Below are 200562 nucleotides of genomic sequence, written 5' to 3' on the forward strand. Positions count from 1 at the left end.
GCCCAGATGGCTTTGAACCGGGGTGCGAAAAAAGGAAATTTCTATCACAACACGGGCGAAGGCGGGATCTCGCCGCATCATCTGGAAGGTGGTGATCTTTGCTGGCAGATCGGAACCGGATATTTTGGTTGCAGAAATGAAGAAGGAAATTTCGATGCAGAATTATTTAAGAAATATGCAACCTTGGATAATGTGAAAATGATTGAAATTAAATTATCCCAAGGTGCAAAACCGGGTCACGGCGGTGTTTTACCAGCCGTGAAAAATACACCTGAAATTGCCGCAATCCGTCACGTAAAACCTGGCGTCACGATTCTTTCTCCGCCATCACACAGTGCTTTTTCTAATGCTGAAGGTTTATTGAAATTTGTACAACAGCTTAGAGATCTGTCCGGCGGAAAACCAATTGGTTTCAAACTTTGTATTGGCGACACCAAAGAGTTTGAAGATATCTGCGAACAAATGAATATCCTGAATATCTATCCTGATTTTATAACAGTAGATGGTGCAGAAGGTGGCACAGGCGCAGCACCACCAGAATTTTCAGATGGTGTAGGAATGCCTCTTGAACCTGCATTGATATTTGTGAACAAAACACTGATCAATTATGAAGTGAGGGATAAATTAAGGATTATTGCCAGCGGAAAAGTTCTGACATCGCTTGATATTTTAAGGGCTGTCGCAATGGGCGCTGATCTTTGTAACAATGCGAGAGGATTTATGTTCTCATTAGGTTGCATCCAAGCTTTGCGATGTAATACAAACACTTGCCCGACGGGCGTTGCAACACAGGACAAAATGTTGATCAAAGGTCTTGACACCAATGACAAAACGGAACGTGTCTTTCAATTCCATAAAAACACATTGCACACCTGCAACGAACTGATCGCTGCTGCAGGAAGAGAATCTTACGACCAAGTGGATGCGTCTATGTTTATGCGAGGCGATGAGTTTGAACATCTTTCCGACACTTATTTCCCGGATATTTTGGAGAATGTGAGGAAGCGATAATTTGTTTTAGCAATTTCCCAGTGAAAATTGATTTAAAATCAAAAACCAGCAATCAATTGCTGGTTTTTGATATTTATTAAAGAAATTATTCCCACTCAATTGTCGCAGGTGGTTTTGAACTGATGTCATAAGCTACTCTGTTGATGCCTCTAACCTCATTGATGATCCTGCCGGAAACGGTGTCCAGAAACTCGTAAGGCAATCTGCTCCATGTTGCGGTCATAAAATCGATCGTGTTGGCAGAACGGACTACGGCTGTATATTCATAAGTTCTTTCGTCTCCCATCACGCCTACAGATTTTACAGGAAGAAGAACCACAAATGCCTGAGACACTTTTTCATACAAATCATTCTTATACAACTCTTCGATAAAGATATCATCAGCTTCTTGCAAAATTCTTACTTTTTCGGCATCAACTTCTCCTAAAACCCGGATTCCCAAGCCAGGCCCTGGAAACGGATGCCTGTAAACCAATTCATGTGGAATACCCAATTCCTCTCCTACTTTTCTCACTTCATCTTTGAACAATTCTCTTAAAGGTTCCAGCAATTCAAACTCCATCTCTTCCGGAAGTCCACCTACGTTGTGGTGTGATTTGATAACCGCAGAAGGTCCTTTTACAGACTGAGATTCGATAACATCCGGATAAATTGTTCCCTGAGCAAGGAATTTTGCGCCTTCTATCTGATGAGATTCTTCATCGAAAACGTGAACGAACTCATTACCGATGATTTTGCGTTTTTGCTCCGGGTCGCCGATTCCGGCCAATTTGGATAGAAATCTTTCGGAAGCATCTATCATCTTGATATTCATATGGAAATGCTTTCCGTAATTTTCCATTACTTTTTTGCCTTCGTCCTTTCTCAAAAGTCCTGTATCTACAAAAATACAATTCAATTGGTCACCGATTGCTTTGTGGATCAAAACAGCAGCAACCGAAGAATCTACACCACCAGACAAGCCGAGAATCACTTTTTGGTCACCCACTTTTTCTTTGATTTCAGCAACGGTTTTCTCAATATAATTCGTCAGTTTCCAATTTTTATCTGATTTACAAATTCCGAAAACGAAATTCTCCAGCATTTTCCCACCTTCTTCGGAATGAGAAACTTCTGGGTGAAACTGTACACAATAAATCTTTTTCTCAGGATTTGAAATCGATGCGATAACGCCGGATTTTGCATTGAGTTCGAAACCTTGTGGTAATTCTGCAACCTCATCGAAATGGCTCATCCAAACAATAGAGTTTTGATAGACACCTTTCAGCAATTCGTTTTCTTTAACGATTTCCAAGTGTGCTTTTCCATATTCGCCTTTTTCACCTTTTGCCACTTTTCCGCCCAAAAGATGTGCAGTCAGTTGCATTCCGTAGCAGATTCCCAGAACCGGAATTCCCTGTTCGTAAAGTTCTTTTTCTACAAGATGCGCGTTTTCTGCATTCACAGAACTTGGACCTCCGGAAAGGATGATCCCTTTTGGCTTTTTAGCTATTATTTCTGATAATGGCGTGTTGAATGGTACTATTTCCGAATAGACCTCCATTTCACGGATCCTTCTTCCAATCAATTGGTTGTACTGTGAACCGAAGTCTAAAATGATAATTCCGTTTTGCATATAATATTGTAATATTTTTTAAAATTGTGCGTAAATAAATGTTCTTTTGAACGGGTAAAAAACCGGTGAACCAGTAAAGATCTGTCTCAATTCTTCTTTATAATCTTGTTTATATTGCTCTTTCAGATCGTCCGGAAGTTTTTCCAAGAATGGGATTATCGCTGTTCCTGAAGCCCAATCAAAAATAGCATCTGCATCTTTCATAATGTGCGGATAGACTTTCTCAAAGACGTTGATTTTCTTTCCATCATTGTCGGATAAGATTTTTGCATAATCTTCTATATTAAGAACTGAATATTCTCTTTTCCAGCCATTGAAATGTTTCTGATAAACCTCATGTTCTGCAACGACAGACAATAATTGATGAACGATGAAGTTATGATTCGATGGAACCTGAACTGCCAATTGTCCTTCGGGATTCAGTTTTGAAATCAGTTTAGGAAATAATTCCTGATGATTATTGCACCATTGCAAAGATGCGTTGGCGATTATCAAATCAAATGTTTCATCCAACTCTACCTGCTCTTCTATACTTCTTTGGAAAAACTGTAATCTTTTCATTGCGAATTGTTCTGCTTTCTGAAGCATCTCGGCGGAAGAATCGATTCCGACGATTTGGGAATTGGGGATGAAGTCCAAAAGTCCCGAAGTCAGTTCTCCCGTTCCGCAACCTAAATCGATAACGGACATATTGGATTCTATCTCAACCAATTTGAGCAAATCGAAATAAGGCGCTGAACGCTCCTGTTTGAACTGATCATATATCTCTGGATTCCAAGGCATCTTGATAGGTATAATTATTATTTATGAGTTAGACACTTCGACAATCCTTCGAGAACCCCAGGATGACAAAAGGTGACAAATCTAATACTAAACGATTATTTTTCAGCGATGTCAGGCTGAGGTTCTCGAAGCCTTTATATTAAATTTAAATTCCATATTCAATTTCCAAATCGCTAACTAGCCCCGATTGCAACGGCATCCTTTTTTGTTTTTTTTGATTCCTCACTTCATTTGGAATGATAGCTCGTCTAAAAAACAAAAAAGATATAGCACTTCGACTTCGCTCAGTATAAATTACAAGCGGGATCAAGCTCCTAAAAAAAAGAGACATTGGTCGCCCAACATCTCTCGTTATTTTAAAATTTCGCAATATCGTCTCGGAAAAATCCGTAGTCAAAGTCCACAATATTAGCGTCTTCGTAAACTTTTTTGCGAGCTTCCTCGAACGTGTCTCCAAGTGCTACCAAGTTCAGAACCCGACCACCTGTGGAAACCACTCGGCCGCCTCTGTAATCTGCTCCGGCGTAGAGCAATGTACTGTTCTTCACTTTTTCTGCGCCAGTTATCTCGAAGCCTGTCTCGTGATTCTGAGGATACCCTCCTGAACAAACCACCAAGCAAACCGCCTTTTTGTTTTTGAATCTCAATTCCAATTCTTTCCCGTGAAGACAATCCTCGATAACATCTACCAAATTGTTCTCCAACAATGGCAAAAGAACCTGCGTTTCCGGATCACCCAATCTCATATTGTACTCCAAAAGATAAGCACCTTTTTCAGTTACCATCAATCCGAAGAAAATAAATCCTTTGAAGCTAAGGCCTTCTGTTTTAAGGCCTTGAACGGTTGGATTCATAATATTCTGAACAAAATCCTGGAAATGTTCGTCTTTGAATTCCGGACTTGGTGCAGCAGAACCCATTCCGCCAGTATTTAAACCTTTATCTCCGTTCCCTACTTTTTTATAATCTTTTGCAGGGATGAAAGGGAAAATTTTATCTCCGTTGGAAACTGCAATGATCGAAGCTTCGAAACCTTGCAAAAACTCTTCTATAATGACCTGAATACCAGCATCACCGAAGATTCTTTTGATCATAAAGTCGTGAATCGTTCCTTCTGCTTCTTCCAGATCCTCTGCAATTACAACACCTTTTCCACCAGCCAGACCACTTGCTTTGATAACAACAGGGAATTTTTGATTTTGAAGGTATTCCTTAGCATCTGCATAAGAATCAAAGGTTACAGACTCAGCAGTTTTGATTCCGTAAGTTTTCATAAACTTCTTCGAAAATGCCTTACTTCCTTCCAATGACGCTGCTTTTTTTGCAGGACCAAAAACCTTAAGGTCAACTTTTTTGAACTCATCCACGATTCCTTCTACAAGTGGTGCTTCCGGACCAACAATAGTCAAATCCACCTTATTCTTGATGGCAAAATCCCTAAGTAGGATGATATCTGTCTCGTTGATGTTTTCTCCTAATTTTTCGGTAGTGGCGTTTCCCGGCGCGAAAAACATCTTTGTAATTCTGCCGTCCTCGCTAAGCTTGGTTGCTAAAGCCGAAGCACGACCACCATTTCCTACAATAAGTAATCTCATATTATGTTTTCAGTTTAACTTTTTAAAGTGCCAAATTTAAGTTTTTTTGAGGACAAATCTTGTACCTAGTCCGATGTATTTTTCTTAAAAATTTATTAAAAAGTATTATTCTGGCAACACCATTGGAACTTCCATCAATAAAATTTCGGAATTTTCTTCAGCTTCCAAAACGAAACTTTCCGTATCCCAAATCCCGAAACCGTCTCTGTCATTAAGGATTTGGTCGCCAATTTTCGCTTTCCCTTTGATGACAAAAACATAGACTCCGTTTCCTTCTTTTTTTATTTTATATTCTTTTGAAAAATCTTTATCAAATCTTGCCAAACTGAACCAAGCATCCTGATGAATCCAAACACCTGCGTCATCTGCTTTTGGAGAAAGAATCTGCTGGAAATCATTTTTCACTGAGTTTTCTTCGATGCTGATCTGGTCATATCTTGGCGTAACATCGGTTTTGTTTGGGATAATCCAGATCTGTAGAAATTTCACCGGTTGTTCGGTTGCATTTTCTTCGCTGTGCATAATTCCTGTACCAGCAGACATCACTTGGATATCACCTTTTTTGATAATCCCGGAATTACCCATATTATCACCGTGTCTCAATTCGCCTTCCAAAGGAATTGAAATGATTTCCATATCTCTATGCGGATGTCTCCCGAATCCCATTCCGCCTTCTACGAAATCATCATTCAAAACTCTAAGAACGCCGAAATGTGTTCTTTCCGGATTGTGATAATTGGCGAAATTAAAAGTATGATGACTTTTTAACCAACCGTGATTGGCGTAACCTCTGCTGTCGGATTTGTGATATACTGTTTTCATAAGTGATGATCTATAATTGATTTTTTAATTACACAAATTTCCCACTTTGAAAACTCTTACACATTGACGTAGGATAAGAACAAAAAACTCCGATGATTGTCGGAGTCAGAAATATATATTTTAAGGCACAAAGATTTTAACTTGGTCAAATTTTAAACAAGCATATTCAGCACATCAGGATTATCATTAAGATAAGATTCAAAATAACCAAGGTTTTGCATTCTCTGTTTCAAGCCATTAAAATCAGAAATACTGGAAAGTTCGATGCCAACGATTGCCAGCGCAGTTTCTCTTGAATTTTTCTTGGTATATTCAAAATGGGTGATGTCGTCATTTGAACCAAGGACATTCAGTACAAAATCTTTCAGAGAACCGGGACGCTGCGGAAATTTTACCATAAAATAATGTTTCAGACCATTGTAAAGCAAAGCGCGTTCTTTGATTTCCTCCATTCTGGTAATATCATTGTTGCTTCCGCTGACGATGCAGACCACATTTTTACCTTTAATCTGAGTGCGATATTCTTCTAAAGCTGAAATAGACAACGCTCCGGCAGGTTCCAAAACAATTGCATCTTTGTTATAGAGTTGAAGAATCGTATCACAAATCTTCCCTTCATCCACAGGAATGCAATCTGCAAGCGCATTTCTGCAAATCTCAAAAGTCAAATCCCCTACTCTTTTTACCGCTGCTCCATCTACAAAACCATCAACTTCCTGCAATTCTGTATTGAGATTATTATCGATGGAGGTTTTCATAGAAGGTGCTCCTTTTGGTTCAACTCCAATCAACTGCGTTTCTTTTGACAATTCTTTAAAAACAGTAGAAATTCCCGAAGCCAAACCACCACCGCCAATCGGAATGAAAACAAAATCTATATTTTCTTTTTGTTGTTCTAAAATTTCCAGTGCCAAAGTCGCCTGTCCTTCAATAATCTGAACATCATCAAAAGGATGAATAAAAGCTGCTCCCGAAGTTTGCGCAAATTCCAAGGCTGCATTTTTTGAAGCATCGAAAGTATCGCCGACCAATTTGATTTCGGCAAAGTTTCCGCCGAACATTTCGACTTGTTCCAGCTTTTGTTTCGGAGTTGTCACGGGCATAAAAATCGTTCCTTTGATTTGTAGCTGTTTACAGGAAAAAGCCACTCCCTGAGCGTGATTTCCGGCGCTTGCACAGACTATTCCGTCCGAAGTTTTGCCTTCATTGAAAAGGTTTTTGATTTTATTGTAAGCCCCGCGCAATTTATATGACCTCACAGGTTGCAGGTCTTCTCTTTTGAGAAAAATATTTGCGCTAAATTTTTCTGACAAGCGGGCATTGTATTGCAATGGTGTGTAATTCACCACATTTTCTATACTTTTTTGGGCTTCTTTTACCGCTTCCAAGGTTGGAAATATCATCGTTTCATTCATCTTCATTTATATTACAGGTGTTTGATTTTTTATAGGTTAACTATTTTTGTTTTTCATTCTTAAATGAAATGCCTTTGTATATCTTTAAAAAATTATCATTTAAAAGGAAACTTTGTTTAACCTTGCGATAAAATTAAACGCAAAGACAGACAAAGAATTGATTTTCTATTCTCCAAAAATTAAGATAAACAAAGGCGTTACACTTATTTTCGAAATACAAAATTTTAACTTTGACAAATCAATTTCAATTAATATGATTAATGTTTTAATAATTCAAATGAACTATTAATTTTCACTTTTCCGTTTTCCAGAACGAGTTTGTGACTGAGTTTTTTTGGTAATTGAGATTCAAAATGTCCAACGTAAATCAACGATTGTCCCTGGCCTGCCAAATCATCAATTACCTGATTAAAATATTGTGTCTGTTCATTGTCCATTCCCTGACAAGGCTCATCAAGAATCAAAAGCTTTGGTTTTTTAATCAATGTCCTTGCGAGTAAAGCCAAACGTTGTTTCCCAAGCGGTAAAGTATTTAACTTCTTATTTTTATCATCTTTCAAATCGAAGAAATGCAGCATCTGCTCCAATTGTTGTTGCTGACTAAAACTCAATTTCTGAAACAACGACATCGAATCAAAAAAACCGGAAGCAATGGTTTGTCCGACATTCGCATTCATATCGAAATACCAATGCAACTCAGGCGAAATCATTCCGATTTTTTCTTTAATGTCCCAGATACTTTCACCGCTTCCCCGCTTTTGCCCGAAAAGATAAATCTCATTGACATAAGCCTGCGGATGGTCACCATTCAACAAACTGAGCAATGTTGATTTTCCCGAGCCATTGTGACCCTGCAACAGCCATTGCTCACCGGAATTGACTTCCCAATCGATATTTCTCAGTACTTGTTTTTCACCATAAGAAATATTGATATTTTCCAGTTTGATGAGACTTTCCTGTTCGTTTTCCTGATTGTCTTGAAGGAAAAAAGGAAGCGATTTTGGCATTCTTTCTTCGCCTTTGGAAAAGTCTTTTGGAGAGTTTCTGTGAACTAATTTTCCGTTTTCTATTTCTACAAAATACTGAACACTTTCAGGATATTCGACATCGTTATTTATCAAAATCAATGTGACATTTTCCTGAATTAAATTATCAAAAGCCTGATTCAAAAACTGTCTCGATTTGGTATCCAACCCTGTGTAAGGCTGGTCGATAATCAGAACCTGAGGTTTTAGCCAAAGTGCTTTCAGTAATTGTAATTTCTTGTGTTCGCCGCTTGACAATTCTATCAATTGCTGATTTTTAAAATTTTCAAATCCAAAAGGTTCTAAATAGGATTCCAAAATTCCAAAATCAAGATTTTCTTCTTTTCCAAAATGATTCAGCTCTGCAAAAACAGTGGGTGTATCATTTTTAGCAAATTGATTATATCGCTGTTGATAATAAAAATTGCGGTCGCCTTCCAGATTAGTGAACTGAAACCAATTGGAAACGTACAGAACTTTCCTCTTCAAGTTTAAATTTTCATTAAAATTGACCTCAAATTTTCCTTCAAAATTTTTGATTTCTCCGGAAATGATTTTGGCTAAGGTTGTTTTCCCGCTTCCGCTTAATCCGCCTAACATCCAGCATTCCCCGGAAGATATTTCCCAGTCGAAATGGTTCAGTATGGGTTTATCATACTGGAAATTCAGGTTTGAAATGTGGATGATTGGGGTTGACATTATTTAAGTTTTTTGAATCAATTTTGAACACAAAGTGCACAAAGATTTTTTATTAACTAACTGCTTTAAGTTCACAAAGCCGCTTCGCTTAGAAAAGGTTTTGCATATAATTTGTCTTTCCGTAGGAATCTAGACTTAGTATTTTAAAATTATTGCTGAGATTTCTACGAAATGACAAAAATGCTGTTGGTTTTAAACATCGAATTGCTCGCAACCCGACTTGAGCGGAAATCCTTTTTACGCAACGAAGTGGAGTGAAAAGATTGGGAGCGGAAGGCGGATTAAGTTGCCCAAATCATTATTATTTTAAACAGTTTTGATGGACTTCATAGCCGTCATTGCAGAGCGCAGTTTTCTACCGACAATTTCTACCGGATGATTTCTCAAAACATCGTTCACATAAACCAATTGAGCGTTGTCAACCGAAGTTTTTTTGCCTTCGTTGAAGTCTTTTCCAACCAAATCTGTATCCACCGACTTCATAAAATCTGCCAACAAAGGTTTGCAAGCCTGGTCGAACAGGTAACAGCCGTATTCTGCAGTGTCGGAAATCACACGATTCATCTCGAACAGTTTTTTTCGTGCGATGGTATTGGCAATCAAAGGGGTTTCGTGAAGCGATTCGTAATAAGCGGATTCCGGCTTGATTCCGGCTTCAACCATTGTTTCAAAAGCCAGTTCAACACCCGCTCTGATGAAGGCCGACATCAAAAGATAATTGTCAAAATATTCCTGCTCCTCGATTTTCACATCACCTGCCGGTGTTTTTTCAAAAGCTGTTTCTCCTGTTTCTGCACGCCATTTCAAAAGGTTGGCATCACCATTTGCCCAGTCTTCCATCATTGTTTTGGAAAATTCGCCGGAGATGATATCGTCCTGGTGCTTTTGGAAAAGCGGGCGCATAATATCTTTCAGTTTTTCTGACAATTCAAAGGCTTTTAGTTTCGCAGGGTTAGAAAGTCTGTCCAGCATTCCGCTTACACCGCCGTGTTTCAAGGCTTCTGTAATGACCTCAACACCGTATTGAACCAATTTGGAAGCGTAACCTGCATCAATTCCTTTTTCGACCATTTTGTCAAACGAAAGAATAGAACCTGTCTGCAAAAGTCCGCACAAAATCGTCTGTTCTCCCATCAAATCGGACTTCACTTCTGCCACGAAAGAGGATTTCAAAACACCGGCTTTGTGACCGCCTGTTCCTACACAATATGCTTTTGCTTCTGCCCAGCCTTTTCCCTGAGGGTCATTTTCAGGATGAACGGCAATCAGCGTCGGAACACCGAAACCTCGCAGATATTCGGCACGAACTTCGGAACCCGGGCATTTTGGAGCGACCATAATTACCGTCAAATCTTTACGAATCTGCATCCCTTCTTCCACGATATTGAAGCCGTGTGAATAGGACAATGTCGCACCCTGTTTCATCAAAGGCTGAACCGCATTGATTACCGAAGTGTGTTGCTTGTCAGGCGTTAAATTGATGACCAAATCTGCAGTGGGAATCAGTTCTTCGTAAGTTCCGACTTTGAAATTATTTTCGGTTGCGTTTTTCCACGAATCTCTCTTTTCGTCGATTGCTTCCTGGCGTAGTGCGTAAGAAACATCTAGTCCGCTGTCTCTGAGATTCAGACCTTGATTCAGCCCCTGAGCGCCGCAGCCAACCACTACGATTTTCTTTCCTTTCAATGCAGAAACGCCATCAGAAAACTCTGAACTGTCCATAAATTCCGCCTGTCCTAACTGATGCAACTGGTCTCTGAGTGATAAGGTATTGAAATAATTTGCCATATTTTTAAGTAAAAAGTAAAAAGTATCAAGTAAAAAGATTACCGTAACTACTTTTTAGGATTAATATTTTTTTGATTTTTAAATTCTATTTTGAATATTTATTGAAAATTAAACACAAAGCGCACAAAGTTTTTTTAACAATTGAATGTTTTTAAGTTCACAAATCGAAGATTCATCGATTTCTTTGAATTCAATAAAAACTTTGAGATAAAGGCGCTTAAGCTCAACAAAGTTTGATTGTTTATTTACATTGTGAAAACATCGTCTCTTTTATCGAGATATTCGTTTTCAATAAGTTCGGGAGATGGTTCTCTTTTTTCAAACTCGAGGACTTTTTCGTGGATTCCTGCGCTGTTTTTGATGATAGCGATTCTTGCTCCACGCACGAATTCGATGAGTCCGTATTTGTTAAGCTCTTCAGTTAACCGGTCGATTTCTTCCCGATGTCCTGCCGTTTCAAAAACGATGTAATCCTGACGAATCACAACTGTAGATGCGCCATACTGACGAAGCAATCGTTCTACATAGACCTTTTCTGTCACCACATTTGCGGGAACTTTGTAAAGTGCCTGTTCCTGCCAGACAATCTCATCATCTGTATTGAAATAAGCTTTCAGAATGTCGATTTGTTTTTCCAGCTGACGGCAGAGTTTTCTCACGACTTCTTCGGTTTCATTAATGAGAATTGTGAATCTGTGAATACCTTCCACCTCGGAAGGAGACGTATTCAAACTCTCAATATTGATTTTTCTTCGTGAAAAAATCCCTGAAATTCTGCCAATTAATCCAACAGAATTTTCGGTGTATAATGTGATGGTAAATTCTTGTTTTTCCATTTTATGATAAGTTAAAGCTCCAAAAAGTTGGAAATATTTTGCAGATTTTTTAAACGCAAAGTCCACAAAGTTTTTTTATTTAATTCAATGTTTTAAAGTTCGCAAAGGCGTAAAACTTAGCAAAGTTTATTAGAACTGATAATCTATTTCCTAGTCTCTTTGAATTATTTTATAAATAATTATAAATTTATTTAAGTCTGATTTCTGATACCGAAGTCCCCTGAGCTACCATTGGAAAAACGTTATTTTCTTTCCCAACCATTACTTCCAAAAGATAAGCTCCATCGTGATTTATCATTGTTTCCAAAGCTGTTTTGAGGTCTTTTCTTTCTGATATTTTTTGTCCATCGATGTAATAACCTTTTGCAACGGCTACAAAATCCGGGCTCGTAATATTTACAAAAGAGTAACGCCTGTCGTGGAACAGCTGTTGCCATTGTCTTACCATTCCGAGGAATTCATTGTTTAGAATCAGGATTTTGACCTTCGCTCCGAACTGCATAATGGTTCCTAATTCCTGCAACGTCATCTGGAATCCGCCATCTCCAATGATTGCAACCACTGTTTTTTCTGGTGCGCCATACCAAGCGCCGATTGCAGCCGGCAAACCAAATCCCATTGTTCCCAATCCGCCTGAGGTTACACTGGATTTAGAATTATTGAATTGAGCATATCGACACGCCACCATCTGATGCTGACCAACATCGGTTGTGATTATTGCATCGCCATTTGTTAATTCATTCAAAACTTTGATAACCTCTCCCATTGTCATTACATCGGTTGTGGGATTCAGTTCATTTTGAATGACCTCTTTGATTTCTTCTTTTTCCAACTCACGGAATTTTTCCAACCAAGCTGAATGGTCGTTTTCTTTGAGAAGCGCTGTCAGCATCGGAAGTGTCTTTTTACAATTTCCCCAAACCGGAACGGTGGTCTTCACATTTTTATCAATTTCAGCCGGGTCAATATCAAGATGAATGATTTTCGCTTGTTTCGCATACTTATCCAAACGACCTGTAACCCTATCATCGAAACGCATTCCGACCGCAATCAGAACATCGCATTCGTTGGTCATTACATTGGGTGCGTAATTGCCGTGCATTCCCAGCATTCCGACGTGTAGCTTGTGGCTGGTTGGGAGCGCACTCAATCCCATTACAGTTGCTGCCGCAGGAAGATTGATTTTTTCAATAAATGCTTTGAATTCTTCTTCGGCTTTTCCCAAAATCACCCCTTGTCCAAACAGAACAAATGGCTTTTTTGCCTGATTAATCAATTCTGCGGCCTGTTCGATATATTCATTTCTGATTTCCGGCTCCGGGCGGTAACTTCTGATATGATTGCATTTTTTATACCCCGAATATTCGAATAATTGCAACTGGGCATTTTTGGTAATATCAATCAAAACCGGACCTGGTCGACCCGTACCTGCGATATGAAAAGCTTTGGCAATTGCTTCCGGGATTTCGGTTGCATCGGTTACCTGATAATTCCATTTGGTAACCGGCGTTGTGATATTGATGACATCGGTTTCCTGGAAAGCATCCGTTCCTAAAAGCGAGGCAAAAACCTGACCTGTAATACAAACAATCGGATTGCTGTCTATCATTGCATCCGCTAAACCTGTCACCAGATTGGTTGCTCCCGGACCACTGGTTGCAAATACAACCCCCGTTTTTCCGGAAGTTCTTGCAAATCCCTGTGCAGCGTGAATGGCACCTTGCTCGTGTCGAACCAAAATATGTTTCAGTTTTTCGGAATAGTCGTACAAAGCATCATAAATCGGCATAATTGCGCCACCGGGATAACCGAAAACTGTATGTACATTTTCCTGCAACAGAGCTTCTAAAACGGCTTTGGAACCGGATATTTCTACTGGTTTCGGTTGCTCTAATTCTGTGTTTTCTACTTGTGAAATGGTATTATTCATTTTAATATTTTTTCCTTAGAAAGTTGAACCCTTCGGGTTCTGATTTATTTGGTTTTCTTTCCATAGGTTTCACCTACGGCTACTGATATTGAATCCTTCGGATTCGTTTTGAGTTTTTTTCCTGTTTTCAAATTTCACCTCTAGATTTATATTAAATCCTTCGGATTCTAGTTAAAACATTATTTTGGAACGCAATACGATTGCAGCCCGGCTTGAACGGAGCTCTTTTTGCGATGACCAAATAGTTCAACTTATTGCTTCATTTTGTTAGCAAAAAAGCGGGAGTGGAAGACGGAAATAGCTGCCCCAAATAATATCTTATTCATCATTATCTTACAAATCGGTGACACAACCTTGTGAGGCATCTGCTACAGATTTGGCGTATTTGTACAACACACCGCTTTTCACTTTGTATTCCGGTTGTTGGAACTCAGCCTTTCTTTTGGCGATTTCATCGTCTGACAGCAATGCGTTGATGGTATTTTTTTCGGCATCCAATTCAATCACATCTCCATCTTTAATTAAGCCAATCAATCCTCCTGCAAAAGCTTCCGGCGTGATATGACCAACAACGAAACCGTGCGTTCCTCCTGAAAACCTTCCGTCGGTAATCAATGCGACATTTTTGCCTAAACCTGAACCCATCAAAGCGGAAGTCGGTTTCAGCATTTCCGGCATTCCGGGTGCGCCTTTTGGACCTTCATTTTTGATTACCACGACGTTTCCTTCCTTAATTTTTTTATCTTCGATACCTTTGATGAATTCTTTTTCGCCGTCAAAAACTATTGCTGTACCTTTGAAATAAGCGCCTTCTTTTCCTGTGATTTTTGCAACAGAACCTTTCTCGGCAAGATTTCCGTACATAATTCTGATGTGTCCGGTTTCTTTGATTGGATTTTTGATATCGTGAATGATGTTTTGCTGTCTGTCGATAATTGAAGTAACATGTTCCAGATTTTCCGCAATGGTTTTTCCAGTAACCGTCAAACAATCACCGTGAAGCAAGCCTAAATCCAATAGATATTTCATCACGGCTGGAACTCCGCCCACTTTGTGAAGGTCTTCCATCAGGTATTTACCACTTGGTTTAAGGTCGGCTAAAAATGGTGTTTCATCACTGATTTTTTGGAAATCATCTAAAGTCAAATCGTATCCGATGGATTTTGCAATGGCTATAAAATGGAGAACCGCATTGGTACTTCCACCCAGAATCATAATCAGCCTCAAAGCATTTTCGAAAGCTTTTGGCGTCATGATATCCGATGGTTTAATGTCTTTTTCTAAAAGAATTTTAATGTAATGCCCGGCAAACTGACATTCTTCTTTTTTTTCACGACTGAGAGCCGGATAAGACGAGGAATAAGGCAAACTCATTCCGAGTGCTTCGATTGCGGAAGCCATTGTATTGGCTGTGTACATTCCGCCACAAGCTCCTGCACTTGGACAGGAATTCTGAATCACGCCCTGGAAATCTTCTTCTGAAATTTTACCTGCGATTTTATTTCCCAACGCTTCGAAAGCTGAAACGATATTCAAATCTTCGCCTTTGTAATGTCCCGGCGCAATACTTCCGCCATAAACCATTATAGAAGGACGATCAAGACGAGCCATTGCCATCAGAGAACCCGGCATATTTTTGTCACAGCCCGGAACAGTAATCAATCCGTCATAATATTGTCCTGCGCAAACGGCTTCGATGGAATCTGCAATGATGTCGCGACTTACAAGGGAATAACGCATTCCGTCGGTTCCGTTGGTCATTCCGTCGCTGATTCCGATGGTGTGGAACATTAATCCAACAAGATTTTGTTCTTTAACACCTTTTTTTACAATCTCCGCAAGACCATTGAGGTGCATATTACAGGTATTTCCGTCATAACCCATACTTGCAATTCCAATCTGTGCTTTGTCGAAATCCTCTTTTTGAAATCCAATCCCATAAAACATGGCCTGGGTTGCAGGCTGAGTCGGGTCTTTTGTGAGGGTTTTGGAATATTTGTTTAAATTTTCTGACATATTTTATTTTTTTGACAGGTAATTTCTGTCGTATTTTTTTGATAGGATTTCATCCTATCCTTTGATAAATTGTCCCGTTGGGACTTTATGATTTTATTCTAAAATTAAATTCTTGCTTTTTAGGTATGAATAATCCTCTTCTAATACAAAATGACGATAAGCTGTCTGAATTTTCGCTGATAAACTGTCTTCCCAGTTCAGTTTGAAAGGAATGTTATCCAAAGAATCTAATGCTACAATTTCGGCTGCTGTTCCACAGAAAAAGCCCGCATCTGTACCCTGCATTTCTTCCGGTTTGAAAAATTTTTCTTCGTAAGGGATTCCCAGATTATCACAGATTTCAAAAACTATCGCTCTGGTAATTCCCGGAAGAATACTTCCTTTTGCAGGTGTAAAAAGTTTTCCGTCTTTCTCAAAGAAGATATTGGCTCCTGAACTTTCAGCTACATTTCCGTCAGCATCCAGGACCAACGCTTCGTCAAACCCTTTATCTTTAGCTTCCTGACAAGCTAAAATCGAGTTCACATAATGACCGCTTACTTTTGCTTCGACCTTGAAAGCTTTTGGATTCGGGCGTTCAAATGAAGACGTCATAATTCTCATTTTGTTGGCGAGATAACCGTTATCCCAATTCCAAACTTCGATTACGAGATAACTTTTTTGACCTTTTGACAAAGACATATTCGGAGAACAAATGACAATCGGACGGATATATGCATTACTCAGATTATTAATTTCCAATAATTTGTAAGTTGCTTCTACCATTTCTTTGGTAGAATAATCAAAAGGCATCATCATCGTTTCGGCAGATTTTCTAAGTCTGTCGTAATGTTCCTCTGCTTTGAAAATTTTAGTCCCATTAGCTGTTTTGTAAGATTTGATCCCCTCGAAAACAGCATATCCGTAGTGTAACGATTGACCGTACAAGTCGGTCTTGGCTTCTTTTGCTTTCACATATTCCCCATCAAAGAAGAGAACACTGTTGTCATTGTAATACATTTTGTATCGGTTTTTATATTTATTAAATGTTTTGTTTTAAATAAAAAAACCATTCTCGTGATGAGAATGGTCTGTAGTATTTCAATTTTCAAAAATTATCACAAGCCATCGCTCACCACCGGAATCCGATAATGACAGAAATGACAATAATAATTATTGAGTTATTCATTTTCTTGTTTTGAACGGTACAAATGTATAAACTAATTTCAATAAACCTTAATATTTTTGCAAAAAATTCATTTCAACAGTATCAATAATCTACAAAATATTGATTTTTATACGATATTCATCAAAACAGAAAAACCTCATAAGGTATTGATTTTCAATTTATGAAAGCTTAAAAAATTACGATGTCTAAAATTTTACTTAGAATATGAGGTTTTGGTGCTTAATTTTAATTTCTGACCTAATTCTTTCCAAGAAAAACGAAAAATCCACCGATTGGTGGATTTTTGTATTTTAGACACTTTGACAAGCTCAGTGTGACAATTCAATTTATTATTAAAAATGAACCTGCTGGATTTCTTCTTCGATTTCTTTTGGAGTTTCGTCTTCTGATTTGATGAAAACCATTGTTACGACAGCACCAATCAACATACAGATTCCGCCAACAACAATGTAATCAATTGCCATTTTCCCAAAAATATTGGAGACGATCGGTCCACCGAAAATTCCGTTAATGATTTGAGGAATGACAATGAAGAAATTAAAAATCCCCATATAGACGCCCATTTTTCTCTGCGGAATCACTTCTATCAACATTGCATAGGGCATTGCCAAAATACTTGCCCAAGCAAATCCCAATCCTATCATCGAAACCCAAAGTAATGATGTATCTTTTATAAAATACATCGATATCAATCCCAGACCTCCTGCCAATAAAGCTAAAGCATGAGTCTGTTTTTTGCCAAGGAATTTAGCAATTGGAGTCAGTAAAAACGCAAACGGAATTGCCCAAAGATTATACATTCCGAATAATTTCCCTGTCAAATCTCCAGCATTATTGAAAGCTTCTGAATGTGTATCTTCCGGCGATAACCCGAAATGATGCGTTGCCAAGGCACTTGTTGTGAAAACCCACATTGTAAACAGAGCAAACCAAGAGAAGAACTGAACAATTCCTAGTCTCTTCATCTGAGTCGGAATGTTAGCAAAATCCTTGAATATATCTGAGAATTTAGATGGTTCTGCAACTTCTTTTCCGTCTTCAAAAGACGCAAATTCCTCCGGAGAATATTCTTTAGTTGTGAAAATTGTGTATAGAATGGTCAGAATCAAAAATCCTGCGCCAACATAAAAAGAGAAAATCACATTATCCGCTACAAAGCCTTCCGGAGCAACATTCGAGATTCCTAGTCTGGTTAGCCAATCCGGAAGATAAGAACCGATTACCGCTCCAATTCCAATCAAAATCGTCTGTACGGAAAACCCAATCGTTCCCTGATGTTTTGGAAGCATATCTCCTACCAACGCACGAAAAGGTTCCATAGCCACATTGATAGATGCATCCATCATTGCCAGGAAAATCACTGCCAACAATAATACATTGGCGGCAATAAGATGAGTCACAGAAGCAGCATTTGGAAGGAGAACTAATCCGATTGCGCACAGAACTGCACCAATCAAAAAGTAAGGTTTTCTTCTTCCTAACGGACTCCAGGTATTGTCCCCCATATGTCCGATAATTGGCTGAACAATCAATCCCGTAACTGGTGCAACCAGCCAGAACCAGGACAGCTCGTGAACATCAGCACCAAGATTCGCCAAAATTCTACTGGCATTCCCGTTCTGTAAACCAAACGCCATCTGGATTCCCAAAAATCCCATACTCATATTGATAATCTGAGCAATGGAGAGATTGGGTTTTATTTTTTTTGTAAATATTGTATTACTTTGTTTTGATATCATTTTGTAATTTTTAATTTATGAATCATTGCATCCTCAATAGGAGTTTTAATTTTTGTCACTTCATCTACGACCTCATTTGGAACAGTTACTGATAAAACATATTGTTTCACTTTCCATTTCCCACCGACTTTTTCGAGAACGCCTGAACCTCTGCATATTTTCATTTGTGTGTCCAGAATCTCGTCAAACCAAGCAAAATTTCCGTCTTTGCTGAAATAGATATTTCGTTTTAATGATTTGAAGTTCCAGGTTGTTTTTTTATCAAAATAGGGTTTTGCCCAATCTTTGAATTCCTTCTTGTTCCAGACCTCGGTGGCGTCGGTTCCGATGAAAGTCGATTCTTCTGCAAAGCAATCGAAATATTTATCAAAATCTGCATCAGCTGCAAATGTATTGAAATCGTCCAGTAATTTATTAATATTCTTTTTCTGAACATTTTCATAAAATCCTTTTTTCTGGGCAAAAACTGAATTCGAAAATATTAAGAACGATGACAGTAGAAAGAGTGAAATTATTTTCTTCATTTGATCTTATTTTTTAGTTTCTATAATTTTTTTGATTAACACGATCTGACCAAGATGATAATAACTATGCTCTATCATACCGTCAAGATTTCTGATGTATGTTCCGTATTTTTCATCGACAAAATCTGCATCGAGTTTTTCTTCAGGTAAATTTTCTATCAATTTTGCAAAATCATCAGAATCTTTCCAGAAATCATCAAGAAAACCCTCCCATTGCTCCTGAGATTCTACGGGTGGAAAATCGAAACTGAATTTATCTCTTATTTCCAAATCTCCACCAAGCAACACATTTTTAATTCCTTTGATATAATAATGAATATGCTGTGCAAGAATAGCGATCGTATTCAGATTCTGAAACTTGGCCGTAGCTATTTTATAATCCAAATTTTCCAGATGGTCTTTAAAATTTGTATTCGCAATCCAGGTTCCATTCAGGATAACTTCCCGAAAGCGATTGGCCAATTGCAATTGATTTTTCATAGTCAAAATATCATTAAACGAATGTAAAAATTTGTTCGGAAACTCAATTATATTTTCCCGGTTTTGAATTTCAATTATTTCAATTCTAAAATTAATGAAGATTTTGCAGGAACAGACAAATTTGTTTTCAACTCAAAATCTTTGTCGGAAATAATATCCTTTCCTTTTGTGAAATTCTTCAGACCTTCAGAAAAACGTTTCAAATCCAGATTCTGGTTTTCTTTATTGTTATTAATTACAACCATTACTCTCTTATTATCTTTGTATCGGAAGTAAACATAAACGTTGTTGTTTGGAATGTAATGCAAGGTTTTTCCTGAGTGAATTGCTTCGTTTCCTTTTCTCCAGTTCAGAAGTTTTTTGGTGAAATCGAAATATTCGTTTTGAGAAGCTGTTCTTCCTGATTTCGTGAATGCGTTATTTGCGTCGCCAGCCCAGCCTCCTGGAAAATCTTTACGAATTTCACCATCGCCGCCATTATTTTTATCTCCGGCCATTCCAATCTCGGAACCGTAGTACAATTGCGGAATTCCACGAATGGTCAAAATCAAACTCATTGCTAATTTGTAATCTTCGACTTTTGGAAATATTTGGTTGAATCTATTCGTATCGTGATTCTCAGCAAAGACCAAAATATTATTGATATTTGGATAAAGAAAATCGTTGGCAAAATTGTCATAAACTCTCTGCATCCCGGAATCCCAGCCGGAATCTTCTCGAAAAACCTGACCAAGAGCATCATGAAGCGTAAAATCCATTACCGATGGCAAATATGAATTGTAACCTTCTATCGCTGCAATCTTGGAATCCTTCTGCCAATAAGACATTTGCGCCTGATCGTGCATCCAGACCTCCCCAACAATATTGAATTTCGGATATTCATCCGTGATTCTTTTTGTCCAATCTGCAATTCCTTTTTTATCGTTGTAAGAATAGGTGTCCACACGGAAACCGTCCAGACCGGCATATTCAATCCACCAGATCGCATTTTGAGCCATATAATTGACGACCATCGGATTGCTTTGGTTCATATCCGGCATTGTCGTATCAAACCAGCCGTCCATACAAGCAGCTTCGTCAACTTTCGCAGCGTTCGTATCAAACTGCGTGGTCATTCTGTAATTGCTTCTCTGGAAACCATTTTCCTGCCCGTTCCAGTAATGGATCCAGTCTTTGGAAGGCAAATCTTTGATAATCCAGCTTTTTGAACCCCAATGATTGGTCACATAATCCATCACGAGTTTCATTTTTCTTTTGTGGAGTTCGTCAGCCAGATTCTTGTAATCATCGTTGGTTCCGTAACGCGGGTCTATTTTGTAATAATCGCTTTGTGCATAGCCGTGGTAAGAATAAGAAGGCTCATTATCCTCCAATAAAGGTGTGTTCCAAATCGTGGTAACGCCTAATTCCTGAAGATAATCCAGATTTTTTACAATTCCTGCAATGTCGCCACCATGACGTCCGCCGTTTTTAGTTCTGTCTGATTTTTCGGCTGTATCAGGTGTATTGTCATTTTTTGGATTGCCGTTGGCAAAACGGTCCGGCATTATCAGATACATCACATCTGCGGACGTATAAGAATCTCTGTTTGCAGAATTCTGTTGTCTTTGCCTGAATTCGTAATCGATGGTTTTAACGGTTTTGTTTCCGTTTTTGAAGTTGAGTTTTGTTTTCCCGGGCTGAACACCGTTTGTATCAATCGTTACAAAAAGGTAATTCGGGTTTTCAACTTTTTTGACTTCTTTGATTTTGATTCCGCTTGAGAATTCGGGTTGAAGATCTTTGATATCTTTTCCGTAAACTAATAATTGAAGTTCAGGATTTTTCATCCCGCTCCACCAGAATGCGGGCTCTACTTTCTGTACCTGGGAATAGAAAATAGAAGAAAATACTATGGCAGAAATCGTTAATATTTTTTTCATAAGGTTAATTTTTAAGGTCAATTTAAAATTAAGATTTATTTTTAGATTCAAGTGAATTTAGCTGAAATTTGAACATAAAATCCACGAAGATTTCTTGATCAATTGTTTATCTTAAAGTTCATAAAGGTGTAAAACTTATCAAAGTAACATATTGAGTTGTTGAAAATTGTTAAACTGCTAGATTGTTAAATTGTTACATTAAATTTCGATTCTTTTTGCGATTTTATTGGCCAACCAACTTACATAGAATAATTGAAAACTATGGTAAATCATTACCGGCAACAGAAACAAAACTTTCCGGTCATCCGGAATCCCTAAAACCAATAGGAATAAACTCCCGTGAACTAAGGATTTCTTTGAACCACAGAAGGTTGTTGTGATGACATCTTTCGGTTTGAAGTTCAGTTTTTCTGCTATGAATTTCAGGATATAATAGGTTGCAAAAAACAAAAAGATAACACTAAAAGCCAACGCAAGAAACACAAATGAGGGTACAGCAACAAAAATATTCTCGATAAAAGCTGTTGAAAAACTTTCGTAAACGATGAGCAAAATAATCAGTCTGTCAAATTCTGAAATGATATTGGCATATTTTGTCACCCATTTTTTAAATATTGGATTGAGTAAAATTCCTAAAATAATCGGTAATAAAACTTTGAGCAACAACTGCTGAATGATTTCTGATTGATTGCCAGATTCATCGTTTCCTGTGAGGAAAAAACTCATCCAAAGCGGTGTCATTACAATCCCAATAATTCCGGAAATTGAAGCGTTGAAAATAGCTGAAGTGATATTCCCTTTTGCAATGGAGACCATTACGACAGATGATGAAACCGTGGAAGGCAAACTCGCTAAAAAAAAGACCGAAAGCCAAACATTGTAATACGCCGTGTCTTTCAGAAACGGATAAAATATCAATGTCAATAAAGGAAAAATAATAAATGTTCCCGACTGAATCAGCAAATGCAGTTTCCAGTTGGAGACATCTTTTATAACTTCTTTGAGGTTGAGCTTCAATCCATACAACAGAAAAATCCCTGCAATTCCCCAATCTATGAATCCCGCTAAATTAAAATATTGGTTGTAAGACTCGTGAAAAGGAATGACTTTCGCCAAGACAACCATCGCAATCAGTAAAAAGAGAAAGGTATTTTGTTTGTTGAAAATCTTGGAAATCCAATTCATTCTTTGGAATATTGAAAAATTAAAGAAAACTTTGTCAAAGCCTCAAACTCTGACAAAGTTTTGATTGATGTAGAAACCCATAGCCCCGATTGCAGTGGAAATCATTTTTTGCGTGGGCTTCGAGAACCTCAGCCTGACAAAACGTGTTGCAAAAAGATTGCCTTCGTCGAACCACTTCGCTAGGTTTGTAACGGAAAGCGGGATTAAGCTCCTAAAAATTTAACTATCCTGTCTTCCGAACAAGTTCCTTCGAGGAAAGGGAATTTTTATTTAACAGGCTTCACAGAAATAGCGTAACCACCACTTCTTACCAAGTGAACCGGCAATTTTGTTTTGCTGTCAACTGTCTTTTTATAAATGTGATAACTCTGAGGATTATTGATATAATCAGCATCTTTTCCATCTTCGTAAATGGTAGCTTCATATTTTCTGCCTTTGTCCAGGAATGAAAAATCTACGGTAAAATCTCTGGCATTCTCATCGGTGATTCCACCAACAAACCAGTTATCTGTTCCTTTAGCTTTTCTTGCGGTATGGATGTAATCTCCCGGTTCTGCCGAAAGGATTTTTGTATCGTCCCAATCTGCCGCTACATCTTTGATGAACTGGAAAGCATCCATATGTCTGGCGTAGTTCTCCGGCAAATCCGCAGCCATCTGCAGCGGTTGATACATCACGACATAAAGCGCCAGCTGTTTCGCCAAAGTGGTTTTTACAAAACGTTTGTCGCCCGGGAAATAGTAATCCAATTTGGTCTGGAAAATCCCCGGCGTGTAATCCATTGGCCCACCCATCCATCTTGTAAACGGCAAAATCGTCTGGTGGTCCGGATTGTTCCCTGCAAATGCTTCGAACTCTGTTCCTCTTGCCGCTTCAGCTGCGATCCAGTTAGGATAAGTTCTGCTTTCCCCACTTGGACGAACAGATTCGTGGGAGTTCACCATAATCTTGTATTCCGCAGCTTTTTCTATGATTCTTCTGTAATGGTTAATTGTCCATTGGCTGTAATGATGCTCTCCCCTTGGAATGATGTTTCCTACATAACCTGTTTTTACCGCATCATAGCCGTAATCATTCATAAGTTTAAATGCTTTATCAGCCCATCTTTCATAATTAGACGCTGAACCGGAGGTCTCGTGATGCATAATTAACTTGATACCTTTGGAATGCGCATAATCGTTCAGCATTTTGATATCAAAATCCGGATAAGGCGTGATGAAATCAAAAACAAATTCCTTGGAATGTCCGAACCAGTCTTCCCAACCAATGTTCCAGCCTTCTATCAAAAGGCCCTGGAAACCATTTGCCGCAGCAAAGTCGATATATTCTTTAACTTTTGTATTGTTGGCAGCATGTTTTCCGTTAGGTGTTAATTTAGAAAAGTCTGTTTTTCCAATGTGAACGTTGTCTGCCGTAGAATAGGCCCATTGCGATTTTCCGATGATCATTTCCCACCATACACCCATGTATTTTGTCGGATGGATCCAGGAAGTATCTGCATATCTTGTAGGTTCGTTCAGATTAAACAGCATCTTGGAATCCAAAACCTCTTCTGCTTTTGGCGAAACAATAATGGTTCTCCAAGGCGTGGTTGCAGGTGTCTGCATATAACCTTTAGCACCTTGGGCATCAGGCGTCAAGTGGGTTTTGAATTTGAAGTTAGTTGCATCCAGTTCCAAATTAGCAGCCGGATAATCAATCACTGCCGCTTCTGCAATGTTGACATAAAGCGGATTGGAGCCTTCTTTCTTCATCATCAATGGCATCTGAACACCATTTTTAACTAGATTCTGAGAGGCATTTCCTTCGTAAGAAGTCGGCCATTTTGCAGGAATTTCGGATAATTTTGAGGTCTGGGTAACATACTCTTCCGTATCATAATCTCCGGCGAGCCACCAGGCTTTCATATCTGTAGGAAGGTCGATTTCCGAATCCTCTTCCTTGATAATAAAATAGTTAAGATTTTTCTGCTGAGGAAACTCGTATCTGAATCCTAAACCATCATTGAACAACCTGAATTTTACAATAATGCTTCTGTCGTTTTCTTTTTGGTTAAGGGTAACCGCTAATTCGTTGTAATTATTAATATAGTTTTTCTTTTCTCCAAGAACCGGCTGCCAGGTTTCATTTTTTGAATCTCTTTTTTCTGCTGTCTTATCGAATCCGTAATCCAGGTTTTTACCTTCATTATTTTTATTCTCGATTTCTGAAGCGAACTGGATATCGCCGTCTTTGAGTAATCTTAATCCCAATTTGGAATCCTCTACGACAATGCCGCCGTTATATTTTAAATTGTAATAAGGAACGCCACTTTTCAACTGGAAATTCATTTCGAATTTTCCGTCCGGCGATTTTAGACTTTGGGCATTGAGCCCCGTAAACATCAAAGAGAACAATACTGTTCCAATGGTGATTTTTTTCATTTTTTCTAAGGTTTATATATGTGTTACAATATAAAAAAAGTGTTGCGGTTTCGCAACACTTTTCTTGATTGATTTGATGATTTATATCTTAACAATTGTGTAAGTTCCCATTTTAAGATCTACAGTAATTGTATAGAAACTGCCTCCTCCGTCAAACGTGATATTACTATTATCATCATTGATTCCAAGGAAACCAGAGTTACCTTCATTGTTTTTATGAATATTTCCCCATTCTTTTCCGGTCCAATCTTGCTGACCTAAGAATTTAAATTGCGCACCATCTGGAAGCTCTCTAATCATTTGAAATTTTCCATTCCCTATAGAATTAAACTCTTCTGCTACATTAGCTTGCCATCCTTGGATTGAACCTACTAAATAAAGTTTCGGAATATCCCAAACAGATCCTGTAGGCGTCACAGTAATTGATTTTTTAGAAAAATCTGCATCGATTACAATTTTATAAATACCTGCTGCTCCTGTAAATTTCATATTTTCCGCATCACCAAATTCTACATTAGAAGATGTTGTCTTGAAATATCTGTTTGAAGCATTAGTTCTGGGATCATCAATACTGTAGTTCAATGGGTTCCAATCTGCTTGTCCTAGGAATCTGAAATTATCTGGTTGCAGATAAGTATAAATCTCAGAAATGTTATCTTTTTTATACAATTTTGGCGCAGCTCCCGGAGTCCATCCAGCTGCTGTTGCCCCTCCGACCAAGAAGAAGTCCGGATAGTCTACCTGATAAGGAGTCAACTTTGCAGTAACGATTGCAGATTTCAATTCAATTCCTGGTGTAGAGAAATTGGTTTTTGCTGTAATTCTAAAATCCAATTCAGTTTCTACATTCACAGTTCCTCCCGCAGTTAAAGCTGCAGTATTAAGGTCTTTGTTACTAACCGCAAAAGATTTTGTATTAGTCACTTCTCCTAAAGTTGAGAAAGCCATGGTTCCTTTTTTCGCTATTTCTATTGTATAAACTACATCAGAGCCATAAGAAGAATAATCGTTCCAAGTAATTGTTGTTGCAATAGCTGACTGATCTGCAGAATTAAGTGTAATTATACTTCCGTTTGCAGGAGCTGTAATCACTGGTCCGTCCGTAGGATAAACAGTAACACCAAAGCTAATAGTATTTGAAATTTCTGAACCCTTTTCTATTCTAACATAAACAGTTTTAGATATAAATGGAGAAAAACCTGTTTGTAGCAATTTGGTATTAAGCTCTCCAATAGTTGTTGTAAAAGTAGCTTCTGTGGATTTGCCCAATTCTGTTTTAGTAGCGAAATCCTCAACTGCAGATAAAACAATTGAATATTCTCCACTCCCTATTGACTCCCAAGTCAAAGTAAATGGATTGGCCTTCATCGTTTCATACAAAACATTGTTAGCTCCTAGCGACGTATCATACAACTTGAAACTAGCTGCCGGTGTTGTCCAGTCTCTGTCTGCATCATTATCGCAAGCAAATATTACTGTCAAAAGAAAAGACGCTAATAATAATTTGAATATATTTTTCATAAATTTTTTAATTAGTAATTAAAGAATATTTTAAAATTATTCTGTAGGAATTAAAGTGTAATGTCCGGTCGAATCATTAAAATAAACATCGTAAGTCCATTCTGCCGATACAGGAATATCCGCTCCACCCGCAGTCCCAACACCAAAGTATTCAGAATTAGTTCCCCAATTCACATCCCAAGAGCTATTAGCTCTGAATTTTACAACTCCAGTTTTCAGACTTACCGCCTGAGCAGACTTCCATAGGTGTTGATCAAAAGTAGACTTCGTAAGCTGAATATCAACATTGTCTGTAGCCGTACCATATAAAGATATAGCATCATATGTAGTTCCCGGATTATCAATTTTCACCAAAGTATAAGTAAGATCGGATGTATTCACGGATAATTTGTAATATCCTTCTGTAGCAATGCTAATATCGCCAGAACCACCATCAGTACTTAATTGTCCATCAGCAGCTCCTTTTCCAAACTGAGCATCCCAAGAACCTTTCACTTTAATCATTTTGAAGCCTCCTGCTTTGAAAAGACCGGTAAACTCATAAACAGACGAATTAGAAGTTTTTAACATCGGTAATAAATTCACATTTGTGGCTAAATTATCCCAACCTGCTGCTGTTGCATTTCCAATAAGATAAAGATCAACATATTCATAAACTGGTCTAGCTAAATATGGTGTGATTGTTAAAGTAGTAACGTTTGAAAACTGTGGTAAGCCATTGTCTCCAATAAAGGATTTTACCCTGAAATACATTTTTTGAGCTACATCAGGAACAAGTCCTACTTTTTTTGCAGCATTATTCATCTCAAGAGTTGTAAATGTAGTCACATTTTGAGATTGTGTAGTATTAGCCAAAACTTGTGGATTATCAAAAGCTTCTGTTCCACTCATCTGAAGTTCATACTTCACTTCTACAGGAACTGTATATGTTGCAGTTGACCAGTTGATTGTTAAAGCAGGATTTGAAGGAAAGTTAGAATCTAAAACCAAATCATGTTTAGAAAGATCTAATATAACTGATGAAGTTTGATTCTCCACATTTATAATTTCACGATCTTCACACGAAGTAATCCCTAAAAACAACCCCGTAGCAAGAAGAAAATGTTTAAATATATTATTTTTCATTGTTGTTAAAATTAATGGATTAATAACCAGGATTTTGTTTAAGGTTTGGATTTACAGCCAAATCATTGTTAGGGATTGGGAAAAGATTACGATACTCACCTACTGCAATACCATCCTTAGCATTACCTTTCCAAGGCCACAGATAAGCAGAAGATGTAAATCTACCATAACGGATAAGGTCAGTTCTTCTAGTCATTTCCCAAGATAATTCTCTAGATCTCTCATCAAGGATGAAATCAAGATTAATAACAGAGATTGTTGAAGCATTTGCTCTAGTTCTAAGAGCGTTAACATATCCTACAGCCGTACTCATGCTTCCACCACCGCCACGCAAAACAGCTTCAGCATACATCAAGTAGATGTCAGCTAATCTGTACATTGGTAAATCTGTATCTACCCATTGCACATCTTGAGCTGCACCACCATTACTTTTTAAATTTTTGTATTTAATAAATGCATAACCATCGTTGAAATTTCCTAAATCATTAATTTCCAAAGTCTGTCCATCTTTATAGAAACGTCCCCTCAAATCGCTGGCTTCAAATTTATTTACAAATGCTTTTGTGGTTCTAAGACCACCCCATCCACCATTGACTCCAAACTCTGCAGGATTCATTGATCCTCCAATTGCTGCATGAACTAAGTAAGTTGTTCCACCATTGGTTTGTGTTCTTACACCATCATAAACAACAGAAAATATATTTTCCGGATTATTTACATTATTATCTGCCAAGAAAAGGTTCTCATATTTGGGATTTAAGCTATACCCAGCAGCAATAACTTTATCACAATTCTCTATAACGTCTGTATATCTTTCTGTACCGTTATAAACTTTTGCATTAAGATACAATCTTGCAAGTAAACTCCAAGCTGCGGCTTTGTCCAATCTTCCATACTCATTGGTTTTAGGAGCTTTTAAACCTGCTTCAGCCTCTTTTAACTGAGTTTCTACATAATTGAAAAGATCTGCTCTCATGATTTGTTTTGGAACTGTTCCTATAGTTGTTTCATCCACAAAGGGAACATTACCATACATATCCAATAGATGATAATAAGCTTGAGCTCTAAGAAATTTAGCTTCTGCTCTCATCACTCTTGCTTCATCAGCATTAGCTCCAGAGATACCATTCGTATTTAACATTTCGTCAGTTGTATTTCTGATAAACTCATTACAAAAAGCAATTTCTGTAAATAGTCTGAAGTACATAGCATTATTGAACTCGTTAGCAGGTGTCCAAATCATTTTATGAAACTCGTGCAAAGTTCCATCATTCCAGCCAATTACAGCTTCATCTGTTGTAATAACCTGCATTGTATATAGTAGACGAGTATAGATTGAGAAACCACCATCTATACCTGAAACATCCCCACTACCATCACCAGATGCCTGTCCTCCTACAGCCAAACCTCCATAAAGCTTGGCTAACATATTTTTATAATTGCTAAAGTCTTTAAAGACACTTGCAGAGGTCACCCCTACATTAGGCTCTTGTTTTAGATCGTCAACACAAGAACTTACAGAAAGTGTAAGTGCTAAAAAAATTGTTGCAATAGATGTTTTTTTTATTTTAAAATTTTTCATTGTCTTAAATAATTAAAATTGAAAGTTTAACCCTAATGAATAAATCTTCGGTCTTTGATAAAATCCATTATCTATATTCCCAAAAACTTCTGGATCTACACCTGAGTAATCTGAAATCACAAAGACATTCTGAGCCATACCATAAACTCTTAAACTAGTCCCTTTGTTGAAAACATCACCAAAATTATATCCTAAAGTCAAGTTATCCATTCTAATGAAAGATGCATCTTCTATGTAGATGTCACTCCATACCTGAGGTGTTTTGAAGCCATAATCTGCTGAAAGATGTGGGATATTTTGCATAAAATCATTGGTCTGAATACTTTGAACATTGGCCTGTGCAACAAGATTATTATAAACATAATTACCTAAAACCGCTCTAAGAGAAGTGGACAAATCCCAATTTTTATATTTGAATTTTGTAGAGAATCCGAACGTTGCATCTGGCGTTGTAGATTTGTAGAAGTATTTATCCTCCTTATCAATTTTACCGTCTCCATTTCTATCTGCATAAACGCCTTCTAATGGTTTTCCATTTGTATCATAGAGTTGCTGATAAACAAGAAAAGTATTTGGCGTATATCCCACTGCGTGCGCTTGAACATTTTGACCAATACCACCTATAGCTCCAGTCTCGATAATATAATTTTCAGCAACATCAATAAATTTTGTAACTTTTGGATTATAATGCGCTACATTAAAACTAAAATCCCAAGTGAAATCTTGTGTTTTAATAGGATTAACATTAATCAAGAATTCAATACCATCAGTAGTCATTTCTCCGATATTCTTGTTATTCATATTACTAACTTCTCCAGCAGGAACTTGTACATAAACTAGCAAATCTTTGGTTTTTTTCTTAAACCAATCAAAAGATCCTGTAATTCTATTGTTTAGGAAACCAAAATCCAACCCTGCATTAGTTGTCTCAGTTGTTTCCCAAGTCAGAATTGGGTTGACTTGCAAGGGTTTCAGCATCGTATAGAATTGCTCAGCAAATCCATAAGACGCTCCTGGTTCTGAGTAGCTATAAGAAGCAAAAGAGTTATACCAAGTTCCAATTTCTGCTTGTCCCGTTTGTCCCCAACCTGCTCTTAATTTCAAATCAGAAAATACTTTAGAATCCTTTAAGAAATTTTCATTCTTAATCTTCCATGCTCCAGATGCTGCAGCAAATGTTCCCCACATATTATCAGTTTCATCTGTACCATTATAAAACCTAGAAGTACCATCTCTTCTGATAGATCCTGTCAAGATATATTTGTCTGCAATGGTAAAAATACCTCTCCCATAAAAACCTACTTGAACAAGATCATCATCTGTTTGAACTGTTTCGCTTCCCATTGGTGTTACTGTACTACCAAAATAGGTTCTTGTAACTGGTATTTTGTTTGAGAAAGCTTGATAGGAGTATCCAGCCATTACATCAACTTTTGTATTGATTGCAGAAATATCTTTTACATAGTTAAGATAAGACTCAAATAATTTATTTGTTTTCTCTTGTTCATAATCTCTGCGCGAGCTTAGATTTTGTGATCGGACAACGCCTCCAAAATTTGGATATTCTGTAACTGCACCGGTACCCTTTTGATAATCATATCCTCCATTAACATTGATATGTAAATCTGGAAGAAAATGTACTTTATAATCCAATTGCAATCCTGTAATAGCTCTGAACACTGTAGAAACATCTCTTCTTCCATAAAGAGAACCAAGTGGATTTAAAGTTCCATTAACGTTCATTTTGTCTCCAAAAACACCATTAGAATCTGGGAGATACCATTCCCAATAATTATTTACTTTATCACCTTTAGTAGAATAATCATAGATTGGCTGAGTTGGATCCATCTGTTGTGCAGCACCAATAACACCAGCATTGAACCTATTTTCCGTCATCGACCCTTTGATATTAGCATTAACGCTTAAATGATTATCAAAAAATTTAGGCGTCAAGCTTAAACCTACTGAAGTTCTTCTAAATTCGTTGGTTTTTACAATACCATTTTGTTCCGTGTAACCAATAGATAATCTATATGGCAATTTTTTTATCCCTCCAGATAAAGCTATATTATTATCTGTACCAAAAGCCGCTTGATAAATTTGATCCTGCCAATTGGTATTGGCAGTACCCAACATATTAATATACTTCTGTTGATCAGCATTCTCAGTAACATATTTTCTAAATTCATCGGCCGTTAAAACATCTTGGTTTCCCATTTTAGTAGAAACTGATGCCGTAGAAGAAAAATTAACTTTTAATTTTCCAGCAGAACCTTTTTTAGTTGTAATCAAAATAACTCCATTAGAAGCTCTGTTACCATAGATAGCTGCAGCGGATGCATCCTTCAAAACATCAAAAGATTCGATATCATTAGGATTAATTAATGCCAAAGCATTAGAAGCTCCCGAAACGCCATTGAAATCCATTGGAATCCCATCAATAACTATCAAAGGATCGTTTAACGCTGTTAGAGACGCACCTCCTCTAATTCTAATTGTAGAACCTGCTCCAGGGTTACCACCGTTACCAGTTACAGTAACACCAGGTGCCTTACCTTGAATCAGTTGATCCGCCGATGTAGAACCACCATTAAAATCTTTTGAAGTAATAGAAGCAATAGACCCCGTAAGGTCTTCTTTCTTCTGCTTACCATAACCAATCAACACAACCTGTTCGATCTCGGTTTCTTTTTTTGCCGTATCGCTTTGTTGTGCATGTAACATTGATCCGAGCAATAGAAATGCTGGAGCAATTTTTAATACATTATAGTTTCTCACAAAAAATAAATTTTTAAGGTTTATATTATTTTCTAAATTATTCAGAATTACTCTTTATCGAGTTTCCTAATTTATAAAAAAAACAACATTCTGTTAAAATATTTTTAAAATCAGTTATTTTAGTCCTATATTTTATTATAAAACCATTTAAATAAAACAACAACTAACTGATTATCAAAAACATAAATCAATGTTAATTTTTTTAACAAATATCAGTTTCTAGTATTTTTTCAAGATTTTCATGCACTTTTTCTTCTTCTAAATTAACCAATATTAATCCTATATTAATCAAAAATGAAACAAATCATAATTTATCGAATGTTTCTTGTCCCCAAAAAAGCCCCAAAACCCACAATATTAACAATATTTAAAAATTCCCATTAAAATAGTTTTTTAATTTATTATTTTAATCAAAATCAAACCAATAGATTTATTTTCATCAAACCGCGAAACAACGAATGTAGGACGAACATAGGATATGAAAAGGACAATGAAAAATTTACACAATTGTTGATTTGTGTTCTTGATAATACTAATCAACTATTCTAAGGGAAAAGTATCATTTTCTTACCTACACATATATTTAACATCTAGCCTGTTTTTAAAATGAAAAGTCGTAATTTTGCAACTCAAATTTTCAATTAAAAAATGTCAAACAAAAAAATGATCACCGCTGCTTTGCCTTATGCAAACGGACCGGTTCATATAGGACATTTGGCGGGCGTTTACATTCCTGCTGATGTCTATGCAAGATTCCAGAGAAGAACGGGAAAAGATGTCGCTTTTATTTGCGGTTCGGATGAACACGGGATCCCGATTACCATCAGGGCAAAAAAAGAAGGCGTGACCCCACAGGATATCGTGGACAAATACCACGGGATCATCAAACAATCGTTCTCGGATCTGGGAATCTCTTTTGACGAATATTCCAGAACGACATCCAAAAAACATTACGATGTAAGCCAGGACTTTTTCAAGACATTATACAATAAAGGAAAATTCACGGAAGAAGTTTCCGAACAATATTTTGATGAGCAGGCCAATGAGTTCTTGGCAGACAGATACATTGTGGGAACCTGCCCGAATTGCGGCAACGAAAATGCTTACGGTGATCAGTGCGAAAGATGCGGTTCTACTCTTTCTCCATCGGAATTGATCAATCCAAAATCGATGCTGAGTGGAAACGTTCCTATTCTCAAGGAAACCAAAAACTGGTATCTTCCTTTGAATGAATATGAAGATTTCTTGAACGAATGGATCATCGAAGGTCATAAAGACGACTGGAAAACCAACGTTTACGGACAAGTAAAATCCTGGTTGAATGACGGTCTGAAACCTCGTGCGATGACCAGAGATTTGAACTGGGGCGTTCCGGTTCCTCTTCCAAATGCAGAAGGAAAAGTTCTTTACGTTTGGTTTGATGCGCCAATCGGTTACATCTCTTTCACTCAGGAATGGGCGGAGAAAAACGGAAAAGACTGGAAAGATTACTGGCAAAACGAAAACTCTGATTTGATCCATTTCATCGGAAAAGATAATATCGTTTTCCATTGTATCATTTTCCCAAGTATGATGAAAGCCCACGGCGATTACATTATGCCGAAGAATGTTCCCGCTTTCGAATTCCTTAATCTTGAAAATGAAAAGATATCAACTTCAAGAAACTGGGCAGTGTGGGCACACGAGTATGTGGAAGATTTCCCGGGTCAGCAAGATGTTTTGAGATATGCGCTTCTTTCATCTGCTCCTGAAACCAAGGACAATAACTTCACTTGGAAAGATTTCCAGACCAAAAATAATTCAGAATTAGTTGGAATTTTTGGAAATTTCATCAACAGGGTTGCGGTTTTGATTCATAAGTATTACGGCGGAATTGTTCCTGAAGGAAATAATAACGCTGAAGAATTGAACGAAATCAAAAAAGCAGCAACCGAAATCGGATCTTTCTTGGATAATTTCGAATTCAGAAATGCTTTGTCAGCGCTGATGAACCTGGCAAGATTCGGGAATCAATATCTTCAGACAGAAGAACCTTGGAAAACGATTAAAGACAATCCTGAAAAAGCAGCAAACTCTTTATTCATTGGAGCACAGATCGCGGTGGCTTTGGCTCAGTTGTCGGAACCATTTATGCCGTTCAGTTCAGAAAAATTGTTGAATATGTTCAATGTTCAAAAATCAGATTGGAATGATGTTGAAACAAAACCTGTCTTAATTGAAACAGGACATCAAATCAATGAAGCTTCTCTTCTGTTTTCTAAAATCGAAGATGATGTGATTGAAGCTCAAATCCAAAAATTAGAAAATACCAAACAAAATAACAAGAAAACAAACCCAAACGCCAATCCTATGAAAGACGAAATTCAATTTGATGATTTTGCTAAGATCGATTTGAGAACCGCCACGATTCTTGAAGCTGAAAAAGTGGAGAAAGCAGACAAACTTTTGAAGTTCAAAGTAGATACAGGTGTTGATATCAGAACGGTTGTTTCCGGTGTCGCAGAAAGCTTTTCTCCTGAAGAATTGATTGGAAAACAAGTAATGATTCTATTGAATCTTGCGCCAAGAAAAATCCGCGGAATAGAATCTCAAGGAATGTTTTTATTAACGACAAAACCAGACGGAAAATTATCTTTCGTAACACCGGACGAAACGGTGGAAAACGGAATCGAGATTGGGTAATTTTTAAATTCAAATATACGAATGGGCATTTTCTAGTGCCCATTTTTCTTACACAATGGTTAGCAGAAACGTTCTAAAAAAGCTCTCAGATAATGAGCTTGAAAAATATCTGAAAGAAGACAACCGTTTTGTTCCCGAAGCAGTTCAAATCGCTTTTGAAATTTTGGAAGAAAGAGGCAGACAGTTTTCTGATGAATACAAACTCCGTATTCAAGAAATTATCAGGAAGAAAAATGATTCTGAGGAACAGAAAAAAAATAAAGAACAAGAAGTCTGGAAAGATTATTTCACAGAAGACCCAAATGCTATACGTCTCTTTCCGAGAGAATTAATTTTGATTATCGCAGTATTTTTAGGAACAATTCCCGCTAGCATCCTTTTAGGGTTGAATTTCATCAAATTAAAAAAATATCTCCCCGCTTTACTCACTTTTATTTTAGGATTTTCATTCTTATTAATACAAAACTTAGTTGTTCAATTTTTGTACGATACGGATTCTAAAAACTTTTATACTTACAGAAAAAGCCCAGAATTTTTTGTTTCCGCACTCGGCGCATTGATTTTATTTTTATTCTGGGTCATCTTTACACCAAAAAAACTACCCTACAGATCAGCTTCTTATATAATCCCTATCGTAATTTCTTTAGGAATGATTGCTTTGACAATAATTAATCCTAATGGCTGGTTTTCAACCAATTTCATACTCAGTTTCGGAAAAGGTTTGAAGTTCTTATTTTCATAGAATAACGGCTTCTAGACGTTTATCTATTTCTTAGTGAGTATTTATTATCAGATAAGAATACAATTGATAAAAACTTGATGGAAAATTATTTTATTAATACCTTACGAAACGGTGGAAAATGGAATCAAGATTGGATAATTTTAAATATTTTACATACAGAATCCACGTGAAATTCATGTGGATTTTTTATTTAATAATTGAAAAGATGCTTCGACAGGCTCAGCATGACACTTATACTATAATCGTTCATTTGTAACGTTGTCATGCTGAGCCTGTCGAAGCATCCATCTCTAATGAATAAATTTCTTCGTTAATCTCGCCAGATAAGAATCTTCATCCTGCAGAACTTTTTCAATTTTAAAACCATTATTCTCAGCAGCATTTTTCAAAGTATTGAAATCGAGATACAGCCATTTTATCGGCTCTTCAGACTCACCTTTGTAATGAACAATGTAATCCAGCTCGCCATAATAACCCTCAGCAGGAATGTAAACACCGCCGTCCTCATCTTCGTCAAACATATAAAGAACATCCGTGCTGTCAATCAAGATTTGACCTTTTGAACTCAATAAAGAATGAAGTTTTTTGAGATAAATATCAATAACATTCAGGCTTTGGAAAATCCCCGTTCCGTTCATCAATAAAAGAATTGTATCAAAATTGTCATCTGAAAAATGAAGCATATTTTCAGCAACTACATTCTGAATCCCTCTCAGTTTACAGATTTCAATAGATTTTGGAGAAATATCCAATGCTGTAACTTCAAGATTCCTTTCATTCTGAAGATAAAGAGAATGCGAACCCGCTCCTGCTCCAATATCCAAAACTTTTCCGTTGGCCAATTTCAAAGCCTTTTGTTCGATCTTATTCATCTCATCAAAATCCCGGAAAAGATAATCAACAGGAAGTTCATCCAGTTCGGAGATCGAAGTTTCGGTTTGCAGATCTTCAGGATCATTATTGTGATAATAATCCCAGATTGCTTTTCCCATAAGGTCTTTCATAGCGGTAATTGTGGATGCAAAGATAGAATTTTACTTTGTAGTTTAAAGTTTAAACACAAAGGCAAAAAATATTTTCTTCGATTCGTTTTTTAAGGCACAAAGATATTTTCGCTAAAATTTATCTGAAAATTTCAATCTTAAGAAAGTTGAAAACTTTTGTGACTTAAAAGATTGTTTTGTGAAATTAAAACCTAGTGCCTTTGTGTTTATCACTATCATTACTTTTTTCTATTTCCTTACGGTTCAGATTTTGCTAATAATGCCTAAATTGTATCTCCAATTTGAAATCAACCTATGACAGATAAAAATAAAAACTTCCAGACGGGATTCACCTTCAGCAAGCATATTCCGGAAGAGGTTTCGCATTTTGACAGAGTATTTGGCATTTTCAAAGACCTGCTCATCCATACTTCCGGAGATCTGGATGAGGCTTTTGAATGGCTGGACATGTTGGATAAAGAATACGACATCTTCAATGAAGAATATGGTCTGGACGACTTCATCGAAGACCTGAAAAAACGAGGCTACATCAAGGAAGAAGTTGAAACAGAAGATGGCAACACGGGACCTGGAGAAGGTAAAAATATCCTGACGGCAAAACTGGAAGCAGCCTTGCGGGATTATGCGCTGGACCAGATTTTTGGAAAGTTGAGAAAAAGTGGTGTTGGAAATCACAGGACCAACAAAAGCGGAGTTGGCGACGAGAAAGATGGAGAAAACCGAAGTTTCCAATTTGGCGATGACCTTGCAATGGTCAATCTGACTGAGAGCATCAAGAATGCTCAGATCAACAACGGAATTACTGATCTGAGGCTTACGGAACATGACCTCATAGTAGAAGAAACCAAACACAAAGCGCAGATGAGCACTGTTCTGATGATCGACATCAGCCACTCGATGATTTTGTATGGCGAAGACCGGATCACGCCTGCTAAAAAAGTAGCAATGGCCCTGGTGGAACTCATCAAAAGAAAGTATCCGAAGGATTCCATTGACATTATTGTTTTCGGAAATGATGCGTGGCCGATTCAGATCAAAGATTTGCCATACCTGCAAGTCGGACCTTATCACACCAATACTGTTGCCGGATTGGAACTGGCAATGGACATCCTCCGAAGAAAAAGAAATACCAACAAGCAGATCTTTATGATCACCGATGGAAAACCAAGTTGTCTGAAACTCCCAACCGGCGAATACTATATGAACAGCGTTGGGTTGGATGAAAAGATCGTCTCCGAATGTCTCAACAGAGCGGCACAAGCCAGAAAACTGAAAATCCCCATCACAACCTTTATGATTGCACAAGACCCTTATCTCAGACAGTTCGTGAAAGCCTTCACAGCTCAAAACAAGGGAAAAGCGTTCTTAACAGGACTTTCAGGGTTGGGACAAATGATTTTTGAAGATTACGAAAAAAATAGAATTAAAAGAATTTAAAAGTCAAAATATTTTTCTCGCTGATTTACAAATTATGCAGATTTATTTCAAGCTAAATAACTTGCCTAATCACCTAAATCTGCGAGAGTTAAAAACAATATTAATTAGTTAAAAAATGAAGAACGATACGACATTCAAAGAATTAAAACAATCGGGATATACGGATAAAACCATCAATCAGGAAATCCAGACGAACCTGATTTCAAAAATCAAGGCTAAAGAACCGGTTTTCGAAGGACTTTGGGGTTACGAGGACACCGTGATCCCGCAATTGAAAAAAGCAATACTGGCCGGGCATCACATCAATCTTTTAGGTTTGCGAGGGCAGGCAAAAACCAGAATTGCCCGAAGTATGGTCAATCTTTTGGATGAATATATGCCCATCGTAAAAGGTTCGGAAATCAATGACAGTCCTTTCAATCCGATTTCAAAATTTGCAAGAGATCTGATCGCGGAGTTGGGAGACGAAACGCCGATTTCCTGGGTTCATCGTTCCGAGAGATTCTTTGAAAAGCTGGCAACTCCTGATGTGAATGTTGCGGATCTGATCGGCGATATCGACCCAATCAAAGCGGCGACTTTGAAACTGCCTTATTCGGATGAACGTGTTTTACATTACGGAATGATCCCGAGAGCAAACCGTTCGATTTTTGTTTTGAATGAATTGCCGGACCTACAGGCGAGAATCCAGGTTTCTTTGTTCAATATTTTGCAGGAAGGCGATGTCCAGATCCGAGGTTTCCAATTGAGAATGCCTTTGGACATTCAATTTGTGTTTACTGCGAATCCTGAAGATTATACCAACAGAGGAAGCATTGTAACACCTTTGAAAGACAGGATCGGTTCCCAGATTTTCACGCATTATCCGAAAACTATCGCATTGGCAAGACAAATCACAGAACAGGAAGCTCTGATTTCCAAAGACGACAAAGCAAAGATCCAGGTTCCGGATCTGGCAAGAAATCTTTTGGAAGAAGTGGCTTTTGCAGCCAGAGAAAGTGAATATGTAGATGCGAAAAGCGGCGTGAGCGCAAGATTAACTATCAGCGCAATGGAAAATCTTATTGCCGCTGCAAAATTAAGATTGCTGGAATCAGATTCTGATAAGACGCAAGTTCGTTTGTTGGATTTTATGTCGATCATTCCTTCTATTACAGGTAAGATCGAATTGGTTTATGAAGGCGAACAGGAAGGTGCCGATCACGTTGCAAAAATCCTGATCGATGATGCCATCATGGTGCAGTTTGAAAGTCTTTTCCCAAGAATTTCCAAACTCGAGAAAGAAGGTTTGAAAACGCCATACACCGATATCATCCAATGGTTCAACAACAATCACCTGGAACTGAATTATTCTGATACGGACAAAGAATTCTATAAAAAACTGGACAATATAAAACCGTTGACAACTTTGATTGAAGAAAACATTCCGGATTTAGATAAAAATGACAAGAACTTCTGCAAAGAATTAGTTCTCTGGGCTTTGACCATCAGTAAGAAATTGGACAAGTCTGAGAATGCTTCGGCTTTCAATTTTGAATCTGCCGGGATCGGGCAGTTTTTCAGGAGTTAATACTTAAAGGATTATAAATATCAAGGAAACATAAATTCTCAATAATTTGAGTAATCTATGTTTCCTTTTTTAATGGATGTCCGGCATTTTTTGCATTAAGCTTTTATTCTAAATTGTATATTTGTTATAATTAAAAAAACACAATTTTGGAATTACAGGAACTTTTTGAACGCTTATCGATACTTTGCATCTCGATTTTCACGCTTTATTATTTTTCAAACAGAAACCGCAACATAAGACTACACCCACTTTTGGGATTGATCAGCATCTGTACATTTTTTATGTGCCTGGTTTTCACAAAAGCAGAATATAGTTTGGGAGTTGGATTCGGATTGTTTGCCATATTTTCGATTCTGCGTTTCAGGACGGAAACATTTACCATTCAGACGATCGTATTTCTTTTTGTTTCAATCACACTTTCCTTATTAAATGGGCTTTTACCTATCGATAATATCAAAATCCTTTTGGGAATCAATCTTACGATTGTGATTATTTATCTAATTCTAAACTATTTCGAGAAAAAATCGCCTATCGTTTCTGAGAAAAGTTCGATTGAGGTTATTTCTTCCCTGGAATTTCTTCAGCTCGAGGAAGTAGAACGTAAAAAAGTTTTGGCTGAAAAAACTAAACTGAAAAACTTCAGTTACAATATCAAAACTATTAATCTGAATGATAACATTGTGATTCTCAAAGTCTCTTATTAAGGTTTTTTCTAATCCATATAAGCCCTCGCCTGTTTTATATAAAGCTGTTTTTCATTGCCAAGATATTTGAATTCTATGTCTAAAGGATAAGTTCGTTTTGCCATTTTCCTTTTCTGCCAAAGATTGTTAAGTTTTCTTTCCAAGATTGGAGACAAATTAAAGAGCTTCTTGATTTCCGTTTCATTGAGAATCGGTTTTCCATTATTAAGGCTTGAAGTGGAGCAATAATCTACCACAAACGAACCAAATCCGTTGAAATTATGGCAATAAAACTCATCGCAGGTTACATTAGGTTCAGGCTTCACGACCGACTCTTCGCCCAATTGGACATTCACAGTAATTCCTGCATATCTGTCACGGTACATATTTCTTGTAACCAAAACCCCGTTTGCTTTCTCATCCGGGAATGAGCGGTGAACCAAAACACCCATAGCACAGCTCTCATGATTGATTCCGAACAAATCTCTTTCCTGAAACGCACGGAAATTCCAGAAACTCGACCAAACTTCCAGAATAGCTTTCTCCACGGTCTTAACTGAATCTCCGATGACTGCAGTTTTAGAATCATAAAGCCCTGCTCCATTGAAGCCTTCCATATCTTCGGCATTGGTAGAAGAACGGAATCTGAAATTTTTGAAATCACTTTGAGCATTCAGTTTTTCTTCTACTTTCTTTAGAAGTTCGGGATTCACTTTTGAATTTTTGACTGTTTTTCTAAACGCTTTCAATTCTTTTTCCAAAAGCTTTACAGAATCCTTCGGAATGGCATACATCGCATTGATTTTGTTTTGAAGATCGTTTTCCTTGATATGTTCATTAAAATAATAAAACGGAATCGCAAAAGCATATTCGGGAGTTTTGAAAGATCTCATTTCTTTCTGAATCTGTTTTAAAAGGCCGAGATTGGTCGCTTTTGAACCGATTGAATTAACGATATTTACCGGAGTTTCTGTTTCCAAATCAACCAAATCTGTCACAGAAAAATCCCTCTTCAGGACTATTTCTTTGACAGCTTTTTTTGCCGGAATTGGTTTCTGTGAAGCTTTCAGTGAATAAGAACTTTCTTTTGTAATCAATTCCACTTTCTTCCCCAAAAGATTATTTACAGATTGTTTGTTCCAAACTTTTGTATCCACATATACCGGAATATTTCTGTTTTTCGCCAATAAGACCAAATGACTCAAAGGCGTTTGAAGCTCAGTAATGATAATTCCTCTTACAGTAGGAATGAATTCCGGAGTAGTGTTGATGATAATTATTTCATTAGATTTTGGATTAAAATCTTCCTTTTTCTGCAAATCATATTTTTTGAGAATTCCAATACTGGAAGCATTTTCAATGGATTGTTCCGTAATTCTTTTGAAAATAAAATCCGAGAGAACAGTTGGGATCTTCAGTTCCTTTTTTGAATTCAGGAGAATGACGTGAGGCGAATTCAAATAAAACTTCAGTTTATCTTTGAAGTAGACATTCTTGTTAATCTCATTAAAAAAGAAATTGATTAGACCGGCATTCATCTCATCAGATGCAGCCAACTCCATTACCCAATCATCCGAATTGTCCAGATAATTGACATTGGCGAGAAGATAAGTCCTTTTATTGGTCTCATTATATGATTGCTTGTTGAACTCACCTATGTCTCCATTAAAACCTAAAACCTGTGAACAGAAATCATAATGATAAGTATACCTCGTACTATTGAAAAAATATAGCTTTTTCGCAGCATAATCATAGACCACTTTCACCGATTTCATATTGGTAAACTTATCTGTGAGTGGTTTTCCCGAAAGATTCAGAAACTGCTGTTTTTTTGTAATTGAATTGACATAATTGTCCTGCGAATAACACAGAACAGTCAAGCACAGAAATAAGAATAGTACAATTTTTTTCATGATTTGTGAAGATTACCTCACAAATGTAACAATCTATCCCGAATGGTGACAAGTTCCAAAATGAAAACCTCAGAGAAAATTTCTCTGAGGTTTTCATTTCTAGCCCCGATAGTAACGGCTACCCCACAGCAAGCCTTGGAAATTGCGGCTGCGCGAGGAGTAATAGTGGATAACGGGATCAAGCTCCTGAATATAAATTACTTACCAGCTACAACATAAACTTCTTCATAAGGCTGGATGAGTACCCAACCATTTCCTGAAAATTTCATTTGGAATTCTTCTCCGCTACCTCTGCCAATAAGGCTTTTTAAGGAGACATTGGTCTTCAGTTCCGGTGTCAAATTTCCGGACCAGGCAACTGTTGCATTTGGGTCTGTGAAAACCGGTGCGTCTGGCGTTACCAAAAGTGTCAATGGATGTCCATGGGTTGTGATCGCGATGTGACCGGTTCCGCTGAGTTTCACTTGGAAAAGTCCACCTGCCATAACCCCAGCGATGCTTTTCAGCATTTTGATATCGCTTTTGATGCTTTGGTCGTGGGCAAGAACGTCATTTCCGTTGACGGAGATAGATTCGTTGTTAAGGTGCAGGATTCTTACTTTTTTGCCATTATCAGCAACATAAAGCCTTCCTGAACCTTCAGCTTTCATCAACTTGGTCCCTTCGCCGGAAATTGCTTTTTTCAGAAGATTCCCGAGTCCGCCGGAAAGCATTCCCTGTCTTTCAAAATTGATATTTCCGACATAACCGACCATACTGCCAGCCTTTGTCCAAACTGCCTGATTGTTAAGATTGATTTCTAAAAGTTCCGGTTTTTCCAGTTCGAAATAGTCTTTTTCCTGTGGATTTTCTTTTGTTTCGTTCACAAAAGATTCGATAGAAAACTTGCTCATAGTTTGTATTTTTAACAAGGCCAAGCTAATGATTTTTTTTGAATTGAATAATAAATTTTCAAATAAAAAGCCCCAACAAAATTGCTGGGGTTAATAAGTATCGTAAAAAAAATCTAGTGTTTAAAATTGTCCACCACCAAGTGCCCGGTAAAATTCTGTAACAGCCTGTAACTGCTGAAGTTTATCATTTACGCCCGCTAACTTTGCAGCCAACAATGATTGCTCGGATGTCAGGACATTCACGTAATTTGTATTAGATGAATAGGTTAACAACTCTTTATTATATTCCACTGCTTTTTCCAAAGACTGGATCTGAAGTTGTCTTGTTGATTCTTTTTCTTTCGCTTTTTGATAAGACAATAGTGAATTGGAAACCTCGGAACCAGCTGTCAACAGGGTTTTTTCGAATGTATAATAGGCCTGCATTTTACGAGCTTCCATTATTCTGACTTGCGCTTTTCTGCTTCCCATTTGGAAGATATTCTGCGTCAAAGTTCCTGCTGCAGTATAAAACAAAGAATTGGTAAAGAAATTTTCCAAAGTTCTGGACGACAATCCCAAAGTTCCCGTGATACTCAAGGTAGGGTAAACCTGCGCCATCGCCATATTTTTGTTTTCGAATGCCTGGCGGAAAGTCAGCTCAGCCGCCTGGACATCGGGACGATTTTTCAATAATGAAAGCGGTACACCAGTTTTAAGGTCAGCATAAATAACCTGAGAATCAATAGAGTTTCTTTCTATAGACTGTGGATTGTCATTCATCAAAATACTCAAAGCATTCTCTGTCTGCTGAATCTGTAATTCCAGATCCGGAACCGATAACTGCGCAGAATAAAGATTGGCTTTGCTTTGCTCCAGATCCGCACCGGTAAGATAGGCCGCATCCATCAATGCTTGCACAGTCTCAACATCCTGCTTACGAAGTTCAATGGTTTGCTTTGTGATTTCTAATTGCTTATCCAAAGAAATCAACTGATAGTACAAAGTCGCAGCTTGTGCTACAATTTGTGTCTGAACAGCGCGTTTTGCGGCATCGGTCTGAAGAAATCCTGCGTAAGCCGATCTTTTCAAAGATTTGATTCTTCCCCAGATATCCACTTCCCAACCTGTGGAAAGCCCCAATCTGTAAACCAAAAGATCCGGCATTACAAAATTACCGCCTTGCGCCGCAGCACTATTTTTTGTCTCAGTAGCTGAAGCAGCCACATCCAAACTTGGAAGGTTCTGTAATTCTGATTGTTTGAAAACAGCACTGGCTTCTTGAATTCTTGCAACAGCAACTTTCAAATCAAGATTATTCTGAATGGTTTTATTAATAATATTTTGAAGCTTATCATCCGTAAAAATCTGATTCCAAGCTACATTGGCAACGGACGTGCTGTCGTTGTTTGTTTTCTGGCGGAAAAGGTTATCCTGCCTGCTTTGTTCTACCTGCGGGTCCTGATAAGTATCTGTTACTTTACAAGAGTAAAAGAAACCGGCGATGCCAGCCAATAGAACTAAATTTATGATTTTAATTTTCATCTGCAAGATTTAATTTAGGTTTATTCGCTAAGTTCTCCTTCATATTTTTCAAGGTCTTTTTTACCACTCACTTTTTCCTGCAGATACATAAATACCGCAAATAAGATCGGGATGAAAAACACGCCGAAAATCGTTCCGAATAACATTCCCCCAATTGCACCAATACCAATCGATTGATTACCCACAGCTCCAGCTCCGGTTGAGATCGCTAACGGAACCAATCCAAAAATGAAAGCAAATGATGTCATCAAAATCGGGCGCAACCTTTGTTTCGCTCCACTGATTGCTGCGTGGGCAATAGTATAACCCTTCTTCCTTGCATCCAAGGCAAATTCTACGATCAAAATCGCATTCTTCGCCAAGAGTCCGATCAACATAATGAGTGAGATCTGCGTGTAAATATTATTAGAACCACCAATCCACGCACTGAACATCATTACACCAGCCAAACCAACAGGCAATGACAACATTACCGCAAATGGTAAGATGTAGCTCTCGTACTGTGCTGCCAAAAGGAAATAAACGAATACACAACATAAAATAAAGATGTAAACCGTTTGTCCTCCGGCAGTAACTTCTTCTCTCGTCAATCCAGAGAATTCGTAGCCATAACCTTGTGGTAAGGTTTCTTTCGCCACTCTTTCAACCGTATTAATAGCATCTCCGGAAGAGAAACCAGGATTTGGTGTTCCATTCAGAGAAATTGCTGTAAATAAGTTGAAACGTCCAATGGCTTGAGGCCCGTACACTCTTTTTGCCGTGATAAACCTATTCAAAGGTGCCATTTCGCCATTAGAATTTCTAACCTGAATCATATTGAAACTCTCCAGATTTTCTCTATTCTCAAAAGGTGCTTGGTAAATTACACGGTATTGCTTACCGAACAAATTGACATTCGATGAGTAAACCCCACCATAATAGCCTTGCATTGTTCCCAAAATATCTGAGACAGAGAATCCAGCAGCTTTTGCAGCAGGAATATCGATATCAATCATATATTGAGGATAATTGGGATTAAAAGAAGTGAATGTTCTCTGGATATCCGGTTGTTGATTCATCTTATCAATGAAATCATTGGTCACTTTGGTCAAATCAGCAATGCTTCCACCTTTCTGATCCTGGATCTGCATCTCGAAACCGGCAGCATTACCAAAACCCTGCAAAGTAGGTCTTCCGAAGAAGGTCATCTTTGCATCTTTGATCCCTGCTGTTTCCTTATACATTTTCGCAACAAAAGATTGCAAATCCTCGCCTTTCTTGGTTCTGTCTTTCCAGTCTTTCAGTTTTACGATAAGCATCCCGTTATTGGAACCGCTCCCGCTAATCATACCTCTACCAGAAACTTTGAAGATATGAAGAACCTCCGGTTGTTTTTCAACAATTTTTTCAACTTTTGCAAGAACCTCTCTTGTTCTGTTTTCATTGGAACCGATCGGAAGCGAGATATCCATAAAAATCCCTCCCATATCTTCGCTAGGAACAAAGGATTTTGGTGTTGTGTTCATCAGCCAAACAAAGATTCCGGCAAATAAAGCCAGACCAGCGAATGCCATCCATTTTTTCCTTAATAAAAATAAAATCCCTCTGGAATATCTCTTTACCATCGCATCGAAAATGATGTTGAAATTGGTAAAAAACCTCTGCAAGAAATTCTTTTTCTTTTCTTCGTGAGAATGAGGTTTAAGGAAAATTGCACATAAAGCGGGACTCAATGTCAATGCATTTACAGCGGATAATATGATCGAAATCGCTAATGTTAAACCAAATTGTTTGTAAAATACACCAGCTGAACCAGAGATGAAACTTACAGGAATAAAAACCGCTGCCATTACCAAGGTAATACTGATAATCGCACTACTGATTTCGTCCATCGCATTTACGGAAGCTCTAAGTGGAGATTTCTCTCCTTGTTCCAATTTGGTATGGACAGCTTCAACAACAACGATTGCGTCATCGACCACAATCCCCACTGCCAAAATCAATGCAAAAAGCGTCAATAGATTAATGGTAAATCCGAAAATACTCAGGAAGAAAAATGTACCAACAATCGCCACCGGAACCGAAATCGCCGGAATCATTGTTGAACGCCAATCCTGTAAGAATAAGAAAACCACGATGAATACAAGAACAAATGCCTCAAACAAAGTATGGATCACTTTCTCGATCGATGCATCCAAAAAGTCATTGGCATTAACCAACGCCACATATTTCACACCTTTCGGAAAAGATTCCTGTGCCTTGTCCAGAACTGCAATGGATTGATTAATTACATCCTGCGCATTAGAACCTGCAGTTTGTGCGACCGCCATACCAATCGATGGATGACCATCTGTGACACTCGTTCCTGTATAATCCTGCGCTCCTAATTCTACCCTGGCAACATCTTTCAGTTTCAACGTTTGTCCGTTCTCAGTCGCTTTTATAATGATATTATCGAACTCGGGAATTTCTGTTAATCGGCCTTTATATTTTAAAGTATAACGGAAACTTTCGTTACTTTCATCACCTAAACTTCCCGGCGCAGCTTCGATATTCTGTTCAGCCAAAACGGTGTTGATATCCGAAGGAACCAATCCGTAAGACGCCATTTTATTCGGGTCCAGCCAAATTCTTATTGAGTAATCTTTCGTACCAAAAACCGTTACATCACCAACTCCGGTCACCCTTTTGATTTGAGGAACGATGTTAATGTTAGTATAGTTTTGCAGGAAGGTCATATCATAATTGGGATTCTCACTGTAAAGCGAGAATATCAATACGTTTGAACTTTGTCTTTTGGTTGTCGTAACTCCGGCTCTGGTAACTTCTGCCGGTAAAAGGGGTGTCGCTCTGGAAACCCTGTTTTGCACGTTTACCGCAGCGATATCAGGATTCACACCTTGTTTGAAGTATACGGTCACGGAACCGGAACCATCATTGGTCGCAGTAGAGGTCATATAGGTCATCCCTTCTACCCCATTGATTTGCTCTTCTAACGGGACTATAACACTCTTAAGGATCACATCGGCATTAGCACCTTGATAACTTGCGCTTACAACTACTGTTGGCGGGGCAATATCCGGATATTGTGAAATCGGCAAGGTCACGATTCCCAAAACACCGAGAATCACGATGATAATGGAAATTACGGTGGACAATACCGGACGTTCTATAAATTTTTTAAACATATTTTTTAGACTAAAGGAAAAAAGATGAATGATAAAAGACCTCCAAAATCGAAAGCTTTCAAATTCTCACTTTTGACATTAATGAAATAATTTAGAAGACTATTTTCTATCAATTACGTTTTGCAGGGTCGTTTCTTTTGGAACCACCTGCGTATCGTCTTTCAAAAGCCCGATGCCTTCTACCACAACTTTGTCGCCTTGTTTAAGGCCGGAAGTCACGGCATAAGTCAATCCGTCAGGAAGGCTTTCTACCTTTATTTCTGTAGATTTCACTTTGTTATCTGCTCCGATCAGATAAACCAAAACTTTACCCTGCATTTCGTAAGTTGCAGCTTGAGGAATAATGATGACATCTTCCAAACTATTAGGCATCTGAACTGTTGCGCTGTAACCGCTTCTCAAAAGGCCTTTGCTGTTTGGAAAAGTTGCTCTCATAGAAAACGAACCCGTGTTTGGGTCAACCAATCCACTGATAGATTCTATTTTTCCTTTTTCATCGTATTTGCTTCCGTCTGACAAAACCAAATCAACCAAAGGAGAATTCTTAATTTTTTCCTGAATTGTAGCACCAGTTGCATGTTTGAAAAACTCCAGTTGTTGTTTCTCATTAATGGAAAAATAAGCAAATATCTTTGAAACATTGGAAACGGTCGTCAAAGGTTGTGCCGTACTTGCACTAATATAGCTTCCGGCTTTGTAAGGCAATGTCCCAACAACACCACTTACCGGACTAAATAATTTTGTGTAACCTTGATTGACCTTTGCATTGGTCAATTGGGCCTGAGTCTCTGCCAAAGCAGCTTTTGCAGACTGGAGTGCCAATTCTGCAGATTGTAACTCGTAGGCAGATATGATTTTTTTATCAACCAAAGGTTTGGTTTTGGTCACCTGCATCTGGGCTGTCGCAACTTGCGCCCTTGCACTGTTAACAGTTGCCTGAGCAGCTAATACAGACTGCTCATATTGTGGATTTCTGATAAGGAACAATAACTGACCTTTCTTTACCTGACTGCCTTCATCTACATAAATTCTTTCCACGAAACCGTCAATCTTTGGACGGATCTCTACATTTTCTACCCCTTCCAATCTTGCCGGATATTGGGTAAGATTCTCAGCCGGACCACTTTTCGCAACGATATATTGATATGGTTGTGGTGGCAACTCTTTTTTGTCATCTTTATTTTCAGACTTCGAACAAGATGTCAAAAGAACTAAAACAACAAAAAAGCTAAGCGCGATATTCCTCATAAATACTTATTTTTTAGATATGTTTTCAAACAAACGTTCAAATTTAGAGATTATATACAAATTAGACGTTATGTAAATAATAATAAAATCTATCAAAGGTAATTAACAAAAACTATTATTACTGATGTTCAATCTGTTAAAAAATAATTTTAAAGAATATTTAACATAATTTTATCAAACATTTGTTTGAACGAGCAATTAATAATTGATGATGAGTCGGATTTTCGGCAGCTTTTTAATATTGATTTTAATTAGTAGATTTAATAAAACAAAAGCAATTTCTCTCTATAAAAAAGGTTACCGGAATTACAGAATAACTTTTACCAATTTTACATTTAATAAAAACAAAATTCAGAGTTTTTATTAAATAGATAGAATTATGAAAATGTAATATTTTTTAATGCAAAATTATCATTAATGAAGATAAACTCATGGAATCAATTAGAATTATTTCTGTACATTAATTTATATTTCTCAAATATGCAGTCCAGTAAATCAGCTTCTAAAACAATCTGATTTCAAGATATTACATCAAAAAACAATGATGGATAAATCTGTTAAGAATATTAGTTTTTCCTCACAACAGGTAAAATTTCATTCTTATTAAGACCAAATCTTTTGATATCAGCCTCAGAGAATTTTTGAGAATAAAAATTGATATCAGCTTCAAAACCAACACTTTTCAAACGGTCAAAATAATCCATTCCGTACCAGCGAACGTGGTCGTACTGTCCAAAATGCTTCTGGCGTTGTTTCGGGTCTGTGATTGTGAAATCTTCGTAAGTTTTTTCCAGAGAATTTTTCATAGGAACTTGTAGAATCCCCCAACCTCCGGATTTCATCACGCGGTAAAGTTCGGACATTGCTTTTCTGTCATCCACAATATGCTCCAAAACATGATTGCAGATAATAACATCAAAACTATTATCTTCAAAAGGCAAATCAAGAATATCGGCTTTCACATCCACAATCGGCGAAAACAGATCGGCAGAAGTGTAATCCAGGTTCTTCATCTTTTTAAATTTTCTCAGAAATTCCTGCTCCGGAGCGATATGAAGAACTTTTGATTGATCAGTAAAAAAATTGGTTTCATTTTGAAGGTAAAGCCACATTTGACGGTGTCTTTCTAATGATAAAGTTCCAGGAGACAACGCATTCGCCCGTTGCTTTCCGTAACCATAAGGTAGGAATTTACGGTAAGATTTTCCGTCAATCGGATCGGTGAAATTATTTCCTTTGAAAAAAAGAACAATCAGCGGACGCAGAAAAATGCTTAGGTTGATAAGCATTGGTCTGGGAATCACATTCAGCAGAAGTTTTGCAATTTTTTTCAAATCTCAAAATGGTTTAGAATCCTAATCTTTTTAATTCGGCTTTGATCTTGGCTGCTGTATCGAACTTTGCAACAGACCTTCTCCCGGTATCGTTAGTACCATCAAACTCCATCTCAAATCCTTTGATCTGAAGAGGTTTCAGTTTTGAAATTTTATCCGTCGTTTTAGGATAATCATAAAAATAAACCTGATAAATTTTTCCGCTGATGCCGTAATGCATACTTTGATCCCAGGAACAAAGAATCCCCAACTCTTTTTCCGGATCGCGGTCTGCATTCGCAAAAAAAACAGATTCAACATAAGCTGTTGCGCCTTCTTCCGGATAGGAATCGATGAAGATCTTCTTATATCTCTTATTACCCAAAGCAATCAAAAGATAGCTATCAACATAAGAATAATTCAGACCATTTGGCCGACCTTTCTCGAGCCCTTTTTCTGAATATTCGTAGGCTGCGAAAATAGGATTCGCCAAACTGTTCCATTGTTTGACCTCCAGGACCTCACCTTGGATTTCTGCGTTCTGAACCGGCTTTATTCTTTTTACAAAATCTTCTTTGGACTCACCAACATTACGCTGAAAGGTCTGTGCTGACAAATAGCCAGTTGAACAAATTAAAAAAAGAACATACAGCGATTTCATAATTCGAAAAATTAAAAATCAACCTGGAAAGCTTTTTCCTCGTCAGATCTAATTCCTAAGGCTTCATAAATATAATCATAAGTAGAAAGCAAAACTGGTTTGCCATTATAAACACAAACATCATGTTCAAAATGTGCAGAAGGCTGATTGTCCAGTGTCGTAACCGTCCAGCCATCATTATGGAACTTCACTTTTTCTGTCCCAAGGTTAATCATTGGTTCGATAGCCAAACAGATTCCGTCTTTCAGAACTTTTCCGCTCCCAGGTTTTCCGTAGTTTGGAACTTGCGGGTCTTCGTGCATTTGTCGTCCAACACCGTGCCCAACCAATTCGCGGACAACGCCATAACCTTCTTTCTCACAGTGTTTCTGGATTGCGTTGGAAATATCCCCAACACGCTTTCCCCTCACACATTGCTCAATGCCTTTATACAAAGATTCTTTTGTAACTCTCAATAGTTTTTTGACCTCATCAGAAACTTCCCCTACTTCAAAAGTATAAGCATGGTCGCCAACAAATCCGTTCCAGAAAACGCCACAATCCACAGAAAGAATAGTCCCTTCTTTAATAGGTTCAGCATTCGGGATTCCGTGAACGACCTGGTCATTCGGGGAAATACAAAGTGAGGCAGGAAACCCGCCATATCCTAAAAATGCTGGTTCTGCGCCGTGGTCTTTGATAAAATCGTAAGCCAGTTTATCAAGATAAATCGTTGTAACGCCCGGCTTAATTTCTTTTGCTAACATCCCCAAGGTCTGGGATACCAATCTTGCACTTTGCTTCATCAATCGAAGCTCCTCTATTGTTTTGAGTTGAATCATTATTTTATTTAGATGTTAGAAGTTAGATGTCAGAAGTTAGACGAACACACGAGCACTCTAGAAAATCTAATTTCTAATATCTAACCTCTAATTTCTATTCTGCTACCAGAATAATCCTCTTTTCTTTTCCTTTTTCATTTTGGAGTAAGCATGAACTTCGCCTCCGGCTACTTGGAACTCAATCCTTTCGTTGATGATCTGATAGATCTCTCCCCAACCCGGGAATCCACCGAGATTTCTGTCATCGATGAAAAGGTCCGCATCGATTTTTCTGGATTGGGTTTCTGAATCGAAAACCTCTCCTTCAAAGCTTGAGTTAACGGCGTAAAATTCCAGTCCATTTTTTCTGCAAAATTCTACAGCATCTTCAAGCGATTTGCCGTGACGGTAAGTCCAAAGAATCAAACGATAACCTTCTCCTTGTAGCTTTTTCAAAGTATCGAAAGCAAAAACTTTTGCCTTCCCAATTCCTGGATATGCATCGTCTACGATCGTTCCGTCAAAATCAATTGCTAATTTTTTATTACTTTTTATCATCTGGTTTTGGCTAAATAGTTATTAAAAATTGGTTGCAAATATACGAAATATTAGAATGAGATAACATCCATTGAAATTCATTTTATGCCCTACAATTTAATAAGTTATTTTAAAATTATTCGAAGTTGAATTAACTCAATATAAAAATCCTATTCAGCAGATTTTTAATCATTTGAATAGGATTTAGTTAAACTTAAAAAATGAAGATATTTTTACTTTTTAATAACTTTTATTGTTTGTGTCTGCCCATTTTTCAAAATGATTTTTCCAATATAATTTCCAATGCTCAGATCAGAAACGTTCACTTTGTTATTTTTGATCTCAGAATCCTTTACTAATTGTCCTGCAGCATTATAGATTGAAATTCTATTCGCCTCATTTTTAGAAATAATTGTCAACTCATCTTTTACAGGATTTGGATAGAAACGGAAATTATTTTGATCTACATCACTCACAGCCAAGGAAGATCTTGAGAAGCCAATTGCATCAAAAACGAAATTATATCCTTCATTAGATTCCCAGGTTTCTCCATCATCATAAGATGTAAAGGAATCACTGCCAATCCCTGAATGAGAAGTTGCTTCCCAACGAAGATAATCCGTGAACGGAACAGGAGTGGCTTTAACTTCGATAAAATATTTACCGGCAGACAGCTCAACAGCCTGAGGAAGTTCAAAATTCAAATCTACCGCAACCACGTCCAGAGGATAACCAGGCACCGGCCAATAGCCAAAATAGTTTTCTGTTTTCGGACCGATGTTTTCGAAAGAATAAAGAACCTCCCCAGGTGCATCATCAACAGAAGCTCTGACATTGATGGTCGCATTCCTGATATTACCTAATTGCAGCGTTGAGATCTTAAAGTTTGTGAGCGTGAATTTGATATTATCCGGAACAATGATATCATCTGCCAAAGATCTTCCCGGCATACTGCCACCTGTCTCATGATTGTTTCCAAGATTCCCTTGGCTTGATGGTGTTCCGTAGTCAGGTTGAGTTTCGCCTGTGGATGAACATGTTCCGGAAACCTGGAAAACATGGTCATAATAAGCGAAACCACCAAACCAATCTTCAGAGCCAAATTTTGAAAAATCGAATCTACCTACCTTGGTTGTTGCTTCTTTGGTAATTTCCCAGCTTGCAGCGGTTTCATCTCCCGGATTTCCTTGCACGGATAGATAGTATTTTCCTTTTGGCAAATCAAATGTTGAAGGTAAGTTCACATCTATCTCATAAGCTGAAATATTTTCAAGCGTATATTTCAAGGTCTGAGAGGCAGGAACTATATTTTCAAAAGACTTGATCAAACTTCCGGGTTTTCCAGCATTATCTCCATAGAAATAGATATTAACATAGTTAAGATCGGCTGTTCCTTTCAATACGTTAAACTTCACATTGTTCACAGTCAGGATTTTTCCGAACTCCACATCAAAATCCGAAGCCGATGTATATTCGTAGGTTCCGCCCGTCGATATATTTTCGCCATTTGCAATGCCATCTGATGCAACGCCATAATTGCAGTTTTGAGAAAAAGACATCACTCCGGACATCATCATCAAAAAAATCAAATTTTTCTTCATAAAAAACATATTATAATTATGGGATGCTAAACTATGTTACAATATTGGCAAATCCAACTACAACACTTTCGAAATCCTTGATTTTGAAATAACAACAAACAATTTAAAACACTGTAAATCAATATTTTGAATAGTGTAATTTAGATTTTATTAAGATTAATTTTTAGAAGCCTCACGAATGAAAACGGAAGGCGAAATTCCTGTGATATTCCGGAAAACGGTCGCAAAAGCACTGTGTGAAGCGAAACCACATTCCTCTGCCAGGTAACTTATTTTATAATTCTGATATTCCTTATGATTATAAATTTTCTGGCAGATATAGGCGATTCTCAACTCATTGATATAAGTATTGAAATTCTTGCCTTTGTATTTATTAATGACCTCAGAAAGATAACTTGTGTTGGTTTTTAGTTGTAGCGCAAGACTTGCAATCGTCAATTTTGAATTGGTAAATTTTTCCGACTCTTCAAATTTTTGAAGCTTTTCCAATAAGTCCTGTTCTACAGAATTAGGAATCTGAACAGGTGAATCTTTTTGAACTTCTATGGCAGGTTCCAATTTATTTTCAGTCGAAATGATTTTATCAGATTCGAGTTTAGTAATAATATTCTCGAAAACCTTTCTCTCTTTTTTTCTTCGGTAAAGCAAAAAGATAATCGCGCCAGCCAACACCAGAACAAAAGCCGTCGAAATAATTACAATATTTTTCTTGGAACTGTCAGCATCGGAAATCGCATCTTTGTAATCTTTCTGTTCAGCATTGATAGCGGACGAAATGGCTTTCATCTCACTTTCTCTGATGCTTCTGTTGAGTTTTATAAATTCCTCATTGTAAAAAGAATATTGGGATTGGTCATTCAAAGCTTTATAATCCTGTGAAAGATTGTAATAAACATCGGAAAGCAGACGTGTATCCAAATCATTTTTATGTTTCAAGATGATCTTCAAAGTATCAATTGCTCTTTGATATTCTTTTCTGCCGGCATAAACCTGAGACAATGCATTGTAAATGAAGTAATTAATTTCCTCATTGTAATTACTCTTGATAGCCAAAGCTTTGTTCAGATAGATCTCCGCCGAATCATTCTTTAGAAAATAATAGGAATTCCCGATGTTGTAAAGCGAACGTCTGTGATGATAAATCGATTGTTCATTGGGATTTTTGACCAATTCAATTTCGCGGAGAGATTTTTTGTAATATTCGCTGGCCTTTTGATAATTCTCTTCATCAAAATCAATGTTTCCGATTTCCAGATAAGACAAGGTTTTCAACACTTTTTTCTTGTCGCCTTCCGGCAATTTGTTGATCTGATTTATGGCGTTATCAAGATAGAATTTGGCCTTATCATTCAGATTCAATTGTATATATTGATGAGCGATTGAACCGTTCATTCTGGCAATCAATGCATAATCATCTGTTTTCTCTGCATATTCTTTGGCTTTGAAAAGTAATTCCGTAGATTTCTTAAGATCGTTATTTTTAAAATAAGAAACCGCCAAAGAAGCAAGTTCTTCACTTTTCTTTTTATTATGATCATTATCATTGGACAAAATATTCTGCCCAAAAACAAGGTTAGCAATCAAAAAACAACAGAAAAAAAATCTGCGAAACATATCCATTTTATAAATTAACGAATCTAATTTACACCAAATATTAAAAAAGTCGGTAAAAAACCGACTTTCCTATTTTAATTTTATATTTAAGCTTTAGTTGGCAAGAACATTTCCTGTCATTTCTTCAGGAATATCTACGCCCATAACTTTCAGGATTGTTGGCGCAACATCGCCCAATTTTCCTGGCGTCAAATTCCAAGTGTGATCTTTGTCCATCACGATGAACGGAACCAAATTCGTAGAGTGTTGTGTATTCGGAGAGCCATCCGGATTTATCATCACATCAGAGTTTCCGTGGTCTGCCAAGATGAAAACCGCATAACCGTGCTCGTAAGCCGTAGTCGCTACTTTCTGGATGCAGGAATCCACAACTTCCGCCGCTTTTACCGCCGCTGAGAAAACGCCTGTATGCCCCACCATATCTGTGTTCGCAAAATTTAGGCAAATGAAATCTGCTGATTCTTTTTCCAATTCCGGAACGATGGCGTTGGTAATATCATAAGCTGACATTTCCGGTTTCAAATCGTAAGTCGGAACATCTTTCGGACTTGGGCAAAGCAGACGTCTTTCCTGTACAAATTCCGCTTCGCGACCACCTGAGAAGAAGAATGTCACGTGTGGATATTTCTCAGTTTCAGCAATTCTGATTTGAGATTTTCCAGCGCTTTCTAAAACTTCTCCCATTGTTTTCTGAAGGACATTCTCATCAAAAACAACTTTTACATTCTGGAACGTTTTATCATAATTCGTCAAAGTCACATAATACAGATCCAGCTTCTTCATTCCATATTCCGGGAAGTCCTGCTGAGAAAGCACTTCTGTAATCTCACGACCTCTGTCTGTACGGAAATTGAAACAAATCACCACATCATGGTCTTCGATCTTTGCAATAGGAAAATGATTCTGAACACCAACAATCGGTTTGATGAACTCATCGGTAACATCCTGATCGTATGACTCCTGAATAGATTGAACAAAGTCTTTGGTTTCTGTACCAACACCATTTGCCAAAAGGTCATAAGCCAGCTTTACACGTTCCCAACGCTTGTCTCTGTCCATCGCATAATAACGACCGATGACAGAAGCCAGTTTTCCGGTTGTAGATTTCATATGATCCAACAAATCCTCAATAAAACCTTTTCCGGATTTTGGGTCGCAATCACGCCCGTCTGTGAAAGCGTGAACGAAAACATTGTCTGTAAATCCAAATTCGTGAGCCGCCGTCAATAATCCTTTCAAATGATTGATATGAGAATGTACACCACCATCAGACACCAATCCGATGAAATGTACTTTTTTGTTGTTCGCTTTGGCGTATTCGAAAGCTTGCTGAATCACGGGTTCTTTTCCAAGACTTCCGTTTTCTACAGCCATATTCAGTTTTACAAGGTTTTGATATACCACTCTACCGGCACCAAGATTCATGTGCCCCACTTCTGAGTTACCCATTTGTCCGGCCGGTAATCCAACCGCCAATCCGCTTGCTTCAAGTGTTGTATTTGGAAAAGTTTTCAAGGCATAATCCATAAAAGGCGTGTTGGCCTGAGCAATGGCGGAAACTGCAGGATTTGGTCCTATTCCCCAGCCATCTAATATTGCAAGAATTGCTTTCTTTGACATTTTTAATTTTGTTTTGTTACTACAAATTTACGAAATGGAATGGGGATTGGGGAATTTTGGGGTTTGTTTTTTTTAATTCGAGGAAAGTATGTTATAAAATTAATTTGTTCCTTGATGTGGAAAAGCTACATTCAAACTAAATTTTATTCTACTAGAAGTCTGATTCGAATCTTTATCAGAAGTAGAAGCTCCTAAATTTAAAACTTGAACCTTTATACCTCCCCCAATTTTATTATTATTTTCATTTGAAACAGTAACAGCAATATCAAAATCAAGTTTTGTCAATGCCCTACGTCCATCTTGTTTATCTTTTCTCCAAATAGTTGTTTTATAATCATAATCATCATCACTTTCTAAAAAAATAGGATTTATAATTGCCCCATTTTTTTCAGCATATTCTGAAGTATCATTTATTGATTTTATAATTGCTTGTATTGTTTCTGATATAAATTTATCGAGTTCCATATTATTAGATTTATTTTAATGAATTATTGAATATTGTATTATTGAAACAAAATTTTAATATTATTTTTTAGTATATCTCTTAGTTGAAATTAAATAATTATTTTAACTCCAACAGCTTTTCAAATATAAAAACATCTTTCAAAATATTTTTATGGTTTTCCATAAAACAAAAATCTCCAAAACAATTTCTCAACTTATTTTTTGCCAATCGACAAATATGTTTAACTTTAAGACCCTTTTTTAAATAGATAAAATGGACTTGAGAGACCAACTAAAAAACCTTTTCCCCGAACACGAAGAACAGGATTTCCAAATGCCAGATGAAGCAAAAGAAAATTTCAAACAGAAAGAACCTTTGGTCTGCAAATTCGAGAAGAAAGGCAGAAACGGAAAACCAGTTACCCTGATTGAAGGCTGGGAAGGCGATGAGGAAGGTTTGAAAGAGATCTCGAAAAAAATCAAAACCAAATTGGGAATCGGTGGCTCTGAAAAAGACGGCGTCATTATCATCCAAGGCGACAACCGCGACAAAATAATGGCTATCCTGAAAGATATGGGCTATAAAACAAAACGTGTCGGAGGATGAAAATGAATGATAAATTATAAATGATGAATGATAATTTGCTCGCAGATTTAGCCAATTAAGAAGATTAAGAAAATCTGTGAAATCTGGAAAATCACCGAGACAAAAATTAAAATCTAATTTCTATTCGTCTATCATCTATTTTCTAAAAAAAATCTATAAATTAAAAAAATCAATATAATATGATAAACAAACTAGCAGATTCCGAACTGGTTCTTAATGACGACGGAAGTGTGTACCACCTGAATCTTCTTCCGGAAGACCTTGCAGACAAAGTTCTTCTTGTAGGCGACCCGGACAGAGTTCCGAAAGTGTCCAAATATTTTGATACGATTGATATCAAAAAGAACAAAAGAGAATTCTATACACACACGGGAACTTTGCGTGGCGAGAGGATCACGGTAATGTCAACAGGAATCGGGACAGAGAATATCGATATCGTGATGAACGAATTGGATGCTTTGGTAAATATCGATTTGAAGGCAAAAGAATTCAAAAAAGAACACAAGTCGCTAGAGCTTTTCCGTATGGGAACTTGCGGAAGTGTGAATCCTGATATCGAAGTTAATAATATGCTGGTAACGCAGAATGTAGTTGGTCTGGACGGACTTCTTCATTTTTATCAGGATTATCAATTTGAGAATGAATTCAGTAAGAATTTCTTAGAAAAATTCCCTTACGAGAAAATCAAACCAATGTTGTATTTCTCAGATTGGGCGGAAGATATCGCTGATTATTATGCTGATGCAAAATACAGAGGGAACACGGCGACTTTCCCCGGATTCTATGCACCACAAGGCCGTCAATTAAGATTGAAAGCTTTGGATGACAAATTCCTTGAAACATTGAATGACCTTGGTGTTTCCAACTTCGAAATGGAAACTTCGGCAATCTATGGTCTATCCAAATTATTAGGACACAAAGCCATCACTGTGAACTGTGTTATCGCCAACAGAAGACGTGGCGAATTTGCAAGCGACCATCACGCATCAGAAAAAATGATGATAGAATGGGTTCTTGACAGAATTATTAAGTAGACATAACGTTTTAAATGTAACAATTTACCAATCTAACAATTAGTATTCATTGGTAAATTGTTACATTTTTTCATTGTTAAATTGTATTCCGTACAAAACAACTTTCAATATGGTCATCTACGATTCCCGTTGCCTGAAGATGAGAATAGATAACTGTTGAACCCAGAAATTTGAATCCTCTTTTCTTTAGATCTTTACTAATCGTATCAGACAATTCTGTTGTAGCTGGTGCTTCTGTATGAACTCTCCAGGTATTTACAATTCGGTTTCCGCCTGTGAATGTTGAGATATAATCGTAAAAACTCCCGAACTCTTTCTGCAATTCCATAAACTTCTGTGCATTGGAAATGGCTGCATTTATCTTTAATCGGTTTCTTACGATTCCGGCATCTTGCATCAATTCTTCGACCTTATCTTCGTCATATTTTGCAATCTTTTTATAATCGAAATTATCAAAAGCCTTTCTGAAAGTTTTTCTTTTTCTAAGAATCGTGATCCAACTCAACCCAGCTTGGAAACTTTCGAGAATCAGAAACTCAAACATTGTTGCATCATCAGTTACCAATTTTCCCCATTCTTCATCATGGTATTTTTGATAGAGCTCATCTGTTCCGCACCATGCACATCTGATTTTTTCCATTAATTTTGATTTTGATGTCAATTTAGGAAACATTATAAATTCAAAACAAAACTTTAACGTTCGTTAAGATTTCTCGGCATTCTAATTGGATATACTGATAACATCAAATCAAATTTTTTCAATATTAATCACTAAAAACAAAATATTATGAGTACGCACGACGAAAAATACAATGACGCAGAAAGAGCTGTTAACAGAACAGAAAATTCTTTGGAAAACGCAGCGGAGAATGCTAAAAACAAAGTAAACGAGTATGCAGACAGAGCCCGCTCATATATCGATGAGCAAAAAAGAAAAAATGAGGAGCCAACGAGAGACGGTTTCTTCGAAAATCTAAAAGCCAATGCTGCAGAAGCTTGGGAAGACACAAAGGACTTTGCGGATAAAGCTTGGGAAAGCACAAAAGATACAGCGTCTGACGCTTGGGAAAAAACCAAGGATGCTGCTGAAGATGTAAAAGCAGAAGTCAGAAAAGCAACGAATTAGTTTTTAAGTTAGTAATAGTTTTTCACGAAAAGGAGAAGGCATTTAAAAAGTCTTCTCCTTTTTAATTATATTTGCAAAATTATTATCGATGAAGATGAAAAACTTATTATTTTCGGTCTTATTTTTAGGATTTTTTGCAAATTCCCAAACATTCAATCACGATTACGCGAATGTCAGCAATCTGGTTTCACAAACCAATATCAACACATACTTACAGGAATTCGAAGCCTTAGGTGTGAAAACCACAGGCTCTACAGCCAATAATAATGCTTACACCTGGCTGAAAAACAAATATCTTTCTTTCGGATATTCGGAAGCTGAAATCACAAAAGACACCTTCACTTATAACGGACAATCAACTTCCAACATCATTGTTACGAAAACGGGAACCAAATATCCCAACACATATGTTATTGTCTGCGGACATTACGACACAATTACCGGACCAGGAACCAACGACAACGGAAGCGGTGTTTCCGTAATTCTGGAATTGGCAAGACTTCTAAAAAACGTTCCTACAGAATATTCTATAAAATTCATCAATTTCTCTGGAGAAGAACAAGGCTTACTTGGTTCTCAGCATTATGTGAATAGTGTCGTTAATGCAACTTCTCCGAAAATGAGCATCCGCCTGGTCCTTAATATTGATGAAGTTGGCGGAATCAAAGGTCAGACCAACGATACGATCACTTGTGAAAGAGATGAAAATACTAATCCAAGTTCTAATAATTCGGCATCCAATACGTTCACCCAGCAATTGATAAGTTGTGTTACGCTTTATTCTCCTTTGAAAACAAATCTCAGCTATGCTTATGCATCAGATTATATGCCGTTTCAAGCGAATGGAGAAATCATCACAGGTTTGTTCGAGTACAATGAAACACCTTATGCACATACAGTTAACGACAAATATTCCAACCTAGACCCTGTTTATATTTACAATATTGCGAAAGCTACGACTGGAGCTGTTCAACATTTTGCAATTGCAAGTCAAATGTTAAGCACAGACACAGCAAAAGAAACTTTGGCGGGTTTCACAGTTTCCCCAAACCCTGCGAAAGATTATCTGCAATTGGAAATTCCTAACAACAAAAATCAGAAATTTAGCTTCACGATTACAAGCCCGGAAGGAAAAACCGTTAGTCAAACCGAGAATCAAATAAGGATTGATATTTCCAACCTCCCGAAAGGCGTCTATCTTGGAACTTTCAAAATCGAAGACCAACAGATCACAAAGAAAATTATAGTTGATTAATGTAAAATAGATTTTCAATTTCTTAATTTTTTAAGATTTGAATATTATTTTGACAATCCCCTCGCATTAGCAACAGCCTGGGTCGCGCTATCCACTATTATCTTTTGTTTTGGCCTTGCGAAATCCAATAAAAACAAAAGGATAGCCGTTTCTATCGCTATTGCACCACAGATTCGAAAAAAAAGCGGCAGACAATTTGCTATGAAGATTTTCAAATTTTGAAATAATCAATCGTAATTAATTCGTTTTACGAAATCTAAAATCACTATATTTGCCACTATGCAAAAAATCTTAATAGTAGAAGACGAAAAAGCAATATCCGGAGTTCTACACAGCATTTTATCAGACGAACTACCTGATTACCAATTCGAAATAGCCGAAGATGGTTTTGAGGGATTTAAATTAATAGAGAAAGAAGACTTTGCTCTGGTGATCTCTGATATCAAAATGCCAAAAATTTCCGGAACCGAACTTCTGAAACAAAGCCTTCAACTGAAACCCGACACCACATTTGTGATGATTTCCGGTCACGCAGATATTGACACAGCCGTCAGCTGTTTGAAAGAAGGTGCATACGATTTTATTTCCAAGCCTATCGACATCAACCGATTGATAACAAGTGTGAAAAATGCGCTTGACAAAGGCAATCTTCAAAAAGTTAATTCTCATCTTAAGCAGGAAAACTCTCAGCTTAAGAAAAAAGTGAATAAAAAATATCAGATGATCGGACAATCGCCAGCACTTAAAAGAATCCAGGAGATCATCGACAAAGTTGCACCTTCCGATGCAAGAGTGATGATTACCGGGCCAAACGGAGCTGGTAAAGAATTGGTGGCACACGCTATCCATTCTCAAAGTGAGCGTTCCCGTGGACCAATGGTAGAAGTGAACTGCGCGGCGATTCCTTCAGAATTGATTGAAAGCGAATTATTTGGTCACGTAAAAGGTTCTTTTACCGGAGCAATCAAAGATAAATCAGGAAAATTCGAGCAGGCAACCGGCGGAACTATTTTTTTGGATGAGATTGGCGATATGAGCCTTGTTGCTCAGGCAAAAGTGTTGAGAGCTTTGCAGGAAAGCAAAGTTTCCCCTGTCGGAAGTGACAAGGAAATCAAAGTGGACGTCCGCGTCATTGCTGCAACAAACAAGAATCTGACTAAAGAAATCGAAGCCGGAAAATTCAGGGAAGATCTGTTCCACAGGCTTTCTGTGATTGAGATCAATGTTCCGTCTTTGAATGACAGGGTTGAAGACATTCCTTTGCTGGTAGAATATTTCACGCAGTTAATAGCTTCTGAAAATGGATCTGCTCCAAAGAAATTTGATGATAAGTCTATCAAAGCTCTGCAACAATATGACTGGACAGGAAACATCAGAGAACTTAGAAACGTTGTAGAAAGATTGATCATCTTGGGTGCAGACCCTGTGACTGCTGACGACGTCTCGAATTTTGTAAAGAAGTAAACTTAATTAAATATTATATTTAACCGCAGTTTCTTCTGCGGTTTTTTTTTGAATAAAATTGAAGATTTGTCAATTATGATTTTTCTTTTAATAAAAAATAAACATTAGAAATGCAATTTTTAAATAAACAATATACACAGGAAGGACTGAAACTAGCACTTCCTGTAATGCTGACACAAGTCGGGCAGGTGTCTGTAAATTTATTCGACAACATTATCGTCGGGAAACTTTTGGGAGCTCAGGCTTTGGCTTCGGTTTCTCTTGGTAATGCTTTATTTTTCTCGATTTTCGTATTGGCTTTGGGATTTTCTTTTGCGATTCCGCCTTTGGTTTCCGAAGCTCATTCTCAAGAAAAACACGACAGAATCAATTCGGTTTTCAGACACGGATTTGTGATTAATTTGGGAATCGGGTTTTTGCTGATGATAATTTTGTTAGCTGCACTTCCATTGATTTATCATCTTGACCAGCCAAGAGAAATTATCCCGAATACAATTAGTTTCTTGAGCATCATGGCATTTACGATGATTCCATTTATGATGTTCCAGACTTTGAGAGAAGTTTCGGAAGGATTGTCATTTACAATTGGAGTAACGAAAGCTACAATCATTGCAAACATCATTAACATTGCTTTGAATTATGTTTTCATCAAGGGACTTTTTGGATTACCGGCAATGGGTGTTCAAGGTTCCGCTTTAGCCACTTTGATTGCCAGAATCTTTATGGTTGTTTTCTTATATTTTGTTTTGGTAAAAGAACCAAAAACGAGACGATATATCAAAGAATTCTCTCTTAAAATTTCGGAATTCAGTAAAGAGATGTTTTCCAAAATGATAAAACTAGGATTTCCAACTGCAATGCAAATGTTCTTTGAAGTTACAGCTTTTGCGGCAGCGGCTTTTATCTGCGGATTAATCAGTTCAACCGACATTGCATCACACCAGATTGCACTTTCTATGGCTTCGTTTACCTTCAATCTTTGTATTGGTTTCAGTGTGGCTTCTACAGTGATGATTGGGAACAAAATGGGTATTGGAGATTATGCAGGTCTGAGAAAGATCGGGATCAACAACTTTAAACTGACCTTGATCTATATGGGATTCTGTGGTTTGATGTTCATTCTTTTCAGAAATGTTCTGCCCCATTTTTTCACGAAAGAAAGTGATGTTCTGGTTATCAATTTAGCTTCTAAATTAATGATTATTGCTGCACTTTTCCAGTTATCAGACGGAATCCAAGTAACTGCTTTAGGTTGTCTGAGAGGAATCCAAGATGTGAAAATCCCTAGTATTATTACTTTTATTGCTTATTGGGTTTTCACGATTCCGGTTGGATTTTTCCTTTGTGTGACGATGAAAATGGGTGCTTTCGGGATGTGGATCGCGCTGGGGATTGGATTGACGATTTCTGCGGTTCTTTTGGTGATCAGGTTTTTGAGGCTGAGCAAGAGGAAAGCTTTGTTAATTAACAATGAAGAATTAATAGTTAATTAATACTTTAAAGTCTCTCGGAAATTATGCTGATTTTGCAGATTTAAGAATTTGAACTAAACTAAATCTGTAATATGAAAACATAATTTTGAAACAGCGAATTGCTCGCAGCCCGACTTGAACGGAAATCCTTTTTTGTGTAGACTTCAAGTTCTATTTAAACCAAAAACGTCTGCAAAAAAGATTGGGAGTGGAAGGCGGATTAAGCTGCCCAAATTATAATTGTGACTTTGCGTGAAAAACCTATTTTAAATTTTTAAATTTGCAACTCAATATTTTACAATGACTATCAAACAACATATACAATCTAAAATATCGGAAATCGTTTCCAAATTATACGGCATCGAGAATGTGACGCTGGAAGTCCAGAAAAATAAAACGGAGTTTGAAGGCGATTTTACAATCGTGATTTTTCCGTTGGTAAAACTGGCAAAAAAAAGCCCGGATGTTCTTGGAAATGAACTTGGTGAAGAAATCAAAAACCAAATCGATTTCATAGAAAACTTCGGAATCGTGAAAGGCTTTCTTAATTTGAAAGTTAAAGATTCTGCTTTCTTACAAGAGTTTTCTGAGACGGAAAAGAACTTCGATTCCACACCTTCCAAAAACGAAACGGTCATGGTAGAATATTCTTCGCCAAACACCAACAAACCGCTCCATTTGGGGCACATCAGAAATAATCTTCTCGGTTTTTCTGTGGCTGAAATTCTGAAAGCAGATGGTTATAATGTTATCAAAACGCAAATCATCAACGACCGTGGAATCCACATCTGCAAATCGATGTTGGCATGGGAAAAATTCGGGAACGGAGAAACGCCGGAATCTACAGGTTTGAAGGGCGATAAATTGGTCGGAAACTACTATGTGGAATTCGATAAATTATATAAATCCGAAATCAAAGCACAAGTTGCTGACGGAATAGATGAGGAAACAGCGAAAAAGCAAGCGCCTTCTATCATCGAAGCGCAGGAAATGCTTTTGAAATGGGAACAAAATGATGCTGACGTTCGCAAACTTTGGGAAATGATGAATTCTTGGGTCTATGCCGGATTTAATCAGACCTATGCGAGATTGGGTGTTAATTTTGACCAGGTTCAGTACGAGAGCAATACTTATCTTTTGGGAAAAGATTTGATTCAGCAAGGTTTGGACAATGGTGTTCTTTACAAAAAAGAAGACGGTTCTGTTTGGTGCGACCTGACAGACGAAGGTCTTGACCAAAAACTCTTGTTGCGTTCTGACGGAACTTCGGTTTATATGACTCAGGATTTGGGAACTGCTGTGGAGCGTTTCAAGGATAACGACATCCAAAGATTGATTTATACCGTTGGAAACGAGCAGGATTATCATTTCCAAGTTCTATTTAAAATTTTGAAAAAATTGGGTTATAATTGGGCAGACCATCTTTATCATTTGTCTTACGGAATGGTTGAATTGCCAGAAGGAAAAATGAAATCCCGTGAAGGAACTGTGGTTGACGCCGATGACCTTGTTCAGGAAATGTATCTGACCGCAAAAGAAAAATCTCAAGAACTTGGTAAGTTGGAGAGTTTGAGTAATGAGGAGAAAGAGCGTTCTTATGAAACGGTTGGATTAGGCGCTTTGAAATATTTCATCTTGAAAGTTGACCCGAAAAAGAAAATGCTTTTCAATCCAGCAGAAAGTATCGATTTTAATGGAAATACAGGTCCATTTATTCAATATACTTATGCGCGAATTCAGTCACTTTTGGATAAGGCGAATTATTCTGCAAAAGGACTTTCTGATGCTTATCTTCCGAATGTTGGTGAGAAGGATTTGATAATGCTTCTTTCGGAATTCAAAGATGTGATCGCAAAGGCTTCGGAATCTCTGAGTCCGGCTCTGGTTGCCAATTATGTTTATGAATTGGTGAAATCTTACAACTCTTTCTATCAAAACAATCCAATCTTGAATCAGGATGATGAAAATGCGAAACAATTCCGTCTTCAGATTTCTGATCTGGCTGGGAAAACAATTAAGAAAGGGCTTTCACTGCTTGGAATTAATGTAGTGAACAGAATGTAGAATCATTCGAAATATAAATTAAAACTCTGCTTTTAGCAGAGTTTTTTGTTTTTTGGAATTATAAAAAAATTGTAATAAAGAAATAGACGTGAACAAAAAAACGCTCTGAAAATTCAGAGCGTTTAAACTAAACTTTGTAGACCCACAGGGATTCGAACCCCGACAGGCGGTACCAAAAACCGAAGTGCTACCGTTACACCATGGGTCTGTCGTTTATTGTGGTGCAAATTTAGGGCTTTTTTTTTAACTTCCAAATTATTTGTGAAAAAAAATGCATAATTTTATAAAATAATTTTTCGCTCAACCTAATGTTAATCGACCTTTCCAAAGCATTACCTATCAGCCAAACCTCGTCTAACAAATTTGAAACCAAAGTTTTAGACTTCATAAAAGAATGGTTTTCGGGGTCCAAAACTGTGAAAATTCAGAGTTCTGGCTCAACCGGAATTCCGAAAGTTTTTGATATCGAAAAATCAAAAATGTTGAATTCGGCGGAAATGACCTGTGATTTTTTAGGCTTGAAAGAAGGAAATCTGGCTCTACTCTGTCTTCCGATTGAATATATCTCGGGAAAAATGATGGTCGTAAGAAGTATTTCAAGAAAATTAAAACTTAAAATTGCGCCAACTTCTCTCAATCCTTTAGAAAAAATCAATGAAGAAATTGATTTCTGTGCAATGACACCTTTGCAGGTTGAAAATTCTCTGGACAAAATTTATTTAATAAAAAATCTCATTATCGGAGGTGCATCAGTTTCTGAAACTTTAAAAAGAAAGATTCAAGAATCTTTAAATAAAAAAGAAAAAGGCATCGAGAGCATCAGTCTGACAAATAATCCTCAAACTAAAATATTCGAGACTTACGGAATGAGCGAAACGCTTTCTCACATTGCATTGAAACAGATTTTCCCGAATCCGGAAGATTGGTTTACGGTTTTTGATGGTGTTGATGTTTCTCTGGATGAGAGAGGTTGTTTGAAAATATTGGCTCCAAAACTTAATTCAGACATTCTACAGACAAATGATCTGGTTGAAATCAATCACTTCGACTCCACTCAGTGTGACAGTAAAAAACAATTCAGGTTTCTGGGAAGAATCGATAATGTAATTAATTCCGGTGGTGCAAAGATTTTCCCCGAAGAATTAGAAAAATTAGTCAAACAAAACATTCCGAATGAAGTTGTTTTCCTTGGAATTGAAGATGAAAAACTGGGACAAAAATTAATTTTGGTGATTGAAGATGCAAGATTCGAGACGCAAGGTTCAGCGAATGCTGATTTAAATCCCGAGTTACAAAATCTTAAATCTCAAATCTCAAATCTTAACTTCGAAAGGTCATTTCATAAACCAAAAGAAATTATTTTTGTTGAACAAATCCCAAGAACTCCGAACGGAAAAGTGAATCGTATGGAATTAAAGAAATTGACCAAAAACTAAAATGAAAGATTTTTCTACCGAAATCAGTTACAAAACGTCCCGCTCCTCCGGAGCTGGCGGACAAAACGTGAATAAGGTGGAAACGGCTGTGACGGGAATTTGGAATGTAATGGAAAGCCAATTTTTCTCTTTTGATGAAAAGCTGAGAATCTCGGAAAAACTGAAAAACAGAATCAATTCTGAAGGTCTTCTTCAAATGACTTCATCTGAGAGCAGAACTCAGCTTCAAAACAAAAAAATCGTGACTGAGAAAATGCTGGTACTGGTTGAAAAATCACTATTTGTTCCAAAGAAACGACTTGCTACAAAACCCTCAAAAGGTCAAATCCAAAAACGTATCGACAACAAAAAGAAATTGTCCGAGAAGAAAGAGAATCGAAAATTCAGGTTTTAAAATCCGAAAGATTTTCTATTTCCTGATTGATTTTCTGAGTATATTCATATTGTTTGTCACGAATTCTTCCGTGATTGGTTACCGTTTCATAATCCTGTTGGTAATCCTTGTAATCATCATAAACATCCGTGTAAACCTTTTGAAGCGTTTTGGCATCCATTGTCTTATTACTGATTACTTTCCTGAATCTCCTCGCAAACAATTCAGCAATATCAAAATGACTTTGCTCGTGCATTAGAACCAGATCCGTTTTGTGGTCACTATGCGCCCAAGACTTAGAAGGCACAAAAAAGGATTCTATCTTAACTTCTTTGGACGTGAACTTTTTGGTTGGACTGTTCAATAAATAGGAGATTCCACAAAAGGTTGTCGCTGCGGCATTGGAGGTATTAGATTGCGTTTTCGATTGAAAGTCTTCCCAAACAAGTTTTCGGTTTGCGTTCCAAAAAATCTTATCCTGAGCTTTTGCCAAACCAATGATAAACAGAAAAATAAATACTAAAAATGGTCGTAACATATCTGTTAGATGTTTTTTTTCAATAAATGTTAATTTATTTCCACAAAACTTGTACTTTTACCTCCCTGCATTTTAAAAAATGGAAAAAGAGATAAAGATCAACTTTGAAGTCATCCCGAGTTACGAAGAGCTCAACGATATAGAAAAAACACTATTTGATAAAGCCAAAACCATTCGAGAACAAGCCTACGCACCTTACTCTCATTTTCTTGTTGGTTGTGCGCTTCTTCTGGAAAATGGCGAAATAATTACAGGAAGTAATCAAGAAAACGCCGCCTATCCTTCCGGGTTGTGTGCAGAGAGAACGACCATTTTTTGGACTTCTGCGAATTATCCGGATGTAAAGATCAAAAAAATATTTGTGATTGGCGGACCGGAAAATGATTTAAGTTCTGTTCCAATTCCACCTTGTGGCAGCTGCAGACAATCGATTCTGGAATATGAGGCTAAGCAAAAAGACAAGATTGAAATCTATTTTGCAGCACCAAACGGAGAGATCATCAAAACAAAATCTATCAGAGACCTGCTACCTTTCTCTTTTGACGGAAGCTTCCTATAATTTTTAGGAGCAAGACGATCGGTCTGTCGATTGACGTTTCCAGCCTGCTGTCCACTATATCTTTTTTGTTTTTCACACGTTCTGTCATTCCGAACAGCATGAGGAATCTAAAAAAACAAAAAAGGATGCCGTTCCCATCAGGGCTATGTTGAGGCTTTGTATTTCTTTTCAACAATTAAAACTTTGATTATTAAAATCTCGCAGATTGAGCAAATTATGCGGATTTTACATCAAAAAAACATCTGTGAAATTAGCCTAATCTGCGAGAATAATAATTTTCTCTGATAATCTTTTATTTAAACAAGAACATAATAAAATCGAAAAACCCATTCAAAATCTGAATGGGCTTTTCTTTTTAAAATGTAGATATGGATATGAAAATTTGGTTATTAGTTTTTAATCACTTTCTGAATAGTTTTCTTACCATTTTCCAATTGAAGCTCTACAACATAAACACCTTTCTCCAAATGTGAGAAATCAATTGTAGAATCTGATGTCAGCTTTGCATTCACGCTTTGTCCTGCAAGATTATAAACTTTGTGTGTGTTGATTTTGCTTGTAGATTTTACATTCAAGACATCTTTTACAGGATTTGGATAGATAGAAACTGTTGTATTTTTAACATCTGCAACACCTAAAACCGTTAATTCCTTTTCCTGAGATTTATCCGAATATTTTTTAGAGGCATCTACAGATCTTACGCTCCAGAAAATTTTAGAAGGTAAATTAGTTTTATCAAGATACCAGTTTTTTGTTGTTACAATATATTTTGTGATGTCAGTTTTTCCGGCTTCGGAACCAACACTCAATTCGTATTGAAGAGAATTTTCCGGTGTTTTATCATCCGTTGCTCCAGACCAAGTGAATCTGACTTTACCGTCACTATCTGTTGCAGTTAAGATGGTTGGTGCATTTGGTTTTTGATTGGTAACCGTCGTTTTATTTTTGAATAATTTGGTGTAGGGCATCAAGTCTGGGTCATCCCAATCAAAACCGTTAGCGAGAATATCAAGATTTCCGTCATTATCATAATCAAAGACAGCCACAGTTCCTTTACTTCCCAGATTGTAAAGATTTGTATTCTCATTTTTTTCAAATTTCTGAAGTTGAGGATTATAAAGGAAAACTTTACTATAACCGTCGTAATTATCATCATCACCAATTACAACAAAATCATAGTATCCATCATTGTTTAAGTCTCCAACTTCTATTCCACCATCAGATAAACCTTCACCTTCAATTTTATTTTCGGTAAAGTTTCCTTGCCCATCATTGATAAATACAGCGAGGTAAGCATCATAATTTTCATTCTGAGCCGAAACTACAAAATCCTGAAAACCATCACCATTGAAATCTGCGAAAGCCATTTTGCTGCTACTTACTGCAGGAAGTTCTGATTTCTTTATCAAGGTTCCATTTTCATTGATATAAACAGAGAAAGTTCCTTCATAATCGGCATTAAATCCATTAACGATCAAGTCTAATTCGTTATCATTATTGATATCAATGACTTTAAAACTTCCGTTTTGTGTTCCTGCCGCCCAGGCTTCATTTTTTTGAAAACCTTGTGAACTATTAAGATATAAATCCAAATCATGAGCAAAACCTACCCCTTCAATATACTGGGTTCCATTAATTGCATAATCCTGTTTACCATCATGATTGAAATCGAAAACATCTAAACCTCCATAGATTTTCCCGGCTGCATTGTCAACCAAAGTGAAGCCAGAACCTGTATTTTTCCATCTGTACTGCTGATAATTCACAATATCATTATAACTTAAACCGGTTGTGATAACGTCTAGAAGCCCGTCGTTATCAAAATCGATAAATTTAACATCACTCAAGTGAACCGAGTTTTCTCCAAATTCCTGAACGGAAGAGAAAGTTCCATTGCTATTTTTGTAAAGACTATTGGAAGTTGAATCCACATTAGTATCTTCGTCAGAATCTATCGCTCCTGTGAAGAATATATCCTGAAATCCATCGTTATCAACATCTGCAACTGCCGCAGCGGAATAGAAATAATTTTTAAGATTGGGCTGAGAGATTTCTTCAAAACTTTGTGCTTGGCTAATGATGGCAGATAAGAAGAAGAGAGAAACGTAAAACTTTTTCATAATAATTTTATTTAGAATAATTAAAAATTACTTCGCAAAAGTATAGACTTCTTCTTGCCAAAAAGTATTTTGGAATATGATATTTATCTTGTTTTGGAGAAAATTAACTTGGGTTCAGAAAATGAGAATTATGAAATTTCAAAAATTCTACTTTCCTCGTTGATGCGTCTTACAACGTTTTCTGTTCGTTCTTTGTGTGTGTCCGTAATGAAAATCTGTCCGAAACTTTCCTTATTTACCAATTCAATTAATTGAGAAACTCTCGTGTCATCCAGCTTATCAAAAATATCGTCTAAAAGGAGAATCGGGGACTTTCCGGTCAATTCTTTGATCCGGTTGATTTGAGCAAGCTTTAAAGAAATTAAAAATGATTTCTGTTGACCCTGTGAGCCTATTTTCTTGATTGAATTCCCATTCATTTCGAAAATCAAATCGTCTTTATGAGTTCCTTTGGAAGTGTAGGTCAAAGCTCTGTCTTTATCAATAGAGTTTGATAAAAGTTCTTTAAAACTACTGTCAAAAAGATGAGATTCATAAATGACATTCACGATTTCCTTTCCACCGGAAATGATTTGGTAAAAATGTTGAACGATTGGATTCAGTTTTTCAACAAAGTCTTTTCTCTTCTCAAAAATCCTTGTTCCGAAGTTGGAAATAGGGTGATCATAGATCTCCAAAGAATCTTTGTCAAAAGTTCTGTTTTTGGCAAAATATTTCAGTAATGCATTTCTTTGCTGTATTGTCTTCTGATACTGAATCAAATCAAAAAGATAAGAAGAATCGGTCTGGGAAATCATCGCGTCCAGAAACTTTCTTCGGCTTTCTCCCGAATCAGATATCAAATTGGAATCATAAGGCGAAATCATCACACTTGGCAAATAACCGATATGGTCTGCTAATCTGTCGTAAGATTTATCATTTTTCTTAATGACTTTTTTAGATTCTTTTGGCTGAAGGATTTTAATAATGTCTTCTTTTTCTTCATTTTGAATTTCGGCTTCTATTGCAAAAAAGTCTGTCACATTGAGCGGAGTTGAAGTGTCATCAATCCTGATATTGTTAAGGTCAGAATTTCCAAGGAAACTTTTGCCAACAGACAAATAGTGAAGCGCATCCAGAATATTGGTCTTCCCTACTCCATTGTTACCCACAAAACAATTGATTTGAGGTGAAAAATCAAAAGATTGTTCCGAGTGATTTTTGAAATTGATGAGCGAAAGTTTGTTGATAATCATAATCCTAAAAAATTTTTGAGTGTTTCAGGATTTTGATGGTTTTCCCAAAATGAAATAATTGAAATAGTTTCTTTTTCTATATTGTAAATCAAACTATAATTTTTGAAAACCAACATTCTGGTAGTATCATTGATAGTTTTTTTACCAGAGAATGGTTGAATTTTTAATTGATCTGTTTTTTCTTTAATTGTGATTCTTAGTTTTTGAGAATAAGATTTACTTTTATTTCTATTATTCCAATATTCAAAAATTTCATCTCTTTGTTTTTTTGCAAAATGAGTCCATTCAACCTTTAACCCAGCCATTCTTCATCCATTTTGTCCATTTCTTCTTCCGAATAAACTCTACCATTTTTCACATCATCCATTCCTCGTTCTATCATTTTCATTACATAATCTGGAAGAATGATTTCCTCTTCTTTAAAATATGCTTCAACTTCTTCTTCCGTCATTGGTTTTTCAGATTCGTAAATGGATGGAGATTCTGAAATAATATTGGGAGATTTTGATTCAAAATTTTTGAGGAAAGCGGATAACAAATAATAATTATCGGATTCACAGATTTTCTGAATCAGTTTTATTTTAATGTCATTTATATTTTCCATCACTCAAAAATTTCAGTAAAGATAAAACTAAATAACAAGAAAATCAATTTCCGAAATTCACAAAGTGTGGAATATCCGTACCAAAATTATTCAGTGGCAAGACATTATTCCGATTGCTATTAAAATCAAAAACAGAATTGTTATCAAAAGGAACGCGAGGATAATAAGTAAAGGAAATCTGAATCCTGTTGAAAACCAAATAAGGATTATTGATCAAAACCCCAATTCCAATTTTTGTATTTGCTTTTGTTTTCAGCAGCTTATCATCAGGCATTCCAAGCCAGCCAACAGCAGTCGTCAAATAAGGACTAAAATGGAAATTTTTCCAAGTTTTTTTGACAAAAAGTTGAAGTTGATATCGCAATACCAACTTTTTTGTCCCGATATAATCTGCATTATAAACAGGAAAATCCTCAGCTGAGGAAAGATTGATTCTGTCTCTGTAAGAATAATTATGTTGAGGATTTCCAAGTGCTAAAGTAGGTGAAAAGAAATGTCTGGCTTTAGCAAATTTCCAATCCATCAGATTCGTAAAATAAGTTCCGTCCAATCGGAAAGATTCCCGGTTTTGGCTGTCCTCGTTGAAGAATCTTCCAAACTGAGCCTTAATATTAAAATAGCCAATCTTTGTAAAGTCGCCATATGAACCCGAAACGCCAGCATAAGGCATTACTTTATTACTTCTTGATAAAAATCCGGCGGTTAAATTGAAAGTATTTCCGTAAGCAATATCTTCCGGTAAATCGTATTGGAAAATGTTTTTCTCAACTGAGAATTTCCTTTGTATAAATCCTGCAGACATCAAAAAACTACTGTAAGAACGGAAGTATCCAAACTGATCAATATAAGGGCTGTCTTTATACTGGTAATTCTGAAATCGCCCTATCAACGCAATGTTACTGGAAACTCTTTCTTCTTTGTTAGCCGAAACCGGAATCTGATAACCGCCCCACAGATCCTGGCTGTAAACTTTGATTTGAACCTCAGGGAAAGTTGTTTTATTTTCCATTGGAAGTAGAACATTCCGCATAAAATATTCGAAAGTGAAGCCACCTGCCCACTTTGTCAACGGAGAGAAAAAGTCTCTCTTGACATTGAAATTGATCCTTTCATTTTTCGCAAAATCACGCTCGCCCAAAACCTGAGCGTTGATGTAAGAGCCAAAAAGATTATAGGCCGTATAACTTCCGTACATATAATCTTGTTTTTCCTTGGAGTCATTCCTGTAAAGGAAATCCGCTTCGTGGCCAAGACCAAGAAAATTCTCTTCCGTTACTCCCAGACCAATTTTGCTTCCTGAATAACTCACTCTCGGCTTCAAACTCCAGGAATCGAGAACTTTTACCACGACATCAATAGAGTCTTTGGTAGAAGTGCTGTCGGAAACGCTGATATTAACTCTGTTCACAAAAGGCATCGTTCTTAGCAAACGCTCAGATTCATAGAGTTTTTGCGCGTTATATTCTTCGCCTTTTTTGAAAAGCAAATAATTATTAACTGTTGAAACTCTTGTATTGGAATGAAGATGATTCGTGAACCAATCGTACCATCTGGACTTTTCTTTTTTATCTTTGGAACCGTATCCAAACGGGTCTATGGTCTCAATTTTAATATTCCGGATATATCTTCCATCGTAAGTTTCCTGGGATTGCTTATCCGTTCTGGTTTTCACGGAGGCCGAATCCGCTTCCCGGCGAAAGATGAAACGATGAATGAACTTTGTAAATTTTCTTTTATCTGAAAACTCCTCTATCTTATAATAAAGCGAATCTTTTCCTTCCTGAGCATTGGCAAAAGAAAGGCAACTTAAAACGAAAATAAAAATCAGGATTGATTTGTTCATCAATAGTCGGAAAATTCAACAAAATCTGTAATATCAATTTATAAGCCAATACAAGAAAAGCCATAACAAAGGTAATCCACTACAACTTTCTACCCAAAAAGAAAAGTATGATTCTTGATTGCTGTTTTCAGAAAAATAAATCAATATAAATGTGATAATTATAGTCAGAAAGAAATAAATTCCAAATTCTAAATCAAGATAAAAAATACCCAACAATCCGGAAATAAAAACCAGTAGATAAGCAAGAAACTTGGTTTTCTGAACGCCAATCAAAATCGGAAAAGTAACTACGTCATCACTATTCATATCTCTGATATCAAAAGGCAGAACCAAAGCTGAAATGAATAACCAGGAAATCAAAAAAATGGGATAATTGAATTCCGGAAGAATCAGCCATGAATTGATCAAAGCCCAAGTCAATCCAACATAAAAAACCTTTAACAAAGGGATTTTTCTAATGAATCTCTCCAAGAAAAACGAATTGTAAAGCAAGCCCAAAATAACAATAATTGCCCATCTCAGAAGTCTGTATTCATTATGATTCCTGAGTATGAGAATTACGCTGACAATCCCACAAATACAATTGAAAATCAATATCTTGAAAAACTTCCTTTTGTCGTACTGATATTTGGTATAAAGATAACCGCTGAAATAAGTAATGAAAATCAACAACAAAGTCGGCCAACGGAATATCTTTTGCTCCAGCATAAAAAATGCAGCCAGAAAAGTTCCCATCAAAGAAACATATATCTGACTGTCAATGAGATATTTTTTTGCTAAATTTAAAATCGACATTTTACTTTAACAAATGTCGGAAAAATTGTTCTAAATAAATGAAGTTTAAAATCTTGAAAAAAATATTAAACCACGAAAGTCACAAAAGAAAAAAATTGTTTCCCTTTCCAACCTTACGATAAAATAATGCATCTTTATAAAGTGATTCATTCACTCATTCAAAAAATAAAAGACATATATGAAAATCCTAAAATCCTTATTAGTATTCTTATTGATATTTGCTACTATGAATTTTTCCGCACAAAACTATTACGACCAGCAATGGAAAAAAATCGAAGACAATTATAAAAAAGGAACTTACAAATCCAATCTTCCGATTATTCTGGAAATGCAAAATCAAGCTTTGAAGGACAATAACGTCATTCAAATCATCAAATCTTTGAAAGCGGAATTCAGTATTACAAAACAGACTTATGACGATACGAAGAATGATGAAAATTCCAAATTCTTTTCAAAACTTCAAAGCACGCAAACTAAATTGAAAGGCGATGAAAAACAATTATTCCGTCTGCTGACTTTGGAGTTCATCAAAGATTATTATCAGAACAATTCCTGGAAGATCAATCAGAAAACCAATATTGACAATGCAGATTTATCTCAAATAGAAACCTGGAGCAGGCTGGATTTCAAAAATTATTTGTCGAAGAATTATTCCGAATTAGAAAAAGACAATGCTGCTTTGAAGAAAATATCGATGCAGAAATACAAGGAAATCTTTGATAATTCTGACAACTTCGAATATTTTCCAACACTTTCAGATTGGTACAATTACAATTATATTGAGTTCTTAAGAAATCAGAATCTCTTTACTCCGAATGAATTGAAAGCGAATTCGAAGAAAATCAATGACATTTATGATTCGGAAATCACTTCGCTTTCCGGGAATTCCCAATTATACTTCAAACATCAGAAAATCAATTATAATTGTGAATTCAATAATTGTAAAGACAAATTCGCACAACTTGAAAAACTGGTTGAAGATGAATCTGTAAAAGGCGATTACAAAGTCTTGATTATTGATGATATGATTGAGATCCTTCAGCAAAAAGAGGATAACAAAAAAGCTTTGGTTTGGGTAAATAAAGCGAAAGAACTTTATCCAAAATCTAAGTTTCTAAACAATATTACAAACAAGGAAAATCAGATCAAAAATCCTCAGCTTAATCTATTTTATGAGAATGAAACCCAATCCAACAAACCGATCCACATTGTTGCGGAAGGGAAAAATGTTAAGCAGTTTTCTTTGAATATTTATGAAGTAAAAGATGATACGCAAGGTTTTCTGAATCACGTTTTTGATTCTTACAAAACACCATTTGCCAAAGTCAAAAAAACTTTAGTAAGGAAAGACCAATTTACGCTTCCGGAATCTTTTGATTTCAAAACGCACAAAACATCTTTGGAACTGAAAGCGCTTCCTTCAGGGATTTATTTGGCAGAATACATTGTGGAAAATTCCGTTCAGAGAAGTTTCTATTTCATCGTTTCTGATTCGAAAATTATTTATTCTAAAAAAGATGAGATTCTTCGACAAGCTCAGAAGGACAGTGGAAATAGGAATATTCTAAAACTTGTAAACAACGAAAACGGAAAAGCTTTTACGAATGAAAATCTTGAAATTGTCGAATATGTAAGAGGTAAACCAATCGTAAAACATTCTGTGAAAACTGATGCTTCCGGAAATTTCCAAATTCCAAATTCTGAGAATAAAGAATATTACAGAAATTTTCTTGTGAAGAATGGAAACAATTATTCGATGATAAATGTTTACGGTTATAATAACGGAAATCAAAACAAATCTGAAAATCAAGAATCTGCACAAATTTTCCTCGACAGAAAAATCTACCGACCTGGACAAATCGTTTATTTTAAAGTTATTGCAACAGGAATTAATGGTGAAACTCAAAAAGTAAAAACATTAGAAAAAGTTCCGTTGAATATTATTTTGAACGATGCCAACGGTGAAGAATTACAAACTTTGAAATTGACAACAAACGAATTTGGTTCTGTTAACGGAAGTTTTACACTTCCTAAAAATAAGCTGAATGGTAATTTCAATATTGAGGTTAATAATGATGATGATAATTCTGGTTATCATATTTCAGGTTACACGGATTTCAATGTTGAGGAATATAAGCGTCCGAAATTTGAAGTGACTTTTGAGCCTATAAAAGATGAATACAAATATGGTCAAACTATCGAACTGAAAGGAAAAGCAGCAATGTTTTCCGGTATTCCTCTGAGCAATTCAACCGTAAATTATGAAATTAAAAAACAAAATATCCGTTGGCGATATTTCTGGTGGTATCCGCGTGGAAATGACAATGAAAATTCGATTTTGGGCGATGTGAAAACCAATGAGAAAGGCGAATTTACCATCAAAGTAGAATTGAAAAAAGATGAAACTCTGGAAGGAATTCAGATTGACAATTATACAATTAATGCTTCTGTGACAGACATCAACGGGGAAACTCAATCTGCAAATACGGATGTAAAAGTCGCTTCGGTTTCTCATTATATTACTGCGAACGAAATTGGAAATACGTTTTCTGATGAAGCTGTGAAATTGGCTGTTGACACTAAAAATTACAATGACCAAATTCTACCAAAATCTTACACCGTAAAATTGGAAAAACTGGAGGAACCAAAACAAATTTTCAGAGAGAATTTTGCGTCGGTTGTTCAGGATTTGCCACAATTATCAAAGAATGAATTCGTACAGAAATTTCCTCACGACAGGTTTGATAAAAATGATGATGTGAAGAACTGGAAAGTTGAAAAGGTTGTTTTAAATGAAATAAAAAATCCTGTCATTCAGAACGCAGCGCAGCGCAGTGAAGAATCTAAAGATTCCTCGTCCCTCGGAATGACAAACGAAAAACTGAGTCTTGGTAAACTGGAAGCCGGAACTTACAAACTTCAATTGTATAATATCGAAGGAAAAGACACGATAAAAACGGAGCAATTCTTTAAGGTTTGGGATAAAAAATCGTTGGGTCAAAATCAAAACCCTTTCCTGGAAGTGATTAAACCGACACAAGATTTCAAACGAGGAGAAAAAGCAAAAGTGTTTGTCTATTCTGCGATTCCTGATGCTTTGGTCAATATTTTTATTCAAAATGGAAAAGGAGAAACTGTTACAGAAACCAAAACTTTCAAAAATGGAATTCTGGAATATGAAATTGTGATTCCGAAAGATGAAAGTATCTCGAGAGTGAATTTGCAATTCCAATTGGTGGCTTTTAATGATGTAAAAACAGAATCGGTTGATTTGAAATTGGCTGACAATAAAGATGATTTGAAAATTGAAACGGTGACATTCCGAGACAAATTACAGCCTGGACAAAAAGAAAAATGGACGATAAAAATTTCCGGTGCTGATAAAGACTCTTCGACTTCGCTCAGAGTGACAGCCGAAGTTTTGGCGAATATGTACGACAAATCGCTTGACCAATTTGCGGTGAATTCCTGGAGTTGGCAGAAGTTTTATTCGCCTTTCTACCAAAGTTCTTATGAATTAAGAAATGGCCTGGAACAACAATATTATAATAAGAGATTCGAATTTTTGAAAAATCATAATATTAATTCTCCACAGTTTAATTGGTTTGATGGAAGGCTTTACAATAATACTGCTTTATATGGTAATTCTATAAATAGATTAGAAGGAAGAGCTGCAGGAGTAAATGTGGTGGCAGAATCTGCCCCAGCAGCAAAAATAATGATTAGAGGAAATTCTTCTGTTCAATCTGACACAATGTCTAAAGATAAATCTATCGAAGAGGTTGTAGTTTCAGGTTATTCTGAGAAGAAAGAACTAGAAAGTTTAGACAAAATCCCGATTCGTCAAAATCTCAACGAAACTGCATTATTCTACCCAAATCTTCTCACAGATAAAGACGGAAATGTTTCATTTGAGTTCACTTCTCCGGAAGCTTTGACACAGTGGAAAGTCATGTTTTTAGCTCATACAAAAGATGCAAGAAGTGCAATTTTGGAAAAATCTGTGGTAACACAAAAAGAATTTTCCATTACACCAAATTATCCGAGATTCTTACGAGAAGGCGATGAGCTGAATCTTCAAACAAAAATTTCAAGTTTAATAAATCAAAAATTAACCGGCGTTGCACAATTGCAGATTTTGGATGCGTTTACGAATGAAGATATTACTGATAAATTCGGAATCACTCAATTGACAGCTGTTTCCGGATATAATAAGGAGCAGTCTTTTTCATTAGCTGAGAATGGAAATATATCCGCAACTTGGAAACTGAAGGTGCCTAACAATGTTTCTTCTATCATCATTAAAATCGTTGCAAAGGCAGGCAATTTCTCTGACGGTGAACAAAAGGCAATCGCAGTTCTTCCAAACAGAATGTTGGTAACGGACGCACTTCCGATTTTTGTAAAAGAAGGACAGACGAAAACTTTCACGTTGGAAAACCTGAAAAATTCCGATTCTAAAACATTGACGAATGTTTCTAATACTTTAGAACTGACCACAAATCCGATTTGGGAAATTATGTTTGCGCTTCCAAGTTTGAAAGATGATACTAATAATTCAGCAGATGTCGTTTTCAACAAATGGTTTGCGGATGTTTTGGCTTCGGAAATTTTCAAAGCGAATCCGAAAATGAAAACCGTTTTTGATGAATATCAGTCAAAAGGTTTACTAACATCTAATCTTGAAAAAAATCAGGAACTGAAACAATTGTTACTGGATGAAACACCTTGGGTTCTGGAAAGCAAAAATGAAACCGAACAAATGCAGAAATTAGCAAGATTATTCGATGCAAACACGATGCGAAATTCAATCCAAAATGATTGGTCAGAACTGGTAAAACTTCAAAATCCTGATGGTGGATTCAGTTGGTATCAGGGTTATCCGAGTTCGTATTACACTTCACTTTATATTCTGAAAAACCTTGGCAGAATCAATGAATGGCTGAAAGGAAATCTTTCTGATTACCAAAGTTCCGAACAAAAATCGATGGTAAAAAAACTGGTTTCCTATGTGGATAATGAAGTGAATAAATATTGGGATTCTTCGACTCCGCTCAGAATGACAAAGGAGAATATTTGGAATAATTTTGTTCTCGATTATCTTGACACAAGGCATTATTGGGAAAAAGAATATCCTTTGAAGGCAAAAGGTGCCACTTTGAAAAATTCAATTATATCAAAAGCAAAAACGGCTAAAATCACCGATTTTACTTTCTTTGGATTGCATCGTTCGGCTTTATTATTTAACAACTATGGATTGAAAGATGTTTCGAAAAAACTGATGAATTATCTGAAAGAAACTTCAACACAATCAGAAACTCAAGGTGTTTATTGGAAACAAAACCTAAATGACTGGGGTTGGTATTCTTCCAAAACGGTGAATCACGCTGGAGCGATTGAAGCATTCCAAAAACTTACTCCAACTGATGAAAACTTTATCGAAGAAATGAAAATCTGGCTGGTTACCCAGAAAGAGGTCAATTCTTGGGGCAATTCCAGAGGAACGGCAGAAGTTATTTTCACGATTTTAAATTCTGGGAAATCTTGGACAAGTACAGAATCTGACAAAGCGCAAATCACTTGGGGCGGAAAGCAACTGGATCCGCAAACGCAGGCAACAGGTTACGTAAAACAAACTGTAGCTTCTGATAATCTGGACAAAAATCTTTCGACAGTTACTATTAAAAAAGACAGTCCGGGAATTGTTCAAGGTGGCTTGTTCTGGCAATATTATGAAGAGCTTGATAAAATAAAATCTTCGGAAAGTTATATTTCTATCTCTAAAGAACTGTACAAAAAAGTAAAAATGGAGAATGGCGAACAATTAATTAAAATCAATGAAAATTCACCTATCAAAGTTGGAGATAAAATTACGGTAAGAATGATCCTGAATACGGACAGAAATATGGAGTTCATTCACTTGAAAGATATGAGAGCGGCAGGTTTTGAGCCTTTGGACGTGATTTCGGGCTATCAATGGAAAAATAATTTGGGCTATTATCAATCCACAAAAGATGCTTCCACCAATTTCTACATAGAATATATGCCGAAAGGAAAGTATGTTTTCGAGTACGATTATGTTGCAAATGCAGGTGGAAAATTCTCTAACGGAATCACCACTTTGCAGAATTATTATGCACCACAGATGAATGCGCATACGCAAGGAACCAAGGTTCTAATTTCTGAATAATATTAAATTCTGAATATAATTGAAAAAGGAGGTTGTAAAGTTTTGCAACCTCTTTTATTTTAGTGTGAAAATAATCGACAAAATGATCCTCACAATTATATAATGAATTGTATATTTTTTCTTATTTTAGCAAAAAAAGTATAAAATCAAGGTTTATTTATACTTTTCTTTATTTATTCACTATTTTCATTTTCAAAATGTAAAATTGTAATTAATATAGTTTGAAATACTATGAGCCTGATAAGAGAAATGTTATTGATATGAATCTTATCGACCTTAATTTATCAAAATATAAACGATCAAACTAAAAAATTACAGTATGCAATAAAAAAATAGAAAAATTAAATATTTTAACAATGAACAAAAAATTACTATTTTCAGTAGGGGTAATGTTCTCGGGAATGCTATTCTCACAGAAGAATTACTGGAAGCAGGTTTCAGCTGTTGACAACAGATCAGCTGTTTATGATAAAACTGCAACACCATCAAAGTATAAGCTATATAAGCTAAACGTAGATGAAATAAAAGTTGATCTTGCAAAAGCGCCTAAACGTTTTTCCAACGATGAATCATTGGTACTAAAATTCCCGACAGCAGAAGGAAAGCTAGTAGATTATGTAATCCAGGAAGCATCTGTTATGGATCCTGTCCTACAGGCAAAATATCCTAATTTAAGATCATATTTAGGCTACGAAAAAGGCAATTCCGGAAATTCTATCCGTTTCAGTGTATCTCCATATGATGGGGTCAATGTAATGTATTACAATTCTGGAAAAACAGCCTATTTAGATGCTTATACACAGGATAAATCTACTTATATGGTCTATAATCGTGAAGATCTTGGCCCTAATTTGGAAGGATTTGTTTGTGGATATAAAAATTCAGAGGAAGAAACGATAGCAGATCCAACACCTCAATCTTTGGTACAAGATGGGCAATTCAGAAATTACCGCCTTGCATTAGCCACGACGATGGAATATTCCCGATACCATATCAATAGAGCTGGTTTAAGCGGTGGAACAATAGCCCAAAAAAAGGAAGCTGTACTTGCAGCCATGAACACAACCATGACAAGGGTAAATGGGGTTTACGAAAAAACCATTTCCCTTACCATGACCATGATCGCTAACAATGATGTCTTACTTTCAATAGATGTTGATGCCTATGGACCTGGCTTTACAAATAATGACGGGTATGCACTCCTTGATGAGAATCAGGCCTTCATAGATGCAACAATTGGAAGCTCGGCATATGACATCGGACATATCTTCAGTACTGGCGGTGGAGGTGTTGCTCAGTTAAGATCACCATGTACTGCAAGCAAGGCCCGTGGTGTCACAGGTCGTTCCGCACCTAGAACAGATGCTTTTGACATTGACTATGTTGCACATGAAATGGGGCACCAGTGGGGCGCTCAACACACTTTTGATAACTCTTGTGATAATAACAGAAGTGCAGCTACTTCTGTAGAGCCTGGTAGTGGTAGTACAATTATGGCCTACGCCGGCATATGCGCACCAAATGTACAAAACAATAGCGATGCTTATTTCCATGTGGTAAGTGTCAACCAAATGTATAGTAATATTACAACAGGTACTGGTTCAGGATGTGGAGTGAAAACAGCCAATAATAATCAAGTTCCTGTAATCCAAGCTTTGACCAATTATTCCATACCTTACGGAACTGCATTTGTGTTAACAGGAACTGCTACTGACCCGGATGGAGATGCCTTGACTTACCTTTGGGAGCAGACCAACACAAGAAATACAACTACATCTACTGTACCGACTGCGACACAAGCTTCAGGAGCTGTATTCAGATCTTACACGCCTACAGTATCTACTTCTCGCTATTTCCCTATGATGTCTGCGGTTGCAGCGGGAAATCTAGCACCAACCTGGGAAGTGATTCCAACTATCGAAAGAAATCTTAACTTCTCTCTTTTTGTAAATGACAACAAAGCAACAGGAAATCAAGCAGCTAGAGCCAACATGGTTGTTACCATTGCTGGTACAGGACCTTTTAAAGTGACTTCACAATCTGCTGCAGCTAATTATAATGGAGGTTCTTCTCTTGCTGTAACTTGGGATGTGGCAGGTACTACAGCAGCACCTATCAATACACAAAATGTCCAGATCTTATTATCATCTGACAATGGATTGACCTATCCTACAGTTCTTGCAGAGAGCGTTCCAAATACAGGAACTGCCAGCGTAATTCTTCCAAATGAAGATAATTCCAATGCGAGAATCATGGTAAAGGCCGTTGACAATATTTATTTCGCTGTTAATGCTACGAGATTCAACATCAACAAAGTTCTTGCAGTTAACGAGTCCGCATTTGAGAAAGGATTTGCAATCTATCCAAACCCGGCTAAAGGAGAAGTAAACATCTCTCTGAACAAAGCTACAAAAGGTGCAACTTACCAAATTGTTGACCTTTCTGGAAAACTAGTTTCAAATGGCTCTTTGGAAAATGAAAAAACTCAAGTGAATATCTCTAACTTAAAAACAGGAACTTACAGAATTGTAATTTCCAATAACGGAGAAACAACCAGCAAAAATCTTATTGTCAAATAAGTAATGAAACTATGAAATAAAAAACCAACTTCAAAAGAAGTTGGTTTTTTTATGTTTAAAAATCATCAATCCAAATAAATTAGAACCCGTATTGCAATCCTATTTGGAAACCGCTATTTCTGAGTTGCTTATCACTATTATTCCAGCTTGTGGAACCATTTTTCTTGATATCAGTAAAACCAACGATATATCTAGCCCCAATTGCCATATTATTAAATTTAAATCCCAATCCAATCCCTCCACTCAGATCTAGCTGATTATAGGCGTCCTTATCTTTTTCAATAATAGTTTTGCTATCGCTTTCGTATTTATTCTTGTTACCCACCAAAACTCCAAACTGAGGGCCACCTTCCACGTAAAATTTGGGAATCAATTCGAACTGAAACATAATGGGCATCGCCACGTAATTAAGATTCAAAGTATGAGAAGTATTTCCATTTTCGTACTTCACTCCCATATTGTTATAGATCAGCTCCGGTTGGATACTAAGCAGTGCATTAACTGGGGCATTCATATAAGCACCTACATAAAAACCAATTTTAGAATTTTTATCTCCCCAGCTATTTTCTTTACTGACCGTAGAAATATTGGCTCCTCCTTTCACTCCAAATGATTGGGAATAAGCCAAAGACATAACACTAAGCCCCAACAATCCAAAAATTTTCTTCATATATAATTGTTTATGAATAACAAAAATATAAATTATGAAATAAAAAAGACCGATAAATTCGGTCTTTTAGTAATATTTAATATTTTATGATTTTTAGAATTTGAAATAAACCCCAGCTTGGAATGTATTATTCCTATTTTTATCACCGTCATTTTGAAGAGATGTATTGCCATCGGTATTTCTATCTTTCTTATTGATATCAGTAAAACCTGCAACATATCTAGCATTGATACCAAAATTTGGTGTAATATCATAACCAAGTCCTAAAGCCGCTCCCATATTAAAACCTGAGTAATAATCTTTAAGATCCTCTGATGTATTTGTAGAAGAATCGTCAGGAGAACCATTGACATAGGTCGTATTTATATCTTTTGCTTTTGCACTAGTTAAAAAACCAAATTCAGGGCCTGCTTCAATATAAAATGCAGGTGTTGCTCTAAACTGGAACATAATTGGAACAGTAATGTAATCCAAATTCAACTTAGCTGTTGATCTTGCTTCATAAGTATTTCCTAAAAAAGTCGTAGAATATTTATTTGTCACTTTTGAGCCCATCTGGCTATACATAACCTCTGGCTGGATACTGAATTGCTCAGAGACAGGTATATTTACAAAAGCACCACCTGCAAAACCAACTTTAGACTTGGCATCGTCATATCCGTCCTTAGAAATTGATGCTACGTTAATACCTGCTTTTAAACCAAATTGCGGAGTAGTTTGAGCGAATGCAAACGTTCCTGCTACCAAACCTAATCCTAAAAATAACTTTTTCATAATTTCAAATTTTAAATTTTGTTTTACGGGAAGGATACTTCCAAATTCTTTGCCAAAAAAATAAAACTTAAAACTATTTTTAAAAATTAAAATTATAAATAATTAATTATGAGTAGATTAAAAATACTATTCAATGAATAAAAATATTAATTAGAATTGATATTTTTATAAAAATCCAAGGCTAAAATGATTTGTTCTGCACTTAATTTTTGGTCAAAAAGACAAGACCCAATTCCATTTATCAATGAAAAATTGATATTCCCATCCTGATTTTTTTTGTCGTTGAACATCAGATCTATAATAGCTCCATTCTTAAATTCTGATATATCGATGTATGGGAAAAATCTTTGAATCTTAGATATAATTGCAGATGAAACTTCAACGTCAATCAATCCGCAAAGTAAAGCTAAATGCGTTTCACAAATCATTCCCAATGCAACTGCTTCGCCGTGAGGAATTAGATCTCCTTTTTTCAGAAATAGACTTTCCACGGCATGACCAATGGTATGCCCGAAGTTTAGGATCTTACGAACATTTTCTTCTTTAAAGTCTTTTGTTACCACTTCATTCTTGATCTCCATACTTCTATTAATGAATGGCGCAATATCTTCCGGCGTAATTTTGAATAATGAACTAAGGCCATTCCAATGATTAGAATCTGCTATCAATCCGTGTTTCAGCATCTCTGCAAAACCGCTTCTCAATTCTTCAAATTTCAGGGTTTCTAAAAATTTTGGATAAAAGAAAATCGCTTCGGGCAATGCAAAAGTTCCAATGATATTTTTAAGATATTGATGGTCGATCCCTGTTTTTCCTCCTATTGATGCATCGCACATCGACAGCAAAGTTGTGGGAACATTAATAAATTTGAAACCTCTTTTATAAGTTGAAGCCACAAAACCTCCCAAATCAGTAATGACTCCGCCGCCAAGATTGATGAGAAGCGACTTTCTGTCGGCTTCCATTTCGGAGAAGATCTCCCAAAGTTGGGTGGCTGTCTCTATGTTTTTATTTTCTTCGCCTGCTTCTATTTCGATGACCTCGAATGGCGCATCCGTTTCCAGATTAGGAAGCAGAATCGGAAGGCAATGGTTGTGGGTGTTCTCATCCACCAAAATAAAAATCTTACTTGGATTAATTTGGCTTATATATTCATTAAGATTCGTGAAATCTTTATCAAGTTCTTTTATCATGACTCAAATTTTAACAAAAGTAAGAACAAAAAATAAGTATATAGATATCAGATGTCAGATATCAGGTAACAATTTCTCTGTACAAATAAAAAAGAGAAGCAATTGCCTCTCTCTGATCTATTGTTTTGAAATATAATCCCGTAATTCCTGAGCCGAACTCTGAAATTGGAAAGCAGGATAGACCACAAAATAATTGACAGGGTCCACACATCTGGAATAAGAATATTTGGCAACCTCTACTCTATCTTTGTCATAAGTCAAAACTTCGAGAAGGGATTTTATCTGCTCAGATGTTGCCATAGCATTTCTCAGCTGCTGCTTGATGACGGAAACTTTATCATCTGCAAATTTGGTGTTTTTAACGACTTGCAAAAAGGCATTAAAACTCGCACTATTCATCACGTTGCCATAATAATTTCCTTGGTTGTTCCCATTGTAGCCACCTTGGTTTCCTGTTCCGTAATAAGGGTCCCATTGTCCAGAATTACCATTGTTGTATGGAGAATTCCACATATCATTCCAGATATCACCATAATTGTCATAAGCTTGGTTTTGAAGCTGATAAGTCCCCAAAAGATACAACCCACGATTACTAAAGAAATCCAAGACCAATCTGGAATTGTTACGAACATTAACTCTTGTCCTATAAAGCAAATATCCGTTTCCATAAACAGAAATTGGAACCAAACCTGGAATGATATCAAAAAATCTATATTTTCCGGAAGAATTCGCAGACATCTGGTCGCCAACTTCCACTGTGTAGAAGCCTCGCTCAGGGATTCTCAAGAATATCTCCGCGTAGCCATAACCGTAATTTTGATTCCAGTCGTAACTCGGATCTGGTCTGTTGTTGGGAGTATTATTGTTATTATTCGGGTTGGTTCTGTAATTTGAATTATCTAATGTTCCATTACCTCTTTTTCCAGATGTTTCCGGTTTGCGAGTCTGCATTTCGCTTTTAGAAGCTTCATTTTTCAAAAGTTCGCCAGCTTTTCCTGCTTCTTGAGCAAAAATTGCTAAACTCAAAAGAAAAACACAAGTAGTAAATATTTTTTTCATAGTTAATAATTTATTTTATAATATCTAGTCTAATTCTACAAATATGCCAAATTATTAATTAAAATACTCACTTTTATAAATAAAAATTTAACATCCTGACTGTGAAGTAATTAAAATAAAAAAGAGAAGTAAAACTGCTTCTCTTTTATTAATTTTAAAAAGTTAAAATTTTCATTCTATTCTTTTATAAATTTAGTTTTTAGAGATTTACCATTAATTGAAAGATTTAAATAATAAATTCCAGATTGAAGCTTTGAAATATTAATTTTATTTTGATTGAGGTCTGGAGATGAAACCAACCTTCCCAATTCATCAAGAATTTGAATCTTTTCAATCTTTTCATTAATATCTAATTTTAAAAAATCTTTCGCAGGGTTTGGTACAACCCTAAACGATATTTTAGGTATTTCTTCGGTTGCAATCAGACAATTATCTGCCAAGATATTAGTTGGTATATTATTTTGAATAAGATTGTCTCTATATTCGTCTGCCTCGAAGCAGTTTACAGTAAGATTATTTAAACCCGCCAAAGTATCAGGTTCGGGATAACTTCTACAAATTGCTGTCACTTGATAAAACGAATAAAATGGACATTGGCTCTGGTCAGCCAACATAGCCCAAATAGTAATCATTCCGCTCTGAAGGTTTAAGTTTTTTAATGGATTTCCATAATATCCGTAGAGAGCATATCCTTCAGTACCAGAATTTCTTGCTGATTGACTAAGGTCTAAATTAGCCAACAGATTATTTGCGCATTGAATAATAAATAAACTTCCTACATCTTCAAAATTTATAAATTGGCTTATTTTATTGTTATGACAATAAATCTGAGTCAATTTTGTCAAATTTTTAAAATCTATTGAAGTCAAATTATTATTTTTACACTCCAAAATTTTCAGGTTTTTGAAATAATTAATACCTTCAATTGAATCAATATTAAAATATTTATTGCTTGAAAACTGAATATAATTAAGGGGTGAATTTGCCCCATCAATAGAAATTTTACTAATATTCAAAGCTTCTTGAACATCAATTTCGCCATCCTGATTTTGGTCGATAACAGTAGGATTCCCATTTAAATCTGATGCTACCATATTGTAGTAATTAGTTGTACTCGATTCTAGTAATCTTGCTTTGAACTTCGGGTCTGGAAAATTAATGATTTGGCTGAAAAAAATCTGAGAGCAAAAAAGTAGAAAAAAGAAGTATTTTTTTTTCATAATTAGTTTATTTTCAACTAAATTAATAAAAAAAAAGAAGCAAAACTGCTTCTCTTTCTAAATATATTGATGTTAAAATCTTACATATGAATCGAACGCTTTCCAGTCGCATCCAAAGCTGCTTCTTTTACAGCTTCTGCATAAGTTGGATGTGCATGTGAACTTCTTGCGATGTCTTCTGCACTTGCACGGAACTCCATTGCAATAACACCTTCCGCAACCAAGTCCGCAGCTCTTGCTCCAATCATATGGAAACCTAGAACCTCGTCAGTTTTTTCGTCAGCGATGATTTTCACAAATCCATCCGTATCGCCACTTGCCCGGCTTCTTCCCAAAGCTCTCATTGGGAAATTCCCAACTTTATAAGCAACACCTTCAGCTTTCAATTGCTCTTCGGTTTTACCAACTCCAGCAACTTCTGGCCAAGTGTAAACAACACCCGGGATCAAATTATAATTGATGTGAGGTTTTTGTCCGGCCAGAATCTCAGCAACCAAAGTTCCTTCTTCTTCCGCTTTGTGAGCCAACATTGCACCAGCTACAACATCTCCAATCGCATAGATGTTAGAAACATTAGTCTGGAGGTGGTCGTTTGTTTTCACTCGTCCTCTTTCATCAAGCTCTACACCAGCATTTTCCAGACCAAGTCCGTCTGTGTAAGGTCTTCTTCCAACAGAAACAAGAACATAATCGCTTTCGTAAGTTACTTCCTCGCCCTTTTTATTTTTAGCTGTTACTTTTACAGAATCTCCATTTCTTTCCACCGCAGAAACCGCTGTAGAAAGTTCGAATTTCATTCCTTGTTTTCTAAGAACTTTTTGTAATTCTTTAGATAAACTTCCGTCCATCCCCGGGATGATCTTGTCCATAAACTCGACAACAGTTACCTGAGAACCCAATCTCAAATAAACAGAACCAAGTTCCAAACCAATAACTCCACCACCGATAACAACTAAATGTTTAGGAACTTCTTTCAAATTAAGAGCTTCTGTTGAAGTGATCACTCTTTCTTTATCAAGTGTAATGAATGGTAAGCTTGATGGTTTTGAACCAGTTGCGATGATCGTATATTTTGAATCGATAGTTTCTGATGAACCATCGTTTTTTGATACCTTGATTTGAGTTGCAGATTCGAAGCTTCCGACACCTTCAAAAACAGTGATCTTGTTTTTGTCCATCAGGAAGTTGATTCCTTTTGTGGTCTGCTCTACGACGCTATTTTTTCGCTCGATCATTTTTGCAAGATCTACTTTCGGCTCGTTGATGATGATTCCGTAATCAGCAAATTCATGCTTTGCCTTTTCGAAATGTTCAGAACTGTCAAGCAAAGCTTTGGAAGGGATACAACCTACGTTAAGGCAGGTTCCGCCCAAAGTAGGATATTTCTCAATAATTGCTGTTTTGAAACCCAATTGTGCAGCTCTGATGGCTGCTACATATCCGCCAGGACCAGAACCGATAACGGTTACATCAAATTGACTCATATTTTTGTGATTATTATTCGAAATAAAATTTCATCAAATTTACGAATTTTAGACCAATTCTTAAACTGATTTTATAACATAATTAATCTCTATTTTTGCATAAGATTTTTCTAAATTCAATTATAATGTCAATCGAACAAAATTATCAAAATATCCTATCCCAGCTTCCTCAAAATGTAAAACTGGTTGCAGTTTCCAAAACCAATCCGGCAGAGAAAATCAAGGAAGTTTATGATTTTGGGCAACGGGCTTTCGGAGAAAATAAAGTTCAGGAACTATTGGAAAAACAGCCAGTTCTTCCCAACGATATCGAATGGCATTTGATCGGACACCTTCAAACAAATAAAGTGAAATACATTGCCGGTTTTATTGCGATGATTGAAAGTATCGACAGCGAAAAGCTCTTGAAAGAAGTGGATAAAGAGGCGGCAAAAAACAATCGAAAAATCAAAGTTTTGCTTCAGGTCAAAATTGCTAAAGAAGATACTAAATTTGGTTTAACGACAGATGAAGCGAAAGACATTTTCAATCAATATCTCGAAGGAGATTTTCCAAATATCGAAATCAACGGTTTGATGGGAATGGCAAGTTTTGTGGACAATGAAACTCAAATCCGCGAAGAATTTTCGGTCTTGAAAAATCTCTTTGATGAATTATCACAACTAAAGCTTTTGGAAACTCTTTCAATGGGAATGAGTGGTGATTTTCCAATTGCAATAGGATCTGGCTCTAATTCGGTAAGAGTTGGCTCTGCGATTTTTGGAGAAAGGAATTATTAGTTGTTGGTTGTCAGTTGGTAATTGAGGTCTTGTCAGGCTGAGGCTCTCGAAGCCTTTCTAAAAGTTAACTTCCATTAAACCAGACTTTCATAAACCTTCATCATTTCATCGGCAATCACCTCATCATTAAATCTCTGTACAAACTGCAAACCTTTTTCTGCACGTCGTTTTCTTTCCGATTCGTTTTCCCAAAGAAAGTTGATTTTCGCCCTAATGTCGTCCACATTTTCAGGATTCACGTAAACAGAATCCGGTCCGCCAGCTTCAGGCAGACAACTTGTATTGCTCGTAATCACAACGGTTTCTGAAAACAATGCTTCGATAACGGGAATCCCGAAACCTTCGAAAAAACTCGGATAGATGAAAATTTCTGCCAACTTGTAGATCCCAGCCAATTCTTCCATAGAAACGCCTGACAGAAACTGAACTTCAATCTTTCCTTTATTGATCTCTTTCTCAATTAATTTAAAATATTTTGGCTTTTTCGCACCGACAACAACTAAGGGAATTTTGGAACCCTTCAGCGCTTTGACGACATTCAACAGATTTTTTCTGGGCTCAATCGTTCCGACATTCAACAAAAATCTGTCTGGCAAATTGAATTTTTCTTTGATTTGATTTAGGATTTCCTCACTTTGTTTTTCTTTAAAACTAGCATGGCAACCTTGATAAACTACTTCGATTTTACTTTCCGGAGCTTTCAGATAATGAATAATATCTTTTTTGGTCTGTTCGGAAATCGCAATGATTTTATCTGCAGATTGTGCCGCTTTTTTGAATTTCCAGAAATGAATTTTTCTATCAACCCAGGTGTAATACTCCGGATATCTTTCGAAAATCAAATCGTGAATGGTAACGACTTTTTTAATTGGTTTTGAGTTCCATCGCAAAGGTAATTCGCCGGACAAACCGTGGAAAATATCGGCATCGTTATTCTGTGCGTCAATTCCCGTTTTGAGCTGACGGGAAAGTGTACCTTTTGTGGTTTGGACGAAAGTGACATTCGGCAATTTTAATATCGCTTCACCACGCTCAGATTTCTTTTTATTGAATAATAAATATTGATTATCAGGATAATATATCGCTAAGACCCGAACCAAATCGCGGGAATAATTTCCTAAGCCAGACCAGCTGGAAAAAATACGTTTGGCGTCGTATGCAATCTTCATTAATTCTTATTTTTTTGAGTCCAGTTTTCCAAAAAATCTTTGGTGGTGGAAAACTGATAGTTATTTTTCTTCGCCCATTTGATGAAATCTTCAAAACGGTTGACCATTTGTCGATTTGTATTTTTGAACGTAAAATTGGGCAATTTATATTTTGGATTCGAGATATCTGCAAATTCCCACGGATGAAAATAAATGTTCAAAAATCCTGTCTCTTTTAATGACAATTTGGACAACAATTTATAAATCCAAAGCGGAAAGTTATGAAAACTTAACCAAAACAACGGAACTCTGAGCATTGTAGAAACCGAAGCCGGGAACTGCAACACTTTCTTTTGCCAAAATGGTTTTCTACTAACTTTGAAATTGTTATATCTTCCAGGCAAATAAGTTGGGTTGATGGATGAATTATAAAAATATCCCGCATCCGAAACCGCATCCTCTGAAACAGGGCTCATTCTTGGCATTCTAAGCCCAACCACTTTCGTATTGAATAATTTTTCCAATTCTTGTTTTGATCCCGCTAAATGTTTCTCCTCAAACTCCGAATGAAACCAAGTGTGAGAAGCCAACTCGTGACCTTCGGATAGTAATTGCTGAACCAAATCTTTATTATTTTCGGCAAAAACAACGGTTGAAAAAAAAGTAGCTCTAATATTATGCTCCTTCAAGATCCTTAGAATATTCTGTAAGCCTTTTCTGGAAACTGCTAATTGTTCTTCCAAAGGAATCTCGCCATTGTATTCCAAGGGCATATCAAATTCTTCGATGTCGAAACTTAGTAAAATCATTAATTAAAAATTTTTCGAGCGGATAATATAATTGGGACGATCCTTGATCTGTTTGAATATCTTTCCCATATAGATTCCCAAGATCCCAAGTATTATCAATTGTATCCCGCCAAAGAAAACCACAGTCATCAAGATTGATGCCCAACCAGAAATCTCGGTATGACTCAAAAATGCATAAATCACATAAGGGATGTAAAGCAACGACAAAAATGAAAAGAAAAATCCGAGATAAGCTGCTAAATAAAGTGGTTTCACACTAAAGGCAGTAATTCCTGTAAATGCAAACCTCATCATTTTTCCTAAGCTGTATTTACTACTTCCTGAAAACCTGTCAGCTGCCACAAAATCAATAGAATATTGCTTGAAACCAACCCATTTTACTAATCCTCTAAGGAAAATATCGGATTCTCCGGTTTTTCTAATCGCATCAATGACGGATGCATCTAACAATCGGAAGTCTGAACTCCCTTTTTCCAAATCAACATCGGATAAATTGGATAAAATATGGTAGAAAAAATCGGATGTTTTTCTTTTAAAGAAGCTTATATTTTTTGAATATCTTCTAATTGTATAAACCACATCATAACCTTCTTCCCATTTTTTTATCATATTAGGAATCATCGCTGGTGGATGTTGCATATCTGCGTCCATAGAGATCACAGCATTTCCGTCAGCATAATCCATTCCGGCTTTTACTGCATTTTGATGTCCAAAATTTCGTGAAAACTCTAGGTATTTCAACTTAGAACAATCCTTAGAAATCTCTTCCAAAGTCTGTTGGGTAGAATCGCGGCTACCATCATTCACGAATATGATCTCGTAATCATAATCCGGAAGTGTAAGAAAAACGTTCTTGATCTCCGAATGGATCAAGGACAAATTGCCCTCCTCGTTATAAGCTGGTATGACTATCGATATTTTCTTCATCTTTTCAAATCAATAAAAATTCGAGACAAATGATCTAATCTAGTTTATAATCTCTTTCGAAATCTCGGGTTAATAACTCATACATCACTCTAAACCAGACAACAATACACGGAACAGCTTTCAGAGAATACTTGATAATATAATTTTCCTTCACCGATTTTGGAAACAAATCCGAGAAAGAAAAACAGGTCAAAATTATTACAAAAATCAATATTGCAATATCAATTTTACTGATATTTTTCTGCATCAGGAACCAAAGCATTACTCCTGCTACAGCAATAATATAAGTCGGACTTTCTGAACCCGAGCTGAAAAGCACAACGAACAATAATGTTGATGCTAAAATCATCAATTGAAAACTTAGATTTTTGTATTGTTTAATTCTAAGATATGGCAACATAAAAAGCACAAATCCCGGGATAACAAATAAAAGATTTGATAAATCTGTTCTTCCTAAAACTCTTCTTACAACACCCATCAAAGAATAATCCTGACGACTTGTTAAAGATCGGTTAGACAAATTCTTTTCGGCAAGCGACACATACCAGTCAATGTAAGACTGAACGCCAAATTTCGGACTGGAAATCAGCATTGGTAAAACAAAAAATAAAATTGCAATGATAATCAAGCTTATTATAAACCGAAGTTTGTTTTTGATAAAAAAGAAAGCAGACAGGCCGACAATTCCGTAAACTTTGACAAATGTCCCAATCAGAATCGAGAATGCGGACTGTGTTTCTTTTCTCTCATAAATATAAATCGCAGACAACATCAATAATCCTGTCAAAATAATATTAAACTGAAAATAAGTCGCTGCAGTAATGAATTCCTGAAGACAAAGCCAGGCAAAAAATGATTTCTTCCTGTCAGAAAATGGAAGTTTGTAAATGGCATAAAGAAAAACCAAAGTACTTGTAACGTTCCATAGAACAGCTCCCAAACCGTCCGGCATCATCGCAAAAGGCGCAATCAACAGGCTGAAAAATATGCCGTAATGATTGCTGTCAAAAAACAAATCGGGATATTGCAGGAATATATTTTTCTCCTGCAGTGTATTATAAAAAACGCCTTTGAAGATCAAGTAGTTGTTGTAACCACCTGTTCCTCTTTTGTACTTGCTATATGCAGTAAGACCTGCAACAATAATATAGATTACGAAAATGATCTTGTAATCTGAGATAACTCTTAAGAATTTTTGTTTCACAAAATGGTTGTTAGTATTAGATAACTGCCCATCAGATTTGACAGGCAGTTTTTATTTTTTCTAAATCCTAAACCGCAACATTATTTTCTCTCAACGCATCATTCAAGGATGTCTTCTTGTCTGTAGATTCTTTTCTTTTTCCAATAATCAAAGCACAAGGAACCTGATATTCTCCGGCAGGGAATTTCTTGGTATAACTTCCCGGAATCACCACTGAACGTTCTGGAACGTAGCCTTTCATTTCCACAGGCTCATCATCTGTTACATCGATAATTTTAGTGGACATCGTAAGGCAGACATTCGCTCCTAAAACAGCTTCTTTACCAACACGAACACCTTCCACAACGATACAACGAGAACCGATAAACGCATCATCTTCAATAATTACCGGCGCAGCTTGCAATGGTTCAAGAACTCCACCAATTCCTACCCCGCCGCTCAAGTGAACGTTTTTACCGATCTGCGCACAGCTTCCTACAGTTGCCCAAGTGTCAACCATTGTCCCGGAATCTACATAAGCTCCGATATTAACATAAGAAGGCATCATGATCACACCGCTTGCTACAAAACTTCCGTGTCTTGCAATGGCGTGAGGAACAACTCTTACACCTTTTTCTGCATAGTTTTTCTTCAAAGGAATCTTGTCGTGGAATTCGAAAGGCCCAACTTCTATGGTTTCCATTGTCTGGATTGGGAAATACATCACCACGCCTTTCTTGACCCACTCATTGATCTGCCATCCGTTTTCCGTTGGCTCAGCCGTTCTCAGTTCTCCTGCATCCAGTTTCGCAACTACTTCTCTTACGGCATCCTGATATTCTTCTTCTTTCAAAAGTTCGCGGTTATCCCAAGCTTTTTCAATTTTTTCCTGTAAAGACATTTCTTAATTATAATTGATTAATAATTGATTTTATAAAATAAAAAAGCCCAATAAAAAATTATTGAACCTCATCATTACCTGTTGGCAAAAATAATAAATTATAGAACACTTCTTGCAAAAAGAAATGCTTTATTCCAATAAGCTTCGTTAAGAGACGAAATAATCACACCTTTGGAAGTGGATGCATGGATAAAAGTAACTTCCCCACTATTCAGAATATCGTGAACAATCCCAACGTGTGTCACAGTAGAACCTCCAGCGGTTGCAAAAAACAACAAATCTCCTGGCCTCGCTTCGGAAACATTGATACTCCGCCCTTGTTTTGCCTGATCCGAAGAACGTCTCGGCATTTGGATCTTTTCTTCGTCAAACACCTTGCACACCAAACCTGAGCAATCGAAACCGGCAGGTGTATTGCCTGCATACTTGTAAGGAGTTCCCAAATAATTCTCGGCATTATCCAAAATCGAGGCTCTTGTTCCGGAGACATTTCCAGAATAGGATGAATTTAGTTTTTTGAGATTGGCAGATTTATTTGTTGTTGAAGGTTTTTTGTAAGTATATTTTTTTGCGGACCTGGAAGTTCCACAAGAAATTACCAAAGCAGAAAGGATAATTACCAACAATAATTTTCTCATATTTCAAAATTACTCCATATTTTCAAATAAAAAAATCATCGAAACATTATTTTCTGTTTGAAAACACTATTTTCTGACAGATTGAAAATGAATTTTCAGCTTTGCACTATCCAATTTATATATTTTTCTAATAAAAGATGTTTTTACTTTAGAATTTATTTGAACTTACAAAAACTTTAAAACAGCAAAGGGAATCCCTTTGCTGTAAAGTTATATAATAGAATTTGTGTGTTTAAAAATTGTATATATTATAAGAATTTCCATAAACCTTACAAAGGCATATAAGTAATAAAAATTGTTGACCCGGAATTTGTTTTATAGGTCTGATTACCCGTTCTTGCACATCCTGTCTCTACAGATATCTGAGCTCCCGGGTTCAATATCACGCTCCTGGAAATTTCAGTTGTTCCTGCAGAATTCGACCATCTGTCTCCAATTTTCCACAAATTTTTCCCGCCCATTGATAATTTGGCCCTGCATCCCGATCTTGTATCACTGCTATTAACCACAGGAATATCATCATATAGAACGATGACCTCCGCTGTATATACCCCTGCTTTCTTTACCCGATAGGTTGTATTATCTACCTTTTCAATATAATCCGAATAAATTTTGTTAGGTGCACCTTCAAAGGCCAATGGTCTTTCCACATCATCGGCATTGCGGCTAACTACATTATTATTAGTATCATACAAAACAAAAGAACTGGTTGGCGGAAGGGAACTCTTTTGAACAACCCCATTGTTATCCACAACTAGTATTCTGCCCTCTGTATTACCATTTGGGATATTCCTTAAGCGTACTGTTCCGGAAATATCAAGCTTTTCAGTAGGAGAGACCACACCGATACCTATTGCACCTGTACCTCCAAAATTCAAATTATTGCCCCCTAAGGTTACGGTTCTGTTTTCTGATAATGTGCCGTTGCTGGTATAGATATTAGTGTTGGTATCGATTTCTGATCTTAAAGTTGACATGGAAATTTTTTTCCCCGTTCCGTTACTCGTTAAAAGCATGACACGGTCTGTGGCTGCGATTTCTGTTTCAAGAGGTACGCTTCTGAGCCTTACATTTCCGTTAACGTCAAGTTTTTCGGAAGTTTCCCATGTCCCTAGCCCAATCCCCACTTTCCCATCGTCCTCAACTGAGAATTGTCTGATATTATCTGTACTAGTAAGGCGCATTATAGGTTCTGTTATATCTGTATTACGAACACCCAGGGCAGCATTTTTTGTACCAGGCCCAACGGTCATCTTGCCTCTAATACTAGAATCTCCATTGACATCCAATTTTTCGGAGGGATTACCAGTTGTTCCTATTCCGATATTACCATTTCCTTGAAATGAGAGGTTTTTACCATCCATTGTGACCACTCTATCGGAGGTCAGCGTTCCATTGTCTTTATAAATATTGATATCACTATTGACAGTCCTCGATACTTTCTTTACCACCCCATTATCATCAATGACCAATATCTTGTCATCTACAGTTCCATTCTCTACAACCCTAAGACGTGCTGAGCCCCAAACGTCTATTCTCTGGGAAGGTTCAATCTCTCCCAACCCAATTCCAACATTTCCGACATCCGTCACAGAGAATTGTCGTATATTATTTGTATTTGTAAGGCGTAGTATGAGGTCTGACGCATTTGTATTCAGTACACCCAATGCAGCATTCTTTACGGTATTTCCTCCAATGAAAACCCTTTGTCTAAAACGGGCATCCCCTCCATTAACATCCAATTTTTCTGTTGGAGCACCAGTGGTACCTATTCCCAGATTTCCGTTTCCTGTGAAAGCTAAATTGAATCCATTCAGATTAGCATTACGATTATTTGTCAGGTTTCCATCATCTTTATAAATGTTGATGTCATTTTCATTATTACTTGCCCCCGAAGAAAACCTAATCCATTTGCTTCCATCAAAATAGTAATATCCTTCCCGAGTAACGTTTTCTGTTTTGGTACTCGTAGGGTTTGCCGCCGAGGTTGCATAAACAATGGCTCCTTGTAATTGGCTCGTATACAGTGCATCTTTGGCCTTTAATTCGTTTCCTCCGAGTTTCGGAGCGATAAATCCATCCGTTTTATTAAAATCTGTTGGGGATGATGTAACATCCAACGTTGCTTTAGGCTGATCTGTATCAATACCCACTTGCGAGAATGACAAAGAAGATACTAAAACAAATAGTGTCATAATTTTTTTCATCGTGTTTTTTTTAATTTATTATTGTTTTTTTTTAAATGCAAGCTGAACCATTCTATCTTAATTCAACTCACCAATTAGAGTGATATTTTGATTTGCAAAACAACCAAAATATTAATTTTAACGAAAAAAAAGCACTACTCAACCATTACTTTATATTTATAAAAAACTGAAAATCAAAAACATATACTTATAAAAACAAAACTTACATTAAACTCAGAATTTCTTAGCCTACAATCATCATGCATGTAAAACAGGAGGCAGACTGACATACAGTACACCTTGCGTAGAAATTCTCATAGGAAAATATTGTTCCGAAGAATTTTATATCATAAGGGACGACAAGACAGTATTTATTGCGAATGACGAATCAGAAAAAGGGTTTGACCATTATCATTGACCTTCAACCAAACCGAAAATGAGATATTTTGAGATAATTAATCAAATCCTTTCCAAGATTGGAAGTTCAAGTTCAAATATCATAATTATAGTGCTGTAACACTAAACAGCGCTTTATAATCTGCAATATTTGCATATGAAAAGATGGCAGGGTAGGAATATCCCGACGTAGCACCGTTCACTGCATTTGTAGCATTGAGGTACACTACCGTATTGAGCGTATCCCCCGCATTCAAAGAGACCATCCCGGTCACAAGTACAGAATAACGTAAAGCTGATTGCCCCGGGGTAGCCCATCTAATTGTGGCATTATCCATAATATTGATACCTCCCGAAGGACTTCCACCTGCATTTTTTCTAATTTCGAGGTTCACAGGATAGTAGAAATTGGAAGTATTTCTATCGGGCGATGCATTTGGCATTATATAAGATGTAATCAAATAAATACCTGTCTGTCCCACCGTATATGTTCCGGTACTTACATCAAACCTTCCATTTGGGTCCGTAACAGTTGTATCAAACTTTTGAAAAAATCTTTGGTTAACAACACCTCCAGGATTGGCTCCATTTATAATAGTAGTAGCCCCATTTGCTTCATTGTTCAATGAGATTGATGCCAGTGTTGCGGAAGCGGGATTTACAGCTCCCCATTGCGTCTCTCCTGCTGCATTAGTTGTAAGAACATAACCGTTAGTAGGAGCATTGGATGGTAAAGTCAACGTTCTATTAGAAGTAAGATCTGCAGGTGCCTGTAGAGATATTGAATTGGTCCCGTTTGAAACATTTTCATAAAATTTCACAGAAGAGGCGATTCCACCGGAATTATTACTGACGGAAATATTGCCCGCAACATCTAACTTTTCAGTAGGATTATTTTTCCCAATTCCAATTCTATCATTTGTTGCGTCAACACTCAAAGTATTGTCATCCAAGTTAATGGCATCCAGTCCCGTTGCTGTGACACTAAGTTTGTTTGTAACAGTAACTCCCGATATAGTGGTAGGTTCGGTCAAACTTCCGCCTAATTTTATATTATTATTTGATATGGTCACACCATTCTCTGCACTGTAACTAACATTCATTTTTTGCCAAAGACTACCATCAAAATAATAATACCCGACAGAAGTAATATTAGTTCTTGGAACATTGGAATTACCCCCAGAGACATCGCTTATGTATATTATTGCTGCATTTTGCCCTGCCCCATAGGTAACATTGATATTCGTAAGTTCTTCTCTCGTTAATCTAGGGGCTTGCAAACCATAATGTTGAGAGTAATCTTCAATAACACCTGCTGAATTTCTTTTTGCACTAATATCCATTGTTGACCTAGGAGATTCAGTATTGATTCCTACTTGTGAAAAAGACAAGGACGATATCAAAACAAATAATGTAATAATAGTTTTGCTCATAATATTTGTAATTATTTTTATATTAAATTTATTATACTAATGACAATCTATTTGTAACAATTATCCAAAATCAATAATTATTACAAATAATAATAGATATTTTTTTTAATTTTCAATAATAACAAAATTTGATTCTTTGAACTAAAAAAGCATTACTTAACTATTACTGTATAGCCACAGATAAACAGTTTTTGTTAAAAAAGAGGAAATTTGTCTAGAATATGAGATATGTAAAAGCCAAGATGTGGCCAGGCTAAAGCTCAACACATTAACGAAACGGACTCAAAGTAAATTGAACAATTCCAGAAGGGAATTTGAGTATAATGATTTAATTTCCAACATCATTGACCTTCAACCAACGACCTCAACCAAACCGAAAAATCCAGATGGGTAGGCAATTCCAATTTCTTACGAATATTGTATCTGTTACTTTCAATCGTTCGTACTGATTTAAAAGTGTAATCTGCAATTTCCTTATTTGAGAAGCCCAGAAAGATATAGGCACACAGAGTAAGTTCAGAACTTCTAAACTTTGGATGTTTTTCCAACAATTTCTCCCGGAAGCCCGGATACACTTCCTGGAATCTTGTCCAAAAATGAGGATTGTTTTTTTTCGCCAGCAGGACAATCTCTTCAAAAGACTCATTCACCTTCTGCTGAAGAATCTGTGCCTCCTTCCCTTTTTCATGAATAATGGATTCTTTTTCTTCCAACAACTGCTTTGTCCGGTAATCTGCTCTTTTTTTGTTTCTTTTCTCAAAAAAATAATAGAGAATCAAGATTGACAACAAAACAAAAGACGCCATAAGCATCTGATGAAATCTTTTTGTGAATATGATCGTTTGCACATGCTTTTCCTGCTGTATCAGATTTAAAGCATAATTGATATTTTTTTCATTTTTTTCCGAAATCTCTTCATTCTTTCGCAGATATTCTAACAGGTATTCTTTTTCCCTTTTCTTATCTCCTAACTTCCCATAGAGTCCTGAAATCTCTTTATATACATCCATAAGGGCATTGCTTTCTTGGGGAAATTGAACAAGTTCTTTTTCTGCATGAAGAAAATTCTCGAGAGACTTTTCAACCTGTTGAGAATTAAGATAGAATCTGCCCATAGCCGCATAATAATCATAAAGGGGAAAATTTGCCTGATATTGGGTTGATACGCGACGTGATTCCTGGTAGTAGTAAAATGCAGAATCATATTTTTTTGCCTTTAAATAGTTATCCCCTTGTGAAATATAAGCTACAGACAATCTTTCATAAGCATCTTTTTCAGGCAACTTCTTCAAAAGAGCCATTTCAATTGCTGTATATTTTTTCAAGGAATCAAGGGAATTTAGTTCATAATAATAGGTAGAACCAATATTTCCATAGGATGATGATAGAAGTTTAACGTATAAAATATCGGAATCTTTATTGCTTTCATTAATAACACTGATTATTTCCCTGCTTAATTTTCGCGATTTATCATATAGCCTCAAGTCATGACTATTGTTCGCTTTAATTTCAAGTAAGCGCAATTTAAGATCGATATTCGTCTGAGTAAATTTTTCGCTTAGTGCTTTTTCAGCATATTTTAAACCATTTTCATACATTCCTAATGTGGAACTTGCTCTACTTATATAATAATAAGATATGGCAATGCTCCGAGAATTGTTTATTTTGCTTGCTAATTCATTTGCTTTAAGGCCGTATTGTAAAGATTTTAAATCTTCGAAATTAATATATGCATCATTAGATACCTTAAGATATTCATCAATTTTTTTTTGATATGTTTGTTGAGCGGATACTATTACACCAAAAAATAAAATTATAATAACTGATATCCATTTCATCAGATAAGTTTTTTCACAAAATTAAGACTCAATAATTTCCATTTAATTGATAGGTATGACCTCTATCATTATTTGCTAGTAAGTAAAAAATTAAGAGGGCAACTAGTGCCCCCTTTAATCAATAATCTGGTTTCTATGAACTCGAATATCTGAATAAATGAATACAAATTCCTTGCCATAAAACAAATTAAACTTCTGAAATTCAGAAGTTTAATAATCAAGTGGAGAATACGGGGATCGAACCCGTCACCTTTAGACTGCCAGTCTAACGCTCTAGCCAGATGAGCTAATTCCCCTTTTATTATGCAATGATAATCATTTTGCAGAATATCAGCAAAATTTAATGTAAATAAAAATCGGGCTCAAACAAATTTGAACCCGACTTCTGTAAAACGTAAAATTTAAAAATATGAAATCAATTTTGATTTGATTTTAAATATTCATCAATGATATCAAATGCTCTTTTCTCGTCCTTGATATCAACTTTAATAAAAGTATTGGTTGCAGTTGGAGTTGATAGAAAACTAAGGTAAGAATTCTCAACATCGCATTTGATTCCTGCATCTTCCAACTTAGATTTCATAAGCTGGATCTCCTGTGGACTGCTACTTTCGTAGACAGCTACTCTAGTTGTTGCATCCATAAATTTTTGATTTTGATTTTGTTAAAGCATAGCAATTTATGAAAAAAATATCAAAATCTAAAATTCCTTATATTAAATTCTCAAATATCTGATTAATTTTATCTAAAACAATCTGGATTTCATCTTTCGTTACATTCAGATGTGGGCGGAATCTCAACGACTGGTCACCACAGGTCAAGATAATGACCCCTTCATCGTAAAGCTTGCTTCTCAGCCATTCTCTGCTTTCTCCATCTTTCAGGTCAAAGGCACACATCAAACCTTTCCCTCTTGCTGCTGAAATATGGTCCGGATATTTTTGTGCTAACTTTTTAAGTCCTTCTAATAAAAACTCACCTACGACTCTGGAGTTTTCAACCAGATCTTCATTTTCAATGATTTCCAAAACCAATTGAAAACGAAGCATATCGATAAAATTACCTCCAAAAGTAGAATTGATCCTTGAGCTTTCCTTGAAAACGTGATGTTCCACTTCATCCAATTTTTCTTTATTGGCAAGGATTCCGCAAACCTGAGTTTTTTTACCGAAAGTGATAACATCAGGAATTATATCAAGATGCTGGAAAGCCCACATTTTTCCTGTCATTCCGATTCCGGTTTGGACCTCATCAAGGATTAAAAGGATTTCGTTTTCATCACAGATTTTTCTTAATTCAGTAAAGAATTCGTTTCTGAAATGATTATCTCCACCCTCTGCCTGAATTGGTTCTATAATCACACAAGCAACTTCATCCGGATTTGCCAAAATAGCTTCCTGAATATGCAATAATGCCAATTGCTCGTGCTTGATCGTTTCTTCAAGATTATCTTCTGTAATTGGAAAATTAAGTTTTGGATTGCTAATCCTTGGCCAATCGAATTTTGGGAAATACTGGTGTTTTCTCGGGTCAGAAGTATTGGTCAAAGACAATGTATAACCACTTCTCCCGTGGAAAGATTGTTTGAAATGGATCACCATGCCAGCTTCCTTATCAATATTCTTTTGCCAGTTCTTTCTTGTCTTCCAATCAAAAGCTGTCTTCAAAGCATTTTCTACAGCCAAAGCACCGCCTTCTACGAAAAAGCAATAAGGCAATTCTTTCGGAATAGCAACTCTTGAAAAAACCTCCATAAAATCGGCATATTCCTGAAGATAAACGTCACTCAGAGTTGGCTTGTAAATGGCCATTTTCCCAAGCCAATTTGCTTTTTCCAAAATGTATGGATGATTATAACCTACGGAAGCCGAAGCGAACATAGAGAACATATCGAGATATTCTTTACCAGTCAATCGGTCTGCAATGTAGGAACCGTGTGATTTTTCATAATCCATTACAAAATCGAAACCGTCTGCAAGGATATGTTTTCCTAATATTTCTTTTACTTTATTTTCGTGTACAAGTGTGCTCATAGTTGTGATATGGTTTTTATTTTAAACGCAAAGTCCGCAAGGATTTTTTCTTTAAGTTCGCAAAGACGTAAAATTCAGCTAAGCTTTGATGTTAAAATTATTTATTAGTTAGTCGTTCTTAATATTTTGTCTTAATGTTATTTTTATGTTGAATCTGTAGCCCGACTTCAGTGGAAATCCTTTTTGGGCTTAAGTTCTATCGAATCTGAAATCTTCTGCAAAAAAAGATTGACTTTGCCGAACCACTACGTTAGGTTTGGGAGCCATTCGACTTCGCTCAGGATAAACTACAGGCAGATTAAGCTGCATAAAATTTTTAATTATTTTAATCTAAATCAAATTTAATTCCTTGTGCCAAAGGTAAACTTGTGGTATAATTGATGGTATTGGTCTGTCTTCTCATATAATATTTCCAGACATCAGAACCAGATTCTCTTCCGCCGCCGGTTTCTTTTTCACCCCCAAAAGCGCCTCCGATTTCTGCTCCGGAAGTTCCGATATTCACATTTGCTATTCCACAATCTGAACCGCCATTTGAAAGGAACAATTCCGCCTCTCTTAGGTTTTGGGTCATAATTGCCGAACTCAGGCCTTGCGGAACATCATTTTGAATGGTGATTGCTTCATCCAGAGTTTTATATTTGATCAAATAAAGAATTGGAGCAAAGGTCTCGTGCTGGACGATTTCATAATTATTTTCAACCTCAGCGATACACGGTTTTACATAGCAACCAGAGTTGTAATTATCGCCTTCCAAAACTCCACCTTCAACTACGAATTTTCCGCCTTCAGACTTGCATTTTTCGATGGAATCCTGATATTGTTTCACCGCAGCTTTATCGATAAGCGGTCCAACGTGATTGGACTCATCCAAAGGATTTCCGATTTTAAGTTGTCCGTAAGCTTTTACCAAACGGTTTTTCACTTCGTCATAAACAGATTCTTGGATGATGAGACGTCTAGTGGAAGTACACCTTTGTCCAGCCGTACCAACCGCTCCGAAAACCGCTCCGATGATTGACATATTAAGGTCTGCATTTTCTGTGATGATGATGGCGTTATTTCCGCCCAATTCCAGGATCGATTTTCCGAAACGCTTTGCTACATTTTGTCCAACAATTCTCCCTACTCTGGTAGAACCGGTGAAAGAAACCAAGGCAATTCTTTTATCATTCACCAATTGGTCTCCGATTTCGTGGTCTGCAATTACAAGTCCTGAAATTCCTTCTGGCAAGCCATTTTCTTTTGCTACTTCCGCAAATATATTTTGACAGGCAATCGCACAGAGCGGTGTTTTTTCTGATGGTTTCCAGATTACCACATTCCCACAGATCCAAGCTAAGGCGGCGTTCCAGCTCCAAACTGCGACCGGAAAATTGAAAGCTGAGATCACCCCAACAATTCCCAGTGGATGATACTGTTCGTACATCCTGTGCCCCGGTCTTTCAGAATGCATCGTGTAGCCATGAAGCTGGCGGGACAACCCTACTGCAAAATCGCAGATATCGATCATCTCCTGAACTTCGCCAAGACCTTCCTGCAGAGATTTTCCCATCTCATAAGAAACCAATTTCCCCAGATCGTCTTTGTATTCTCTTAGTTTATTCCCAAATTGGCGAACCAGATCTCCACGTTTTGGTGAAGGGATCTGTCTGAATTCTTTATAAGCTTCCTGAGCTTTTGCTACCACTTTTTCGTAATCCTGGGTATCTGAGGTTTTCACAGAAGCAATCTTATTTCCGTCAACAGGAGAAAAGCTTTCTATATTTTGACCAGACGAGAAGAATTCTAATCCGGTCGAAGTTCCATTATTTTCTGTTGAAATGCCTAATCTTTCTAGGTTTTCTGATATTGAAATTGAGGACATAAAGTTTTTAATTTTGAAGTTTCTAAAGATAAAAATATATTTTGAACGACAAAATTTAAAAACTAACAATCGTTAGTCCATGAGTTGAGTGTTGTTTGAATTTAGGATCCTACGAGTTTATGTTATTTTGAATAAATCTAAATTGGATAATTTTTCTTAATTTTGAAAAAAATAAAAATGGAGAAGAAATTACAGACAACGGAGGAGAAGAAAATGCCCAGGTGGAAAAGCTTACTGAAAAAATTTGGAATCGGAGGAATTATTTTTTTTACTGTAAAAGGAATTATTACTTCTACATTGATTTATTTTCTAGGGAAAAACTTTTGGGTTATTATCAAAGATTATGTCACACAATGGTTTGCTCAATAAACCTCTTCTTTCTTTGTCATCAATTGATCAAGTGAAAATTTGCCTGAGCCCAATATCAGGATCACAAAATATATAAAGAAATACAGGACGCTTAATTCTTGTTCTTTAAAAGTGTCGGAACCGTGTGCTACAAAGCAAGCGACCAACATTGCAATCATCAGCGGAATACATGCTAACCTTGTAAACAATCCAAAAATGATAAGCAGTGAACATAAAAATTCTGCCAAAACTACCAAAACCATAGAAAATATAGACCCCATCCCAAGGAAATTCATAAATTGAATCTGGTTACTTGTCACTAATGTCTCTAATTTTGGAATCCCATGTGTCAGCATTGACAGACCTACAAAAACCCGAATTATCAATATCAATATATCTGTCAGGTTGGGATTTGGTTTTGCAGAGTTTATATTTTTCATTCTGTGTTTAAAAAAATATTTTCAATCAAAACTACAAAAAAATCCTTTATTAAAAAGGATTTTCATCTATAACCAAAATTTTTGAGATCTCTGTCATTCTTTCGCCAGTCTTTTTTAACCTTGACAAAAAGATTGAGATGGATTTTCTTGCTAAAGAATTTTTCGAGGTCTATTCTGGCTTCTGTTCCCACTTTTTTTATGGCTTCACCTTTATGGCCAATGATGATTCCCTTCTGTGTATCTCTTTCTACATAGATGATTGAATCAATGAAAATAATGCCTTCTTTTTCTTTGAACATTTCTGTTACCACTTCTACAGAATAAGGAATCTCCTTTTCATAATTCAGTAGGATCTTCTCGCGGATGGCCTCATTCACAAAAAAACGCTCCGGTTTGTCCGTGTACATATCTTTATCGTAATATGCCGGACTCTCTGGCAACATATCCTTAAGTTTTGGAAGGATAATATCCAGATTAAAAGAATTAAGTGCTGAAATAGGTAAGATCTCAGCCTTTGGAATTCTCTCGTGCCAATCGGTCGCTATTTTTTCAAGATCTTGCTGATTCGTCTGGTCGATCTTATTGAGTAAAAGTAAAACAGGAACAGGAATCTTATTCAATTTATCGATCAGAAATTCGGAGGGTTCTGCTTTATCGGCAACATCCACTATGAATAGGAAGACATCCGCATCCTGTAAAGAATCTTTTACAAAATCCATCATTTTTTCCTGCAAACCATATTTTGGATCCAGAACGCCCGGCGTATCAGAAAAGACAATTTGTAAGTCCTCTTCATTATAAATCCCGAAAATACGGTGACGTGTAGTTTGTGCTTTCTGGGTCACAATTGCCAGCTTTTCACCCATCAATTGATTGAGAAGTGTAGATTTTCCTGCATTTGGTTTCCCGACGATATTTACGAATCCTGCTTTGTGCATTATTGTTTTTGAATAAAATTGAATGAATTGCAAAGTTACGATTTTTCAAGGTGAGAACATATAATTTGTAACATTAAAATAATCAACAGATTATACAACTTATTAAAAAATAAATCTTTATTTTTAGTCTCAAATAAAACTAACGCCCATGAAAAAATTTTATATTTTAATATTTGCAGCAAACTTATGTTTTGCTCAAAATTCAGATCTATTGAACACAGATTGGCAGGTCACAAAGGTTGTAGGAGAATTATTTCCCGACCAATTCCCTCCGCCAATACCATATCAACAAGTCACACACTTTGATACCGATTTTCCACAATTCAGTTTGTCTTTTTTTAACAATATCTCAGCCAATTTAACTTATAGTGGTGAAAATACTTTTACCGTAAATAGTAAAACTTGCACTTTGGCGGATTATTGGGGTGACAATGGTGAAGTCAACCAGTTCTTTGGACGATTATGCAGTTTCTTCACAAACTCACAATCCTATTATTATAATATTGTAAGTAATGGAAGTGGAAAAACCTTAACAATTGGCAATGCTATATTCGAAGAAATTCATTTTAAATCGGCAACGCTAGGTACGAAAGATAATGAGCTGACCACAATTACCGCTTATCCAAATCCTGCAACAGACATTGTAAAAATTGAAAATCTGAAACCTAGTTCGTCATTAGAGCTAATTGACAGCTCAGGAAAATTGGTAAGATCAGTTTCTAATATCAAGCAAGCCAAAACAGAAATCAATATTAAAAACCTCCCGGCAGGAATTTATTATTTGAAAGTGGACGGAATATCCATTCAAAAGATCATTAAAAAGTAATTCTTAAAAACAATAAAAAATCGGTTCAAGTTAGAGCCGATTTTTTTATTTAAAATCCTACCTTTGGAGTTTATCATTTATTCAAGCAATCATTTATGTTTACAGCCAAAGAAATTTCAGAGATCAACAACCTCCTTATCCCGGAAAACAACATCGTAATTGTAACGCACCACAATCCTGATGGGGACGCCATTGGTTCTTCTCTTGGCTTGAAACACTATCTGAAAACCAAAGGAATAGATGCGACAGTCATCACTCCAAACGATTTCCCAAAATTCCTGAAATGGATGCCTGACGCTAAGAAGATCGTGATCGGAGAATATAAAAGAAAAGTTGCTGGAGAGGCTATTTACAATGCAGATGTTATTTTTTGTCTTGATTTCAACTCCCCTTCCAGAATAGGAATTCTAGGAGATTGGGTTACAAAATCAAGAGCAAAAAAAATATTGATCGATCATCATCAGATGCCGGAACAATTCGATTATGTCTATTCTGACACAACGGTCCCTGCGACCTGCCAGATGGTCTATCATTTCATCCAGGCCAATCAAGATGAAAAGCTGGTCAATCTGGACGCTGCAGAATGTCTTTATACTGGGATAATGACCGACACAGGCGGTTTCAGATTCCGTTCTACAAGTGCGACAACACATAGAATCGTGGCAGATCTAATTGAAAAAGGTGCTGACCCGGCAATTATCACATCCAACACCTGGGACACCAATACAATTTCACGTTTGCATCTTCTTTCATTGGTTCTCAGCAGGATCGAGTTGACTAAAGAAGGAAAGGTTGCCATTCTTTGGCTGAAACGCTCTGAACTTAAAGAATATGGCTTTGACAAAGGCGATACGGAAGGTTTTGTAAATTATGGATTAAGTGTGTTGGGGACCAAAATGGCGGTTTTCTTTATGGAAGACCTGTATGAGGATTTTATCAAGATCTCTTTCCGTTCCAAAGACTCTGTGGATACAAATCAGTTTGCCAGAAAATACTTCAACGGCGGAGGACATATCAATGCTTCCGGCGGAAAATATTTCAAATCGATGGAAGAAACGATTGAGGATTTCAAAGAAAAAATTGAAGCGGAAGATTTTTAATTATTCCTTTATTATCATACAAACATTGTCATTGACTCCGCCGAATCTATGATTTCTGAAAGAATCTTAATTGTTGATTCCTCCGGAATGACAATGTTTCTTTTTAATGAGAAAATTTCTTTGTCATACAAAACCCCTAGCCCCGATGGGAGCGGCATCCTTTTTTGTCTTACTGCAAACTTCGTTTTACATGACAAACTTATAAGACAAAAAAGATATAGCGGACAGCGGGATCAAGCTCCTGAAAATCTATCTCAACAAAACGAAAACCAATGCAATAATCGCCGGCAATGCCTGAACGAAAAATATTTTCTTCGAAGCTGACAATGCGCCGTAAATCCCTGCTGCAATCACACAACCAAGAAAGAAAATGGCGACATTTTTTGACCAAATCTGGTCGCAAATAAAGAAGCTCCAGATAAGTCCGGCAGAAAGAAAGCCATTGTACAGACCTTGGTTGGCGGCAAGTTTTTTGGTGGGTTTGAACATCTCGTCCGGCAATGAACCTTTGAATGTTTTTTTGCCCAGGGTTTCCCACGCGAACATTTCCATATAAAGAATGTAAAGATGCTCCAAAGCAACGATTGCGACGAGGATTTTTGAGATAATTTCCATTTTAGAAAACAAGATTTTTTGGTAAATGATGTAGTAATTCTGTATTGATGATCGAAGCACAAATCTCCGGTTTTTCCCAGTGTCCGTTGTGTCCGCAGTCAAGAACGTAAGACTTGACATTGGTTCTTTCCGGAAGACCTTTGATTGTTTTTTCTGAGTTGACGGCCGAATCATGTTTGCCCGATAGAACCAAAATTTTGCCTTCAAAGTTTTCCAAGACCGATCTTCTGTCGGAACGTTCAATCATTCCTTTTTGTGAAGCCAAAACACCTTCGACAGAAGAAGTGTAAGCTGTTTCTTTTGCTAGTTTGATCTTGGGCTCCAAAATATCGTGCTCATTGGGATTGAAGAGATTCGGAACACCTGCATTAATGAAAGCACGAAGGTTTTCTTTGATGATTCTCAGCCCTTTTCTCCTGGTTTCTTTTTTCGCTTCGTCATCCGCAAAGTAGGTTGAGAAAAATAAGGTGAATGATTTCAAGAGATCAGGATATTTTTCTGCAAAAGCCAAAGAAATATAACCGCCCATGGAATGTCCAAGCAAATGGAATGCTTTCAAATCCAACTTATCCGCCACTTTTTTGACTTCATCAGCCATTATTTCGGAAGTTTGAATCTCTGAAACAACTTCTGATTTCCCAAAGCCTGGCAAATCAATTTTTATCAATTGGAATTTCTCCGATAGAAACGGAATCATATCATCCCAAATCGAAAGATCTTCCATAAAACCGTGAAGCAAAACTAAGTTTTCCGAACCATTCCCCTGTATTTCGTAATTGAGCATAATTTTATTTTTTTGTGGTCTTCGAGATCCTCAGACTTACATATTTTATTGAATTTTGATAATTATTTTGTCTCCAAAACCTGCATTATTCACAGATTCGTAAAGTTTGAAGGTTTTGCCGCCATCTTTTGTAGAGAAATTTTTCTTGCCCTTTCTTACATCCAATTTTCCGTTGTCATAATCAGAAATACTTTGCGTGATCGTTCCGTCGAATTTAAGATTTTTTGGAGAAGTCATTCTTGCGGTTCCTTCGATCTTTACAAAATTGCTTCCGCTTTTGTTCCCGCCAGAGATTTTATATTGGTCCTGGGCGATTTTTGTGAAACTGATCTTACCATTTCCGGAAATCATATCGTGTGTCAAAATATGAGTTCCTTCAAGATTTTTGTAGGCTCGACTGCTGAGAATGCTGTCATTGATCTTTGTCCTCACAGCATTGATAGAATCGATGATCTTTGTACTATCGACTTTTGGAGTTGCTGTTGCTTCAGATTTTTTGCAGGAAACGATTGACAAAAGTACAATTATAGGAATCAGTTTTCTCATAGTTTTAATTTCCTTACGAAAATAATTAAATTTACTGAAAAACCTTTCTAAAAATTTATTCAGAAAGGTTATATGTCGCTCCTACGGAGCTCTGTTCATTATTGTTTTGTAATTTCTACAAACATTTCGCTCCTACGGAGCTCAATGTTAAAAATCATTGATTTTTTTTCTCGTACAAATCTTTTTCTTTGTCATTCATTTCCGAAATTCCATAATGTTCGGATTTGGTAATTGCCAATTCATCCAGCATATCAACCAAAGTTTTGTATTGGGAATCATCAGCAGGTTTGATAATCACTGTGAAATTTTCCTTTTTCGGAGCGTTCGCTTTTGCCGACTCTATGGTTTTTGCTACTTGAGCTCTGTCGAAAGAAACTTCTTTCAGACTTTTATCATTCAGATTTTTACGTTCATCCTGATAATAGTAGACCTTGCCGTCCTTCCCAAGAATGAATGTGATCGAGTTCCTGTAATCAATTACTGACTCTCTATCAATTGGACCTTTTGCAGGCAAACCAAGATCCATAACATTTGGTTTGGAGAAATTGGTTGAGAATAGAAAAAATGTGATCAGCAGAAAACCTAGGTCCACCATCGGTGTCATATCTACTTTAATTCCAATTCTACCATTTTTTTTGCTTCCTTTTGAGCGGTCATTAACTTGTACTTCTGCCATAGTTTTAAATTTTAGTAATTAGTAATAGAAAATAAAAATCCATAATGATTCATCACCATTATGGATTTTCAGATACAAAATTTATTCCTAAAAATAAATTTTATTAAAATATTGTCAAATCAATTATTCAGAACATAATTAATGATTACTTTTAAAATAATCGATACCACATTTCAGGAATTTTTTGAAATCCTCTTTTGGCATATATCCTGAAACAGGTGAATTAATTACTTTTTGGTCAGGCGTTACCAAAACATAATGCGGCTGGGAATTGTTATTGAAATTAATCTGCTGGAACAAACTCCACTTGTCGCCAATCGTTTTCACCTTTTTCATTTGCCCTTCGCCCATGTCAATTTTGATCTGCTCATTTTCCGGTAATTCTTCTTTGTCATCCACATAAACAGAAGCCAGAATCACATCATTCTGAATCATTGGCAAAATATCATCCTGACTCCAGACGAATTCTTCCATTTTTCGACAGTTTTCACAACCATAACCTGTGAAATCTATCAAAACCGGTTTATTTTCTTTCTTTGCAACTTCTATTGCTTCGAAGTAATTGTGATAAGGTCTAAGTCCAAGAATTCCATCTTCTTCCTTGTGAAAATAACTGACATTCAATGGAGGTAAAATTCCGCTCAGCAATTGTAATTTTGGTTTTTCTGAAGGCATCAGTCCCTGAATCAAATAAGCTATAAATACAATTCCGAAAACACCTAAAATCCTTCTGGTCAATGAAATTTTCGGCTTTTTATCATCATGCGGAAACCTGATTTTTCCGAATAAATAAACAACCAATCCAATGGCAATAATAATCCAAAGTATAATGAACAATTCTCTTTTCAGCAAGAACGTTTTGGAAACCAGGTCTGCTTTTGACAAGAATTTCAATGCCAAAGCCAACTCTATGAAACCAAGAACCACTTTCACAGTGTTCATCCAGCCTCCGGATTTTGGTAAACTTTGCAACGCTTGCGGAAATAATGCCAGCAAACCGAAAACCAATGCCCAGGCCAATCCAAAACCAGCCAAAGCAAAAGTCAATAATGTTGGAACATTGGTAGCTCCCGCTACAACGCCTCCTAATAAACTTCCTAAAATAGGACCTGTACAAGAAAACGAAACGATTACCAAAGTCAAGGCCATAAAGAAAATCCCGATGATGCCGCCTGCTTCTTCAGCCTTGGAAGATTTGTTGGCGATGGAACTTGGTAAAGTGATTTCGTAATATCCGAAAAAGCTCAATGCAAAGAACAAAAATATGGCGAAGAAAAATAAGTTGAGCCAGATATTGGTCGAAATCTGATTGAAAATATTCCCCGAAATCCCATCAATAATATGAAACGGAATACTCAATAAAACGAAAATCAACAGAATGAAAAAACCGTAGATAAAAGCATCCCGTTTTCCTTTTGCCTTGTCTTTATTCCCTTTTGTAAAGAACGAAACCGTCAACGGAATCATCGGGAAAACACAAGGCGTAAGCAATGCGATCAATCCCCCCAAAAATCCAAGCCCAAGAACCAGCCAGTTGTCATCATTCGGTTTTTGCTGAGCCGTTCCGCAATCCGTCAAAGGATTTTTGAAATCCAGAGAATTGACTTTCAAACCATCTTGTTTTGCAACTGCTGGGGTTTCAATATCTGCTGATTTTAAAACTGTTCCAACTTGTCCGGCAGGCGCAACTTCATAAACTGTATCTTTTGTTTTTTCTAAAGTTTCTTCAGGAGCAACAGCCGTTTTACTTCCTTCGATTTGTTTCTCAAATTCCAAAGTATTTGGAGCTAGACAAACTCTGTCGTTACACGTCTGATACATGATTTCAGCTGTAATTATCGCGGGTTTGGAAGCATCGTTTGGTTTGAACTTCTGTTTGAAGACAACTTTATTGGAATAATAAACAATCTGCGCTCCGAAAGCCTCCGAAAACTCGTCGTGTTTTTTCCCAATTTCCTGAACTTTTCCAATCAATTGAATCCCTTGCTTTGAAGTGATTTTAAACTCGGTAGGAATTCCCGAATCCGGCGGTAAATCCTTAGAATAAACATGCCAGTTATCTTCAATCGTACCAGTTAAAACAGCCTCATATTCATCTTTGCCAACAGGATTGACATCGAATTTGAATTTGACCGGATTTTTTATCTGTGCATTGAATAGGGTTATTATTAATAGAAAAAGTGTGGATAACACTAATTTTAAATCTTTCATTTTTTGATATTAAATTTTTACTTCCAGAGAAACCGAACTTTCAGAACTGAATCTCCCGTCCTGACGGAAAGGCAACACACCTAAGATTCGTTCATCAGCATCAGATAGAAGCCAGATTTTTTGCTTCGCTAAAATAGACAATTTTTCATCCTTAAAAAACTTCGAAATTTTCTTTTTGCCAATCATTCCAATAGGGAAAAACAAATCGCCTTCTTGCTTTCTTCTTAATTTCAGGGGTAATTGAACTTTCTCTTTATCGATCTTCCAAAAACAATTGCCAAATTCCTGGATTTCATTTTTAATATTTTCAGGAATAATGATCTGATTTTCATTAATCTCTAAAATTATTTCGTTTTTATGCTCTTTTTGTTGTTCTTTTTTCTTTTCAAAAATCAATTCATTTCTATTTACTATTAATTGAAATTCAGAATTGAAAAACGAGCTCCCAGTTTGAGCTGTCAAAACTTTCCGCATTTCGTTTTCATCATTGAAGCCAAATCTTTTTAAAATCTCATATCGAACCAGCTCTGGTTCTTCTGAAAACTTTTGCTTGTCGATAATGATTTGATCTTGATCAAAACTTCTTTTTAGAATTTCAATTTTTTCATCAACCGACTGATCAATGAAACCCTTTGCTTGATTGATATAGTTGATGCTTTTTGAAAAATTGGTCAGGAAATCCGGATTGACTTTTTCCAATTCAGTAACGATATTGTGACGGATTTTATTTCTTAGATAGTCGGTTTTTTGATTGGATCTGTCTTCACGGAATTCAATTTTATTCTCTCTCGCAAAATCATAGATCTCATCTTTAGAAAAATCAAGAAGCGGACGGATAATTCCGTTTTCATTTCTGGGAATCCCACTCAAACCACGGATTCCGGAAGCTTTGGAAAGATTGATGATAAACGTTTCCAATTGGTCATTCAGATGATGCGCTGTAACTAAGAAATCAAGACCTTCTTTTACCTGAATGTCTCTGAAAAACCTATATCGTAACTCTCTTGCCCAATTCTGGATCGAGTTTTCCGGCTGATCATCTTTTTGAGAAATCTCGTATAAATGAAAGGGAATTTTATGCTTTTCACAAAAATCGGAAACGAGCTTTTGGTCAAGGTCAGAATCCTCATTACGAAGATGATAGTTTACATGTGCAATATGAAAATCAAATCCCGAAACCTGAAATAAATCAGCCAAAACCATCGAGTCCACCCCTCCACTTACAGCCAAAAGGTATGTTTTTTGTTGTGACTTGTTGAGCAATTGCTCCAAAACGTTTTGAAATTTTAAGAGACTTAACACAATTTTATAACGAAATATTAAGTTATAAGCACAAATATACAGTTATTAATCCTTATTTTTGAAACGATTTAAAAACCAATGACCGCTCAATAAAAACAATAAAACAAATAAATATTTACTATGAGATTATTTAAAATTTTGACAATCACAGCTGTGGGACTTTCCCTGGCTTCTTGTGTCAGCAAAAAACAATTCGATGCGCTTAATCTGAATTACAAACAATGTATCGAAGATGCAGGCGAAAGAATGCGTCAAATCCAGGACCTAAAGGGTGAAAACTCTTCCCTAAAAGGACAAAATGAATTACTAGTAGGTCAAAACAATGCTCTTAAATCCAGTTTGGATGCTTGTCTATCCAATGCTGGAAAAGGTTCTGCAAATATCGATAAACTGGTAGGAGAAATCAATGCTTCCAATGCTTACATCAAACAATTGATCTCCGGAAAAAGCAGAAATGACAGTTTGAACCTTGCTTTATCCAATAAGTTGAAACGTTCTCTTGATAATGTTGCAGACCAGGACGTAGATGTTAAAGTTCTGAAAGGCGTGGTATTGATCTCCTTATCCGATAAAATGCTTTATCAAGTTGGAAAATATGACATTCAGCCAGCTGCTGCAGACGTCTTAGCAAAAGTGGCGAAAGTAATCAACGACTATGACACTTACAGCGTATTGATCGAAGGTAATACAGATAACACGCCATTGAACAGTGCCAATGCTCCAAGAGACAACTGGGACCTTTCTGCGCTTAGGGCGACTGCTGTTGCTAAAGTTCTACAAACCCAGTTTGGTGTGAACCCTAACAGAATCACGGCTGGTGGTAGATCAGAGTACAATCCTAAGACAACAAATGCTTCCGTATCCGGAAGAAGTGAAAACCGTAGAACGGAAATCATCATTATGCCAAAACTGGATGAGTTCATGAAACTGATGGACATTGCTCCGGTTAAGAAGTAATAGATTTCTTGGAATCATAAAAATAAAAACCTTGTCAGATTTTGGCAAGGTTTTTTGTTTTAATCATTTGAATACGCTTACCACTTTGTTTGGCTCCGCCTTCCACTCCCGCTACCCGTCTATGGATTTAAAAAGTTTGTACTGAGCTTGTCGAAGTAGGCTGCAGGTTCGACATCGATACAACATCCGTCATAACTTAAACATTTACTACCTTTGAACCCCAAACCAAAAACTCCGAACTCCCAATGAGTTACTTCGAAGAATTAGACAAAGAAATGGACAGATACCTGGAAGAGACAGCTTCCGAAGAACCTATCATACTTAAAAAATTAAGAAAAGAAACGTATCAGAAAACCACACAGCCGCACATGATTTCCGGATACTTACAAGGTCGTTTGCTAAGTATTCTATCACATATCGTCCAACCAAAAAATGTTTTGGAAATCGGAACTTTTACAGGTTATGCCGCTTTGAGTATGGCGGAAGGACTACCAAAAGATGGGAAAATTTTCACGATTGACAAAAATGAAGATTTGGCTTACATTCCAAAAAAATATTTTGCTGAAAGCAATTATAAAGATCAGATCGAATTCATTTTGGGCGATGCAAAAGAAGAAATCAAAAAACTGGATAAAGTTTGGGACCTGATCTTCATTGACGCTGATAAAGAAAGCTATCTGGAATATTTAAAACTCGTTAAGCCAAATCTACGCTCAGGAAGCATCATTCTTATCGATAACGTTCTCTGGTATGGGAAAGTTCTCGAAAACAATCCAAAGGATAAACAGACTGAACAGATCAAACTCGTGAATAAAATCATCGCAGAAGATCCGGATTTTGAAAATCTAATCTTACCTTTGCGAGACGGATTACATTTGATAAGAAAGAAATAATTTGTATTTTTAAAACTCATAATTGATTGAAATGACAAAAGGAATTTGTAATGTCTCCATTGCTCCGATGAGAGCCGACAGTTCTGACAAAAGCGAAATAGTCTCACAGCTTCTCTACGGAGAATCTGCAGATATTCTTGAAGTTAAGGACAATTGGACCAAAATCATAACCCATTATGACAATTATGAAGCCTGGGTAGATACAAAGCAAATTTCAACTGTTTCTAATGAATATTTAGCTACAAGAAAAATCAATCTTGTGAAAGAACCTTTTCAATCCGCAATGTTGGAAAATGGTAGAACACTGGTATCTATTGGTTCAGAAGTTCCTTTTGACACCATTTCCCCAACCCGCGGTCATGACCTCAGCGAAAGCATTGTAAATTGCGCCAAAGAATTCCTGAATGTTCCTTATCTCTGGGGTGGAAAGAGTTTTTTCGGAATCGATTGCAGTGGTTTTACACAGATCATTTACAAAATTCACGGAATCAAAATCCCGAGAGATACTTATCAACAAGCAGAATTGGGAGAAGTTTTAACTTTTATAGAAGAAGCAAAACCTGGTGATCTTGCATTTTTTGAAAATTCGGAGGGAAGAATTATTCATGTCGGAATCATTTTAGCAGATCAAAAAATCATCCATGCGCATGGGAAAGTCAGAATTGACAGCCTGGACACAAGCGGAATCTTCAACAAAGACCAAAACAAGCATACACATAAATTAAGATTCATCAGATCTTATTTCTAAATAAAAAAGCTTCCGAATCGGAAGCTTTTTCTATGTTTGGGTCTAATATTTTAAACCAAATTTCGTTTTTTAGCCTCATCAGCCATCTTTCTATGAATAATGATATTGGTTACCAAAATTGGGAAAAAAGTCAATGGTAAAACCGAAAATACACCGAATCCTTTTGTAACCGTAATATAAAAACAAATCGCAAGAAGTAAAACGAAAATTACAGAAAAAGAAATCAAAACTGACTTTGTCAGTTTTACGTTTTTCAGTATTTCTTCATCGGTTAATTCCGTTATATCTTTGGCGCCTTTTGACTTCATATCGATTATAGTTTGAAATTAATGGTAACATTGAAGAATCTTCCCGTCAATCTTACCGGAACCGGATAATAGACCTGTGGAGAAGAATTAATATCACTGATCCATTGATTGGCAATCGTATTATTGATATTGAACGCATTGAAGATCTGAACCCCTAAAGTCAACTCTTTGAAGTTTCTCCAGAAATCGCCGGTCGCCTTGTTATCTTTTTGATCGATGAAAACTTTGGTCAAACCAATATCAACTCGCTTATAGGCCGGTAAAGTCCTCTGATAACGGTAAGCTGCCAAATAATCCGGTAAACCTGCAGAATCAAATAAAACAGGTGTTCCTGATGGTAATCCGCTCGCATAGGTCAGGGTCAGATTAACTCTCATACTTGGAAACTTCGGCATATAGTCTTGATAGAACATAGAGAATTTAAAACGCTGATCGGTAGGTCTCGGGATATAACCCATTCCATCAATATTTTCATAGACTCTGGCATAACTTGCAGAGACCCAAGAATCCACACCCGGTACAAATTGTCCGAACAATCTCGCATCCACTCCGTAAGCATAACCTTCTGCATTGTTCTTCCCAGAATATCTCACCCTTACATTATCAAGATAATATGGAATAAGGTTTTCCATTTTCTTATAATATGCTTCGGTAGTTAGTTTGAAAGGTTTTCTCTCACTTCCTCCAATTTTAAATTCGTAATCGTTAGCAACAATGATCTGATAGGATTTCTGAGCTTTGATATCCGGGTTGAATGCACCTGTCAGATCTTTGATCTCTTTATAGAAAGGCGCTTGATAATAAACACCTCCGGAAACTCTGAACAACATATCCATATCCCAATTCGGTTTAATTGCAAACTGGACTCTTGGGCTGAATAATGTTTCCTTGTTGAAACTCCAGTTTTGAACTCTTGCACCACCGTTTACAAATATTTTATTAGTTCCCCAATAGAATTTTTTTGAGAATTGCGCATAAGCCGAAATTCGGTTTACATTGATATCGTTTTGACCGGCAATATGATACATTAGATTAAGGTCGGAAGCATCTAACTGTCCCGGTAAAACAAAATCACGCGGATTGCTGTAACCGATAGAATCCACAAACTGCCACTCATTAGTGAAATCTTTGATACTTTCTCTTTCGAATTTTACACCCAGTTCAAAATCGGTATTGACATCCGGAGAAAACCTAGTTCTGAGCTGGGAGCCATAAACCCTTACTAACAAGTCATTTCTGGCATGATCGATTTGGCCTCCGGCGTCATAACCTGCAACCGGATTCCCTTCCTCATCAAAAGCTTCTAAAATATAACCAGAAGCCAACGAATAATATTCCCTCTCCCTGTTCTGATAAGCAAAATTATCCAGAGTGAAATGCCATTTTTTGCTTGGCTTGAAGTTGGCACTTACCGTTCCCATCATATTTTTATACTGATCGTCTTCCTGACCATTATAGAAAACAGTTAATTTTAAAGGTTGTAAAACACTTCCAAAATCAACTTCTTTTTGTTTCGGAATCATCTCGTAATCGTTCTTAGCAAAATAACCTAAGAAAGACAAAGACCATTTGTCATTGAACTGATAATTAAGATAAGACTGCAGATCAAAATATCTTGGATTGAAATCTGTATCTTCATTTAAAGTATTAAGAACAAGATTAGTATTTCTATATCTTCCGGAAATTAATCCTGTGAATTTTTTATCCTTCGATGCAAAACCTGTTGTTAATCTTCCGCCAATTAAACTTGCTTCGCCGGAAAGCTCAAATTTCTCAGGCTGTCTGTAATAGATGTTAAGTGCTGACGACATTTTATCACCATATCTCGGCTCAAATCCACCCGCCGAGAAGTTGATCATACCCACCATGTCCGGATTGATGATACTCATCCCTTCCTGCAAAGAATTTCTGATCAGGAACGGACGGTACAGCTCAACATCATTGATATAAATAAGGTTCTCGTCATAATTCCCTCCTCTTACCATGATCTGAGATGACAATTCTGAATTAGAATTCACAGAGGGCAAACTTTTCAAAAGCCCCTCTACCCCTCCGCCTAAAGAAACAACTTCTCTCGCTTCTTTAGGAGAAATCTCCACAGAAGTTAGATCATTGGTTTTTCTAATCCCTTTTTTCTGGAAAACAACTTCCTGTATCTCCGTATCTTTGGTTACCGGCAAAAAAAGGACATTGACCGTTTGAGATTTTGGTGACGTTTTGATGATCTTTGAGAAACCTTTGAAGTTTTCTTTCTGTACACTCAAAGTTTGCTCAGAAGTAGCAAGAGGGATTTTTATAAATCCATTTTTATCGGTCTGATAAGTTTGGTCATTATAAGTTACCTGAGCTTCGGAGACTGAGTTTCCGTCTTCATCAAGGACTTTTAGATTGATTTGGGAAAATGCCAAAACCGGCAAAAAGAAAAGAATTAAAAGAATATAATTTTTCAAAGCTGTAGTTTTTTACTATCGATTTTTATTTTAAAATGCTTCTTGAATTAACAAAAATAACAATTAATACAAAGAACGAAAGAATATTTGTAATTGATATACAAAAAATAAATTTCTATGATGAATATTTTCATATTTCTATCAGGAAAATCAATTTTGATAAAAATACATCACCAATAAAAAAGTCCGGCAAACCGGACTTCCATTCTTATAATATCGCTTCTCTGATTCTCGTCAGTTTTCCAAGTAAACCATCCAACAGATCAAGTTTCAACATATTGGCACCGTCAGATTTTGCAACCGAAGGATCAGGATGTGTTTCAATAAAAATCCCGTCTGCACCAACAGCTATTCCTGCTTTTGCAATGGTTTCTATCAATTCCGGCCTTCCACCAGTAACACCAGAATTTTGATTAGGTTGCTGAAGAGAGTGTGTAACGTCCAAAATTACCGGAGAGTATTCTCTCATTGTCGGAATCCCACGGAAGTCAACCACCAGATCGGTGTAACCAAAAGTATTTCCTCTTTCGATGATCGCTGTTTTATCATTTCCTGAATCTTTCACTTTCTGGACTGCAAATTTCATTGCTTCCGGAGAAAGGAATTGTCCTTTTTTAAGTGTTACAGCTTTTCCTGTTTCTGCCGCTGCAATCAGCAGATCTGTCTGTCTTACCAAAAACGCCGGAATCTGCAATACATCTACATACTCTGCAGCCAAAGCAGCATGACCATTTTCATGGATATCTGTCGTAGTAGGAACATTGAAGGTCTCTCCTACTTTTCTAAGGATCTTCAAAGCTTTCTCGTCACCGATTCCGGTAAAAGAATCTACTCTGCTTCTGTTCGCTTTTCTGAAACTTCCTTTGAAAATATATGGAATATTGTATTTGTCAGAAAGCTTCACAATATGCTCTGCGATCTGTAGGGCCATTGTTTCATCTTCGATGGCGCAAGGTCCTGCGATCAGGAAAAAGTTCTTGGAATCTTTGTGATGAATGTTATCTAAATATTGTATCATTTTTTTGATTTTAAATTAAAAATTTCAGATTATAGATTGTCTGAAAATCGAATACAAATATACGGATTAAAGAGAAAACTTCTATTAGCTGATCGATGACAGTGATCAAGAATATTAATGACCAATTTATTTGGCTGAAACCGAAACTTCTAATTTTAATTTTACGTCCCTGAACTTTTCAACAATATAATTTTGAGCCTCTCACGAATCTGTTCCATAGCTAATTAGCTCAACTTTGCTGTATAACTTCTAAATATACAAATATGAGCAAGAGAATTTTAATTACAGGAGCTGCAAGCGGATTTGGAAAAATTGCCGCTTTTGATTTAGCAAAAAAGGGAAATAAAGTAATTGCAACTGCGCAAATATATCCGCAGGTCAGCGATCTGATAAAAGAAGCCAAAGAAAATGGAATAGAAATGACTGTGGACAAATTGGATGTTACAAATTCTACAGACATCGCTTACATTACTAAAAAATACGACATCGATATTTTAATTAGCAATGCCGGAATAATGGAAGGTGGTCCAATTGCGGAGCAGCCATTAGATTTAATCCGTTCAATGTTTGATGTAAATGTTTTTGGAGGACTGCAATTGGCACAGGGTTTTATCAAAAAATTTATTGATGAAAAAAGACCTGGTAAAATTGTCTTCACAACTTCTATGGGCGAGTTATGGACTGTTCCTTATGTTGCTGCTTATTGTGCTTCAAAACATGCAATGGGGTCAATCGCTGAAGGTTTGAAAACAGAATTGGCACCATTCAATATCAAAATTGCAACCTGTAACCCTGGTATTTTCGGGACAGGATTTAATGACCGTGGCGCCGATACTATTTTCCGTTGGTACAATCCTGAAACTAATTTTACACATCCATCTGCATTCGACGGCACTGCCGAGGCTTTGGCAAATCAGCTAGACCCACAATCTATGGCAGAGTGTATAGTTGATGTGGCTTTGGATGAAAATTCGAACTTTAGAAACGTACATCCAAAAGAAACTGAAGATTTTGTAAAACAATTGCAGGCAGAAGCTTGGACCGTTAAAAGCTAAATAAAACCCAGGAAAGCGCGGAATTTTTATCCGTGCTTCTATTTTATCTTCCATTTAAAAATTGAAAAATGAACATAAGTTATAATGAAGCAACGAAAGCATTAAATGCTTCCATAGAAAAAGCGAAAGCGTTAAATATTCCCGTAAGCATTGCAGTGGTTGATGCAGGAGGACATCTGGTGGCATTTGTAAGATTGGACAGTGTTTTTGGCGTGATAGAATTTGCCATAAAAAAAGCCAGAACAGCCGTAATGTTCGGTGTAGATAGTGACATAATGGGAACAATCGTTTCCGAAACAGACATCCACGGATATGGAATGTTGAACTCAAACGACGGATTATTGACCATTGCAGGTGGTGTCGTGATCAAAAACAAAGAAGGCCATATCATCGGAGCCATCGCTTCTTCGGGTGGTTCGCCAGTGCAGGATAAAGAAATCGCGATTGCAGGAGCTCTTGGGTTCAATTAAAATTTATATTTGCAGTATGGAAGCAAAGCGTGAAATCATTTTTGATAAGTTGGTCTATTCCTGCGTTTTTGAAAAACATAGAGGAAATGAAGAATTTATTCCCGAACATTTATTAGGTTTTCAATTATCGGGAGAAACACACGCTTTTCACGCTGATGGAAATACGATGATACTTGAGAACACCATCGTATTGGTTCGCAAAAACCAATTAATAAGAACAATCAAATATCCTGCAAAATCAGGGAAATACCAATTTTTATCAATTACGTTGGATAAAGAAACATTGCAACAGTATGCCTTGGAAAATAAAATTGTAGTTGACAAAAAATACACCGGAAAACAGAAATTGTTTTTCGAACCGGATGATTTTCTGCAAAATTATTTCGTTTCATTAGCGCCATATATCAACAAGAAAAAAGAAGCAACGCCACGATTGGCAGATTTAAAAATCAGGGAAGCCATAGAATTATTATTACAAAGCAACCCTGTTTTTAAAGAAATCCTATTCGATTTTTCCGAGCCTTACAAAATGGATTTGGAAGAATTTATGAACCAGAATTATATGTTCAATGTATCGGTAGCATCTTTTGCAAAACTGACGGGAAGAAGCCTTTCAGGTTTTAAACGAGATTTTACCAAAACATTTGATACGACACCAAAAAAATGGTTGTTAGCAAAACGTTTAGATGAAGCCCATTATTTAATCAAGTACAAAAACCAAAGGCCAGCTGATTTTTATTTGGATTTAGGATTTGAAAACCTTACTCATTTTTATGCTTCGTTCAAAGAAAAATTTGGTTTAACTACTTCACAAATTTAAAAAATGGATTTCATAAAACATTTACAAGCAGATAAGGAATTTAATTCTGACCGTTTTTGTAATTCCCCGGAAAACCTACTGAAACAATCCAATGTAGTTAATATACAATGTAGAGATTCTTTCTGAATAACTAATATTGCGTTAAGAAAACTTGTTTGTTATCCTCTCAAAAGTATTGACATTCCGGCTCGTCATTTTATCTTTCAGACTTTTCTTGCCCAAAACTTTTCCGAAACTGGAATCCAACGTTTGCCCTTTCGGAACCTGCCAATAGAATATATGGTTAACGATTTTACCCTTTTCACCTTCGGCTTTGCTTGATTTCTCGAATTCTTCCAACAAAGTTTCTTCTACCTTTTCCGAACCGAGGAAAATGTAATTATGAAAATTTTTAATTGGTGGAAATGGGTCATTTTTCAAGATTTCTTTGATCTCTTTTTCATTTTTGATGAAGAGAAAGGCTTCGTAACTGAAATGTTCTGACATTGCTTTTTCCAAAATTTTCTTCAGTTCTGCCGAATCTTTATCCGATTGAAACAAGATATTCCCACTTGCCAAAACCGAAGATACATTTTGGACACCTGCATCTGAAAAGACCTTGCAGACATCCGCCATTTTCATATTGGTTCCTTTGACATTCACACCGCGAAGAAAAGCACAGAATTTGTTCATAGTTGATGGTTGATGGTTGATGGTTGATGGTAAAATTAATTAAATTAGAAGATAAAAAAAGCGTTTCAAGATTTTGAAACGCTTTTTTTATTATTGAGTCACTTTCATCAACTTCTTCGTGATCTCATCCATCTTTTCGGATTCGTAAGTTGTATCGTAATCCTTCATAATATCAAAAAGATACGAGTAGAACGATGTCACTTTCTGCACATCATCTGCCTTTTTGAAAGCTTTTTCTTTGCCCATCTCCTGCAGGTCCTTGATGAATGTGTTGAATCTCTTATCAATCACATTCAGAGAGTTGACAAGGTATTGATAGCCTTTATCTTTCTGCCCAATTTTGTTATAAGCATCTGAAACTGCACCAACGACAAGAGAATATTCCATAGGCTTGGTTTTCATTTGCCTTGCTGCATAAACCTGGAACTTAGGCGACAATCTCGTGTAGTAATCATACTCTTCGAAGATTCCTTTCTTGAGGTCTTCTGCCAGTTTCAAACCTTTTTGCTCTTGTCCTGCAACAATATATGCGTAGACAATGGAACTCAAAGACCTTGGGTCGTTATATTTTGAAACCGGGATCTCTCTGCTGGCCAGATCTAAAACTTCAATCGCTTTTTTCTTCTCGCCTTTCATTACAAGTGCCTCAGCTGCTCTACTTGCAGACGACCTGTAGCTTACAATATTCTGAGTACAGGTTTCATCAAAATGAACATTCAGATCTTTGAAATTACCCCATCTGTAGTTTTTCACAACATTATAAAGCTCGTCAGCATTCACCATTCCTAACTCTCCATCCGGAGATTCTTCCGTTTTGATTGGTACCAATCTGTAGCTGAATCCATCAAACTTGAGATAATTGGACAAGAAGAATAAATTACTTCCGTCGTATATTCCGCCGCTTGAGAAATTGATCGGACGCTTCCAATCGAAGTTCGCCAGGATGTCCATCATCATCATATTATTCTTGAACATACTGGAACCTTTATAATCGATGACGATTTGTTTTTCTGCTTTTTGAGCTTCCGCCGGTGTAATGATTCCTGCCTTCACAGCATTATTGATATTGACAGGAAGAACAAATTTGGAAACCGGAAGGAAGTTGAATTTCTGATAACGTTCTTCTCCGAAAATCATTTTAACGATTTCGTCTTTTTCAGGAGATTTCATTTTCAGAAAGTTAACCGCTTCTTTCAGCGTCATCGAATCCTGGGTCAAGTATTTTCTGAACGCTGCAAATTCTGTATCTGATGCACCCTGATCCTTCAAATTGGCAAAGATATTAGACCAATCGTCTTTCGTCATCAGATAGACCTGGTCATTGGAACCTTCACGATAATCTTCATGGGTCAAAGTTGATGGTACAGGCATTGAGTTGTAAGTTCTTCTTTTAACCTGGTCAATGTTCCAAGGTGTTGATAATAGTGTAAAGTTCACCACTTTTACATCCGGACGGAACTCCTCTGTCTCCTGGATCGCCCAAACCGGATAAGTATCATTATCGCCATAAACAAACATAATATCGTTTTTCGGGAGCGATTTTAGGCTGGAATACGCATAATCGTAAGCCGTATAACGACCACTTCTGTCATGAACATTATAATTCTGGAAGCCCATCATCAATGGAATCCCCAATAATACGACTCCAATAGCGATCTGAGCAGATTTTTGTTTCACTTTTTTCTGTAAAAACCAGTAGATGGACGCAACGCCCAATCCTATCCAGATCGCAAATGCATAGAACGAACCAACCATTGCATAATCTCTTTCTCTAGGCTCAAATGGTTTTACACCTGTGTAAAATACAATTCCGACACTTGTCAATATAAACAATGACAGGATCGCATAGAAACGTCCAAAATCTTTGTTAAGCTGGAAAAAGAATCCCAGCAATCCCAAGATCAATGGAAGCATAAAGAACTTCACCGTACTTGTATTCTGGAATTTTGCAGGCATCTCGCTTTGATCTCCCCACATATTATTATCAATGAAAGGAATACCGGTAATGAAATTTCCATTCGTATTTTCCATATGCCCTTCCACATCATTCTGACGACCAGAGAAATTCCAAAGTAAATATCTTCCGAAATAGTAGTAATTCTGAAACGTGATGAAATAATCGAGATTCTGAGCTAACGTCGGTTTCTGCACATTGATCAATCCGAACTGTTTCGCTTTCAGGTAATCATCCATTTTGATAGTACCGTTCTCATACTTCTGGCGAAGCTCATCAAAGAATTGTTTTGCTTCCGGACTTTCGGATATCTGTTCATTGCCATAATTGAAAGTGAAATCCGGCGCCCCATACATCGAAATGTAATTTGGCATCACGGACTTATCCTCACTGAACATTCTTGGAAAAAACCCAACGTGCTCTTTGCTATAAACATAATTGAACTTCTCTCCCACCAGCCTGTATCGGCCGGTTTGTGGGTCTCTTTCATAAGTATCGCCAGTTTTTACAGTTTTGTAACTTCCGTCCTCATTTTTCTCGATTCCATTCGGGTCCAGATAAGCCGTGTAATTTTGACCATAGAAGGTCGGCCAATCTCCGTATTGCTCACGGTTGTAATAATCCAACATTCCCAGAGCGTTGTCCGGATCATTGAGATTCATTGGAGGATTTGCATTGGCCCTAATTGGAATCACCAACCAGCAGGAGAACCCGATCATCATGAAAACAATGGATAATGCAATGGTCTGATAAAGTGATTTTCCTGTTTTTCTGGTATAAGAAACCAAAAGGTAGCAAAGAACTGACAATATAACGAAAGCGAAAACCGTCCCTGAATGGAAAGGAAGCCCGAGTCCATTCACAAAGAAAACTTCCGACTTACCGAACAATGTCATGATCATTGGGAAAATCCCTTTGAAGACAATTCCTAAAATAACCAACGTAATCGCATTCGCCCAAAGGAAAGATTTCCAAGTGAATGTATAATTTCTTGTATAATAAATCAAACAAACTGCAGGTAAAGCTAACATACACATCATATGCACACCCACGGAAAGTCCGATTACGAAAAACAAAAGGATGATCCATCTTTCATTATCTTTTTCGGAGTACTCGTTTTCCCATTTTGTAATCAGCCAGACAATCAATGCAATGAAAAGACTCGCCATCGAGTACACTTCACCTTCAACTGCAGAAAACCAAAATGTGTCTGAAAATGTGAAACATAATGCACCAACTGCTCCGGCGAAAAGAACGCCAATTTCTTCGGTTACTGATATATTCTCAAATTCTTTATTCAGCAATCGTCTTACAAGATGTGTGATCGTCCAGAATAAAAACAGAATTGTAAAAGCGCTGAACAATGCAGACATTGCATTGATCACCAACGAATAATGTTGCCCATCACCGAATGCAAACATGGCAACCACCGCTCCCACCAATTGGAACAATGCAGCTCCCGGTGCGTGAGTCACCTCTAGTTTGACAGCGGAAGAAATGTACTCTCCACAATCCCAAAAACTGAAATTTGGTTCTATTGTTGATAAATAAGTAAAAAATGCGATCACAAAAACGACCCATCCAAGAATGGTGTTCCACTGTTTAAAAGTCCAATTCTTCATATTAGAAAATGAAATATCGGCGAAATTAATGTTTTTGATTCAGTTATTTTATGTTTTTAACAAAAATTAAATTTTGAATTGTTTTTTGAAAACCTCAGAAAAACAATTGGTTTTTTAATAAATATCTTGATTAAAATCAGATTCGGGGTGTAAAAAGAAAAACATTGCAATTTTTTTTTTATTTTTGCAGACAGTTTTTGAGAGAAAAAATGATATAAAATGACGAATGTACACGATAATATTCTTGGTTTGATTGGTAACACGCCGTTAGTCAAATTAAATCAGGTTACAAAGGACATTCCTGCGACAGTTTATGCTAAGTTGGAGTCTTACAATCCGGGACATTCTACAAAAGACAGAATCGCATTGCACATTGTGGAAAATGCTGAAAAAAAAGGATTGATAAAACCTGACTCTGTAATTGTAGAAACAACATCAGGAAACACTGGATTTTCCATTGCGATGGTTTGTATCGTAAAAGGTTACAAATGCATCCTTGCTGTCAGCGATAAAACAAAGGCTGAAAAAATAGCTTATCTTAAAGCTCTTGGAGCAACTGTTTATGTATGCCCGGCTTCTGTTCCCGCAGACGATCCAAGGTCTTACTACGAAGTTGCCAAAAGAATTGCTCAAGAAACACCTGATTCTGTTTACATCAATCAGTATTTCAACGAGTTGAATATTGACGCCCATTATCAGACAACCGGACCGGAAATCTGGAAACAGACAGAAGGAAAAATCACACACCTTTTTGCCTGCACGGGAACAGGGGGAACGCTTTCCGGCTCTGCAAAATATCTGAAAGAACAAAATCCTGGTATCAAAGTGATCGGCGTAGACGCAGACGGCTCTATTCTGAAAACTTACCACGAAACAGGAAAGATCAATAAAACAGAAATCCATCCTTATCAGATTGAGGGTCTGGGGAAGAACCTAATTCCGGGAGCACTTTTATTTGATAAAATTGATGAGTTCGTAAGAGTTAATGATGAGATGTCGGCTTACAGAACCCGCGAGATCGCTTTGAAAGAAGCCATCATGGGCGGTTACACAACTGGCGCAGTGACTCAGGCTTTGATCCAGTATGCGAATTCCCACGAGTTCAAAGAAGATGATCTGGTAGTGTTAATTTTTCCAGACCATGGTTCACGTTACATCACAAAAGTTTACAGCGACAAATGGATGGAAGAACAAGGTTTCATCAATAATTGTTTCCACAATTACGATGAGGTTTTTAAAACAGAGATCATCAAATAAAATCGTATCACAATATTTATAAGCCTTTTGTAAATACAAAAGGTTTTTTTAATAAAATCAAAAAACATCAGTTATAAAATGGACATTTTTGAAAGAATAAAACAAAACCCAGGTCCGCTGGGACAATTTGCAGATTATGGCGAAGGATACTATATTTTCCCAAGATTAGAGGGACCAATTGGTCCGCGAATGAAGTTCCAGGGGAAGGAAGTGATTTTTTGGAGTGCTAATGATTATTTGGGAATGTGTAATCATCCTGAAGTTTTAGAAGCCGATGCAAAAGCCGCTGCAGAATACGGGATGTTTTATCCAATGGGTGCAAGAGCCATGTCAGGAGAGACCGACCAACACCTTCAATTAGAAAGAGAACTGGCAGATTTCGTCCAAAAAGAATCCGCTTATCTTTTGAATTTCGGGTACCAAGGAATGGTCTCTACAATCGATGCTTTGGTTTCCAGAAATGACGTGATCGTTTACGATGTAGATTCTCATGCTTGTATCGTGGATGGTGTTAGATTACACTCCGGAAAACGTTTTACATACAGACACAATGATATAGCCAGCCTTGAAAAAAACCTACAAAGGGCCCAAAAAGTAACGGAAGAAACTGGAGGTGGAATTTTGGTGATCACAGAAGGGGTTTTCGGGATGAGAGGACAACAAGGTAAACTGAAAGAAATCTGTGCTCTGAAAGAAAAGTATGGTTTCAGAATCTTGGTTGACGATGCACATGGGTTCGGAACACTTGGAAAAACAGGCGCAGGAGCGGGAGAAGAGCAAGGATGCCAGGATCAGATCGATGTTTACTTTTCAACATTTGCGAAGTCTATGGCTGGTTTCGGGGCTTTCCTTGCCGGAAACAAAGATATCATCCGTTATTTGAAATTCAATCTTAGATCACAGATCTTTGCAAAGTCTTTGACAATGCCAATGGTGATCGGAGGATTGAAAAGATTAGAATTACTGAGATCCAGACCGGAGATCAAAGCCAAACTTTGGGAAAATGTTGAAAAATTGCAAAGTGGCCTAAAAAAAATAGGTTATAATCTGGGCGACACCAATACTTGTGTAACACCGATTTTCATTCAGGGAAATCCTGTGGAAGCGACTCTCTTGGCCAGAGATCTGAGAGAGGAGTACGGAATCTTCACTTCAGTTGTTGCTTATCCTGTGATCCCTAAAGGAATGATTTTATTAAGATTGATCCCAACAGCCTCTCATACAGATTCTGAGATCAATGAAACACTTTCCGCATTTGAATCGATCTATCAAAAATTGGCCAACGGTTATTATAAGGAACAGGAAGCTAAATTATTAAAAGAACAAAACTTAGAATTCAAACCAATTTAACTGGGTTTGATTCTTAAAAATATAAAACGCCTAAACAATGTTTAGGCGTTTTTAATTCAATCTTTCAGACCATTCCAATTCTTTCGGTAATTCGAGGTTAGAAAATTCTATGTGAATAACTCTTCGTTTTTTGTTGTTCACTGTTCTATTAGAACCATGTAAAATAAGAGGTTTCATAATCATAATTCCACCTTTGTTCACAGAGCATATTTCTTCCGTTTCAACATTCCAATCAATCGTTTCTGGGCGATAGATTTCTTTGCTATGAGAATTGGAAACAACTTTCAAAGCGCCGTTATTCTCATCCGTATCATCCAGATGAATTCTAATAGTAAATATATTTTTCAAATAATCAATCGGAGGCTGAACTGCGAATTGATTCTGCTTCGTTGTCCAAGGTCCAAAACCTTCCAAATCTACTTTCTTATTAACAGAAATTGTCAAATCCTGATGATAAGAAACATACCAATTTGATTTTTCGGGTTTGTCAAAATAGATACTTTTCACGGCAAAATAATCGTCACCAAAAACTTCATTAATGATTTTCTTGATATTATCATTAAAAATGAATTGCTGACTTTCCGGGACTTCTTTCAGAAATTGTCTAATTGCAAAAAGGTCTTCGGATTTCCTGAAAGTATCTTTTGAAGTATCAATAGATTCAATTACATTAATGATTTGATTGATTTCTTTTTCAGAAAAAATGTCATTAATGATTGTAAATCCTTTTTCGGAGATTTCGGTTTGATGTTGTTCTAAAACCATTAGTTCATTGTTTGAATTGTTAATTTATCAAGAGAGGCTTCGACAGGCTCAACCTGACAACGATTAAATATTACGACTAGTTCTCGAGATGTCATCCTGAGCTTGTCGAAGGGTCTCTTATAAAAAAACCACATAGTAATCGCTGCTCTTTGGTATTAATCGATGGATAAGTCAATTAATCTTCCTCAAATCCAGATCCTCAAAATCAAAACTAAAATCCGTCACATCAGAGATAGGTTTCATTTTTGCAGAAATGGCTTTTCCATTTTCATCAAAATTCAAAGTAAAAAATGCATCCGCATCATAACTTCTGTCGTCCCATTTTGCCACAAAAGAATTCGCTGAATATGGAATCAAATCACCTTTCAGCCTTGGAGAAGATTTAGAAATAATCCTATAACCTTTGCCTTGTTTGGAAACCTCAACAATCCCGAACCATTCATCTTTATACCAACCGATGAACTGGTCGTCCTTCAAATCAGATTTGAACTTCGAAGCTTTATCGTAAACTTCTTTCTTTTGTTTTGCGAAAGTCTCTTCATTCTTCTTGTTTCTATCGGCATAAAGCTTTAGCCAATCACGATTTTCAACTCCCAGATAAGCATCTTTCACAGAGTTTGTGATTGTAGAAAAGGCAGCGCCGGATTGCTGATTCGTCAAAACAACAATTCCCAGTTTCAAATCAGGAATCAATGTAAAATGCGTCACAGTCCCAATCAAACCGCCGGAATGCTGAACCTGCAAATGACCTTTCACGTCGCTCAAAAACCAGCCTAATCCATATCCGTAAAAGTGAGTATCATAAGGCGAAGTCAATCCAACTTTATCCGGAATTTGAAGGCTCCATAATTCGTGAGCGTTTTTCTCAGAAACCAGACGTTTTCCGTCTTTGGTCACAAATCCATTCAGAAGGAAATTGGCCCAGGTTGTCATATCCTGGATGTTACTCATAATTCCGCCTGCTGCGTTTGCTGTTTCATTCCAATCGTGAGGAACTGCGATTGCTTTTCCATCAACCGGAGCGTGTGCATCGATGATATTTTGTGAATTTTTAGCTCGATTATAAGAACCGAAACTCGCTGTCATCCCAACAGGTTTCATAATTCTCTGCTCGATAAAATCTGCCCATTGCAAGCCGGAAGCTCTGTGAATCACTTCTCCGGCTACAATGAACATTATATTATTGTAATCCAAAGTCGTACGGAACGGATTTTCTGGTTTAAGGAATCTCACATTATGAACAATATCATTCACGGTTAAATTTCCACCTTCGGGAAAAAACATCAGATCACCTTGTCCCAATCCTAATCCAGCTCTGTGCGTGATTAAGTCTTTTATCGTCACATTCTGAGAAACATAAGGGTCAGCCATCTGGAATTCAGGAATATATTTGCTGACTTTATCGTCCCAATTTATTTTGCCTTCATCTGCTAAGATCGCCAAAGCTGTACACGTAAAACCTTTACTATTAGAAGCAATTCCCACCAAAGTATTATCATCCATCGGCTGGTTGTTTTTAAGTGAACGAACTCCGAAACCTTTAGCATAGATCAGTTTTCCGTCTTTCACAACACCAACAGACATTCCTGGGACATCAAAGGTTTTTAAAGAATTCTGAATGAGTTCGTCCAGTTTTTTTTCTTCAATTTGAGCATTGAAAAAGACTAAAGAGAAAAGGAAAAAGGAAAAAGATAATGTTTTGTTCATTTTGAAAAAGCTTTTGACGAAGATAAGGATTTTGATAAAAAGGAACTTATTTGCACCAATTTACTTTGTATTTTTGTTTGAAATAAATATAAACATGGCTATTGAAAATTTTGACGAAATCATAGAAAGGTCAATCAATATCCGAAAGCTATACCACGAGCTCGAACTTAAACAAAACGGTAAAGTCTGGACAGTAGAACAAGATGCTTTGGGATTTTTATCCGATGCAGGTTTAGTCGGCAGAAACACGATGTCTCATGAAAAAACCTGGTCAAAAGCAAATTCGGATGTAGAATTAGAACATAAATTAGCAGAATCAATCTGGTGGATAATCAATTTGTCCGACAGAATGGATATTGACATCAAAGAAGCAATGGAAAAATTCCTTTCTAAAACTGAGAAATTATTTTAAAAATCTAATATCTAAAGTCTAACATCTAACATCTATTAAAAAATGTCATACTGCGCAGCCATAGAAACAATGCAGCCCGAAGAAAGAAAAGCATTGCATAAAAACTACCATGATAATCATTACGGTTTTCCAATCCATAACGATGATGAGCTTTTCGGAAGATTGATCATGGAAATCAACCAGGCAGGACTGAGTTGGGAAACGATTCTGAAAAAGGAAGAATCTTTCCGAAAAGCTTACAGTAATTTCAGTATCGAAAAAATTGCTGTCTACACTGAAAAAGACAGAGAGCGTCTATTATCAGATGCCGGAATTATTCGAAATAAACTGAAAGTAAACGCTGCGATTGAAAACGCAAAAACCATTTTGGAACTGAGAAAGGAATTTGGTTCTTTTGAAAAATGGCTGGAACATCATCATCCGAAAACAAAGGAAGAATGGGTAAAACTGTTCAAAAAAACATTCAGATTCACAGGTGGAGAAATTGTCGGCGAGTTTCTGATGAGCATTGGTTTTCTGAAAGGTGCGCATTCTGACAGTTGTAAAATCAATGAAAAGATTTTTGCCACAAATCCGAAGTGGAAGGAGATTTAAACAATAATACTTAAGTTGATATTAGACACTCCTGACAAAGTTCATTTTAGTTCAATTAAGTTTTGAAAATCAAAGATTTTGCTCTAACGTGAACTTAACCTTCAATATTTACTAATTCTTAAGTTGGCTTAAGTGTTTAAAATCTTGTGTCTTTTGTGGTTTAAAAAATAGCCTTAAATTTGTAGAAATCTAAAGAAAGTAAATGGAAAGTAAAAAAGAATTCTTCCTCGAGTGCTACAAACTCGGGATAATCAAGTTCGGGCGTTTCACACTGAAAAGTGGGATTGAGAGTCCGTTTTATGTTGATTTGCGGCCACTCGCTTCTGACCCAAAAATCCTGAAAAAACTAGCCAATTATCTTTTGGAAATGCTTCCTTTGGATAATTTTGATATCATCTGCGGTGTTCCTTATGCGGCACTGCCTATGGCAACTGCAATGTCTCTTCAAAGTTATATCCCGTTGATTATCAAAAGAAAAGAAGCTAAATCTTACGGAACAAAAAAACTGATTGAAGGCATCTATGAAAAAGGACAGAACTGTCTTTTGGTAGAAGATGTCATCACATCCGGAAAATCTTTGGTTGAGACGATTGATGAAGTTGAAAATGAAGGAATCAAGGTTTCTGATATCGTTGTAGTTTTGGACAGAGAGCAAGGCGGGAAAGAAAAACTAGAGGAAAAAGGTTATAAAGTCCATTCACTTTTCAATATTTCTGAAGTGGTGGAAATCCTGAGAGAAGTTAATTATATCGATGACGAAGAAGTGGCAAGAATCCGAGATTTTGTGAATGGAAATCAAGTTGTTTTCGAAGAGAAGAAACGTTTGTCTTACGAACAAAAACTGGAAGTTGCTGAACATTCTTTCGCTAAGAAAATCCTTGAAATTGCCATTGAAAAAAAGTCAAACCTGATTGCTTCGGCTGATTTCATCACGACAAAAGAATTATTGGATTTCGCTGATTTTGTTGGACCTCATATTGTAGCGCTGAAAACTCACATTGACATTCTGAATGATTTCGATGCTGATGAAACCATACTTCCGCTAAAAGATTTGGCGACAAAACATAATTTCCTTTTAATGGAAGACCGGAAATTTGCTGACATCGGAAACACACAGGAGTTGCAGTTTTCTTATGGCACCTATAAGATTTCAAACTGGACAGACCTTGTGACTTCTCACGTGATTGGCGGAAGCAAAAGTTTGGATTGCTTTATAAATGTTGGTGTGGTTGCGATTTTAGGAATGTCTTCTCAGGGAACTTTGACCGATTCTCATTATCGTGAAGAAGCAATGAAAGTGATAGAAAATCACCCAAATATTATTGGTTGCGTGGCTCAAAATCAAATTTCTGATAGTCTTCTCCTTTTTACGCCTGGTGTGAATCTTGGCACAACTGGCGATGACAAAGGACAACAATACAATTCACCGGAACATGTTATAAAAAATTATAATACCGATTTTATCATCGTTGGAAGAGGAATTTATAAAGCTGATGAACCGGAACAAGAGGCTTTGCGTTACAAAAATGAGGGCTGGAAAGCTTATCAGGATTCATTGTAAATTTAATAATAGAAAATATAAAAACTCTCGTCAAAATTTTGGTGAGAGTTTTTTATTTTCTTGTCAGTCTGAGGCTCTCGAAGACATATAAATACTTCAAAAATCGTCAGATTTTTTTCCTTGTAAAAATTACTGATTCGGAAACTTTCTCTTTGAAAGATTGGGTAATTTCTCCCATTCATCATTAATGACTGCTTCTTTTTTGGCTCTACTCCAACCTTTCAGTTGCTTTTCAAAAGCAATGGCTTGATTAACATCATTGAACTCTGTGTAGTAAACAATTTCAACTGGTCGTCTTGTATAGGTATAAGAATTAGGGTTTTGACCATTTTGATGATATAGAAAGCGTGTTTCCAAATCATTTGTTACACCTGTATAATAGGTATTGTCGGTACATAGTAGGATGTAAACGTAATATCTTTTCATAATTGTGTTTTAGCCAAAGTTAATTAAAATTGGAAAAAGCAGAGCTTTGAAGTATTTATATGTCTTCGAGAGCCTCAGACTGACAATGCTAATACCAAATTTTTTTTGACACTTCATTTTAAAAGTCTTCGAGAGCCTCAGACCGACAGAGAAAATTTTAACAACCAAATATTAATAATCATCAGAAAAAATTAGTAGTTTTAAATACTGATTAATTTTGATGAAGCGATTTTTTTTGTGTTTGGTTCTATTGTTGGCAAATTTCTGGGCAAAGTCTCAGCAAGACAGCATTTTGCTTCATGTAAAGCTTAATGAAGACAAAAAATCAATCTCAGTAGAACAGACGTTGATCTATCATAATCCTCATCAGAAATCAATCAACCAAATAAAGCTTCTGAATTGGGTTTCTGCTTATCAGAAACGCAAAACGCCACTTCTCAAAAGAAAGGTTGAAGACCGCAAAAAAGACCTTTATTTTGCTAAAGACAACCAATTGGGAAAATTGGAAAATCTCCAATATTCTTACGGAAACACGTCTTCGGAAATCCTTAATAAAACTCAGGAAAACATTTTCATTCCACTTGCCGAACCTTTGGAATCAGGGAAAAGCATCAAACTTAATTTAAAATATCAGATTCAGCTTCCTGATGCACGTTTTACAGGTTACGGAGTTGATGTTAATAAGATTGTTTTAAAATACTTTTTTCTAGTTCCCGAAACTTACGAAACCGAAAATCAAAGCAATTCTTTTTATCGAGATACAGAAGAAACAGCCAACGCAGGTTCTTTCTGGAAAGTCGATTTTCAAGTCCCACAGAATTGGAAAATCTACTCCAATCTTAATCAAAATAATGATTCTGGGTTCGAAGGAAGCTCTGTCAACGACCCGGAATTCCAAATTTCAAAAGAAATCTATCCTGAATTTTCAATGGATGTTGACGGACAAAAAATCATTGTTCAATTAGCCTATCAGGTTTCTGAATATCAAAGACAGACCTTGCCCTTTCTTTTGCCAACGCATCTCAAATTCATAAAAGCAAGAGTCGGAAATCTTCCCGATAAATTATTCATCACTCAAAAATTCCTGAATAAAGAAGAGTTTATCGGGATTGATGACATCAAATTCTGGAAATTCAAATATCAATTGTTCACGGATTATGAAAAGGCTGATTTGGATTATTTCAGTGCAGTTTCGAAGAAAATAATAGACGAATATTTTATTACCAACAAAACGCAGGATCATTGGCTGAAAAATGGTTTGAAGTCTTATCTCGAAATCCAGTATCTTAAAAACTTTTACCCAAATCATAAACTTCTGGGAAATCTTCCGGATAATGCAAAAATATTTGGCATCAAACCTTTGAAGTTATTCCATGCTTCAAAGCTGAAACTTTCCGAGCGTTATGGATTAGCTTATCATTATATCTCGACTCAGAATCTTGACCAGAAAATCGACACGCCTTTTGATCAGTTGAGCAATTTCAACACGACCGCAATCAGTCAATTTGAAATGGGAAGCCTTCTGAATTATATTTCGGAATATCAAGGTTCCCAATCATTTGATTCTTTTCTAAAACGCTATTTGTCTTCAATATACAGAACCAAAACAACAGGTAAAGAGTTTCTTAATCATCTTGAAAAATTCACCAATGGAAAATCGACTTTTCTGAATCAAATGATGAGTGAAAAGCACAGAATTAATTTTAATCTAAAGAATTTTAAAGAACAAAATCAGGATTTTGTTGTTCATATTAAGGACAAAAATGCGTCTAATATTCCTCTGAAAATTGAATCCGAAAGTAAAAATGATGAAAAGAAAATATACTGGAAAGAGGGAAATTTTCAAATAAAAGATACACTTAGAATTCCAAAAGAAAATGTAAATAAAATTGTTTTGAATGATAATTATGCTTTCCCAGAAGCTAATTTCCGAGATAATTACATCTATACGAAAGGATTTTTCTCTAACACAAAAAAGATAAGATTCAAACTCGTAAAGGATGTTCAAAACCCGGAATATAATGAGATCTTCCTGACTCCAAGATTGACTTTCAATGCTTATGACAAAATTTTGCTTGGTCTTAACTTTAAGAACCAAGGGATTTTTGACCAGAAATTTGATTATTCATTCACACCATATTATAGTACAGGAACAGGAAAACTGACCGGTTCTGGTGCGATTGGCTATTCTATTCTACCACCAGATAGTTTTTTCAGAAGCTGGAATTTTACACTTTCGGGGTCCTACTTTCATTATAATACCAATCTGGCCTATAAGAGATTTGGAGCCGGGACTTCCATCAATTTCAATAAAAATCCAAGAAGTGCGATTGGAAGAAGCTTGTACTTCTCTTACAATTATTATGACAGAGAATTGACCCCATTGATGATTGAGAATAATCTCTATTCCAAATATAATCTTTGGAATCTCGGCTATTCTTATTCAGACAATCGGCTGATACATGAAAAATATATCTCAGGAAATCTGCAGTGGATGGAGGATTTTCAGAAGATTTCCGCAGAAGCTTTTTATCGCTGGGAATTTTCGAAGGACAGGAAAATCAGTTTCCGATGGTTTGCCGGATATTTTATAAAGAATGAAACCAAAAATACTTTATTCAATTATGGGTTATCACAGGTTTCCAACTATTCTTTTTCATATGGGCTATTGGGGCAAAGCGCCACTTCAGGGATTCTTTCTCAGCAGTTTATTTTGGCAGAAGGCGGTTTCAAATCGATGTTCAATACATCGGTTAATCAATTTATCACCAGCTTGAATGTAGATTCTCATCTTTGGAAATGGTTCAATCTCTATGCAGATGCCGGTGTTTATAAAAATAAGAACATGGCAACTCAGTTCATTTGGGATTCTGGAGTGAAAGTGAAAGTTGTTCCTGACTTTTTGGAAGTTTATTTCCCAGTAGCATCTAGTCTGGGTTTTGAACCTGGATTCAAAAACTACGGTTACAGAATCCGATATACATTGGTTCTGAATCTTGGCGCATTGATCAATAATCTGAGACGCGGGGTTTATTGAAAACAAAGAAGGCTTCCTGAATTAGGAAACCTTCTATCTTTGAAAGTGATTCAAATTATTTTTTGATAATTTTTTGAGATACTTTTTCTCCGTTTACTGTACCTGTTACGATGTAAGTACCTTTTACAAGAGAAGAAACATTAAGCGTAGAACCTTCTGTTACTTTAGCAGCTTTTACAACTTGACCAGCAATATTGATGATCTGAATATCTGCAGTCTTAGCGAAAGCAATAGATTCTCCCACTACCGTGTTTTTAACTAAGCTATATTTTGATTTTGACAAATCTTCAACAGCCATAGTTCCTTTTTCATATGCTAGGATGTCATCAAAAGAAGCAGTAGCACCATTATATGCTCTGAAAGCAACATCTAAAGTAGTTGCATCTGCAGCGGCAGGCATTTCTACAGTGTACTGTGTCCAAGCAGAAGCAGATGGCAAATATCCATTGTTTGTTCTGAATGCATCCGTTGTTGCATCAGCGGTAGTATAAACCGCTGTTCCTGCGGCATTCTTATAAACACTCCAAAGTCTTGAATCCGTATCATCTCCTGAAGACTTGTACCAGAAAGATATTACATAAGTTTTCCCGCCTGTTACAGGTACATTCTGATAAAATCCAGTTGTCGCAGTTACGCCACTATACATAGCACTGTTATTCCCAGTATGAGCGCCAGTCGTAGCAATTGTTGGAGCTGTATAAGCAGAACCTGTTCCAGCAGCCCAAGGAGCCAATCCATTTTCGAATCCTGAATTAACTGTTAAATTTTGAGCCGATACTAAAGATACCGCTGCAATACTTAAAATTGTAAAGATTTTTTTCATTTTATTAAAGTTTAAAAATTGTTTTATTATAAATAATTAAAGGGATGCTAAGTTAATAAAAAAATGTAATCCGCAAAATTATGTTCATTTTTTAACATTTCCGCATTATCAGGTCTAGATTTAATCAAGGTTAGAAATTATAACCTTTGAAAATCAACATTTTTTTATTTTCAAAAATCTTACCATTTTGCTTGCACAAAAATAAACATATTAATAAGACCTTATGTTAAGCCTGTTTTAAATCATAAAAAAGCCAATGTGAGAAACATCAGCCTTTTATAAATCAAAATCGGGAAAAGGAGTTACTTCTTAATGATTTTCTGAGACACAGCTTGTCCGTTTACAAGACCTGTTACCACATAAGTCCCTTTTGGCAAAGCAGAAACATCCAATCTGGAGTTATCAGAAACTTCTGTCGTTTTTACAATTTGCCCGGCTGTATTGTAAACTGATACTTTTGCAGAAGTCCCAAAGATCAATTCATTTGATATGATGGTATTCTTCACCAAGTTAGCTTTTCCTTTTGTAGCATCTACCACGGCCATTGTAGCGTCTTCGTACACAATTACGATAGAAGTAATATATGCAGCATTAGCGCCTCTTTTGATAGCGAAGAATTTGTAATCAGTTCCTGACAGATCGGTAGTTGTCCATCCCGTAGTAGAAGCAGACCCAACTTGTGTTCCACCAGTTACATCATAATTTGCAGCAGCCGTATTAACTAATCTTGAAGCTCCACCATATAATGAAGATTCTCTGGCTGTACCTACAGAATTGATAGTAATACTTACTATTTTCCCCGGCAAAGCCGTGGTATTATAAATAACACCATTGTTTGCTTGTGCCTGAATATTTGTACCCGCAGCATTTCCTGAACTAGGTGTATTATTTGCATTTCCAGTGATAGCTTTACCTCCAAAGCTAATACTATTAGTCGTCCATGTTCTCTCTGCACCGTTGTTATAATTACTAGTACCTAAGACACCCGTCCCTCCAATATTAGCTACATTAATTGTAACCGTTTTTGTTTGCGCAGTAATTGTTAATGCTAAAACAGTTACCGCAAATAAAGAATAGATCTTTTTCATAATAAAGTTTATTAAAGATTTTGTTTGCGACAAAGCTATCATAACCCGTTATATTTCAGATTTATAAATTATTAATTGTAAATTAAAAAAAAGCAACAGATAATTGATTTTCAATTCATCTGGCTTAATTTTCACTTAACAAAAAAAAAACGCTACCAATTTTGGTAGCGTTATATTATCATTTATAAATAATGATAATTATTTCTTTATAATTTTCTGAGAAACAGTTTGTCCATTTACAAGCCCTGTTACCACATAAGTTCCTTTTGCTAAAGCAGAAACGTCTAATCTAGTATTTTCAGAAACCTCAGCAGTTTTTACAATTTGGCCTGCTGTGTTATAAACTGATACTTTTGCAGAAGTCCCAAAGATCAATTCATTTGATACGATGGTATTCTTCACCAAGTTAGCTTTTCCTTTTGTAGCATCTACCACGGCCATTGTAGGATTTTCATATACAATTACAATAGAGGTAATGTATCCGGCACTAGCTCCTCTTTTGATAGCGAAGAATTTGTAATCAGTTCCTGACAGATCGGTAGTTGTCCATCCCGTAGTAGAAGCAGTGCCTACCTGTGTGCCCCCAGTTACATCATAATTAGCTGCTGTAGCATTTACCAAACGTTCTGCACCACCATAAAGAGAAGATTCTCTGGCTGTACCTACAGAGTTGATTGTTACACTAAGTATTTTCCCTGGCAAAGCCGTCGTGTTATAGATAACCCCATTATTTCCTTGTGTTTGAATATTGGTGGCAGCAGCAGTCCCGGCAGTTGGATTGTTAATAGCATTGGCAGTGATCGCTTTTCCACCAAAATTAATAGCATTAGTGGTCCAAGTTCTCTCAGCTCCACCATTATAATTACTTGTTCCTAATACTGCAGTACCCCCGATGCTTGCTACATCAATAGTTACTGTAGCTGTTTGCGCAACAAGATTACTGCTTACAGTTAAAGCAACTGCTGCTAATAAAGAATAAAATTTTGTCATAATATAAAGTTTAAAAATGTTTCTTTCATTTCCATTATGGGATGGCAAATATAAAATTTTAATGCCAACTATAATTTTACAGTTCCCTTTTCCGTTTTAAATAATTGTTAATTCGGTTCAAAGCCTATTATTACTACATTTACACTTTACAAGAAAAGGGTGCCTAAGATATACAAATTTTTCCTAATGATCTGTACTTTTTCTGCAATGGCTTCGGTCAATGCACAGATATTCAGTTGGAAGAACCCAAATATCCCGCAGGATTCCCTTAAAAAAGATAGTGTGATGATCTCCAAGATCAATCGGGATTTTTTTACCAAAGACACGCTTGACTTCATCAAAAAACAGAATCGCGTGATCTATGACGAAGAAGTTCTGGTAAAAAATGACAGAAAGAGAATCCTTGGCGAACTCAATTCCAAAGGTTCTATTATCAGAGGTATTACTTTTGGTAATAATCAAGGTTCTTCGGTTCAAAGTTCGATGGATATGCAGATCTCCGGAAAATTAAGTCCTGACGTCTCTATTTTAGCTTCGATTTCTGACCATAATCTTCCTGTTCAGGCGGATGGTTATACACAGACGTTGCAGGAATTTGATAAGATTTACCTTCAACTTAATATCAAAAACCACAGCATCATAAGAGCAGGGCATCTAGACCTCAATGATGAGACCACTTATTTCGGACGCTACCAAAGACGGAGTATGGGATTGCAATTCCTAACTAGTTGGGAGAAGAACGGTAACAAAACTTCCGTCGATGTTTCCGGTGGTGTTGCCCGAAGTGAATTTTTCCGGATGCGTTTTCAAGGAGTTGAAGGCAATCAAGGGCCATATCGGCTAACAGGAAAAAATGGGGAGCTATTCATCACTATTATTTCCGGTTCGGAACAGGTTTATATTGATGGAATACTGATGAAGCGTGGAGAAAATCAGGATTATACAATCAATTATAACACGGGAGAAATCACATTTACAAGTTTCCGACCGATCTATAAACAGAATTTCATCAACGTTTCTTATAATTACACCAACCGGAATTATACAAGATTTCTGATCACCGGAAATATTAAACATCAAAGAGAGAAACTGAAAGCCGGATTCAGCTGGTTTATGGAAAATGATAACAAAAATGCACCGTTATCTCTCAACCTGAGTGATGAGGACAAACAAACTCTGGTCAATGCAGGGAACAATTCCGACGCCATGTTTTCACCATCAGGTGTGGAAACGGAATATGATGTCAACAAGATCCTTTATAAAAAAGTATTCTCTGGCGAGTCTTTCTATTATGAGTTTTCGACCGACCAAACCCAGGTACTTTATCAAGTTGCTTTTACTTATTTCGGAAGTGGAAAAGGTGATTACCAATTACAGCAATCGACAAACAATGGTCGTGTTTTCCAATATGTAGGAGCCGGTCTGGGAGATTACATGGCAGTCAGAAAATTGCCTGCTCCGGAAAAATCCCAGGTTTACTCAGCAAATATTGAATATGCACTCAATGACGGCGTTATTGGAACCGATGTTTCAATGAGTAATTACGATCTCAATCTCTTTTCATCAAAAGACAACAAACAGAATATCGGTTATGCCGCAAGAATCTACGCCAATAAAACCTTCCGGAAAAACACATGGACAGGAACACCAATGGTGGAGTATCAGGTCATCCAAAAGAATTTCCATATCCTTGACAGAATCAATAATGTTGATTTCTGGAGAGACTTTAACCTGACCAATGAATTTAGTCAGATCACTCAGAACAGATTTATTTTTTCATTCCTGAATGACTTTAACAAAACTTCAAAGATCAATTATAAACTGAATTATCTAGAAGAAACGGATACTTACAAAGGAATCAAAAATGATATCGATGCCATCTGGAAAATCGGAAAATTCAACAATCTTGCGGCCGTTTCTTATCTGGACACCAAATCAACTGACCTTAATACCACTTTCATCAGAGGCGCAGTTTCGACAGAATTAGCCGGCAAAAAAGGAAGCTGGATGCTGGGCGGCTCCATGGAGCACAACGAGAAAAAATATAACGCTACCCAAACTCTTGATTTGACAAGTTTTAGCTGGAAAGAGATTTTCATTCAGAAAAAGATTGCGGACTCTGCCAGAACAAAATTATTAGCTAAGGTATATTTCCGAGGAAACGATTCGGTTCTTGATAATCGTCTTCAAAAAATGAACAACATCCTCGGGATTCAGGCGGAAAGTCAAATTATTAAAACCGAGAAGACCCAATTATCGACTTTGATCCATTACAGAAAGTTTTTTTATGAGAATCAGGCTTTAACAAATAATCAAAATCAGGATTTCGTGGTTGGAAATATTTTATATAATCAGCAATTGTTCAAAAACGGGATGCGCCTTCAGCTTTTTTATGAATTGGGGAATGGTCAGGAAGCACAACGTGAGTTCCAGTACATCAAAGTAACTGATGGACAGGGCGTTTACAAATGGACGGATTATAACAACGATGGCGTTCAGCAATTAGATGAATTTGAAGTAGCAGAATATGCAGATCTGGCGCAATACATCAGAGTTTACACCAATAGTGTGAATTATCTGGCCTCTAACAAAAACAAGCTTCAAGTTGCCTTATTTGTGAATCCTTCCGTGATCATTAGTTCAGAAAATGCTTTCCTGAAACGTTGGAATTTCAATCTATCATTACTTTCGCAGAATTCTTATATGAAAGGCAGTAAAGTCCTGGTCTGGAATCCTTTTGAAAAACAAAGCGACCAATTACTGAGAACTCAAAACATTCTTGCTTCGGCTTTATTTAATTCTAATGACAGATCCGGGTGGAACGGAAGTTACCGATATACAGACAATGACAATCTTGTGAATGCCAATTTCAGCAACGAGGAACATTCCCAGAGATCTCATTTTATGAACGTCGGTTATTCTTTCTCAAAAACCTTCCGCACCGATTGGGAAAACACGTTGCAGAATGTAACCAATAGCTCGCAGGTTTATAACACTCGAAATTATCTTCTTCAAAATTGGGAAACCAAACCGAAAGCAACTTATAAATTGACAGAAACTCTGCAAACAGAACTTTTCGGGGCGCTTCGTCAGAAAAAAAGAACCGATGGCGACGAGCTTTTGAAAACTTATGAAGTTTCCGGGACACTCCAATGGGAAAAGTCAAAAACATCCATCAGAGCCAATTTTTCTTTCATTAACAATGATTTTACCGGAAACAGTTACAGCATTGTCGGAAATCAGATGTTAGAAGGCCTGAAAGCAGGGAAAAACCAAGTCTGGACCTTATACATCCAGCAAGCGATCAATTCATTCATTCAGCTTAATGTTAATTACGAAGGCAGAAACTCCGGTGACAGGACAATCCATATCGGAAGTATGCAGATCCGCGCAAGCTTTTAGAAAAATGATGAATTATGAGTTATGAGTTATGAATGAATGTTGGAACTCATAATTCATAACTTATAACTAGACTTCGTTTCTGCTCCACTCGCTCCAGCTTCCTACATACAGGTTCGGAATATCAAACCCAGCATGATCCAAAGCTAAAAGAGAATGACAAGCCGTTACGCCACTTCCGCAATGGAACGTGATCTTGCTTTTATCATATTTCTCAAATAATTCCGAATATACGTTCCGAAGGGTTTCAGGGGATTTGAATAAACCATTTTCGTCCAGATTATCAGAAAAAGGATAATTCTTAGCATTCGGAATGTGTCCGGCAATCAAATCGATCGGCTCGGTAATTCCCTGATAACGTTGAGCCTCGCGTACATCTACAATTACAGAATCTGGATCCAGAGTTGCTTTTTTAACTTCATCAATCTGGACCTGTGGTAATTGCCAATCCGTAAAATCGGAGATGTATTCAGTTTCTGGATAAGAATTTTCACCAAAAGCTAAAGGATAATTTTGATTCTCAGCGAATTGGAGACCGCCATTCAAAACCTGAACATTTTTATGGCCAACAGCCCTCAACATCCACCAGAACCTTGCTGCGGCATTTGTTCCATTTTTGTCATCATAGATCACTACGTGAGCTTCTTTATCAATCCCTAATTTCCCTAATGTTTTGATAAAATTTTCGAACTTCGGAAGCGGATGACGACCTCCAAACTTTGGATCATCGATCTCAGCCAAATCGGAATTCAGATCTACATAAACGGCATTATCGAGGTGTTTCTTTTCAAATTCAAACTTTGCATCAGGCCCGGTTCTTACATCAAAAATTTTAAGATCTTGTTTTTCTGACAGTCCCAAAAGTTCGCTAACCTCAATAATTGGTAATTGGTTTTTCATTTTATCATATTATTAAAAAATTATTGGAATTCTTTTTGATTCTCAATCCCAAATTTAATTAGATTTGCCAATCAAGAAAAGTAAAAATGAAACTATGACAGAAAAAATCCTAATCACAGGCGCACTTGGACAAATCGGAACAGAACTAACTGCCAAACTATCAGAAATTTATGGTAAGGACAATGTTATTGCTTCCGGATTGGACAAATGGAAAGAGGGCATCACAGAAGCTGGTTACTATGAAAGACTTGATGTAACTAATTTCCAAGCCGTTACAGAAGTTATCAAAGAACATAACATTACTACAGTATATCATTTGGCCTCTCTTCTTTCGGGAACTTCGGAAAAGCAGCCACTTTTTGCGTGGAAACTCAATCTGGACCCGTTGATCCACCTTTGTGAATTAGCAAAAGAAGGTGTCATTAAAAAAATATTCTGGCCAAGCTCGATCGCCGTTTTTGGAAAAGGAATTCCTAAAGAAAATGTTGGGCAGGAAGTTGTTCTTAACCCAACAACTGTTTATGGAATCTCCAAAATGGCAGGTGAAAAATGGTGCGAATATTACTTCGAAAAGTATAGCGTTGACATCAGAAGTATCCGTTATCCCGGTTTGATTTCCTGGAAAGCCCCGGCCGGAGGTGGTACTACAGATTATGCTGTCGAGATTTTTTATGAGGCTGTTGAAAATGGAAAATATACAAGTTTCATAAGCGAAAATACGGCAATGCCAATGTTGTATATGGATGATGCCATTGATGCTACGATCAAGCTGATGACAGCTCCAAAAGAAGAGGTAAAAATCCGCTATTCCTACAACCTCGGAGGGATGAGTTTTACCCCAAAAGAATTGGCCTCTGAGATCAAAAAAACAATACCTAATTTTGAGATAAAATACGAGCCGGATTTTCGTCAGGCAATTGCAGATTCTTGGCCGGCAAGCATAGATGATTCTGCAGCCAAACAAGATTGGGGATTGGATTATAAGTTCGATATTTCATCAATGTCGATAGATATGATAAATAATCTTAAGAAAAAGCTCAACAAACAATAAAATTAAAATAATCGGTTCTAATTAAATCAATTTTAACACTTGATTTTAAACGATTAAAAAATCAATCTTAATTATAGTTTAGGTGGTTTTATTAACTTTCAACATATCGATATCAGAAAACAAGATTTTGGAAACTAAAAATATTTCAGAATCTGAATTGATATCTTCTATCGAAGAAAAAATTAATTCTACCTTACTTTTATTGGAGCTCCATGAATTTCATGCAACATTTTTCATTGATATTTCCCTCGCTGAAAAATTAAAAAAATCGATAAAAAAGATATCATTTGCAGGTCATGAAATTGCACTTTACAATACGAGCTCTGACGTGAAAACGGTAGAGAAAGTGAAGCAAAACATTGAAGATCTTTTACAAAAACCAATACGAGGAATGAGGCAGAAATATCATCAGATACCTTACTCGGACATCAAGAAACTAGACTTCAATTATATCTCCAATATCGAGGAATCGAGAATCAATTTTCTATGGCGAAAATTGACCGCAAAAACAGAAATTCATATCGAAGATGATCTGACGATCGTTCCGGAAAGTCAGTCGCCCTACTCTCAACTTCCCTTCAATGATTATGTCCTTCAGGTGATACCAATGAAGTATTATGAAAGCATGCTTCTGGAAAGTTTGAAAAACAATGAATATGTAGTGATCTATTCAAACATCTGGCAATTTTTCGAATCAAAAGAACTCCCGATCAAGTTGCCTTTTTATAAAAAAATCAATATCGGTCGAAAATTCGAAGACCGTCTTGAACAGCTATTTCAGTTCATTGATGAGAACGAAATAGCTGTTTCGAGAATGAAGGATTATTTGTTTTAATTTTCCCTCCCATCATTACCGTATAAACAAAAAAAATCACCTAATTAGGTGATTTTAAGTGGTTTCTCCAGGAATCGAACCAGGGACACACGGATTTTCAGTCCGTTGCTCTACCAACTGAGCTAAGAAACCAGTACTCCTGTTGTTTTGAGTGGTGCAAAAATACACGCTTTACTCTTATAATCCAAATTAGATCAATACTAATTTTAATATTTTTATAAAAAAACCACCTTATCTAGGTGGTTTTAAGTGGTTTCTCCAGGAATCGAACCAGGGACACACGGATTTTCAGTCCGTTGCTCTACCAACTGAGCTAAGAAACCAGCACTCTTGTTGTTTTGAGTGGTGCAAAAATATACTCTTTATCCTTACCACGCAAATTATATTGGAAATACTTCTGCTCTTTGTATAAAAATCATTGATTATCAGAAGATTTTTTTTCAGTTTGAGCTTTAAAAAAATCACTTAACTCTTCTAAAACAGGCTTAATTGTATCTTCCGGGAGATCACTGATCCTGATATACATCAATCCATCAATCGCATCGTTGAAGTTAGGATCCACATTGAAAGCTATCATTTTTGCATTCTGCTTGATATATTTCTTGATCAGAACCGGCAACCTAAGCTCCGGCTCCAGGTCGTCTATGATTTTGTCCAGTTTGTTAAGGTCTGCATCCATATCTTCGAAAAACAAAGCTTTGTCACGCTCTTTCATGACAACTTTAAATTCATTTTTCGGATGGATATATTGCGCAACAGCAGAATCATAATAATGGGAACGCATGAACTCTATCATCAAAGATTTTGAAAATTCTGAGAATTTATTACTGATGCTCACACCCCCCATCAAGAATTTGTGTTCCGGATTTCTTAGGCAAACATGGACAATTCCTCGCCAAAGTAAGAACAACGGAAACGGTTTTTGCTGATATTCGATTGAGATATAGGCTCTTCCCATTTCTATCACTTTTCTGAAAAACGGTTGTAGCTCCGGATCATATTCGAAAAGTGAACTGGTGTAAAATCCATCGATCCCAAATTTCTTCATTACTTCGGAACCCAAGGCCATCCTGTATGCGCCTACCAATTTTTTCCCGGCATTGTCCCAAAGAAAAAGGTGATGATAATGATTATCATACTCATCCAGATCAAAAGGCAGATTCGTCCCCTCTCCTATCGCTCGAAAAGTCAATTCTCTTTGCCTTCCGATTTCCCTCATTATAGACGGAATCTCTGCAGAAGTCGTAAAAAACACATCGTAATCTCCGTGCGAAAAAAGTTTTTTATTTTCCGTCTCTTTGAGTATCTGGATCTCTTTAACGATATCTTCAACAGGCGTTTCATCAATAATATTCTGTACAATATTATTTTGCTTTTGAAGCGGAAGTTTAAGCGACATATTGGGAAGCTTCAACTTCTCCGTAATACTTTTCCTTTTCTCATAGTAAGACTTCAGCATATAGACCTTATTGTAGAGATATTCTCCTAATTCTTCCAGAGTTTCTTCCTCTTCCATCTGTTTTACAGAAATGGGCTTTCCAATTCGGATCCTGATCGGCTTGTCTCTTTTCCGCATCATTTCCGTTGGCAACATGAGTGTTTGCAGATCGGGATGAAGCTTGGAAATATTATAAAAGACCTTGCTGTTCGTTGCATGGAAATACATTGGGACAACGGGAACTTTTGCCTTCTTGATAATTTTAAGAGCAGTTTTCCCCCAAGGTCTGTCAAGAACTTCACCATATTCATTGTTTTTATTGGATACCTCGCCAGCAGGAAAGATCCCAATACATCCTCCTTCAGAAAGATGTTTGAAAGTTTCTCTCATACCCGAAGAGCTATTGTATGCATCTTTTCTGCCTTCGAAAGGATTGACAGAAATCACAAAAGGTTCCATCGGCTTTATCTTCGAAAGAAGAAAATTCCCCATCACTTTGAAATCTGGACGGATCCGTAACAGGATCTTGCACATCAAAATCCCATCCAATGCTCCAAGCGGGTGATTGGACACAATGATAAACGGACCTGTTTTTGGTACTTTTGCAAGATCTTCCTCGAAAACGATGTAACTAAGTTCCTGTTCTCTTATAAATTCATCAAAAAATTCTACACCTTTTGTATGAATCAGTTTATTATATAGATCATTGACCTCATTTATTTTTGTGAGACCCATGATGGCCGAAGCAACCGGTCTCTTGAGAAAACCAATCTTATCAAGTCCGGCGGCTTTTATCAAGTCTTCTTTGGATATTAAGCTCATAGTGTTTTTACATGGTTACCATCTGGAAGGTTTTCTTGGATATCTGTTCCAGTAATACTTTTTTGTCTTTGTAAAACTGATCTAGCTTATCCAACTCCGCATTTCTGACGGTGAATAAAGATACATTTTTTGTCATTTGTGTGATGAAATTCTGCTGTAACTCCTCATTAAAATCATTTGCCGTACCGAATTTATCTTCTAAGCACAAAGCTAATGAAATCGCAGAATTCTGCATCAAGGAAACTTTGATCTTATATTTCGCCAAAAGTGTAAAGATCAGGCTGATGTGATCCTCTGCTATGAACGAGAAATCTCGAGTTTCAACATTCAGCAATGTTTGATTTTCTTTTAGGATATAGCTTTCCACCAATTCATTTTCTGTGGAATTGCCCACTTTGGTTCCGGGCTCTTTTGGCTCAACAAACGATTTTACAAAGAATGGAATATTCTTCTGTTTAAGTGGCTGCAGTGTTTTCGGGTGGATAACAGATGCCCCGTAATAAGCCATCTCAATCGCTTCTTCATACGAAATGAAAGATAGCAATTCTACATTATCGAATTTTCTCGGATCGCCTGTCATTACTCCGGGAACATCTTTCCAGATGGTCATTTCATCGGCGTTCAGGCAATAAGCAAAAATTGCAGCGGTGTAATCAGAACCTTCACGTCCTAATGTCACAGTGAAATTATTACTTTCTGAACCGATAAAACCTTGCGTTACATAACAATTGATCTTATCCAATTTGGAAATATTCTGTTCAGTCTCCTGCCAGTTCACAATTCCTTCTCTATAATTGCTATCGGTCTTGATATAATCTCTGGCATCCAACCAATGATTAAAAAACTGAATATCATTAAGATACTCGCTCAAAATCTTGGAAGAGATCATCTCGCCGCAACTTACAACCTGGTCATAAACAAAATTATAATTAGGTGATTTGTTCCTTCTCAAAAAAGAATCGATATCATCAAAAAATAATGATATCTCTCCAAATACAGCATGACCTTCTGAAAATAATCCCTTGGCAATCTCGATGTGATTTTTCTTTATCAGTTCGATTTCGCTCTGATAGTCCTGTTTTTTGAAATAATATTCTACCACTTTTTCCAAAGCATTTGTAGTTTTTCCCATTGCAGAAACTACCAATAGACATTTTTCAAACCCTTGAGTTTCCAGAACCAAGGCCACATTTTTCACACCTTCAGCATCTTTTACAGATGCACCACCAAATTTGTAAATTTTCATTAGATTTTTTACAGTTAAACTTTTTTATTAGAAATTAAGGACTCGTTAATTGATTATTAACTTTCAAAAATATTAATTATGAACGGAATATAAAAATCAGCAAAATTTTTTCTAATGTTTCCAAATGAGATAATGAAACCATATTAATAAATTTATGATAAGTATCATCAAAAATTGATAAATTTTGTTTCATTTGATTGAAAAAAAATTTAGTTTTGTAGAAAATCAAATCAACCAAATATGTCACATCAGGCTTTGCAGACCTTAGGGGAATTCATTATTGAAAAACAGGATGATTTCAAGTATTCTACCGGAGAACTTTCCCGTCTTATCAGCTCTATAAGGATTGCCACAAAAATTGTAAATCGAGAAGTCAACAAAGCCGGAATCGCCGACATTATTGGAAAAGTGGGTACGGAAAATATCCAAGGTGAGGAACAGCAAAAACTGGATGTTTTAGCCAATGATATCTTCATCGCAGCTTTATCACAAAGAGAAGTCGTTTGTGGAATTGCGTCCGAAGAAAGTGATGATTTCATAGAGGTCAAATGCACAGAAAATGCGCACCTCAGCAAATATGTGGTTTTGATCGATCCCCTGGATGGTTCTTCCAATATAGACGTAAATGTTTCTGTGGGAACCATTTTCTCTATCTATAGAAGAGTTTCTGACCCGGGAAGTCCTGTTGAACTTAGAGATTTTTTACAAAAAGGCGTAAATCAGGTAGCTGCCGGCTATGTGGTTTACGGTTCTTCCACAATGATCGTTTATACGACCGGAAATGGTGTGAACGGATTCACGTTAGACCCATCTATTGGAACTTATTACCTTTCTCATAAGGACATCAAATTCCCAACTTCGGGAAAAATCTATTCTATTAACGAGGGAAATTATGCGAAGTTCCCACAGGGTGTGAAAGATTACATCAAATATTGTCAGGAAGAAGAAGGTGACAGACCTTACACTTCACGATATATTGGTTCTTTGGTCTCTGATTTTCATAGAAATATGCTGAAAGGCGGAATATATATTTACCCATCAACTTCACAATCTCCGAAAGGGAAATTAAGGTTGTTATATGAAGCTAATCCAATGGCATTTTTGACAGAGCAAGCAGGCGGAAAATGCAGCGACGGATTCAAAAGGATCATGGAAATTGAGCCAACAGAACTGCATCAGCGTGTTCCGTTTTTCTGCGGAAGTGCCGCAATGGTGACCAAGGCAGAAGAATTCATGGCAAAAGCTGTGGATAAAAACTAAGATCAAAAATTATTTAGATAATACTAAAGACCGATTTCTTCGGTCTTTTCTTATTTTTGTAGAATGAAGACTGCAAAATTCCATCAATACATTTTGAATTTCAAACGACCAAGCGGAACATCGCGCGGCGTTCTCAACACCAAAGAAACATATTTCATTGAAATCTCTGAAGATGACAAAAAAGGAATCGGCGAATGTTCACTTTTCCGAGGTTTGAGCTTCGATGACGATGATGACTATGAAGATGCTTTGGAATGGGCGTGCCGTAATATCAATCTGAAATTAGAAGAATTGCAGGAAGAACTCATCAATCACCCATCCATCATTTTTGGCATTGAACAGGCATTGCTTAATCTTGAACATCAGGGAGACCTTTATTTTCCAAGTGATTTTACAGATGGAAAAGACTCAATCAAAATCAATGGATTGATATGGATGGGAGATGCAGACTATATGCAATCTCAAATCGAGGATAAACTAAACAACAATTTCACCTGCATCAAACTAAAAATCGGAACTGATTGGGATTCTGAAAAAGAAATTTTAAGATCTTTGAGAAAGAAATACCCAAAAGATAAAATAGAACTTCGAGTGGATGCAAACGGCGCTTTTTCTCCGGAGCAAGCTAAAATCGTTTTGCAAGAATTGGCAAACTTGGAAATCCATTCCATAGAGCAACCAATACAAGCAGGAAATTGGCAAGCAATGGCAGAACTTTGCAAAAACACACCAACTCCGATTGCCCTGGACGAAGAATTAATCGGTGTTTTGAATATCGAATCCAAAAAAGAACTTCTCAAAGAGATCAATCCCCAATATATCATTTTAAAACCAAGTTTGATCGGCGGTTTTTCCGGTTCGGATGAATGGATAAATTTGGCAGAAAAAAACAATATCGGTTGGTGGATAACTTCCGCTCTTGAAAGCAATATCGGTCTGAATTCGATTGCTCAATATACTTACCTCAAGCAAAATCCTATGCCGCAAGGATTGGGAACCGGCGGATTATTCACCAATAATTTCGAGACGCCTTTGATTCTGAAAGGTGAAAATCTCTGGTTTGATAATAATTAAGGATTAAAGATGTCGCTCCTACGGAGCTCCGCTTACAAAACGTATTAATTCTACAAACATTTCCCTCCTACGGAGTTTTTAGTGCACTTCATTGATCCAGCAGATTTAGAATGCTGTAACTATATCATATTTGGCACTACTTATTATTAAAAAAAATGAGAACACTTCTTATCCTTTTAATAATCGGTAGTGCCCAATTTTTTTCGGCACAAGACATTTTGTCGCCAAATAACGTTAAACTCGATTCAAAGTACATCCAAGATGAATCATCGGAAGTAAGTTGGTCAATGGAAAATGCGGGCTCAAAAATTGAAATTGGCAAAGTAACCACCGAGTTCAAGAAATTGAACAAGAAAGACCTCCTTATAAGAACAACTGTCAAAATGAAACAAGCTCCCGAGGCTTGGGTTGATTCCACAATTGTCAAAATTTCAAATTTCCTGCCTGTTTACCATTCATCATTCAATTCTATGAGAGATATGTCGTTGAGATTTACCAAAAACAAAGTGGCAGGATATTATCTTGATAAGAAAACTCAGAAAAAAGATATGATTGATGAAGCTACAACTTCGTCTTATTTTGACAGCAACAGTTATCCCGCTTTGATTCGATTTCTACCTTTGACAGAAAATTATTCAACTGAAATATCAATTTTCGACTATAATCCAACAGCGAAAAAAGGTGTCATCAAAGCTTATATAGAAAAAGTTGAAAAATCTGAATATAATGGTCAAAAAGTCTGGGTTGTGAAATCGACTGATGATATTCAGGATAGAAAAGCCGAAAGCACTTATTACATTGATATCGATTCCCGAAAAATTCTTAAGCAGGAAATCAATGCAAGCGGAAGGAAAATGATAATGGAATAAATAACTTACCAATATAAAGTTAACCCAATTTGTAATTTTTTTCTGCCAAAATTTCACATCCATAAATAAATTCTGCCAAAATTTAACTTCCACCTTCCATCTTCCGCTTTCCATCGGCATTGGCACATTGTTGGAGATGTAGGAAGCAGAATAACATTAAAATTATATACTTATTATGTCAGTAAATTTTAAACCATTATCAGACAGAGTTTTGGTAGAACCAACTCCAGCTGAAACTAAAACAGCATCAGGACTTATCATCCCGGACACCGCAAAGGAAAAACCACAAGAAGGAACTGTCGTAGCAGTTGGTCCTGGAAAAAAAGATGAACCTACAACTGTAAAAGTGGGTGACAAAGTTCTTTATGGAAAATATTCCGGAACCGAATTAAAATTTGAAGGCAAAGATTATTTAATTGTAAAAGAGGGAGACCTTTTAGGTATTATCGGGTAATATAATTTGTAAAAAAGTAAAATGTAAAAAGTATTAACGGCTTTTTATTAAATAGAAATTAAAAAAAATCATTGTACATATTACATTGTACATTAATACAATAAGAATTATGGCAAAAGAAATAAAATTCGATATCGAATCAAGAGACGCTCTTAAAAGAGGTGTTGACGCATTGGCTAATGCAGTAAAAGTAACTTTAGGACCAAAAGGTAGAAACGTGGTTATCGAGAAATCTTTCGGTGCACCTCACGTAACTAAAGATGGTGTTTCTGTTGCAAAAGAAATCGAACTGGAGGACAGAGTTGAAAATATGGGAGCTCAAATGGTAAAAGAAGTTGCTTCTAAAACCAATGACATCGCAGGTGACGGTACTACAACAGCAACTGTTCTTGCTCAGGCTATCGTGAGAGAAGGTCTTAAGAACGTAGCAGCCGGTGCGAATCCAATGGATTTGAAAAGAGGAATCGACAAAGCAGTAACTGCAGTTGTTGAAAATCTGAAATCCCAGTCTCAAGCTGTTGGAGATTCTACTGAAAAGATCAAGCAAGTTGCTTCTGTTTCTGCTAATAATGACGAGACTATCGGTTCATTGATCGCGGAAGCTTTCGGAAAAGTTGGTAAAGAAGGTGTTATCACTGTAGAAGAAGCAAAAGGTATCGATACAACTGTAGATGTTGTAGAAGGTATGCAATTCGACAGAGGTTTCCAATCACCTTATTTCGTTACCAATCCTGAAAAGATGGTTGCTGAATTGGATAATCCTTACATTCTTTTGGTCGAGAAAAAAATCTCTTCTATGAAAGAATTGTTGCCAGTTCTTGAGCCGGTTGCACAAGGAGGAAAATCATTATTGATCATCTCTGAAGAAGTTGAAGGTGAAGCTTTGGCAACTTTGGTAGTGAATAAATTGAGAGGTTCCCTTAAAATTGCTGCTGTGAAAGCGCCAGGATTTGGTGACAGAAGAAAAGCAATGTTGGAAGATATCGCAATTTTAACAGGTGGAACAGTGATCTCCGAAGAAAGAGGTTTCACAATGGAAAATGTAACTATCGAGATGTTGGGAACTGCTGAAAAAGTGGTTATCGACAAAGACAATACAACAATTGTGAACGGTGGCGGTGAGGAAGCTCAAATCAAAGGTAGAGTTTCTCAGATCAAAGCTCAGATGGAAACGACTACTTCTGACTATGACAAAGAAAAACTTCAAGAAAGACTGGCTAAATTAGCTGGTGGAGTTGCTGTACTTTACGTAGGTGCTGCTTCTGAAGTAGAAATGAAGGAGAAAAAAGACAGAGTAGATGACGCACTTCACGCTACAAGAGCTGCTGTTGAAGAAGGTATCGTTGCCGGAGGTGGTGTTGCGCTTGTAAGAGCGGTTTCCGCCCTTAACTTTGAAGGTTACAATGCTGATGAAACAACCGGTATCAAAATTGTAAAAAGAGCTATCGAAGAGCCATTGAGACAAATCGTAGCTAATGCTGGTGGAGAAGGCTCTGTAATTGTTGCCAAAGTTGCTGAGGGACAAGGTGATTTTGGTTACAACGCAAAAACTGACGAATATGTGAATATGCTGGAAGCCGGGATCATCGACCCGACCAAAGTAACAAGAGTTGCTTTGGAAAATGCAGCTTCTGTTTCAGGAATGCTTTTGACAACGGAATGTGTTATCACTGAAGTGAAAAAAGACGAACCTGCAATGCCAATGGGCGGCGGAATGCCAGGAATGATGTAACGGTCAGCGACCGAGGCAAATTATAAATACAAACCGTTCAGATTTTTTCTGAACGGTTTTTTTATGAAATTTTCTTAAATAATTAATTGAATACATTCTAAAATACTGTTTAATTTTTTATTTTTATCTTAAAATTAATTACCATTCAATTTATGTTTGTACAAGTTTCATCAGATTTCAAGCAAAAAAGCACTTCTGCGATTATTGCCATTATATTATTCATCATTGTTTATATTCTACTATTCCTTTCCGCAATCGCTTTGACCATTGGTTGTATCGCAGCTGGACTTTGGATCATTAGCGTAAAACCTATGTTTTTCACGGTGATGATAGGTATTGGACTCGCCAGTTTAGGAATCCTTATTTCATATTTCTTGATAAAATTTCTATTCAAAAAACACATTACGGATAGAAGTGACCTTACTGAAATCACTAGAAATGATGAACCTCAACTATTTGAGATGATAGACGGGATCGTGAAAGAAGCAGGAACAGATTTTCCCAAAAAAGTCTATTTGGCCTATGATGTCAATGCCAGCGTTTTCTATGATTCCAGCTTTTGGAGTATGTTTTTGCCTATCAAGAAAAATCTGATTATCGGGATCGGACTTGTCAATGCTTGTACCAAACAAGAACTGAAAGCTATTCTGGCTCACGAATTCGGTCATTTTTCGCAACGTTCTATGAAAGTTGGAAGTTATGTCTATAACGTCAATCAAATCATTTTCAACCTGGTGAATGAAGATGAAGCCTATAGAAATACTGTCCAGGGCTGGGCAAACGCAAGTGGTTATTTTGCTTTTTTCGCTGAGTTGGCCGTAAAAATAACACAAGGTATCCAATGGATCCTCAGAAAGATGTATTCTTTTGTCAACATCCGTCATATGGCACTTTCCAGAGAGATGGAGTTCCATGCAGATGAAGTCGCTGCCAACATTGCAGGTTCGATCGCCTTGGAAGAATCGCTTCTTAGACTGGACCTTGCAGGTAATTCCTACAGTTCTGTGATCGATTTTTATAATAGTAAAATCCAGGAAAGTAAAACCAGCAAAAATATCTACAAAGAGCAAAACTTTGTGATGAATTATTTCGCAAAAGAAAGCGAATTAGAACTGAAATATAATCTTCCGGTTGTGAAAATCTCAGAAGCCGGCCTCTTCAATAAATCGAAGTTGGTCATAGAAAACCAATGGGCTTCCCATCCTTCTACCGAAGACAGGGTTGCTAAACTGCGACAGCTAAACATCATCAAAGATCCTGATAACAGCTCGGCGAGAACTTTGTTTAAAAATATTGATGCCACAGAAGAAGAACTGACTACAAAAATATTTTCCAATGTACAATATGAAAATCCAAAATCCGAATTAGACCTCGATACGTTTCAAGATGAATTTGAGAAAAATTACAACAAAGACACTTTTGATAAAATCTTCAACAATTATTATGACAACAAAAATCCGAATCAGTTTGATTTGAGCTCCGCCGTTCCATCACCGGAAACTTCCAATTTTGATGAATTATTTTCTAAGGACAAAGTAGAATCGGTCTATACTTTAATTGCTTTGGAAAATGACAGAAATACGATCTCTTCTATTGCGGATAAAACTTTCGATGTCAAAACTTTTGATTATGATGGCAGAAAATTCAAGGCAAAAGAAGCTAAAAATCTAATTCCGAAACTAGATGAACAAATAAAAAGTCTACAGGACGAAATCACTCAAAACGATATCAATATTTATCATTATTTCCTGAATTTGGCAAAAAGTAAAAGTGTGGAATTCGAATTAAGGCAATCGTTTTCTGATTTTTATGAACATGATAAGAACTATGAAGAAAAATTCGGCTTATTTGCTGAATTAAGCAAAGCTTTGGGGTTTGTAAGTGTAACAACACCATTTGAACGAATTACTAAAAACTTCGCAAAGCTAAAACCACTGGAAACAAAACTAAAACAAGAATTACAAGAGATCATAGACAATCCTTTGCTGAAAGAAGAAATCAATGAGCAGAACAGGAAAGATCTGGAACATTACATCAATAACGATTTGCTATACTTCAATCAAAATGAATATCTGAATACCAATCTTCAGCAATTATTTTTTGCGGTCAATAGTTATCATTTTTACATTGGAAGAAAATTCTTCTTATTGAAAAAAGAATTGTTAAGCAAAATGTCCTCTCTGGAGAAAACATTGATCACAGAGTAATAACACTGATAGAATAAACAAAAAAAGCCAATCAAAAATCTGATTGGCTTTAACTTTAAAATAAGTTGAACTTAGTCGATAATTTCGTATTCAATTGCGATTGTACCTTTTCTTGTATCTGCGATTGAACTGAATGCAGCTTTAGATAGATCAAAGGCTCTTGAAGAATGATAAGGACCTCTGTCGTTTACCTTCACTACAACACTTTTCCCTGAAATCAAATTAGTAATCTTTACTTCTGTTCCAAAAGGAAGGGTTTTGTTGGCAGCGGTTAACTCTTTGTTACTGAAAATTTCCCCGCTCGCTGTTCTTCTACCATTAAACTTATCGTGGTAGTACGATGCAAAACTTGTTTTGGCATCTGTGGCATAACTCTTGAAAGAATAAATACCAAGTGTTGAAATCATCATTATGACTACAAGAAAGATTCTTTTTATCATTTTGAATATTTATTGGTTTTGACTTCGCAAAGATACTGGGAATGGGTTTTTGAACCTCACTTTTATCAGATTAGAGACGCTATCGGAAGAAAACTGAAATAGTAATCTTCTACAACTACCTACTGTAAGCAGATTGCAAGATTTGTTAAAAAACGTTAATTTAATCCAAGTATTGTTAATTAAATAAAACTAACTAAAAAAGACAAAAACAAATAACTAATTAGTAATCAATTATTTAAGTTAAGACAAATTATTTAAGAATAAAAATATTTTTAATTATAAAACAATTTAAAAAGCTTTTTAGCTAAAATAATACAAAATAAAACCACGATAATCAAGTTTTAAATCGTAAATAACTTATATTAATGTAAAATTCACAATACTTTATATAAAACCATCATATAAAGCGTCAATAATAAATTAAATCATTAAATATCAACACTTTAAATAAAATTGAATAAAATTTTAACAGAACAAAAAAAGCCTTCAAGTTTTTGAAGGCTTAATTATTTTTAAAATTGTGTTACACTAGCTCTCCTATCAGATCATAGTCTTCTGCAGAGGTGATCTTCACGTCTGCAAACTCTCCGATAGAGATGTAAATATCTTTTGCAGGGACCAGGACTGTATTATCGACATCCGGAGAATCGTACTCAGTTCTTCCTACGAAATAATCGCCTTCTTTTCTGTCAAAGATACATTTGAAGGTCTTTCCTATTTTTTCCTGATTTTTCTCCCAAGAGATCTGCTGCTGGATCTCCATGATCTCCTCTACCCTCTTCTGCTTCACATCATCCGGGATATTATCTTCCAAAACGTAGGCAGTCGTGTTCTCTTCATGTGAATAAGTAAAACAGCCCAAGCGGTCAAATCTTTGGTCTCTAACCCATTGTTTTAGTTCTTCGAACCTCTCTTCCGTTTCACCAGGGAACCCGACAATCAGCGTTGTTCTGATAGCCATATCCGGAACTTTTTCACGGAATTTGTCAAGAAGTGCATTTGTTTTTTCGAATGTTGTTCCCCGTTTCATTGCTTTCAGCAATTCCGTATTGATATGCTGTAAAGGAATATCGATATAGTTACAGATCTTTGGTTCAGTTCTGATAATATCAAGTACATCCTCAGGAAAACCTGTCGGAAAAGCATAATGAAGCCTGATCCATTCTATCCCCTCCACTTTTATTAATTCTTGCAGCAATTCCCCAAGTGCTCTTTTCTTATAGATATCAAGTCCATAAAATGTTAGATCTTGTGCGATAAGAATCAACTCTTTTACCCCTTTTTTAGCTAATTTCTGTGTTTCTATAACTAATTTTTCTATCGGAGTAGAAATGTGATTTCCTCTCATCAATGGAATTGCACAGAAAGAGCAAGGCCTGTCACAACCTTCAGAAATTTTAAGATAAGCATAATGTTTGGGTGTTGTTGTCAATCTTTCTCCAACCAGTTCGTGCTTATAATCTGCGCCAAGGTGTTTCAATAAAACAGGAAGGTCTCTTGTTCCAAAATATTGGTCAACATCTGGAATTTCTTTCATCAGATCTGGTTTATATCTTTCAGAAAGACAGCCTGTCACAAAAACTTTCTCAACAATTCCCTGGTTCTTAAGATCTACATACTCTAGAATCGTATTGATGCTTTCCTCTTTTGCATTATCAATAAATCCACAAGTATTGATCACCACAACATCACCTTTTTCCTCGTGCACCACTTTCTTCCCATTAGCTTCCAGCTGCCCCATCAAAACTTCTGAGTCATAGACATTTTTGGAACATCCAAGGGTTACAATATTTATTTTTTTCTTACCAGTTGATTTAGTGCGCATTCATAAAATTTTGAGACTGCAAATTTAGCAATAAAAAAAAGAACCAAAATTGGTTCTTTCTATTTAGATTGTTTAAAAACAAATTGTTTCTTTAGTACGCTTGCTCGTCTCCTTTCACAATATTGTAGAACGTAAGGAAAATAATCTTCAGATCCAGGAAAAAAGACCAATTCTGGATATACCAAATATCCTTGCTTACTCTTTTCTCCATATCGGCATCCGAAAAAATCTCTCCTCTCGAGCCCATTACTTGTGCCCAACCAGTAATTCCTGGTTTTATCATATGCCTAAGCATATATTTCCTAGTGATCTTAGAATATTGCTCTGTTTGAGAAAGCATATGAGGTCTGGGGCCAACAACAGACATTTGTCCTAAAAGAACATTGATAAACTGTGGCAATTCATCAATACTCGTTTTTCTCATAAATGCTCCGAATTTTGTAATTCTACTATCACCTTTTTTTGCACTTTGATGATCGGCTATTGAATTGACAGCCATACTTCTGAACTTTATACAACTGAATGGTTCATTTTTAATTCCAGATCTTTTTTGCAGGAAAAACACCGGCCCTTTGCTTTCTAATTTAATAATAACAGCGATCAAAGGTATAAGCCATACCAATATAAAAATAAAGACCAGGAAAGAAAAAATCACATCGAAAGTTCTTTTTAATAATTGATTCTCTTGAGTAGACAATGGCTCTGGCATCAATTTGAGGAAAGGTACACCATTTATCATACTAAATGAGTGGGGTCCTATATTGATATATTTAAAATCAGGAACCATGTAAACCCTTATCATCTTATGCTCTGATATCTGAACTATATTATCAAAGAGCTCTGGATCTATAGAATCATCACAAAGGATAATGTTATCTATTTTGCCTGTTTCCAGATCTTCGAAAAGGGTGTTGACATCTCCTAGATTTTTTCCCTTCTTGACAGTATTTTCCAAAGTATAAAAACCTCTGACTCCCATTGTAGACCTAATATCTTCATTAGACAGGATAGTTTCAGAAAGATTGTTCTTGCCTATCAGAATTGTGTTTACAGTATTAATTCTTCTATTGATCCTAATTCTATACCGCTTTCTGATCAAAAAAATGATAATCCTGGACAATACCATAGATGAAATCACCAATACTAGGTAATTTAAAGAAAACCAAATACTTACATATTCTGAATAAATCAGGGTGATGTAAAGAAGAAAGAATATAATAAAGATGACAAGAGCTTTTGACAAAGTACTAAAATGTTTTGCCGAGTCTCTATAATAAGAATCTTTGTAAAGCTTGACTAATTTCGAGATAATATACCACGAAAAATTAAGAATCAACAACTGTGTTTTATAATCTGTACCTATTTGGATACTTTCCGGCTGTGTTATAAAAAAATTAATACCCAGCAGAAAGAAAAGATTAATAATAATATAATCTCCTAGTACTAGAAATCGAGTTAATTTTCTCAGAAAAAAAAGAGGCATAATCTAAAATACAGTCTTATATATTTTAATATTCTTTATTGGATTAAAATACTTGCCCAATTCAACAATGTATAATTCAAATATAACAATATTTTATAAATGGGGAATATTTTACAAAGAAGATAAAAAATTAAACAAATTTTAAAAATTATGGTCGTCAAACGTGGAAAGAACAGCATCCTTATCAGACAATATAACATCCTCTAAAGGAAGTTGCCAATCAATTTTGAGTTTCTCATCATTCCATAAAACGCCACCTTCGGAGTTCTTGTTGTAAAAATTATCACACTTATACGCAAATACAGCAGTCTCACTTAAAACAGAAAAACCGTGTCCAAAACCTCTTGGTATATATAATTGCAATTTATTTTCAGGCGTTAATTCCACTCCGAACCACTGCCCGAAAGTCGGGGAATCTTCTCTCAAGTCTATTGCAACATCGTAGACCCTGCCTTCCAGACAAGACACGAGCTTGGCTTGTGCATATTCTCCTTTTTGTAAGTGTAATCCCCTGACCACGCCATAAACTGATTTTGAAACATTGTCTTGTACAAAATGACCATTTAAACCTGTTGTTTCTTTAAATATCCTTTCATTAAATTTTTCAAAAAAATAACCTCTATCATCCTCAAAAATTGTTGGTTCAATGATATAGCAATCCTTAAGAGGTGTGTTTTTTACTTTCATATAAGTCGTTTTTCTAGAGTGCAGAATCAATCTTTTTAAGTTCTTGTTCAAAAACTGCTTTTTTCAGCGCTGAACTAGAAAATCTATGATCTCTCTTGTTGTAGAATATCTCTATTCCCTTTTCTTCGCAATAGTCCTTTCCTGTAAAATTCTTGTCCTTGTAATCGCTCCCAATGATACGTACATCTATAACAAAAGACTGTAAAATATCCATAAGATCTTCTTCTGTATTATAAGGGATGATCTCATCTACATCTTTGCACGCCTTTAACTGGATATAACGTTCGACAATAGATTGGGAAGGCTTATTTTTATTCGGACGATCCAAAGTAGGATCTAGTTGCAAACCAACTATCAGGTAGTCACAAACTGTTTTAGCTTCTTCAAGCATTTTTATATGACCTGCATGTAACAGGTCAAAAGAGGAAAAAGTAATCCCGACACGTTGTGTTTTCATATCATTAGTCTTAAATATACAAAAGTATAAATTTTAACTATTATTAACTAATCTATCAAAAGAAAATATTAAAACAAATCTTTCTTAATGCTGTAATCTTTCTTGAAAAGAGTTTTTATAATAAGAGATATATTTCAGTAGAATCCACATTATCCCTTAAATTTATTTCAAATATAAATTATCATTGTCTTTATACCAGTCTTGCAAGGCTTCATCAAAGCTATATTTAAATTTATAACCGCTATCTTTTAGTTTTTCCCCACTTATATTGGTAGATATCATCAGTTTTTTAACTCTATCAGGGTGTATTCCAAAAGATTTACCTCCTAATGCACCAATAACTCCGGCTGTAAATTTCAAGATTCCACCAGGGATTTTATAAATGGTTCTTTTCATACCAGTAGCTTTCATTATAGCGTTAGATATCTCTTCTATGGTGAATGCTGGCTCATAAGTACAATTATAAATTTCGACATCGATTTTATCCATTTCTATCCTATAGAGCATGAAATTCACCAGCTCCTTCACATATATGCTTGCCTTTATTGTATCTTTTCTACCTGGGTAAAAGAATCTATGTTTTTTTATTCCCCAATATAACCTGGTAAAATTTCCATTCTCTCTTTTTCCAAAAACAACCCCAGGTCTTACAATCGTCAATTGTCTATCTGTTTCTTGTTTTGCCTGCCAAATCATATGAATTTTTTCGGCTACCAATTTAGAAATCCCGTATGGTGTGTTTGGCATTGGGAGCGTAGTTTCTGTCTTCATTTCTTCCGATGCTCCATAAGGCGCAATAGAAGAAGTGAAAAGCAGTTTTTTAATATTATGCTTCTCTGCAAATGCAGTCACATTCTCTGCACCTTTTATATTGGTCTCAAAATATTCATGATCCGGATGGCCAGGCGTTGTATGGACAGCGGCAAGGTTAAATATAATATCATCTTGTTCAACTGAAACATTTATATTAATCTTTTGTCTTACATCGCAAGCTATGAAGATAGATTTATCATTATGGTCATTTTCTTTTATATCAAGATTATATATTTTTGATTCTGGTTGTTTGACATTTAAAAAATTAATCAGATGAGTCCCAATAAAACCCGACCCTCCAAATATAAAATAATTCATTATTTGTAAATATTGTATTAACTGTTAAAAACAGTTTTTTATGATAGTTTAAATCAAAATAAATAATTTCATAATAAATAAATCTTTAATAGTTCTCCAAAATTCTTTTCTTTATTATATTCTCTTGAGGCTTTCTCAAAAGAATTATTTCCAAATTCAAATATCTGACATTTATCCCGAAAAATATTAATTTTTTCTATCGCTTCTTCTACTGAATCAAATACATAACCATTATAACCATTTTCAACGCAGTCTTTATTACCAATAATATTACTTACTATTAGAGGTTTCCGCATTACCATCGCTTCTATTAAGGCAATTGGTAAACCCTCCCAGAGAGAAACTTGTAGGTAAGCATCAATTTCATTTAATTTTTTCAAAAGATCCTCTCTAGTCTTTATCCAACCAGTAACAGTAATATTATCAGAATCAATTTCATGTTCTAATTCCCCATTACCAATCCAAATAAAATCTACATCGGGAATTCTCTTTGCTATTTCATTAAAAAATTTCGGGTTCTTTTGTGGAGTTAGTCTACCGATAGTTCCAATTGTTAATCGTTCTTTATCAATATTATTAATTATTTTTTGAGGAAGCTCAAAATCTACTCCATTTCTAATTAGTATTGATTTCGAAAGCTTTTTTGCTATTTCATATTCTGTATTGCCAGAAGCTATAGTTATTCCACCTAATAAGAAAGGCATTGAGTATTCAATGATTTTGAACAAACAAGTCTTGCTTTTAGAAATATTCTTTTGAATGAATGCATAGCCATGAGGAGAATAAAATATCTTATTCTTATTTATTAATCCCAATGAAGCCATACGCGCTAAAACACCAGATTTCGACGAATGAAGATGTAATACATCTGGTTTGATTTCTTTAAGTTTTCTCCTAGTTAGCTTTATAATATTAAAATCATTCCACAAGTTTATTTCTCTCTGCATATCTAATTTGTGAAGAATAACAGATGAGTGAATTTCTTGATTAAATAATTGTTGATCAAATTCAACTCTATTAGGGCTATACAGGAGATGAATTTCTAAAGGTAATGGTGTCTCTGCTAAAGCCAAAAAATTACAGAGATCTTTGACATAGGTATACACTCCGCCTCCAAATGCTTCTACAAAGTGGACTATCTTATATTTTTTTGTGGTCTCAGACATAACTTAAATTTCACACTTAAATACTTAGTAAACAAAATAATTTCAAAAACATATGACCACAAAAAATAAATTTATTTCTTGATAGAACCTTACAAAAACAGCATTTGATAAAGTTTTACTACAGCCATCCATTCTTGACTTAAAATTTGTGATAAAAAAAAAATTCATCATTGGTGTTAATTTAGCTTTTAAAAAAAATTATAATCTTTTATTTAATAGTAAAACTAAATAAAATAAAATAAAACAAATTAAATTAATATCAGGAATTTAAGTAAATACATTATGCTAAATTTGCCACACAATGACGCAAAATACTTATTATTAATCATTAAAATTTTCGATAGTGTCACTGCGTAATTGTTGGAAAGTAATTTGATAATTCACTACTGGTTAATTTAGTTATTTTATAATTTATTAGGACGTTTTACAATTTATGTGAAATCCTTCTGCACTAGTTGTTGAACTGTTGACACTGGCTAAAGTACTACCTCCGGTCAATTCAAAAGTAAGATTACTACATTATTGAATGGTAACCGAATAATCCGGAGCATAGGGAAGGTGAATATTTTGCCAAGATAAAAGAGCCACTTAAACTGATTGTTTACCTATTTTTGATGAGGATGCAAAAGTAATTATAAACATACTACCTGTAAATATCAATTCTGCTTATTACTTAGAATACGGACTCCGTTTTCAACTATCTTTTCTTCTCCATTCAGCTTTTACACCAAACCATTCAGTAAATACTTCCTTATTGTAGGATAAGTCTGTTAAGACAATATTTTTGAATATTTGTTTTCTACCAGACAGAATTCTGATATTACTACCGGAATTTTCCATTTGACAATTCGCCATGCTCAAAAATCATAATAGTTCCATCATCAGATGCTGTTACCACATGATTGTTCAAATCAATATCCACAACTACTCTTTTATCTAAAGTATTTGTTAAGGCACTAGCAAGAGCCAAATAATCAACATCATAAGAACTTACATATATTGCCATAATAAAATTTATATTTAGAATTATTATAAAGTCATGCTTTTCTTAATCTATAAAGATACATATTTGTTGAATACAACATATATACTTTTAAAATCATTTACGTTTAAAACATGAAATTATTTTAATTAATAAATTGAATAAGAGTATTTCTCAAATCAAAATCCTTTACTCGAATATCGATTAATGAATTTAGTTTTGTAGGATCTCCAGATAGTTTGAAGATTTCATTTTTTCTTACGAAATCTTTATTTACCAATATTTCTATTTTATGTTTTGTTATATCCGAGCAGGCGCTAATTACTTGTTGTAGTGAATAAATCTTGCCGGAGCATAAATTTACAATTTCGGAACGATGATGACCTATTGCTAATTTATAATAGCATTCTGTTATAAAATCAATAGAATTATACTCTCGAAATACATTAATATTACCTAATTCGAGTGTGTTTTGTCTTTCTCTGAATGCCGTTGTTATTTTCGGAATTACAAAATTAATATTTTGTCCAGGAGCAGTATAGTTAAAAGGTCTGGTTATTATTATAGGTAAACTATCAAAATAGGTTTTAGCAATCTGTTCCATCGAAAGCTTGCTAATTCCATAATGATTGTTTGGATTTGGACACATTGACTCAGAAAGGGACTCATAATTTTCTTGATTCCCATAAACCGTTGCACTACTTGCCAAAATCACCTTCTGAATTTTTTTACCATGACCTTTGAGTGCCTCCAATAGATTTTGAGTTCCAACAACATTTACATTGTAAAAATCTTCAATATTACTGTGCCCTACGAATGATATTGCAGCCAAATGAATGATAATATTTGGCCGCACATCTATAATAATTTGTTCTAATTTATCTTTTTCTAGCAGGTCGCAAGTATAAATTTTTTTTTCAGGATTATTTTGTCTGTTAGAAATTCCATATACATCATAGCCTAAAGATGAAAAATATCGTGAAAGATAATTACCTGTAAAGCCATTTATACCTGTAATTAATACTTTATCAGAATGAAAATCCATTTTTATTTCTTTTCAAATCAGCCTCAATCATAAGAGCACAAAGCTCATTTAAAGTCGTCTGTGGAATCCAATTAAGCAACTCGTTGGCTTTTTTCGCATCACCTACCAACAATTCTACCTCCGCAGGTCTAAAATAAGCAGGATTGACTACAACTAATAATTCATTGGTGGCTCTGTTATATCCCTTTTCCTCAATTCCTTCACCTTTCCAAATGATATCAATATTAATTTGTTTAAAGGAAAGCTCTACAAAAGATCTTACAGTAAACGTTTTGTTTGTTGCTAAAACAAATGTTTCAGGTTCTTTGTACTGAAGCATTTCATACATTCCTTCAACATATTCTTTTGCATATCCCCAATCTCTTTGAGCATCTAGATTTCCTAATTCTAAAACACTTTGTTTTTTCAAAGCAATCTTCGCAATGGTATCAGTAATTTTTCTAGTTACAAACTCCCTTCCTCTTAATGGAGATTCATGGTTAAATAAAATACCGCTAACACCAAATATATCATAACTTTCTCTGTAGTTAATCGTAGCCCAGTGAGCAAATAATTTTGCAACTCCATAAGGACTTCTTGGATAAAACGGAGTATTTTCAGTTTGAGGGATTTGTTGAACTTTTCCAAACATCTCGGATGTACTGGCCTGATAAAACTTTATTTTAGGATTAATAATCCTTATGGCTTCTAATAAGTGTAGTGCTCCAACACCGGTAGTCTGTGCCGTAGACAATGGTTGATCAAACGATACTCCTACAAAACTTTGGGCTGCCAAGTTATAAATCTCGTCCGGCTGTACTTTATCTATTAACCTTATATTACTTGTCTGATCATTTAAATCGTATTCTAATAAATGTAAATCAGGGTTATCTTGAATTCCTAGTTCTTCGATTCTCCAAAAATTCATGGAACTTGACCTTCTGTAGGTCCCGTAGACTTCATATCCTTTTTCTAATAGTAGTTGAGACAGATAAGCTCCATCTTGCCCAGTAATCCCAGTGATTATAGCTTTTTTCATAAAAAATGAGTAATTATATTACAAATGTATATTTTTTTCTAATAAATATAGAACAAATTATAAAATACAAAGTCGATTAATTAAAATTCAACTAATCTCGATATTATATAATTTATTTCGGTTAGTTAATTATTTTTTAAAATCTGTTGTTGTTTACAAATTAAAACAGAATTGTCGGGAACATCTTCATGCACTATACAACCAGCTCCTATAACGCAATTATCACCAATTGTAATACCTTTTAGTATTATAACATTGGATGCTATCCAACAATGCTTACCAATGGTAATAGGGGCTTCTGTGTAACCTTGATCCTTTATTGGAATCTCATTTTTCTTATATTTATGGTTATGATCATAGATTTTTATATTTTCTCCAAAAATAGAATAATCTCCTATTGTTATTTTTGACCTGGCAGCAATTGTACAAAAATTATTGAAAAAACAATAATCTCCTATAGAAATATTAGCTTTTGGACCATCAAGAACAATAGAAAAACCTTTTCTGAAAGAAAAGTTTTTGCCCACCCTAAGTTTATTTCCATAGACTAGCTTATAGAATAGAATGCTTATTATTGTGTTAAGGCGATAAAAAAATTTAAAAAAAACCATGCTGCAATTATACTGATTTTAAAGCAGCAATATATTCCGCTGTAATACTTTTATTAGAAAATATTTCTTCTACTTTCTTTTTACCATTCAATCCCATTCTTTTCCGAAGTGTTCTGTCTGCAAGAAGTTTATTTATCGCTTTATTAAGTTCTGAAGGATTTTCTATAGGAACAATGATTCCATCTATACCGTCCGTCATATATTCAGGAAAGCATCCTGTATTGGTTGCGACGATTGGTTTACCATAATAGAAGGCAGTCTGTATCACGAGTGTACCAGTAGCATCTCTATAGGGCATTACCACAAGTTTTGCTCTTTGTATGTATCTCGCAAGTTCTTCATCGGGAACATAATCATTGATATGCGTCACCCCATTTGGTAATTTTTCAATCCCGAAAACATCCTTTAAATTTCCTTTTCCTATGATCACACAAGAATAGGTCTGTTTATTTGATCTGTATGAATCTATCAATACGTCTAAAGCTTTATAATACTCTATACGACCAAAAAAAAGAACATCAATGTCTTCTTCAATACTATCCTCATGTGGAAAAATAAGATTTTCCAGCAACCCAAGATAAATAACTCTTATTTTATCAGGATTCAAATTATTGTGTTTCTTCAGAATCTCTTTTTTCATGAAATTGGAAGAAGCCAACAATGTAACCTTACCATTATAAATATAACTATACTGTGGTTTCAGGAATATATAATCAAATTTTGAAAATCCACTATGTGGATCATGATCATGAACATAAAAAATTGCTTTTTCTGCCGGAATCAATTTGCTTATAAAAAGATTAGCTGGATGAAAGCTTAAAAAAAGTACAGAATCAAATTTATTTTTCTTTATAAACTTTAATATTTTAAAATACGATACTGGATTTATAAAATCTGTAGGATTATTTCTATCAAATGATACTGCTAAAACGTCCATATTTGGATTTGAAACTAAACCTGTCCCAGTATTGGTCAACACTGAAAGATTCTGTCCCGCATCAATAATATGATTGGTTATCAGACGAAGATTATCTCCCAATACGCCATTTACAGAAAAAGATACTATGAGGGCTTTCATGAAATTGTGTTTTATATTTATTAAAAAAATAAGTACTAAAATTATTTTTTATTACATCCTATTACTTGTATATCTTGAATATCGTAAGTTAAATCTGTACTCCTCGTATTACTATAAATATCAAGTCCGACAATGATATTCTTGTGGTTTTTATTAATTTTCAAATATTTATCAATCAAAGGTTTAAAATCTATTTCAACAGTTTGAAATTCGTCTGATATTGTATTAACTTCTTTGATTCCGTTTTTGTTTCCATGTATTAACAGTCTTGTTAATTTTTTAGTATCATCGGTTTCCCCCCACAAAACACCATCATCTGGATTTTCATTATAATCTACGTTTAAAGGATTTGAGAAAAGAACACCAAGTAAATAACCATGAACCGTGTTTCCGTTTTCATCAAATTCCGAGAATCTGAAATCACAGGTAACATAGCTTCCTAACCATTTTTGTTTAATCTGGCCACTATATTGTGACAGAGATCCAGAATAATCAACGAGACGAAATTTAAACCTTACAACAATCTCATCTAATTTTTCAACTTGGTAATTATTTGAAAAAGAGTGTGCTCCTCCAGTCCACACCTTGTTTTCTATCCAATACTGAGGCCAATTTTCAAATACAAAGCCTACCTCACGAAGGGTTCCCAAAGTTTTAAATCTTTCATTACGGGCATTGTTTGTTATCCTAAAAATATAGGGTTCATCTAATTTTTTCTTATTATTAAGAACTTTAAAATCAAATCCAAAGCTTTTATTTTGATCTCCCAATTTATAACCTGCCGTTACTAATTTAAAAGATGCATTTCTTTTTTCTTTTGTACCAAATTTTTGATTGGTAGCACTGTCTGTGTACGTTGCATCCCAATAATTTTTCGGCATTTTTAATAAGTCCCCCTCTGTAATGTCAGAATTTTTTTTGTAAACCTTACGCTGGTCCTGATCTAGATATACCCAAGACTTTTTAGTAATACCTTGATTCCAAATCATTGAAAAACAATTTTCCTGAATTGACCTTTGACCACTATATTTTAAAGTTATGAAACTTAATATGAAAATAAGAAATTCAGTTCTAATAAAATCTTTATTTTTCATATAATTAAATGTTTTGTTTCCACTTGGTATTTTTTGCAATGCACAAAAAGATAAATGGATATAAAGGCGATAGATGTCTTACAAAACTTCCATAATCTGGTTCAAAAAGACTTTGTACAATCATGAAGGAAATTACAAAAGAAAAAACATTTTCATATTCTTTTAGTTTATGCTCTTTAAAATAAAACTTCAGAAAATTATAGAAGAAAATTGTAATAATAAAGGTTAGGATAACATAGAATGGTCTTCCAAGTAATAATAATGGAATCGGAATAACTAAAAACAATAAAGTGACAATGTTATTTAGTGTAATTGCAAGAACATTATCACCTTGTATGAATGTCTTAATCACTGTCTGTCCAGAATCTAAATCTCTATCTATATTGGCAATTTCTCGAATCATTGATATAGGGACTCCAAAAACATAATTATATACAAAATTTACAGCTAAATAAAATAGCGGGATGAAAAAAATAAGCCTCTTCGGTTTATTAATTATAAATAATTTCATAAACCAAAACAAAGCAATAGTGATGAACCAATAGTTTCTGAAAAAATAGGCATATACGATTACGAAAAAGGACCAAAAAATCAAAAACCTTTTTTCAAAGTAGACAAAAGGTACAACTATTATTAGAAAAAGAAGCAAGTCTTTGCTAAAGGTAGCTAAATATACCATAGCTATTGCACTGTACATTATAATTAGTATATATGCAAAAAAAGAAATACCTTTAATGGAATAGTTTTTAAATAGCTTAAAGATTACAAAAAAATAAGCTATTAGGGCTAATAGTGGTGCTACAACATACTTATCAATATGAAATATTCTATAGAATTTAGCTGTATTACTAAAGGATGGGTCTAGTCTCTCTCTTACTGGATGTTCTATGGCATATTGTAAAGTTAAAGAATCGAAAAAATATTTTTCAGGAAAAATGGATTCTTTGAAAAAAGCGATAATAGCACAGAAAGTAATTCCAATTGCAAAAAACACAATGGAATCATTCCTCCGAACTTTCATTTTCTTATAAATCAGATTCATTATTTACAACTTTTTCCCAACGAATATTTAAAATAAGGTACTTTTTGAGTTTCGATTATATTTTATATTAAAATTTTGTTTTCAAAATTGATATAAGCTCAGTGATAGTCTCTTCACCAAAAATGTAAAGTAATATAAGATATATAACTACTGTAACTATCATAAAAATAAACCACTCGATAAAACCAATTGTGAAGATAGCGACAAGAATGGACAAAACTATAAAAATTATTAAGTTGATTAAAATAATTTTTGTTGAATTTTTGTTAAAAATGGTACTATAAGGCATCACTTTCTTCATGAGGAAACACATAAACAATATTAAAAGGGATTCTGAAATTAAAGCAACCACAGAAGCACCATAGATTTTATAATTTTTTATGGCATAAATATTAAGTCCAATACTTAGTAGTGCTGTGGCCGCTGTCGCAACAGAATATATCCTCTCTTCACCTTGAGGATATAAGACCATAAATCCAAAAAAATAAGCGATACTAAACAGGATGCAAAGTGGTGACAAAATCTTTAGTGAAAGTATAGCAGGTGCAAACTCTCTACCCCCCATTAAAATTATAATATTCTCAGCAAAAATCAAGAAAAATATAGAAAATGGAATCGAAATTATTAGAAGAACATTAAAAATTTTCTTCAGGAATTCTATATACTGTTCCTTGTCATTTACATATAGATATGACAATCTCGGAAGCATAACAGAACCTAACGCCGTCAGAAAAAGAATAACAAATCTTAAAAGGTTATTAGATAAAGTATAATATGCTACATCCTTGTCTCCTGAAATATTTCCTATTAAAAACTTATCCAATTGCACATAAATATTCACAGAAATAGTAGCAATAAAAATAGTGAGGATAGGTTTGTAGTGTCTTTTAAGGTTCAATGATTTCCAATTTATTTTATTTTTTAGAATATGATAAATTAGGATAGAAAAATTAATAATATTGGCCCCAAAAAACATTATTACTAGTAAAATAGAATATTTCTCATAATCCATTGTTGATGTGATTATTGTAAATATTAGTATTACAATAATCAATCTTATCACCAAATTTCTTAACGTGATAAATTTCTGATTCTCAGTTCCTTGAAAATACCATTCTGCACCGATATTGTTTAATAAAACCATAAATGAAAGAATGCAAATTAAGTTTTTATAAGGGTTAAAATTATTAATTTGAATAATGATTCCAAAAATAATAAGGTAAGAGATCAGAGTCGTAACACCTAGAATCACCAAAAGTTCGAAAACTAAAGTATATAATTTTTTGGAATCATGCCTTACCTTTGAAGTCTCTCTAATACCATACATTGGAATCCCTAAAGAAGAAAAAAGCACAAAATAATTAATGACTGTATAAATATATTCTACTTTACCAATATTTTCCGCACCCAAAGTCCTATTGAGATAAGGCATTGTAAAGAGGGTAATAAGGGCTGTCGATGACACCCTTAATATATTAAATATAAAATTTAGCTTTAAACTGACCAGTTTGCCTTCCTTAGCTTGCATATTTCAATAATAATATAATAAAAATTACTTGAAAATTTGCCACCATTTCTTCTCTTCGGCATGATAACCGTAACCATATTTATTTCCATATCCGAAATTAGTCTTATGGATATCATTAAGAACGAAGGCTACATTTTTAATTTTTTTGGCTTTTATATTTTTATTAGCAAAATCTATAAATCCTTTTTCTGTAACTTCAGACCTTGTAACATACAATGTTGCGTCTGCAACGTGAGAAATAAGAAGCGAATCCGTCACAAGCATTAATGGTGCTGTGTCTAAGATAATATACTGGTAATCATTCTTTACCAATTCAATTAATTCTTCATAACGACCATTTTGTAAAAGATCCGCAGGGTTTGGTGGAATACTTCCTGAATAAATAAAATCACAATTATTAATAAAACCGCTCGGATGTATTATCTCTTTTACATTTTCCACATCACTATGCAAAAACTCTGCAAGACCTTTGGATCCTTTCATAGCTGTGTTATATCGTTGTAATTGTGGGTTTCTTATATCAGATCCTATTACAAGTACTTTACTTTTAGGTGATGAAAGAGCTAAAGATAGATTAACGGACACAAAGGTTTTTCCCTCCCCTTTCACAGTGGAGGTTACAAAAACAATTTTTGCTGAATCTTTTTTAGGTAGAATAAATTTTAGATTTGTAACCAAAATCCTAAAAGATTCAGCTAATGGAGAAACATCATTGATTCTGATAAGATGATCGTCATTTTTAGAGATACGAGGTATTTCTGCCAATACGGTTACTTTAGTAAGCCTTTCCAAATCATGTTTTGTTATGATATTATTGTTAAAAAGTTCTTTTAAATATATAATCAGACCAGGAATTATCAATCCTACAAAAAGCGCAACGACTAGACCTATCAATTTCTTTGGTGCCACAGGTTTTTTGTCTACAAAAGCATGGTCAACGACCCTTGCCTTTTCTCCAGTTATTGCCATAGAAATAGCTGCCTCTTCTCTTTTTTGAAGCAACAAAAGATATAGGTTTTCTTTAATTTGCTGCTGTCTCTCTATATTTCTGAATAGTTTTTCTTGATAAGGAATTTGCTGAATCTTGTCATTTTTTTCATTACCATATTTGGAAATATCTCTTCTTGATAATTGGAGTGTCGTTATATTTTTATAAAGACTTTCCTTGAGAGCATCTTTCAACGCATTAATATCTTTTGTAATTTCAACTACCAAAGGGTTGTTTGGGGTAGCATTCTCTAATAGCCTATTCCTATCAAGTATCAACTTATTATAAGCAGAAATATTGGATGTTGCAGAGGGGCTATCTATTCCAATATTTGTAGGTATAACTTGATAACTATTACTTGGTGAGTTGATATAATTTACAAGAACATTTGTAAGTTCAAGTTGGGTATCTAGTTCTAACTCCCTCTTTTCTGCTTCTGTTGTCAATTGCAAATTAAGTCTTGCTTCCGAGGGTAAATCTACAATTTTATGTTCTACTTTAAAATTTTGTCTTTCCGTCTCTACATCTCCCAATTCTTTGGAAATGATAACAATTCTCTCATCAATAAAATCTTTAGTCTTCTTGGATTCTGTATTTTTATCTAAAAGAGCATATTCATTATAAATATCAGTAATGCCATTCAAGATATCTTTTGCCTTGTCTCTATTTTCATGTTCAATAGATAGACCAATTATTGTCGCATCTTTATCTAAAAGATTTACAGCAATACTTTCTTGTAAATCACTGACTAAATCTTCCAAACTTAAGAAAGTAAAATAAAAATTATTTAAATATAACTCTCTGACCTTCTTTTTATTAAAATCAGGATTCTTTGTAATAATAATATTAGCAAAGGGTAAACTAATAGTTTTATTAAAAGATCCAACAATATCATTTTTCAGTTCTTTTGAAGAAAGTGTTATCTTGTCACCTTGAATTTTTAAATCGATAGGTTTTTGAGGAAATTCCTCAAACTCCTTTTCATTAACAACATAAATATTATACGGACTAGAGTCTTTGTAAAGCTCCAGATCATAAAATTTTTCTCTGGAAAAAATAGAGGTCTGAATCTTAAGTTTACTAGCAACATCCTCTATAATTTTTTTTGATTTAAAAATCTCGAGCTCATTTTCGATACTATTTGTTCCCATTCCTGAAAAACCTCCAAGACCAGACAATACCCCGAAATCTCCAGACGCGGATGACATTTTTTTAGCATCTTTTATAAGTACAGATGATTCAACTTTATAAATGGGTGTAGTGGTTTTTATATATATAATTGCTAAAACAATCATTATAAAAACACTTGCAAAAAACCAATACCATTTCTTAAAATATGGTTTTAGAATTTCTCTTAAATTAATTTCCTCCTCTTTTGTCGTAACGTTATTCATTTAAAAAGACTTATTTATTATAGCCATAGCCATATTTATTACCATAGCCAAAATTCTGATTACTCAAATCATTAAGCACGAATGCTACATTATCTATTTTCCTAGCTCCTACCGTATCATTAGCAAATTCTATCAATGATTTTTCCGTGTAATTGGATCTTGTAACATATAGATTAAGATCTGCATTTTTCGTAATTATCAATGTATCGGTAACTAATAGTAATGGTGCAGTATCTACTATGATATACTCATATTTTTCTCTGAGTTCTTCTAATAAAAGAGAAAACCTCCCATTTTTCAATAATTCGGTAGGGTTGGGAGGTATACTTCCTGAATATATGATATCACATCTCTCATCTACAGGGTTTTTAAATAATACATCCTCTATAGAAATAGATTGGTCATATAAAAACTCAGTTAATCCTTTTTTTGATTTACTATTTTCGCTATACCTTTGCAACTGTGGGTTTCTTATATCTGCACCAATAATGACCACCTTATTGAATGTTGCCAGAGTGAGTGCCAGATTCATGGAAACAAAGGTTTTCCCTTCCCCTTTTACAGAAGATGTTACAAACACAACCTTAGACTTTTTATTCGTATCCAACATAAAATTCATATTTGTAATCAGAATTCGAAACGACTCGGCTAATGGTGAAAAATCATTATGTTTTATAAGGTGATCTACATTTTTCTTAATAGAAGGGATTTCGCCAATCACCGGAATTGTTGAAAGTTCTTTAAGGTGATCTTTATCAATAATTTTAGTATTTAATAATTCCTTTAAATAAATCACTCCAAATGGCACTAATAATCCAATTACTAGACTAGCTAACAAAACAACTATTTTTTTTGGAGATACAGGCTGATCAGAAACAAAAACAGGCTCTACCAATCTTGCTTTTGGCGCAACAACAGCCAAAGAAATCGCTACTTCTTCCCTTTTCTGTAGTAATAGCAGATAAAGATTCTCCTTGATCTGTTGTTTTCTCTCCAGATTTCTAAAAAGTTTTTCTTGTTTAGGGACCTGTATAATTCTTGATTTTAGTTTATCCTGTTCGTTTAAATATTCTCCTAGAGCAAGTTGTAATCCTACTTTTCCTTTCTGCAAAGTTTCCTCCACTGCTTTTCTCAAAACATTGATCTGTTTAGTAATGTCGACAACAAGAGGATTCTGAGCAGTCGCTGTTTCCAACAAACGATTTCTTTCCAGAATCATTTTATTATAGTTGGAAATCGCATTATTAGACTCGTTATTATTCAGCCCTATATTAGAAGGAAGGGCTTGAAAATTATTTTGTTTCTGGAGATAGGATATCAAATCATCAGTTAATTCCAACTGTCCGTTAAGTTCTAATTCCTTTTTCTTAGTTTCTGCTGCCGTTTCGAGATTTATTTTGGTTTCTGTAAAAATATCTGTAATTCCATTGCTTGTTTTGAAATCTTCTTTTTCCGTTTCAACGTTATCAAGTTCTGTAGAAATTTTGGAAATCCTCTCGTCAATAAATTCCTTGGTTTTTTGAGATTCTGTATTTTTATCAAGAATAGCATCTCTGTTATACGCAGCAATCAAAGCCTCAATAATAGTCTTGGCCTTATCTGTTTGAGCCGAGTTGATAAAAATATCGATAACTGTGGCATCTTTATTTGCCAGATCTATTTCAACAGAATTTTGAATTTGGGAAGTCGCAGATTCTGTCGTATTGAAATTGACCTGAAGCTTATTTATATTTAAATCTAATTTTTCTTTATCAAAATATTGATTAGGAGTGATAATTATATTAGCAAATGGCAGACTAATAAGTTTATTGAAAACTATTTTTTGATTGTAGCCAAATTCCTCTGATTCTAAAAGCCAATTATTCTTGTCTTTTGAAATTTCAAATGGTTTCTCAGGAAATTTCTTGTTCTTCTTCTCATTAACTATGACAATGTTAACAGGACATGTATCTCCGAAAAGTTCTATTTTTTTAAATCCAGACTCAACAAAGACCTTTGTTTGCAAATTTTTAGAAATTACAATATCACGAATCAGTTTTTTGGATTTAAAAATTTCCAGCTCATTCTCTATGCTATTAGTACTCATCCCTCCGAAACCGGATAGTCCCTCTAGAACCCCTAAATTCCCTTCACCAACATCTATTGATTTCTTGGCATCTTTTATAAGAACCGCACTTTTTATACTATAGACAGGAACAGACATTTTTATATAAATCAAACCTAAAATCAAAAAGATAATTGCACCCAAAACAAACCAATACCATTTAGAAATGTAAGGCTTAATAAGGGTCAGTAAATCAATTGTTGATTTATGATTAATTTGCTGTTCCATCCCGAAATAAAATGACCTTATCTAAATATAAGAGCCAAAAGTCCTACGACAACCGATGCAATTGCAATAAATACACCAGCTTGAGGTCCATATGAAGATGAGTTTTTTCTAGTATCATTAGGAGAAACATATATAACATCATTTTGCTTCACATAATAATAAGGTGAATTGATAAATTCTGCATCTGTTAGATCAATATACTCCTTACTTGTAACGCCATCTATATTTCTGACAATTAAAACATTTTTTCTTTGCCCATATATGGTAAGATCACCAGCCATACCCAACACGCTCCACAGATTCATCGACTGGCCATCTGGGATAAGATAAGTTCCCGATTTAGTAACTTCACCTAGAACAGTAACTTTAAAATTAGTATTTCTTACATTTACTATGGGTTCTTTGATGTATTGTTTTAATCTTTCTTTTAAAATCTCACGAAATTGCTCTATAGTTTTACCACTGGTGTTAAGTTCTCCTAGAATTGGATATTGTATATCTCCCTTAGAATCTACAATATAAGAAGGTCCATTAACTGACGACTGTCCTTGAACCGGCAAATTTGTACTCGATTGTGAAAATTGCGATACATCACTTGAAGAATAATTCTGATTAAATGGCTTTACAACATCATTATCCTTAGCAGATATCGATATCATCAATTGATCCCCTGGTTGTATGGTAAATGTTGAATTTTGAACAGATGCGTTGATAGCTGTCTGTTCTATATTTTTCATGTAATCAATATCTTGTTTCGTTTTACAAGAAAATATCACACAAAACAACGAAGCCATAAAAATTATGGATAAAGCTCTTCTCATATATAATTTCTTAAATTGAAGGTTTGCAAATATAGGGATTCTTATTTATCTAACGATTCGTAGATAGAATTATTGCTTTTAAATTCCTTTACAATGGATTTTAATACTCTTACGATTTCTTGCTTCTCTTCTTTTTTTGAAAATTCGATCAAAAGTTCTGTCAGTTCATCGATCTCTTCAAAAAACATTGACGGATCTTTAGATATCATGATCTTTTCATGAGAAGTTGGTAACGTGCGGGCATTATCACTTAAAAGTTCTTCGTATAGTTTTTCTCCAGGTCTTAATCCTGTATAAATAATCTTTATATCAATATCCGGTTCAAAACCTGATAATTTTATCATTCTTTTTGCCAATTCCAATATTTTCACCGGATCTCCCATGTCGAAAACATAGATCTCACCACCAGACCCCATTGTTCCGGCATTCAATACCAATTCACATGCTTCAGCTATGGTCATAAAATATCTTACGATATCAGGATGCGTAATGGTTACGGGACCTCCTTTTTCTATCTGTCTTCGGAAATGTGGTATTACAGAACCATTAGACCCTAAAACATTTCCGAAGCGGGTTGTAATGAATTTGGTAGTGTTCCCTCCCAAATTTTGTAATGATTGCACGAAAAGTTCAGCAACTCTTTTAGAGGCTCCCATCACATTTGTAGGATTAACCGCTTTATCTGTTGAAACCATTACAAAACGGTTCACTTTATACTTATGGGAAAGTAACGCCAGATTTTTTGTGCCTAATACATTCACAAGTACTGCCTCATGTGGATTGTCCTCCACCAAAGGAACATGCTTGTATGCCGCAGCATGATAGACCATGGAAAAATTATACTTGCTGAACAAAGGTTCCAAGCGGGTAATATTAGATATATCTGCTAAAATAAATTTGAAATTGATATGAGGGTATGTCTCTTTCATCTCCAATTCCGTATCATAAAGGGGAGTTTCGGACTGATCCAAGATTATGATCTGCATTGGTTCCAGCAAAGCAACTTGTCTTACAATCTCCCTACCAATGGACCCTGCCCCCCCCTGTCACTAAAACAGTCTTTTGAAAATGTCTTCTTTTAACCTCTACATTGTCCAGTTTAATTTGTTTTCTGTTCAAAAGGTCTTCTATCTGTATCGTCTTGATCTGATTGATCGTTTCTTTTCCCCGGAGTTTTTGTAAACTTGGAGCTTTGTAAATTTTAATATTATTTTCTAGAAGTATGTTCACCCAAAAATCCAGTTCCTCTTTCTGCAATGCCTCCTTGATGACCAATACACCATCCACTTCTTTTTTACCTGCATTGAGGTTATTGATGAAATTAGCTTTCGTGACAATGTTTCTATCCAGCAGCTTTATACTTACCCTTCTATCATTATAGGATATAAAACCTTTGATATCAAAAGGTAAGTTAGGGTTAGAAAGAATTACCTGGGCGATGGCTACAGATGTATCATCATCTCCCAAAATATAGATTTTTTTTCTACTAGCACTCCTTTTATTTTCTTTGATCACATTAAAAAAACCTTTCACACAAAGTCTGAAAACAAAGAGAAAAACAGAAGAAAGGGCAAAATAAAACCCTAGAAAAGGTATAAGTATCGCTTTTTCGTTGGAACTGAAATAGTAGGTATAATTTACAATTACTATAGTTAGGACACAGCAGAGATTCGCAAAGAACAATTTGAAAAGATCAACAAAAGTGGAGTGTCTTATAACCCCCAAATATGTTTTGAATATATACATATACAAAACATTGGTTGATAAAATAAACAAAAACACATACCGCAAAGGAAAGGCTCGATAATGCTTTACCTCCAATCCCATGATCAAAAGATGGGAGATAAAGAGAGAAGCGAGGATAATTAATATATCAATAAATAAAATAACCCATCTTGGCAAAAACTTTAGATCTATGAGATCTAATACATTGTCATTAAGCGAAAATTTTTTAAGATCTTTGACCTTTTCCATTCTGTTTGGTAAGTTATTTTAAAATTGAAAATTATTTATTACATCTTTTATTCTTTTTTTATCATCAGTCGTAAGGTTAGAACCAGAAGGTAAACATAATCCTCTGTCAAACAAATCCTCAGCAATTTTTTCTCCGTAATACGGGCAATCTTTAAAAACTGGCTGAAGATGCATGGGTTTCCACAATGGGCGTGTTTCTATATTCTTTTCAGCAAAGGCATTCATTAGATCATGATTGGTCTTCGTTGTAAAATCTTTATTTAAGGTAATACTGGTAAGCCAGTGATTAGAATAGAAATCCGAATTAGCTTCCGAGAAAACGGTTACGGCTTCTATATCAGAAAATAGTTCTTTATAAAATTCATGATTAGCCCTTCTCTGATTGACCCTCTCCTGCAAAACTCCCATCTGCCCTCTACCAATACCTGCGGAAATATTGCTAAGTCTGTAGTTATATCCTATCTCGGAATGTTGATAATGCGGGGCATTGTCTCTTGCCTGTGTTGACAAGAAAATAGTTTTGTTCTTTTGTTCTTTCGTGCTGGCCACCAACGCCCCTCCTCCAGATGTAGTGATGATCTTATTTCCATTGAAAGACAAAATAGCAAACTCTCCAAAAGTACCACACATCTTGCCCTTGTAGCTAGAGCCTAAAGATTCTGCACTATCCTCAACCAATGGGATCTCATATCTATTACAAATTACCGTGATCTCATCCATCAATGCCGGCATTCCATAAAGATGGACAACAATTACTGCCTTCGGCGTTTTACCTTTCTTAATTCTATCCTGAATGGCTTGTTCCAAATATATTGGAGACATGTTCCAATTGGTTTCATCAGAATCGACAAAAACAGGATTCGCACCAAGATATTTGATAGGATTTGCAGATGCCGAAAATGTAAAAGACTGACAAATGACCTCATCATCAATACCAACACCTAATTGAACCAATGCCAAATGCAAAGCTGCCGTACCAGAACTAAGAGCTCCTACATATTTATTATCTCCAATAAAATTTTCTATAGCAATCTCAAACTCATCTACATTTTTCCCCAATGGCGCTACCCAATTATGTTCAAACGCCTCTTGAATATATTTCATTTCTCCTCCTCCCATGTGGGGAGATGACAGCCAAATTTTAGACTCCACTAGTATTATTTATTATATAATTTACAATCTTATTTATGTATCGCTCTATAAGTTTAAAATTTAAAAGATTTATTAAACTTTGACAAAGTTAACATAAAAAAACATTTAATTTTTAATATAATTTAACATTTTTAGAATATTACGTATTCTTAAAAAAAACGAGAATTTATGCTACTTTTTTTTAAAAAAGCCTATACACTGCTAACTAAAATTTAATGAACGTTTTTACTATAATCCTGATGTCCAGTCCGAACGATCTTTTATAATAGTAATCAAGATTCATTTTGACCTTATCTGGAAAAATTATTTCGTCATTGTATTTTAATGGATCATTTTGTTTTAAAAGCAAGGACTCTTCATCAGCATATTTTATACTTGCAAGACTAGTGATCCCAGGTTTCAAATTTAAAACCTTCCTCTCCTCACCTTCCAATACGTCATAATATCCTGCAACATCCGGTCTAGGTCCTACAAAACTCATATTGCCAAACAGCACATTTAGAAGCTGAGGCAATTCATCAATTTTATAAGCCCTAAGAAAACGTCCTATGTATGATATCTTTCCCGTTTTCGGATGAATTGTTTTCAGTTTAAAAATCGTGAATGCCTTACCATATTGACCAATCCTTTTTTGAAGAAAAAAACCGTTCGAAAATGTATCTATTGAAGAAAGCACAAAGAAGACCATAATTATCCAGCCAAAGAAAAAAAGTGCCAGTAAGGAGAAAACAATATCAAAAATACGTTTAATTAACAAATAACCATTAAGATCATTATTCATAAAAAATTCAGGTATTTTTAAAGGCAGGTATTAGATATCAATTACTTATAGATGTCTATAAAACAAAATAAATCCGAAATTTATGAATTTCGGATCTACATTATTTAAATATTGACTTTTTTGTTTTTCCTCTGATAATAAAACACCAATCCCAAACTACTTATTAACAGCAAGGGTAAATACCCATCAATAGGAACGGGCTCACCAGGGTTACCCGGCCCTAACGATTGTGTAGTATCGTTCGGGGATTGTTCAACGTTAGAATCAAAGGTATTTGCTGATTGCTTTTGAGTCTCTATATCTTGGGTATTTTGCTCTGTCTTCGATTGCTCGCTATCAAATACATTGTCTTTAAATTGGGCTAAAGACATAACACTCACGGACAGATATATTAAAGCTAAATATTTTTTCATTTGCTATTTAAAAATAGATACATTTTTCAGGTTGTAAATATATAAAAAAATCTTAAAAATTTATAAACATCTCTATATTAATTAATATTAATATCTATTATATTCAAATTATTTAATGATTTTATGTGTTTTTGCTTCTCCGGCGTTTTCCACTTTCAGCACATAAACCCCATTGGAAACATCATTCATATCGATCTTAATCATTGTTTCTGGAGTATTGAAAGCTCTTATTATTCTTCCGGATGTATCATACATTTCCACTTTACCCAATTTTTTTGTTGATTTGACAACATAAAAATCACCATCTCTATATACTGTGAAATTTGATCTCATAGAAATATTTGTACCAAGAACATCTTGACTCTTATACACCAACTCAAATCTAGTATCATCTACACCTTTATTTGCACTGAATGTGTAATCCTTCTCCGTCAAGTCTGTATAAGTATTTGCAAGTTTATCATGCAAATACACCTTCTGTGCCGAACTGAAAATACCTTCCTTATTTCCAAGTCCTATTTTATAGGTTCCATTTATTGAATATTTAGTTCCCAGAGGAATAACGTCCTCAACACCCAACACATTCCTACCTTGGATCTGAAGTTTATGCGCATCCAGTTTTGTATAGAACGAATCATCCCCTACTGTCAACAGATCTGCATCATAATCTGCATCATACTGGTTGGTGGCCGCAGCAATATGCGCGACAAGAATCGTATTAACAACGCTTTCCGGAGAGATAAGCTTCACCCAATAACGGTCAATTCCATTTTCTGCAGTTTTGTTATTGTTATAAAAATGCCCTGTACTGTTGTTGGTTCTAATACTATTATCAAACTTCAACGTTCCGGTAATAGGAGTGCTCCCTGTAGGTGCCGTTCCTTTCATCTCAACAATAAAACCTTGAGCTACTTTTATAAATTCATTTGGCGTCGGAGTACCCGTCGTTGTATCTATTCCCGTAGCAGGTGTTCCTCCGGAAAGTGTAATAGTCGCATAGTTATTACCAGAATAGTTAGATCCCGCTTGAGTGGCTACAGGAGTTATATTGGTCCAGAACCAAGCTTTGGCATTGATTAGGTCACTGTTTTTTGTGCCATTGCCTTGATCCAGATTATAGAACTTGATAAAGTCTATATTCGACGGATATGGATTTCCAATCAGATTGTACCCATGTGTATAAGTATTGGCGCCACTTGTGGTATTTTTAGACTTCTGAATACCAATAGTGATATCACCATTATTAGGGGAACCAACAAATTTCAAAGTATTGTCTGTCGTAAGAGTAGAAATATCATATGAATCTTTGCCCCTTATTGCATATCCTTTGGCGTTCACAAAGTTAGCATCTGCCGTAGCAACAAAAGTATCATTAGGTTCCTTATACTGATATATTCTGTTGTTTGGTGTACCTTCCGAGAAGCCTCCACTTGTATATAATGGACCAGATGCTCCTCCAGATGTATTAAGCAATACTTGGTTTTGTACCGGCGAACTCCAATAAGTATAATCTTTCTGACGCATCTTCACATCTCTTTTCGCATATATATTCCCCGTATTTACAGCATTAGGATTATCTTGCAACAATACCGCATCACTTTCCAGCACAAGATTATCATTGTTGGCGTTGTTTGTGATATTGATAACATCGGTAACTTTCAAAGAACTGTTAGCTGAGATTGTAGTTTTACCTGTTGCTGCTATTATCAAATGGCTGGTTTCAGCATTAGTATCAATAACAACCGTTTTACCTGCAGGGATATTAGCACACTTGCTATTATCCGGAATTTGGTTAGGATACCAGTTGTTGGCGTTGTTCCAGCTATTATCAACATTACCTGTAAATTCCCTCTTATTTTTTGTAACATTTACAACCGCTGTTTTATCACAGGTTCCCAATGTCGCTTTCGCCGTGTAAGCTTGGGTTCCATTTGGTGCGGCGTATAATGTTGCAGTAAAATCACCTGCGCTATAAGGTGTTGTTAAAGCGGCATCTGTGTATAATCCCGTAGCTGGAGTCCAAGAGACTTTTTGGCTTTCAAATTCAAAAACAAGATCATTTCTAGAAGAATAAGTATATGAAGCAGCCCCTGTATAACCATCAACCGTTGTAGCTGTTTGATTATCTACCCTATAGAATATAGAACTAACAAATGATGTATTACTATATTTTGCCGTATTATAAGTGCTACTACCTCCATTGTTATTAGAATAATTCATTTCTATAATCAGATTACTCGTCCCATCCCATTCAAACGGAGTGTCCAGAACAAAACTGTTCAACCCTACAGAAGGGGTATAAGAAGCATTATTCCTCACTGTGGTCAAACCCGACTCCCAAGAAGATGTGGTAGCAAATGCTGTAGTAGCAGATTTTTTCATTTTAATTCTTAAATCCAACAATGGATATGAGGCATTTGCTGTTGCCAAGTTCAATTGGATGGATTTAATTTTTGAGCCGGCAGAAAGCCCTAAGGCACTTAATTCACTCGCCCTATATATCCATTGCTGTTTAGTGCCTCCATAATAATTTTGCATCGGATTCGGGCCTAATGCAGAACCGGTAGTGCTGGCTGCAGACGTGCTGGCCCCAGTACCTGAGGTCACATTAGTTGTAATAACGCCGCCTGTAGCTTCTAATTTAACATAATCTGTTGTACAAGCATCACCGCCAGCCGGAGATGTTGTAGTTGTAACAGACACGGCTGTAGGTGCAGGATTGATTGTAGCAGTTACTAAAGTTCTAGTTTCTGATTCACAGCCATTATACGCAACCACATAATAATTAGTTGTTGCAGAAATGGAAGGTGTAACCCAAACATTATTACCAGATGTTCCCACAAGTGTCCCTCCTGTAAGTGCAGAATACCATCTGTACTCAGTTATCGCAGCACCCGTAGTACTACCGTTCGCAGTCAACGACACAGTACCTGCGCCACAATTGCTACCAGACACAACAGATGCAACTTTAGGAGGAATATTTCCATTAAACTCATCTGCCCCAATATCAGGGGTAGTTGCCGACCTTGTGTCGTTATCAATATCATTCGTGATACTTGCTATTGGTGTTCCTGCGCTTTCCAAAGCAGTACAAGCGGAACCTACAATATGCAAATCTGTAGCAGATACAAATGGAGGCAATGAATTGATAGAATGAGAATCCTGCCCTGTAGCTGTTTGCCAAGCTGCCAAAGCAGTTTGATTTGTAGAGGTTGCAGCCAATATATTATTTGCATTCCCACTGCTATATATATTATTATAATCTGACGAGAATGTACCATCCTCCGTCCAAACCATAGAATATTGAGTTCCGCTACCTGAGGAAATACGGGTATTTGAAAAAATATTATTCTTAACTACAGATGAGTTCGTATAGTTTTTCAAGTATGCATAAGACCCTGTTGAAGAACTAGCCGTTCCATTTATACTAATTGAATTATAATAAATATAAGATGTCCCTGCCGTACTTTCATCAGCAATACCGGCTATCCTTATTCCAGGAGCCCCAGCTCCATTTCCCGCCAAGCTAATCATATTATTATACACATAGCATGTACTGCCAGACGCAATATCATATATATCTATACCATGCAGGTAACCCGTGCTTGATGCAGAAGTATTTGTATTAGTCGTTTTTAAATCATAAATTCTATTATTACTAATAATAGGACCATATATCGTATTTGCTCCTAAAAAGACACCGTATAATCCAGTATTAGTAGTTTGTGTCGCTGTACCATAAATATTATTACCATCATAGACAAATCCCGAAGAATAACCATTATCATAAACACCCGCGAAACTAAAATTATATATATTATTTTTCAGAATAGAATTCTCTGTATTCTGCAATGAAGTGCTGGAACCATAATTATAAACGCCAATATAAGGCAATGTTGCCGACTGAGGCGCTATATTATTGTTCTGTACAATGTTACTATTATTACCAGACACACCACTTCCGCTATAAAAGGTAATAACACCAAGATATGTTGCAGAAGAAGATGGAATTGCATTTATGACATTATTCTTTACTGTATTACTGGATGCTCCATTAATAAATAATACCGCAGTCCCCGTAGCAGAGGTGTTTCTAATTGTCATATCTTTTGTGACGCCGCCAACAGTATTACTTCCATCTATTATAACATATTGTGCTCCGCTTAGTCTTATAATTGCATTATTGGCCAATGCCGATGTAATTAAAGGACTTACTCCACTAGCCGGTTTTATAGTAAGTGTATTGGTCGCACTAGTCCCGGCAATATTTGGTATCACTATTGGAAACGTTTCCGAAGCAGATGCATAACTGCTATTCAAGGATAAAGTCGTCGCTTGAGTAATTCCACAAGCCGAAAGATCCATGATAGCTGCGGTCAATGTCGGATAAAGGCTACCAGGAGTCGTTGTACTTCCCCCTATTGAAATCACTGAACTGAAAGATGGACACGCATTGGTAGTTGCGTTCGTCTGTGTCGCTGATGCAGAATACAGAGGTCCAGAGGAACAGCTTGTATTATTATATGAGAAAACAAAATAATAATATGCTGTTCCTGATGATAATCCCGATGACGTCCAGCTACCCGCCGATGTTCCCACATATTCTATATACCCATTGGGTGCAACAGATGAATTAGCTCCTACTGTATAAGTAGCTCCTCCTGACAAAGATGGCAAAGATGAGGATGTAGAACGTACAACTACATAACCTGTAGGTGCTGGAGAATTGCTTGTAGCCGTAAAGCTACCAGTAACAGAAGTAATACCTGTTGCGGTAGAAGTAGCGGACGCAGCCAGTGAAGTAGGGGCTGCACAAGCAGGAATAAAACTACCTGTAAGATAGGTACTGTCACAACTGCCATTATTTGCTTTTATTCTATAATAATAAGTTGTTGCAGCGTTTGAAAATGTAATATTTTGTGCCGTAGAAGTCCCTGCATTAAACGGAGAACCCGGAATAGCCGTGGTGTAACCTGAATCCGTATAAACCTCCACAGTGTAGTTAATTGTTCCCGCAGAGCCACCAGCCACTGATGCCACCCAATTAATAGTTGCGGAATTACTGGTAATACTAGTAACAGGTGTGGTCGCTGCTGTTGGTGCGGCTGCACAAGTTATCTTATTTCCCGTCAAGGGAGATGTGGTCAAATAATATGGCGCCCCTGTACAAGAATTATTATAAGAAAACACATAATAATAATATATTGTATTACTAGTTAAACTGGAATCCGTAAAAGATATGGAGGTCGAGTTCTGCACCACATAAGTTCCCGTCCCCAATACAGTAGAACCCACAGCATATGTTGTCCCATTGACCGGTGTTGGCGCAGTTGCGCTTGTGCTTCTTACCACCATGTACCCACTTGGCGTATTAGGACTTGCCACACCTGAAAAAGAGCCCGCAATTGAATTAGCGGAAGTTATTCCGAAAGTTAAAACTGTTGGTTGAGCGGATGGCGTCGTACAGGTCGGTGCGGCAGAAATACTAATCATATAATCCTCGCCTTCACCTCTTGTTGTTGTTCCGCTAAGAGAGCAAGAATCGGGGTTTGTATTATTAAAATCTGTCACAATACGCATAACATAATTCCCCGCTGCTTGAGCCACAGGAACAGTTATACTTCCAGTAGTAGTATTACCGCTGCTTAAAAATGATGCAGAGTTATAAACCCTTTCACTTGTAGCAAAAACCCCATCATTATTCCAATCTATCCAAATAGCAACACCCGCTGTACCACCAACCAGATTAAAAGTTGCAGTAAAAGAAGCTCCTGCGGTTATCGATATAGCTCCTGCAGAATCATAGTAATGATTTTGATATCCGTAAGCACCAAAGCCTGTAGATGACTTTGATATATTTGTAGAACCTCCCGTTGTAGAAAATGAATTTATGTAAGTATTTGTTGCCGATGTGGAAATAGGTCTGCAATAACCAGTATAGGTAATTGAAATCCTACCCGCTCCTCCTGCTCCTCCTGCTCTTGCAACAGTATTTGCGTTTCCTGCATAACTCCCAGATCCTCCGCCACCAATAGTAGGGGAGTTCCCAGCTCCATTACCCGTTAACCCAGCAGCACCGGCAAAGCCACCTCCTGAACCAGCTGAGCCAGCCGTGGCTCCGGAAGCATTACCACCCGCACCCGTAGAGCCGCCAGAGCCACCACCACCACCACTGCCAGCATTACTACCTGACCCTGCGGCACCATTACCTCCAGAAAAAACAAAACCTGCATCACCTATTGATCCAGACACAAGACCTCCTGCTCCGGCAGTTCCACCTGTTGAACTATTCGTAGCACCTCCGCCTGAACCACCTTTTGCAAGAAGCGTAGTGGTATTTATCCAATAAGAATCTCCTCCTGCACCTCCTGCTGCAGTACTGTTTGCGGTTCCGGCAGATCCTGCCGAGCCAGCATATATTGCGCCATTGGTAACAGCAAATGTATTAAGAGTTGCAGAAGCCCCACCACCACCGCCGCCGCCAGTTCGTATGCTACCAGAGGTAGAACCCGTACCGCCACCACCGCCGCCGCCGCCTATGGCTACAATTTTTGCTGTAGAAACATTTGGTGGAAATTGAAAACTAAAAGTACCTCCGGTAAAAGTAATAGTGTTTTGGCCTTTTAAATTAAAAGAGAAAAACACTGCAAACAAAAAAACGAGTAAGACTTCAGGATTGCGCAAGCGGAAAGAGCTGCCTACAGCACAGGGAGTAAATTTTTCCATCATAATAGGTGTTATTAAATACTAGTACATTATTCAAAGAATAATATCAATAAACAAAAATATAATTTTTTTTGAATTTAATTAACAATTAAATTATTTTTTAAATAAAAAACATTAATAATTACAAATAAATATATATCACCTATATAAATCATTTATATAAAATCAAATCAACATAACCCCTACAAAACTACAACAAAACACATAAAACACCGTAAATGCTATAATATCTATAATTTAACTTAATAACTAATTTATAAATAAAATTAACAAATGATAATTAAAACATTAAAATTTATTTTTTAATGTTAAAACAAAAAAAAAGGTCAAAACATTTGTCTTGACCTTAAATTTTTGAATAATATAAGAACTATTTTATTATTTTTTTCGTTTTCGTATCTCCAGAGTTTTCAACTTTAATAATATATATTCCATTCGAAACATCACTCATGTCAATTTTCATTATAGTTTCTGCGGAATTGAAACTTCTCAACATTCTTCCAGATACATCATAAACTTCCACTTTTCCCAGTTTACTTGTTGAATGGACCACATAAACCTCTCCATCTCTATAAACCGTGAAATTCGATTTGGACAAACCATCAACCCCCAAAACTTCACTTCCCTTATAAACGATTTCAAATCTTGTATTATTTAGACCTTTATTAACCGGGAAACTATAATCTCCTTGTGAAAGGTCTACAACTTTATTCAACAGATTATCTTTAAGATAAATCCTTTGCCCATTATCGAAAATCCCTTCTGCTTTTTCCAGACCTATACTATATGTTCCATTCTGATAAAAATTAGCGCCTATCGGAACAATATCACTTGTGGTAAAATTTTCAGAACGTCCCTGGATCAACAATTGCCTTCCTCCTAAAACCGAATAGAAAATATCCGAGCTTGTAGACAATGTCTCTGCATCATAATCCTGTTCAAACTCATTACTTGCTCCGGACATATAACCAATAAGCTGGGTATTAACTAAATCATTAGGCGTTTTCAGTTTTATCCAGAAACGATTTTTAGCTTCCGACGATTGCTTTTGATAGAAATGGCTAGTGTCAGCTAATCTCAAATCATGTCCTGCAGAATAACTATTCTTAAAGCTCAAACTGGAAGTCCCTTGGTTTTTCGCCTGAACGATGAATCCCTGCCCGATACTCACCAATCCATCAGGAACAGTTGTATCCCCAGAACCACCTGCCGCTTGCGTCGCCGCATTACCTCCTGTACCATTATATACAGCATAATTATTTTGAGCATAACCCGTACCCGCTTGTGTTCTTACAAAGACATTATTGGTCCAGAAATATGCAGTGTTATATATTACACTACTGTTAGCTGCATACAATTCCCTAAAGTCCATATTGGAAGGATAAGGATTACCAACAAGATTAAAACCTATTCCCGTATTACCTGTTGTGTTGGTACGTATTAGGTTGATGTTTATATCTCCATTATTTGGCACTCCATTGAATTTGTAGATCTTGGAATAACCGTCTATATAGTTAGCATTAGTATCCGGATTCAAGCCTGTTTCTGCTCTTACGGCGTAACCTTTTCCAGATACGAACGTACCATCCATTGTTGCTTTGAAGGTATCTTTAGACTCATTATATTCATAGAATCTATTGGCCGGTGTTCCTGGTGAAAATCCAGTTGAACCAGCTGTCACCTGCCCACTTACTGGAGAACTCCAATAAACATAATCCATAGCTGTATTAAGGTCATTGTTGATATCAGCTACCGAACGCTGTGCCTGAATGATTCCGTTTACATTATTTGTCGCTGTACTTGTTTGCAGAAGATTACCTCCAGTCAAGATAACAAAGTTGTCTTTGGCAACATTATTATTGATCATTAGAATCCCTTCCACTTTCACATAATCACCTGGACCGATCGTCACCTTACCTGTATCTTCAACCGTAAGGTCCTTTGCCGTGAAGCTTCCTGTAGAAGATGTTGAATAAGTATCTCTAACAATTGCATCCAAATTGGCAGTCGGACCCGCACCATTGGTCCAGGCATTATTGGTCCATATTACAGTATTGTTGGTCGTAACCGGCCTTTCATCCGAATCTATAGATTTACAGCTTCCTTGCGTAGCTCTTACTTTGTAATAATATTGAGTATTTGGAGCTAATCCTGTAACAAGTTGCGAAACCACTGCCCCTCCACTTATCACATACGGATTATAATTGGATACATGATCATAAGTTGTTTCGGTATAATTAATTGTCACATCATCAATATAAACAGCTGACCCGAATCTTAAGAATCTGATTTTTGCCAAACCTGGAATTGGAGCCGCTAAATTAACTGTGAATAATTGTTTTGTAACTGCTCCATAATACGTTGGAGTTGTTGCATCAACCGGCAACCAGTTTACATCATCATAAGAATATTGAACTTTTAAGGAAACAGCGGCATTACTTCCTGCCATCCAAAAACTTATAGAGGATATATTTTCCAAAGCTGGTGTTTGTAAATATGAGTTGGATGAACTTTCCAACTGTAAAACGGATGACCCACTATTAGGCTGGGTAGACCCTTTAATAAAACGAGCACCACTCCATACACCTGTGCCTAGAGTTGCCGTTCCTGTAGTATAACTGGTTGGTAATCCCGTCTCAAAATTTTCAAAAAAAGTTTTATTGGTTTCTGTTTTTCTATAAACATCCAACTCGTATCCACTTGCCCCACTCACAGCACTCCAGTTTGCCGTGAATGTTGTAGCCGTAATATCGGTTTCATTTGTTACAGGTTTAGCCAATACCGCAGTTCCTGATAACGAAACCACAGGATAAGTTGAAACACCACCTCCCGAGAAAGTAATTGTACCCGAAGAAGCATTTCCACAAGTCGTAGGGATATATTTTACAGAAATATCATGAGCAGCCAAGGTGGATGTTGCATAAGGAACGGTTACCGAACTACTCCAAGTCATTCCTGCATCCGAAGATATTTGAAAATCTGAAGGAACGGTTAATGTCACATTTGAAGGAGCTCCGGTAAGATTTGCACCAGACAAGCTGAATGTCTGAGCTGTAACTGTAGAACCGATATCATTCGTTCCAAAACTTAAAGTAGCAGAAGAAGTACCATTTACAAATAATGTTGGTGGACTTTGTTTAACCACTACGTTATCTAAATAAATATTATTACCATATTCTGAGCGAAATTTAAACCCAACATAGAACTTCGTTGCATTTGCACAAGCAACTGGTAATGTAATTTTTTTAAGATTCCAAGCATTAGAGGTTGCATATCTTTGAAAGTATGCGCCTGAAACATCTGTCCAATTTGTGCCATCTAATGAATATTGAACTTGAACTCCCTCTGTTAATTTATCGCTATAACCACTATCATTATACATGTAAAACTCTACATCAACGCTCGCAATCCCAATAGATGATAATGGATTACTTCCTAATCTCTCCTCAGATCCCGCTCCTCCATTACCATTGGAGTAAGAATTATATCTCACAAAATGAGTCCCTTCCTGTAAACCCGGGCTTGGGTTGGTTGAACTTGTAACAAATGATATTTTAGTACCGGTCTGTGTACTGGTTGGGATAATTGTTGTACTCCAGCAAGTTGGAATCGTTGTAGAATTAAACCCCTGAGAATAAGCAATTGGAGTTGTCCCACAGATAAAAGCATTATCCTTACCTATAGCAAAATATTGCGTTCCTGATAATACTGATGGTGAAAACGCAGATGCTCCAGTAGCCGTATAAGGATTAGAACCGGAAACTGCAGCTGCATTTTGCGTCCAAGATGTTCCATTATAAAATCCAACATATGTTTGATTACCAGAAGCAAAATTAATCCCTTGGTCGGAAGTGTTCCATTGAGGGACAACTGCCAGAGTACTACCGCCAGCAGTCGCTTCTGAAACAAGCCATCTATCATTCACAGTACTGGTTGCATCTTGAACATTTGGGACAGTTCCCGATGTCAATATCACTCCAAAAACATCAGACGTCCCGGTGTTGGTAAATGTAATGGGATTATAAGCACTTGCAGAACCAACCGGAAAAACCGTAGCACTTGAACCTACGGTTCTTTTCAGCTGCCCAGTTCCTAAAGTAACAACATAACTAGAAGCACTATTGCCATTGATATTTCCTGCGGAAGCAATTGTAAGGTCATTGTTTCCTATCGTTATTTTCCCTGATGTCAAATTAAGTGTCTGGTTTACATTCACTGCATTGTTCAATGTAAGCCCTGCAGAATTATTGATGGTAAGATAATCAAAAGCAGTGGCCCCGGTCAAGGCTTGTGCAGAAGAACCATTGAAAGTCACCGCTCTATTGTTACTCACCAAAACACCATTGGTCGGATTCTTTACCCAGTTACCACCAACCGAAAGGTCTCCTCCAACATTTGTTGATAAAGTCAACGTAGAAGTCCCTGTAGTACTACCCAGGTTTATACTTCCTTTTATTTCCAGAGCATTCCCTGTATTCTGCATACTCAAGCTTCCTGCACTTGCAGCAATCCCGAGATTAAGATTACCATTAGTACGCAAAGTACCGGTCAATCCTGTTTCTATATTAAGCAATGTCCCGTTCTGCACGGTTACATGGTGAGGGTAACCATTCGCAGGAAAAGTCGTCCCTACAGAGCCCCACTCAACTCCTCTGGCATAAGTTCCGGTATTGTTATATATCAAAGTAGAACCTGTAGCATATTTTGGCGCACTGGTAACATAGCTGTTACTATTAAGTGTTAATACATTTTGAATCGTTGTACCCGTAGAATACGATACACCTAATAAACCACTCGGAGTTTGTGCAACAGCAGGATAGAAATTAATAGTACCAGTAGTAGTTCCTGTCCCTAAGAAAATAATAGTTCCGTTTGTACTGGCACTATTGAAATTACCTGAAGTTGCAACTATTGATGCATTGTTCGCAATATTTAAGTTGACACCAGAAGCCAAACTTACGAGACCTGTCGTAAATCTCAGTTCATTGTTGACAGATATATCATTATTAATAGTAAGCACATTAGTGCCCGCAGAACTATTGTATTCTAAATATGCAAATGTCGTAGCACCAGTAATAGATTGGCCCGTACTCCCATTGAATGTGACTTTTCTTCCATTCGCATTGAAAGTAGCTGTATTTGTAAAATTACCTCCAACAACTAGATCACCTCCGGGCTGGTTCCCAAGAGAGATATTTCCATTGCCCAGAACATTTCCCTTTACCGTCAAGACACCAACGCCCGTACTTGGAGATCCATAATCCATATATAAAGCAGAACCATTTCCTACATTAAGATTACCATTTAATGTTCGGGTAATTGCTCCCCAACCATTAGGATAGTTAAGGGTTGTGCTATTTTGAAGTGTAACATTTGTAGGGCTGTTGTTCCACTCGTTACCTCTATTAAAAGTAGAGCCTGAATTATATACCAATGTAGATGAAGCACCATAATTTACCGCTGAATCAAAAGATGCTGATGTACTATTGATCTGATTAGTCCCATTGACCGTAAGATTGGATGCACCAGTCAAGGCAGCAGAAGTTGCGAATACTCCTGTTACAGTTCTAGCAAAGCCTAAGCTTATAGGACTATTAGCATTCAGGGTTACATTCACAGGGCCGCTTGTCGATGGCCAATAAGTACCACCACTAACACCATAAATCCCATTAGGCGAATGGTTGAAAGCCAAAGTCCCAGCAGCTCCATAAGTTAAATTGACAGTTCCATCGGCATAGCCACCAGCATTGATCTGGAAAGTTCCATTGATTGTAGTTGTACCGTTATTCGTATATGTTGCAGCGGCAGCCAATGTCCCTGTAACAGTTGTTGTAGTGCCACTATTACGTGTGATCGCAGTTCCGACCGTAACAGTATGCCCGGCAGCAATTGTTACATTATCAGCAGATGTTGGCACTACGCCCCCTACCCAAGTTGCAGTATCAGACCAGTTCCCTGATTGAGCCGATGTAATACCTGATAGTGTATAAGTGACCTTGACACCTGTAAGCCTTAATTGTGAACTGCTCGATGTAGCAGCATTTCTCATTGTCAAGGAGTTCGTCACGGTCAATCCTGTCAAACTATAAGTCGTACCAGACAGACCCATATTAGGATCTCCACTTACCATAGTAGCGCCCCCAATGGTATATTTTACTGTTTGAGTATAACCTGAAACAGCATATAACTCGACAGCAGTGATTGTAGCACCATTTGAGGGCGTCAAGGTAATTGAGCAGCCTTTATATGGGGATGTGCCTCCTGCATCATACAACCTTAGATTTGTATTGAAGGCTGGTGCGTTACTAGAAGTGTTCTTCTCTGTTGTAAAGGAAATATTCGAGTCGATAGTTCCTGAAGTAGCTGAAAAAGTATGGGTAACATTTGTCTGTCCCCGAACACCAATTGTAAAGAATAAAACGGCAAAGAAAAGGTACCGTTTTAGAAAATGAACCAAGGCCTGGTCATTCAGTAATTTTTTTTTCATATTATGTTTCTATTTAATTTTTTTTAGATTTTAATGAAAGACCCTATTCATGAGGATTTCATTAAAAATAACTTCACCGCCTGCTTTTGATTTAGAATCAAAAAAATCAGATTCATTCAAAATCAGCCCGCTAAATTAATTATTTTTTAAATATACTATGAAAAAATTTATAATATTTTAAATTATACAATAAATAAAGGATTTTATAAATTATACTTAAAATAAAAATTTGAAATTATGAATATAAAAAAAGACGCCATAAATGTAGTCATGGTCGGAAGAAATTCCGACCATTTTTTATGTTTTAAAAACTTTACCTGGGTCGCCTCCTGCAAATATGATTAGAATAGCAGTTATCATATCCCGGAGCTCCATGGCTATTCGTCTTTTAGCGGTTTTGTAGCCCAGATTATTGGCTTTTTTGTAGATCAACAAAAGCATCGCTGCAATCATTGTCATATAGACCATCACTTCAATCCCGTTCTTGTTCATTGAAACCAGGTGACTTAGGTTGAGTTCCTGTTTCAGGAACCTGAAAAACACTTCAATGTCCCACCGCTTTCTGTAATAATCAGAAATTTCCTTGGCAG

Annotated in this window: 150 protein-coding genes, 4 tRNA genes and 1 pseudogene (1 of these 155 running past the window's edge); 43 read left to right on the forward strand and 112 right to left on the reverse strand. The window is 36.1% G+C overall.

The window, feature by feature from the left end; translation table 11 throughout:
- A protein-coding gene (locus K319_RS0118655; RefSeq protein ID WP_027384991.1) for an FMN-binding glutamate synthase family protein crosses the window boundary here: on the forward strand, nt 1–1011 show its 3' portion. Its footprint begins 498 nt before the window's first position; 1011 of the gene's 1509 nt are visible here — the last part of the coding sequence; its start codon lies beyond the left edge, outside the window; it ends in the stop codon at nt 1009–1011.
- An 85-nt stretch (nt 1012–1096) separates the two neighbouring features.
- Here K319_RS0118655 and guaA read toward each other — a convergent pair whose 3' ends face one another.
- From guaA to K319_RS0118765, 21 genes are all read right to left on the reverse strand, one after another.
- On the reverse strand, nt 1097–2626 hold the full coding sequence (gene guaA, locus K319_RS0118660; protein ID WP_027384992.1) for a glutamine-hydrolyzing GMP synthase: 1530 nt from the start codon (nt 2624–2626) through the stop codon (nt 1097–1099).
- A gap of 18 nt (nt 2627–2644) precedes the next feature.
- Entirely contained in the window at nt 2645–3409 is a 765-nt protein-coding gene (locus K319_RS0118665; protein ID WP_027384993.1) for a methyltransferase domain-containing protein, read from the reverse strand.
- 356 nt (nt 3410–3765) lie between these two features.
- Nucleotides 3766–5004, reverse strand: a complete 1239-nt coding sequence (gene purD / locus K319_RS0118670; protein WP_027384994.1) for a phosphoribosylamine--glycine ligase — start codon at nt 5002–5004, stop codon at nt 3766–3768.
- A gap of 105 nt (nt 5005–5109) precedes the next feature.
- On the reverse strand, nt 5110–5826 hold the full coding sequence (locus K319_RS0118675) for a pirin family protein (RefSeq protein WP_027384995.1): 717 nt from the start codon (nt 5824–5826) through the stop codon (nt 5110–5112).
- A 152-nt stretch (nt 5827–5978) separates the two neighbouring features.
- Complete coding sequence (gene ilvA / locus K319_RS0118680) at nt 5979–7247, reverse strand: threonine ammonia-lyase IlvA (protein ID WP_051230798.1); 1269 nt, start codon at nt 7245–7247, stop codon at nt 5979–5981.
- Nucleotides 7248–7498: 251 nt separating this feature from the next.
- A complete protein-coding gene (locus K319_RS0118690; RefSeq protein WP_027384997.1) occupies nt 7499–8965 on the reverse strand; it encodes an ATP-binding cassette domain-containing protein in 1467 nt (488 codons plus the stop codon).
- A gap of 306 nt (nt 8966–9271) precedes the next feature.
- Nucleotides 9272–10753, reverse strand: coding sequence for a ketol-acid reductoisomerase (gene ilvC / locus K319_RS0118695; RefSeq protein WP_027384998.1), 1482 nt, complete (start codon nt 10751–10753; stop codon nt 9272–9274).
- 245 nt (nt 10754–10998) lie between these two features.
- The gene (gene ilvN / locus K319_RS0118700) at nt 10999–11589 is read right to left on the reverse strand and encodes an acetolactate synthase small subunit (protein ID WP_027384999.1); all 591 of its coding nucleotides are present in this window, start codon (nt 11587–11589) and stop codon (nt 10999–11001) included.
- Between the two features lie 187 nt (nt 11590–11776).
- The gene (gene ilvB / locus K319_RS0118705; RefSeq protein WP_034672174.1) at nt 11777–13519 is read right to left on the reverse strand and encodes a biosynthetic-type acetolactate synthase large subunit; all 1743 of its coding nucleotides are present in this window, start codon (nt 13517–13519) and stop codon (nt 11777–11779) included.
- Nucleotides 13520–13852: 333 nt separating this feature from the next.
- Nucleotides 13853–15535 carry a dihydroxy-acid dehydratase gene (gene ilvD / locus K319_RS0118710; RefSeq protein WP_027385001.1) on the reverse strand — a complete coding sequence of 561 codons (1683 nt, stop codon included), beginning with the start codon at nt 15533–15535 and terminating at the stop codon, nt 13853–13855.
- A 93-nt stretch (nt 15536–15628) separates the two neighbouring features.
- Entirely contained in the window at nt 15629–16534 is a 906-nt protein-coding gene (ilvE, locus tag K319_RS0118715) for a branched-chain-amino-acid transaminase (RefSeq protein WP_027385002.1), read from the reverse strand.
- 501 nt (nt 16535–17035) lie between these two features.
- Entirely contained in the window at nt 17036–18442 is a 1407-nt protein-coding gene (locus K319_RS0118720; RefSeq protein WP_185092690.1) for an MFS transporter, read from the reverse strand.
- Entirely contained in the window at nt 18439–18966 is a 528-nt protein-coding gene (locus K319_RS0118725; RefSeq protein ID WP_027385004.1) for a nuclear transport factor 2 family protein, read from the reverse strand. Before K319_RS0118725 ends, K319_RS0118720 begins: the two co-directional genes overlap by 4 nt.
- Before the next feature lie 6 nt (nt 18967–18972).
- Nucleotides 18973–19446 (reverse strand): DUF1572 family protein, encoded by a 474-nt coding sequence (locus K319_RS0118730; protein ID WP_027385005.1) that lies wholly within the window; start codon nt 19444–19446, stop codon nt 18973–18975.
- Between the two features lie 74 nt (nt 19447–19520).
- Nucleotides 19521–21368 carry a glycoside hydrolase family 13 protein gene (locus tag K319_RS0118735; protein ID WP_027385006.1) on the reverse strand — a complete coding sequence of 616 codons (1848 nt, stop codon included), beginning with the start codon at nt 21366–21368 and terminating at the stop codon, nt 19521–19523.
- Nucleotides 21369–21566: 198 nt separating this feature from the next.
- Nucleotides 21567–22553, reverse strand: coding sequence for a bile acid:sodium symporter (locus K319_RS0118740; RefSeq protein ID WP_034672176.1), 987 nt, complete (start codon nt 22551–22553; stop codon nt 21567–21569).
- Nucleotides 22554–22819: 266 nt separating this feature from the next.
- Nucleotides 22820–24976 carry a glycoside hydrolase family 97 protein gene (locus K319_RS0118745; protein WP_027385008.1) on the reverse strand — a complete coding sequence of 719 codons (2157 nt, stop codon included), beginning with the start codon at nt 24974–24976 and terminating at the stop codon, nt 22820–22822.
- A gap of 81 nt (nt 24977–25057) precedes the next feature.
- On the reverse strand, nt 25058–26497 hold the full coding sequence (locus tag K319_RS0118750; protein ID WP_027385009.1) for a SusE domain-containing protein: 1440 nt from the start codon (nt 26495–26497) through the stop codon (nt 25058–25060).
- Nucleotides 26498–26533: 36 nt separating this feature from the next.
- Nucleotides 26534–27622: a SusE domain-containing protein gene (locus tag K319_RS21225; protein ID WP_051230799.1), complete on the reverse strand. Its 1089-nt coding sequence runs from the start codon at nt 27620–27622 to the stop codon at nt 26534–26536.
- Between the two features lie 19 nt (nt 27623–27641).
- The gene (locus tag K319_RS0118760; RefSeq protein WP_034672178.1) at nt 27642–29204 is read right to left on the reverse strand and encodes a RagB/SusD family nutrient uptake outer membrane protein; all 1563 of its coding nucleotides are present in this window, start codon (nt 29202–29204) and stop codon (nt 27642–27644) included.
- Between the two features lie 12 nt (nt 29205–29216).
- Nucleotides 29217–31928, reverse strand: coding sequence for a SusC/RagA family TonB-linked outer membrane protein (locus tag K319_RS0118765; RefSeq protein WP_235696135.1), 2712 nt, complete (start codon nt 31926–31928; stop codon nt 29217–29219).
- A gap of 702 nt (nt 31929–32630) precedes the next feature.
- Here K319_RS0118765 and metG point away from each other — a divergent pair.
- Together metG and K319_RS0118775 are read left to right on the forward strand one after the other, a co-directional pair.
- On the forward strand, nt 32631–34664 hold the full coding sequence (gene metG, locus K319_RS0118770) for a methionine--tRNA ligase (protein ID WP_027385012.1): 2034 nt from the start codon (nt 32631–32633) through the stop codon (nt 34662–34664).
- Between the two features lie 55 nt (nt 34665–34719).
- Nucleotides 34720–35406, forward strand: coding sequence for a hypothetical protein (locus K319_RS0118775; protein ID WP_027385013.1), 687 nt, complete (start codon nt 34720–34722; stop codon nt 35404–35406).
- Between the two features lie 290 nt (nt 35407–35696).
- Here K319_RS0118775 and K319_RS0118780 read toward each other — a convergent pair whose 3' ends face one another.
- Entirely contained in the window at nt 35697–36410 is a 714-nt protein-coding gene (locus K319_RS0118780) for a class I SAM-dependent methyltransferase (RefSeq protein WP_027385014.1), read from the reverse strand.
- Nucleotides 36411–36704: 294 nt separating this feature from the next.
- Here K319_RS0118780 and K319_RS0118785 point away from each other — a divergent pair, with 294 nt between their 5' ends.
- The 3 genes from K319_RS0118785 (at nt 36705) to K319_RS21230 (ending at nt 40121) form a co-directional block, all read left to right on the forward strand.
- Nucleotides 36705–37847 (forward strand): vWA domain-containing protein, encoded by a 1143-nt coding sequence (locus tag K319_RS0118785; RefSeq protein WP_027385015.1) that lies wholly within the window; start codon nt 36705–36707, stop codon nt 37845–37847.
- 115 nt (nt 37848–37962) lie between these two features.
- Nucleotides 37963–39417: a sigma 54-interacting transcriptional regulator gene (locus tag K319_RS0118790; RefSeq protein ID WP_027385016.1), complete on the forward strand. Its 1455-nt coding sequence runs from the start codon at nt 37963–37965 to the stop codon at nt 39415–39417.
- 146 nt (nt 39418–39563) lie between these two features.
- The gene (locus K319_RS21230; RefSeq protein WP_169712683.1) at nt 39564–40121 is read left to right on the forward strand and encodes a DUF4956 domain-containing protein; all 558 of its coding nucleotides are present in this window, start codon (nt 39564–39566) and stop codon (nt 40119–40121) included.
- A gap of 8 nt (nt 40122–40129) precedes the next feature.
- Here K319_RS21230 and K319_RS0118800 read toward each other — a convergent pair whose 3' ends face one another.
- The 13 genes from K319_RS0118800 to K319_RS0118865 form a co-directional block, all read right to left on the reverse strand.
- The gene (locus K319_RS0118800; protein WP_027385017.1) at nt 40130–42013 is read right to left on the reverse strand and encodes a PEP/pyruvate-binding domain-containing protein; all 1884 of its coding nucleotides are present in this window, start codon (nt 42011–42013) and stop codon (nt 40130–40132) included.
- 197 nt (nt 42014–42210) lie between these two features.
- On the reverse strand, nt 42211–42906 hold the full coding sequence (locus K319_RS0118810) for an AIM24 family protein (protein ID WP_027385018.1): 696 nt from the start codon (nt 42904–42906) through the stop codon (nt 42211–42213).
- A gap of 120 nt (nt 42907–43026) precedes the next feature.
- Nucleotides 43027–44430: an efflux transporter outer membrane subunit gene (locus K319_RS0118815; protein WP_027385019.1), complete on the reverse strand. Its 1404-nt coding sequence runs from the start codon at nt 44428–44430 to the stop codon at nt 43027–43029.
- A gap of 20 nt (nt 44431–44450) precedes the next feature.
- Complete coding sequence (locus K319_RS0118820; protein WP_027385020.1) at nt 44451–47597, reverse strand: efflux RND transporter permease subunit; 3147 nt, start codon at nt 47595–47597, stop codon at nt 44451–44453.
- Nucleotides 47598–47696: 99 nt separating this feature from the next.
- On the reverse strand, nt 47697–48845 hold the full coding sequence (locus K319_RS0118825; protein WP_027385021.1) for an efflux RND transporter periplasmic adaptor subunit: 1149 nt from the start codon (nt 48843–48845) through the stop codon (nt 47697–47699).
- Nucleotides 48846–49411: 566 nt separating this feature from the next.
- The gene (locus K319_RS0118830; protein ID WP_027385022.1) at nt 49412–50179 is read right to left on the reverse strand and encodes a class I SAM-dependent methyltransferase; all 768 of its coding nucleotides are present in this window, start codon (nt 50177–50179) and stop codon (nt 49412–49414) included.
- A gap of 13 nt (nt 50180–50192) precedes the next feature.
- Nucleotides 50193–50819: a hypothetical protein gene (locus tag K319_RS0118835; protein WP_027385023.1), complete on the reverse strand. Its 627-nt coding sequence runs from the start codon at nt 50817–50819 to the stop codon at nt 50193–50195.
- A gap of 11 nt (nt 50820–50830) precedes the next feature.
- Nucleotides 50831–51640: a type I methionyl aminopeptidase gene (map, locus tag K319_RS0118840; RefSeq protein ID WP_027385024.1), complete on the reverse strand. Its 810-nt coding sequence runs from the start codon at nt 51638–51640 to the stop codon at nt 50831–50833.
- 102 nt (nt 51641–51742) lie between these two features.
- Nucleotides 51743–52174, reverse strand: a complete 432-nt coding sequence (locus K319_RS0118845) for a BT0820 family HAD-type phosphatase (RefSeq protein WP_027385025.1) — start codon at nt 52172–52174, stop codon at nt 51743–51745.
- A 215-nt stretch (nt 52175–52389) separates the two neighbouring features.
- Nucleotides 52390–53757, reverse strand: a complete 1368-nt coding sequence (locus K319_RS0118850; protein WP_169712684.1) for a T9SS type A sorting domain-containing protein — start codon at nt 53755–53757, stop codon at nt 52390–52392.
- A gap of 156 nt (nt 53758–53913) precedes the next feature.
- Nucleotides 53914–55371, reverse strand: a complete 1458-nt coding sequence (locus K319_RS0118855) for a helix-turn-helix domain-containing protein (RefSeq protein ID WP_169712685.1) — start codon at nt 55369–55371, stop codon at nt 53914–53916.
- Nucleotides 55372–55464: 93 nt separating this feature from the next.
- Nucleotides 55465–56991, reverse strand: coding sequence for a 2,3-bisphosphoglycerate-independent phosphoglycerate mutase (gpmI, locus tag K319_RS0118860; protein ID WP_027385028.1), 1527 nt, complete (start codon nt 56989–56991; stop codon nt 55465–55467).
- A gap of 99 nt (nt 56992–57090) precedes the next feature.
- Nucleotides 57091–57456 (reverse strand): hypothetical protein, encoded by a 366-nt coding sequence (locus K319_RS0118865; protein ID WP_027385029.1) that lies wholly within the window; start codon nt 57454–57456, stop codon nt 57091–57093.
- Nucleotides 57457–57709: 253 nt separating this feature from the next.
- Here K319_RS0118865 and K319_RS0118875 point away from each other — a divergent pair, with 253 nt between their 5' ends.
- Nucleotides 57710–58042 (forward strand): translation initiation factor, encoded by a 333-nt coding sequence (locus K319_RS0118875; protein WP_027385030.1) that lies wholly within the window; start codon nt 57710–57712, stop codon nt 58040–58042.
- Nucleotides 58043–58221: 179 nt separating this feature from the next.
- The gene (locus K319_RS0118880; protein WP_027385031.1) at nt 58222–59076 is read left to right on the forward strand and encodes a nucleoside phosphorylase; all 855 of its coding nucleotides are present in this window, start codon (nt 58222–58224) and stop codon (nt 59074–59076) included.
- A gap of 76 nt (nt 59077–59152) precedes the next feature.
- Here K319_RS0118880 and K319_RS0118885 read toward each other — a convergent pair whose 3' ends face one another.
- On the reverse strand, nt 59153–59716 hold the full coding sequence (locus tag K319_RS0118885; RefSeq protein ID WP_027385032.1) for a DNA-3-methyladenine glycosylase I: 564 nt from the start codon (nt 59714–59716) through the stop codon (nt 59153–59155).
- Nucleotides 59717–59863: 147 nt separating this feature from the next.
- Between K319_RS0118885 and K319_RS0118890 the strand changes: the two genes are divergently transcribed.
- The 5 genes from K319_RS0118890 to argS all read left to right on the forward strand — a co-directional run bounded on the left by K319_RS0118890 (nt 59864) and on the right by argS (nt 66457).
- A complete protein-coding gene (locus tag K319_RS0118890) occupies nt 59864–60202 on the forward strand; it encodes a hypothetical protein (protein WP_027385033.1) in 339 nt (112 codons plus the stop codon).
- A gap of 94 nt (nt 60203–60296) precedes the next feature.
- Nucleotides 60297–61457: a M28 family peptidase gene (locus K319_RS0118895; protein ID WP_316930950.1), complete on the forward strand. Its 1161-nt coding sequence runs from the start codon at nt 60297–60299 to the stop codon at nt 61455–61457.
- Nucleotides 61458–61736: 279 nt separating this feature from the next.
- Nucleotides 61737–62921 (forward strand): sigma-54-dependent transcriptional regulator, encoded by a 1185-nt coding sequence (locus K319_RS0118900; protein ID WP_027385035.1) that lies wholly within the window; start codon nt 61737–61739, stop codon nt 62919–62921.
- 110 nt (nt 62922–63031) lie between these two features.
- Entirely contained in the window at nt 63032–64414 is a 1383-nt protein-coding gene (locus K319_RS0118905) for an MATE family efflux transporter (RefSeq protein WP_027385036.1), read from the forward strand.
- A 279-nt stretch (nt 64415–64693) separates the two neighbouring features.
- The gene (argS, locus tag K319_RS0118910; RefSeq protein ID WP_027385037.1) at nt 64694–66457 is read left to right on the forward strand and encodes an arginine--tRNA ligase; all 1764 of its coding nucleotides are present in this window, start codon (nt 64694–64696) and stop codon (nt 66455–66457) included.
- Nucleotides 66458–66594: 137 nt separating this feature from the next.
- Here argS and K319_RS0118915 read toward each other — a convergent pair.
- Nucleotides 66595–66665 (reverse strand) — tRNA-Gln (locus K319_RS0118915).
- Nucleotides 66666–66765: 100 nt separating this feature from the next.
- Between K319_RS0118915 and K319_RS0118920 the strand changes: the two genes are divergently transcribed.
- The gene (locus K319_RS0118920; protein WP_027385038.1) at nt 66766–67893 is read left to right on the forward strand and encodes an acyl-CoA synthetase family protein; all 1128 of its coding nucleotides are present in this window, start codon (nt 66766–66768) and stop codon (nt 67891–67893) included.
- Nucleotide 67894: 1 nt separating this feature from the next.
- Nucleotides 67895–68287 (forward strand): alternative ribosome rescue aminoacyl-tRNA hydrolase ArfB, encoded by a 393-nt coding sequence (arfB, locus tag K319_RS0118925; RefSeq protein ID WP_027385039.1) that lies wholly within the window; start codon nt 67895–67897, stop codon nt 68285–68287.
- Here the strand turns inward: arfB and K319_RS0118930 are convergent.
- On the reverse strand, nt 68277–68804 hold the full coding sequence (locus K319_RS0118930) for a DUF922 domain-containing protein (RefSeq protein WP_027385040.1): 528 nt from the start codon (nt 68802–68804) through the stop codon (nt 68277–68279). The genes arfB and K319_RS0118930 overlap by 11 nt on opposite strands.
- 79 nt (nt 68805–68883) lie before the next feature.
- Between K319_RS0118930 and cdd the strand changes: the two genes are divergently transcribed.
- A complete protein-coding gene (gene cdd, locus K319_RS0118935; RefSeq protein ID WP_027385041.1) occupies nt 68884–69363 on the forward strand; it encodes a cytidine deaminase in 480 nt (159 codons plus the stop codon).
- Between the two features lie 389 nt (nt 69364–69752).
- On the opposite strand, the gene K319_RS0118940 is transcribed toward cdd, so the two are convergent.
- The 6 genes from K319_RS0118940 to K319_RS0118965 form a co-directional block, all read right to left on the reverse strand.
- Nucleotides 69753–71483 (reverse strand): T9SS type A sorting domain-containing protein, encoded by a 1731-nt coding sequence (locus K319_RS0118940; protein ID WP_027385042.1) that lies wholly within the window; start codon nt 71481–71483, stop codon nt 69753–69755.
- Nucleotides 71484–71611: 128 nt separating this feature from the next.
- Nucleotides 71612–72718, reverse strand: coding sequence for a DNA replication/repair protein RecF (gene recF, locus K319_RS0118945; protein ID WP_027385043.1), 1107 nt, complete (start codon nt 72716–72718; stop codon nt 71612–71614).
- Nucleotides 72715–73023, reverse strand: coding sequence for a type II toxin-antitoxin system RelE/ParE family toxin (locus K319_RS0118950; RefSeq protein ID WP_027385044.1), 309 nt, complete (start codon nt 73021–73023; stop codon nt 72715–72717). Before K319_RS0118950 ends, recF begins: the two co-directional genes overlap by 4 nt.
- Nucleotides 73011–73322: a hypothetical protein gene (locus K319_RS0118955; protein ID WP_027385045.1), complete on the reverse strand. Its 312-nt coding sequence runs from the start codon at nt 73320–73322 to the stop codon at nt 73011–73013. The genes K319_RS0118950 and K319_RS0118955 overlap by 13 nt, the downstream gene beginning before the upstream one ends.
- Nucleotides 73323–73365: 43 nt before the next feature.
- On the reverse strand, nt 73366–75165 hold the full coding sequence (locus K319_RS0118960) for a hypothetical protein (protein ID WP_027385046.1): 1800 nt from the start codon (nt 75163–75165) through the stop codon (nt 73366–73368).
- A 33-nt stretch (nt 75166–75198) separates the two neighbouring features.
- A complete protein-coding gene (locus K319_RS0118965; protein WP_185092691.1) occupies nt 75199–75960 on the reverse strand; it encodes a UbiA prenyltransferase family protein in 762 nt (253 codons plus the stop codon).
- 178 nt (nt 75961–76138) lie between these two features.
- Between K319_RS0118965 and K319_RS0118970 the strand changes: the two genes are divergently transcribed.
- On the forward strand, nt 76139–82150 hold the full coding sequence (locus K319_RS0118970) for an alpha-2-macroglobulin family protein (RefSeq protein ID WP_027385048.1): 6012 nt from the start codon (nt 76139–76141) through the stop codon (nt 82148–82150).
- Between the two features lie 356 nt (nt 82151–82506).
- On the forward strand, nt 82507–84729 hold the full coding sequence (locus K319_RS0118975; protein ID WP_027385049.1) for a zinc-dependent metalloprotease: 2223 nt from the start codon (nt 82507–82509) through the stop codon (nt 84727–84729).
- Nucleotides 84730–84808: 79 nt separating this feature from the next.
- Here the strand turns inward: K319_RS0118975 and K319_RS0118980 are convergent, their stop codons facing one another.
- The 6 genes from K319_RS0118980 to lpdA form a co-directional block, all read right to left on the reverse strand.
- Nucleotides 84809–85399, reverse strand: coding sequence for a porin family protein (locus K319_RS0118980; RefSeq protein ID WP_027385050.1), 591 nt, complete (start codon nt 85397–85399; stop codon nt 84809–84811).
- Between the two features lie 93 nt (nt 85400–85492).
- Complete coding sequence (locus K319_RS0118985; protein WP_027385051.1) at nt 85493–86173, reverse strand: porin family protein; 681 nt, start codon at nt 86171–86173, stop codon at nt 85493–85495.
- 146 nt (nt 86174–86319) lie between these two features.
- Nucleotides 86320–87366: a 3-dehydroquinate synthase gene (aroB, locus tag K319_RS0118990; RefSeq protein WP_027385052.1), complete on the reverse strand. Its 1047-nt coding sequence runs from the start codon at nt 87364–87366 to the stop codon at nt 86320–86322.
- Between the two features lie 117 nt (nt 87367–87483).
- Entirely contained in the window at nt 87484–88425 is a 942-nt protein-coding gene (locus K319_RS0118995) for a DUF4476 domain-containing protein (RefSeq protein ID WP_027385053.1), read from the reverse strand.
- Between the two features lie 176 nt (nt 88426–88601).
- Nucleotides 88602–89645: a T9SS type A sorting domain-containing protein gene (locus K319_RS0119000; RefSeq protein ID WP_027385054.1), complete on the reverse strand. Its 1044-nt coding sequence runs from the start codon at nt 89643–89645 to the stop codon at nt 88602–88604.
- Nucleotides 89646–89725: 80 nt separating this feature from the next.
- Nucleotides 89726–91129, reverse strand: a complete 1404-nt coding sequence (lpdA, locus tag K319_RS0119005; RefSeq protein WP_027385055.1) for a dihydrolipoyl dehydrogenase — start codon at nt 91127–91129, stop codon at nt 89726–89728.
- Nucleotides 91130–91254: 125 nt separating this feature from the next.
- On the opposite strand from lpdA, the gene K319_RS0119010 reads away from it, so the two are divergent.
- Nucleotides 91255–91908, forward strand: coding sequence for a YggS family pyridoxal phosphate-dependent enzyme (locus K319_RS0119010; protein ID WP_027385056.1), 654 nt, complete (start codon nt 91255–91257; stop codon nt 91906–91908).
- A 74-nt stretch (nt 91909–91982) separates the two neighbouring features.
- On the opposite strand, the gene K319_RS0119015 is transcribed toward K319_RS0119010, so the two are convergent.
- From K319_RS0119015 to amaB, 13 genes are all read right to left on the reverse strand, one after another.
- Nucleotides 91983–93077, reverse strand: coding sequence for a glycosyltransferase family 4 protein (locus tag K319_RS0119015; RefSeq protein WP_027385057.1), 1095 nt, complete (start codon nt 93075–93077; stop codon nt 91983–91985).
- On the reverse strand, nt 93077–93865 hold the full coding sequence (locus K319_RS0119020; RefSeq protein ID WP_027385058.1) for a polysaccharide deacetylase family protein: 789 nt from the start codon (nt 93863–93865) through the stop codon (nt 93077–93079). The genes K319_RS0119015 and K319_RS0119020 overlap by 1 nt, the downstream gene beginning before the upstream one ends.
- A 3-nt stretch (nt 93866–93868) precedes the next feature.
- Nucleotides 93869–94792 (reverse strand): glycosyltransferase family 2 protein, encoded by a 924-nt coding sequence (locus tag K319_RS0119025; RefSeq protein WP_027385059.1) that lies wholly within the window; start codon nt 94790–94792, stop codon nt 93869–93871.
- A gap of 34 nt (nt 94793–94826) precedes the next feature.
- The gene (locus tag K319_RS0119030) at nt 94827–95996 is read right to left on the reverse strand and encodes a glycosyltransferase family 87 protein (protein ID WP_027385060.1); all 1170 of its coding nucleotides are present in this window, start codon (nt 95994–95996) and stop codon (nt 94827–94829) included.
- A 67-nt stretch (nt 95997–96063) separates the two neighbouring features.
- The gene (locus K319_RS0119035) at nt 96064–96876 is read right to left on the reverse strand and encodes a 2,3,4,5-tetrahydropyridine-2,6-dicarboxylate N-succinyltransferase (protein WP_027385061.1); all 813 of its coding nucleotides are present in this window, start codon (nt 96874–96876) and stop codon (nt 96064–96066) included.
- Nucleotides 96877–96974: 98 nt separating this feature from the next.
- Entirely contained in the window at nt 96975–97514 is a 540-nt protein-coding gene (locus tag K319_RS0119040; RefSeq protein ID WP_027385062.1) for a C40 family peptidase, read from the reverse strand.
- Between the two features lie 269 nt (nt 97515–97783).
- Nucleotides 97784–99721, reverse strand: coding sequence for a hypothetical protein (locus K319_RS0119045; RefSeq protein WP_027385063.1), 1938 nt, complete (start codon nt 99719–99721; stop codon nt 97784–97786).
- Nucleotides 99722–100203: 482 nt separating this feature from the next.
- Complete coding sequence (locus K319_RS0119050) at nt 100204–101529, reverse strand: hypothetical protein (RefSeq protein WP_156907142.1); 1326 nt, start codon at nt 101527–101529, stop codon at nt 100204–100206.
- 341 nt (nt 101530–101870) lie between these two features.
- Entirely contained in the window at nt 101871–103367 is a 1497-nt protein-coding gene (locus K319_RS0119055; RefSeq protein ID WP_027385065.1) for a helix-turn-helix transcriptional regulator, read from the reverse strand.
- A gap of 222 nt (nt 103368–103589) precedes the next feature.
- A tRNA-Ala gene (locus K319_RS0119060) sits at nt 103590–103663 on the reverse strand.
- Nucleotides 103664–103782: 119 nt separating this feature from the next.
- A complete protein-coding gene (locus tag K319_RS0119065; RefSeq protein WP_027385066.1) occupies nt 103783–104010 on the reverse strand; it encodes a putative signal transducing protein in 228 nt (75 codons plus the stop codon).
- Nucleotides 104011–104077: 67 nt separating this feature from the next.
- Entirely contained in the window at nt 104078–105400 is a 1323-nt protein-coding gene (gene lat / locus K319_RS0119070) for an L-lysine 6-transaminase (protein ID WP_027385067.1), read from the reverse strand.
- Between the two features lie 325 nt (nt 105401–105725).
- Entirely contained in the window at nt 105726–107267 is a 1542-nt protein-coding gene (gene amaB / locus K319_RS0119075) for an L-piperidine-6-carboxylate dehydrogenase (RefSeq protein ID WP_027385068.1), read from the reverse strand.
- Between the two features lie 177 nt (nt 107268–107444).
- On the opposite strand from amaB, the gene K319_RS0119080 reads away from it, so the two are divergent.
- The gene (locus K319_RS0119080) at nt 107445–107636 is read left to right on the forward strand and encodes a hypothetical protein (RefSeq protein ID WP_027385069.1); all 192 of its coding nucleotides are present in this window, start codon (nt 107445–107447) and stop codon (nt 107634–107636) included.
- Here the strand turns inward: K319_RS0119080 and K319_RS0119085 are convergent.
- On the reverse strand, nt 107630–108055 hold the full coding sequence (locus K319_RS0119085) for a DoxX family protein (protein WP_027385070.1): 426 nt from the start codon (nt 108053–108055) through the stop codon (nt 107630–107632). The genes K319_RS0119080 and K319_RS0119085 overlap by 7 nt on opposite strands.
- A gap of 62 nt (nt 108056–108117) precedes the next feature.
- The gene (gene era, locus K319_RS0119090) at nt 108118–108993 is read right to left on the reverse strand and encodes a GTPase Era (protein WP_027385071.1); all 876 of its coding nucleotides are present in this window, start codon (nt 108991–108993) and stop codon (nt 108118–108120) included.
- Between the two features lie 148 nt (nt 108994–109141).
- Between era and K319_RS0119095 the strand changes: the two genes are divergently transcribed.
- Together K319_RS0119095 and K319_RS0119100 are read left to right on the forward strand one after the other, a co-directional pair.
- Complete coding sequence (locus K319_RS0119095; RefSeq protein ID WP_027385072.1) at nt 109142–109819, forward strand: T9SS type A sorting domain-containing protein; 678 nt, start codon at nt 109142–109144, stop codon at nt 109817–109819.
- Between the two features lie 95 nt (nt 109820–109914).
- Nucleotides 109915–110919 carry a DHH family phosphoesterase gene (locus K319_RS0119100; RefSeq protein ID WP_027385073.1) on the forward strand — a complete coding sequence of 335 codons (1005 nt, stop codon included), beginning with the start codon at nt 109915–109917 and terminating at the stop codon, nt 110917–110919.
- 249 nt (nt 110920–111168) lie between these two features.
- Here the strand turns inward: K319_RS0119100 and K319_RS0119110 are convergent, their stop codons facing one another.
- From K319_RS0119110 to tilS, 6 genes are all read right to left on the reverse strand, one after another.
- Entirely contained in the window at nt 111169–111534 is a 366-nt protein-coding gene (locus tag K319_RS0119110; RefSeq protein WP_027385074.1) for a DUF1304 domain-containing protein, read from the reverse strand.
- A gap of 1 nt (nt 111535) precedes the next feature.
- Nucleotides 111536–112318 carry an alpha/beta fold hydrolase gene (locus K319_RS0119115; RefSeq protein WP_027385075.1) on the reverse strand — a complete coding sequence of 261 codons (783 nt, stop codon included), beginning with the start codon at nt 112316–112318 and terminating at the stop codon, nt 111536–111538.
- Between the two features lie 45 nt (nt 112319–112363).
- Nucleotides 112364–112864 carry a hypothetical protein gene (locus tag K319_RS0119120; protein ID WP_027385076.1) on the reverse strand — a complete coding sequence of 167 codons (501 nt, stop codon included), beginning with the start codon at nt 112862–112864 and terminating at the stop codon, nt 112364–112366.
- 154 nt (nt 112865–113018) lie between these two features.
- The gene (locus tag K319_RS0119125; RefSeq protein ID WP_027385077.1) at nt 113019–113540 is read right to left on the reverse strand and encodes an ExbD/TolR family protein; all 522 of its coding nucleotides are present in this window, start codon (nt 113538–113540) and stop codon (nt 113019–113021) included.
- Between the two features lie 138 nt (nt 113541–113678).
- Nucleotides 113679–115751, reverse strand: coding sequence for a protein-disulfide reductase DsbD family protein (locus K319_RS0119130; protein WP_034672189.1), 2073 nt, complete (start codon nt 115749–115751; stop codon nt 113679–113681).
- A gap of 9 nt (nt 115752–115760) precedes the next feature.
- Nucleotides 115761–117053, reverse strand: coding sequence for a tRNA lysidine(34) synthetase TilS (tilS, locus tag K319_RS0119135; protein ID WP_027385079.1), 1293 nt, complete (start codon nt 117051–117053; stop codon nt 115761–115763).
- A 120-nt stretch (nt 117054–117173) separates the two neighbouring features.
- Here tilS and K319_RS0119140 point away from each other — a divergent pair, with 120 nt between their 5' ends.
- The 3 genes from K319_RS0119140 to K319_RS0119150 all read left to right on the forward strand — a co-directional run bounded on the left by K319_RS0119140 (nt 117174) and on the right by K319_RS0119150 (nt 119651).
- A complete protein-coding gene (locus tag K319_RS0119140; protein ID WP_027385080.1) occupies nt 117174–118010 on the forward strand; it encodes an OmpA/MotB family protein in 837 nt (278 codons plus the stop codon).
- Between the two features lie 245 nt (nt 118011–118255).
- A complete protein-coding gene (locus K319_RS0119145; RefSeq protein WP_027385081.1) occupies nt 118256–118903 on the forward strand; it encodes an O-methyltransferase in 648 nt (215 codons plus the stop codon).
- Between the two features lie 31 nt (nt 118904–118934).
- A complete protein-coding gene (locus K319_RS0119150; RefSeq protein WP_027385082.1) occupies nt 118935–119651 on the forward strand; it encodes a C40 family peptidase in 717 nt (238 codons plus the stop codon).
- A gap of 50 nt (nt 119652–119701) precedes the next feature.
- Here K319_RS0119150 and K319_RS0119155 read toward each other — a convergent pair whose 3' ends face one another.
- The 3 genes from K319_RS0119155 to kdsA form a co-directional block, all read right to left on the reverse strand.
- A complete protein-coding gene (locus tag K319_RS0119155; protein ID WP_027385083.1) occupies nt 119702–119959 on the reverse strand; it encodes a hypothetical protein in 258 nt (85 codons plus the stop codon).
- 5 nt (nt 119960–119964) lie between these two features.
- Nucleotides 119965–122181 carry a TonB-dependent receptor plug domain-containing protein gene (locus K319_RS0119160; RefSeq protein ID WP_051230808.1) on the reverse strand — a complete coding sequence of 739 codons (2217 nt, stop codon included), beginning with the start codon at nt 122179–122181 and terminating at the stop codon, nt 119965–119967.
- Between the two features lie 436 nt (nt 122182–122617).
- Nucleotides 122618–123427 (reverse strand): 3-deoxy-8-phosphooctulonate synthase, encoded by an 810-nt coding sequence (gene kdsA / locus K319_RS0119165; protein WP_027385085.1) that lies wholly within the window; start codon nt 123425–123427, stop codon nt 122618–122620.
- Nucleotides 123428–123690: 263 nt separating this feature from the next.
- Here kdsA and K319_RS0119170 point away from each other — a divergent pair, with 263 nt between their 5' ends.
- The 3 genes from K319_RS0119170 to K319_RS0119180 all read left to right on the forward strand — a co-directional run bounded on the left by K319_RS0119170 (nt 123691) and on the right by K319_RS0119180 (nt 125772).
- Nucleotides 123691–124482, forward strand: a complete 792-nt coding sequence (locus tag K319_RS0119170) for an SDR family oxidoreductase (RefSeq protein WP_027385086.1) — start codon at nt 123691–123693, stop codon at nt 124480–124482.
- 68 nt (nt 124483–124550) lie between these two features.
- The gene (locus K319_RS0119175; protein ID WP_027385087.1) at nt 124551–124952 is read left to right on the forward strand and encodes a GlcG/HbpS family heme-binding protein; all 402 of its coding nucleotides are present in this window, start codon (nt 124551–124553) and stop codon (nt 124950–124952) included.
- A gap of 16 nt (nt 124953–124968) precedes the next feature.
- Complete coding sequence (locus K319_RS0119180; RefSeq protein ID WP_027385088.1) at nt 124969–125772, forward strand: helix-turn-helix domain-containing protein; 804 nt, start codon at nt 124969–124971, stop codon at nt 125770–125772.
- A 141-nt stretch (nt 125773–125913) separates the two neighbouring features.
- Here the strand turns inward: K319_RS0119180 and K319_RS0119185 are convergent, their stop codons facing one another.
- Nucleotides 125914–126444, reverse strand: coding sequence for a DUF1697 domain-containing protein (locus K319_RS0119185; protein WP_027385089.1), 531 nt, complete (start codon nt 126442–126444; stop codon nt 125914–125916).
- 90 nt (nt 126445–126534) lie between these two features.
- Nucleotides 126535–130020 carry a glycosyltransferase family 117 protein gene (locus tag K319_RS0119190; protein ID WP_027385090.1) on the reverse strand — a complete coding sequence of 1162 codons (3486 nt, stop codon included), beginning with the start codon at nt 130018–130020 and terminating at the stop codon, nt 126535–126537.
- 219 nt (nt 130021–130239) lie between these two features.
- Between K319_RS0119190 and K319_RS0119195 the strand changes: the two genes are divergently transcribed.
- Complete coding sequence (locus K319_RS0119195) at nt 130240–131277, forward strand: PLP-dependent cysteine synthase family protein (protein WP_027385091.1); 1038 nt, start codon at nt 130240–130242, stop codon at nt 131275–131277.
- 78 nt (nt 131278–131355) lie between these two features.
- Nucleotides 131356–132627 (forward strand): aminotransferase class I/II-fold pyridoxal phosphate-dependent enzyme, encoded by a 1272-nt coding sequence (locus K319_RS0119200; RefSeq protein ID WP_027385092.1) that lies wholly within the window; start codon nt 131356–131358, stop codon nt 132625–132627.
- 51 nt (nt 132628–132678) lie between these two features.
- Here the strand turns inward: K319_RS0119200 and K319_RS0119205 are convergent, their stop codons facing one another.
- Nucleotides 132679–133392 carry a phytanoyl-CoA dioxygenase family protein gene (locus K319_RS0119205; protein WP_027385093.1) on the reverse strand — a complete coding sequence of 238 codons (714 nt, stop codon included), beginning with the start codon at nt 133390–133392 and terminating at the stop codon, nt 132679–132681.
- Nucleotides 133393–133563: 171 nt separating this feature from the next.
- A complete protein-coding gene (locus tag K319_RS0119210) occupies nt 133564–135099 on the reverse strand; it encodes a serine hydrolase (protein ID WP_027385094.1) in 1536 nt (511 codons plus the stop codon).
- Between the two features lie 94 nt (nt 135100–135193).
- On the opposite strand from K319_RS0119210, the gene K319_RS0119215 reads away from it, so the two are divergent.
- The 3 genes from K319_RS0119215 to pyrF all read left to right on the forward strand — a co-directional run bounded on the left by K319_RS0119215 (nt 135194) and on the right by pyrF (nt 137666).
- A complete protein-coding gene (locus K319_RS0119215) occupies nt 135194–135511 on the forward strand; it encodes a nucleoside triphosphate pyrophosphohydrolase family protein (protein ID WP_027385095.1) in 318 nt (105 codons plus the stop codon).
- A gap of 42 nt (nt 135512–135553) precedes the next feature.
- Nucleotides 135554–136105 carry a DNA-3-methyladenine glycosylase I gene (locus K319_RS0119220; RefSeq protein WP_027385096.1) on the forward strand — a complete coding sequence of 184 codons (552 nt, stop codon included), beginning with the start codon at nt 135554–135556 and terminating at the stop codon, nt 136103–136105.
- Between the two features lie 202 nt (nt 136106–136307).
- A complete protein-coding gene (pyrF, locus tag K319_RS0119225) occupies nt 136308–137666 on the forward strand; it encodes an orotidine-5'-phosphate decarboxylase (RefSeq protein ID WP_027385097.1) in 1359 nt (452 codons plus the stop codon).
- A 129-nt stretch (nt 137667–137795) separates the two neighbouring features.
- On the opposite strand, the gene K319_RS0119230 is transcribed toward pyrF, so the two are convergent.
- The gene (locus K319_RS0119230) at nt 137796–138092 is read right to left on the reverse strand and encodes a GIY-YIG nuclease family protein (protein WP_027385098.1); all 297 of its coding nucleotides are present in this window, start codon (nt 138090–138092) and stop codon (nt 137796–137798) included.
- A gap of 220 nt (nt 138093–138312) precedes the next feature.
- Here K319_RS0119230 and K319_RS0119235 point away from each other — a divergent pair, with 220 nt between their 5' ends.
- Nucleotides 138313–141129 (forward strand): TonB-dependent receptor, encoded by a 2817-nt coding sequence (locus tag K319_RS0119235; protein ID WP_027385099.1) that lies wholly within the window; start codon nt 138313–138315, stop codon nt 141127–141129.
- A 55-nt stretch (nt 141130–141184) separates the two neighbouring features.
- On the opposite strand, the gene K319_RS0119240 is transcribed toward K319_RS0119235, so the two are convergent.
- The 3 genes from K319_RS0119240 to K319_RS21240 all read right to left on the reverse strand — a co-directional run bounded on the left by K319_RS0119240 (nt 141185) and on the right by K319_RS21240 (nt 144030).
- Nucleotides 141185–141952: a T9SS type A sorting domain-containing protein gene (locus K319_RS0119240; protein WP_027385100.1), complete on the reverse strand. Its 768-nt coding sequence runs from the start codon at nt 141950–141952 to the stop codon at nt 141185–141187.
- Between the two features lie 302 nt (nt 141953–142254).
- Nucleotides 142255–143040, reverse strand: coding sequence for a T9SS type A sorting domain-containing protein (locus K319_RS21235; protein ID WP_051230802.1), 786 nt, complete (start codon nt 143038–143040; stop codon nt 142255–142257).
- Between the two features lie 198 nt (nt 143041–143238).
- A complete protein-coding gene (locus tag K319_RS21240) occupies nt 143239–144030 on the reverse strand; it encodes a T9SS type A sorting domain-containing protein (protein ID WP_051230803.1) in 792 nt (263 codons plus the stop codon).
- 186 nt (nt 144031–144216) lie between these two features.
- Between K319_RS21240 and K319_RS0119255 the strand changes: the two genes are divergently transcribed.
- Nucleotides 144217–147432, forward strand: a complete 3216-nt coding sequence (locus K319_RS0119255) for a hypothetical protein (protein WP_235696136.1) — start codon at nt 144217–144219, stop codon at nt 147430–147432.
- 66 nt (nt 147433–147498) lie between these two features.
- Here the strand turns inward: K319_RS0119255 and K319_RS0119260 are convergent, their stop codons facing one another.
- Nucleotides 147499–148329 (reverse strand): sulfurtransferase, encoded by an 831-nt coding sequence (locus K319_RS0119260; protein WP_027385102.1) that lies wholly within the window; start codon nt 148327–148329, stop codon nt 147499–147501.
- Between the two features lie 94 nt (nt 148330–148423).
- Here K319_RS0119260 and K319_RS0119265 point away from each other — a divergent pair, with 94 nt between their 5' ends.
- On the forward strand, nt 148424–149380 hold the full coding sequence (locus K319_RS0119265) for an NAD-dependent epimerase/dehydratase family protein (protein ID WP_027385103.1): 957 nt from the start codon (nt 148424–148426) through the stop codon (nt 149378–149380).
- 127 nt (nt 149381–149507) lie between these two features.
- Nucleotides 149508–150215: a polysaccharide deacetylase family protein gene (locus tag K319_RS0119270; protein ID WP_156907143.1), complete on the forward strand. Its 708-nt coding sequence runs from the start codon at nt 149508–149510 to the stop codon at nt 150213–150215.
- A 59-nt stretch (nt 150216–150274) separates the two neighbouring features.
- On the opposite strand, the gene K319_RS0119275 is transcribed toward K319_RS0119270, so the two are convergent.
- From K319_RS0119275 to K319_RS0119290, 4 genes are all read right to left on the reverse strand, one after another.
- A tRNA-Phe gene (locus K319_RS0119275) sits at nt 150275–150347 on the reverse strand.
- Between the two features lie 118 nt (nt 150348–150465).
- A tRNA-Phe gene (locus tag K319_RS0119280) sits at nt 150466–150538 on the reverse strand.
- A gap of 92 nt (nt 150539–150630) precedes the next feature.
- Complete coding sequence (locus K319_RS0119285; protein ID WP_027385105.1) at nt 150631–152475, reverse strand: lysophospholipid acyltransferase family protein; 1845 nt, start codon at nt 152473–152475, stop codon at nt 150631–150633.
- Nucleotides 152476–152482: 7 nt separating this feature from the next.
- Nucleotides 152483–153721 (reverse strand): aspartate kinase, encoded by a 1239-nt coding sequence (locus tag K319_RS0119290; protein ID WP_027385106.1) that lies wholly within the window; start codon nt 153719–153721, stop codon nt 152483–152485.
- Nucleotides 153722–153961: 240 nt separating this feature from the next.
- Here K319_RS0119290 and fbp point away from each other — a divergent pair, with 240 nt between their 5' ends.
- The 6 genes from fbp to K319_RS20810 all read left to right on the forward strand — a co-directional run bounded on the left by fbp (nt 153962) and on the right by K319_RS20810 (nt 161317).
- Nucleotides 153962–154981, forward strand: a complete 1020-nt coding sequence (gene fbp / locus K319_RS0119300) for a class 1 fructose-bisphosphatase (RefSeq protein ID WP_027385107.1) — start codon at nt 153962–153964, stop codon at nt 154979–154981.
- 63 nt (nt 154982–155044) lie between these two features.
- Nucleotides 155045–156055 carry an o-succinylbenzoate synthase gene (locus K319_RS0119305; RefSeq protein ID WP_027385108.1) on the forward strand — a complete coding sequence of 337 codons (1011 nt, stop codon included), beginning with the start codon at nt 155045–155047 and terminating at the stop codon, nt 156053–156055.
- Between the two features lie 155 nt (nt 156056–156210).
- Nucleotides 156211–156924 (forward strand): DUF3108 domain-containing protein, encoded by a 714-nt coding sequence (locus K319_RS0119310; RefSeq protein ID WP_027385109.1) that lies wholly within the window; start codon nt 156211–156213, stop codon nt 156922–156924.
- A gap of 175 nt (nt 156925–157099) precedes the next feature.
- Nucleotides 157100–157378: a co-chaperone GroES gene (locus tag K319_RS0119315; protein WP_027385110.1), complete on the forward strand. Its 279-nt coding sequence runs from the start codon at nt 157100–157102 to the stop codon at nt 157376–157378.
- Between the two features lie 109 nt (nt 157379–157487).
- Nucleotides 157488–159110, forward strand: a complete 1623-nt coding sequence (gene groL, locus K319_RS0119320; protein ID WP_027385111.1) for a chaperonin GroEL — start codon at nt 157488–157490, stop codon at nt 159108–159110.
- A 152-nt stretch (nt 159111–159262) separates the two neighbouring features.
- Nucleotides 159263–161317, forward strand: a complete 2055-nt coding sequence (locus K319_RS20810) for a M48 family metallopeptidase (RefSeq protein ID WP_034672193.1) — start codon at nt 159263–159265, stop codon at nt 161315–161317.
- A gap of 71 nt (nt 161318–161388) precedes the next feature.
- Here the strand turns inward: K319_RS20810 and K319_RS0119330 are convergent, their stop codons facing one another.
- From K319_RS0119330 to K319_RS0119455, 25 genes and pseudogenes are all read right to left on the reverse strand, one after another.
- Nucleotides 161389–161757 carry a septal ring lytic transglycosylase RlpA family protein gene (locus K319_RS0119330; RefSeq protein WP_027385112.1) on the reverse strand — a complete coding sequence of 123 codons (369 nt, stop codon included), beginning with the start codon at nt 161755–161757 and terminating at the stop codon, nt 161389–161391.
- 523 nt (nt 161758–162280) lie between these two features.
- On the reverse strand, nt 162281–163582 hold the full coding sequence (gene rimO / locus K319_RS0119335; protein ID WP_027385113.1) for a 30S ribosomal protein S12 methylthiotransferase RimO: 1302 nt from the start codon (nt 163580–163582) through the stop codon (nt 162281–162283).
- Between the two features lie 91 nt (nt 163583–163673).
- Entirely contained in the window at nt 163674–165065 is a 1392-nt protein-coding gene (locus K319_RS0119340; protein ID WP_051230804.1) for an exopolysaccharide biosynthesis polyprenyl glycosylphosphotransferase, read from the reverse strand.
- Nucleotides 165066–165206: 141 nt separating this feature from the next.
- Nucleotides 165207–165752 carry a dTDP-4-dehydrorhamnose 3,5-epimerase gene (gene rfbC, locus K319_RS0119345; protein ID WP_027385115.1) on the reverse strand — a complete coding sequence of 182 codons (546 nt, stop codon included), beginning with the start codon at nt 165750–165752 and terminating at the stop codon, nt 165207–165209.
- A gap of 13 nt (nt 165753–165765) precedes the next feature.
- Entirely contained in the window at nt 165766–166209 is a 444-nt protein-coding gene (locus tag K319_RS0119350) for an adenylyltransferase/cytidyltransferase family protein (RefSeq protein ID WP_027385116.1), read from the reverse strand.
- A 162-nt stretch (nt 166210–166371) separates the two neighbouring features.
- On the reverse strand, nt 166372–167340 hold the full coding sequence (locus tag K319_RS0119355; RefSeq protein WP_027385117.1) for an NAD-dependent epimerase/dehydratase family protein: 969 nt from the start codon (nt 167338–167340) through the stop codon (nt 166372–166374).
- A gap of 68 nt (nt 167341–167408) precedes the next feature.
- A complete protein-coding gene (locus K319_RS0119360; protein WP_027385118.1) occupies nt 167409–168506 on the reverse strand; it encodes a glycosyltransferase in 1098 nt (365 codons plus the stop codon).
- 823 nt (nt 168507–169329) lie between these two features.
- On the reverse strand, nt 169330–169512 hold the full coding sequence (locus tag K319_RS0119370) for a hypothetical protein (protein WP_027385119.1): 183 nt from the start codon (nt 169510–169512) through the stop codon (nt 169330–169332).
- Nucleotides 169513–169633: 121 nt separating this feature from the next.
- On the reverse strand, nt 169634–170533 hold the full coding sequence (locus tag K319_RS0119375) for a GDP-mannose 4,6-dehydratase (RefSeq protein WP_027385120.1): 900 nt from the start codon (nt 170531–170533) through the stop codon (nt 169634–169636).
- Nucleotides 170517–171551, reverse strand: a complete 1035-nt coding sequence (gene gmd, locus K319_RS0119380) for a GDP-mannose 4,6-dehydratase (protein ID WP_027385121.1) — start codon at nt 171549–171551, stop codon at nt 170517–170519. The genes K319_RS0119375 and gmd overlap by 17 nt, the downstream gene beginning before the upstream one ends.
- A gap of 125 nt (nt 171552–171676) precedes the next feature.
- Nucleotides 171677–172078: an acyltransferase gene (locus tag K319_RS0119385; RefSeq protein WP_213083447.1), complete on the reverse strand. Its 402-nt coding sequence runs from the start codon at nt 172076–172078 to the stop codon at nt 171677–171679.
- A 91-nt stretch (nt 172079–172169) separates the two neighbouring features.
- Nucleotides 172170–173240, reverse strand: coding sequence for a glycosyltransferase family 4 protein (locus K319_RS21245; RefSeq protein WP_027385123.1), 1071 nt, complete (start codon nt 173238–173240; stop codon nt 172170–172172).
- Nucleotides 173241–173281: 41 nt separating this feature from the next.
- Nucleotides 173282–174334 (reverse strand): hypothetical protein, encoded by a 1053-nt coding sequence (locus K319_RS0119395; protein ID WP_156907144.1) that lies wholly within the window; start codon nt 174332–174334, stop codon nt 173282–173284.
- A 4-nt stretch (nt 174335–174338) separates the two neighbouring features.
- Nucleotides 174339–175376, reverse strand: coding sequence for a hypothetical protein (locus K319_RS0119400; protein ID WP_027385125.1), 1038 nt, complete (start codon nt 175374–175376; stop codon nt 174339–174341).
- Nucleotides 175377–175443: 67 nt separating this feature from the next.
- On the reverse strand, nt 175444–176904 hold the full coding sequence (locus K319_RS0119405; protein ID WP_027385126.1) for a flippase: 1461 nt from the start codon (nt 176902–176904) through the stop codon (nt 175444–175446).
- Between the two features lie 24 nt (nt 176905–176928).
- A complete protein-coding gene (locus K319_RS0119410) occupies nt 176929–179286 on the reverse strand; it encodes a GumC family protein (protein ID WP_027385127.1) in 2358 nt (785 codons plus the stop codon).
- Between the two features lie 10 nt (nt 179287–179296).
- A complete protein-coding gene (locus K319_RS20820; protein WP_051230805.1) occupies nt 179297–181618 on the reverse strand; it encodes a GumC family protein in 2322 nt (773 codons plus the stop codon).
- A 17-nt stretch (nt 181619–181635) separates the two neighbouring features.
- Complete coding sequence (locus K319_RS0119420) at nt 181636–182439, reverse strand: polysaccharide biosynthesis/export family protein (protein WP_027385128.1); 804 nt, start codon at nt 182437–182439, stop codon at nt 181636–181638.
- A gap of 41 nt (nt 182440–182480) precedes the next feature.
- A pseudogene (locus K319_RS20825) lies at nt 182481–184413 on the reverse strand (polysaccharide biosynthesis protein).
- 18 nt (nt 184414–184431) lie between these two features.
- The gene (locus K319_RS0119430) at nt 184432–185565 is read right to left on the reverse strand and encodes a DegT/DnrJ/EryC1/StrS family aminotransferase (protein ID WP_027385129.1); all 1134 of its coding nucleotides are present in this window, start codon (nt 185563–185565) and stop codon (nt 184432–184434) included.
- Nucleotides 185566–185770: 205 nt separating this feature from the next.
- Complete coding sequence (locus tag K319_RS0119435) at nt 185771–186346, reverse strand: sugar transferase (protein WP_027385130.1); 576 nt, start codon at nt 186344–186346, stop codon at nt 185771–185773.
- Between the two features lie 104 nt (nt 186347–186450).
- Nucleotides 186451–186759 (reverse strand): hypothetical protein, encoded by a 309-nt coding sequence (locus K319_RS0119440; protein WP_027385131.1) that lies wholly within the window; start codon nt 186757–186759, stop codon nt 186451–186453.
- A 108-nt stretch (nt 186760–186867) separates the two neighbouring features.
- On the reverse strand, nt 186868–193488 hold the full coding sequence (locus tag K319_RS0119445; protein ID WP_034672200.1) for a GEVED domain-containing protein: 6621 nt from the start codon (nt 193486–193488) through the stop codon (nt 186868–186870).
- A gap of 367 nt (nt 193489–193855) precedes the next feature.
- On the reverse strand, nt 193856–199972 hold the full coding sequence (locus K319_RS0119450) for a T9SS type A sorting domain-containing protein (protein WP_027385133.1): 6117 nt from the start codon (nt 199970–199972) through the stop codon (nt 193856–193858).
- Between the two features lie 297 nt (nt 199973–200269).
- Nucleotides 200270–200562: IS4 family transposase (locus tag K319_RS0119455; RefSeq protein ID WP_027385134.1), on the reverse strand; the 293-nt coding region annotated here is incomplete at its 5' end.

This window comes from Epilithonimonas caeni DSM 17710, assembly GCF_000426465.1.
Classification (GTDB): domain Bacteria; phylum Bacteroidota; class Bacteroidia; order Flavobacteriales; family Weeksellaceae; genus Epilithonimonas; species Epilithonimonas caeni.

What these genes read in the sequence shown, in the direction of transcription:
- guaA (WP_027384992.1), bottom strand. Translation starts at nt 2,626, where the DNA reads ATGCAAAACGGAATTATCATTTTAGACTTCGGTTCACAGTACAACCAA.
- K319_RS0118665 (WP_027384993.1), bottom strand. Translation starts at nt 3,409, where the DNA reads ATGCCTTGGAATCCAGAGATATATGATCAGTTCAAACAGGAGCGTTCA.
- purD (WP_027384994.1), bottom strand. Translation starts at nt 5,004, where the DNA reads ATGAGATTACTTATTGTAGGAAATGGTGGTCGTGCTTCGGCTTTAGCA.
- K319_RS0118675 (WP_027384995.1), bottom strand. Translation starts at nt 5,826, where the DNA reads ATGAAAACAGTATATCACAAATCCGACAGCAGAGGTTACGCCAATCAC.
- ilvA (WP_051230798.1), bottom strand. Translation starts at nt 7,247, where the DNA reads ATGAAGATGAATGAAACGATGATATTTCCAACCTTGGAAGCGGTAAAA.
- K319_RS0118690 (WP_027384997.1), bottom strand. Translation starts at nt 8,965, where the DNA reads ATGTCAACCCCAATCATCCACATTTCAAACCTGAATTTCCAGTATGAT.
- ilvC (WP_027384998.1), bottom strand. Translation starts at nt 10,753, where the DNA reads ATGGCAAATTATTTCAATACCTTATCACTCAGAGACCAGTTGCATCAG.
- ilvN (WP_027384999.1), bottom strand. Translation starts at nt 11,589, where the DNA reads ATGGAAAAACAAGAATTTACCATCACATTATACACCGAAAATTCTGTT.
- ilvB (WP_034672174.1), bottom strand. Translation starts at nt 13,519, where the DNA reads ATGAATAATACCATTTCACAAGTAGAAAACACAGAATTAGAGCAACCG.
- ilvD (WP_027385001.1), bottom strand. Translation starts at nt 15,535, where the DNA reads ATGTCAGAAAATTTAAACAAATATTCCAAAACCCTCACAAAAGACCCG.
- ilvE (WP_027385002.1), bottom strand. Translation starts at nt 16,534, where the DNA reads ATGTATTACAATGACAACAGTGTTCTCTTCTTTGATGGGGAATATGTG.
- K319_RS0118720 (WP_185092690.1), bottom strand. Translation starts at nt 18,442, where the DNA reads ATGATATCAAAACAAAGTAATACAATATTTACAAAAAAAATAAAACCC.
- K319_RS0118725 (WP_027385004.1), bottom strand. Translation starts at nt 18,966, where the DNA reads ATGAAGAAAATAATTTCACTCTTTCTACTGTCATCGTTCTTAATATTT.
- K319_RS0118730 (WP_027385005.1), bottom strand. Translation starts at nt 19,446, where the DNA reads ATGAAAAATCAATTGCAATTGGCCAATCGCTTTCGGGAAGTTATCCTG.
- K319_RS0118735 (WP_027385006.1), bottom strand. Translation starts at nt 21,368, where the DNA reads ATGAAAAAAATATTAACGATTTCTGCCATAGTATTTTCTTCTATTTTC.
- K319_RS0118740 (WP_034672176.1), bottom strand. Translation starts at nt 22,553, where the DNA reads ATGAATTGGATTTCCAAGATTTTCAACAAACAAAATACCTTTCTCTTT.
- K319_RS0118745 (WP_027385008.1), bottom strand. Translation starts at nt 24,976, where the DNA reads ATGAAAAAAATCACCATTGGAACAGTATTGTTCTCTTTGATGTTTACG.
- K319_RS0118750 (WP_027385009.1), bottom strand. Translation starts at nt 26,497, where the DNA reads ATGAAAAATATATTCAAATTATTATTAGCGTCTTTTCTTTTGACAGTA.
- K319_RS21225 (WP_051230799.1), bottom strand. Translation starts at nt 27,622, where the DNA reads ATGAAAAATAATATATTTAAACATTTTCTTCTTGCTACGGGGTTGTTT.
- K319_RS0118760 (WP_034672178.1), bottom strand. Translation starts at nt 29,204, where the DNA reads ATGAAAAATTTTAAAATAAAAAAAACATCTATTGCAACAATTTTTTTA.
- K319_RS0118765 (WP_235696135.1), bottom strand. Translation starts at nt 31,928, where the DNA reads ATGTTACATGCACAACAAAGCGATACGGCAAAAAAAGAAACCGAGATC.
- metG (WP_027385012.1), top strand. Translation starts at nt 32,631, where the DNA reads ATGTCAAACAAAAAAATGATCACCGCTGCTTTGCCTTATGCAAACGGA.
- K319_RS0118775 (WP_027385013.1), top strand. Translation starts at nt 34,720, where the DNA reads ATGGTTAGCAGAAACGTTCTAAAAAAGCTCTCAGATAATGAGCTTGAA.
- K319_RS0118780 (WP_027385014.1), bottom strand. Translation starts at nt 36,410, where the DNA reads ATGAAAGACCTTATGGGAAAAGCAATCTGGGATTATTATCACAATAAT.
- K319_RS0118785 (WP_027385015.1), top strand. Translation starts at nt 36,705, where the DNA reads ATGACAGATAAAAATAAAAACTTCCAGACGGGATTCACCTTCAGCAAG.
- K319_RS0118790 (WP_027385016.1), top strand. Translation starts at nt 37,963, where the DNA reads ATGAAGAACGATACGACATTCAAAGAATTAAAACAATCGGGATATACG.
- K319_RS0118800 (WP_027385017.1), bottom strand. Translation starts at nt 42,013, where the DNA reads ATGAAAAAAATTGTACTATTCTTATTTCTGTGCTTGACTGTTCTGTGT.
- K319_RS0118810 (WP_027385018.1), bottom strand. Translation starts at nt 42,906, where the DNA reads ATGAGCAAGTTTTCTATCGAATCTTTTGTGAACGAAACAAAAGAAAAT.
- K319_RS0118815 (WP_027385019.1), bottom strand. Translation starts at nt 44,430, where the DNA reads ATGAAAATTAAAATCATAAATTTAGTTCTATTGGCTGGCATCGCCGGT.
- K319_RS0118820 (WP_027385020.1), bottom strand. Translation starts at nt 47,597, where the DNA reads ATGTTTAAAAAATTTATAGAACGTCCGGTATTGTCCACCGTAATTTCC.
- K319_RS0118825 (WP_027385021.1), bottom strand. Translation starts at nt 48,845, where the DNA reads ATGAGGAATATCGCGCTTAGCTTTTTTGTTGTTTTAGTTCTTTTGACA.
- K319_RS0118835 (WP_027385023.1), bottom strand. Translation starts at nt 50,819, where the DNA reads ATGAAATCGCTGTATGTTCTTTTTTTAATTTGTTCAACTGGCTATTTG.
- map (WP_027385024.1), bottom strand. Translation starts at nt 51,640, where the DNA reads ATGATTCAACTCAAAACAATAGAGGAGCTTCGATTGATGAAGCAAAGT.
- K319_RS0118850 (WP_169712684.1), bottom strand. Translation starts at nt 53,757, where the DNA reads ATGAAGAAAAATTTGATTTTTTTGATGATGATGTCCGGAGTGATGTCT.
- K319_RS0118855 (WP_169712685.1), bottom strand. Translation starts at nt 55,371, where the DNA reads ATGTTTCGCAGATTTTTTTTCTGTTGTTTTTTGATTGCTAACCTTGTT.
- gpmI (WP_027385028.1), bottom strand. Translation starts at nt 56,991, where the DNA reads ATGTCAAAGAAAGCAATTCTTGCAATATTAGATGGCTGGGGAATAGGA.
- K319_RS0118865 (WP_027385029.1), bottom strand. Translation starts at nt 57,456, where the DNA reads ATGGAACTCGATAAATTTATATCAGAAACAATACAAGCAATTATAAAA.
- K319_RS0118875 (WP_027385030.1), top strand. Translation starts at nt 57,710, where the DNA reads ATGGACTTGAGAGACCAACTAAAAAACCTTTTCCCCGAACACGAAGAA.
- K319_RS0118880 (WP_027385031.1), top strand. Translation starts at nt 58,222, where the DNA reads ATGATAAACAAACTAGCAGATTCCGAACTGGTTCTTAATGACGACGGA.
- K319_RS0118885 (WP_027385032.1), bottom strand. Translation starts at nt 59,716, where the DNA reads ATGGAAAAAATCAGATGTGCATGGTGCGGAACAGATGAGCTCTATCAA.
- K319_RS0118890 (WP_027385033.1), top strand. Translation starts at nt 59,864, where the DNA reads ATGAGTACGCACGACGAAAAATACAATGACGCAGAAAGAGCTGTTAAC.
- K319_RS0118895 (WP_316930950.1), top strand. Translation starts at nt 60,297, where the DNA reads ATGAAAAACTTATTATTTTCGGTCTTATTTTTAGGATTTTTTGCAAAT.
- K319_RS0118900 (WP_027385035.1), top strand. Translation starts at nt 61,737, where the DNA reads ATGCAAAAAATCTTAATAGTAGAAGACGAAAAAGCAATATCCGGAGTT.
- K319_RS0118905 (WP_027385036.1), top strand. Translation starts at nt 63,032, where the DNA reads ATGCAATTTTTAAATAAACAATATACACAGGAAGGACTGAAACTAGCA.
- argS (WP_027385037.1), top strand. Translation starts at nt 64,694, where the DNA reads ATGACTATCAAACAACATATACAATCTAAAATATCGGAAATCGTTTCC.
- K319_RS0118920 (WP_027385038.1), top strand. Translation starts at nt 66,766, where the DNA reads ATGTTAATCGACCTTTCCAAAGCATTACCTATCAGCCAAACCTCGTCT.
- arfB (WP_027385039.1), top strand. Translation starts at nt 67,895, where the DNA reads ATGAAAGATTTTTCTACCGAAATCAGTTACAAAACGTCCCGCTCCTCC.
- K319_RS0118930 (WP_027385040.1), bottom strand. Translation starts at nt 68,804, where the DNA reads ATGTTACGACCATTTTTAGTATTTATTTTTCTGTTTATCATTGGTTTG.
- cdd (WP_027385041.1), top strand. Translation starts at nt 68,884, where the DNA reads ATGGAAAAAGAGATAAAGATCAACTTTGAAGTCATCCCGAGTTACGAA.
- K319_RS0118940 (WP_027385042.1), bottom strand. Translation starts at nt 71,483, where the DNA reads ATGAAAAAGTTTTACGTTTCTCTCTTCTTCTTATCTGCCATCATTAGC.
- recF (WP_027385043.1), bottom strand. Translation starts at nt 72,718, where the DNA reads ATGATTATCAACAAACTTTCGCTCATCAATTTCAAAAATCACTCGGAA.
- K319_RS0118950 (WP_027385044.1), bottom strand. Translation starts at nt 73,023, where the DNA reads ATGGCTGGGTTAAAGGTTGAATGGACTCATTTTGCAAAAAAACAAAGA.
- K319_RS0118955 (WP_027385045.1), bottom strand. Translation starts at nt 73,322, where the DNA reads ATGGAAAATATAAATGACATTAAAATAAAACTGATTCAGAAAATCTGT.
- K319_RS0118960 (WP_027385046.1), bottom strand. Translation starts at nt 75,165, where the DNA reads ATGAACAAATCAATCCTGATTTTTATTTTCGTTTTAAGTTGCCTTTCT.
- K319_RS0118965 (WP_185092691.1), bottom strand. Translation starts at nt 75,960, where the DNA reads ATGTCGATTTTAAATTTAGCAAAAAAATATCTCATTGACAGTCAGATA.
- K319_RS0118970 (WP_027385048.1), top strand. Translation starts at nt 76,139, where the DNA reads ATGAAAATCCTAAAATCCTTATTAGTATTCTTATTGATATTTGCTACT.
- K319_RS0118975 (WP_027385049.1), top strand. Translation starts at nt 82,507, where the DNA reads ATGAACAAAAAATTACTATTTTCAGTAGGGGTAATGTTCTCGGGAATG.
- K319_RS0118980 (WP_027385050.1), bottom strand. Translation starts at nt 85,399, where the DNA reads ATGAAGAAAATTTTTGGATTGTTGGGGCTTAGTGTTATGTCTTTGGCT.
- K319_RS0118985 (WP_027385051.1), bottom strand. Translation starts at nt 86,173, where the DNA reads ATGAAAAAGTTATTTTTAGGATTAGGTTTGGTAGCAGGAACGTTTGCA.
- aroB (WP_027385052.1), bottom strand. Translation starts at nt 87,366, where the DNA reads ATGATAAAAGAACTTGATAAAGATTTCACGAATCTTAATGAATATATA.
- K319_RS0118995 (WP_027385053.1), bottom strand. Translation starts at nt 88,425, where the DNA reads ATGAAAAAAATATTTACTACTTGTGTTTTTCTTTTGAGTTTAGCAATT.
- K319_RS0119000 (WP_027385054.1), bottom strand. Translation starts at nt 89,645, where the DNA reads ATGAAAAAAAAATACTTCTTTTTTCTACTTTTTTGCTCTCAGATTTTT.
- lpdA (WP_027385055.1), bottom strand. Translation starts at nt 91,129, where the DNA reads ATGAGTCAATTTGATGTAACCGTTATCGGTTCTGGTCCTGGCGGATAT.
- K319_RS0119010 (WP_027385056.1), top strand. Translation starts at nt 91,255, where the DNA reads ATGTCAATCGAACAAAATTATCAAAATATCCTATCCCAGCTTCCTCAA.
- K319_RS0119015 (WP_027385057.1), bottom strand. Translation starts at nt 93,077, where the DNA reads ATGAAGATTGCATACGACGCCAAACGTATTTTTTCCAGCTGGTCTGGC.
- K319_RS0119020 (WP_027385058.1), bottom strand. Translation starts at nt 93,865, where the DNA reads ATGATTTTACTAAGTTTCGACATCGAAGAATTTGATATGCCCTTGGAA.
- K319_RS0119025 (WP_027385059.1), bottom strand. Translation starts at nt 94,792, where the DNA reads ATGAAGAAAATATCGATAGTCATACCAGCTTATAACGAGGAGGGCAAT.
- K319_RS0119035 (WP_027385061.1), bottom strand. Translation starts at nt 96,876, where the DNA reads ATGTCTTTACAGGAAAAAATTGAAAAAGCTTGGGATAACCGCGAACTT.
- K319_RS0119040 (WP_027385062.1), bottom strand. Translation starts at nt 97,514, where the DNA reads ATGAGAAAATTATTGTTGGTAATTATCCTTTCTGCTTTGGTAATTTCT.
- K319_RS0119045 (WP_027385063.1), bottom strand. Translation starts at nt 99,721, where the DNA reads ATGAAAAAAATTATGACACTATTTGTTTTAGTATCTTCTTTGTCATTC.
- K319_RS0119050 (WP_156907142.1), bottom strand. Translation starts at nt 101,529, where the DNA reads ATGAGCAAAACTATTATTACATTATTTGTTTTGATATCGTCCTTGTCT.
- K319_RS0119055 (WP_027385065.1), bottom strand. Translation starts at nt 103,367, where the DNA reads ATGAAATGGATATCAGTTATTATAATTTTATTTTTTGGTGTAATAGTA.
- K319_RS0119065 (WP_027385066.1), bottom strand. Translation starts at nt 104,010, where the DNA reads ATGGATGCAACAACTAGAGTAGCTGTCTACGAAAGTAGCAGTCCACAG.
- lat (WP_027385067.1), bottom strand. Translation starts at nt 105,400, where the DNA reads ATGAGCACACTTGTACACGAAAATAAAGTAAAAGAAATATTAGGAAAA.
- amaB (WP_027385068.1), bottom strand. Translation starts at nt 107,267, where the DNA reads ATGTCCTCAATTTCAATATCAGAAAACCTAGAAAGATTAGGCATTTCA.
- K319_RS0119080 (WP_027385069.1), top strand. Translation starts at nt 107,445, where the DNA reads ATGGAGAAGAAATTACAGACAACGGAGGAGAAGAAAATGCCCAGGTGG.
- K319_RS0119085 (WP_027385070.1), bottom strand. Translation starts at nt 108,055, where the DNA reads ATGAAAAATATAAACTCTGCAAAACCAAATCCCAACCTGACAGATATA.
- era (WP_027385071.1), bottom strand. Translation starts at nt 108,993, where the DNA reads ATGCACAAAGCAGGATTCGTAAATATCGTCGGGAAACCAAATGCAGGA.
- K319_RS0119095 (WP_027385072.1), top strand. Translation starts at nt 109,142, where the DNA reads ATGAAAAAATTTTATATTTTAATATTTGCAGCAAACTTATGTTTTGCT.
- K319_RS0119100 (WP_027385073.1), top strand. Translation starts at nt 109,915, where the DNA reads ATGTTTACAGCCAAAGAAATTTCAGAGATCAACAACCTCCTTATCCCG.
- K319_RS0119110 (WP_027385074.1), bottom strand. Translation starts at nt 111,534, where the DNA reads ATGGAAATTATCTCAAAAATCCTCGTCGCAATCGTTGCTTTGGAGCAT.
- K319_RS0119115 (WP_027385075.1), bottom strand. Translation starts at nt 112,318, where the DNA reads ATGCTCAATTACGAAATACAGGGGAATGGTTCGGAAAACTTAGTTTTG.
- K319_RS0119120 (WP_027385076.1), bottom strand. Translation starts at nt 112,864, where the DNA reads ATGAGAAAACTGATTCCTATAATTGTACTTTTGTCAATCGTTTCCTGC.
- K319_RS0119125 (WP_027385077.1), bottom strand. Translation starts at nt 113,540, where the DNA reads ATGGCAGAAGTACAAGTTAATGACCGCTCAAAAGGAAGCAAAAAAAAT.
- K319_RS0119130 (WP_034672189.1), bottom strand. Translation starts at nt 115,751, where the DNA reads ATGAAAGATTTAAAATTAGTGTTATCCACACTTTTTCTATTAATAATA.
- K319_RS0119140 (WP_027385080.1), top strand. Translation starts at nt 117,174, where the DNA reads ATGAGATTATTTAAAATTTTGACAATCACAGCTGTGGGACTTTCCCTG.
- K319_RS0119145 (WP_027385081.1), top strand. Translation starts at nt 118,256, where the DNA reads ATGAGTTACTTCGAAGAATTAGACAAAGAAATGGACAGATACCTGGAA.
- K319_RS0119150 (WP_027385082.1), top strand. Translation starts at nt 118,935, where the DNA reads ATGACAAAAGGAATTTGTAATGTCTCCATTGCTCCGATGAGAGCCGAC.
- K319_RS0119155 (WP_027385083.1), bottom strand. Translation starts at nt 119,959, where the DNA reads ATGAAGTCAAAAGGCGCCAAAGATATAACGGAATTAACCGATGAAGAA.
- kdsA (WP_027385085.1), bottom strand. Translation starts at nt 123,427, where the DNA reads ATGATACAATATTTAGATAACATTCATCACAAAGATTCCAAGAACTTT.
- K319_RS0119170 (WP_027385086.1), top strand. Translation starts at nt 123,691, where the DNA reads ATGAGCAAGAGAATTTTAATTACAGGAGCTGCAAGCGGATTTGGAAAA.
- K319_RS0119175 (WP_027385087.1), top strand. Translation starts at nt 124,551, where the DNA reads ATGAACATAAGTTATAATGAAGCAACGAAAGCATTAAATGCTTCCATA.
- K319_RS0119180 (WP_027385088.1), top strand. Translation starts at nt 124,969, where the DNA reads ATGGAAGCAAAGCGTGAAATCATTTTTGATAAGTTGGTCTATTCCTGC.
- K319_RS0119185 (WP_027385089.1), bottom strand. Translation starts at nt 126,444, where the DNA reads ATGAACAAATTCTGTGCTTTTCTTCGCGGTGTGAATGTCAAAGGAACC.
- K319_RS0119190 (WP_027385090.1), bottom strand. Translation starts at nt 130,020, where the DNA reads ATGAAGAATTGGACTTTTAAACAGTGGAACACCATTCTTGGATGGGTC.
- K319_RS0119195 (WP_027385091.1), top strand. Translation starts at nt 130,240, where the DNA reads ATGACGAATGTACACGATAATATTCTTGGTTTGATTGGTAACACGCCG.
- K319_RS0119200 (WP_027385092.1), top strand. Translation starts at nt 131,356, where the DNA reads ATGGACATTTTTGAAAGAATAAAACAAAACCCAGGTCCGCTGGGACAA.
- K319_RS0119205 (WP_027385093.1), bottom strand. Translation starts at nt 133,392, where the DNA reads ATGGTTTTAGAACAACATCAAACCGAAATCTCCGAAAAAGGATTTACA.
- K319_RS0119210 (WP_027385094.1), bottom strand. Translation starts at nt 135,099, where the DNA reads ATGAACAAAACATTATCTTTTTCCTTTTTCCTTTTCTCTTTAGTCTTT.
- K319_RS0119215 (WP_027385095.1), top strand. Translation starts at nt 135,194, where the DNA reads ATGGCTATTGAAAATTTTGACGAAATCATAGAAAGGTCAATCAATATC.
- K319_RS0119220 (WP_027385096.1), top strand. Translation starts at nt 135,554, where the DNA reads ATGTCATACTGCGCAGCCATAGAAACAATGCAGCCCGAAGAAAGAAAA.
- pyrF (WP_027385097.1), top strand. Translation starts at nt 136,308, where the DNA reads ATGGAAAGTAAAAAAGAATTCTTCCTCGAGTGCTACAAACTCGGGATA.
- K319_RS0119230 (WP_027385098.1), bottom strand. Translation starts at nt 138,092, where the DNA reads ATGAAAAGATATTACGTTTACATCCTACTATGTACCGACAATACCTAT.
- K319_RS0119235 (WP_027385099.1), top strand. Translation starts at nt 138,313, where the DNA reads ATGAAGCGATTTTTTTTGTGTTTGGTTCTATTGTTGGCAAATTTCTGG.
- K319_RS0119240 (WP_027385100.1), bottom strand. Translation starts at nt 141,952, where the DNA reads ATGAAAAAAATCTTTACAATTTTAAGTATTGCAGCGGTATCTTTAGTA.
- K319_RS21235 (WP_051230802.1), bottom strand. Translation starts at nt 143,040, where the DNA reads ATGAAAAAGATCTATTCTTTATTTGCGGTAACTGTTTTAGCATTAACA.
- K319_RS21240 (WP_051230803.1), bottom strand. Translation starts at nt 144,030, where the DNA reads ATGACAAAATTTTATTCTTTATTAGCAGCAGTTGCTTTAACTGTAAGC.
- K319_RS0119255 (WP_235696136.1), top strand. Translation starts at nt 144,217, where the DNA reads ATGATCTGTACTTTTTCTGCAATGGCTTCGGTCAATGCACAGATATTC.
- K319_RS0119260 (WP_027385102.1), bottom strand. Translation starts at nt 148,329, where the DNA reads ATGAAAAACCAATTACCAATTATTGAGGTTAGCGAACTTTTGGGACTG.
- K319_RS0119265 (WP_027385103.1), top strand. Translation starts at nt 148,424, where the DNA reads ATGACAGAAAAAATCCTAATCACAGGCGCACTTGGACAAATCGGAACA.
- K319_RS0119285 (WP_027385105.1), bottom strand. Translation starts at nt 152,475, where the DNA reads ATGAGCTTAATATCCAAAGAAGACTTGATAAAAGCCGCCGGACTTGAT.
- K319_RS0119290 (WP_027385106.1), bottom strand. Translation starts at nt 153,721, where the DNA reads ATGAAAATTTACAAATTTGGTGGTGCATCTGTAAAAGATGCTGAAGGT.
- fbp (WP_027385107.1), top strand. Translation starts at nt 153,962, where the DNA reads ATGTCACATCAGGCTTTGCAGACCTTAGGGGAATTCATTATTGAAAAA.
- K319_RS0119305 (WP_027385108.1), top strand. Translation starts at nt 155,045, where the DNA reads ATGAAGACTGCAAAATTCCATCAATACATTTTGAATTTCAAACGACCA.
- K319_RS0119310 (WP_027385109.1), top strand. Translation starts at nt 156,211, where the DNA reads ATGAGAACACTTCTTATCCTTTTAATAATCGGTAGTGCCCAATTTTTT.
- K319_RS0119315 (WP_027385110.1), top strand. Translation starts at nt 157,100, where the DNA reads ATGTCAGTAAATTTTAAACCATTATCAGACAGAGTTTTGGTAGAACCA.
- groL (WP_027385111.1), top strand. Translation starts at nt 157,488, where the DNA reads ATGGCAAAAGAAATAAAATTCGATATCGAATCAAGAGACGCTCTTAAA.
- K319_RS20810 (WP_034672193.1), top strand. Translation starts at nt 159,263, where the DNA reads ATGTTTGTACAAGTTTCATCAGATTTCAAGCAAAAAAGCACTTCTGCG.
- K319_RS0119330 (WP_027385112.1), bottom strand. Translation starts at nt 161,757, where the DNA reads ATGATAAAAAGAATCTTTCTTGTAGTCATAATGATGATTTCAACACTT.
- rimO (WP_027385113.1), bottom strand. Translation starts at nt 163,582, where the DNA reads ATGCGCACTAAATCAACTGGTAAGAAAAAAATAAATATTGTAACCCTT.
- K319_RS0119340 (WP_051230804.1), bottom strand. Translation starts at nt 165,065, where the DNA reads ATGCCTCTTTTTTTTCTGAGAAAATTAACTCGATTTCTAGTACTAGGA.
- rfbC (WP_027385115.1), bottom strand. Translation starts at nt 165,752, where the DNA reads ATGAAAGTAAAAAACACACCTCTTAAGGATTGCTATATCATTGAACCA.
- K319_RS0119350 (WP_027385116.1), bottom strand. Translation starts at nt 166,209, where the DNA reads ATGAAAACACAACGTGTCGGGATTACTTTTTCCTCTTTTGACCTGTTA.
- K319_RS0119355 (WP_027385117.1), bottom strand. Translation starts at nt 167,340, where the DNA reads ATGAATTATTTTATATTTGGAGGGTCGGGTTTTATTGGGACTCATCTG.
- K319_RS0119360 (WP_027385118.1), bottom strand. Translation starts at nt 168,506, where the DNA reads ATGTCTGAGACCACAAAAAAATATAAGATAGTCCACTTTGTAGAAGCA.
- K319_RS0119370 (WP_027385119.1), bottom strand. Translation starts at nt 169,512, where the DNA reads ATGGCAATATATGTAAGTTCTTATGATGTTGATTATTTGGCTCTTGCT.
- K319_RS0119375 (WP_027385120.1), bottom strand. Translation starts at nt 170,533, where the DNA reads ATGGATTTTCATTCTGATAAAGTATTAATTACAGGTATAAATGGCTTT.
- gmd (WP_027385121.1), bottom strand. Translation starts at nt 171,551, where the DNA reads ATGAAAAAAGCTATAATCACTGGGATTACTGGGCAAGATGGAGCTTAT.
- K319_RS21245 (WP_027385123.1), bottom strand. Translation starts at nt 173,240, where the DNA reads ATGAAAGCCCTCATAGTATCTTTTTCTGTAAATGGCGTATTGGGAGAT.
- K319_RS0119395 (WP_156907144.1), bottom strand. Translation starts at nt 174,334, where the DNA reads ATGAAAAATAAAGATTTTATTAGAACTGAATTTCTTATTTTCATATTA.
- K319_RS0119400 (WP_027385125.1), bottom strand. Translation starts at nt 175,376, where the DNA reads ATGAATCTGATTTATAAGAAAATGAAAGTTCGGAGGAATGATTCCATT.
- K319_RS0119405 (WP_027385126.1), bottom strand. Translation starts at nt 176,904, where the DNA reads ATGCAAGCTAAGGAAGGCAAACTGGTCAGTTTAAAGCTAAATTTTATA.
- K319_RS0119410 (WP_027385127.1), bottom strand. Translation starts at nt 179,286, where the DNA reads ATGAATAACGTTACGACAAAAGAGGAGGAAATTAATTTAAGAGAAATT.
- K319_RS20820 (WP_051230805.1), bottom strand. Translation starts at nt 181,618, where the DNA reads ATGGAACAGCAAATTAATCATAAATCAACAATTGATTTACTGACCCTT.
- K319_RS0119420 (WP_027385128.1), bottom strand. Translation starts at nt 182,439, where the DNA reads ATGAGAAGAGCTTTATCCATAATTTTTATGGCTTCGTTGTTTTGTGTG.
- K319_RS0119435 (WP_027385130.1), bottom strand. Translation starts at nt 186,346, where the DNA reads ATGAATAATGATCTTAATGGTTATTTGTTAATTAAACGTATTTTTGAT.
- K319_RS0119440 (WP_027385131.1), bottom strand. Translation starts at nt 186,759, where the DNA reads ATGAAAAAATATTTAGCTTTAATATATCTGTCCGTGAGTGTTATGTCT.
- K319_RS0119445 (WP_034672200.1), bottom strand. Translation starts at nt 193,488, where the DNA reads ATGATGGAAAAATTTACTCCCTGTGCTGTAGGCAGCTCTTTCCGCTTG.
- K319_RS0119450 (WP_027385133.1), bottom strand. Translation starts at nt 199,972, where the DNA reads ATGAAAAAAAAATTACTGAATGACCAGGCCTTGGTTCATTTTCTAAAA.